This window comes from Alteromonas sp. ABV2_168, assembly GCF_056161165.1.
Genome location: NZ_JBSWYQ010000003.1, coordinates 288,357 through 493,646 on the forward strand (window position 1 = coordinate 288,357; position 205,290 = coordinate 493,646).

184 protein-coding genes, 1 other RNA gene and 1 riboswitch (1 of these 186 cut by a window edge) are annotated in these 205,290 nt (G+C 48.7%); of the genes, 109 read left to right on the forward strand and 76 right to left on the reverse strand.

The window, feature by feature from the left end; genetic code table 11:
• The 9 genes from ACXAH4_RS06810 to ACXAH4_RS06850 all read right to left on the reverse strand — a co-directional run.
• Positions 1–636 carry the 5' portion of a cobalamin-binding protein gene (locus ACXAH4_RS06810; RefSeq protein ID WP_474881243.1) on the reverse strand. Its footprint begins 222 nt before the window's first position, so the window shows 636 of its 858 coding nt (coding positions 1–636); its start codon is at positions 634–636; the stop codon falls past the left edge of the window.
• Positions 636–1,229, reverse strand: coding sequence for a cob(I)yrinic acid a,c-diamide adenosyltransferase (gene cobO, locus ACXAH4_RS06815; protein ID WP_474844983.1), 594 nt, complete (start codon positions 1,227–1,229; stop codon positions 636–638). The genes ACXAH4_RS06810 and cobO overlap by 1 nt, the downstream gene beginning before the upstream one ends.
• A gap of 88 nt (positions 1,230–1,317) precedes the next feature.
• Positions 1,318–2,799: a cobyric acid synthase gene (locus tag ACXAH4_RS06820; protein WP_474881244.1), complete on the reverse strand. Its 1,482-nt coding sequence runs from the start codon at positions 2,797–2,799 to the stop codon at positions 1,318–1,320.
• A complete protein-coding gene (gene cobC, locus ACXAH4_RS06825; RefSeq protein ID WP_474881245.1) occupies positions 2,800–3,426 on the reverse strand; it encodes an alpha-ribazole phosphatase family protein in 627 nt (208 codons plus the stop codon).
• Positions 3,423–3,956: a bifunctional adenosylcobinamide kinase/adenosylcobinamide-phosphate guanylyltransferase gene (gene cobU / locus ACXAH4_RS06830; RefSeq protein ID WP_474881247.1), complete on the reverse strand. Its 534-nt coding sequence runs from the start codon at positions 3,954–3,956 to the stop codon at positions 3,423–3,425. Before cobU ends, cobC begins: the two co-directional genes overlap by 4 nt.
• Positions 3,953–4,750 (reverse strand): adenosylcobinamide-GDP ribazoletransferase, encoded by a 798-nt coding sequence (locus tag ACXAH4_RS06835; protein ID WP_474844975.1) that lies wholly within the window; start codon positions 4,748–4,750, stop codon positions 3,953–3,955. Before ACXAH4_RS06835 ends, cobU begins: the two co-directional genes overlap by 4 nt.
• Positions 4,751–5,824 carry a nicotinate-nucleotide--dimethylbenzimidazole phosphoribosyltransferase gene (cobT, locus tag ACXAH4_RS06840; RefSeq protein WP_474881248.1) on the reverse strand — a complete coding sequence of 358 codons (1,074 nt, stop codon included), beginning with the start codon at positions 5,822–5,824 and terminating at the stop codon, positions 4,751–4,753.
• 16 nt (positions 5,825–5,840) lie between these two features.
• Positions 5,841–6,851 (reverse strand): FecCD family ABC transporter permease, encoded by a 1,011-nt coding sequence (locus ACXAH4_RS06845; protein WP_474881250.1) that lies wholly within the window; start codon positions 6,849–6,851, stop codon positions 5,841–5,843.
• Positions 6,841–7,674 (reverse strand): ABC transporter ATP-binding protein, encoded by an 834-nt coding sequence (locus tag ACXAH4_RS06850; RefSeq protein ID WP_474881252.1) that lies wholly within the window; start codon positions 7,672–7,674, stop codon positions 6,841–6,843. Before ACXAH4_RS06850 ends, ACXAH4_RS06845 begins: the two co-directional genes overlap by 11 nt.
• A 164-nt stretch (positions 7,675–7,838) precedes the next feature.
• Positions 7,839–7,980: riboswitch (cobalamin riboswitch) on the reverse strand.
• Between the two features lie 303 nt (positions 7,981–8,283).
• On the opposite strand from ACXAH4_RS06850, the gene ACXAH4_RS06855 reads away from it, so the two are divergent.
• The gene (locus tag ACXAH4_RS06855) at positions 8,284–9,120 is read left to right on the forward strand and encodes an HDOD domain-containing protein (protein WP_474881254.1); all 837 of its coding nucleotides are present in this window, start codon (positions 8,284–8,286) and stop codon (positions 9,118–9,120) included.
• A gap of 251 nt (positions 9,121–9,371) precedes the next feature.
• Positions 9,372–10,556 (forward strand): benzoate/H(+) symporter BenE family transporter, encoded by a 1,185-nt coding sequence (locus ACXAH4_RS06860; RefSeq protein WP_474881256.1) that lies wholly within the window; start codon positions 9,372–9,374, stop codon positions 10,554–10,556.
• 17 nt (positions 10,557–10,573) lie between these two features.
• Here ACXAH4_RS06860 and rdgC read toward each other — a convergent pair whose 3' ends face one another.
• On the reverse strand, positions 10,574–11,479 hold the full coding sequence (gene rdgC, locus ACXAH4_RS06865; RefSeq protein ID WP_119503293.1) for a recombination-associated protein RdgC: 906 nt from the start codon (positions 11,477–11,479) through the stop codon (positions 10,574–10,576).
• Positions 11,480–11,576: 97 nt separating this feature from the next.
• Positions 11,577–13,307, reverse strand: a complete 1,731-nt coding sequence (locus ACXAH4_RS06870) for a sensor histidine kinase (RefSeq protein ID WP_474881257.1) — start codon at positions 13,305–13,307, stop codon at positions 11,577–11,579.
• A 198-nt stretch (positions 13,308–13,505) separates the two neighbouring features.
• Here ACXAH4_RS06870 and phoB point away from each other — a divergent pair, with 198 nt between their 5' ends.
• From phoB to ACXAH4_RS06925, 11 genes are all read left to right on the forward strand, one after another.
• A complete protein-coding gene (phoB, locus tag ACXAH4_RS06875) occupies positions 13,506–14,195 on the forward strand; it encodes a phosphate regulon transcriptional regulator PhoB (RefSeq protein ID WP_119500123.1) in 690 nt (229 codons plus the stop codon).
• An 83-nt stretch (positions 14,196–14,278) separates the two neighbouring features.
• The gene (gene phoR / locus ACXAH4_RS06880) at positions 14,279–15,577 is read left to right on the forward strand and encodes a phosphate regulon sensor histidine kinase PhoR (RefSeq protein ID WP_474844964.1); all 1,299 of its coding nucleotides are present in this window, start codon (positions 14,279–14,281) and stop codon (positions 15,575–15,577) included.
• Positions 15,574–16,536 carry a PstS family phosphate ABC transporter substrate-binding protein gene (locus tag ACXAH4_RS06885; protein ID WP_474844963.1) on the forward strand — a complete coding sequence of 321 codons (963 nt, stop codon included), beginning with the start codon at positions 15,574–15,576 and terminating at the stop codon, positions 16,534–16,536. The genes phoR and ACXAH4_RS06885 overlap by 4 nt, the downstream gene beginning before the upstream one ends.
• Positions 16,537–16,851: 315 nt before the next feature.
• Entirely contained in the window at positions 16,852–19,611 is a 2,760-nt protein-coding gene (locus ACXAH4_RS06890) for a hypothetical protein (protein ID WP_474881259.1), read from the forward strand.
• Between the two features lie 123 nt (positions 19,612–19,734).
• Positions 19,735–22,386, forward strand: coding sequence for a TonB-dependent receptor domain-containing protein (locus ACXAH4_RS06895; RefSeq protein WP_474881261.1), 2,652 nt, complete (start codon positions 19,735–19,737; stop codon positions 22,384–22,386).
• Positions 22,387–22,559: 173 nt separating this feature from the next.
• Complete coding sequence (locus ACXAH4_RS06900; RefSeq protein WP_119500128.1) at positions 22,560–23,318, forward strand: DUF3450 domain-containing protein; 759 nt, start codon at positions 22,560–22,562, stop codon at positions 23,316–23,318.
• A gap of 12 nt (positions 23,319–23,330) precedes the next feature.
• The gene (locus ACXAH4_RS06905) at positions 23,331–24,695 is read left to right on the forward strand and encodes a MotA/TolQ/ExbB proton channel family protein (RefSeq protein ID WP_474844960.1); all 1,365 of its coding nucleotides are present in this window, start codon (positions 23,331–23,333) and stop codon (positions 24,693–24,695) included.
• A gap of 3 nt (positions 24,696–24,698) precedes the next feature.
• On the forward strand, positions 24,699–25,223 hold the full coding sequence (locus ACXAH4_RS06910; RefSeq protein ID WP_119500130.1) for a MotA/TolQ/ExbB proton channel family protein: 525 nt from the start codon (positions 24,699–24,701) through the stop codon (positions 25,221–25,223).
• A gap of 23 nt (positions 25,224–25,246) precedes the next feature.
• On the forward strand, positions 25,247–25,654 hold the full coding sequence (locus ACXAH4_RS06915) for an ExbD/TolR family protein (RefSeq protein WP_070123859.1): 408 nt from the start codon (positions 25,247–25,249) through the stop codon (positions 25,652–25,654).
• 3 nt (positions 25,655–25,657) lie between these two features.
• Positions 25,658–26,266 (forward strand): energy transducer TonB, encoded by a 609-nt coding sequence (locus tag ACXAH4_RS06920; protein ID WP_474844959.1) that lies wholly within the window; start codon positions 25,658–25,660, stop codon positions 26,264–26,266.
• Positions 26,267–26,271: 5 nt separating this feature from the next.
• The gene (locus tag ACXAH4_RS06925; protein ID WP_474844958.1) at positions 26,272–27,570 is read left to right on the forward strand and encodes a tetratricopeptide repeat protein; all 1,299 of its coding nucleotides are present in this window, start codon (positions 26,272–26,274) and stop codon (positions 27,568–27,570) included.
• A 6-nt stretch (positions 27,571–27,576) separates the two neighbouring features.
• Here the strand turns inward: ACXAH4_RS06925 and ACXAH4_RS06930 are convergent, their stop codons facing one another.
• Positions 27,577–27,717, reverse strand: coding sequence for a hypothetical protein (locus ACXAH4_RS06930; RefSeq protein ID WP_303573722.1), 141 nt, complete (start codon positions 27,715–27,717; stop codon positions 27,577–27,579).
• A gap of 206 nt (positions 27,718–27,923) precedes the next feature.
• Here ACXAH4_RS06930 and ACXAH4_RS06935 point away from each other — a divergent pair, with 206 nt between their 5' ends.
• Both ACXAH4_RS06935 and ACXAH4_RS06940 read left to right on the forward strand, forming a co-directional pair.
• Entirely contained in the window at positions 27,924–28,571 is a 648-nt protein-coding gene (locus ACXAH4_RS06935) for a class I SAM-dependent methyltransferase (RefSeq protein WP_474844957.1), read from the forward strand.
• 95 nt (positions 28,572–28,666) lie between these two features.
• Positions 28,667–29,773, forward strand: coding sequence for an energy transducer TonB (locus ACXAH4_RS06940; protein ID WP_474844956.1), 1,107 nt, complete (start codon positions 28,667–28,669; stop codon positions 29,771–29,773).
• A gap of 16 nt (positions 29,774–29,789) precedes the next feature.
• Here ACXAH4_RS06940 and ACXAH4_RS06945 read toward each other — a convergent pair whose 3' ends face one another.
• The 4 genes from ACXAH4_RS06945 to ACXAH4_RS06960 form a co-directional block, all read right to left on the reverse strand.
• Positions 29,790–30,857, reverse strand: coding sequence for a response regulator (locus ACXAH4_RS06945; RefSeq protein ID WP_474852392.1), 1,068 nt, complete (start codon positions 30,855–30,857; stop codon positions 29,790–29,792).
• A gap of 13 nt (positions 30,858–30,870) precedes the next feature.
• A complete protein-coding gene (locus tag ACXAH4_RS06950; protein ID WP_474844954.1) occupies positions 30,871–34,185 on the reverse strand; it encodes a PAS domain-containing hybrid sensor histidine kinase/response regulator in 3,315 nt (1,104 codons plus the stop codon).
• Complete coding sequence (locus ACXAH4_RS06955; RefSeq protein WP_474844953.1) at positions 34,185–35,327, reverse strand: FIST signal transduction protein; 1,143 nt, start codon at positions 35,325–35,327, stop codon at positions 34,185–34,187. The genes ACXAH4_RS06950 and ACXAH4_RS06955 overlap by 1 nt, the downstream gene beginning before the upstream one ends.
• A gap of 95 nt (positions 35,328–35,422) precedes the next feature.
• Entirely contained in the window at positions 35,423–35,863 is a 441-nt protein-coding gene (locus ACXAH4_RS06960) for a hypothetical protein (RefSeq protein ID WP_474865365.1), read from the reverse strand.
• 94 nt (positions 35,864–35,957) lie between these two features.
• Here ACXAH4_RS06960 and ACXAH4_RS06965 point away from each other — a divergent pair, with 94 nt between their 5' ends.
• The 6 genes from ACXAH4_RS06965 to ACXAH4_RS06990 all read left to right on the forward strand — a co-directional run bounded on the left by ACXAH4_RS06965 (position 35,958) and on the right by ACXAH4_RS06990 (position 43,548).
• Entirely contained in the window at positions 35,958–37,046 is a 1,089-nt protein-coding gene (locus ACXAH4_RS06965) for a PQQ-dependent sugar dehydrogenase (RefSeq protein ID WP_474881262.1), read from the forward strand.
• 188 nt (positions 37,047–37,234) lie between these two features.
• Complete coding sequence (gene acnB, locus ACXAH4_RS06970) at positions 37,235–39,847, forward strand: bifunctional aconitate hydratase 2/2-methylisocitrate dehydratase (RefSeq protein WP_474865370.1); 2,613 nt, start codon at positions 37,235–37,237, stop codon at positions 39,845–39,847.
• 67 nt (positions 39,848–39,914) lie between these two features.
• Positions 39,915–40,364 carry a DUF192 domain-containing protein gene (locus ACXAH4_RS06975; RefSeq protein WP_442858450.1) on the forward strand — a complete coding sequence of 150 codons (450 nt, stop codon included), beginning with the start codon at positions 39,915–39,917 and terminating at the stop codon, positions 40,362–40,364.
• Positions 40,365–40,397: 33 nt separating this feature from the next.
• Complete coding sequence (gene lysC / locus ACXAH4_RS06980; RefSeq protein WP_474881264.1) at positions 40,398–41,747, forward strand: lysine-sensitive aspartokinase 3; 1,350 nt, start codon at positions 40,398–40,400, stop codon at positions 41,745–41,747.
• Between the two features lie 38 nt (positions 41,748–41,785).
• Complete coding sequence (locus ACXAH4_RS06985; protein ID WP_474844949.1) at positions 41,786–42,493, forward strand: helix-turn-helix domain-containing protein; 708 nt, start codon at positions 41,786–41,788, stop codon at positions 42,491–42,493.
• Between the two features lie 110 nt (positions 42,494–42,603).
• Positions 42,604–43,548: a DMT family transporter gene (locus ACXAH4_RS06990; protein WP_474881265.1), complete on the forward strand. Its 945-nt coding sequence runs from the start codon at positions 42,604–42,606 to the stop codon at positions 43,546–43,548.
• Here the strand turns inward: ACXAH4_RS06990 and ACXAH4_RS06995 are convergent.
• The 8 genes from ACXAH4_RS06995 to ACXAH4_RS07030 form a co-directional block, all read right to left on the reverse strand.
• Complete coding sequence (locus ACXAH4_RS06995) at positions 43,502–45,124, reverse strand: sensor domain-containing diguanylate cyclase (RefSeq protein ID WP_474881267.1); 1,623 nt, start codon at positions 45,122–45,124, stop codon at positions 43,502–43,504. The two genes, ACXAH4_RS06990 and ACXAH4_RS06995, sit on opposite strands and share 47 nt — an antisense overlap.
• A gap of 132 nt (positions 45,125–45,256) precedes the next feature.
• On the reverse strand, positions 45,257–47,281 hold the full coding sequence (locus tag ACXAH4_RS07000) for a methyl-accepting chemotaxis protein (protein ID WP_474844946.1): 2,025 nt from the start codon (positions 47,279–47,281) through the stop codon (positions 45,257–45,259).
• A gap of 241 nt (positions 47,282–47,522) precedes the next feature.
• Positions 47,523–48,338 (reverse strand): symmetrical bis(5'-nucleosyl)-tetraphosphatase, encoded by an 816-nt coding sequence (locus tag ACXAH4_RS07005; protein WP_474881269.1) that lies wholly within the window; start codon positions 48,336–48,338, stop codon positions 47,523–47,525.
• A 46-nt stretch (positions 48,339–48,384) separates the two neighbouring features.
• Complete coding sequence (gene apaG / locus ACXAH4_RS07010; protein ID WP_303573707.1) at positions 48,385–48,762, reverse strand: Co2+/Mg2+ efflux protein ApaG; 378 nt, start codon at positions 48,760–48,762, stop codon at positions 48,385–48,387.
• A 1-nt stretch (position 48,763) separates the two neighbouring features.
• Entirely contained in the window at positions 48,764–49,585 is an 822-nt protein-coding gene (rsmA, locus tag ACXAH4_RS07015; protein ID WP_474881270.1) for a 16S rRNA (adenine(1518)-N(6)/adenine(1519)-N(6))-dimethyltransferase RsmA, read from the reverse strand.
• Positions 49,582–50,565, reverse strand: a complete 984-nt coding sequence (pdxA, locus tag ACXAH4_RS07020; protein ID WP_119500149.1) for a 4-hydroxythreonine-4-phosphate dehydrogenase PdxA — start codon at positions 50,563–50,565, stop codon at positions 49,582–49,584. Before pdxA ends, rsmA begins: the two co-directional genes overlap by 4 nt.
• A gap of 14 nt (positions 50,566–50,579) precedes the next feature.
• Complete coding sequence (surA, locus tag ACXAH4_RS07025) at positions 50,580–51,860, reverse strand: peptidylprolyl isomerase SurA (RefSeq protein ID WP_119500150.1); 1,281 nt, start codon at positions 51,858–51,860, stop codon at positions 50,580–50,582.
• A 58-nt stretch (positions 51,861–51,918) separates the two neighbouring features.
• The gene (locus ACXAH4_RS07030) at positions 51,919–54,162 is read right to left on the reverse strand and encodes an LPS-assembly protein LptD (RefSeq protein ID WP_474852402.1); all 2,244 of its coding nucleotides are present in this window, start codon (positions 54,160–54,162) and stop codon (positions 51,919–51,921) included.
• 332 nt (positions 54,163–54,494) lie between these two features.
• Here ACXAH4_RS07030 and djlA point away from each other — a divergent pair, with 332 nt between their 5' ends.
• The 11 genes from djlA to ACXAH4_RS07085 all read left to right on the forward strand — a co-directional run bounded on the left by djlA (position 54,495) and on the right by ACXAH4_RS07085 (position 65,067).
• Positions 54,495–55,340 carry a co-chaperone DjlA gene (gene djlA / locus ACXAH4_RS07035; protein ID WP_474844942.1) on the forward strand — a complete coding sequence of 282 codons (846 nt, stop codon included), beginning with the start codon at positions 54,495–54,497 and terminating at the stop codon, positions 55,338–55,340.
• Positions 55,341–55,346: 6 nt separating this feature from the next.
• The gene (xerD, locus tag ACXAH4_RS07040; protein ID WP_474844941.1) at positions 55,347–56,261 is read left to right on the forward strand and encodes a site-specific tyrosine recombinase XerD; all 915 of its coding nucleotides are present in this window, start codon (positions 55,347–55,349) and stop codon (positions 56,259–56,261) included.
• 146 nt (positions 56,262–56,407) lie between these two features.
• The gene (locus tag ACXAH4_RS07045; protein ID WP_474881271.1) at positions 56,408–57,193 is read left to right on the forward strand and encodes a DsbC family protein; all 786 of its coding nucleotides are present in this window, start codon (positions 56,408–56,410) and stop codon (positions 57,191–57,193) included.
• Position 57,194: 1 nt separating this feature from the next.
• Positions 57,195–58,925 (forward strand): single-stranded-DNA-specific exonuclease RecJ, encoded by a 1,731-nt coding sequence (recJ, locus tag ACXAH4_RS07050; RefSeq protein ID WP_474881273.1) that lies wholly within the window; start codon positions 57,195–57,197, stop codon positions 58,923–58,925.
• Positions 58,918–59,190 carry a hypothetical protein gene (locus ACXAH4_RS07055; protein WP_474844939.1) on the forward strand — a complete coding sequence of 91 codons (273 nt, stop codon included), beginning with the start codon at positions 58,918–58,920 and terminating at the stop codon, positions 59,188–59,190. The genes recJ and ACXAH4_RS07055 overlap by 8 nt, the downstream gene beginning before the upstream one ends.
• A 7-nt stretch (positions 59,191–59,197) precedes the next feature.
• The gene (gene recO, locus ACXAH4_RS07060; RefSeq protein ID WP_474881274.1) at positions 59,198–59,893 is read left to right on the forward strand and encodes a DNA repair protein RecO; all 696 of its coding nucleotides are present in this window, start codon (positions 59,198–59,200) and stop codon (positions 59,891–59,893) included.
• Positions 59,894–59,977: 84 nt separating this feature from the next.
• Entirely contained in the window at positions 59,978–60,721 is a 744-nt protein-coding gene (pdxJ, locus tag ACXAH4_RS07065; RefSeq protein WP_474881276.1) for a pyridoxine 5'-phosphate synthase, read from the forward strand.
• Between the two features lie 2 nt (positions 60,722–60,723).
• Positions 60,724–61,101 carry a holo-ACP synthase gene (gene acpS, locus ACXAH4_RS07070; RefSeq protein WP_474844936.1) on the forward strand — a complete coding sequence of 126 codons (378 nt, stop codon included), beginning with the start codon at positions 60,724–60,726 and terminating at the stop codon, positions 61,099–61,101.
• Positions 61,102–61,103: 2 nt separating this feature from the next.
• Positions 61,104–62,438, forward strand: a complete 1,335-nt coding sequence (gene rlmD, locus ACXAH4_RS07075; RefSeq protein WP_474844935.1) for a 23S rRNA (uracil(1939)-C(5))-methyltransferase RlmD — start codon at positions 61,104–61,106, stop codon at positions 62,436–62,438.
• Between the two features lie 15 nt (positions 62,439–62,453).
• Positions 62,454–64,637 (forward strand): GTP diphosphokinase, encoded by a 2,184-nt coding sequence (gene relA / locus ACXAH4_RS07080; protein WP_474881277.1) that lies wholly within the window; start codon positions 62,454–62,456, stop codon positions 64,635–64,637.
• Positions 64,615–65,067, forward strand: a complete 453-nt coding sequence (locus tag ACXAH4_RS07085) for a MazG nucleotide pyrophosphohydrolase domain-containing protein (protein ID WP_474852415.1) — start codon at positions 64,615–64,617, stop codon at positions 65,065–65,067. The genes relA and ACXAH4_RS07085 overlap by 23 nt, the downstream gene beginning before the upstream one ends.
• Here ACXAH4_RS07085 and ACXAH4_RS07090 read toward each other — a convergent pair.
• Positions 65,030–65,893, reverse strand: coding sequence for a hypothetical protein (locus ACXAH4_RS07090; RefSeq protein ID WP_474852416.1), 864 nt, complete (start codon positions 65,891–65,893; stop codon positions 65,030–65,032). The genes ACXAH4_RS07085 and ACXAH4_RS07090 overlap by 38 nt on opposite strands.
• A 334-nt stretch (positions 65,894–66,227) precedes the next feature.
• On the opposite strand from ACXAH4_RS07090, the gene rplM reads away from it, so the two are divergent.
• Positions 66,228–66,656, forward strand: coding sequence for a 50S ribosomal protein L13 (gene rplM / locus ACXAH4_RS07095; protein ID WP_070123948.1), 429 nt, complete (start codon positions 66,228–66,230; stop codon positions 66,654–66,656).
• Between the two features lie 12 nt (positions 66,657–66,668).
• Positions 66,669–67,061 (forward strand): 30S ribosomal protein S9, encoded by a 393-nt coding sequence (rpsI, locus tag ACXAH4_RS07100; protein WP_119500166.1) that lies wholly within the window; start codon positions 66,669–66,671, stop codon positions 67,059–67,061.
• 130 nt (positions 67,062–67,191) lie between these two features.
• On the opposite strand, the gene ACXAH4_RS07105 is transcribed toward rpsI, so the two are convergent.
• The gene (locus ACXAH4_RS07105) at positions 67,192–68,631 is read right to left on the reverse strand and encodes an amidohydrolase (protein WP_474881279.1); all 1,440 of its coding nucleotides are present in this window, start codon (positions 68,629–68,631) and stop codon (positions 67,192–67,194) included.
• A gap of 491 nt (positions 68,632–69,122) precedes the next feature.
• On the opposite strand from ACXAH4_RS07105, the gene petA reads away from it, so the two are divergent.
• The 8 genes from petA to ACXAH4_RS07145 all read left to right on the forward strand — a co-directional run bounded on the left by petA (position 69,123) and on the right by ACXAH4_RS07145 (position 75,328).
• The gene (petA, locus tag ACXAH4_RS07110; protein ID WP_474881281.1) at positions 69,123–69,752 is read left to right on the forward strand and encodes a ubiquinol-cytochrome c reductase iron-sulfur subunit; all 630 of its coding nucleotides are present in this window, start codon (positions 69,123–69,125) and stop codon (positions 69,750–69,752) included.
• Positions 69,753–69,754: 2 nt separating this feature from the next.
• Positions 69,755–71,020 (forward strand): cytochrome b, encoded by a 1,266-nt coding sequence (locus tag ACXAH4_RS07115; protein ID WP_119500169.1) that lies wholly within the window; start codon positions 69,755–69,757, stop codon positions 71,018–71,020.
• Positions 71,017–71,751 carry a cytochrome c1 gene (locus ACXAH4_RS07120; RefSeq protein WP_349584366.1) on the forward strand — a complete coding sequence of 245 codons (735 nt, stop codon included), beginning with the start codon at positions 71,017–71,019 and terminating at the stop codon, positions 71,749–71,751. Before ACXAH4_RS07115 ends, ACXAH4_RS07120 begins: the two co-directional genes overlap by 4 nt.
• A gap of 113 nt (positions 71,752–71,864) precedes the next feature.
• The gene (sspA, locus tag ACXAH4_RS07125; RefSeq protein WP_119500171.1) at positions 71,865–72,497 is read left to right on the forward strand and encodes a stringent starvation protein SspA; all 633 of its coding nucleotides are present in this window, start codon (positions 71,865–71,867) and stop codon (positions 72,495–72,497) included.
• Entirely contained in the window at positions 72,494–72,952 is a 459-nt protein-coding gene (locus ACXAH4_RS07130) for a ClpXP protease specificity-enhancing factor (RefSeq protein WP_474852421.1), read from the forward strand. The genes sspA and ACXAH4_RS07130 overlap by 4 nt, the downstream gene beginning before the upstream one ends.
• 178 nt (positions 72,953–73,130) lie before the next feature.
• Complete coding sequence (locus ACXAH4_RS07135; protein WP_474845354.1) at positions 73,131–73,805, forward strand: spondin domain-containing protein; 675 nt, start codon at positions 73,131–73,133, stop codon at positions 73,803–73,805.
• Positions 73,806–73,813: 8 nt separating this feature from the next.
• Positions 73,814–74,518 (forward strand): spondin domain-containing protein, encoded by a 705-nt coding sequence (locus tag ACXAH4_RS07140; RefSeq protein ID WP_474844928.1) that lies wholly within the window; start codon positions 73,814–73,816, stop codon positions 74,516–74,518.
• A gap of 63 nt (positions 74,519–74,581) precedes the next feature.
• Positions 74,582–75,328, forward strand: coding sequence for a response regulator transcription factor (locus ACXAH4_RS07145; protein WP_474844927.1), 747 nt, complete (start codon positions 74,582–74,584; stop codon positions 75,326–75,328).
• Between the two features lie 27 nt (positions 75,329–75,355).
• Here the strand turns inward: ACXAH4_RS07145 and mgtE are convergent, their stop codons facing one another.
• Both mgtE and ACXAH4_RS07155 read right to left on the reverse strand, forming a co-directional pair.
• Positions 75,356–76,714: a magnesium transporter gene (gene mgtE, locus ACXAH4_RS07150; protein WP_303573685.1), complete on the reverse strand. Its 1,359-nt coding sequence runs from the start codon at positions 76,712–76,714 to the stop codon at positions 75,356–75,358.
• A 140-nt stretch (positions 76,715–76,854) separates the two neighbouring features.
• A complete protein-coding gene (locus ACXAH4_RS07155; RefSeq protein ID WP_474844926.1) occupies positions 76,855–77,610 on the reverse strand; it encodes a helix-turn-helix domain-containing protein in 756 nt (251 codons plus the stop codon).
• A 113-nt stretch (positions 77,611–77,723) separates the two neighbouring features.
• On the opposite strand from ACXAH4_RS07155, the gene ACXAH4_RS07160 reads away from it, so the two are divergent.
• The 3 genes from ACXAH4_RS07160 to yiaA are packed head-to-tail and all read left to right on the forward strand — an operon-like array spanning position 77,724 to position 79,246.
• The gene (locus ACXAH4_RS07160) at positions 77,724–78,065 is read left to right on the forward strand and encodes a hypothetical protein (protein ID WP_303573682.1); all 342 of its coding nucleotides are present in this window, start codon (positions 77,724–77,726) and stop codon (positions 78,063–78,065) included.
• Positions 78,062–78,835: a DUF2145 domain-containing protein gene (locus ACXAH4_RS07165; protein WP_474844925.1), complete on the forward strand. Its 774-nt coding sequence runs from the start codon at positions 78,062–78,064 to the stop codon at positions 78,833–78,835. The genes ACXAH4_RS07160 and ACXAH4_RS07165 overlap by 4 nt, the downstream gene beginning before the upstream one ends.
• 18 nt (positions 78,836–78,853) lie before the next feature.
• Positions 78,854–79,246 carry an inner membrane protein YiaA gene (yiaA, locus tag ACXAH4_RS07170; RefSeq protein WP_303573680.1) on the forward strand — a complete coding sequence of 131 codons (393 nt, stop codon included), beginning with the start codon at positions 78,854–78,856 and terminating at the stop codon, positions 79,244–79,246.
• 17 nt (positions 79,247–79,263) lie between these two features.
• Here the strand turns inward: yiaA and ACXAH4_RS07175 are convergent, their stop codons facing one another.
• The 12 genes from ACXAH4_RS07175 to ACXAH4_RS07230 form a co-directional block, all read right to left on the reverse strand.
• Positions 79,264–80,007, reverse strand: coding sequence for a substrate-binding periplasmic protein (locus ACXAH4_RS07175; RefSeq protein ID WP_474844924.1), 744 nt, complete (start codon positions 80,005–80,007; stop codon positions 79,264–79,266).
• Between the two features lie 53 nt (positions 80,008–80,060).
• A complete protein-coding gene (locus ACXAH4_RS07180) occupies positions 80,061–80,333 on the reverse strand; it encodes an HPr family phosphocarrier protein (RefSeq protein WP_119500180.1) in 273 nt (90 codons plus the stop codon).
• Positions 80,333–81,178 carry an RNase adapter RapZ gene (rapZ, locus tag ACXAH4_RS07185; protein ID WP_474844923.1) on the reverse strand — a complete coding sequence of 282 codons (846 nt, stop codon included), beginning with the start codon at positions 81,176–81,178 and terminating at the stop codon, positions 80,333–80,335. Before rapZ ends, ACXAH4_RS07180 begins: the two co-directional genes overlap by 1 nt.
• A 46-nt stretch (positions 81,179–81,224) precedes the next feature.
• Complete coding sequence (ptsN, locus tag ACXAH4_RS07190) at positions 81,225–81,668, reverse strand: PTS IIA-like nitrogen regulatory protein PtsN (protein WP_474844922.1); 444 nt, start codon at positions 81,666–81,668, stop codon at positions 81,225–81,227.
• Positions 81,669–81,676: 8 nt separating this feature from the next.
• Positions 81,677–81,964 carry a ribosome hibernation promoting factor gene (gene hpf / locus ACXAH4_RS07195; RefSeq protein WP_119500183.1) on the reverse strand — a complete coding sequence of 96 codons (288 nt, stop codon included), beginning with the start codon at positions 81,962–81,964 and terminating at the stop codon, positions 81,677–81,679.
• Between the two features lie 32 nt (positions 81,965–81,996).
• On the reverse strand, positions 81,997–83,481 hold the full coding sequence (locus ACXAH4_RS07200; RefSeq protein WP_474852425.1) for an RNA polymerase factor sigma-54: 1,485 nt from the start codon (positions 83,479–83,481) through the stop codon (positions 81,997–81,999).
• A 95-nt stretch (positions 83,482–83,576) separates the two neighbouring features.
• The gene (gene lptB, locus ACXAH4_RS07205; protein ID WP_119500185.1) at positions 83,577–84,302 is read right to left on the reverse strand and encodes an LPS export ABC transporter ATP-binding protein; all 726 of its coding nucleotides are present in this window, start codon (positions 84,300–84,302) and stop codon (positions 83,577–83,579) included.
• Positions 84,303–84,307: 5 nt separating this feature from the next.
• Positions 84,308–84,877, reverse strand: a complete 570-nt coding sequence (gene lptA, locus ACXAH4_RS07210; RefSeq protein WP_474844920.1) for a lipopolysaccharide transport periplasmic protein LptA — start codon at positions 84,875–84,877, stop codon at positions 84,308–84,310.
• Positions 84,846–85,409 (reverse strand): LPS export ABC transporter periplasmic protein LptC, encoded by a 564-nt coding sequence (gene lptC / locus ACXAH4_RS07215; protein ID WP_119500187.1) that lies wholly within the window; start codon positions 85,407–85,409, stop codon positions 84,846–84,848. The genes lptA and lptC overlap by 32 nt, the downstream gene beginning before the upstream one ends.
• Positions 85,406–85,960 (reverse strand): 3-deoxy-manno-octulosonate-8-phosphatase KdsC, encoded by a 555-nt coding sequence (gene kdsC, locus ACXAH4_RS07220; RefSeq protein WP_474844919.1) that lies wholly within the window; start codon positions 85,958–85,960, stop codon positions 85,406–85,408. Before kdsC ends, lptC begins: the two co-directional genes overlap by 4 nt.
• Positions 85,960–86,931, reverse strand: a complete 972-nt coding sequence (locus ACXAH4_RS07225) for a KpsF/GutQ family sugar-phosphate isomerase (protein WP_474881283.1) — start codon at positions 86,929–86,931, stop codon at positions 85,960–85,962. Before ACXAH4_RS07225 ends, kdsC begins: the two co-directional genes overlap by 1 nt.
• On the reverse strand, positions 86,932–87,888 hold the full coding sequence (locus tag ACXAH4_RS07230; protein ID WP_474881284.1) for a calcium/sodium antiporter: 957 nt from the start codon (positions 87,886–87,888) through the stop codon (positions 86,932–86,934). It abuts the gene before it with no gap.
• Between the two features lie 510 nt (positions 87,889–88,398).
• Between ACXAH4_RS07230 and ACXAH4_RS07235 the strand changes: the two genes are divergently transcribed.
• From ACXAH4_RS07235 to murA, 7 genes are all read left to right on the forward strand, one after another.
• The gene (locus tag ACXAH4_RS07235; protein WP_474881286.1) at positions 88,399–89,199 is read left to right on the forward strand and encodes an ATP-binding cassette domain-containing protein; all 801 of its coding nucleotides are present in this window, start codon (positions 88,399–88,401) and stop codon (positions 89,197–89,199) included.
• Complete coding sequence (gene mlaE, locus ACXAH4_RS07240; RefSeq protein ID WP_119500193.1) at positions 89,196–89,972, forward strand: lipid asymmetry maintenance ABC transporter permease subunit MlaE; 777 nt, start codon at positions 89,196–89,198, stop codon at positions 89,970–89,972. Before ACXAH4_RS07235 ends, mlaE begins: the two co-directional genes overlap by 4 nt.
• 9 nt (positions 89,973–89,981) lie before the next feature.
• Entirely contained in the window at positions 89,982–90,464 is a 483-nt protein-coding gene (gene mlaD / locus ACXAH4_RS07245) for an outer membrane lipid asymmetry maintenance protein MlaD (protein ID WP_119500194.1), read from the forward strand.
• A gap of 83 nt (positions 90,465–90,547) precedes the next feature.
• Positions 90,548–91,207 carry an MlaC/ttg2D family ABC transporter substrate-binding protein gene (locus ACXAH4_RS07250; protein WP_119503297.1) on the forward strand — a complete coding sequence of 220 codons (660 nt, stop codon included), beginning with the start codon at positions 90,548–90,550 and terminating at the stop codon, positions 91,205–91,207.
• Positions 91,204–91,512: an STAS domain-containing protein gene (locus ACXAH4_RS07255; RefSeq protein ID WP_474844916.1), complete on the forward strand. Its 309-nt coding sequence runs from the start codon at positions 91,204–91,206 to the stop codon at positions 91,510–91,512. The genes ACXAH4_RS07250 and ACXAH4_RS07255 overlap by 4 nt, the downstream gene beginning before the upstream one ends.
• Positions 91,513–91,542: 30 nt before the next feature.
• Positions 91,543–91,800, forward strand: coding sequence for a BolA family protein (locus ACXAH4_RS07260; RefSeq protein ID WP_119500196.1), 258 nt, complete (start codon positions 91,543–91,545; stop codon positions 91,798–91,800).
• A 14-nt stretch (positions 91,801–91,814) separates the two neighbouring features.
• A complete protein-coding gene (murA, locus tag ACXAH4_RS07265; protein WP_474844915.1) occupies positions 91,815–93,077 on the forward strand; it encodes a UDP-N-acetylglucosamine 1-carboxyvinyltransferase in 1,263 nt (420 codons plus the stop codon).
• 43 nt (positions 93,078–93,120) lie between these two features.
• On the opposite strand, the gene ACXAH4_RS07270 is transcribed toward murA, so the two are convergent.
• From ACXAH4_RS07270 to ACXAH4_RS07285, 4 genes are all read right to left on the reverse strand, one after another.
• Positions 93,121–94,350 carry an ATP-binding protein gene (locus ACXAH4_RS07270; RefSeq protein ID WP_474844914.1) on the reverse strand — a complete coding sequence of 410 codons (1,230 nt, stop codon included), beginning with the start codon at positions 94,348–94,350 and terminating at the stop codon, positions 93,121–93,123.
• A 1-nt stretch (position 94,351) separates the two neighbouring features.
• Positions 94,352–95,056, reverse strand: a complete 705-nt coding sequence (locus ACXAH4_RS07275; RefSeq protein ID WP_474844913.1) for a response regulator — start codon at positions 95,054–95,056, stop codon at positions 94,352–94,354.
• Positions 95,056–95,343: a DUF3019 domain-containing protein gene (locus tag ACXAH4_RS07280; RefSeq protein WP_474844912.1), complete on the reverse strand. Its 288-nt coding sequence runs from the start codon at positions 95,341–95,343 to the stop codon at positions 95,056–95,058. The genes ACXAH4_RS07275 and ACXAH4_RS07280 overlap by 1 nt, the downstream gene beginning before the upstream one ends.
• 92 nt (positions 95,344–95,435) lie before the next feature.
• Positions 95,436–96,299 carry a MipA/OmpV family protein gene (locus ACXAH4_RS07285; protein WP_474844911.1) on the reverse strand — a complete coding sequence of 288 codons (864 nt, stop codon included), beginning with the start codon at positions 96,297–96,299 and terminating at the stop codon, positions 95,436–95,438.
• A gap of 530 nt (positions 96,300–96,829) precedes the next feature.
• Here ACXAH4_RS07285 and ACXAH4_RS07290 point away from each other — a divergent pair.
• Positions 96,830–97,054, forward strand: coding sequence for a hypothetical protein (locus ACXAH4_RS07290; RefSeq protein WP_150154233.1), 225 nt, complete (start codon positions 96,830–96,832; stop codon positions 97,052–97,054).
• A 61-nt stretch (positions 97,055–97,115) separates the two neighbouring features.
• Here the strand turns inward: ACXAH4_RS07290 and ACXAH4_RS07295 are convergent, their stop codons facing one another.
• From ACXAH4_RS07295 to ACXAH4_RS07305, 3 genes are all read right to left on the reverse strand, one after another.
• Positions 97,116–98,120, reverse strand: coding sequence for a trypsin-like peptidase domain-containing protein (locus ACXAH4_RS07295; protein WP_303573931.1), 1,005 nt, complete (start codon positions 98,118–98,120; stop codon positions 97,116–97,118).
• Positions 98,121–98,367: 247 nt separating this feature from the next.
• The gene (locus ACXAH4_RS07300) at positions 98,368–99,738 is read right to left on the reverse strand and encodes a DegQ family serine endoprotease (protein WP_474852439.1); all 1,371 of its coding nucleotides are present in this window, start codon (positions 99,736–99,738) and stop codon (positions 98,368–98,370) included.
• 80 nt (positions 99,739–99,818) lie between these two features.
• Complete coding sequence (locus ACXAH4_RS07305; protein ID WP_474881288.1) at positions 99,819–100,259, reverse strand: ZapG family protein; 441 nt, start codon at positions 100,257–100,259, stop codon at positions 99,819–99,821.
• A gap of 396 nt (positions 100,260–100,655) precedes the next feature.
• Between ACXAH4_RS07305 and zapE the strand changes: the two genes are divergently transcribed.
• The 5 genes from zapE to ACXAH4_RS07330 all read left to right on the forward strand — a co-directional run bounded on the left by zapE (position 100,656) and on the right by ACXAH4_RS07330 (position 108,260).
• Positions 100,656–101,753, forward strand: coding sequence for a cell division protein ZapE (zapE, locus tag ACXAH4_RS07310; RefSeq protein ID WP_474844909.1), 1,098 nt, complete (start codon positions 100,656–100,658; stop codon positions 101,751–101,753).
• Between the two features lie 322 nt (positions 101,754–102,075).
• Positions 102,076–102,798, forward strand: coding sequence for a YebC/PmpR family DNA-binding transcriptional regulator (locus ACXAH4_RS07315; RefSeq protein WP_119500204.1), 723 nt, complete (start codon positions 102,076–102,078; stop codon positions 102,796–102,798).
• A 338-nt stretch (positions 102,799–103,136) separates the two neighbouring features.
• Complete coding sequence (locus ACXAH4_RS07320; RefSeq protein WP_474881290.1) at positions 103,137–105,926, forward strand: OmpH family outer membrane protein; 2,790 nt, start codon at positions 103,137–103,139, stop codon at positions 105,924–105,926.
• Positions 105,927–106,061: 135 nt separating this feature from the next.
• An RNA gene (gene rnpB, locus ACXAH4_RS07325) (RNase P RNA component class A) lies at positions 106,062–106,410 on the forward strand.
• Positions 106,411–106,637: 227 nt separating this feature from the next.
• Positions 106,638–108,260: a PKD domain-containing protein gene (locus ACXAH4_RS07330; protein ID WP_474844907.1), complete on the forward strand. Its 1,623-nt coding sequence runs from the start codon at positions 106,638–106,640 to the stop codon at positions 108,258–108,260.
• Between the two features lie 51 nt (positions 108,261–108,311).
• On the opposite strand, the gene ACXAH4_RS07335 is transcribed toward ACXAH4_RS07330, so the two are convergent.
• A complete protein-coding gene (locus tag ACXAH4_RS07335) occupies positions 108,312–108,770 on the reverse strand; it encodes a hypothetical protein (protein WP_474844906.1) in 459 nt (152 codons plus the stop codon).
• 417 nt (positions 108,771–109,187) lie between these two features.
• Between ACXAH4_RS07335 and ACXAH4_RS07340 the strand changes: the two genes are divergently transcribed.
• From ACXAH4_RS07340 to ACXAH4_RS07360, 5 genes are read left to right on the forward strand one after another with little or no spacing between them, the layout of a single operon-like run.
• Positions 109,188–109,940: an RNA polymerase sigma factor gene (locus tag ACXAH4_RS07340; protein ID WP_474844905.1), complete on the forward strand. Its 753-nt coding sequence runs from the start codon at positions 109,188–109,190 to the stop codon at positions 109,938–109,940.
• Positions 109,933–110,544 (forward strand): hypothetical protein, encoded by a 612-nt coding sequence (locus tag ACXAH4_RS07345; RefSeq protein ID WP_474844904.1) that lies wholly within the window; start codon positions 109,933–109,935, stop codon positions 110,542–110,544. Before ACXAH4_RS07340 ends, ACXAH4_RS07345 begins: the two co-directional genes overlap by 8 nt.
• Positions 110,545–110,547: 3 nt before the next feature.
• Complete coding sequence (locus ACXAH4_RS07350) at positions 110,548–112,023, forward strand: peroxidase family protein (protein ID WP_474844903.1); 1,476 nt, start codon at positions 110,548–110,550, stop codon at positions 112,021–112,023.
• Between the two features lie 6 nt (positions 112,024–112,029).
• Positions 112,030–112,497 carry a hypothetical protein gene (locus ACXAH4_RS07355; protein ID WP_474844902.1) on the forward strand — a complete coding sequence of 156 codons (468 nt, stop codon included), beginning with the start codon at positions 112,030–112,032 and terminating at the stop codon, positions 112,495–112,497.
• A 21-nt stretch (positions 112,498–112,518) separates the two neighbouring features.
• Complete coding sequence (locus ACXAH4_RS07360) at positions 112,519–115,455, forward strand: CHAT domain-containing protein (RefSeq protein WP_474881291.1); 2,937 nt, start codon at positions 112,519–112,521, stop codon at positions 115,453–115,455.
• Here ACXAH4_RS07360 and ACXAH4_RS07365 read toward each other — a convergent pair.
• Entirely contained in the window at positions 115,452–116,807 is a 1,356-nt protein-coding gene (locus ACXAH4_RS07365) for an O-antigen ligase family protein (RefSeq protein WP_474844900.1), read from the reverse strand. The genes ACXAH4_RS07360 and ACXAH4_RS07365 overlap by 4 nt on opposite strands.
• A complete protein-coding gene (locus tag ACXAH4_RS07370) occupies positions 116,804–117,574 on the reverse strand; it encodes a hypothetical protein (RefSeq protein WP_474844899.1) in 771 nt (256 codons plus the stop codon). The genes ACXAH4_RS07365 and ACXAH4_RS07370 overlap by 4 nt, the downstream gene beginning before the upstream one ends.
• A gap of 760 nt (positions 117,575–118,334) precedes the next feature.
• Between ACXAH4_RS07370 and ACXAH4_RS07375 the strand changes: the two genes are divergently transcribed.
• From ACXAH4_RS07375 to ACXAH4_RS07390, 4 genes are read left to right on the forward strand one after another with little or no spacing between them, the layout of a single operon-like run.
• The gene (locus tag ACXAH4_RS07375; protein WP_303573652.1) at positions 118,335–119,732 is read left to right on the forward strand and encodes an undecaprenyl-phosphate glucose phosphotransferase; all 1,398 of its coding nucleotides are present in this window, start codon (positions 118,335–118,337) and stop codon (positions 119,730–119,732) included.
• Between the two features lie 45 nt (positions 119,733–119,777).
• Positions 119,778–121,451, forward strand: a complete 1,674-nt coding sequence (locus tag ACXAH4_RS07380) for an ABC transporter ATP-binding protein (protein WP_474881293.1) — start codon at positions 119,778–119,780, stop codon at positions 121,449–121,451.
• A 1-nt stretch (position 121,452) separates the two neighbouring features.
• Positions 121,453–121,716, forward strand: coding sequence for a PqqD family protein (locus ACXAH4_RS07385; RefSeq protein WP_303573650.1), 264 nt, complete (start codon positions 121,453–121,455; stop codon positions 121,714–121,716).
• Between the two features lie 2 nt (positions 121,717–121,718).
• Positions 121,719–122,168 (forward strand): lasso peptide biosynthesis B2 protein, encoded by a 450-nt coding sequence (locus tag ACXAH4_RS07390; RefSeq protein WP_474844897.1) that lies wholly within the window; start codon positions 121,719–121,721, stop codon positions 122,166–122,168.
• Here ACXAH4_RS07390 and ACXAH4_RS07395 read toward each other — a convergent pair.
• Positions 122,165–123,853, reverse strand: coding sequence for an asparagine synthase-related protein (locus tag ACXAH4_RS07395; protein ID WP_474844896.1), 1,689 nt, complete (start codon positions 123,851–123,853; stop codon positions 122,165–122,167). The two genes, ACXAH4_RS07390 and ACXAH4_RS07395, sit on opposite strands and share 4 nt — an antisense overlap.
• Positions 123,854–124,229: 376 nt before the next feature.
• Between ACXAH4_RS07395 and ACXAH4_RS07400 the strand changes: the two genes are divergently transcribed.
• Together ACXAH4_RS07400 and ACXAH4_RS07405 are read left to right on the forward strand one after the other, a co-directional pair.
• A complete protein-coding gene (locus ACXAH4_RS07400; RefSeq protein WP_119500219.1) occupies positions 124,230–124,877 on the forward strand; it encodes a PEP-CTERM sorting domain-containing protein in 648 nt (215 codons plus the stop codon).
• A gap of 11 nt (positions 124,878–124,888) precedes the next feature.
• Complete coding sequence (locus tag ACXAH4_RS07405; protein WP_119500220.1) at positions 124,889–125,044, forward strand: lasso RiPP family leader peptide-containing protein; 156 nt, start codon at positions 124,889–124,891, stop codon at positions 125,042–125,044.
• Positions 125,045–125,136: 92 nt separating this feature from the next.
• Here the strand turns inward: ACXAH4_RS07405 and ACXAH4_RS07410 are convergent, their stop codons facing one another.
• Complete coding sequence (locus tag ACXAH4_RS07410; protein ID WP_474881295.1) at positions 125,137–126,102, reverse strand: hypothetical protein; 966 nt, start codon at positions 126,100–126,102, stop codon at positions 125,137–125,139.
• A gap of 265 nt (positions 126,103–126,367) precedes the next feature.
• Between ACXAH4_RS07410 and ACXAH4_RS07415 the strand changes: the two genes are divergently transcribed.
• Positions 126,368–128,728, forward strand: a complete 2,361-nt coding sequence (locus ACXAH4_RS07415; protein ID WP_474852460.1) for a TonB-dependent receptor domain-containing protein — start codon at positions 126,368–126,370, stop codon at positions 128,726–128,728.
• A gap of 104 nt (positions 128,729–128,832) precedes the next feature.
• Here the strand turns inward: ACXAH4_RS07415 and ACXAH4_RS07420 are convergent, their stop codons facing one another.
• Both ACXAH4_RS07420 and ACXAH4_RS07425 read right to left on the reverse strand, forming a co-directional pair.
• Positions 128,833–131,682, reverse strand: coding sequence for an ATP-binding protein (locus ACXAH4_RS07420; RefSeq protein ID WP_474844893.1), 2,850 nt, complete (start codon positions 131,680–131,682; stop codon positions 128,833–128,835).
• Positions 131,679–132,857 (reverse strand): ABC transporter substrate-binding protein, encoded by a 1,179-nt coding sequence (locus ACXAH4_RS07425; RefSeq protein ID WP_474844892.1) that lies wholly within the window; start codon positions 132,855–132,857, stop codon positions 131,679–131,681. Before ACXAH4_RS07425 ends, ACXAH4_RS07420 begins: the two co-directional genes overlap by 4 nt.
• A 176-nt stretch (positions 132,858–133,033) precedes the next feature.
• Here ACXAH4_RS07425 and ACXAH4_RS07430 point away from each other — a divergent pair, with 176 nt between their 5' ends.
• Both ACXAH4_RS07430 and ACXAH4_RS07435 read left to right on the forward strand, forming a co-directional pair.
• Entirely contained in the window at positions 133,034–133,549 is a 516-nt protein-coding gene (locus tag ACXAH4_RS07430) for a hypothetical protein (RefSeq protein WP_474844891.1), read from the forward strand.
• Between the two features lie 18 nt (positions 133,550–133,567).
• Positions 133,568–134,257, forward strand: coding sequence for an aspartate/glutamate racemase family protein (locus tag ACXAH4_RS07435; protein WP_474844890.1), 690 nt, complete (start codon positions 133,568–133,570; stop codon positions 134,255–134,257).
• A 24-nt stretch (positions 134,258–134,281) separates the two neighbouring features.
• On the opposite strand, the gene ACXAH4_RS07440 is transcribed toward ACXAH4_RS07435, so the two are convergent.
• A complete protein-coding gene (locus ACXAH4_RS07440) occupies positions 134,282–134,779 on the reverse strand; it encodes a hypothetical protein (RefSeq protein ID WP_474844889.1) in 498 nt (165 codons plus the stop codon).
• A 193-nt stretch (positions 134,780–134,972) separates the two neighbouring features.
• Positions 134,973–136,118, reverse strand: coding sequence for a methionine adenosyltransferase (gene metK, locus ACXAH4_RS07445; protein ID WP_119500228.1), 1,146 nt, complete (start codon positions 136,116–136,118; stop codon positions 134,973–134,975).
• A gap of 464 nt (positions 136,119–136,582) precedes the next feature.
• Here metK and tkt point away from each other — a divergent pair, with 464 nt between their 5' ends.
• The 5 genes from tkt to ACXAH4_RS07470 all read left to right on the forward strand — a co-directional run bounded on the left by tkt (position 136,583) and on the right by ACXAH4_RS07470 (position 143,267).
• Complete coding sequence (gene tkt / locus ACXAH4_RS07450) at positions 136,583–138,574, forward strand: transketolase (RefSeq protein WP_474881296.1); 1,992 nt, start codon at positions 136,583–136,585, stop codon at positions 138,572–138,574.
• A gap of 24 nt (positions 138,575–138,598) precedes the next feature.
• Positions 138,599–139,612: an erythrose-4-phosphate dehydrogenase gene (gene epd, locus ACXAH4_RS07455; RefSeq protein ID WP_474881298.1), complete on the forward strand. Its 1,014-nt coding sequence runs from the start codon at positions 138,599–138,601 to the stop codon at positions 139,610–139,612.
• A gap of 31 nt (positions 139,613–139,643) precedes the next feature.
• Positions 139,644–140,819 (forward strand): phosphoglycerate kinase, encoded by a 1,176-nt coding sequence (locus tag ACXAH4_RS07460; RefSeq protein ID WP_474881300.1) that lies wholly within the window; start codon positions 139,644–139,646, stop codon positions 140,817–140,819.
• 124 nt (positions 140,820–140,943) lie between these two features.
• Positions 140,944–141,843, forward strand: coding sequence for a fructose bisphosphate aldolase (locus tag ACXAH4_RS07465; protein WP_474881302.1), 900 nt, complete (start codon positions 140,944–140,946; stop codon positions 141,841–141,843).
• Positions 141,844–142,106: 263 nt separating this feature from the next.
• Positions 142,107–143,267, forward strand: coding sequence for a GGDEF domain-containing protein (locus tag ACXAH4_RS07470; RefSeq protein WP_474881303.1), 1,161 nt, complete (start codon positions 142,107–142,109; stop codon positions 143,265–143,267).
• Between the two features lie 28 nt (positions 143,268–143,295).
• On the opposite strand, the gene ppx is transcribed toward ACXAH4_RS07470, so the two are convergent.
• From ppx to ACXAH4_RS07485, 3 genes are all read right to left on the reverse strand, one after another.
• Positions 143,296–144,831: an exopolyphosphatase gene (gene ppx, locus ACXAH4_RS07475; protein WP_474881305.1), complete on the reverse strand. Its 1,536-nt coding sequence runs from the start codon at positions 144,829–144,831 to the stop codon at positions 143,296–143,298.
• A gap of 6 nt (positions 144,832–144,837) precedes the next feature.
• Positions 144,838–146,907 (reverse strand): polyphosphate kinase 1, encoded by a 2,070-nt coding sequence (ppk1, locus tag ACXAH4_RS07480; protein ID WP_474844883.1) that lies wholly within the window; start codon positions 146,905–146,907, stop codon positions 144,838–144,840.
• Between the two features lie 105 nt (positions 146,908–147,012).
• Positions 147,013–147,519, reverse strand: a complete 507-nt coding sequence (locus ACXAH4_RS07485; RefSeq protein WP_119500236.1) for a glycine cleavage system transcriptional repressor — start codon at positions 147,517–147,519, stop codon at positions 147,013–147,015.
• A gap of 170 nt (positions 147,520–147,689) precedes the next feature.
• Here ACXAH4_RS07485 and ACXAH4_RS07490 point away from each other — a divergent pair, with 170 nt between their 5' ends.
• The 5 genes from ACXAH4_RS07490 to ACXAH4_RS07510 all read left to right on the forward strand — a co-directional run bounded on the left by ACXAH4_RS07490 (position 147,690) and on the right by ACXAH4_RS07510 (position 154,524).
• Positions 147,690–149,864 carry an ABC transporter permease subunit gene (locus ACXAH4_RS07490; protein ID WP_474844882.1) on the forward strand — a complete coding sequence of 725 codons (2,175 nt, stop codon included), beginning with the start codon at positions 147,690–147,692 and terminating at the stop codon, positions 149,862–149,864.
• Positions 149,857–151,431 (forward strand): phosphate ABC transporter permease PstA, encoded by a 1,575-nt coding sequence (gene pstA, locus ACXAH4_RS07495; protein WP_474881306.1) that lies wholly within the window; start codon positions 149,857–149,859, stop codon positions 151,429–151,431. Before ACXAH4_RS07490 ends, pstA begins: the two co-directional genes overlap by 8 nt.
• A 2-nt stretch (positions 151,432–151,433) precedes the next feature.
• Entirely contained in the window at positions 151,434–152,240 is an 807-nt protein-coding gene (gene pstB / locus ACXAH4_RS07500) for a phosphate ABC transporter ATP-binding protein PstB (protein ID WP_119500238.1), read from the forward strand.
• A 12-nt stretch (positions 152,241–152,252) separates the two neighbouring features.
• Positions 152,253–152,972, forward strand: a complete 720-nt coding sequence (phoU, locus tag ACXAH4_RS07505) for a phosphate signaling complex protein PhoU (protein ID WP_119500239.1) — start codon at positions 152,253–152,255, stop codon at positions 152,970–152,972.
• Positions 152,973–153,252: 280 nt separating this feature from the next.
• Entirely contained in the window at positions 153,253–154,524 is a 1,272-nt protein-coding gene (locus ACXAH4_RS07510) for an inorganic phosphate transporter (RefSeq protein WP_474865530.1), read from the forward strand.
• Between the two features lie 124 nt (positions 154,525–154,648).
• On the opposite strand, the gene ACXAH4_RS07515 is transcribed toward ACXAH4_RS07510, so the two are convergent.
• Positions 154,649–155,629 (reverse strand): universal stress protein, encoded by a 981-nt coding sequence (locus ACXAH4_RS07515; RefSeq protein WP_474881308.1) that lies wholly within the window; start codon positions 155,627–155,629, stop codon positions 154,649–154,651.
• A 267-nt stretch (positions 155,630–155,896) separates the two neighbouring features.
• Between ACXAH4_RS07515 and ACXAH4_RS07520 the strand changes: the two genes are divergently transcribed.
• From ACXAH4_RS07520 to ACXAH4_RS07535, 4 genes are all read left to right on the forward strand, one after another.
• Positions 155,897–156,805, forward strand: a complete 909-nt coding sequence (locus ACXAH4_RS07520; protein ID WP_119500242.1) for a hydrogen peroxide-inducible genes activator — start codon at positions 155,897–155,899, stop codon at positions 156,803–156,805.
• 234 nt (positions 156,806–157,039) lie between these two features.
• Positions 157,040–157,588, forward strand: coding sequence for an RNA polymerase sigma factor (locus ACXAH4_RS07525; protein ID WP_119500243.1), 549 nt, complete (start codon positions 157,040–157,042; stop codon positions 157,586–157,588).
• On the forward strand, positions 157,575–158,240 hold the full coding sequence (locus ACXAH4_RS07530; RefSeq protein ID WP_474881310.1) for a hypothetical protein: 666 nt from the start codon (positions 157,575–157,577) through the stop codon (positions 158,238–158,240). Before ACXAH4_RS07525 ends, ACXAH4_RS07530 begins: the two co-directional genes overlap by 14 nt.
• Before the next feature lie 15 nt (positions 158,241–158,255).
• A complete protein-coding gene (locus tag ACXAH4_RS07535; protein ID WP_474881312.1) occupies positions 158,256–159,203 on the forward strand; it encodes a hypothetical protein in 948 nt (315 codons plus the stop codon).
• Positions 159,204–159,358: 155 nt separating this feature from the next.
• On the opposite strand, the gene ACXAH4_RS07540 is transcribed toward ACXAH4_RS07535, so the two are convergent.
• On the reverse strand, positions 159,359–160,765 hold the full coding sequence (locus ACXAH4_RS07540) for an undecaprenyl-phosphate glucose phosphotransferase (RefSeq protein ID WP_474845352.1): 1,407 nt from the start codon (positions 160,763–160,765) through the stop codon (positions 159,359–159,361).
• Positions 160,766–161,092: 327 nt separating this feature from the next.
• Here ACXAH4_RS07540 and ACXAH4_RS07545 point away from each other — a divergent pair, with 327 nt between their 5' ends.
• The 4 genes from ACXAH4_RS07545 to ACXAH4_RS07560 all read left to right on the forward strand — a co-directional run bounded on the left by ACXAH4_RS07545 (position 161,093) and on the right by ACXAH4_RS07560 (position 165,869).
• Positions 161,093–162,295, forward strand: coding sequence for an outer membrane beta-barrel protein (locus ACXAH4_RS07545; protein WP_474881314.1), 1,203 nt, complete (start codon positions 161,093–161,095; stop codon positions 162,293–162,295).
• Positions 162,295–162,843, forward strand: a complete 549-nt coding sequence (locus tag ACXAH4_RS07550) for a polysaccharide biosynthesis/export family protein (protein ID WP_474852488.1) — start codon at positions 162,295–162,297, stop codon at positions 162,841–162,843. Before ACXAH4_RS07545 ends, ACXAH4_RS07550 begins: the two co-directional genes overlap by 1 nt.
• A gap of 61 nt (positions 162,844–162,904) precedes the next feature.
• Positions 162,905–165,121 (forward strand): GumC family protein, encoded by a 2,217-nt coding sequence (locus ACXAH4_RS07555; RefSeq protein WP_474852490.1) that lies wholly within the window; start codon positions 162,905–162,907, stop codon positions 165,119–165,121.
• Between the two features lie 19 nt (positions 165,122–165,140).
• Positions 165,141–165,869: a tyrosine-protein phosphatase gene (locus ACXAH4_RS07560; protein WP_474852492.1), complete on the forward strand. Its 729-nt coding sequence runs from the start codon at positions 165,141–165,143 to the stop codon at positions 165,867–165,869.
• A gap of 56 nt (positions 165,870–165,925) precedes the next feature.
• Here the strand turns inward: ACXAH4_RS07560 and ACXAH4_RS07565 are convergent, their stop codons facing one another.
• Positions 165,926–166,339: a 3-phosphoshikimate 1-carboxyvinyltransferase gene (locus tag ACXAH4_RS07565; RefSeq protein ID WP_303573620.1), complete on the reverse strand. Its 414-nt coding sequence runs from the start codon at positions 166,337–166,339 to the stop codon at positions 165,926–165,928.
• 453 nt (positions 166,340–166,792) lie between these two features.
• Between ACXAH4_RS07565 and ACXAH4_RS07570 the strand changes: the two genes are divergently transcribed.
• The 4 genes from ACXAH4_RS07570 to ACXAH4_RS07585 are packed head-to-tail and all read left to right on the forward strand — an operon-like array spanning position 166,793 to position 171,420.
• Positions 166,793–167,962: a glycosyltransferase gene (locus ACXAH4_RS07570; RefSeq protein WP_474881315.1), complete on the forward strand. Its 1,170-nt coding sequence runs from the start codon at positions 166,793–166,795 to the stop codon at positions 167,960–167,962.
• The gene (locus tag ACXAH4_RS07575; protein ID WP_474881317.1) at positions 167,946–169,265 is read left to right on the forward strand and encodes an O-antigen ligase family protein; all 1,320 of its coding nucleotides are present in this window, start codon (positions 167,946–167,948) and stop codon (positions 169,263–169,265) included. The genes ACXAH4_RS07570 and ACXAH4_RS07575 overlap by 17 nt, the downstream gene beginning before the upstream one ends.
• 38 nt (positions 169,266–169,303) lie before the next feature.
• Positions 169,304–170,431 carry a glycosyltransferase family 4 protein gene (locus ACXAH4_RS07580; protein WP_474881319.1) on the forward strand — a complete coding sequence of 376 codons (1,128 nt, stop codon included), beginning with the start codon at positions 169,304–169,306 and terminating at the stop codon, positions 170,429–170,431.
• Positions 170,431–171,420, forward strand: a complete 990-nt coding sequence (locus ACXAH4_RS07585; RefSeq protein ID WP_474881321.1) for a glycosyltransferase family protein — start codon at positions 170,431–170,433, stop codon at positions 171,418–171,420. The genes ACXAH4_RS07580 and ACXAH4_RS07585 overlap by 1 nt, the downstream gene beginning before the upstream one ends.
• A 67-nt stretch (positions 171,421–171,487) precedes the next feature.
• Here the strand turns inward: ACXAH4_RS07585 and ACXAH4_RS07590 are convergent, their stop codons facing one another.
• Positions 171,488–172,297, reverse strand: a complete 810-nt coding sequence (locus ACXAH4_RS07590) for a sulfotransferase family 2 domain-containing protein (protein WP_119500255.1) — start codon at positions 172,295–172,297, stop codon at positions 171,488–171,490.
• Positions 172,298–172,374: 77 nt separating this feature from the next.
• Between ACXAH4_RS07590 and ACXAH4_RS07595 the strand changes: the two genes are divergently transcribed.
• From ACXAH4_RS07595 to ACXAH4_RS07605, 3 genes are all read left to right on the forward strand, one after another.
• Positions 172,375–173,235 carry a glycosyltransferase family 2 protein gene (locus ACXAH4_RS07595; RefSeq protein WP_474865573.1) on the forward strand — a complete coding sequence of 287 codons (861 nt, stop codon included), beginning with the start codon at positions 172,375–172,377 and terminating at the stop codon, positions 173,233–173,235.
• Positions 173,236–173,266: 31 nt separating this feature from the next.
• The gene (locus tag ACXAH4_RS07600; RefSeq protein ID WP_474881322.1) at positions 173,267–174,058 is read left to right on the forward strand and encodes a Stf0 family sulfotransferase; all 792 of its coding nucleotides are present in this window, start codon (positions 173,267–173,269) and stop codon (positions 174,056–174,058) included.
• Between the two features lie 71 nt (positions 174,059–174,129).
• The gene (locus tag ACXAH4_RS07605; RefSeq protein ID WP_349584529.1) at positions 174,130–174,936 is read left to right on the forward strand and encodes a polysaccharide pyruvyl transferase family protein; all 807 of its coding nucleotides are present in this window, start codon (positions 174,130–174,132) and stop codon (positions 174,934–174,936) included.
• Positions 174,937–174,965: 29 nt separating this feature from the next.
• Here the strand turns inward: ACXAH4_RS07605 and ACXAH4_RS07610 are convergent, their stop codons facing one another.
• Positions 174,966–176,249 carry a PAS domain-containing sensor histidine kinase gene (locus tag ACXAH4_RS07610; RefSeq protein WP_474852499.1) on the reverse strand — a complete coding sequence of 428 codons (1,284 nt, stop codon included), beginning with the start codon at positions 176,247–176,249 and terminating at the stop codon, positions 174,966–174,968.
• A 166-nt stretch (positions 176,250–176,415) separates the two neighbouring features.
• Between ACXAH4_RS07610 and ACXAH4_RS07615 the strand changes: the two genes are divergently transcribed.
• The gene (locus ACXAH4_RS07615; RefSeq protein WP_474844862.1) at positions 176,416–177,255 is read left to right on the forward strand and encodes a class II glutamine amidotransferase; all 840 of its coding nucleotides are present in this window, start codon (positions 176,416–176,418) and stop codon (positions 177,253–177,255) included.
• A gap of 46 nt (positions 177,256–177,301) precedes the next feature.
• Here ACXAH4_RS07615 and ACXAH4_RS07620 read toward each other — a convergent pair whose 3' ends face one another.
• From ACXAH4_RS07620 to ACXAH4_RS07645, 6 genes are all read right to left on the reverse strand, one after another.
• Positions 177,302–178,753, reverse strand: a complete 1,452-nt coding sequence (locus ACXAH4_RS07620) for an oligosaccharide flippase family protein (protein WP_474881324.1) — start codon at positions 178,751–178,753, stop codon at positions 177,302–177,304.
• Positions 178,754–178,799: 46 nt separating this feature from the next.
• Positions 178,800–180,890 carry a right-handed parallel beta-helix repeat-containing protein gene (locus tag ACXAH4_RS07625; RefSeq protein ID WP_474881326.1) on the reverse strand — a complete coding sequence of 697 codons (2,091 nt, stop codon included), beginning with the start codon at positions 180,888–180,890 and terminating at the stop codon, positions 178,800–178,802.
• A 208-nt stretch (positions 180,891–181,098) separates the two neighbouring features.
• A complete protein-coding gene (locus tag ACXAH4_RS07630) occupies positions 181,099–181,584 on the reverse strand; it encodes a protein-tyrosine phosphatase family protein (protein WP_474881327.1) in 486 nt (161 codons plus the stop codon).
• Positions 181,585–181,594: 10 nt separating this feature from the next.
• On the reverse strand, positions 181,595–182,245 hold the full coding sequence (gene trhA / locus ACXAH4_RS07635; protein ID WP_474844858.1) for a PAQR family membrane homeostasis protein TrhA: 651 nt from the start codon (positions 182,243–182,245) through the stop codon (positions 181,595–181,597).
• A gap of 400 nt (positions 182,246–182,645) precedes the next feature.
• On the reverse strand, positions 182,646–183,404 hold the full coding sequence (locus tag ACXAH4_RS07640) for an NYN domain-containing protein (RefSeq protein WP_474881329.1): 759 nt from the start codon (positions 183,402–183,404) through the stop codon (positions 182,646–182,648).
• Positions 183,401–184,183 carry a restriction endonuclease gene (locus ACXAH4_RS07645; protein ID WP_474881330.1) on the reverse strand — a complete coding sequence of 261 codons (783 nt, stop codon included), beginning with the start codon at positions 184,181–184,183 and terminating at the stop codon, positions 183,401–183,403. Before ACXAH4_RS07645 ends, ACXAH4_RS07640 begins: the two co-directional genes overlap by 4 nt.
• 158 nt (positions 184,184–184,341) lie before the next feature.
• Here ACXAH4_RS07645 and ACXAH4_RS07650 point away from each other — a divergent pair, with 158 nt between their 5' ends.
• Both ACXAH4_RS07650 and ACXAH4_RS07655 read left to right on the forward strand, forming a co-directional pair.
• Positions 184,342–185,214, forward strand: coding sequence for a WYL domain-containing transcriptional regulator (locus tag ACXAH4_RS07650; protein ID WP_474881332.1), 873 nt, complete (start codon positions 184,342–184,344; stop codon positions 185,212–185,214).
• Position 185,215: 1 nt separating this feature from the next.
• Positions 185,216–185,506 (forward strand): hypothetical protein, encoded by a 291-nt coding sequence (locus ACXAH4_RS07655; protein WP_474881334.1) that lies wholly within the window; start codon positions 185,216–185,218, stop codon positions 185,504–185,506.
• On the opposite strand, the gene ACXAH4_RS07660 is transcribed toward ACXAH4_RS07655, so the two are convergent.
• Both ACXAH4_RS07660 and ACXAH4_RS07665 read right to left on the reverse strand, forming a co-directional pair.
• Complete coding sequence (locus tag ACXAH4_RS07660; RefSeq protein WP_474881335.1) at positions 185,485–186,807, reverse strand: sensor histidine kinase; 1,323 nt, start codon at positions 186,805–186,807, stop codon at positions 185,485–185,487. The genes ACXAH4_RS07655 and ACXAH4_RS07660 overlap by 22 nt on opposite strands.
• 38 nt (positions 186,808–186,845) lie before the next feature.
• Positions 186,846–187,538: a response regulator gene (locus ACXAH4_RS07665; RefSeq protein WP_474881337.1), complete on the reverse strand. Its 693-nt coding sequence runs from the start codon at positions 187,536–187,538 to the stop codon at positions 186,846–186,848.
• Between the two features lie 239 nt (positions 187,539–187,777).
• On the opposite strand from ACXAH4_RS07665, the gene ACXAH4_RS07670 reads away from it, so the two are divergent.
• From ACXAH4_RS07670 to ACXAH4_RS07690, 5 genes are all read left to right on the forward strand, one after another.
• On the forward strand, positions 187,778–187,987 hold the full coding sequence (locus tag ACXAH4_RS07670) for a hypothetical protein (protein WP_474881339.1): 210 nt from the start codon (positions 187,778–187,780) through the stop codon (positions 187,985–187,987).
• The gene (locus ACXAH4_RS07675; RefSeq protein ID WP_474881340.1) at positions 187,987–189,618 is read left to right on the forward strand and encodes a PepSY-associated TM helix domain-containing protein; all 1,632 of its coding nucleotides are present in this window, start codon (positions 187,987–187,989) and stop codon (positions 189,616–189,618) included. The genes ACXAH4_RS07670 and ACXAH4_RS07675 overlap by 1 nt, the downstream gene beginning before the upstream one ends.
• A complete protein-coding gene (locus ACXAH4_RS07680; protein WP_474881341.1) occupies positions 189,615–189,944 on the forward strand; it encodes a DUF3325 domain-containing protein in 330 nt (109 codons plus the stop codon). The genes ACXAH4_RS07675 and ACXAH4_RS07680 overlap by 4 nt, the downstream gene beginning before the upstream one ends.
• A gap of 17 nt (positions 189,945–189,961) precedes the next feature.
• Complete coding sequence (locus tag ACXAH4_RS07685; protein WP_474881343.1) at positions 189,962–190,654, forward strand: DUF4198 domain-containing protein; 693 nt, start codon at positions 189,962–189,964, stop codon at positions 190,652–190,654.
• 233 nt (positions 190,655–190,887) lie between these two features.
• The gene (locus ACXAH4_RS07690; RefSeq protein ID WP_474881345.1) at positions 190,888–192,864 is read left to right on the forward strand and encodes a TonB-dependent receptor domain-containing protein; all 1,977 of its coding nucleotides are present in this window, start codon (positions 190,888–190,890) and stop codon (positions 192,862–192,864) included.
• Between the two features lie 252 nt (positions 192,865–193,116).
• On the opposite strand, the gene ACXAH4_RS07695 is transcribed toward ACXAH4_RS07690, so the two are convergent.
• From ACXAH4_RS07695 to ACXAH4_RS07705, 3 genes are all read right to left on the reverse strand, one after another.
• Positions 193,117–194,163 (reverse strand): IS5 family transposase, encoded by a 1,047-nt coding sequence (locus ACXAH4_RS07695; protein ID WP_474881347.1) that lies wholly within the window; start codon positions 194,161–194,163, stop codon positions 193,117–193,119.
• 181 nt (positions 194,164–194,344) lie between these two features.
• Entirely contained in the window at positions 194,345–194,947 is a 603-nt protein-coding gene (locus ACXAH4_RS07700) for a YigZ family protein (protein ID WP_474881349.1), read from the reverse strand.
• A 1-nt stretch (position 194,948) separates the two neighbouring features.
• Positions 194,949–196,163 (reverse strand): M24 family metallopeptidase, encoded by a 1,215-nt coding sequence (locus tag ACXAH4_RS07705; RefSeq protein WP_474881351.1) that lies wholly within the window; start codon positions 196,161–196,163, stop codon positions 194,949–194,951.
• Between the two features lie 244 nt (positions 196,164–196,407).
• Here ACXAH4_RS07705 and ACXAH4_RS07710 point away from each other — a divergent pair, with 244 nt between their 5' ends.
• The 4 genes from ACXAH4_RS07710 (at position 196,408) to ACXAH4_RS07725 (ending at position 203,883) form a co-directional block, all read left to right on the forward strand.
• Complete coding sequence (locus tag ACXAH4_RS07710; protein ID WP_474881353.1) at positions 196,408–198,186, forward strand: DUF885 domain-containing protein; 1,779 nt, start codon at positions 196,408–196,410, stop codon at positions 198,184–198,186.
• A gap of 154 nt (positions 198,187–198,340) precedes the next feature.
• Positions 198,341–200,332, forward strand: a complete 1,992-nt coding sequence (locus tag ACXAH4_RS07715; protein WP_474881355.1) for a sensor domain-containing protein — start codon at positions 198,341–198,343, stop codon at positions 200,330–200,332.
• A gap of 27 nt (positions 200,333–200,359) precedes the next feature.
• Positions 200,360–202,873 carry a chemotaxis protein CheB gene (locus ACXAH4_RS07720; protein ID WP_474881356.1) on the forward strand — a complete coding sequence of 838 codons (2,514 nt, stop codon included), beginning with the start codon at positions 200,360–200,362 and terminating at the stop codon, positions 202,871–202,873.
• Positions 202,874–202,875: 2 nt separating this feature from the next.
• Complete coding sequence (locus ACXAH4_RS07725) at positions 202,876–203,883, forward strand: PAS domain-containing protein (RefSeq protein WP_474881358.1); 1,008 nt, start codon at positions 202,876–202,878, stop codon at positions 203,881–203,883.
• A gap of 47 nt (positions 203,884–203,930) precedes the next feature.
• Here ACXAH4_RS07725 and ACXAH4_RS07730 read toward each other — a convergent pair.
• Positions 203,931–205,290, reverse strand: a 1,360-nt coding sequence (locus ACXAH4_RS07730; protein WP_474881360.1) for an Ig-like domain-containing protein, incomplete at its 5' end; no start/stop codon positions are given.

Below are 205,290 nucleotides of genomic sequence, written 5' to 3' on the forward strand. Positions count from 1 at the left end.
TGACAACACCTGCTCGAGGCTGACCTGAGGATAATCGTCATCGATACTGGCAAAGATATTGTCTCCGCCACATACCGCGATTTGTTGCTGCAACCAGGCTTCGCCGGCTACTGTGCGAAGGGGCCGGGCCCACAGTTCATAAAATACGCTCACCGGCGCGGCAGATTTATACGTGTTTTTTAACTTCTCAAGACGCATAAGATAGTCATCTGCAATGCGGTTGGCGGTGGAGTCCCGGCCTGTGATTTGCCCTAACAAGCGGATCTCTTCTGCCACGTCTTCCAGTTTGCCCGGTTGGGTGTACACCACATTAATGTTGTATTTCTCCAGCCGCAGTAAATCTTCAGCGGGGTTACCGGTTCGCCAGGCAACCACAACATCCGGTCGTAACTGGAGAATTTTTTCAATCTGTAAGCGGGCGTAGTTGCCAATTCTCGGAATGGATGAGGCAGCCTGCGGGTAATCGGAATGGTCGGTGGTGGCAATGATTTGATCGCCGGCACCGATTTCATACATTGACTCAACCAGATGCGGCGCCAGGACGATTAACCTGAGTTGTTGTTTCTGTATATCGTCAGCACGGACGGCGACAGACAGAAATAAACAGAGAAAAGGCAGCAGAAAGCGCAATCTCATCACCAGTCGATTCCTTTTTGCGCTTTAATGCCGGCGTCGAAGGCATGTTTGCGGGATTGCACTTCACTGACGGTATCTGCGATATCGATAACTGCGCGGTGGCAGGCACGTCCGGTCACGACCACGCTCTGGTTCACAGGGCGGTTTTGCAGGGTCTCAATAACGTCATCGAGGTCAAGATACTTGTAGGTCAGCATGTAAGTGATTTCATCCAGCAGGACCACATCAATGGACGGATCGTTGAGCCAGATCTTCGCCTGCTCCCAGGCTTTGGTGGCGGCTTTAATATCAGTGTCTTTGTCCTGAGTTTCCCAGGTGAAGCCGGTTCCCATCACGTGGAAGGGTACACCAACCTGTTGCAGCAAATCCCGTTCGCCGCAAGGCCAGGTGCCTTTGACAAACTGTACCACGGCGGCTTTCAGACCGTGACCTGCTGCCCGCGCGACAGTGCCGAAACCTGACGTTGACTTGCCCTTACCGTTTCCGGTGATCACAATCAATATGCCCCGTTCTTCCGTGGCCTGTGCAATGCGCTCGTCTACTTTCTCTTTTTGCGCCTGCATGCGCTTTTTATGTTTATCCTGTTCACTCATGTTTTGTACCTTTTACGTTTTCAGGGCTGTGCCTGTCACTGATGTTCTGACCGCAACGCACTATACGTGGTTACCGGCTGACAATGGATTACGTTAAATTCAGGATCGCGTTAAGTTTCGTCCAGTCCAGATACTCCTCACACATGCTGGCAAGACGTGAGATTTCCCGTTCCTGTTGAACCTCGTAAGACTCGGCTAAATCTGTTTTTAGTCCTGCCCAGTCAATAATGTGCTGCAACGCTTCCGGCGAATCAAAAATGCCGTGTAAGTAAGTACCTGCTACCTGATTATCGTTACTGATACAGCCGTCTGGTCTGCCATTTTTTAGTATGGAAAAGGGCTGCTGTCCCGGCACTACCGTGCTTCTTCCTGCATGAATTTGATAGCCGCTGACAGGAATACAGTCTGCCTGATCTAAACAAAGTTGACCCTCATCACGGGTCAGTTGCTTTTCTTTTTCGAGACGGGTAGAGACGGGCAGATATCCCAGTCCCAGGCTGCTGCCGGCTTCATCTTCAATACCGTCCGGATCGTGAATGTCTGTACCCAGCATTTGATAGCCGCCGCAAATTCCCAGTACTTTTCCTCCGTAGCGCAAATGCCGGTTAATATCATTGTGCCAGCCGCACTGGTGCAACAGTGCCAGATCGCCGCGAACATTTTTGCTGCCCGGTAAAATGATGAGATCAGCGGGAGGTAAGGGACTGTGCTGCGGCACAAACTGCAGATTGATTTGCGGATGGGTGCGCAACATATCGAAATCTGTGTGGTTGCTGATGCGGCTGAAAACCGGCACAACCACGTTCAGAATCGCCTGTTCAGGGTTTGTATACTGAGAGGCCTGAATCGCATCTTCAGCGGCCAGTTGCAGGTTGTGCAGGTAAGGCAGTACTCCTAAAACCGGTTTGCCGGTCTCCTTCTCAAGCCATGCCAGCCCGGATTCCAGCAGACTGATATCGCCGCGGAATTTGTTGATCACCAAGCCGCATATTCTTTCACGCTCACTGTCAGAGAGCAGGGCAAGAGTGCCCACCAGTTGGGCAAACACACCACCCCGGTCAATATCGGCAACCAGAATAACCGGACAATCTGCAGCTTCGGCAAAGCCCATATTCGCAATGTCACGGTCGCGCAGGTTAATCTCTGCCGGACTGCCTGCACCTTCAACAATTACCCGTTTATACTTAGCGGTAAGTCTGCGGTGCGATGCCATGACAGCTTCCATGGCGATGGTTTTGTACTGGTGATAGGGCGCAGCCTGCATGTTGCCAATGGCCTTACCATGCACAATTACCTGTGCGCCTGTGTCGGAAGATGGCTTCAGCAGAATCGGGTTCATATCAGTGTGCGGTGCAATGCCCGCTGCCTGTGCCTGCACTGCCTGCGCACGGCCAATTTCACCACCTTCTGCTGTTACCGCACTGTTTAAGGCCATGTTTTGCGGCTTGAAAGGGGCTACGGTGTATTGTCTGTTCTTCAGACACCGGCACAGGGCGGCAACCAGCATACTTTTTCCGGCATCGGAAGACGTGCCCTGAACCATTAACGTGGTATGACTTTTATATCCCATTTATCTGTCTGCTCCGTTTACAGCCGGTGGCGGTACGCCAATAAACTGAATGGCTGGAAGGGCATCAGCATAATCGCCAATGGTTATCCGGGTCAGACTACCGTAGCCGATAGTCAGGTGTTGATACACGCTGGCCTGTTGCCAGTCGATATTCAGTAACCGGGCGATGATCTGGCGAATCACACCGCCATGGGTGACAACCAGACAATGTTGCCCTTTTACATCATGCAGCAGGGTATGCCAGGCATCCATCACACGCTGATGGAATTCAGCAAGGGGTTCTCCTCCCGGCAGCGGACAGGAAACCGGTTGTTGCCAGAATGCTTCCATTGCCGGCCACTTATCACCTGCGTCATCAAAAGGCAGGCCGTCCACCTCACCAAACCGGCATTCTGCGATACCGGACATCAAAGACAGCGGGGCGGCAAGGGCTTCACTTAATGCCACAGCACCTTTGCGGCAGCGCTGCAAAGGAGAGGAAATGAGCCGGTCTGCGCTACAGACGTGGGGCAATTGAGACATCATCTGCTGTAAACCGTTGTCACTGAGAGGCACATCGGTTTCGCCGTAAAGTGCCGGTTTTCCTGCTACTTCACCGTGTCTGAGTAAATCGATGGTGGTCGTCACAATCCGCCACCATTTTTCAGTGACAGGGGCAGGCCGGCAGCCACAAAGGTCACGTTGTCAGCCGCTGCAGCCACCGCCTGATTCAGCCAGCCGGCGAGATCCACAAACCGGCGGCTGACAGCATCCGCGGGAATAACTCCAAGACCCACTTCATTTGCCACCACTAAAGTGGTGCCGGTACGGGTACTGAGTACATCTGTAAGTGCGCCAAACAGTGCCGTAAAATCCTGATCCGGATAATGATACAACTGGTTATTGAGCCACAGTGTCAGGCAGTCGGTAAGCACGATATCATCTGCAGGCAGTGCGGCCAGCGCCTCAGCCAGCAACAGCGGCGCTTCAACAGTTTGCCAGTGTGACGGACGGTCCTGGCGGTGGCGCGCAATACGTAACTGCATTTCCTCATCAAGGGGCGTCGCTGTGGCGATATAGTGAACGTGTTGCACACTCTGTGCAGCGGCTTGTTCTGTAAGAGTCTGTGCGTAGCGGGATTTGCCTGAACGGGCTCCGCCGGTAATAAAATGGATCACAGGTTACCTCCGGCTACGGCTGCGAAGAACAGATAAATCAGCAACTCCTGGCATTGTTGCGCTGCGCCGAGGGTATCACCGGTAAACCCCTGAATGTGTTTCTGCATACGATTTTTCAGCACGCTGCGCATCAACAGGCAGGCTGCAAGCAACAGCAGACTGTGTGCTAACGGAATAAACAGCAACATCAGACCGCCGGTAATAAACAGAAATGCCATTGAAGCTGTATTGTAAGGCACTGCAAACGGCATGCTCTTACTGGCTTTACCGCTGAGATCGCCGGTGGCATAGGGAAGATGCTGCACATGGCTTAGCGCGAATGCGCGGGAAAGCGGACAGGCGGTCAGTAATGCCGGGAGCAGCGCATCCTGTGCAGCCAGTACCGACAGCAGTAACCATTTGCCCACCAGTGCGCCGGTGAGTGCGCAAACACCGTAGGTACCCAGCAGGCTGTCTTTCATGATTGTCAGTTTGTGTGCTCTGTCCCGGCCGCCGCCGAATGCATCGGCCGTATCGGCAAGACCATCCTCATGGAAGGCGCCGGTGAGCATAAGGCTGAGTGCAATCATCAGAAAAACACTGATTTCAGGGGCGAAGACTAACGACAGCACACTGTAAAAAGCATAGAGAATAAGGGCGACTAGCCAGCCGGTAAGCGCAAAGTATTTACCGGCATCGTGCATGGCTTCGTCGCTGTAGGCTACATATTTGCCTACAGGGATACGGGTGAAAAAACTTAACGCCAGCAGAAAACTGGCAGTATGCCGGTTAAACCCGGAAATACGATGACTCATTTACAGCACCACTTTCGCACTTTCAAAAGAGGCCATGTCGTTATAGAAGGACGCAGCAGCTTTTAACAGTGGTAACGACAACGCCGCGCCGGTACCTTCACCCAGCCTCAGGCCTAAATCCAGCAAGGGCGTGGCATTCAGTTGCTCCAGCACAAACTTGTGCCCCCGTTCCGCTGAGCAGTGACAAAACACCATATAATCCCGCACTTCGGGGGCAATTTTTGTCGCCAGCAGCGCCGCAGCAGAGACAATAAATCCGTCGACCAGAATGAGCTTGCCCGCCTGTGCGGTTGCCAGCATTGCGCCTGCTATCTGCCCGATTTCAAAGCCGCCGGTGTGAACCAGCGCCTGTTCAGGACTGACGGGTAAATTCCCGCAGGCAGCTTCAGTTCTGGCTATTGCCTGTTTCAGTAAGTTTTGTTTCACCGTTAACTGAGAGTCGTTAATGCCGGTGCCTTTGCCGGTTAAATTTTTAACCGGTTCGCCGGTGAGCGCACTAACCAGAGCGGCTGCTACACTGGTGTTGCCAATGCCCATTTCGCCAAAGCCCACCACATTGCAGCCTTTACCGGTAATGCATTTAGCCACGTCAGCACCATGCAGGATGGCCAGTTCGGCCTCCATGTCAGACATGGCCGGTTGACGGGAGATGTCATGACTACCGGAAGCAACCCGTTTAACGATGTAATCTTCATGGGATACCGGCAGTGCTTTAATCATCCCGCAATCGATGACTTTCAGAGCCAGCCCGTTGGTGGCACAAAAAGCATTGATGGCTGCGCCGCCATTGAGGAAATTCAGCACCATCTGCTGAGTCACAGTCTGCGGGGCAATACTGATATTATGGGCAGCAATACCGTGGTCGGCAGCGAACACCAGCATGGCCGGTTGAGTAATGTAGACAGGTTGAATCGTTCCCTGCCATTGCATCAGCGCCAGTTGCAACGCCAGTGACTCAAGTTGGCCCAGTGCTCCCGGCGGCTTAGTTTTGCCATCTATATGCCCGCGGATCAATGGCTCCGGTTCGCGGTTTAATGGCGGGACTGACCAGAATGTACTTTCAAATATCGACATAAATTATGACTTGTCCTCAGGTCTGACGCTGTCGCATGACCAGCAGAAAGAAAACACTGCCGATGGCCGACGTGATAATACCGATGGGTATTTCCCTTCCGGTAAAGGCTGTGCGGGCGAATACATCTACCCACACCATGAAAAATCCGCCGAGCAGCGCGCAACCAATGAACAGGGTGCGGCTGGTGACGCCCAGCCAGTGCCTGACAATATGCGGGATCATCAGCCCCACAAAACCAATGCCACCGCAGTAGGAAACAATGGCAGCTGTCAGAGCGGCGCACAGCAGTAAACATAAAACGCGCATCCTGGTGACGTTCACGCCCAGTGTGCGGGCGCTTTCATCGCCCAGCAACAAAGCATCAATTTGCGGTCCGTACAGGTACAACACGCCGGTACTTGCTGCCACAATCAACAGCATGGCCCAGGCATACCAGCCTTCCACCCGCGCCAGCGAACCCATGAGCCAGAACACCACCTGGTTGGCAGCGAAAGGGTCACCGACAAACAGTAAAAACTGGCTGAGTGCACTGAGCATGAAAGACACGGCAACACCTGCCAGTAACATGTGTTCTATGCGTCTGCCGAAAGTAGTGTGTGACAGCACCTGCACCAGCAGCACAGCCAATACCGCTCCGGCTAATGCAGATGCGGGCAGGGCGATGCTGTACATTTGTGCCGGAAAACCGGCTCCGCTGCCGGCAGGGCTGTTAAACAGCAGGGCGGCAACGGCTGCACCGAGTCCTGCGCCTGCAACAACACCGAAAAGATAAGGATCGGCCAGGCCATTCCGGGTGACATTCTGCAGTGTTGCGCCGGCTACAGACAAACCTGCACCAACAAGAAAGCCGGTGAGTACGCGGGGAGCACGAATTTCCATAAAAATCGCCTGATCAACCGGATCGGCACATTGTGCGAATACGCACTGAAAAATCGTATCTGCGGATAATGATGCTGCACCAAAAAACAGTGACAGAACAGGGGCTGAAAGTGCCAGTAATACCAGCAGGATCCATTTAAACTTCATGGGATTGTCCTGAATGCTGTTGCCATTGATGCTCAGTATTTTGTGGCATGAACTCTACGCGGGCAGAGCCGGGTGAATGGCCTCTATGGACGGTACAGGGGATCCTGAACGTGTCACTCAGCCGTTCTGCTTCCAGGACCTGTTCCGGTGTGCCGGTGGCAATGGCTTTACCGTTGTTGAGCAAAACAACGTGATCGCAGTAGGCGGCAGCCAGATTTAAATCATGCAAACTGACAATTACGGTTTTCCCGTGTTGCTGACAAAGACTGTGCAGCAAATGCAGAACCTGGTGCTGGTAATACACGTCAAGGTGATTAACCGGTTCATCCAGCACTAATAGTGATGCGCCCTGTACCAGAGCTCTGGCGATAAGACATCGTTGTTGTTCACCCCCGGATAACTCACTGAAAAACTGGTCCCGTTTGTCGCTCAGGCCTACATCGTTCAGCGCGCAGTCCACCACCTGCATGTCGGCTTTGGTGTAACGTGATAGCAGGTTTTTATGAGGCAGAAGACCCATGGTCACCACCTGGCGGCTGGTCAGGGCAAATACAGTATCGTTTACCTGATTGACCACGGCGATTTGTCTGGCCAGTGCCTGAGGAGAAAGGGTATTAAGGTGCTGGCCCTGCCATATAACCTTGCCTTCACTTTGCCGCTGGCCGGTGAGGATTTTCAGTAAACTGGTTTTGCCCGCCCCGTTGGGGCCCAGAACACCATGAAACTGACCGCCGCAAAAGGAAAGAGTCGTATCATCAAGAATGACTTTGTCACCGGCTTGTAACCGGATGGCTTCAGTTTGTAAAGCCGTGGTTGTGGTCATGGTGTTCTGCCGCGTCAATCCGGGCGCAGGAGAAAACACCGGTCAGAACCGGTACAGGCAAGGTCTCCTGCCAGAAGATGTGGCAGGGACAGTGTCACTGTCTTCGTGTTTTCCCGCACGAGTTAAGTATTTAAATGGTTATATTTGCACCATGATGTCTGTCAAAAGGCGCAAGGCCGGAGTTTGGTATCTGACTTTGCTGACAGGCAGCATTACAGTTGCGGGTACAGTTCCGGATTTTCACCGGATTCCCAATCAGGCTGCTCATTATCTGATGAGTACAGCACCTCCGGAACGTGTGCCGGAGTCTAGCAAGTTTTCTGCTGGCTGACGAGTTCGCTGATACATATATCAACGATTTACCTGGCCGTTGATGCCACAATACTTTAGGTGAGAAAACGTATGACAGAAGAAACGCCTGTATATGACCTGTTTCAATAAAATCGCATTTGTAGGATGCAGATTACTTATTCTGCTGATATATTTTCATTAACACGCTTTAATGATGGCCTGGTCGTTCCACTGCGAAGGATTGCCGGATTTCCACATACCTCTCGGCTACTCTATGCTTTCAGGCGGGTGGCTTACAGACAATAAAAAGGTAGGTATATGTCAACACAAAACGCGCTTCTCACGATTCTTGTTGAAAAGATTAATAACGATACACTGGTACTGCCCACTTTACCGGCCATTGCGCTGAAAGTCCGTAAGGCAGCAGATGATCCTAACGTGAATCTGAATGCCATGGGAGACGTTATCGGCAAAGATCCTTCTTTAAGTATGCGGATGATTAAGATAGCTAACAGTGCATACCTGGGTCGTACAGTTAAAGTCACATCCATCGGTCAGGCAGTAACCCGTATCGGCCTGCGCCAGATTAAAAATATTTCCACTGCGCTGGCAATGGAACAGTTGTTCGTGTCTAAGAATGATGTCGTTGCCAAACACCTGAAAAAAGAATGGGCTTCAACGGTTAATGTAGTGGCCTATTCTATGGCTACGCTGCAGCTTTACATCAACCGCACGAAGAACCGTGAGCTGAGCCTGGACACCATGACCCTCGCTGCACTGGTTCACAACATTGGCGTACTGCCTATTCTCACAGAAGCTGAACGCCACGAAGAGGTGTTTGCGAACCCGACCTTCCTGAATGTTGCTATTGATAAGTTGTCCGGCCGGATTGGCGGCAGCATTATGCGAGCCTGGGATTTCAGTGATGATTTCACCGTGGTAGCCGAGCAATGGCGGGATCTGTCAGTCATACCGGAGAAGCTGTCTTATCTGGATTTTGTCCGTGTCGGTGCAGCGCTGGCGGGTAAAATGGAAGGTCAGAAAGATGCCGTTCTGAATCTGGCAATTCAGCGTGGCGTAATTGAAGACATTAAAGAACTGACCACTGACGAATATAAAGAAATGTGTGTTAACGCCAAGCAAGTCTTCGTCTGAGCTTAACCGCAATACCCGACCGGCAGCGCTGTTGCCGGTCTGAATCTTCCGCTCATCTCTGACAACATCCACGTCCATTCTCACTTTTTCTGTTCATAATCCTGTTCATTCGCTTACGGGTATTCCTTTTATCCCGGACGGAGACGTTTTCGGGTGAACGATGAATTCGTTTGTTCGCTATAGCGCACGGTGGTAAACTTTGTTTCCTTTATTGTGCGTTATAGCGCACATTTAAATTGACGGAGAATATCGTGTCCACATCATCACTTCCCGGGCTGAGCCATATAACTGCCGGACTCACCGCTGTTATTGTGGGGTACAGTAGTGCAGTGGTGTTGGTAATAAAGGCTGCTCAGGCTTCCGGAGCAGATGCGGGCATGATTGTCAGTTGGTTGCTGATGCTCGGGTTGGGTATGGGCATCACCTGTATCGGCTTTTCCTGGTTTTATAAGGTGCCGGTGGTTACGGCATGGTCCACGCCGGGCGCTGCTTTTCTCATTGGTGCTGCAGGCGGATTTTCGCTGGCAGAAGTCATCGGGGCTTTTGTCATCGCGGCATTGCTGGCACTTATCGCCGCCCGGAGCCGCTTTATTACCAAGCAAATTGAGCGCATCCCGTCTGCGGTGTCTTCGGCCATGCTGGCGGGCATTCTACTGCCGGTATGTCTGGGCATATTTTCTGACGCGCCGGAGCATCCGCTTCTGGTGGTTATATTTATCAGTGTGTATTTGCTGGGTACGGTGTGGTTTCCCCGCTATAGCATGCTGATATTGCTCGCCGTGGCACTGGTTGCTGGTATGTGGGTGGCCGGTGAGCCTGCAATGGCGTTTGAGTGGGCCTGGCCGGTGCCTGTATGGGTAGCCCCGGAATTTACCCTTTCAGCGACAGTGAGTCTGGCTGTTCCGTTATTTCTCATCACGCTGCTATCGCAGAATTTACCCGGCATTGCTATTTTAAAAAGTTATGACTACCACCCGGATGTGAGACAGGTTCTGTCAGGGGTGTATGTGGTCAATCTCATCACTGCACCTTTCGGGGGTTTTGCACTGAATCTGGCAGCCATTACTGCGGCGATTTGTATGGGGGAGAACGCGGGAACAGACCGGCAGCAACGTTATAAGGCCGGAATCATGGCCGGTGCAGGTTATATACTCTTTGGTGTACTGGCTTCGCTGGTGGTGTATTTGTTCAGCCAGATGCCGCTGGTGGTTGTACATCTGCTTGCCGGACTGGCTTTATTCAGCACATTACAGGCATCATTGATCAAGGCGCTTGAGGATCAGGCTCATCGTAAAGCGGCTTTGTTGACTTTTCTTTGCTGTGCATCCGGCATCACTGTGGCTCAGCTTGGGGCACCGGTATGGGGATTACTGGCTGGTTTATGCGTGCTGGGGCTGGATAAACTGCAGGCCCGCATTAAATCAAAGCGGGCCTGAGCTGGGTAAGCTTAACGTTATTCGTCGTTGAGCTTCAACGTGGTGCGCATGAAATCGAGGAACTGACACAGTTCGGCTGACATCAGTGCAAACTCTGCATCCATACGGGCTTCAACCTGATCTTTAGGAATATCTTCAGATTCTTCTTTTAAACGGTCAGTAAATTTCACCCGTTTAAATGAACCGTCTTCCGCAATGGTCGCTGTGAGTACTTCCTGCCAGGCGAAGCCGACTTTCTGAACCAGCTTGCCGTTGTCCAGGTGCATAGTGATTTCTTCGCTGTCCAGAGGCTGGTTTTTACAACGGATCACACTTTCCAGATCGTCGGTCGACTTCAGCTCTGCTTCTTCAAGCAGTTCAATACCTTCCGGTGCGCCATCTGTCAGCCAGTGGGTCAGCTCTGATTGCAGGCTGCGGCGGGCCAGTGGTACGACAGGCAGTGACGAAATAGCTTTACGGACCAGAGCCAGCCAGGCTTCTGCTTTACCGTCTGCAGACGCGTCTATTACGACCATTTTTTCAGGAATAGAAATGAAGCCGTGGGTGTACGTGTTACGCACGAATGCCTGAGGCAGCAGTTGGAAAATGATTTCCTGCTTCAGATCCTGCTGTTGTTTTTTGCCCACCGGTGAACCGGTTTCCGCTTCGATGTGTGCGACCTTGTCAGCCAGTTCAGCATTGACCACTGAAGAGGGCAGAATTTTTTCCTGTTTTTTTACCGTGATCCAGTAGCGTTCCTGCACTTTGTGGAACATCACGCCTTCTTTTCCGGCCTGAGAGAAAGGCGAAGCAAAGCCCATAGTGGCGGTGTCTTGTTTACCACAGGGACGGAAAGCGTTATCCATCAGCATACGGCTGAGATCATCATCGTCCAGAGAAAGTGGTTGAGTAAGCTGATAGGCTTTGAGGTTTTTGAACCACATAGAAATACGTCCTGATCCAGATTGTTTTTATTAAGGGCGGCAAGCGTACCAATGCCAGCGTTTTGCTGCAACGCCGGGCTGTGGTTTTTAGTAAAGATCAGGCGTGTTTATCAGGGAAGCGGATAACGTAGCGGAGGCCTTTTTCCGGTTCGCTGAAGGCTTCAATTGAACCGTCCAGCGTCTGGGTAACCAGGTTAAACACAATATGCGTGCCCAGGCCACTGCCACCCTGGTTTCGCCGGGTTGTGTAGAAGGCGTCAAATAAATGAGATAAAGCCTCTTTACTCATTCCTTTACCATCATCCTGATATTCCATCACGATATGACCGCCTTCACGGGACACGACCAGCGAGATGTGTCCTTCTTGTATGTGTTCAAAGCCGTGCATCAAAGAGTTTATCATCATATTGGTGACAATCTGGGCAATGACGCCGGGCGCGCAGAGTATCTCAAGATCAGCGGGACACTGAATATTGACCTGATGTCTGGTATTCTTAAAAGTGGGCTTCAGCGACTGTAAAATTTCATGCAGGTAGCTGTTAAGATTAAAAAGACGCTCTGCTTCGCTGGTCTGATCTACCGCGACCTGTTTAAAACTGGCAATCAGATCAGATGCCCGGTTCAGGTTGCTCAGTAACAGAGTGGAGGCCTGTTCGGCTTCGTCTATGAAAGCATTCATGGACTTGTTCGATAACGTTTTGTCATCGAAGGCGGCCCGTAACGATATCAGGCGTTCATTCAGGTAACTGGCAGCGGTAACACTCACGCCGATGGGAGTATTAACGTCATGGGCGATACCGGCCACCAGACCGCCCAATGATGCCATGCGCTCAGATTCCACCAGCTGATCTTTGATCAGGTTGAGCATTTCCATATTTCTTGCCAGTTCAGTATTCCGCTTCCGCAATTCATCTTCAATGTACTGACGGTTTTCGTTTTCCTGACGCAGTTCCCGCTGATTAGCGATGAGCTCATCTTTTTGTTGTTCAAGATCAAGCATAATTTGTGATAAGGATGCGGTTTTCTTGGCAACTTCCTGCTCAAGGATGAGGTTCTGATCATCCAGTTTTTTATTCGCCTGGCGCAGAGCTTCCCGGGTACCTTTCAGCTTTTCCTGGGAGTCGACGAAGTCGTCGATAACCTGATTAAAAGACTGTTGCAGCATGCGTAATTCGTTGTCTTCACCGTCTGTCACCTGAATTTTAGAATCTTCCGGATGTTCAGGATCGAAAGTCGTCATTTGCCCGGTCAGTTCTGCCAGCGGCTCAGACAGCATATGTTTAAAGGCCGTCATGAACAGAAAAATCAGAAAAGCGGTTTTTACAATGGCATTACCGATAAGAAAGAAAATACCGACTTCGATGCGGCTTAAAATGATGTCGAAACTGGAATAGAGGGTTACATCACCGACGAAAGACTCCCGTCCGGAAAACTCAAAAATGAGCGGGAAGCTGTAACTGAAAATACCGCCGGGGTGGTCCTGCATAATACCTGTTTGCACAGGGTTGCCGTTGCTCGGGATGGTTTGACCTTCATCGGCCACCAGATCGCCGTTTTCATCCCGTACCTGTACGCCTTCAATGGTAGGGAGTTTAGTCAGGCCTTCTGCAATGATGCGGGCCTGAACCTTGTTCAGTTCCCAGTTGGCCCGTGTCAGGCTTTCTGCAAAGGTATTTTTGAGGGTACGGAGTTCACTTTCGATGTGATTTTTTGTACTCAGGTACTCAGTGAAAATTTGTCCCACTGTAACGATAAGTGTCAGGATGAAATACACCGACAGTACCCGCGTGAGCAGCTTGCGCGACAATCCTGTCTTAACTGTGGCCATCCAACCGTAACCTCACCGTGAAATCCTGATTCCTGCTACACAGAATAGGCGTAAAAGATTGAATTAACAAGCGAGATGATATTCGACAAAAGCATAAAAAACCGTAATCTCCTTGACACATAAATGTAATCGTTTTAATAAAACTGTCACAGACCACCTTAATAATAGCGGCGTTTTGTTATGAGCAGGAAAATATCAATGTCCCGTACTGTCTTGATAGTGGAAGACGAAGCGCCAATTCGCGAAATGCTGAAATTCGTTCTTGAGCAATCAGGTTTTGATACCGTTGAGGCTGAAGATTTTGATGTGGCACAACAGAAAATCTGTGAACCATATCCGGATTTGATATTGCTTGACTGGATGTTACCGGGAGGTTCCGGTGTCCAGCTGGCTAAAGGATTGAAGCAACATGAGTTTACCCGTGATATTCCCGTTATTATGTTAACGGCACGGGGTGAAGAAGAAGATAAAATCCGCGGGTTAGATGCCGGTGCCGATGATTACGTCACCAAGCCATTCTCTCCCAAGGAACTAATCGCCCGTATCAAAGCTGTAATGCGACGTGTGACACCGACGTCCAGTGAAGAGCCTATTGAGTTTAATGGTCTGAAACTGGAGCCGATTTCTCACCGTGTTATGGCGAATCATGATCCGTTGGATATGGGGCCTACAGAGTTTAAGTTACTCCACTTTTTCATGACTCACCCGGAGCGGGTGTACAGTCGTGAACTGTTGCTGGATAACGTGTGGGGCACGAACGTTTACGTTGAAGACCGTACCGTTGATGTGCACATCCGTCGTTTACGGAAAGCTATTTCTAAGCACGGACATGACGCGATGATTCAGACAGTGCGTGGTGCAGGTTACCGGTTCTCTACCAAATTGTAATCTGACGGCGCACCGGCATACGTTGCGTGCGCCGCCCGACATTGTCACAATAGCCTTCACATTAAAATAAGGCCTTCAATTACATGTACTATCCTTTTTCCTGGCTGAGAAGCGCAATTCGCCTGCTGGCCTATTTGCTTGTCTTCGCGCTGGTGGGGTTGTACCTGGATGACATGTTATTCGCCATTACGCTGGGTGCGCTGGGGCTGCTGATAATCAACTACTGGCAGCTTTTTAAGCTCAACCGCTGGTTATGGCATAGCCGGAAAATGTCTCCGCCCACGGTCAGCGGGGTGTGGGAGCATATCTACGAAGGTATATATTATCTCCAGCGGCGCAACCGCAATAAAAGGAAAGAACTCGGTGAGCTGGTAAAGCGTTTCCGTGAAGGGTCGGAAGCCTTACCTGATGCCGCAGTGGTGGTGGATTCCAAGGCCTGTATTATCTGGTGCAACCGGCTGGCAAGACTGGAAATGGGGCTTAAATGGCCCGGCGACGCCGGCGCACGTATTGATAACCTTATCCGCCATCCTGAATTTATAGAATATTTTCATGCCGGCGATTTCAGCCATCCTATCGAAGTACCCGCACCGGCAAACCCCAGTAAAACATTCGAATACCGGATCATGCCCTATGGGGAAGAGCACCTGTTGCTGATTGCCCGTGACGTGACCCGTGTTAGCCAGTTAGAAGAAATGCGTAAGGATTTCGTGGCAAACGTTTCACACGAATTACGCACGCCGCTCACCGTGATCTCCGGTTATCTGGAATTGTTACCGGATAATGAAGACAATCCCATGGTGACCAAAGCGCTCAAAGAAATGAACGCCCAGACTTACAGAATGCAAAACCTGATTGAGGATCTGCTGGTATTGTCACGCATTGAAGCCAGTTCGGAGCGTATCTACGAAAATAAAGTCAATATGCCTTCCATGTTCCGGCAACTGGAAAAAGAAGCGCAGACACTCAATGCGGAAAAAGGTCATACCATACGCTTCCATATCGACCCTGAACTTTGGGTTTTCGGGGTGGAAACAGAACTTCGCAGTGCCTGTTCTAATCTGGTGTTTAACGCTGTGCATTACACGCCGGCCGGGGGCGAAATTGATGTTTACTGGAAACGGGATGATCACGGCGCTTTATTTGCGGTGGTGGATAACGGTGACGGTATTGAGCAGAATCACCTTGCGCGGCTGACTGAGCGTTTTTATCGTGTGGATAAGGCGCGTTCCAGAAAAACAGGTGGTTCCGGTCTGGGCTTATCTATTGTGAAACACGTGCTCAGCCATCATAATTCGCAGCTGGATATCACCAGTACAGTAGGCGAGGGCAGTCAGTTTTCTTTCCTGCTGGACGAAGAGTTAATTACGGAGAAGTCATGAGCCGGTTTACGGCCTTAGTTCTGTTCCTTTGCTGTTCTGTTATCTTCCGGGCCCATGCAGCTGAGCCTGTGCCGGAATATACCCGCAGTCCGGGCGTGGCAGGGAAAATTACCTCTGTAGGGTCTGATACGCTGGCCAACCTGATGACCCTGTGGTCGCAGGAGTTCATGGAAATGTATCCGCAGGTGAAGTTTCAGATCCAGGCTTCCGGTTCTTCTACTGCGCCGCCGGCGCTGACAGAGGGCACGGCGACGATTGGCCCCATGAGCCGTGAAATGAAACCTTCGGAAATCCGCGATTTTGTCCGTGAGCATGGTTATCCGCCTACGGTGCTGAAGGTGGCCATGGATGCCATTGCCATTTTCGTCGAGCGTCGTAACCCGGTCGGGGGCCTGACACTGGAACAGGTTGACGCTATCTTTTCTGCTACCCGTTATTGCGGCGCCGGTTCACCGGTGACAGACTGGTCAGAACTTACCGGGAATTCAGCAACCAGTCCTTCACCCATTCGCCTGTTCGGGCGAAATTCAGTTTCCGGTACTTACGGCTTGTTTAAACTCATGGCGTTATGTGACGGAGATTTCAGGACGACAGTGAATGAACAGCCCGGTTCTGCTTCCGTGGTACTGTCGGTTGCAACCAGTCAGCATGGAATGGGGTACGCGGCCTACGGTTACAAAACCGCCGGCGTAAAGGCGCTCTCAATTGGTGAAAGCGTGGATTCACTGGTGCCGCTGACTACAGAGACTGTTCGTAATGAAACCTATCCTTATGCCCGCTTTCTCTACCTGGTGGTGAATAAAGCACCGGGAAAACCTCTGCCCACACTGGAGCGTGAGTTTCTGAAGTATGTACTGTCAAAACAAGGGCAGGTGCAGGTTCAGCGTGACGGCTATTTTCCTGTCAGGGAAGATGTATTGCTTCGCCAGCGCCGTCTTCTGGACAACGTTCAGCGTTAAAAACGCCGTGATGGCTGTCATTTTTCCTTCATACTTTCGTTTAATTGTTACCGGCAAATTCGCCGGACTGCCGCTTTTTTAACGTTAAACCACAAATCCAGCCTTTATTTTCCCGTGTGACGGGAAATAATAAATTAAGCAAAATCATATACTAAGATTTTTAACCATCCTACAGGTCTGATTTAGATACTAAAAGTTCACTTTTCACTGTGAAAGTTTTGTGACAACGCAGAAGTGTAACAAATGTGTCATTTAGCTTAGGTAAAGTGCCTGCGTTTTCTAAATCCATAATTATATTTGCACTTGGAGAGATGAATGGAACTTAAGCACTTATTTCAGGCTTCAGCAATCGCAGCAGCGCTTGTTTTAGCCGGCTGTGGTGGTGACATCAATATCAGCGAAGGCGACATCGATAACAGCGTTACAAATAACAACGGAAGTAGTAGCGATTCTGGCTCAGGTGATTCTGGCGATACTGATACAGCACCCGGCGAAGTGAGCTCAGGTCTGAGCACTCAAGTTTCAAATGCATTTGGCAGCGACGTAACTGTTCGCGTACTGTCTGGTCGTTTAACTGCTGATGATGCTGACGACAGCGGTAACATTACTCTGACTAACGACACCGTATGGGCGTTAGACGGCGCAGTTTTCTTCGGTAGCGATAACGCAGACAGCGTAAACCTGGTTATCGAGCCGGGCACAACTATATTCGGCCGCAGCGGTAACGATTACATGGTTATCAGCCGTGGTTCTACTATTGAAGCAAACGGTACTGCAGCAGCACCGGTAATCCTTACCTCAATTGAAGACGTAGTTGGCGGTGACGCTCAGCCTGGTCAGTGGGGTGGTCTGGTAATGCTGGGTAATGCGTCATCTAACCAGTGTCCTGATACAGGTGACTGTTCTCTGCAAATCGAAGGTGCTGAAGAAGGCGCGGTATTCGGTGGAACAGACGATACAGAAAGCTCTGGTTCAATCAGCTACATGGTTATCAAGTACTCTGGTTTCGAAATTGCACCCGACAACGAGCTGCAAGGTCTGACTATGGGCGGTGTGGGTTCAGGTACTTCTATCGACCACATCCAGGTACACGCATCTTCAGATGACGGTATCGAATTCTTCGGCGGTAGCCCGCAACTGAAATATGTTCTGGTTACAGGCGCGCAAGATGATTCATTAGACTGGGATAACGGCTTCACCGGTAAAATCCAGTACGCATTCCTTGAACATGCTACTGATGATTCTGACGCAAACCGTGGTATCGAAGCGGATAACGACGGTTCAGATCCGGCAAACGAGCCACAGTCTAACCCAATGATTTCTAACCTGACTATCATCGGTAACAACTTCGACGGTGACGACGATTCTGAAGGCGTTTACCTTCGTGAAGGTACCGGCGCTCAGATCTACAACATGGTTGTAACGGGCCCTGCTGGTATGGGCGAGTGTTTCGAAGTTGAAAACGTGACTGAATCTCAGGCTAACCTGGCTGACGGCACTATCACGATTCAAAACTCTGTTATGGCTTGTCGTAACGGCGAAAACTTCAAGAACGATGACGGTGCAGTTGACCTGGAAGACTGGTTCCTGAACACCATGACAGGTAACTCTGTTTCTGAAGCGATTGCCCTGAATGCAGACGGTTCTCCTACATCAGGCAGCCCGCTGTTAGGTGCAGGTGCTGATGCATCTCAGGTTGACGGTTTCTTCGATGCGACTGATTACATCGGTGCGTTAGACGGAACAACTGACTGGCGTGAAGGCTGGGCATTTGGTTACGGCGGCGGTGAAGTGACCGGCGTAGTAGAAACTGTAGAAGGTTGTCCTTCCGGTACGTCTGAAATCACTTCTGTTGATGGTACAACCACAACATGTGAACTGTCTGGCCGCATTACTTCTGACCTGACACTGACTGAAGGCAACATGTATGCTCTGTCTGGTGCAGTATTCATCGGTAATGACAATGCTGACAGCGCGACGCTGACTATCGAAGACGGTGTAACGCTGTACGGTGCAAGCGGTAACGATTACCTGGTAATCAGCCGTGGCTCTAAAATTGATGCACAGGGTACTGCTGCAAACCCAATCACTTTCACTTCACAAGCTGATGTGGCGTCTGACGCCGGTGAGCCTGGTCAGTGGGGTGGTCTGGTAATGCTGGGTAACGCCCCATCTAACCAGTGTCCTGCTGAAGGTGCCTGCTCTCTGCAAATCGAAGGTGCAGAAGAAGGTGCGGTATTCGGTGGTTCAGACACTGCTGATAACTCAGGTACTATCCGCTACGTGCGTATCATGTACTCTGGTTTCGAAATCGCACCGGACAACGAGCTGCAAGGTCTGACTATGGGCGGTGTGGGTTCAGGTACTGATATCAGCTACATTCAAATCCACAAATCATCTGACGACGGTGTTGAGTTCTTCGGCGGTAACGTTGATATGAAGTACGTAGTACTGACTGACAACCAGGACGACAGCATTGACTGGGATAACGGCTTCCAGGGTCGCATGCAGTATGTATTAGTTCGCCAGGCGACTGACAACTCTGATGCAAACCGTGGTATCGAAGCTGACAACGACGGTTCAGACCCGGCTAATGAGCCTCAGTCTAACCCGACTCTGTCTAACGTCACCATTATCGGTAACGAGTTTGACGGTGATGACGATTCAGAAGGTGTTTACTTACGTGAAGGTACAGGCGCTCAGCTGTCTAACTTCATCGTAACAGGCCCTGCAGGCATGGGTGAGTGTTTCGAAATCGAAAACGTTAACGAATCACAAGCTAACCTGTCTGACGGTACAACAACCTTCACTAACTCTGTAATCGCTTGTGAAAACGACGAGAACTTCAAGTTTGATGACGGTGCAGTTGACCTGGAAAACTGGTTCCTGAACACCATGACCGGCAACGCAGTTGTTGCTACTCAGGCTGAAGTAGTTAACGGTATCTACAGCATCACTGATGCAGTAACGCCTAAAGACTGGACTGGCGACACGTTCTTCGACAATGCTGACTTCGTAGGTGCAGTATCTGAAGACAACGACTGGACAGCTGGCTGGACTGTTGGTCTGGAGTAATCACTCCTAATCCCACCATCAGAGCAGGCACGTTGCGGTAAAAGTAACGTGCTTGCTTTTTAAGTATTAAAAGCATCGATTTTTATCGTTGTATTGTAAGAACGCTTTTCCACGAGGTTTACAATGAAAAAGCCTGCAATCAGGTTTCCTGTCAAACCACTGAGTCTGGCTGTACTGGCAACATTATCTGCCAGCATCGCGCCCGCAGTAGCTCAGGAAACAGATGACGAAGAAGTCATTGAAGAAGTGGTTGCCACCGGCACCCGCTTAAAAGGTACGGCGACTGCCGTTATGGAAGAACGTAAGAACCAGGCGTTTGTTGCGGATATCATGGGTGCTGAGCAAATCTCTCGTACCGGTGACTCTGATGCGGCATCAGCATTGCGTCGTGTAACAGGTTTGACCCTGGTTGACGGTAAGTTCATCTACGTTCGTGGTCTGGGTGAGCGTTATTCATCTACCCAGTTAAATGGCCTGGCGGTACCCAGCCCGGATCCTACCCGTAACGTAATGCCTCTCGATTTATTCCCGTCTTCTATTATCGAGAGCTTATCGGTCCAGAAAGCGTATTCGCCTTCTATGCCGGCTTCGTTTGGTGGTGGTAACGTAGATATCCGGTTGCGTACCATTCCTTCCGATTTTGTGATGAGTGTGCAGGGCCAGTTAGGTTATAACTCCGATAACTTTGACGATGCCTACATGTACAATGGCGGCAGCGATGACTGGATGGGTAAAGATGACGGCACCCGCGCCATGCCTGCTGAAATTGCAGCCCAGTATGCCAGCAAAGACTTTCTGGATGATTTAAGCCAGGAAGAATCTGTCGCGCTGTTCAAGCAATTAAACCGTGACTACGACCCTGTACTGGAAAGTGTTGACCCTGATATGAAAGGCAACTTCTCCATCGGTAACAGTTTCGATTATAACGACGACTGGCGTTTCGGTTTCCTTGTTGCTACCGGTTATGACCGTTCTACCAATGTGAGTGAAGAATACATTGGTGAGCAGCCACTGCGTAACGGCGATGAAATCCGTATGGTCCGCTACTACGACGAAGTGAACACCACAGAGAAATCTGTGAAGTGGTCTTCACTGTTTAACGTCGGTATCGACTATAACCGCCAGCACCGCGTGGATTACAGTGTCATTGTACTGAGCGATACCCGTGACCAGATCCGTGATATGATTGGTAACACGGCGAACATCACCTTGTCTGATAACCAGCGTGTTCGCAAATACGAAGTGCAGTACGAAGAGCGTAAACTGTTTACTAATCAGATTCGTGGTACCCATACGTTCCCTGAACTGGGTTTCTTAGGGTTTGACTGGAAATACTCATTAGGCCGTTCACTGCGTGACGCGCCGGGTAATATGGAAGCCCGCTTCCTGCTGGAAGATGAAAACCTGGATGGTATTTACGATCGTGAAACCGAAAGCAGCGTGAGTAACTCTACCGTTGCCGGACGTTATTCATTCCAGGGTCTCCATGACCGCGTAGAAAACTATGCCTACAACTTCAACTATCCGCTGATGGTAGATAAGTGGGAGATGGAATTTAAAGCGGGTGGAAATTTCCTGACCAAAACCCGTACTGCAGAAAACCGCCGTCTTGATGTGAGCACCCGTGCTTTCTCTGATACCTCATTGCTTACCGGCTATGAGTTTGACGAAGTGCTTGACGATGAAGCGCTGGACAATGCCAGCTACACCACACAGAACCTGCTGCGTGACACCACCGTTGCCGGTGATGACTATGCCGCCGGTCAGAAAGTGGATTCGTACTACTTCGAAGCGGATCTGTTCTGGAACAACCTGTGGCGTTTCAGTGGTGGTGTGCGTTACGAAGACTTCCGTCAGGCTGTTGTACCTTTTGACCCCCGTACAAACCAGTTTGACTTAACTGACGATGCGGACCGTTCACAACTGGCGTTTGCTGAAGCAGATTTCTATCCGTCTCTGGCAGTGACTTACTTCCTTGAGCAGGATATGCAGTTGCGTTTCAGCTACGGTAAAACGGTAGTACGTCCTGACTTGCGTGAAGTATCTTCAGCCACCTACATTGACCCGCTGACTGAAAACCCTGTGGGTGGTACGCCGGGTCTGGAAACCACGTCCATCGATAACTTTGATGTTCGTTGGGAATGGTACCGTGAGGCCGGTAATAACCTGTCTGTAGGTCTTTTCTACAAAGACATGGATACACCTATTGAATCTGTTCAGTCACCTGCACAGGACGGTCCGCCGCTCATCCGTATCGCTAATGCCGAAACCGGTAAGATGTACGGTGTGGAAGTGGAGTTCCTGCAAGGGCTAGAGGTGTTCGGTGACGGCGTATGGGACAACCTGTTCCTGTCCGGTAACCTGACGTTAAGTGACTCTGAGATCGAGCTTGATCCGGCAGCCATTGAACAGCAAACCGGTGTGTCTACATCCATTACCAACACAACGCGTGCAATGACAGGTCACTCTAAGTGGGTAGTCAATACACAGTTAGGTTATGACTCAGATAACGGTGAGCACTCTGCATCTTTAGTCTATAACGTGTTTGGTCCGCGTATTCTTATTCCCGGCATCGACGGGTTCGATGACAGTTTCGAGCAGCCTTTCCACTCTCTGGATGTGGTGTACAAGTGGTACCCTGATTTTAATACCACTGTCACATTGAAAGTGCAGAATATGCTTGATCAGGAAAAGAAAATTGAGTTTGAGGACACACTCCTAAGGTCCGAAACCGTAGGAACGTCTTTCAGTCTGGCTTATCGCTACGACTTCTAAAATCAACTCAAAAAGAGCCGCATCAGCGGCTCTTTTTTCGTCACCTCCCGTCGGATTATGACAGAGGAAATATGACAGTCATGTAATAAAACTGTCATAGAAAGTTCCTATCCTACGCGCAGAAATTTACGCTCGGTTAAATCCGATTCCTTTTAACAGTAAGGTTTGAATGTATGAAGCTTTTCAACTCGTTGCTGCTGGCGAGCGCCCTGACGGCCACTACCGCCATGGCACAAGACGATAGCGTCTTGAAACCCGTTGTCGATGAGGCTGCAAAAATCAATGAAAGTGCAGCTAAATCACAAGACAAAATCAACAATATCGCTGACCAAATCGATAATAAACTTCAAACGTTCAAAACGTTGAATAAAGAAATCGAAGGGCTGGAAGTTTACAACAACCAGCTGCGCAAACAGATTGCCAACCAGGAACAGGAAATGGCTGATCTGAACGCATCAATCGACGAAGTTTCGGTTATCGAGCGTCAAATTACGCCGTTAATGATTCGCATGATTGACGGTCTTGAGCAATTCGTTGCCCTGGACGTTCCTTTCCTGGAAGAAGAGCGTGCCAAGCGTATCGCTGACTTAAAAGACATGATGGACCGTGCCGATGTGTCTGCCTCTGAGAAATTCCGTCGTGTAATGGAAGCCTATCAGGTTGAGATGGATTACGGCCGCACCATGGAAGCTTACACCGGTATCCATGAAATTGACGGTACAGAGCGTGACGTTGAGTTTTTACGTCTTGGCCGTACTGCACTGATTTACCAAACCCGTGACGCTGGTAAGCAAGGTGTCTGGAATAAACAAACACGTCAGTGGGAAGAACTGGACAGCAGCTACCGTACACAGATCACTAAAGGTCTGCGCATGGCGAAGAAACAGCTTGCACCAGACTTGTTAATGCTGCCTGTTGCAATCACGGACTAAGAGGTATTGACCATGTTAAAGCAGATTAAATTTTTAGCAGCTGGTCTTGCCGCTGCAACATTAAGCTTCGGTGCACTGGCGGAAAACGACCGCGCACTGGACCTTGATGCCCTGTTGAAGCAATTGGAAGAAGGCCAGTTCGCTCAATCACAACAGAATAAGCAACGTGAACAGGAATTCACTCAACAGCGTGCTCAGCAGGACCAGATCCTGGCTGATACCCGCAAGAAGCGTGATCAGGCGCTGGCGAATTCAGAAAGTCTGGAAACTCAGTTTGAAGAAAACGAATTTAAACTGGCCGACCTGAATGCCGCTCTGGATACCCGTTTAGGTTCATTGAAAGAGCTGTTCGGTGTACTGCAGCAGGTTGCCGGTGATACCAAGAGCAAATTCCAGAACTCTGTTGTTTCTGCTCAAATCCCCGGCCGCGCTGAGTTTCTTGACAACATGGCACAGTCAATGGGTAAGAGCTCAAAGTTAGCTTCTATCGAGGAAATTGAGCGCGTATGGTTTGAAATGCAGCGTGAAATGACTGAGTCAGGCAAAGTGACTAAGTTCGACACGTCTGTTGTTGAAGCCGGCGGCGAGAAAGTTAACAAAGAAATCGTACGTGTTGGCCCGTTTGCACTGGTTGCTGATGGTAAATACCTCGACTTCAACGGCATCACCGGCACTGTAGCTGAACTGGTTCGCCAGCCGGCTGACCGTTACGGCGATTCTGCACAGGCGCTGCAAAACTCAAACGGCGAACTGGTTGAGTTTGGTATTGACCCTACAGGTGGTTCTATCCTGGGTCTGCTGGTTCAGGCTCCTGATCTGAAAGAGCGTGTAGAGCAGGGCGGTGAAGTGGGTTATATCATCCTTATCGTAGGTGCTATTGGTCTGCTTCTGGCGATTGAGCGTCTTATCAGCCTGACGCTGATTAACGCGAAAGTACAAAAGCAACTTAAGCGTAAAGAAATCAAAACTGACAACCCGCTGGGCCGTGTACTGAAAGTTCGTGAAGATCACCCTAATGCGGATGTTGAAGCGCTGGAACTGCACTTAACAGAAGCGATTTTAGGTGAAGTACCAAAACTGGGTCGTAACCTGACCATTATCAAGATCATCTCAGTGGTTGCGCCTCTGATGGGTCTGTTAGGTACAGTAACCGGTATGATTAACACCTTCCAGGCAATTACACTGTTTGGTACCGGTGACCCGAAACTGATGGCAGGTGGTATTTCTACCGCACTGGTAACTACAGTACTGGGTCTGGTTGTAGCAATTCCTATGACATTGTTATACGCCATGCTGAATACCCGTAGTAAGAATATCGTGTACGTGCTGCAAGAGCAGGCGTCTGGTGTTATCGCAGAGCGCGCTGAGCGGGGCTAAGCCATGATCGCATTTCTCGAAGCCATTCGTGATTTTACAGAGACAGGGGGCCAGGTTCTCCTGGTCATCGGTCTGCTGATTTTCATCATGTGGTTACTTATTCTCGAGCGTGCGATGTACCTGCTGATTTGGCACAAGAACTTTAAGAAACAGGCCGTAGCTGAATGGAAAGCCCGCAGCGATCGTTCCTCCTGGTTTGCTGAGCAAGTACGCCAGAAAACGATTTCTGCACTGACCATTCGTTTACGGGGCAGTATTCCGATTATTCAGGCGCTGGTGGCATTGTGTCCGCTGTTGGGCCTGATGGGTACGGTTACCGGAATGATTGAAGTTTTTGATGTAATGGCCATCTCCGGCTCGGGTAACGCCCGCTCTATGGCATCTGGTGTATCTAAAGCCACTATCCCGACAATGGCGGGTATGGTTGGCGCGTTGTCAGGCGTATTCGCCTCGACCTGGCTGAACCGTATGGTGAAGACCGAACGCACACACTTAGAAGACGCCTTGATTATTGATCGCAAAGGCTAAGCCTTTCTGTCAGGAACCTTATTATGAAGCAGCATTTTCAAAATCTGATTGACGAAGAAGAAGCCACAATTGATATGACGCCCATGCTGGACGTTGTTTTCATCATGCTTATCTTCTTCATTGTAACGGCGTCTTTCGTGAAAGAAGCCGGTATCGATGTAAACCGTCCTGAAGCGGCCACCGCAGTAAAACAGGATCGCGCTAACATTCTTATCGCGATTTCTGATACCGGTGAAATCTGGATCAACAAGCGTCGTGTTGACGTACGTGCGGTACAGGCCAACATCGAGCGTCTGCATGCTGAGAACCCGCAGGGTACTGTGGTGATTCAGGCAGATCAGAAGGCCACCACCGATACGCTGATCAAAGTTATGGATGCCTCCCGTGCGGCGGGTGTTTACGAAGTTTCAATCGCAGCACAAGAGCCTTAAGCCATGCCACGATTTATCATCGCATTTGTCATTTCGCTGGCGATTACGCTTGGCCTGTTCTTCTTGATGCAATCACTCATCAAGATGGGCGGCAGTGCGTTAACAGAGCCACCAAAAGGCAGTGTGCTTGACTTTGTGCGGGTGAAGAAAGAGGAAACGGTTGAACAAAAAGACCGTAAGCCCCGGAAGCCACCACCGCCAAAAGAGCCACCGCCGCAAATGAGTTCACCGCAAATGGATTCGCCTTCGCCTGACGCCAATGGCACGTCTATGGACTTCGGCGGTGATGTTGGCGCTGACGTAGCCCTGGACGGCGGCTTAGCACTTGAATCCGGAGACGGTGAGTATCTGCCTATCGTTAAGGTTGCGCCGGTCTATCCCCGTCGTGCATTGCAGCGTGGTATCGAGGGTTTCGTTATTGTGGAGTTTACGGTAACTAAGCAAGGCACAGTGCGCGATCCGATAGTGGTAGAAGCGAACCCTTCGGGCATATTTGAGCAGGCTGCGATGGATGCCGCCATGAAGTTTAAATATAAGCCCCGTGTTGTTAACGGTGAAGCGACTGAAGTGTCCGGCGTGCAGAACCGAATCACCTTCCAGATTGACGGGTAAGTACTATGAAGAATCATTTATCCAAACGTTTGGTTTGCGCTTTTTCACTGGCCTTAAACCTGGCTGTTGTACCCGCCGTTGTTATCAGCGCGCAGGCACAGGAAGTGAAAGCCAGTGAAAAGAAAACCCGCAAAGTACCGACTTTGCGTGGCAAAGTTTACGAACAGTTAGCCCGCGCTCAGGCGGCCGGCGATGAAGGAAATATTCCTGAAGCCATTGCCATCCTGGACGAGGTGAAAGACAAAGACAGTTCGATGAACAGCTACGAAAAAGCCATGATGTATAACTTCTACGGCTTCATCTATTACAACGATGAGCAGTACGATAAAGCATTAGACAGCTTTGCGCAGGTGGTGGAGCAGCAGCCGATCCCTGAAAAGTTTGAGATGACGACCTTGTTCAGTCTTGCTCAGTTAAACCTGATGCAGGGTAACTACGACAAGAGTATTGCCTATCTTGAGCGCTGGGAAGCATTGAACGACGGTGTCGTTCCGCCTAAGAATCTGATTTTAAAAGCTCAGGCTTATTATCAGAATAAGGAATACGCTAAAGCCGAACCGTTCATCACTAAAGCGATTGCCGATCATGAAGCTGAAGGCATGCTCCCTGATGAGAACTGGCTGATTCTGCAGCGGGCCATTTACTATGAACTTAAGCAACCTGAAAAGGTGAAGAATGTTCTGGTTAAACTGGTGAAGTTGTTTGACGAGCCCAAGTACTGGATCCAGCTTGCCGGCATGTACGGTGAACTGGGTGAAGAACGCAAGCAACTGGCAATCATGGAATCAGCTTATCAGCAAGGTTACGTGGAATCGTCTGCCGACATCTTCAACCTGGCACAGCTTTATTACTATCACAAAGTCCCCTATAAAGGTGCTTTGCTGATGGAACAGGCGATGAAAGACGGTACGCTGGAAAAGAACCTGCGTAACTTACGTTTCCTTGGCCAGAGCTGGACCCTTGCCAAAGAGCAGGATAAAGCCATTCCGGTGATGCAGTCTGCCGCTGAATTGTCAGAAGACGGTGAACTGGATGCCCAGCTCGCACAGGTATTGCTGAATGCTGAGCGCTGGGATGATGCCATTACCGCTGCTGACCATGCTATTGAAAAAGGTCAGTTACGGAATCCGGGTATTGTGTATCTGATTAAAGGCATGGCGCTGTACAACAATAAGCAGTACGCCAAAGCACTGGATCAGCTTGCTGAAGCTGAAAAGCATCAGAAGAGCAAAGCAATGGCACAGCAGTGGAAGCGCTTTGTACAGTCTGAAAAGACTCAACAGGAAGCGATGGCTGAAATTTGATAAGTGTTAAATGCTAAGCCCTTTGCCTGCCTGATGGGCACAAAGAGGCCGGTTTTCCTGGTAAAAAAGGGATAACCGGCCTTTTTTATGTTTGTAAGATGTCATTTTACTTTCATTTACATAGCGCATGTCAGCGACTATGCTCATGGCTCGTGATTCCGGCTGTCCGGCATAGTATTTACTCTGCGTATTGCGGATTCATTCCTATGTATATGTTTGGTATACGTAGTTTTTTCTCCACCTGATGTATAGTTTTGTAAAGCGTGGATAGTAGCCCGTGTTCGTTAGCAGGGCTGTCTGTCGTCATGATAGCTGAATATGAACGGCAGTTTTTTGAAAGAGGGCATTTTGTCATGTCAGATGAAAGTATCATTAATGAAAACAGTTATAACCTGACGCCGATGCTTTATGACGTCCGTGGTTTTTTTATTCTGACCCTGGCGTACCGCAATACCTTATCTTCTCAGGTCCGTTTTTTTGCCGAGAACCTTAAAGGCAAACATCTTGAATGTGCTATCGGTACCGGTACATTCACCCAAATTTGCATGAAACATGCGCGAAAAAAACAGAAAGAACAGCCATTTTCACTGGTAGGTGTAGATTATTCCAAAGCCCTGATGGGGGGCGCGAGGAAGAAGCTGAAAGGGGCTGAGCTGGCCATCGAAGATCTGAGAAATATGAGCTTCGAGGACGAAACGTTCGATACTGCGAACCTGCCAAATGGTTATCACACCATTGGCGGGATTGAAAAGGCCATGCATGAAATTGTCAGAGTGCTGAAAAAAGGCGGTACCCTCTACATGAACGTGCTGCTGTACCCCGGTGAAGGGTTTATGAATAAAATCAGTACGAAGGTGAACGATTACGGACAATCTATCGGTATCCTTAACCGTCCTTACACACGGGAAGAAGTGCTGGCCAGTTTACCTGAATTCGGACTGCGTCTTGACAGTGAGCACATCAGCCAGAATTGTATTTTCCTTAAAACCACAAAAATCTGATATTCCCTTCCAACAAACCCGGCCAGCAAGCCGGGTTTGCTTTTACTGCATCATTTCACTACAGTGAAAACTCACTAATGAACAAGGATGCTGTCATGAGTGGTCTTAAACGACTCGCACAAATCACACTTTTCTCTTCTTTGCTTTCAATGTCTGCTGCGGCTGATGAATTCAGTGAGGTCTACCGTGCGTTTAAGGAGGCGGTGGAAAAAGATGACATCGTACTGAGTACGGCGCTGGCGAAACAAGCCTGGCAACTGGGTCAGCAAAAATACGGTGCTGACAGCGAAAATGCGGTGAAGCTCAGGCATTCGTACGCCAATATGCTCGCACAGCAGGATTATGTGGATGAGGCTGTCAGCCAGTTCAAAGCTGTACTGGAGCAATATGATTCGCTGTATGACGAAAATTCCCCTGCGTTACTGAATATGCACATCGATATCCTCAGTGCAGTAAATAAGCTTAAGGGCATGGATAAAGCTAAGGTCAGCTTTTCACAACGGTTGAGTCGTTACATCATTCTCAACATGGACGACATCCAGTTTGAAGATGACGCTCAGAAGGTTACGACGCATTACCTTGCTGCCACAGTAGTTATCAATTCAATCTTAGGAGTGACCAACAACGCAATATTGCGTTTCTATAAAGACAACCTGAGTATCGTCGATGGCTTTTGGGGGGATAAAGATTTACGGACCCTGGAATCCCGCTTATTACTGGCACTGGTCTACGAACGCTTTAATCATTCTTCTAAGGCCATCGGGAACTATGAAGTCGTTGCTGATACCTTCGACAGTAATCTTGATTTCTCCCATCCGTATGCACTGAATGCCCATGCGAAACTGGTCGGGTTGTATGAGAAGAAAGGAGAGTCAGATAAGGCTACAGAGCACTGCCGGGCGATTGGAAAAATGAAGCCGTGGTCTGATGATCAGGAGCCCGAACCGCTTTATCGTGTAAACCCGGATTATCCGGTGTCTTATGCAAGGCGGGGCAAAGACGGCAGTGCAGTCCTGTCATTTACTATCGATGATGAAGGTTTTGTCCGTGATATTGAATTGATAGAAACTGACGGTGGCAGCATGTTTGGTACCGCAGCCATAAAGGCGCTGGAACACTGGCGTTATGCTCCCAGATTTGTCGGTGGTAATGCGGTTGCAACGAAATCGCGCATGGTCAGAATGGATTTTAAACTGGGCTGAGTAGGATTCGGCGGGGTTATTTCTCTTCCACAAATCCGGCGTAAAAGACTGATTCTTCATTCTCAGAAGAGGCATTATCCGCTTTTTCTTTAATGCTGATAATGTCATCTTTTATGGTCAGGAATTTCTCTGCCAGTGCCGGATCAAAATGATAACCTGCGTTATCGCGGATGTAGTCAAAAGCGTCGCTGATGCTCCATGCTTTTTTGTATGGTCTTATCATGGTCAGCGCGTCGAACACATCAGCGATAGCAACGATACGGCCTGACTCGGGTATATCCGTCCCTTTTAGTTCATTCGGGTAGCCAGAGCCATCCCAGCGCTCATGATGACTCACCGCCACTTCAGCAGCCAGTTTGAACAACGGTGAATGGCTGTTAGATAAGATATCGTGACCGATTTGAGCATGGGTCCGCATGATCACCATTTCTTCGTCTGTCAGCCTCCTGGGCGCTTTCAGAATGCTGTCGGGAATGCCTATTTTTCCCGTGTCATGCATAGGAGCTGCATGTTCCAGCAATCTGGCTGCTTCCACAGACCATCCCGCGGCAGTGGCCAGCCTTCTCGCATAAGCCGCCATCCGCCAGATATGCAGTCCCGTGTCGGTATCGTTATAGTGACCCGCTGCAGCAAGCATACTGATAGCACTCAACTGACTTACCTGAAGTTCTTTTGTCCGTTCCTCCACTTCCTGGCGGGTGACCCGTTGCTGATGGGCGAGTGAAATATGGGTCTTTACCCGGGCCAGCACAATGGCGGGTACAATAGGCTTGGCAATATAGTCCACTGCACCGGCGGCGAATCCGCGCTCTTCATCTTCACCTTGCCCGAGCGCCGTGACAAAAATCACCGGGATGGAGGCCGTGGCCGGATCCGCTTTCAATCTCCGGCACACTTCCAGACCATCCAGATGGGGCATCATGACATCAAGCAAAATAAGATCGGGCGGGGCTTTACTGACAATTTTCAGTGCAATTTCCCCCGACGGTGCCACCTTTACCTGATATTGATGGAGCAGTATATCTTTGAGAATATCAATGTTTGCCGGTTCGTCATCAACGATTAAAACACTAAACGCTTTCACATTACGCCCACAATTATTGCCCGTTTACTAATGGCTGCAAGAGCACAGCCGCAGCTTCAAAATCGTATTGAGATACTTTCTGTATTGCCTGTTGCAGCACCCAGCGATGGGGAGACTGCTGATGTTCACTATAGAGTTGTTGCAGGTTGTCCGATGCTTTTGCATCGTAGTCTTCCAGTAAGTTTAGTATAAATTGAACTTGTGACGTGAAATCCTGTTCATTTTCTTGTTTTTCCTCAACATTGCTCAGTGCGTCCAGACTGGCGACGACTTTCTTCAGCGTCATATCCAGCTCTCCGGCAAGTTTGGGAATGGCGGCCTGAACCAGTTCAGCGGGAGTATCCTGCTGCAGCAATGCGCCGAGCATTTTCTTCAGTGGCTTCGCGCCAATCGTTGAGGCATCTTTTCTGATCCCTGCAAGAATTTCCACCGGCACTGATGACTGTTGCTGCAAACCTTCAACAAGGAAGTCAAAGGGGGTATTTCCGCTGACACTGTATTTCCGGTAAAAACTCTGAAGCAGTGACGCATAGGGATCTTTTATGCCGTCGAAGTCATCGCCGGCGTGTTCTGCTTCGCCGGTATAAATCATGTAGTTATCGAGAGTACGGAGCAGATCATCATTACTTACCGGCTTGGTGAGCAAGGCACACATTCCGGAATCACTGATTAAATCTTCAATGGCAGAGGCATCTTCTGTGGAAGTACAGATAATCGGGGTGGTCAGGCTGTTACCAAATACAAGACTTTCAGCCACTTCCCAGCCGGGAATGTCGGGTAATTTATTGTTCAGAATAATGGCGTCAAAGGTCAGTTGTTTACACAAGGTGATACAGTCTGCACCGGAAGAGACACTGGTGGCTTTAATACCGGCAGAATTAAGTTGTTGGGACATAACGGTCTGACTGATGTCGTCGCTGTCAGCTATCAGTACGTGTTTGCCGCTTAGCCTGCGCTCAACCAGGCCAATGTCGTCCAGTGAAGTGAAACCTGTTTGAGTGTCCTTAAGCATTGCTCCCTGATTGAGGAAGTCGTGCATAGAACGCTGGGTAAACGGAAGTTGCATCACGGCGGCATCAGACAATCCGTGACTCACCAGAAGATGACGCATCTCCTCCTGATTGCCCGGGGTGAGGATGCGCAGGTGAGAATAATCCAGTTGTTTCGAGCGGAATGCCTCAGCAAGTTGTTTCATCCGCTCTTCCGTAATTTTATCTGCAACCACCAGCAGGTGGGTGGTTTGTTCCGGCAGAGATTCAGCACGGTGAGTTGTGCAGTGTTCATGAGGAACCATCAGCGTCGATAACGTTTTTTCCACCAGTCCCACTACCGGTAAAAGGGCATCGTTCAGACAGCAGAGTGTAAGAAACTGATGTGCACCTAAAGGCGGCATTGTATTGCTGGTTCCGGCCAGAGGTAACAACAGTTCAATATTGAACTTACTACCTTCACCGGGTGCGCTTTCAACCGAAATGGTGCCGTTCATCTGTTCGACCAGGTGGCGCGTAATACTCATGCCCAGACCGGTGCCGCCGTATTGTCTGGATATAGACGCGTCGGCCTGAGTAAAGGGGTCAAACAGCTTTTGTTGATGGGCATCACTGAGACCTATACCGGTATCTGTAACGCTTAATTTAACCGATACCTGTTGTCCCTGACGGGGTTGTAATTCAACCGACACAATAATTTGACCCTGCCGGGTGAATTTGACGGCATTACTGACCAGGTTATTAAAAATCTGCATCAGGCGGTTTTCATCGCCCAGCAGGGGCAGACTCATATCGCCGCCCATATCAAAAAGCAGTAATAACCCTTTGCTGACAGCTCTGTCCTGAAACAAATTCGACACTTTCTCCAGTAAATCATCGAAGATGAATGGCTGAATATCTAAATCCAGCTTACCCGCTTCAATTTTTGAATAGTCCAGAATGTCGTTAATGATGCCCAGCAGAGTGTTGGCACTGTTGGTGGCCTTTTGCAGATAATCTTTCTGTTGAGTACTAAGAGACGAGTTCAGCACCAGATGAGTAAGGCCCAGTACGGCATTAAGCGGCGTACGGATTTCGTGACTCATGTTTGCGAGAAATTCACTTTTCGCGTTATTTGCCCGCTCAGCCTGAGAGAAGGCGTCCCGCATGGCTTGCTCAATATTCTTACGTTCGCTGATATTCCTGAACACACCGACGTGTCCCCGTATGTTACCCCTGTCATCCTCCAGTGGCACGGCAGTGATAGATACCGGAAACATAAGCCCGTTCTTATGGGTGAAATAAGTTTCTTCAGAGAAATAGATTTCACCTTTCTTAATGGTTTGAATAAGAGGGCTTTGCTGTACCGGAATGAACTTTTTATCCGGTGACTGGAACTGCACGGTGTCGTGGAAACGTCTGTTTTTCAGTCCATCCATAGTCCAGCCGAGCAGACGACTGGCCTCCGGATTAAGAAATTCAATAGTACCGCTGCGGTCAACTGCGAAAATGCCCTCACCGATAGAGTCGGTAATACTCTGATAAAAACGCTGACTGTCGGATATACGTTCCTCCAGCAGTTTCTGATGGGTAATGTCTGTCATGATGGCGACGTACCGCTCCGCTTGCCCGGTATTGCCTTCGATTGGCACAATGGTGGAGGACACCCAGAATGTCTCGCCGTTTTTTCTCAGATTGTGCACTTCGCCGTGCCACACCTCGCCAGCCCGCACCGCGCGCCAGATTGGTGTATAGAAACTTTCATCGTGATAACCGCTGCGGATAATTTCGAGGCTTTTGCCGTTAAGCTCCTTCTCCTCATAGCCTGAAATCTCACAGAACTTACTGTTGGCGAAGAGGATTTGCTTTTCATTATCCACCACCACAATAATCGCATGCTGGTCGATGGCACGGCGCTGAACTTCTACTTCATGCAGTGCTTCATTACGTTCTCTGGCGAGGTCAGCCATCAGCTCTGCCAGTCCGTTCAGTGAGTCTGTATCTTCTGATAATTCCGGCTTGGACAGGCCTTTCAGCAAGTCATTTGCCGCTATTTTCAGTTCCCGTACCGCCTGCTTTTGCTTAACCGCATCACGGCGGGCCAGCTCCAGTGATTCAGTGAGTTCCTGAGAGCTTAAGCGGATACTGCGGTCGCGGATTTCCATGTCTCTTTCATGGGATTTGTAACTGCTGTCGACCCTGTCGACGAAAGGCATCAGACCTTGTAATAACGTCTGAACTGCCGGTGGCAGTGAATCGTCAAGGGCATGCTCCAGCAGCGTATCAAGCCATTGTTCAGCCTCTTCAATGGTCTGAAAGCCCATGGTTTTCTTGATTTGTCTGAACAGCAGCCTGTGCATCAGTCCGTCGTTCCGAAAAGCGTGACAATCATTGTCTGGTTATGCAATTTGCAGGGGCCCGGGGCCGTGAGGGGGCCAAACTCGCCGTTTGAATAGAATCCGCAAACCGGCAGGTCCTGCCCGAGCGCACTGGTGATGGCCTCTACTTCTTCTTCCACCTGATCACCCATGACAATTTTGCGGGCAAGACAACTGACTACCAGCGCAAAAGCCGGCTTAAACTGATTTTCAACACTGAGACTGAAGGACTGCGCTGCATCTTCCACACCGCTTATCAAATCATTTGTGGAAGCATGCATGAGTCTGAGATAGGCACCCTGTTCAATCTTTCCTCCCAAAATCAGGCTGCCGTCTGATTCGTCGACATCATAGAGAGCGCGGAGCAATCCGGAAGGCTCGTCGTAGCTGTCCATCATCTCCAGGGGGAAAAGCAGCCCTGATACGGGCAGGCGACTGGCTGAACGGCCCAGGTATTTTTTGTAAATATCCAGAGCCGGTGTGCCGTCCAGTTCATACAAAATGTTATTTTCACTGCGGGTAACCTGACGGATCGGACCGAAAGACTGCCACCCTCCGATAACGGCCTGGCTGACGGCAAGATTGTCTCCGTAGAGCCCGGCTGCAACCACATCATGATCACTGATCCCTTGCGGAGAGAGTGTAAAGGTCTGCACATAACTGGCGTTGTCACCGGCCATGCCGCCACTTATCAGCAAATCTGTCCCGAGCACATGGTGTAAGCCGTCGAACATTTCACCGGGTACGAAGTCGATTCCGCGGGTAAAAATAATAACGGCTTTTAGGTCGTCGCCACGAAGCGATTCGCCAAGGGCTTTACCGCAGTTAAAATAATCTTCTTCATGCACCTGACTGACGGCAATGCGGGCAAATCCTTTACCCTTAAGATCGATGCGGGTGAAAACTGCGCTCTGTTCGCGCACATCGCCGGCGGTAATTTCTCCGCTGGTACCACAACCTGCCACCGGTATGCCCGAGGCGATGATGTCAGTGAGCAAAGATGATGAGGAGAAAAATGCAGGGCTTGCGAATACCAGCAGTAAATCGCAGGGCGCTTTAATTGCCTGCAAAATAGCATCATCTTCCGTTTGGGTACTGCGAATAATATGTTGGGTAACTTCCATTCCGCAACATCCGTGGCTAACATAAAAAATATAAGATAAATCTAGCGCGACCTTACAGGTAACGCCATAAATTTACTGAAATTTAATGCGCAGGATCAACCGGGACGGGATATTCGCAGGAAGACAAGTCCGCCAAGACAACCCGCCAGACATTGTAAAGCCAGGCCGGCAGCAGAACGGGCGCCGGCGATAAGTGTGACATGCATTACCGGATACATGGCCATCAACAGCACCAGCATCGCCACGCCACCGGCCAGCGGCAGCAGCCACCTCCGACGGGTGAAGTTTCCTGTCAGCCAGCCGCACAGGGAGAAAGCGATAAACAGGGCGGCGGCCGTGGCAGAACCATACACAGGTAACAGACCAAAGATATCTTCGAATGTTGTTTGTAACCAGAGCGGGAGAGGAATGACTACGTCTAACCGGAGCAACTCAAGCAGTACCATTTGCGTATGGAAAACGCTTGCCAGGCAGTAACAAAGCAGCCAGGCGGGGAAAAAAGCCAGTGAAAACGATTTTGCAGTTGCTAACGGCATGTTGTTCAGACGATTTTTCGATGTATAGTGCGAAACTGATTTACCGCATCTTTTCACGCCATGCTACAGATCACAAGAGGAACGATACAATTCCATGTTTAAAAACACGCTCGTTGCTATCACTCTGACCATCTTTGCTTTGCCCGCATTTTCTGAAGACATTCGTTATCAGGCAAAGCGTATTGCACCATGGACATTACACTATCCCAAAGCGCTGGAATCTTTGCCTGATGGCCGGTTACTGGTCACTGAGCGTGAAGGCAATGTGGTGATCCTCGGGGGAGAATCCCGGCTGGTCAGGGTACCGCTGGCATTGCCCGACCTGTACGTAGCCGGGCAGGGGGGGCTGCTGGATATTGCGCTGGCGCAGGACTTCGACTTGTCCGGACGTATCATGCTGACATTTTCTCAGGGAACGGAAACGGCGAATCATCTGGCAGTGGCCACAGCAACGCTTCAGAACGATACCATTACCGGTATCAACGTCGTGTTTACAGTATCACCGGATAAAGACACGCCGGTTCATTATGGTGGCCGTCTGGTAGTGCTGAATGACGGCACCTGGCTGGTGTCATCCGGTGACGGTTTTGATTACCGTGAGCATGCACAGCGGACTGACAGTCAACTGGGGAAAATTCTGCGAATCCGCGAGGATGGCGCTGCACCGCTTGATAATCCTTTTTATGACACTGCGCCCTATATTTATTCCACGGGCCACCGCAATCCTCAGGGACTGGCTATCGATGAAGAAGCCGCAGTCATCTATGAACACGAACATGGTCCCGACGGGGGCGATGAGATAAACATACTCCGCCCGGGACTCAATTATGGCTGGCCGGTAGCGACATCAGGCAGAGACTATTCCGGTGCCCGTATTTCACCATTTACAGAATATGCCGGCATGGAGTCTCCGCTGGTTGACTGGACTCCTTCTGTTGCGCCGTCTGCCATGGTTTTTTATAACAGTGATCTGTTTCCGGGTTTGAAAGGCCAGTTGCTGGTGACTACGCTGAAAGACCAGTCCGTCATCGCTGTGGATATGTCAACCACGCCTCCCCGCAAAACAAAATTGTTTGCTACTATTAATCAGCGTTTGCGGGACATTGAAATTGATCGTAAAGGCGCAATCTATGTACTAACCGATGGTGAAAACGCCACCGTTTTGCAAATTGCACCCCTCTGAATCTAATAATCATTATTTTTGTAGCTCCATATGTTTATAAGTTTTGTGAATGGTGGTAACAGGCGTAACAAGGGTGCAGTCCGGTGTTATTTTATACTGTGCGCCGATATAATTCCGGCGTCGATAACGTGTAGTCAGGCTCAGGACCGTTGAATCCTTCCAGCCTGAGTAACAAGGAGGAAGCAATCGTGTTAAGTGAATATCGTAAACATGTTGAAGAACGTGCTGCTCAGGGCATCCCCCCTAAACCCCTGAATCCGGAGCAGGTTGCCGGTCTGGTCGACTTACTGAAAAATCCGCCTGCTGGTGAAGAAGAGACGTTATTAGAACTCATTTCTGAGCGTGTTCCTCCGGGCGTTGACGAAGCGGCTTACGTTAAGGCCGGTTTTCTGAGTGCCATTGCGAAAGGCGAAGACAGCTGTCCCCTTATTGATAAAGAAAAAGCGGTTGAACTGCTGGGTAACATGCACGGCGGTTATAACATCGCTACACTGGTAGAGCTGCTTGATGATAAAGAACTGGCTCCGCTGGCGGCGAAAGAACTTAAACATACCTTGCTGATGTTTGATGCTTTCCATGATGTGGATGAAAAGCGTAAAGCGGGCAATGAATATGCTGCTGATGTGATGACATCATGGGCAGAAGGCGAGTGGTTTACTGGCCGTAAACAAATGGAGGACAAGATCACTTACTCTGTCTTCAAAGTTACCGGCGAAACCAATACTGACGACCTTTCTCCGGCCCCGGATGCATGGTCACGCCCTGATATCCCTTTGCATGCCCTTGCGGCTTATAAAATGACCCGTGACGGTCTTGAACCGGAAGAGCACGGCGTGAAAGGCCCGATGAAGCAAATCGAAGAGGTAAAAGCCAAAGGTTATCCGGTCGCTTTCGTCGGTGACGTTGTGGGTACCGGCTCCTCACGTAAGTCAGCCACCAACTCTGTTTTGTGGTTCTTCGGTGAAGATCTGCCGGGTGTGCCTAACAAGCGCGGTGGTGGTGTCTGTATCGGTTCTAAAGTAGCACCAATCTTCTTCAATACCATGGAAGATGCCGGCGCACTGGTATTCGAAGCCGATGTAGAAAAAATGAATATGGGTGATGTTATCGACATCTATCCCTTCGAAGGCAAAATCACTAATCACGAAACCGGCGAAGTGCTGGCAGAGTACAGCTACAAATCTAAGGTAATTCTGGATGAGGTACGTGCCGGTGGCCGTATTAACCTCATCATCGGTCGCGGTTTGACTGAGCGTGCCCGCGAAGCGCTGGGTATGGGGCCTTCTGATCTGTTCCGTAAGCCGGAGCAACCAGCAGACACAGGTAAAGGCTTCTCCCTTGCACAGAAAATGGTTGGCAAAGCTTGTGGCGTGGAAGGTATCCGTCCGGGTACTTACTGCGAACCCAAAATGACCACTGTGGGTTCTCAGGATACTACAGGCCCGATGACCCGTGACGAACTGAAAGACCTGGCCTGTCTTGGCTTCACGGCGGACCTGACCATGCAGTCTTTCTGTCACACCGCGGCTTATCCTAAGCCGGTAGACATCGAAACTCAGCACACCCTGCCTGACTTTATCATGAATCGCGGTGGTGTCTCCCTGCGTCCCGGTGACGGTATCATTCATAGCTGGCTGAACCGTATGCTTCTGCCTGACACTGTCGGTACCGGCGGCGACTCGCACACCCGTTTTCCTCTGGGAATTTCCTTCCCTGCGGGTTCCGGTCTGGTTGCTTTTGCTGCGGCTACCGGTGTGATGCCGCTGGATATGCCTGAGTCAATCCTGGTTCGTTTCAAAGGCGAGCGTCAGCCTGGTATCACTCTGCGCGACCTGGTACACGCGATTCCTCTTTACGGTATCAAGCAGGGCCTGCTGACGGTAGAGAAGAAAGGTAAGATTAACGCATTCTCCGGCCGCATCCTTGAGATTGAAGGTCTGGAAGACTTAACGGTAGAACAGGCCTTTGAACTGTCTGATGCCTCTGCAGAACGTTCTGCTGCCGGTTGTACTATCAACCTGTCTGAAGAGTCTATCGCTGAGTACCTGAAGTCTAACATCACCATGCTGCGCTGGATGATCAACGAAGGTTATGGCGATCCCCGTACGCTTGAGCGTCGTGCGCAGAAGATGGAAGAGTGGCTGGCGTCACCTTCTCTGATGCGTGCTGACGCAGATGCTGAATACGCAGAAGTGATTGAAATCGACCTGTCAGAAATCAAAGAGCCCATCGTGTGCTGCCCGAACGACCCTGACGATGCGAAAACACTGTCTGAGGTTGCCGGCGACAAGGTGGACGAAGTATTCATCGGATCCTGTATGACCAACATCGGACACTTCCGTGCCGCTGGTAAACTGCTGGAGCAGTACAACAAAACCATTCCAACCCGCCTGTGGATTTCTCCGCCCACTAAGATGGATAAAGCCCAGTTGATGGAGGAAGGTTATTACAACATTTACGGCCGCGTGGGTGTTCGTACCGAAATGCCCGGCTGTTCACTGTGTATGGGTAACCAGGCGCGTGTTGATGCCGGTGCCACGGTACTGTCTACATCGACCCGTAACTTCCCTAACCGTCTTGGTGATGGCGCCAACGTATACCTGACTTCTGCTGAACTGGCAGCTGTCGGCGCGATTGTCGGCCGGATCCCCACGGCGGCAGAGTACATGGAATATGCCGGTAAAATCGACTCCATGGCAGCCGATGTATACCGCTATCTGAACTTCGATAAGATGGAAAGCTTTAAGAAAGCAGAAGAGGATGCAAAGGCTAAGATCATTCCGACATTGAATGTTGCCTGACTTGAGTTATAAACTATCGGGCCGGGTACCTCAGGGACCCGGCTTTTTTTGTCTTTGCAAGGAAGAAATAATGAAATCATTCATGGTGCTGAGAAATTGCCTGCTTATCTTGTGTGTTGCCCTTGCTGCATGTCAGAGTGCTGCGCAGGAGCCGGTTGAATTTGACACTGCCGCCATTGAAGTGGCAGGTAAGTCGCTGCCGGTGGAGTTTGCAAACACACCAGAGCAACGGGCACGTGGCCTCATGTATCGCCAGTCTTTATGCGAAGATTGTGGCATGCTGTTCAGGTTTGTGCCGGTGAGGCAAGCCAGTATGTGGATGAAAAATACATTTGTACCGCTGGATGTGGCATTTATCGACGGGAATGGCGTGATTACAGATATAAAACCGCTGATGCCGCATGACTTAACGTCTGTGGGAGCATCGAAAGCGGTGATGTACGCGCTGGAAATGAATCAAGGGTGGTTTGCGGCAAATAATGTTCGTGTCGGCGACCACATTAGTATCAAAATTTAACACATCAACGTGTTGGGAAAACCGGAGAATACCGTGACGAATCCTCTTAATATCGCCAAATTTGGTGGTACGAGTGTTGCTACTTATCAGGCTATGCAAAACTGCGCCAGAATCGTGGCTGGCAATGAAGCGACACGCATTGTTGTCGTCAGTGCTCAGGCAGGCGTAACAAATCACCTTGTCAGCATTGCGCACACAGCGCTGACCAGCGAGCAAATCAAGGACACCTGCCAGGCTATCATCGACATCGAAATGGCTGTGCTGGCACAAATTAAAAACAAAGATTCGGTCAGTGACAAACTGGAAGACTTGTTTGAAGAACTTCGCGGTCTGGCGAATCATGAAGAAATTTTGCACCGCGACGATTTAAAAGATCAGCTGCTCTCTATGGGCGAACGTATGTCGTCGTTGTTGTTCAGTGCGGTTCTGGCAGAACAGTCGGCGACTACTCTGAACTTTGATGTGCGTAAAGTACTGCGTACTGACAGTGAATTCGGGGAAGCGGTTCCGCAACTGGAAGACATTGAGCAGTTAGCTGAACAACTGCTGCGCCCGGAAATTAAGGACGCAATCGTAGTGACTCAGGGATTTGTCGGTGCCAACGAAGAAGGCAAAACAACCACATTGGGTCGCGGAGGCTCAGATTTCACGGCTGCCTTACTGGCTGAAGCACTGAAAGCTGATACCTGCGAAATCTGGACCGATGTAACGGGGGTTTACACCACGGATCCCCGTATTGTTTCTGCAGCCTATCCGTTACCTGAACTGAGCTTTGAAGAAGCGGCAGAGATGGCCACATTCGGTGCCAAAGTTCTTCACCCGGCCACTATGGAACCGGCGCTGCGTAAAGATATCAAAGTGTTCGTGGGTTCCAGTAAAGAGCCTGAAAAAGGCGGCACATGGATCATGCGCGACTGCGAAGTTGAGCCTCCGTACCGTGCGATCACCCGCCGTAAAGAGCAGGTGATGGTAACGGTTAAAACGCCGAAGATGATGTATGCTCAGGGCTTCCTGCAACAGGTTTTTGCTATTATTGCCAAGCATAAACTCAGTGTAGACCTGGTAACGACTTCAGAAATTTCTGTGTCATTCACGCTGGATAACCCGGCTAACTCTGTAGCATCCCGTTTGAATAAAGAGACCATTGCAGAGCTGGAAACGATTTGTGATGTCACCGTTGAGAAAGGTTTCGATCTGGTTACTGTGGTCGGCAATCACATGCAAACAGCGAAAGGTGTATCCAGCCGTATTTTCGCGGCTGTACATGATTACAATTTGCGGATGATTTGCTTCGGCGCAAACCCCCACAATTTGTCGTTCCTGGTGAACGAAGAGAACAGCACTGACATCGTGCAGAAACTGCATAAAGAGTTGTTTGAATAATAAGAGGAGGGCAGTCATCAGACTGCCCTTTTTAATGCATGCCTGATTCCCTTTCAATCCGTTCTTACAGCAAGCAAACAACGGGTCACAGTCACGACTTTCATCAGCTCGTGCTGCCCCTCAGTGGTGTTATCAATATTGCCGCAGGGGATATAAAGGGGAAGGTCGCGCCCGGTGAATGTGTAGTAATCCGGCGTAACACCCTGCACATATTTACTGCCGAAGAACAGGCCCGTTTTGTTGTGGCAGACTTGTGTCAGTTACCTGATAACCTCTCAGACGCAGTAGCCAGTGTTTTTGCTGTCAGTAAGCCCATGACATCCCTTTTATCTTTTATCGCAACTCAGCTTGAACGCAGGGTCAGCTGCGAGGTGGAAACACTGATGCTGCAAACTTTTCTGGCAGTGCTTGCAGAACAGGAGCTGGGTGTTGCACTAGACCCGCGGATCAGGAATGTGGTGGAGTTTATTGAAATCCGGCTCAGTGAGTCTCTCACCATTGAGGAATTGGCTTCTGTGGCGTGCATGAGCGCGACCCAGTTCAAAAAGATTTTCAGGGCACAAACGGGGAAAACGCCGGCACGGTATATCACGGCATTAAGAATGGAGAAGGCGAGAGCACTGCTTATTCATACCGATATGCCGGTACAGCGGGTGGCTGAAGAAGCCGGTTATCAGGACCTTTCTGCCTTCAGCCGTCGTTTCTCTGCCTATTTCGGACTTCCCCCGTCTAAAATGCTGCAATAATAAATGCCTTTAATTGCGTCTTTGCAACACCATGAAGCGTCCTTTCAGCAAAGTGCTCTTCAATTCGCCTGTTTATACTGTCTTTAAATTCATCACTCATTAAATTTTTCATGTCTGAACAGCAACACCTCTTCCGCTGCGTGCTGGCTATAATCATCGCCAGTTTTTTATGGGGAACCACAGGGACCGCCGCCAGCTTTGCGCCGGATGTCAGCCCCCTCGCCATTGGCGCTGTGGCAACGGGTGGTGGCGGTTTTCTGATGCTGTTGAAATCCTCCGGTCCGCTGCTCAGGCAACGGGGTTTATTGTTTTCTCAGTTTAAATACGTTTTCTGGGGAGGCCTTAGCGTGGCCGTCTATCCACTGGCCTTTTACTCTTCAATGCGTCTGGCCGGCGTCGCCATCGGTACAGTCATATCCATTGCCAGTGCTCCGTGCTTCGCAGTCTTAATGGAGCGGTTTATTAACGGCAGGCCTGTAACGGCAAAATGGATGCTGAGTTTTTTGCTCGGGTTTGCCGGGATCTTGTGCCTGGTCATGGCTAAGCCACACGCTGAAACTGCTGTAGCCGGTGATCAACGGGAATGGGGAATTCTGCTCGGATTGTTGGCAGGCTTAACCTATGCCGCCTACTCATGGACGGGTAAAAGTATGATAGTCAACGGCGTGCGTTCAGATGTTGCCATGGCAGTTCAATTTGGTGTTGCTTCCTGTCTTCTGCTGCCCTCATTGTTCTTTACCGGAGATAATCTGCTTGCTTCTTCCGGTAATATTACGGTTGCCCTGTATATGGCTTTTATCCCTATGTTTGGCGGCTATCTGTTGTTCGGATACGGATTACAAAAAACAGATGCAAGTATTGCCACGCTGATCACGCTGCTTGAGCCGGTGGTCGCCACATTATTGGCTGTGTGGATGTTGTCTGAACGGTTTTCACTGACCGGATGGGTGGGCATTGGACTTATTGCGGGTTGTATTTCTGTGCAGATGATAAAGGGCGGACGGAAAGCTAAGCGCCGCCGGCACGCAGAGGTGCTTCAGTCTGATCCTCAGTAATAAAGCAGTCCCGTCCCGATGACTTCGCTCTGTACAGGGCGTCGTCTGCTTTCTTAAGCAACTTTTCCGGTAGCAGGGGTTCCCCCTCTGTTTGCCAGGCAATACCGGCAGGCATAGTGATTATGTGCTTACTGTCATCTCTGCTTTCATGGGGAATATTTCCCAGTCTGATCTCGTGCAGTAAGGTTTCTGCAACCTTGACAGCTCCCTGCGCAGAGGTTTGCTGAAGCACGATAAGAAATTCTTCTCCGCCGTAACGGACAACGATATCTGTGCCGGTGCGTGTATTTTTACGTAGTAACGCGGCAACCTGTTTTAATACTTTGTCACCGCCTGCGTGGCCATAGTGGTCGTTATAACGCTTGAAATAATCTACATCGGCCAGGATAACGGCAATATTACCGCCTCCTGCTCTGACCGGCAGAGGGAGGTTTCTGAAATAACAGTCCAGGTGCCTCCGGTTCGCAAGCCCTGTCAGGGGATCGGTATTGCTGATCTTTTCCAGTTGTTTGTTATGCTGAAGAACTTCGTTGCGCTGATGATTTATCAGGGCGAACATCTCATTGAGTTTACGACCCAGCCGGAAAGCTTCATTACGGCCTCTGTATGGCGTCTGACGGGAAAAGTCCCTGCTACGCATAGCGAAGCTCACGTTATCGTGAATACTGGCTATCGGCGCGATAAGTTGCCGGTTTACCCATAAATAGAACACTGCAATCACAGTCAGCGTGATCACAATGCCTGCAATGAGGCTGGCATCAAACAATGAATCATCATATTGCCTTGGTCTGGGTTGGATAGACAGAGCAAAAAGCGGAGTGTTCTGCAGACTATTGATGACCAGATACAGTCTGCCTTTAAATGGCTGTGCATGCACCGGGCTGCCGGACGCAACGTTGAGTGAAAACGCTTCAGGGTTATCAGGCAAAGTTTTTTGCGAATGAAAGATAATGTCACCTGCCATACCCGGCGTAAGTGAATCGACAAACTGTTGATCGATAAAGCGCCACAGCACCAGTGTACCGGCTGGTTCGCCATTTTCATCAGAAGGTAACACGGGATGAAAAATTGCAACCGCAGGATTCCCGGCAATGCGGGTGAAAAGAGTGTGGGCAGATGGCTGTGCCGTTGCTTCATTACCAGCTCTGTTCAGATTCAATTTTGTAGAAGATGACAGGTTCTCCGGCACTAGTTCTGTGCCGTCGTCACGATAACTTCTGCCACTGATTAATTCACCGCTACTGTCATAAAGATACCAGCCATTGATATGAATACGCCGGTAGGATTCGGGGATAAGATAATTTTCTTCAAACCAGTCACTGTCTCTGTTCATGGCGGCGTTATACATTGCATCCCATACGGCACTGTCGTAGACCAGTTTGTGCAGGGACTCCAGTTCCTGCCGAACCTGAGAGGCAACCCTTTCAAGGTCCTGACGATCCCCCTCCTGCGCCATCGTTTCAAAGACTGGCAGGATGTAGTAATAGCGGATCAACGCTTGAGCAGTGAGAATAGTCAGGCACGCCAGAAGGATGCCCAGCATAAGCTGGGTGCGCAGCGTGTTGAATTTAATCATTCGTCGGGGCAGCATTGGTCGTTTTGCATATTTACAGTATAAACGCTGTCAGCAGCTTTGCCTGAAAGGCAGGCTGAAAATAAAAAAGGCGCGTCCTTGCGGACGCGCCTTTGCATTGAAAAATGTGAAAAATTACACTTTAAACTGTCGGATAGATTGCTGCAGTTCTTCAGCCAGACGGGCCACCTCTGAGCTGGACTCAGACGTTTGCTGTGCACCGATAGTGGTTTCTTCAGCAATGCCGACGATGGTTTCCAGTTTTTCACTGATTTCCTGGGAAACTGTGTTCTGTTCGCGGGCTGACTGCTCAATTTGCGTACTGACATCATAAGCCTTGCGAACCGCATCTGAAATCACGTCCAGCGCTTTCGTTGCATTATCTGTTTGTTCAACACACACAGCCGTCTGCTCTTTACCCTGATTCATGACTGACACGGCTTTTTCTGCTCCGGCCTGCAGCATTTCGATCATAGAATTAATTTCCTGCGTCGATTGCTGCGTGCGTGAAGCAAGGGTACGCACCTCGTCAGCAACAACCGCGAAGCCACGACCTTGCTCACCGGCACGGGCAGCCTCAATAGCTGCGTTCAGAGCAAGCAGGTTGGTCTGATCAGCAACACCACGGATAACATCCAGAATGCCACCGATGCTTGCACTGTCCTGATGCAGTTTATTGATAACTTCAGCGGCCTGCTGAACGTCCTGGGCAAGTACTTCAATAGTGCGTTTGTTTTCCAGTGAAATAGTACGCACTTTTTCGGCTTCGCTGTCCGCGTGACGGATTTCGTTCAGCGTGTCTTCCGCACTCTGACTGACCAGTTGAGAAGTGCTGTGCATCTCTGTCGTTGCTGTTGCCACCTGGGCGATTTGCGACTTCTGGTTCTGAATAGAATGTGTCGTTTGCGTTGTTACCGTTGATGTTTGCTCGGAAGCTGCAGCCAACTGCTCTGCACGGGTATTGATACCGGTGATTAATGACTTCAGATTGGCAATCAGCTTGTTACAATTCTTCGCTAACTGACCAAATTCGTCCTCAGCAGTGTCATCCAGACGGCGGGTTAAATCACCGGAAGATGCTACGGTCAGCAGTTCGTTCACGCGGTTTAACGGACGGGTAATGGCAATCACGGTCCAGTATCCGATAACAATGGCTGCTGCAAGCGATGCAAGAGCGACAATGATAACGATGGTATTACCTGAGGTAACTTTCGAAGATACCTGCTCATCTATATCATCTGCTTTCTTGTTTGCCTGCTTAAGTAAGGCTTCCAGAGCAGCAATACCTTCCTGACCATTTTTGTCAGAACGGGCCAGTGCCTGTTCGGCGGCATTGCGGAATTCCAGACGCGCTTTTTGTAACTGCAGCACACCGTCTGAGCCTGTGATGGCATCAATGGCGTCGTCCACCAGGCCTGAGATTTCATCCAGCGTACCTGAGGTGTCACTGCCGGCTGCCGTCGCCTGCATATTGTTCATGAGTTCGCGGACTTTACCCACGGTGAGTTCTACTTCATTGCCTAACACCTGTGCCCGCACCAGCGTCTGGGTTTTGGCATATTCGTTAGCAACGGTAATAAGACCAAGCAGAGTGCTCTCCAGCTCACCACCGATATCTGAAGCCTGCTGAAGGGCGCGGTTTGCAGCGACTGCGTCAGACTCAGAGAAATCCAGCAGGTAGGTAGAGGCGTCGTCGGCATTATCTTCAACATCGCCAACCTTGTCGAAAATAGCATTACGCATTTCCATAGACTCACGGTGATTGCTGTACATGGCTTCGACGTTAGTCACGTATTCATTATAAGATTCACGGACACCGGTAAGACTGCTCTGCATGGCACTGTCATCAGACAATACGGAATTCAGCGCTTTCAATTCAGCATCAAAGTCGGCTTTGCTGTCGGTAAACCGTGCATATTTGTTTTCCAGACCGGTGACCTGCTCTTCGATATAAGCTTCGAAGGTGACCCGGCTCATATTCAGAAAACTCGCTTTTAATGAGTTGCTGCTTGAAAGGGTAGGTACCGCGACCCGGTTAACCTCATCAACCGCTGATCCCACAGAGTTGAGGTTAATGAGTGACGACACACTGATAATAATTAACAACAGACTTATAGTAATAAATCCGCCGATAATACGCATTGCTACCGTGATTTTCATCCGAACTCCTGAAACACAGTTTTATTTATTGTTGTGGTCTATCAGTTGTGTTCTTTATGACTGATATTAAGGACGTGACATGACCTGCCATCTTTTAGTTACTCTCCGCAAGTTTTTATCGACAAAATATTCCTATACTTTAGTCGGAATTGTTGCGGTTTAAAGTGATTGTAAACAGATTTTGCACGTAAGAGCCATAACTATCGTATAAACCAACGTATCTTGCCAGTTTCTGAGGTATTCAGGCTGATACACTAACCAGTTCATTAGTTTCCAGTCGCAGCGCTGTCAGGGTATTGCCCCATACGTAGCCGGTATCAAGCCCGGTGATTTGTTTTGAACCGGTTTCTCCCTCTAGTGCCGCCCAGTGTCCGAAAATGATGCGTTGTTCAGCGCTTAATGCAGGGTTGGGGATAGAAAACCAGGGTGTGAGGTTGGCCGGAGCGTCATCCGGGTGATGCTTACAGGCAAAATCGAGATATTTCTGATCCTGTATAAAACGCATGCGGGTACAGGCGTTGATAATAAAACGCTGCCTCTGTACACCTTTCAGTGTGTCTTTCCATTCGAAAGGACCATTGCCATACATATTTTCCAGCAACGTTTTCCAGCCGCTTCCTTTGAGAACCGTACTGATTTCATCACTGTAAGCGAGTAATTGGGCGGGAGACCAGCCGGGATAAAGCCCGGCGTGAACCATCGTGGTGTTTTCGCTGATAGCCAGGGCCAGCGGGAACTGACGAAACCAGTCAACATAGTCGCCCAGTTTTTTGCTATTTAACAGCGGGTCAATGCGATCGCTTTTTTTGGCCTTTTTAATGCCCTGAGATACGGCCAGGAAGTGCAGGTCGTGATTACCCAGCACCGTACGAAAGCGGTCGCCGAGATCCATCAGGTATTTTACCGTGGCATGGGAGTCTTCTCCCCGCGCGAGCACATCACCCACCGCAAGAAGTGTATCTCTTTGCTCATCAAAACCGGCTTTTTCTAAAAGGGCCATCAGGCCACCGAAGCAGCCCTGAATATCCCCGATAACGAGAGTTTGTGATTCACTCATGGCAGCATCCTGTCTTATTGATTACGGGCATGTGCCGGTATATCAGCTAGTTGAGCGCGTTCGGCACACTTAAGCTGAATATATGAATGGGCACACGAAAACGCTGACCGTTTTCATCTTCCATTTCGTAATGGCCCTGCATACTGCCCACCGGTGTATCCAGTAATGCGCCACTGGTATACTGATATTCACTTGCAGGGTCGATATGGGGCTTTTTGCCTACAACTCCTTCACCCTGAACTTCAGTATTCTTACCGTTACCGTCGGTGATAAGCCAGTAGCGGTTCAGCAACTGAACGCGGGCATCACTGTGGTTACGGATAGTAATGTGGTAAGCAAAGGCGTATTTGTCAGGCCCGCTGGCCGGGTGATCCGGCAGGTGCCGTGTAGAAACGGAGACGATAATGCCTGGCGATGCCTGCATATCAGCATTCCCCGTCCCGTTTTGCTACCAGGTTGGCGACGGCAGCAAAATCTGTCAGTGATAAGGTTTCAGCCCTGGCTGCCGGTGACAGTCCCAGCGCTACTAATTCTTCTTCGCTCACCCAGTCGCCCAGACTGTTACGGATAGTCTTCCTGCGTTGATTAAACGCTGCAGAACAGACTTTTTCCAGTAACGTGACTGATGTTACTTCTACAGGAGGCTGGCTGTGGGGGATCAACCGTACCACCGCAGAGTCTACCTTCGGGGGCGGCTTGAACGCACCGGGAGGTACATGCAGAACCGGTACTACTGCGCAGTAGTATTGTGCCATAACCGACAGGCGGCCATAGCTCTTAGACCCCGGGCCGGCGGCAAGGCGGTTAACCACTTCCTTTTGCAACATAAAGTGCATGTCCTGCACTTTTCCGGCAAAGCTGAACAGGTGGAACATCAGCGGCGTGGAAATGTTGTAAGGCAGGTTACCGAATACTCTGAGTTTGCCTTTCGGGTCGGGCATGTCGGGCAGTAACGTGGAGAAATCGAGTTTCAGCGCGTCTTTTTCTACGATCGTCAGTTTACTGCCATGAAAAGGATGATGACGCAGCCGTTCGGCAAGGTCCCGGTCCAGTTCAACGACGGTAAGCTTTGAAACTTCTTCACAAACCGGATCGGTCAGTGCACCCAGACCCGGTCCGATTTCAACCAGATTCTCGCCATCAACAGGGTTAATGGCGCTGACAATATTGCCAATGACATAATCGTCATGCAGGAAATTCTGGCCAAACCGCTTTCGGGCGGTATGGCCTAAATGTGTTTTGCTCATTGTTGTTTGTTCGCTAACTCAATAGCTTTTTGCATAGCTTTTCTGAAGCTGCCTGCATCTGCTTCACCGGTGCCGGCTAAGTCACAGGCAGTGCCGTGGTCTACCGACGTCCGGATGAAGGGCAGGCCCAGCGTAATATTGACCGATGCACCAAATCCTTTGTATTTAAGCACCGGTAAACCTTGATCGTGATACATTGCTAGTACGACATCAGCATTGTCCAGATATTTAGGTTGGAAAATCGTATCGGCAGGTAACGGACCGGTAAGATCAAGACCTTCTTCCCGCAGTTCATCAAGGGCAGGGATGATGGTGATTAACTCTTCAGTACCCAGATGCCCACCTTCGCCAGCATGAGGATTCAGGCCGCAAACGTAAATTCGTGGCTTCTGAATGCCGAATTTAAGTTTCAAATCCGTGTTGATGATATGAATCACTTTATTCAGGCGATCTTTGGTGATGGCTTTGGATACATACTCCAGAGGAATATGGGTGGTGGCGAGCGCTACATTAAGGCCGTCAGTAGACAACAACATCACCACATCCATCGTATTCGACTGATGAGCGAAGTATTCTGTGTGACCACTGAAGGAAACACCGGCTTTGTTGATGATACTTTTGTTTACCGGTCCGGTAACCACCGCATCAAAGCCTTCTTCCATATTCGCCTGACAGGCCTGCCGCAGGGTTTCAACTACGTAATGACCGTTGTCGCTGTTCAGCTCACCGGGAATAACAGCTGTCGCTGTATCAATTTGTTGTAAATACAGTGTGCCCGCCGGCTGGATGGCATTGTTGCCGGCATCATACGGTTGCAGTTGAAGGGGCAGCCCGAGCAGTTGTGCACGGGCTTTAAGCATGTCGCCATCACAGAACACTACCAGCTGGGCATCCCACTGCTCCTGTGCCAGAGCAATGATGAGGTCAGGACCGATACCTGCGGGTTCGCCGGGAGTGACTGCTATTCTGATTGGCTTCATTTAACTAACCTGTTTTATTCCAGTACTTCAATGTAAGCAGCATCACGCATTTCACGCAACCAGGCTTCTGACTCTTCTTTAAATTTACGGTTGTACAGCAACTGAGAAGCTTTATCTTCTTTGCGTTTTTCTGTTGCATCGTCAAAGCGGCGGTCTAGTAGCTGCATTAAGTGCCAGCCAAACTGCGAGCGTACAGGCTGGCTGTATTCTCCGGGCTCAAGGCCTGCCAGCGCTTCACGGAATGCCGGTACATAGATGCTTGGATCTGACCAGCCTAATTCGCCGCCTTTCAAAGCAGAACCCGGGTCTTCAGAGTATTCTTTTGCCAGCTCACCGAAGTCGGCTTCACCGTCGATAACTTGCTGACGGAATTTCACCAGCATCTCACGGGCTTTTTCATCGCTTAAAATGATAGACGGTTTTATCAGAATGTGACGGGCATTCACTTCTTCAATGGTCACTTTTTCAATACCGCGGGTATCGATGACTTTCAGAATATGGAAACCTGCACCACTGCGGATAGGGCCAACCAGTGCTCCTTTCTCTTTACCCTGAACCGCTTCGGCAAACAGGGTCGGCATGGAGTTAATGTTCAGCCAGCCCATATCACCACCTTCCAGAGCGTTAGAGCCTGAAGATGAAGTAATAGCTATTTTGGCGAAGTCTGCGCCACCTTCGAGGATTTCGATAACTTTGTCTGCACGGTCGCGGGCGCTGGCAACGTCTTCGTCAGTGGGGCTGGAAGGCAGGCCAATCAGAATGTGGCCAAGGTTATATTCAGCCTGCTCGGCACCCTGCTGGTCCATTAATTTCACCAGACCACTGATTTCCTGAGGTGTGATGTATACCCGGCGGCGAACGTTAGCACGGGTCACTTCGCCTACGATAAGCTCTTCACGCACATCTTCACGGTAATCGTCGTAAGCAATGCCCTGCTGACGAAGTTCGTTGCGTAAATCTTCTACCGATGCGCCCTGTTGCTGGGCGATATTGGCGATGGTTTGCTCCAGTTGGGGATCACTGACCTGTACACCCATCCGTTCAGCCATTTGCATTTGCAGACTTTTGGTGATCAGGCGTTCAATTGCCTGAGTACGTAAAACACGGTCTGAAGGTAAAGCTTGTCCCTGTGCTTCTGCGTTACGCTTAACATCTGCAATCAGGTCTTCTATTTCACTTTCCAGAATAACGCCCTGGTCAACGATAACCGCTACGCGGTCAAGTGAAACAGGTTGCGCCATGCTCATAAATGAAAACAGGGCACTGATACAGATAGCGCGGATAATGAACTTCATAATCACTCTTTTTATCGGTTTATGCTTTGCTGCCGGCTGCGTTTAACAGCCGGGCGCATTAATTTAAACTATATGGCTGCCGGTAGCCAAATAATCCGTTCGACAACATATTATTGCCGGTGCTTCCTGAACCCATTCCTTTGAAAATGAATTGCATGGAAATACCGGAATCGAATTCATCGACAGATTGCGCACCGTCGGCGGCATAACGGTTACTTAACTGACGCTGGGCAACAATCTGAATGGCCCAGCAACAGGATTCATACTGCACGCCGAAGTAGTTTTCTACACTCCGGTTCAGGTCTAAATCACGGTATGTCCGGCCGACAAGTTGCCAGCGGTCGGATAAAGGCCAGGCGGCAGACAGTCCTACTTGGTCAATGGTTTCGCCGGAGAGTTCCCTCACATAGCGGTGCGTCAGCTGAATCAGCTTACTGCTGCTTTCCCTGTATTCAAACGTGGTGCTTGCGCGCTCTACTTTATCGGTTTCTGTGGCGATTTGAAAATCAGTATGGAAGAACCATTCATCATTTACCCGCCAGTCCAGCTCTGCGGCCAGTGCTGAACGGTCACCTTCTTTTGTCGCGGCAATGACTTTGTTTTCATCGAGGTAGAATATCTGACCCACACTGAGTACGAATTGTTCCCGGTTAGTCTTATCCAGCAGGCGGCTGGTTAACGCCACGGTAACCTGATTATTGTCGCTGATACGGTCAAGACCGGTAAATTCCTGACCACGGAAAAGACCTTCAACGTCAGTCAGCCACAGGGTGGTGTCGTAGAATCCGATCCCCTTCTGATCTTCGTAACTGGTATACAGATACTGGATCCGCGGCTCAAGGGTCATCGACATGTCTTTACTGAACCAGCTTTCGTCATTCTCGAAATACAATGCGCCGTAAAGTTTTCCCTGTCCCAGCGTCCGGTTCACTTTCTCTTCCAGTCCGGTTCCTTCGATATTTTTCTGGCGATAATATGTATTCAGCATGCTGGCTTCTGCGGAAAATTCTCCCCACTGTCGCTGAAAAGGTATCGCCAGTGTGGGCGCAGCGTGGAATCGCATCGCCGTCGGCGCATCCGGTGAGGTATTGTCAAACCAGGCAAGCTCTGAATCCAGGCGGAACTCAAGATAACGGGCCAGCGGATGAACATAATTCAATTTGGCTTCAGGCAGTGCACGGTAGGTGTCTGTGTAATCACCAATAATTTCGAAGTCTCTCACGTTCACCGAGAAAAGCACTTCATCAGAGCTGTAACTGACAGAGCCTGTCCGGAATAGGTGAGTATCAGCCCGGTTATAAAAATCACTGCCTAAATCAACAATGTAGTTGTCGTCGCTCAGTCCGTTAACATTCACTGAGGCGGTCCAGTTATCTGCGAAGTTCCCTTCATGGAATACGCGGTAGAAATAGCGGTCCGGATTCTCTGCCATGTCATTGTCCTGTGGCAGATATTCCATATTCAGCTGGCTGTAACTGGCTGCTGACATATGACGGAATTCCGTTTTCAGCTGCACGCCACGGGCACTCATAACCCTGGGGGACAGCGTCATGTCATAGTTGGGTGCCATATTCCAGTAGAAGGGCTGTTCGTAATCAACGCCGGTATTACTGGAGTTAGACACCTTAGGAAACAGAAAGCCGGTCTGACGCTGATTTGTGATCGGGAAGGCAAAATAAGGCAGATAAAATACCGGCACATTGCCCAGATAAAAGCGGGTGTGCTTGGCTTCACCCCAGGCTTTGCCCCGGCGGATACTGATTTCAGACGCGCGGATCAGCCACTCTTCTTCGCCTTCAGGACAGGTTGTGAAACTCACATCACGCAGAACAAGGCCATCCTGAGTATTTAACGCAATGGTACTGGCATCGCCGTGGCCGTTTGAACCGTTAAGATGATAAACCGTGTTTGACATAGTCAGGCTTTCATCTTTGGAATCAACATCCACGCTGTCAGATGCCACATGCAACTGCTTATCTGCGTATTCAACATCGCCCTTGGCATACAATTGCTGGCCGTTGTTATTGATCTGCGCCTGATCGGCACGGATAGTGGCAGAGTCTGAAGTAATATCGACGTTGCCGGAAAACAGAGCAACTTCCCGTTCAATGATTTCAGCACGGTTAGCCTCAACTTTCACTTCACCGGCCTGCATCAGCTTTTTACTGGAAAAACTGACCGGTGGCACAGGGCAAAACCCGGGCGAATCGTCATTTTTTTCGGCCGGAGACCGTGATTCTTGCGCCAGCGCGGCGGTGCTGCTCAGTGCGACAAGCAGAAAGGAGGCACAGGTTTTTTTCATGCGTCTGTGGGAGGCCTGTTTCGTGATCACAATGATATGTGACGGTGTCCTGAATCGTGGGTTCACTAATGCTTTCGCCAGCGAACCATAAAGTAAGCAATTCTAAGCACTTCTGGTGTCTGAGCCAACCGTCAAAGCTAAAAAATTGAAAAGTTTTACAGTGTTTTTGTCAATTCAGTGTTTTTTGACTTTGATCTTTACGGTTTGACGCCATATCTCATCGTTAATGTCATAAATTCCGTTTACTGTGCCGTCAGGGCAGAGTATCAAGTCAGGCAGCATTGCTATACAGTATTCATCAGCTGCTTTACGTCAATCAGGAGAAAGGTTGTATGTCTTTTTGGGGGAAAATCCTCGGCTTTGTATTTGGTTTTATGTTCCTGAAAATACCGGGAGCGATTCTGGGTCTAATCGTGGGGCACTTCTTCGATAAGGCTTACAGTCAGGATTTTAATCAGCTGGGCGGATTTGGCCGTTTCTTTACTGACCAGTCCGGAATGAAGCAGCAGGCAGTGTTTTTCCATGCGCTCTTTTCTTCACTGGGCCACCTGGCTAAATCCGATGGTCAGGTTACCGAGCGGGAGATAAAAATTGCTACAGTACTGATGGATGATATGCAGCTGACCGGCGATGCCCGCCGTGAAGCCCAGCAGGCATTCCGTGAAGGTAAATCATCCGCTTTTCCGCTGGCAGATACACTTAAAGGCCTGGTTGAGTCCTGCCATGGCCGCCGGGACATACTGCAAATGTTCCTGGAAATCCTGATTCAGGCCGCGTTTGCTGACGGCACGCTGTCCACACCAGAATACAAAGTGCTGGAAAAAGTCGCCATGGTGCTGAATTTCAAGCGAAAAGATCTGGATTTTCTGATTTCTGCTTATGAAGCGGAAATTCGATTCCGTCAGCGCGGCGGGCAGGGTGGTCAGCACGGTCATCAGCAACGGGCGCAGTCATATTCTGATACCCAGTCTCTGGACGATGCTTACAGTATTCTCGGTGTAACCGCGTCGGATGATGAGAAAACCATAAAACGTGCTTATCGCAAGCGCATGTCTGAGCATCATCCGGACAAACTGGTATCAAAAGGCTTACCGCAACAGGCGCTGGATATTGCCAAAGCCAAAGCGCAGGATATTCAGGCTGCCTATGAACTTATCAAAGAAAAGCGCGGGTTCTGATCCGGCATGGCAAAAGAGGTACTGAGCGACAAAAACCGGGCGTTAATTGACGAGTTCACCGATATGCTCTGGTTAGAGAAAGGGTTGAGTGAACATACCCAGCAGAGCTACCGCACTGACTTATCAAAACTGGCTCTGTTCTGTCAGGCGAAGGAAAAGATAGACGATATCAGCCTGCTGTACACTGAATCAGTGCAGGCCTGGTTACAGTACCGTCATGAGGCCGGCCTGTCTGCCCGCAGTACCCAGCGGGCCATGTCTGCCATGCGGGCGTTCTATATTTACCTTATCGGAAAGCAGGTACGTACCGATAACCCGGTGACTCAGCTGGCTAATCCGAAGTTGCCGAAAAAATTGCCTTCGTCATTAAGTGAAGCTCAGGTGGATGATTTGCTCAATGCGCCAAACCCCGAAGATCCGGTAGAGTGCCGTGACAAATGTATGCTGGAAGTGCTTTATGCCACAGGGTTGCGGGTCAGTGAACTCATTGGCTTACGGCTGGATCAGGTGAGTATTCAGCAAGGTGTTGTCAGGGTGACCGGTAAAGGCAATAAAGACCGTCTTGTGCCGCTGGGAGAGGACGCTGTCGACTGGATTGAAACCTACTGTAAAACTGCCAGACCTGAACTGATAAAACACCAGACAGATGTACTTTTTCTCAGCCTGCGGGGCGTGCAGATGACCAGGCAGACGTTCTGGCACCGCATCAAGCACTACGCCTCTGTTGCCGGTATCACACAACATTTATCGCCGCACACGTTGCGCCACGCATTTGCTACACATCTGTTAAACCACGGGGCTGATCTGCGGGTAGTGCAAATGTTACTTGGTCACAGTGATCTTTCTACCACACAAATTTACACCCATGTTGCCACCGAGCGGCTGCAAAACCTCATTCATACCCATCACCCGAGGGGATGAAGGTATTCTCATACGCTTTCTGCGGTGAAAGAATGATCACGGACTTTCAGATAACTTTTGCCGGGGTGAGATTGTGATAGTATTGCATAAGAATCTGTTTACGTATTGATACATGCGGGCGGCTGGCCTGCGTTCCGGGAGTTTTTGTGAAGAATATTCGTTATGCCGTGATGGTCGCGTTAGGTATTGTGCTTTCAACAGGGTGCTCGGCAGAATCTGATGCATCATCTGAATCCACCGGAAAGGCGCCAAGTCAGCCTGCGGCGACTGTAAACAGCAGTGCAGAGCAGGCGGTCAACGATAAAGTAAAAAGCATTGTGGGTGTTGAACCTGAAGCTATTGCTAATTCTCCTGTCGATGGTTTGCTGGAAGTGACTGCGGCGAATCAGGTGTTTTACGTAACTGAAAACGCAGATTATATGATGTTCGGTCACATGTACGATGTGAACGCGGGTATGAAAGATCTTACCGAAGTGGCGCTGGGTCAGGTTCGTCTTGATGCCATTGCACCGTTCGCTGATCAGGGCATCGAATTTAAAGCTGAAAACGAAAAACACGTAATGACAGTGTTTACAGACTACACCTGCGGCTATTGCAAGAAGTTACATCGTGAAGTAGACGAGTTAAATGAGGCCGGTATCACTGTACGTTATCTTGCCTGGCCCCGTGCCGGACTGGGTACAGAGAACTATGAAAACATGGTTTCTATCTGGTGTGCAAAGAATCCGCAGGAAGCGTTAACCCGCGCGAAATCAATCGCTAACCCGACCTTTGCAAAAGAAGATTGCGATAACACTGTCGCCGAACAATTTGTTGCCGGCCGTAAACTGGGGATCCGTGGTACGCCTGCCATCATTTTTGATAACGGAACCATGTTGCCGGGTTATAAGCCTGCAGACGTCCTGATCCAAGAAATCGCACAAACTGAATAATATGTCGTTACCCATTGTGAGACGGGAGCTTTGCTCTGACTTCCGTTTGAGCACACAACTGCACCCTGTACTTGACAGGGTGTACCGCGGCCGCGCTATCCGGAATATTGACGAGCTGGATAACGCTGTAAAACAACTCTCCCATTACAACCTGCTTAAAGGCATCGACGCTGCGTCGGCTTGCCTGGTTGACGCTATCAAAATGCAAAAGCGGGTCACCATTATCGGTGACTTCGATGCCGACGGTGCAACTTCCACCGCTGTTTGTGTACTGGCGCTGCGCCAGTTAGGCTTGCAGCAGGTGAACTATCTTGTGCCTAACCGGTTTGATTTCGGCTACGGCCTCAGTGAGCAGATTGTTGATGTCGCGTATGAGCAGGGTACCGATATCTTACTTACCGTTGATAATGGTATTGCCTGCCTTGCCGGTGTGAAGAGGGCGAAAGCGCTGGGGCTCACCGTTATCGTGACGGACCACCATTTGCCGGGAAACACGCTGCCTGATGCCGATGCGATTGTGAATCCCAACCAGCCGGGCTGTGAATTTCCGTCAAAGAATCTGGCCGGCGTTGGTGTAGCCTTTTATCTGATGCTGTCTTTACGGGCAGCGTTACAGCAACAAGGCTGGTTTGAAGGCAAACAGCCGCCTAACCTGGCGACGCTTCTGGATATCGTTGCAGTAGGCACCGTTGCCGATGTTGTTGCGCTGGATAAGAACAACCGTGTTCTGGTGTATCAGGGCCTGCAACGCATTCGCAGTGGACATTGCCGGCCGGGCATTCAGGCTCTGTTCGAAATTGCTAACCGCAATAAGCCGCTGGCTTACCTCACCAGTACCGATCTGGGATTTGTTATCGGGCCCAGGCTGAACGCAGCCGGACGGCTGGACGATATGGCGCTGGGAATAGAGTGTTTACTTTGCGATGATCCGTTGCAGGCACGCCATATGGCAGCCGAGCTTGACCGTCTGAATTTACAACGGCGGGCCATAGAAACCGAAATGAAAGAAGAGGCAGAAGCGGCACTGGCTTCTGTTTCTGTGGGCGAGGACCTGCCTCCTGCACTGGTGATGTACCAGCCCCATTTCCATCAGGGCGTCATTGGCATTGTGGCCGGACGCTTAAAAGAAAAGCATCACCGGCCGGTTATTGTCTTTGCCAACCAGGACGACAACACCATTAAAGGCTCTGCGCGCTCCATTCCCGGTTTGCATATCCGTGATATTCTCGATGAAGTGAATACCGGCTGGCCGGGTGTGATCGACAAGTTTGGCGGCCATGCTATGGCGGCGGGTTTAAGCCTGGCAACAGATGCGCTGGGTCAGTTTGAAAAGGCGTTTCATCATGTCACCCTGCGTCATCTGGCGAATATTGATTGCGAAAGAAAAATACTGTCTGATGGTGAGCTGGCTGCTGACGAAATAGATTTAAGTCTGGCTCATGCCTTGCGTCAGGCCGGCCCGTTCGGTCAGGGCTTTGATGCCCCTAAGTTTGACGGTGTGCTGGATATTGTTGATCAACGCATGGTAGGCGAAAACAAAAATCACCTTAAGCTGGTATTCCGTAAGGCAAACGGCGAAGAAGTAGACGGCATTGCATTTGGTGTAGACACCACAGTATGGCCAAATGCCGGTATCCTGCGCGCACAGGTGGTGTATCAGCTCGATATTAACACCTTCCGGGGACGGGAGTCCGTTCAACTGCTTATTGAAGAGATCGTGCCCGGTGAATGACGGTAAAGCACTCACAGAGAAGCATCAGGCGCTGACCCATAGTGAAAACTGCAAAGTCGTGTCTCACGTTCAGCGTGAAGAAGGCGAGTGGGTGCGTCATACGTTGATGCTCGAAGGTGTGGACGTGCCCTTCATTTTCCGGCGTAAACAACAGTATCAGTCACTCAAAGGGGCCAGGGTCAACCTGACCTATTATCGTCAGCAGGAGGAAGTGGCGGGTATCCCTTTTGAAACAATGAAAGTGGTCCGGATCAAGCGGAGTTAACCCCCAGATGAGTCAGCCAGACTGGTCAGATGCTTATGTGCTCCACCGCCGTCCGTACCGGGAAACGTCTTATATTGTTGATTTCTTTTCCTTGCAAACCGGTAAGGTCAGCGCGGTAGCGAAAGGCGTGAGAAGCAGCAAGAATGAGCGCAAAAGCCTGTTGCAACCCTTCCGTAAAGTGCGCATCCAGCTCAGCGGAAAAACCGATCTTAAAAACCTCAGACAAATTGAAAGTGGCGGGCCGGTGCCCATGCTGGCAGGGAACGATTTGTTTTGTGCCATGTATTTAAATGAAATACTTAACCGTGTCATGCCGGCGGGCCTCGCCAGTGATACAGTGTATGCCCAATATGAGCACGCCCTGAATTCCCTTATCGTTCAACCTGATATTGAAAAAACATTACGTGAGTTTGAGTTTTCTCTGTTAGAAGAAATGGGTATGCTCGCGGACTGGTTTACTGACGGGCTGAGCGGTGAAGCCATTGAGCCTGATGGCTGGTATCTGTATTCACCGGAACAGGGGTTTGTGGCCTGTCATCAGCCCGGGCATAAACACCGGTTGCCGGGAACGACGCTTATCGAATTAGGAAACGGTGAATGGACCGCGCTGTCGCGACGGGCTGCGAAATTAATCAACCGCCAGGCACTGCATCAATTGCTGGGCGGTAAACCGTTAAAAAGCAGAGAATTATTTCGCGCTTAGGCGGTGGCTGACGCCTATTTTCCTGAGTCAGCGGGGAACTTCTTTGCTACAATCTTCACACTTTATTGCCAGGGTTATCTATCCATGAACGACATCTTACTGGGCGTTAACATTGACCATATTGCCACGCTGCGAAACGCACGGGGTACGAATTATCCCGATCCTGTACATGCCGCTGACGTGGCCGAGCGGGCAGGCGCCGATGGGATCACTGTGCATTTACGGGAAGATCGCCGTCATATTAAAGATCGTGACGTGGATTTACTGGCACAAACGATCAACACCCGTCTGAATCTGGAAATGGCAGTGACAGACGAAATGCTGCAGATAGCGTTGAAAACACAGCCTGCTTTTTGCTGTCTGGTGCCGGAAAAGCGTGAAGAGCTGACCACAGAAGGTGGTCTGGATGTCGCCGGTAATTTTGATGCAGTGAAAAACGCTTGTACCGTGCTGGGTGAAGCGGGTATTCAGGTTTCCCTGTTTATTGATGCAGACGAGAAGCAAATTGATGCGGCCATTGAATGTGGTGCGCCTTATATCGAAATTCACACCGGTCAGTATGCTGAAGCAAAAAATGAGCGTGAACAGGAAGTGGAACTGGCACGGCTTAAAAAAGGTATTCACTATGCCGCTAAAAAAGGCCTGAAAGTTAACGCCGGTCACGGCCTGCACTACCATAACGTGAAGCCTGTCGCCGCCATTCCTGAAATCATTGAGCTGAATATCGGTCACGCCATTATTGCCCGTGCGGCGTTTGATGGTCTGGCAAAAGCCGTCGCTGATATGCGTGCGCTGATGCAGGAAACCCGTGCAGGAAAAGCAGGCTGAGCATGGCCATTGTGGGAATGGGCACGGACATTGTCGAAATTGCCCGTATAGAAGACGCTCTGTCCCGTTCAGCGCGGATAGCCAGCCGTGTACTTACTGAGCAGGAAATGGTTATCTTCGGAGCGAGCCCTGAACCGGCAAGATATCTGGCTAAGCGGTTCGCGGTGAAAGAGGCAGCGGTCAAAGCATTGGGCACGGGGATTGGCCGGGGGATCAGCTGGCATCATATCTGTGTGAGTAACAATGAGTCCGGCGCCCCTTTTCTGACCTTTAGTGATGAATTTGCAAAACGCTGTAAAGAAAAGGGCGTTGTTCGCAGTCATGTCTCCATTTCTGATGAGCAGCATTACGCTACTGCTACTGTTATTTTAGAATCATAATTATGGTCAGTTTCTATAAGCCGGCAAAGTCGTCGAAAAAAACACAAACCGGTAAAACAGTCACCGTTCAACGTTGGGACATGACTGGACAAGGTGTGTGTAACGACAGCAAACCAGTACTGTTTGTAGATGGTGCGCTGCCCGGCGAAAAAGTTGATGTGCTGGTTACACAACAACAAAAGCGCTTCGCAAGAGCGTCGGTAAAAAAAATCCTCACGTCCAGTCCTCATCGGGTAACACCCTTTTGCGACCTCGCTGATCGATGTGGCGGTTGCCAGTTGCAACATGCAGATGCCGGTGCGGCACTCACATATCGTCAGGAAGCGCTGGATAGCTGGTGGAAATTACAGTTTGGGTTAGATCACATTCCCTGGACCGCAGCGGTTACCGGAGAACGTCGAGGTTATCGCCGGAAGGCCCGGCTCGCCACAGACGCACGAAATGACAAACAGTTTAAGTTAGGTTACCGGGAAGAGCAGGGTAAGCAGGTGGTGGATGTTGACCTGTGCCCTGTACTGCAACCCGGATTATCTGCGCTGATCGCGCCTTTAAAAGCACTTCTGTCGGGTCACTCTGCCCGTAAACATGTGGGCCATGTCACCTTACTTGCCGGCGATAATGTGAATGCTGTTTCTGTGCGGCTGACTAAACCCATGTCCCCGGCATTCGGCGATGCACTGATAGCATTTGCTGTTGAGCATAAAGTAAACATGACCGTGGAAGGACAGGAAGGCACGCTTACATTGCATAAAGAAGCGGAGCTGTATTGCACCACAGAACCCGGATTGAGTTTGTCTCCGGCGGCAGATGATTTTGTTCAGGTAAACGGGCCGGTTAACGCTATGATGGTGGCACAGGCCATGGAGTGGTTGAATCCGCAGCCCGGTGAAAAAATTGCCGACTGGTTCAGCGGGCTGGGTAACTTTTCCCTGTCGCTGGCAAAACGGGGAGCACAGGTGCAGGCCGTTGAGGGCGTGGCTGAAATGGTGCAGCGGGCTAAAGAAAATGCGTCAAAACAGGGCGTAGACAATGTGAACTGGTTACATCTGGATTTGTCTGATGAACAGGTGGTAGCTCAGGCTCTGAGCGGCGGTGTTGATAAACTGTTGCTGGATCCCTCGCGGGAAGGCGCGTATGCCGTATGTGAAATCCTGACACGACAACGGGTAAAATCAATTTTGTATGTTTCTTGCAATCCGGGTACTCTGACAAGAGATGCGCAGTGCCTTCTGGCGTCCGGGTATGCAATCGAGCGCGTGGGGCTCATTGAAATGTTTCCCCATACCCGACATCTGGAAGTCATGATGTTATTAACGGACCACAAGAACAAAGCATAAGCGAGTTGATGTTTTATGGTATCAACACGAAAAGTACATGAGCCTGACAGACCCTCATTTGAAGCCTGGTTAAATAGTCTGTCGTTAAGTGATACTACAAAAGAAAAATTAAAAGCAGTGTCCCATATGCCTGACCGTCTGCTGGTCGGGCAGGAAATGGTGGAAATTCTGCATCAGCTGAACATGGATGATGCCACGCTGCAGGCGGCACTGGTGTACCCGTATTGTGAAAAGCATAATCTCACCGATACTGACGTGCTGGCGGAATTTGGTGAAGAGATCAGCGATCTGATCAATGGTGTCCGCCGCATGGACGCTATCAAAACTCTGCACAGCCGCCGCCGGAACGAATCTTCCCTGTCTGTTCCTGACGAACAACATATCGACAGCATCCGCCGGATGTTACTTGCTATGGTGGAAGATGTCCGCGCCGTGGTAATTAAGATGGCTGAACGGATTTGTGCACTGCAACAGGTTAAAAAAGCCGACGAAGAGACCCGGGTGCTGGTTGCCAGAGAGTGTGCGACGATTTATGCGCCGCTGGCAAACCGTCTGGGTATCGGTCAGTTAAAGTGGGAGCTGGAAGACCTGGCTTTCCGCTACCTGCATCCGAAAACTTATAAAGATATTGCTCAACAGCTCGATGGTAAGCGCAAGGAGCGGGCAACCTACATTCAGAATGTCGTGTTTGACTTACAGGCACTGGTGGATAACGAGTACATCAAAGCGGAAGTCTACGGCCGCCCTAAGCATATCTACAGCATCTGGAAAAAGATGCAGAAAAAGCACCTTACTTTTGAGCAGCTTTTTGATATTCGTGCGGTACGCATCATTGCTGAACGGTTGCAGGATTGTTATGCCGCATTGGGTACCGTTCACGCAAACTATAAACATATTCCCAAAGAGTTTGACGACTATATCGCCACACCAAAACCGAATGGATACCAGTCTATCCATACGGTCATTGTGGGGCCGGAAGGCAAGCCCGTTGAAATTCAAATCCGTACTCAGCAAATGCATCAGGATGCAGAACTGGGTGTGGCAGCCCACTGGAAATATAAAGAAGGGTCTACCGGAAAGGCATCCGGTTACGATGAACGCATTAACTGGCTGCGCCGCATTCTTGCCTGGCAGGAAGAAGTGGCGGAGAGCGGCGACCTGGTCGAAGAATTACGTAGTCAGGTATTCGATGACCGTGTGTATGTGTTTACCCCTAAAGGGGATGTTGTCGACCTGCCACAGGGCGCAACGCCGCTGGATTTTGCCTATTACATTCACAGTAACGTCGGTCACCGGTGTATCGGCGCTAAAGTAAACGGGCGTATTGTGCCATTTACCTACCAGTTGCAAAGCGGAGACCAGGTAGAAATTCATACCGGTAAAGAGCTCAACCCGAGCCGTGACTGGATGCATCCCGGGCTTGGCTATGTGCACTCATCCAGAGCCAGAGCGACTATTCACTCGTTCTTTAAAAAGCAGGATAAAGAGAAAAACCTGCTGGCCGGAAAGGAAATGCTGGAACGGGAATTATCCCGTGCCCACTTGCCGGTGAAAGTACCTGCCGAAGCGTGTGAGAAGTACAATCTCCAGCACGTGGACGATCTCTACGCCGCCATCGGTGTGGGTGATATCCGTGTGATGACGGTGGTGAATCATATTCAGCACCTGCTGGAGCCGGAGCCGGCAGAAGAGCCGGAAATCAGTCCGAAGGTGAAAACCCGCAAGAATGCCGGCTCTAAAGGCAAGCAGGATACAGTTGTCATTGAAGGGGTTGGTCACCTGATGAGTCAGCTGGCGAACTGCTGTAAGCCTGTACCCGGTGAATCCATTATGGGTTATATCACGCAGGGGCGGGGTGTCAGTGTGCACAAAGAAAACTGCGATCAGTTGCAGCATTTGTTAGAACAGCATCCTGAAAGACAAATTGAAGTCAGCTGGTCGACACAGTTAAATGTGGGTTTTGAAACCGGTATCGACATTTTCTGTTCAGACCGGACTGGTCTGCTCAGAGATATCACTACTGTACTGGCAAACGAGAGTGTGGCGCTGCTTGGCGTTAACAGTCTGAGTGATAAAACCCGCCAGACGGCGATGATTTCTATTTCGGTAGAAGTGCCGGACCGTCAGGTTTTATCAAAAGTGATGACCCGGCTGTTGCAGTTAAAAGGTGTGGTTGATGTCAAACGTAAAACCGGTTAACGGTAATGCTGAGGCGTTCTTCAAAGCCACCGATCCCACATTGCCTGCGCTCAAATATGCGCAGGCCTTGCAGCAGCGCTGTCGGGACGTGGGCTTTGACTGGCATGAAACACAGCCGGTGCTGGATAAAATAAAAGAAGAAGTCGATGAAGTTCAGCAGGAACTGGATGCAAGCCCAGTGGACAAAGGCCGGCTTCAGGAAGAAATTGGCGATGCTTTGTTCGCCATCGTCAATTTAGCCCGCCATATGGATATTGATGCCGATCAGGCGCTGCGTGAAGCCAGTGAAAAATTCCGCTACAGGTTCGAACACGTGGTTGCGCTGGCCAATGAAGAAGGCCGGGCACTAGCCGGTTACGACTTGCCGTCTTTAGAATCCTTCTGGGTAAAAGCTAAAGCGGCTGAGGTTGCAAAGCAGAAATCTCGTTAAGTAACGCGTAAGGTGCTTCTATCCAGTCGGGGTTTTCAAAAGAGTATGACAACACATTTGATTCCAGCAGATGCACAACCCGCTTCCCCTTTTTTACCATGTCCCATGCTTTGCGGTGCTCAGGGTAGCGGTTAAATATTTTCGCCAGTTCTCCGGATTTCAACAGCCTTGTCAGTCCGTCCTGCAATCTTTGTTGTAATTCGGGCGCATGGGGGGCGACAAAAAAATATTCGTAGCTGGGGTAAATGATCAGATGATTCTGCTCGATAGTCAGCTTATCGCTGTTGTGATAGGACAAATCTCTGTATACCTCCACCACATTACGGGGAAAATAATCGATGATCCCTTCTTCGAGACTGCGGTACATGGTGGTGTACCAGTCACTCCAACTGATACTGGCAACTGTAAAATCGTGATACTGCAAAATTTTGGTGTCCGGCCAGTCACTCCCCTGAACCGATGTCATCAACTTAATACCATCAAGGGTCTGTCCCGGGCCAAAGGCATTTTGCTTATTTTTATTGATTACGAAAATACGGTGACCGCCTAACCCTTGCAGTAAAGGGAACCTTACCGGCAGTAGTTGTTGTTCAAGTTCATCAGTGGTCACACTCCACATGATGTCGCTTTCACCCCGAAGCAGCGTGAGAATTTGTCGCCCCTGCGGCATGGGGAAAGGATGTCTCTCAAGGGTCACAGCACCGTAGTCTTTTTCAGTGACGCGCAGTGCCGCGCGCAGCACATCTATATGGTACACGCCGTAGGTCGGGCCGGCGAAGGATTGAGTAAAGGTATAAGTTTGAGACAACGCGGGAGCGCTGCACATGAAAGAGCACAGTAGAGTAATGCACAGAAGCAGCCTCTGGCAGATATATCGTATTTTTATAAGCAAAGTTTGTTGTCTGCCGGATGTGTGCGTAAACACTATTTAATCTAGCTTAATAATTGAGCAATGCCAATTTTTTATTTAATTGTCAGAAATTTCCCGTCAGGGGTTCGCTTTTTATTCAAATCCTGTATAATTCGCGCCCTGCCCAGTTACACCCACCTTTGGGAAGGTGGAAGAATCAATGGGCTCGAAGGGGTCCGGTCATTGATTTTAATTAGATTTCCGGCTGTTCCGGTAATCTGTAACGAAGAATTTTTCGGGTGATTTTGAAATGAAAACTTTTGTTGCTAAACCAGAAACGGTACAACGTGACTGGTACGTGGTAGATGCCACTGACAAAACTTTAGGTCGTCTTGCGACTGAAATTGCACGCCGTCTGCGTGGTAAGCATAAAGCTGAGTACACTCCTCACGTTGATACTGGCGATTACATCGTTGTTATCAATGCAGAGAAAGTGACTGTAACCGGTAATAAAGCGAAGGGCAAAATGTACTACGCGCACACTGGTTACCCTGGTGGTCTGAAAGAGACAAACTTTGAAAAGCTGATCGCTCACAAGCCAGAAATGGTTATTGAGAAAGCAGTTAAAGGAATGTTACCAAAAGGCCCTCTGGGTCGTGAAATGTTCCGTAAAATGAAAGTTTACGCTGGTGCAGAACACAAGCACGCAGCTCAGCAACCACAAGTTTTGGACATCTAAGGAGCATTTGACATGGCAGATACTCAATACTACGGCACAGGCCGCCGCAAAAGTTCTACTGCTCGTGTGTTCCTGCGTCCGGGTACAGGCAGCATCGTAGTTAACCAACGCGCGCTGGATACGTACTTTGGTCGTGAGACTGAGTGCATGGTTGTTCGTCAGCCTCTTGAGCTGGTAGAAATGACTGAGAAGTTTGACGTTTACGTTACTGTAAAAGGTGGCGGTTCAAACGGTCAGGCTGGTGCAATTCGTCACGGTTTGACTCGTGCTCTGATGGAGTATGATGAAGCGTTACGTCCTGCACTGCGCAAAGCTGGCTTTGTTACTCGTGACGCTCGTCGCGTTGAACGTAAGAAAGTTGGTCTGCACAAAGCACGTAAGAAGCCACAGTTCTCCAAGCGTTAATTCGCTTACTACTGTTATCAAAAACCCGGTCATCGACCGGGTTTTTTTATGCCTGTATTTTATTTACTGATAAGTTTGTCCGGTGTTTCTGCTGCACGCTGAAACACCGGAAATACTCTGATTGGTCGCGTTAATCGCGGTAATTCAGCGCTGGCTTTCGATCACCCAGCAGAGCTTCATATTCCACGTCTGATGCACGACGGTCGAATTCTGCTTTTGCTTCTTCAATGACCGCAGGTTGTTCGAATAATTTTATCGCAGTGAGAGCCAGTGTGCTGGCCGCAAGCGTCATACCTTTCTTACCGATGGACATGCCTCCGGCAGCAACCGCCTGCCAGCTGTGGGGTGGTGTACCCGGAACCCAGGTTGCTGCACGCAATCCGGCTGTAGGTACCTGCCAGCTTACATCACCCACATCTGTTGATGCAGACCAGACTGGGATATCCTCTGAAAACTCAGCAACCTCACTTTGCTGGCCTTTCGCTTTCATGGCCGGTTTACCCAGTGACGGACGAATTTTATCAGCGAAGTTTTCTTCTTCAGCGCTGTAACTGATCCCGCCGAATGCGTGCATGCTGTTATCCATCTGGCGGGCCAGCGTCAGATTAGGCAGAATGTTCCATGTGCCGCCAACGACTTCCTCTTCCATTTCTGTTTCCGTTCCCAGTGCTGCGGCTTCTGCTATTTTTTCCAGACGTTTCCATAAAGACAGCACCACTTCAGGTTCAGGGGAGCGCACATAGTAATAGACTTCAGCAAAATCGGGCACGATGTTCGGAGCGGCACCACCATTTGTGATCACGTAGTGGATGCGGGTGCGGTCAGGTACATGTTCACGCATCATGTTCACCATCATATTCATTGCTTCTACTGCATCCAGCGCGGAGCGACCCCGTTCCGGCGCAGCCGCAGCGTGAGCCGCAATACCACGGAAGCGGAACTTTGCACTCTTGTTGGCAAGAGTGGAAGAAGCTTCGGCAGAGTTTCCGTCTCCCGGATGCCAGTGAAGTGCCACATCTACATCATCAAACAAACCTTCACGTGCCATATACACCTTTCCGGAACCACCTTCTTCCGCAGGCGTACCATACACGCGGATTTGGCCAGCGCTACCGGTGGCTTCCAGCCAGTCCTTTACAACCAGCGCAGCTCCCACCGAACCACCGGCAAACAGGTGGTGGCCGCAGGCATGACCGTTGTGCATGCCGCTTTGTGGTTTTTTCTCAGGAATCGCCTGTTGAGACAGTCCGGGCAGAGCATCCATTTCTGCCAGCATGCCGATGACCGGACCATCGCGACCCCAGGTGGCTACGAAAGCGGTAGGCATACCAGCCACACCGGCTTCAACGTTAAAGCCGTGCTCACGGAGGACAGTCTGCATTAAAGCTGAGCTTTGTGTTTCTTTATAGCCAACTTCGGCCCAGTTCCACAACGAGTCTGAAATGTTCTCCATTTGAGATTGATGATCAGCAATGGCGTTTTTAACAAACGTTGTGTCATCTTGCGCAGCAAAAGTGAAGTATGTGCAAAAGGGCAGGGTAACCCAGAGAATTTTACTGAGTGTTCTCATGATATTAGTGACGCTCCTTGCTTTAATTAACCGGTTAATTGTGCATTTCGGGGCTAAGGTTTAATTATTATTAAATTCCCGCCGGAAAAACGGTTTTCCGGAACTGATAGACTATACTGAAGTCCGGCTGAAGATTTGACTCCTGTTCCGGCTTATTATTGAAATTGAACGGCAATCCGTTCGGGTTTCATCATTGTGTGACAATCACCATACATCATGTCACTACAATGATAATAACAGGACAGGAATCATTAAATTTTTAAAAGGTCTTTGATTAAGCGCAGGTTATCGTTTTTTAATCGTTGATAAAACCTTGTAACAATAAGGGCTTTTCACTTATCATCTTTGGTCGAAATAATTATAAAGCATCGTGACGCTCACAGCAGACGGGTGCTGACAGTGCAAATCAAGACAGGCCGACTGATACCGGTACGTAACTTTAATGTTAAAAAGTTGCTCCGGTATCAAAATCCAAATCTGGAGAATTGTGGATGAGTAACGTATCAGTAGATGCAAAAGACTCTGCACTCAACGGAAGCCAACCGGACAACACCCGCCGCCGTTTTTTAACGGTAGCAACTTCGGTGGTTGGTGCTGTTGGTGTTGCAGGTGCAGCGGTACCTTTTGTTACTTCCTGGAACCCGAGTGCGAAAGCCAAAGCCGCCGGCGCTGATGTTGAAGTGGACATCAGTGCGATTGAGCCGGGACAGTTAATTCGTGTTATGTGGCGAAGCAAACCGGTCTGGATTGTACGCCGTACCCCGGAAGTGCTGGAAGAACTGGCCACTCATGAAGAAAGTCTCCGCGACCCTGAGTCTGAAACAGAGCAGCAACCTGCATTTGCCAAAAATCGTTATCGTTCTCTGAAAGAGGAATACCTCATTCTGGTAGGTATCTGTACTCACCTTGGCTGCTCTCCGCAATACCTGAAAGATGGGGCTTTCGAAGAAGCCGTAGAGGGTGTACCCAGCGGATTTTTCTGTCCTTGTCACGGTTCCAAATTTGATATGGCCGGTCGTGTATTTCAGGGCGTACCTGCACCACTTAACCTGGTGGTTCCGCCTTATCAGTATGTTAACGACACCACCGTTATCATCGGTTCAGAAGCGGAGGCAGTTTAATTATGAATGCTTTTTTAAACTGGATTGAAGAACGTATCCCGATGATGCGTGTGGCGAATATGCACGCCATTCAATATCCCGCCCCCCGTAATATGAACTTCTGGTACGTGTTTGGTTTTCTGGCCACCATCGTGCTGGTCAACCAAATCGTAACCGGTATCTGGTTAACCATGAACTTTAACCCGACGGCGGAAGGGGCTTTCTTCTCCGTTGAGTACATCATGCGTGAAGTCGATTTCGGCTGGATCATCCGCTACATGCACAGTACCGGCGCGTCTGCGTTCTTTATTGTGGTGTATATGCACATGTTCCGCGGCATGATTTACGGCTCCTATCAGAAACCCCGGGAGTTGCTGTGGGTTTTCGGTATGTTTATCTACCTCGCGTTAATGGCTGAAGCCTTTATGGGCTACGTACTTCCCTGGGGACAAATGTCATACTGGGGAGCACAGGTTATCGTGTCTCTGTTCGGTGCGATTCCGGTGATTGGTCCTGACCTGGTCATCTGGATTCAGGGCGATTATGTTATTTCCGGTGCTACGCTGAACCGCTTCTTTGCCCTGCACGTTATCGCCCTGCCACTGGTTATCGTCATTCTTGTGTTCCTGCATATCATTGCATTGCACGAAGTGGGCTCTAATAACCCTGACGGCGTGGCCATCAAACACAAGAAGGGTTCTCTGCCTGAAAGTGAAAAGACGAAATACGAAATCCACGAGTACTACACCAGTAAATACGACATCGCTGATGATGTGGTGCCCTTCTTCCCGCACATCGTGCTTAAGGATTTAGTGGCGTTCAGTATCTTCCTTTTCGTATTCTGTTACATCATGTTCTTTGCGCCGGAAATGGGGGGCAAGTTCCTTGAACATCCAAACTTTGAAATTGCTAACCCGCTGAAGACGCCGGAGCATATTTTCCCTGTGTGGTACTTCACGCCTTTCTACGCCATCCTCAAAGCGGTACCGGATAAGCTGTTTGGTGTTATTGCTATGTTTGGTGCCATCGCGGCCCTGTTCGCACTGCCGTGGCTTGACCGTGGACGGGTGAAGTCATGGCGTTACCGCTGTGGCCTGCACAAAGTCAACTTGCTGCTTTTCGCTGCGGTATTCGTATTCCTGGGTTACCTGGGCGGTACACCACAGGAAAACTGGAAAATCATTGCTTCTCAGGTGGCTACCGTGTTGTATTTTGGTTTCTTCGTGGCACTGTTCTTATACAGCAAAAATGAAACAACGAAGCCTGTACCAGCGAGGATCCCGAAATGAGAAAACTAATGTTGTTACTGGCATTCCTCGTACCGGGTATGGCGATGGCTGCCAGCGGAAATGTCCATCTGGACAAAGCGCCAGTTGATTTAACCGATAAAGCGTCGTTACAGCGCGGTGCCAAAATCTTTATGAATTACTGCCTGGGTTGCCACTCTATGCAATACCAGCGCTATCAGCGTACCTTCACCGATTTAGGTATTCCTGATGAGATTGGTCAGGAAAACCTGCAATTTACCGGTGAGAAGGTGACGGATTACATCACCCGCTCAATGCCTGAAGAAGCTGCAGCTACCTGGTTTGGTGCGGCGCCGCCTGACCTGACGCTGGTGAACCGCGTGAGAGGCTCCGACTGGATTTATACTTACCTGCGCAGCTTTTATGTTGATGAAAGCCGTCCGTTTGGTGTGAACAATGTGGTATTCAAAGATGTAGGTATGCCACATGTCCTTCAGCCGCTTCAGGGCACACCCCGTTTAACCCATGAAGAAACCATGGTAGACGGTGAAATGAAAGAGCAGTTTGTGGGTATTAAAACCGATGGTGACGGTGCGCTGAGCACGGAAGAGTATGACCAGGCGATTGCTGACCTGGTTAACTTCCTGGCATACAGTGGCGAACCGTTCCGCCTGCAATCCGAAGCTATCGGAAAGTGGGTACTGGTGTTCATTATTGTGCTGTTCATCTTCGTTTTCTTACTGAAGAAAGAATACTGGAAGGAAGTGCACTAATTTCTGTTAATTTGTGTATAATACGCAAGGGGGCATTCCGCCCCCTTTTTTTAGCATTTGTTTCTGGTCGCTATACGGCCGGGCAAGGTAACACTCTCGACGGAGGAAAATGAATGGCCGTAGCCGCGAATAAGCGTTCAATCATGACGTTGTTCTCAGATACTATTGACATATATAGTCACCAGGTTCGTATTGTTTTGGCGGAAAAAGGTGTGGGTGTTGAAATTAGCTACACTGATCCAACTAACCTGCCTGAGGATCTGATTGATCTGAACCCCTACGGTACTGTGCCAACCCTCGTTGACAGAGAGTTAGTGTTATATAAATCCCATATCATCATGGAATACTTAGATGAGCGCTTCCCTCATCCTCCATTGATGCCGGTATACCCCGTTTCCCGTGGTCAGAGCCGCCTGATGATGCACCGCATCGAACAGGACTGGTATTCTCTGGCTGCACGTATTTTCCGTAATGAAGGTGATGTAGAAGCTGCCCGTAACGAATTACGTGAAGCGTTACTTTCATTAGGTCCTATTTTTGCTGAAATGCCATTCTTCATGAGCGAAGAATTCAGCCTGGTTGATTGCTACCTGGCACCGCTGCTGTGGCGTTTACCTGCGTTGGGGATCACTCTGACCGGTAATGGCAGTAAAGAAGTGAATGCATACATGAACCGCATTTTCTCCCGCAGTTCTTTCAAAGCTTCTCTGACTGATCAGGAACGCGAAATTCATAATCCGTTATGAGTAAAATGACATCCAATCAGCCGTATTTGCTGCGTGCATTTTACGAATGGATTGTAGACAACCAGTTAACGCCCTACATTGTGGTAGATGCCACGGTGGAGCGTGTTGATGTTCCGCAGGAATTCATTAAAGACGGCCAGATCGTGCTTAATGTTTCTCCCTCTGCGTGCGTTAACTTCTCGCTGGATCTGGACGCTATTTCGTTTCAGGCTCGTTTTGGTGGGCAACCCCGCCAGATCTATATGCCTTGTCATGCTGTATTGGCAATCTATGCCCGTGAGAATGGCGCAGGAACTGTTTTTGCTGTTGAAGATGAAATGCAGGCGCCTGAACAGTTGAGCGATGACGATACTGACACGCTGAACGGACCGTCTTCCGACGTTACCGATGGCGATTCTGAGAACGCGCCGGTGCCGCCGAAGAAAGGCAAACCTACGCTGAAAATCATTAAATAAAAAAATCCGGCCTGCGCGCCGGATTTTTTAATTCTTTTTAATACTGTTTCTTAAAAGTGCTGCTGTTGTGATCTGGCCGTGAGCAAACCGGGAGGATCCTGCGCCAGGATAAATGCTCCATACAACAACAGAGAGCTTTATCATGGCAAACAGAACCCTTCGCTACACAACCCTCTGCATGGCCACCCTGCCGGCATTTACTTTAAGCGCCGCTGAAGTAGAAATATCATTGGAAAACCTCACCCGGGGTATCGCATTCACACCTTTATTCATAGCAGCACACAGTAGCGACACCCATCTGTTCGTGACCGGTGAAACAGCAAGCACAGAATTGCAGGCTATGGCGGAAGGCGGTGATATCTCAGGGCTGGAAACAATGGCTGCCGGAGCATCTGCTGATATGGTCAGTAATCCCGCTGGCGGATTACTTATGCCGGCAATGACCACATCTGCCATGCTGACCACCACTGACGGCAATACCCAACTGAGTCTGGTAGCCATGTTGTTGCCCACCAATGATGGCTTTGTCGGTTTAGACAGCTGGACCATACCGGAAACTCCCGGCACCTACATGATTTACTTAAATGCCTATGATGCCGGTACCGAGGCCAATGATGAAGTTCGCGGGAGCGGCGTACCCGGTGAAGCAGGTATGCCGGTTCCTCCTCCTCTGGAAGCGTTAGTCGGTACGGACGGCACCGGGGTGAATGCCACTATCACCAATGCGACCGTTCATATCCATCCCGGCAATCTGGGAGACGATATGCTCAGCGGTGGTATGAGTGATGTTCAAAACACGGTACAGCGCTGGCTCAATCCCGTAGCCAGAGTGGTTGTTACGGTAAGTGAATAGGAGTGGATATGATGAATCAACGGATAATTCGCCTCAGCGCACTGACCGTCGCTTTATTCACCCTGGCGGCGTGTTCAGATGACGATGATGAAACCATCGTTGAACCCCCGGCACCTGAAATGCGGACTTATGAAATAACCGTAACCAATCTGACAGCTGCACAACCATTCTCGCCGGTCGCGGTGATTGCCAGTGACTCTGTGACTCTGTGGCAAACCGGCAGCGCTGCATCGGACGGGCTAGCCATGCTTGCTGAAGGAGGAGACAGCAGTGCACTGACAGCACAGGACGAGACGCTGGTTGCAGAAGCCGGTACTGAGCCATTGATGCCCGGAAGCAGCGAAACCTTTATGCTTACCATGGAAGCCAGTGATTCTGCTTTGTTGAGTGTGGTCACTATGCTGGTAAATACCAATGACGGATTCACAGGAATAACCGGGTTGGATTTATCTGCGCTGGTGACAAATGACACGCTTACCATGTTTCCCCATGTCTACGATGCGGGTACAGAAGAAAATACGGAGTCGGCGGGCACTATACCTGGTCCGGCAGATGGCGGGGAAGGTGTCAGCGACGGCAGAGAGGCCCTTGATGCTGTCACATTTCATGGCGGCGTTGTCAGTGCAGAGGGTGGACTGACAGACTCTGTTCTCGGTTCAGAACACCGTTTTGACAATCCGGTGATGAAATTAATTATCACCCGGATGGAATAAAATACAGGCACCTCCGGTCTGTTTCTATGCGAGTCATTGCATATGAAAACAGCCGGAGGGAAGATGATTTTGTTAACTCAGCATGATCAGGCTCAGTCACAGCGGATCCGCAAGTGTCTGGAGGCACTGGGACACCAGTGTGTGACAACGCTTAGCGACCCCTGTGAGGCAATCGCGGCAAATCAGTTTAGTCTGGTGGTTCTGGATATTGTATTGCCCGGCCGCTGCGGACTGGACGTCTGCCGTCAAATACGCCGGCAATACCCTCTGCTGCCTGTCATTATTGTTACCGCATCTCAAAGTGAAACTGACCATATCCTCGCGCTGGAACTCGGCGCCGACGATGTGGTGATGTTGTCGTGCCACGACAGGGTTTTACAGGCAAGAGTGAAAGTGCAGCTTCGCCGCTATCGTCCTGGACATGAGGAAACTACGCCGGGTTGCCATCTTTTGCAGTCTGGCAGGTTATCTCTGGACATCAGATCCCATCAGGCAAGGATCGGCGAAAGTACTCTGCCGCTTACCGCTACGGAATTTATGTTGCTTACGCATTTTGTCCGTCATCCCAATCAGGTATTCAGCCGTAATCAGCTACTGGAAACAGTGTGGGGTCATCAGCTCGACTGCTACGAACATACCGTGGTGTCACACATTAACCGGCTCCGAAGTAAGCTGGCTGCAGATAAGAGCGTGGCTGCTATGCTGGAAACCGTCAGGGGAGTGGGATACCGCTTTACGCCCCGGCCGCCGGTAAGTAGTCGCCGGCTGCATCATGTGCCGGCTGACAGATATCCGGCAGCCACATTTTAAGACGTGGCTGCCGGGGCGTGAATATGCTCAGGTTAAAAGCAGTGACGCAGTTCCCAGGAAGGCAAAGATACCCACTACATCGGTAATGGTTGTCAGAATAACGCTGCCGGCCAGGGCAGGGTCGATTTTCAGACGTTTCATGATCATGGGTAAGGTTGCACCGGATAGCGCAGCGGCAATCATATTGACGAGCATGGCGAAGGCGATAACGAGGCCAAGCATAAGATCCTGCTTCCACAGACCTATTACAGAAGCAATAAGTACTGCCCACATCACGCCGTTTAACAGGCCGATTGCCAGCTCTTTATTAACCAGCCACTTTGCGTTGCTGCCATTGACATGGCCCAGTGCCATACCACGGATAACCAGAGTGAGTGTCTGATTACCGGCTACACCACCCATGCTGGGAACGATGGTATTCAGGATAGCAAGCACGGCCATCTGGCTCAGTGTTGCTTCAAATAAGTCGCTGACCGCTGCGGCAAGGAGGGCGGTGACCAGATTCACAGCCAGCCATACGGAGCGGCGCTGGGTAGATTGTAACACCGGCGCGAAAGTATCTTCTTCATCATCCAGACCGGCCATACTCATCATCGAGTGCTCCGCATCCTCGCGGATAATGTCGACCACGTCATCAATGGTAATACGACCGGCAAGGCGGTTTTTTTCGTCCACAACAGGGGCTGACAACCAGTTGTAACGTTCAAACAGACTGGCAACCTCACCATCAGGCATATTAACAGGGATCGCTTCGGGATCATCATCCATCACCTCTGACACTTTATCGTCGGGATCCGCAGTCAGCAGGCGTGCTACCGGCACAATGCCAACCAGATTATCCGTGCGGTTGACCACGTAAAATGTATCCGTGTTTTCCGGTAGATCCCCTTTCAGTCTGAGATAGCGCAATACCACATCAACAGTTACGTCAGGACGCAACGTAATGGTGTCGGTGTTCATGATAAAACCGGCGGTTTCTTCACCGTAAGACAGTGCCTGTTCTGCCCGGTGTCTGTCCTGAGTATCCATGGACTGCAGAATGTCCTGCAATACTTCATCCGGCAGACTGCTTAAAGTTTCCGCCAGGTCATCGGTGTCCATTTCTTCAAGGGCATCAACAACCTTTTCGGGTACCATCTTGCTGATAATACCGTTACGTACATCTTCTGACAGTTCTTCTAAGATATCGCCGTGAAAATCGCCGTCTATGAGGTCCCAAAGTTCATCACGGGTTCGGGTCGGGCTGGACTCAAGAATCAGGGCAACATCGCTGGGTGGCAGCTCATGCAGCATTTTGCGCACAGAAACAAAACGGCCGTCATTTAACGCCGCATTAAGAGCCCATAGCTGGCTTTGTGCTGATTTGCTTTCGAGTGCTTCTGCCACGGAAATCCTTTGAGAAACAAACAGGGAGGTAAATAAAGAATACCTTACCCTCCGGAAACTGTCATCGGGAAAGCGGCGTATATCTGCCTGCGAATCGCCACAAACCGTCCGTTTGCGCAAATTGTGAGCATCGGGTCGATTTATTGCTGCTGCGCTTCGCTTTGCTCTCTGCGCATCTTTTCAAACAGGGAGGGTTCCCAGGGACGCATCGCCAGCAACATACCAATATGCGTTCGTTCTGAAACCGGTAAAGATGAGTCAGCATCGTTTAATTCTGCCGCTTCCGTTGACAGTTGCTTCAGGCGCTTTTCAATGATCCGGATGGATTCCTCTGAATAGCGGCCACGGATGTATAACCTGAACAGCCAGGGTTCACCCCGCTTCGGCGCCATGAACTTCACCATAACTTCCTGTTCCATAAACTGTGCTAACGGTCCTCCCGGGATCCAGCGGAAATTCTGGCCAATTCGCAGACGGTAGCGGTTGCCGGGTAAAAGTTCTATCAGCCTGAGTTTATCGAGCTTTGCCAGCAGCCTGACACCTTCCAAAGGGTCTATCGCATAATGCCCGGTGATATCGTCAAACTGCCATCCGTCCCTTACCAGCACGGCCATAAGCAAAAGCTTCGGGTTAGCCAGTAACTCTTTTTCCTGTTCTTCAGTTAACTGGGACAGGGCGGGCTGTTCCCGTTCGCTGAGTTGGAACAGTTCACTGAGGGTCAGGTCCATCACATCGCAAATTTGTGCCAGTCTCTCCAGAGTAAAGGCTTCCTGTGCAAAACATCTTTTAATGCTTGCCTCACTCAGGTCAAGGCGCTCCGCCAGAGATTTATAAGTAAAACCCCGCTGCTTCAAACAGCGCTTCAGGGTACCGATGAGTTGCTTAATCTGCTGCATAGTATTAATAAGTGATACTTTTGGTGTTGAAATAGTCTACATCAATTATTTGAGTTTATTAATGTTCTTCTCCGGACTACTGTGAATACACAGTCACTACTGAGGAACTGGAAATGAAACATGGATTGATATCAGGTTTAGCAATACTGACACTGAGTTGCGGCGTAATGGCCGACGATTCAATACAACACAGCGGTCAGGCAAGTAAACACAGTGTGCTTGCAGCAACGGAAAGTGTGCAAACAACAGCATCAGTGGCCAGCGCGGTATCGGTTGCACCGGTCGTGTTAAGTGTGGGAGTGGCAGTGATTGCGGCAGATTCAGCGCACTCCGTTCACCATAGCATTGAGAAAAGCAATAAACCTTTACCGGTGACAAAACGGGTGATTACTGCAGACCCGGCACCTAATGTGGTGATAAACCAGACTATCGTGACACAGGGGAAAGCTCAATGAGGTCCGCGATAGCAATGCTTGCATGTCTGGCGTTGCCTGTATTTGCCGGCAGTCAGGAAGAAGCACCCCGCCGGTATGCGCCGGAGGCGATTATAAAGTTTGCAAAGCAAACTGAGCATTACCTGGCTGAGCAGGGAGCCTATGCGGCCATTATTGCGCGGGTTGGACGGGCACCTGAAGACTTGCCTGAAGGTATTTCATTTACCCATACGGCAATTGCACTGTATTCCGATATTACGCTGGATGACGGCACGGTAGAGCAGGGGTATGCAATACACAATTTATATCAGCTGGCAGATAAGCCGGGTACAAGCGTACTGAAAACGGATTATCCGGTGGATTTCTTTTGGGGAGCAACGGAGTTAAAAACCGGCATAATTATTCCCGATTGGGAAGTGCAGCAGAAAATCGTTGCCTTGTATGCGCAGGACAAAGCGAAATTGCTGCACGAACCGGCCTATTCCGTTATTGCGAGTCCGTTTACGGAAGGAAAGCAAAATTGCACTGAGTACACCCTTGATGTGCTGAATGCTGCTATTTACGACACCACTGACAGTCATCGCCTTAAAAACAATACGCAGGCATGGTTTAAAGCACAGCCGGTGAAGGTTAACAAAATGAAGTTGCGGCTAGGCAGTTGGGTGAGCAGCGGCGTGTCGTTAAGCGACCATCCGGGCGCGATACAAACCGCTACGTTCACCACTATTGCTAATTATCTGGAAAACAATCAACTGGTGGCACATCAAACCGTGCTGTATGCCAGTCACTGATACAAAACGGAGATCATCATGAACGCAAATAAACCTACGAAAGCCTTTTTTATTGCTTCTGTTATTGCACTGCTGACAGGATTTGCCGCTTACATAACCGGACTCCTGAATGCCGATATGCCACTCAATGAAAAAGGCTACTACTTTGCTGTATTTCTGTTTGGACTGTTTGCTGCTGTGTCTGTTCAAAAAACAGTGCGGGACAAAATGGAAGGCATACAGACAACGAAAATATATCTGATGTTGTGCTGGTTTGGCCTTGGTGCTGCTATTGCACTGTTAGTGATTGGTCTGGTAAACGCCAACCTGTTGCTGAGTGAAAAAGGATTCTATGGAATGGCATTCGTCCTGAGTTTGTTTGCCGCGATAACGGTGCAAAAAAATGTCAGGGATAATACGGCAGCAGAATAAGGTGTGAGGTTGAAGGCTCAGCTCGCAGGATCCGGGTCTTTAACATAGCCAGACAGGACGTGATTGAATTTATCGATGAAGCCCGGGTCCACAGATTGTTTACTGAACATGAAGTGGACGTCCTGCACGTTCACGGGATTATCACTGATTTCCAGTTCGAGATGCAGCAGTTCAGCATTAAAGCTAATCACTCTGATATCGTCCAGCACCAAATCGACACGGCCTCTGTTCAGAAACTGTAACCGCCGGTTAATGGAATCCAGATGAATAAGCTGCGCGCTGTACTGCTCAGTGACTGTTTCATTAAACCAGTCGCCATACCATCCGCCGGTATTTAACGCCAGGGTTTTGCCTTCCCTTAGTAAGGTTTCAAGAGATTTGCCGGCATATTCGTCATGATGGGAAGGATGAAAGGCAAAGCTGATGGTTTCTTTGCGGTAAGGAACAGAAAAATAGTTTTTCAGTGCTCTCGCCGGTGTGAAAGCTGCACCTGTAACTACATCAATTTGCCCCAGTTCTATTTGCTGAGTGACCCGTCTTTCAGGCAGGATCTGGCTTTCCAGTGCATAATCCAGCTTGCCTAAAACCGACTTCAACAATTGGTAGTCTTCACCGGCCGGCTCATTATTGTCTGTTATGTACAGATAAGGAGGCCAGGCCGTACCACCGGTTATCAGACTTTTTCTGTGCTCAGCACACCATACTGAGCTTTGAGAAGCCATCACTGTCAAAAAGATGATTAAACTGATGAAACGTTTCAACGGGATTGCCTTTAAGCCTTCGCCGGCACTGCACACTCAGTGGTGTGCCGGCGCTATTCATCTTCGTTAAATCTGCCTGCAATTAATGCCTCGACGGCATCCATTGCAGCTTCAGCATCCGGACCTTCAGAGATCACAGTAACCTGTTCCCCCTGATGACTTTCCATCATCATCAGTCCCAGCACACTATTGGCATTAGCCTGCTTATCGCCTTTTTGTAAAATAACTTCGGCATCAAACTGATTCGCCAGTTGCACCAACTGCGTTGCAGCTCTGGCATGCAGGCCCAGTTTATTAACAATAGTCAGAGATTTCTCTATGCGCATTATTTACTTTGCTCCCTGTGGCGGATCTGGACATCAGGATGAGATTCCCGGAAGTTTTTCGCCAGTGATTCCGCTACATAAACTGAACGGTGCTGTCCGCCTGTACATCCGATAGCGACTGTCACATAACTGCGGTTGTTCCGTTCAAGGTGTGGCAACCAGGTCGTGATGAGGTTCTGAATCTGCCAGATAAATTTGGTCACTATAGGCTGGGAACTGAGGAAAACCTGAACCGGTGTATCCAGGCCTGTCAGGTGTTTTAAATCCGGCTCCCAGTGAGGGTTTGGCAGAAAACGGGCGTCAAACACATAGTCTGCATCTTTGGGAATACCGTGTTTAAAGCCGAATGATTCAAATACCAGAACAAGTCGTGAGCTTTTCTTACCGAGGATACGCTCGCGGATTAATTCTGCCAGCTGGTGGATGCTCAGAGAGTCGGTATCAATATTCAAATCCGCTCTTTCCGCTACAGGCGCCAGCAGTTCACGTTCTGTCTGGATGGCATCTGACAATGACTTATTCAGTTTGGCCAGCGGATGTAACCGCCGGGTTTCGCTGAACCGGCGCACCAGCATATCGTCACTTGCGTCAATATATACGATGGTGACAGTCCATGACTCCGGCAGGTAGTCGAGAATTTCAACCAGCTCAGAAGGCTCTTTAGGCAAGTTTCTGACATCAATACTCACAGCTACCTGCTCGTATTCATCGGCGACAGTGTGTGTCAGGGCTGGTAACAGATTAACCGGAATATTATCGACGCAGTAGTACCCCAGATCCTCAAGGGCACGAAGTGCTACTGATTTTCCTGAACCGGAACGTCCGCTGATGATGATTAACTTCACGCCGTTTCTCCTGAAGTCACGTGTTGTCGGTGCGTATTACACTAAGTTACTGTAATGCGCGAATAATATCATCACTTGTCTGAGCTTTGCGGATAGTTTTTATGGTTTCTTTATCGCTGAGTTTTCCGGCAACCATGGCCAGAGTTTGTAAATGTCCTTCGGTTTGTTCCTGAGGGACAAGCAGAGTAAAGAAAATATCCACAGGTTTGTTGTCGATAGCATCAAAATCGATGGCGGGTGTGCTGGTAACTACGATGGCGATGACATTTTCCAGTCCGGCCAGGCGACCGTGGGGGAGGGCAATGCCGTTACCTATACCTGTGCTGCCCATTCGCTCACGGGCCAGCAGGCTACTTAACACGGTGGCTTCATCAACATCGGGGTTATTTTTAGCTGCAATCCCGCTGATGATTTCGAGAATGCGTTTTTTGCTATTGCACTGGACCGCACACTCGGTGCGGTCCAGGCTGACTATGGCTTGTATATCCATGAATTCAATTAGTGCTTTTTAAGCTTTTCCTTGTGTTTCAGGACCTGCCTGTCGAGCTTATCGACCATGCTGTCAATGGCAGCATACATGTCCTGATTTTCGGAAGAGGCGAAGACTTCCGCGCCGCTAAGATGAACCGTTGCTTCTGCTTTTTGGCTAAGCTTTTCAACATTTAAAATAACGTGCACATTTGATATGTGGTCAAAATGACGTTCCAGTTTGCTGAACTTAGTATCGACATAATTACGCAAAGAATCAGTGATCTCAATGTGATGACCAGAAAGGTTGATTTGCATATTTCGTCTTCCTTATTTTGAGCAGCCTTAAGTTAGATAAGGCTTTTGCGTTGGTTAGACGGCGGGATCGACAAGGATTCCCGGTACTTTGCTATTGTTCGCCGGGCAACCATAATGCCTTGATCGGCCAACAACGAAGCAATCTTGCTGTCACTCAGTGGCTTGCTTGGCTTTTCAGCGGCAACCAGCTTTTTAATCAGGGCGCGAATCGCTGTAGATGAACACTCACCACCTGATTCAGTGGCAACGTGGCTGGAGAAGAAATACTTCAACTCGAAAATACCACGGGGCGTGTGCATGTACTTCTGCGTTGTTACCCTGGAAATAGTAGATTCGTGCATATCTACCATTTCTGCGACATCATTCAGCACCATTGGTTTCATCATTTCAGGGCCATGCTCAAAAAAGCCCATCTGTTGCTGAACAATACAATTTGCTACTTTCAGCAGCGTATCGTTCCGGCTCTCAAGGCTCTTAATAAACCATTTTGCTTCCTGCATGTGAGAGCGGATAAATTGTGAATCACTGCTGTTTCTTGCTTTACGGCTCATTGCAGCATACTGCTGATTAACACTGAGCTTAGGCAGGCTGTCGGGGTTTAATTCTACAACCCAACGGCCATTTTTCTTCGCAACCGATACATCCGGAATGACATATTCGGGTTCTTTCGTAATTAATGCACTGCCCGGACGGGGATTAAGCGTTTGCAGCAAACGCATCGCTTCCCGTAACTGATCTTCTTTCAGGCGGGTTTTACGCATTAACGTACGGTAATCTTTACTGCCTAACAGATCGGAATGCTCTCTGAGCAGTAGTTTGGCTTCTTCCAGCCACGGTGTTTCCGGTGCAAATTGCGCCAGCTGAACTAACAAGCACTCCTGCGGTGTGCGGGAGCCGGAACCGAGAGGATCAAATAGCTGAATACGTTTAAGTACGCACTCAACCTCATCTTCTTCTACGGGCTCTTCCATATCTTCACTGTTTACGCTTTGCAGAATGTCGTCAACGGTAACCGTTAGATAGCCGGACTCATCAATGGAATCGATGATCGCCAGCGCGATGGCGCGGTCTGTGTCAGAAAAAGGTGTCAGACGCATTTGCCACAGCAGATGGTCCTGAATATTTTCGGTGGTTTCACCCTGAAAGATTTGTTCATCATCACCCCCGGAAGGGCCGGGCGCGGGGGCAGAAGACGCAGAAATGTACTCATCCCAGGTACTGTCGATGGGCAGCTCATCCGGTAAATCATTCTTTTCCAGTGCTTCACCGGTATCCATGCTGTCAGAAGATGAGGCTGTTGCAGACTCTTGCATGCTGTCATCATTGTCGATGTTATTTTTCTCAATTACATCGTTGTCGGAGCTGTCGTCGACTTCCAGCAAAGGATTAGAATCGAGAGCTTCCTGAATTTCTTGTTGTAAGTCCAGCGTAGACAACTGCAATAGCTTGATCGCCTGCTGAAGCTGAGGCGTCATTGTTAGTTGTTGGCTAAATTTTAACTGTAAAGATGGTTTCATCTACGTCTTATATAAACTCTAAAAAGGACATCCGGTTGTAGCGGTGTGAGTGCCGGTGGCGAAATCTCCGCTAAATGCTCATCCCGATATCTTAACTATAGCCTGAATTGCTCACCAAGGTATACATCACGAACTTTTTGATTACTTAATACCTGTTCTGCGGTGCCCTGAGCAATCAGTTCTCCATGACTGACGATATAGGCCTCTTCACACACATCAAGGGTTTCCCTGACATTGTGGTCGGTGATGAGGATACCGATACCTCTGTCCCGTAAGTGCTGAATGATCTTCTTTATATCATTAACCGAAATCGGGTCAACTCCGGCGAAGGGTTCATCGAGCAAAATAAATTGCGGATTGGCTGCCAGTGCGCGGGCAATTTCAACCCGGCGGCGTTCGCCACCCGACAAACTCATACCTGTACTATTACGTATATGATTAATATTAAATTCATCAAGTAGTGCATCCGCTTCCTGTTCACGTTGATGACTTTTTAAGTCTTTACGCGTCTGTAATATCGCCATGATGTTTTCATGTACGGTCAGCTTGCGGAAAATGGATGCCTCCTGGGGTAAATAGCCAATTCCCCGGCGGGCACGTTCGTGCATTGGCTGGTGCGTCAGCTCCTGCTCATCAATGAGGATTTTGCCTTTGTCCAGCGGCACAAGACCGACAATCATGTAAAACGTTGTGGTTTTACCTGCACCGTTAGGACCCAGCAGACCTACTATCTGTCCGGTAGAAACCGATAAACTAACGTCACGGACGACCTGGCGTGATTTATACGACTTTGCCAGGTGAGTCGCACTCAGGGTTGCCATGTAACTCAGTTACCCTCGTTTTCGTTGCTGTCTGAAGTCTTGTTCTCTTCCTTCAGCTCTTTAACTGTGTCAGGACGGAAAACCGTGGTTACCCGGCCGTTGCTGTTACTTTCACCGCCGGTTGCCAGAAGTTGCTCTTTTGACATGTCATAGGTGATGCTATCTCCCTGGACCATGCTGGTATCTTGCTGGATTTTCGCATCACCTTGCAAGGAAATAAGTTGTTTGGCTACTTCGTAGCGAATTTCATTTGCGCTGGCTTTTACTTTTGCGCCGTCATCCAGCGTTTGAGAATAAGTGGCTGGTTTTCCGCGGGCAATAAAAACCTCTTTCCCTTCGCCTTCACTGGCGATGGCTTCAACTTCATCTGCGGCAATGATGAGTGAACCCTGGGTAATCTTCACATCGTCTTTAAAAACCGATTTCTTCTTTTTACCGTCAATAAACTGTGACTTAGCATCCACGGTAATAGGCTTTTCAAAATCACCGGAGCCGGCCATTGCCTCACCGGCAGCAGCAAGCAGCGCTATTGCTGCGAAAAGGCTAACTGCCCGGGGAATAAATTGTCTGCACATGATCAATTAACTCATATTGTTGGGTACGCAGGTTTGCATTGAAACCGTTACTTTTAATGATGGTCTGTACACCGCGTATATCTACCGGCTGGTCTGAAGTCATGGTTTTGTCATCCAGATTCACCTTAATAAAATTGGTTGTGATGGTCTGGATAAACTCTTCAGGGTTCAGGCTTTTTATCAGCACATTGTCTTCCAGCTGGATCAGGTCATCGTTGTAGAGTGTGCCTTCATCAGCGGTGACTTGCCATGGGGCCTCGTCATCATTCACATAGACAGTGTATTTGGGTTGGTCGAATAACACAAAGCCTAGTTGGTCGTAATGCTCCATAGAGGCGGCAAAGACTTCGTGGTTGAGTTTGCCTTCTTCGTTATACAGCGTAGTTGTCAAATTCTTTGCTTTATAGGCAGGGCGTAAGGCGTCTGCACCGGCTTTTTTCGCCGGAGCCTGCTCTTCTGCCATCCAGACCGGAAGGTACATCAGCAGCGCCATAACAAACAGCGCAGAAATACTGATCCCTAAACGGTTCATACGCTGGCCCCGTGTATGGTGTCCAGCGTGCCGAGCGCCTGTAAAATCACATCACAGACTTCCCGTACTGCGCCGAATCCACCATTTTTTGTGGTGATCCAGTTCGCTTCGCGGGTGACGGCCGGATGGGCATCTTTCACCGCAATTTTTGTTTCGGCAAACCGGTACATGCCAAGATCCGGCATATCATCACCGATGGCTGCGACCTCTGATGGCGCCAGATTCAACTTTTCGCACAACTGAGCCATAGCCGTGGCTTTATCTTCCTGACCCTGAATAATGTGCTTCACATTCAGGGCGGTCATGCGATTCTTTACAATGGCCGAGTCGCGGCCGGTAATGACAGCAACGTCCACACCACTGTTTATTAATGCCTTAACGCCATAGCCATCGCGGGTGTGAAAGGCTTTTAACTCTTCACCATTGTTGCCAAGATAAATTCTGCCGTCAGAAAATACGCCGTCGATATCACAAACGAGCAGTTTCAGCCCTTTGAGTTTTTCAAACCGCTCTTCACTGATCACACCGTAAAAAGTGACTTCATGTCCCATCAGAGAACTCCTGCTTTAAGCAACATATGCATGTTGAATGCGCCCACGGGGTGATCATTTTCATCCACCACCATCAGCGCACTGATCTTGTGTTTTTCCATTAAATTTAACGCTTCCACTGCCAGTGTACCGGAGCGGGTAGTTTTCCCGCCGCGGGTCATAACATTGGCTACCGGAGTGGTATGAATGTCGGTTCTGGCGTCCAGAATTCGTCTCAGATCGCCGTCGGTAAAAATACCGCCGAGTTTGCCGCTGTCATCTGTAATACCTGTCATTCCCAGACCTTTAGAAGATATTTCCAGCAGAGCCTGTGAAATGGTCGCGGCAGACGATACAAGAGGAAGAGCGTCGCCGGTCAGCATGATATCGCCCACTTTGAGTAACAGTTTCCGGCCCAGACTGCCGCCCGGGTGAGAGAGGGCGAAATCATCTGACGTAAATCCTTTAGCATCCAGCAGTGCAATGGCCAGCGCGTCACCCATTACCAGCGTTGCCGTAGTACTTGAGGTCGGTGCAAGCCCCAGCGAACAGGCTTCTTTTTCCACACTGATGTTGAGTACCACATCGGCATGCTGGCCGAGGGTGCTTGATTCGCTGTTCGTCATCGCGATGACAGGCACAGACAGCCGCTTGACCACGGGAAGCAGGTTCACCAGTTCGCCGGTTTCTCCGGAATTTGAAATGGCCAGCAATATGTCTGTCTGGCTAAGCATGCCGAGATCGCCATGATTGGCTTCGCCCGGGTGCATGAAAAAAGCCGGTGTGCCTGTACTGGCAAGTGTCGCAGCAATTTTACGCCCGATGTGGCCGGATTTCCCCATGCCGCATACGACTACTTTGCCTTTGCATTCAGACAACAAGGTGCAGGCTTGCTCAAATTTATTGTCCAGCCGGGATGCCAGCGCACTTACAGCGCTGGTTTCAATTTCTATGACCCGTCTGGCTGACGCGATATACGGTGAATTACTCATTTAACCAAATAACCAGAATTGATACGCCACAAAGCATAGTACAAAGATGCCACCTTCCAGGCGGCCTAACTGGCGCTTGCCGATAAAATTAAAGCTCAGGAAAAATAATAACACTGTGAGACCAAACATCACCCACATGTCTCTGTTATACACATTCTCATCCAGTAGCCCGGGAGCAATGAGTCCCGGCATACCCAATACCGCCAGCAGATTAAAGATATTCGAACCGATAACATTTCCCAGTGCCAGGTCGCTTTCACCTTTCAGTACACCGGCCACACTGGCGGCCAGCTCCGGTAAGCTGGTGCCCAGCGCTATGATTGTCAGGCCGATCATCAGGTCGGACACACCGAAAAAATGGGCGATATCTACTGCCGCATTCACCATAAAATGGGCGCTGAGTGGCAGTAACACAATACCCACGCCAACCCACAACACTGCAGAACCGGTATTTACACCGTCAGGGATTTCTCCGTCGGTTTCTTTCACCAGCGGATCTTCCTTATCTACCTGTAACGATATCCAGGCCATACCTGCGAGTACAAATACAAACAGGCCGAGGAGAATCATGCCTTCCAGATGAGCCAGTTTGCCGTTATTAAGAAAGAACATGGCAAGCACGGTTACACCAAGCAGAACCGGGAATTCACGTTTTAATGTAGAGGAAGAGACGACGAGCGGTTTTACCAGGGCCGTGATACCCAGCACGAGGGCAACATTAGTAATATTTGAGCCCAGCGCATTACCTACCGCTGTGTTCATATTGCCATTTGAGGAGGCGATAGCCGATACAACAATTTCCGGTGCTGATGACCCCATAGCGACAATGGTTAAACCAATCATCATGGGGGAGATTCCGATATTTTTCGCCAGTGCGGAAGCGCCATAAACGAAGCGGTCGGCACTCCAGCTAAGTACAGCAAGACCCAGCAGGAAAATACAGATAGAAAGTATCACAAGTTACCATTCGTCCTTTGTTTTTTCGGATTGTCGCAAAAAGTACAGCATTTGCATACGGTTTAGATAGAATACCTGCTAATACGGTTGCAACTGGTTATAAGTGCAACAGTTGCTGTTGCTTTTCCGCTATCTGCAAGCATATTTCTGCTCTGTATCAACAACATCAATGTGATAAATCATCCGGATTGTCAAAAACTGTCAGCATGATGACAAAAGTGTAATCGCGCTGTGACGGGTTTTTTTACGTACAAAAGAGAGTGGTCAGTCTTGAGGCTGGCTCTGATGGCATGATTCTCGCTGGCTAACTTGCCGGAACCGGAGAAATTTGTGCAGACAGTGGCAATAAAAGCAAGCGTAAAGTTTTCGAAAAATGCGAACACACCTTGTAACTTTTTCGTTTTGGCGGCTGTCCTCAAATGAAGATACAATGGTGTATGTAAAATCGGGTAGTAGCATTTTCTGCTACTGCCGGCAAAGAACATAAAGGGAAGGCGCGTCTTCAAGAATATGGGAAATTTAGTGGAAATAGACAACATGACATTCCGGCGCGGATCCCGCGTTATCTATGACGGAGTGTCGATTGTTGTTCCCAAAGGCAAGATTACAGCGGTAATGGGCCCGAGCGGAATCGGCAAAACAACGTTGCTGAAATTGATTGGCGGGCAGCTCCCGCCGGATGAAGGCGATATCCGCTTCGATGGCGACAGTATTGTTTCTATGAGTCGCAGCGAGTTATACAAAACCCGTCGTCGCATGAGCATGTTGTTTCAGAGCGGAGCGCTTTTTACTGACATGACGGTACGCGACAACGTAGCGTTTCCGCTCAGAGAACATACAAAACTCAGCGATGATATTATCAACACCATTGTCGCACTTAAGCTACAGGCTGTAGGGTTACGTGGTGCGGCAGATATGATGCCCAGTGAACTGTCCGGTGGTATGGCCAGACGTGCTGCATTGGCCCGTTCTATTTCTCTGGATCCGGATCTCATCATGTATGACGAGCCGTTCGCTGGCCAGGACCCCATCTCCATGGGGGTGCTGGTGAAATTGATTCGTGAACTGAATGATGCCCTTGATGTCACCAGTATCGTAGTGACACACGATGTCACGGAAGTGCTTACCATTGCTGATTACATATACATCCTGGCGGATAAGCGCATTATCGGTCAGGGCACTGCCGAAGAAATTCAAAACAGCGATTCTGCGCTGGTTCAGCAGTTTCTGAATGGTGAAGCCGATGGACCGGTGCCATTTCACTATCCGGCGAAAGACTTATCCGACAGTTTGTTCGGGGGTAAGTCATGAAGTTTCTTCAACAAACCGGCGCTGCAACCATTGCCAAAGTCGCTGCAATTGGCCGTGCAGGCATCATGCTTTCCGGTGCCTTATTTGCAGCTCCCAAAGTTAAGAATATCTCACTGACCATTCGTCAGCTTTATGTTGTAGGTGTGCAATCACTGCTGATTATTCTGGTATCAGGCCTGTTCATTGGCATGGTAATGGCTTTGCAGGGCTATACCATTCTGGTGGGCTATGGAGCTGAAGGCAGCCTGGGGCCCATGGTCGCACTGTCATTGTTACGGGAACTGGGACCGGTGGTCACCGCATTACTATTTGCCGGTCGTGCAGGTTCTGCATTAACCGCCGAAATCGGGTTAATGAAAGCCACAGAGCAATTATCCAGTCTGGAAATGATGGCGGTGGATCCTCTTCGCAGAGTGGTTGCTCCCCGTTTCTGGGCCGGCATGATCGCTATGCCGTCACTGGCAATGATATTCAGTGCGGTTGGTATCCTGGGTGGTCACCTGGTTGGTGTCGACTGGCTGGGTGTTGATGGCGGTAGTTACTGGTCGTTGATGCAATCAACGGTTGAATGGCAAAAAGATGTGGTCAACGGCGTCATAAAAAGCCTCGTGTTTGCCCTGGTTGTGACCTGGATTGCCATATTTAAAGGATATGATTCGGTTCCGACCTCAGAAGGCATCAGTAAAGCCACGACGGAAACCGTTGTTTTTTCATCATTAGCTGTATTGGGGTTGGACTTCGTACTCACTGCCCTGATGTTCGGAATTGAGTAGAGGATAGAAATGAATAAGTACAAAACGGAAGTGATGGTTGGTGTATTTGTGGTGCTGACTATTGCAGCCACCTTATTGCTGGCTTTGAAAGTGGCAAACCAGACCATGACCAACGCAGGCGACACGTATAACCTCTACGCCAAATTCGACAACATTGGCGGCCTGAAAGTGCGCTCTGCGGTAAAAGTGGGCGGTGTGACAATTGGTCGTGTAACAGATATTCATCTGGATAAAGAAGACTACACGCCGGTTGTGACGCTGAGCATTTCTACCAGTTACGAAGGATTTCCTGATACCAGTTCGGTATCCATACTGACATCCGGCCTGCTGGGTGAGCAATACGTCGGATTTCAGCCCGGTTTTTCCTTCGACGGGGTTGAAGAGCTGAAAGACGGTGACTATTTACAAGACACCAAGTCTGCGCTGGTGCTTGAGGATCTGATTGGTCAGTTCCTGTTCAACCGCGGCGGCAGCAGCGACAGTAACGAATAATTGAAACAAATTCCGTGATGCGGGGGTCTGATTCCTTAAGGCTACCGCACCACAACAAGGACACAATTTTAGGAGATTAAGTGTTGAAAAAGCTTTTATTGATTGCCGGCTTACTGGTTGCAAGTGTAACTGGCGGGGTGCAGGCCCAGGAAGTTAACGAACAAAACCCGTACGCACTGGTTAAAGAAGCCGGTCAGAAAACCTTTGATCGCATCAAAGCCAGTCAGGCGCAGATCGAGAAAGATCCTGAAGAACTGCGCACCATCATGAAAGAAGAGCTGTTGCCTCATATCGATTATCAGTTCGCGGCTTTTAAAGTGCTGGGTAAATACTTCAAGTCAGTACCCAAAGATAAATTATCAGAATACGTTCAGGTATTCAGACAGTACCTTATCACGACTTATGCGGTAGCAATGGGTTACTACGATAATCAGAAAGTGACTTTCGAGCCTGAAGGAGACTTTTCAGATAAGAAGTCTGTGACTGTACGTGCTGTCGTTCAGGATCCCGGTCGCCCGGACATTAAAGTGGCATTCCAGGTTCGTAAGGACAGCCGGACTAATGAATGGAAAGCCTATGACATGGTCGCTGAAGGCATCAGCCTGCTGGACAGCAAGCGCAGTGAATTCGAACCTATTCTGCGTCAGGAAGGCATTGATGCCGTGCTGAAATTAATGCGCGAGAAAATTGAACAGCCTGTGGGCGAGCAAGTTAAGCAGGCACAAGATAAGGATGCTGCGTGAGTCTTTTTCAGCTAGGTGAAAATGGTATTGTGCATATTCACGGTCACCTCGACCGTGATACACTCGCTAAAAATTGGTGGGACATGTTAAGTTCCACCGAAAAATCCGCTCTGGCAAAGCAGGGGCGCTGCATACTCGATTTAGGGGATGTAGAGCGAATCGACAGTGCCGGTCTCGCCTGGTTGATCAACGCTGTGCGTGACGGCAAAGGCAATCACGTAGATGTATTACTGGCACAGGTGCCGGAGAAACTACTGAAACTGGCTAAAATCAGCGACGTCGACACCCTGTTGCCCGTAGAATAATACGTTTCCAAATCTAAGAGTTAGCAGACCATGGAATTATCTGATATCGAAACTTTGCTGAAAGACAAGCTGGGTTTAACTGAAGTACACGTTAAAGGCGAAGGTTCACATTTCACAATTATTGCTGTCAGTGACAGCTTCAATGAAATGAGCCGCGTGCAGCGCCAGCAGGCTGTTTACGGTCCGCTGCAGGACAAAATTGCTGATGGCTCAATGCATGCCATTTCTATTAAAACCTTCTCTGAAGCAGACTGGCAGCGTGAGCGTCAGTTCCACGTACCTCAATAACGGTAAATACATCTGTGGATAAACTCGTAATAAAAAAGAGCCCGCCACTGAATGGCGAAGTACGTATCAGTGGTGCTAAAAACGCTGCGCTGCCGTTATTATTTACCCCGCTTCTTACCTCTGACACGTGTCGTTTTACTAACGTACCTGCACTCAGAGATATCAATACCACCACGGCTTTACTGAAAGAACTGGGTGCAGAAGTCTCCCGGCCGGCAACGAATGAAGTCGTTATCTCATCTGCATCACTGAACAGTGTGACTGCATCGTATGACCTGGTAAAGACCATGCGTGCGTCCATTCTGGTTTTGGGGCCTTTACTTGCGAAGCAGGGAAAAGCGAATGTTTCCTTACCCGGAGGCTGTGCTATCGGCGCACGTCCGGTGAATTTGCATTTGTCTGGCCTGGAGCTGATGGGGGCAAAAATTGAAGTCGACGAAGGTTATATTCGCGCTGAAGTAGACGGCCGCCTGAAAGGGGCGCGAATCTTCATGGATATGGTCAGTGTTGGTGCCACGGAAAACCTGATGATGGCAGCAGCGCTGGCAGACGGTATCACCGAGCTGGAAAATGCTGCACGTGAACCGGAAATTGTCGACCTTGCTAACTGTCTGAACCAGATGGGGGCAAAAGTTAAAGGTGCAGGTACCGATCATATCACCATAGAAGGCGTGGAACGATTAAACGGTTGTGATTACCGTGTATTGCCGGACCGTATTGAAACCGGAACGTTCCTTGTCGCTGCTGCGGTATCAGGTGGCAAAGTTAAATGCCTGGATGCTGCACCGGACACGCTGGAAGCCGTACTTAATAAGTTACGACAGGCTGGTGCCGTCATCACCACAGGTGATGACTGGATTGAACTGGATATGCAGGGCAGAAAGCCTAAAGCGGTGCAGGTGAAAACCGCCCCTCATCCGGCTTTCCCGACAGACATGCAAGCGCAGTTTGTCACGCTGAACTGCGTGGCAGAAGGTTCCGGTGTGATTACTGAAACTATCTTCGAGAACCGTTTCATGCATGTGCCCGAGTTACAACGTATGGGCGCTGAAATCGCGCTTGAAGGTAACAGTGCGCTGACGAAAGGGGCATCGCGACTTAAAGGTGCGCCGGTGATGGCCACAGATTTACGGGCATCAGCAAGTCTGGTTATTGCAGGTTTGATTGCTGACGGTGAAACCCACGTGAGCCGTATTTACCACCTTGATCGTGGCTACGAAGGCATTGAAGAAAAGCTCAGTGGTTTAGGGGCTAACATTACCCGCGAAAAAGAATAACCTGACAAGGGCATCGTTACAGTTTGCCTGTTTACGATTGCCCTTACCGGAACTTCGGAAAACGTAATAAAAAGTCAGCGCCACCAAGCTGACTTTTTTGTACCTCACATTCCCCGTCATGCCACAGCATAATGCGCCTGACGATGGCCAGACCCAAACCGGCACCGCCACGCTCACGGCTTCTTGCTGTATCAGGACGGTAGAATGGGACAAAAATTTTCTCTTTGTTTTCTTCGCTTACCCCGGGTCCGTCATCTTCCACATGCAAAACAATATGGGCCCGGTTGTCGCTCACCCGGAGCCGCACTTCCGTTCGGGCGTAGCGGATGGCATTTAGCAGCAGATTTTCAATAGCTCTGCCAATGTAATAATCGTCTCCCAGAACCACTAAACCGTCATTGTCCGCAGTAACTGAAACTGAGATGGCGGTATTTCCGGCAGTCCGTTCTGCTAAATTTTCCGCCATCGCCCTTAACGGGATCTGGCTGACATTCAGTTCAGGCTGACGTCCGTCGTGACGCAAATAGTCCAGCATTTCCTGTACCATACGCTCAAGTTCATTCACGTCTTCCCGCATCGCCTTCCATCCTTCTTCATCAGCGGGACGTTCTGTTGCCAGCGCAAATTTAAGCCGGGCCAGCGGGGTACGCAGTTCGTGCGCGACTGCACCGGTCATTTCTTTATGCCGGTTAAATAATTCGGTTACCTGTGCACTGAGCTGATTTAACGCTTTAGCGATAGGCGCAACCACCGAGCGTTTAGGCAGCCATATTTTCCCGAAAGACCCATCGGCGTTCACATTGCTCAGGCCGCGGGTAATGGTGGTGAGATCCCGCCAGAGTGGCCAGAGCCAGAGCGCAATCAATGCCCCGAGCAGAACGTAGAAAACCGTTGAATACCACAGGGCGCGTGAAAGAGAGCCGGTAACCGGCAGGGTCAGTTCATACAACGTGGTGTCGTCTGCGCGGGCGTATAACTGTATTGAGTCCTGATAGAACAGAGGAACGACTTCGCCGTTTGCCAGCGCCTGTTCCGATGCCGGACTGAAAGCCAGTGAAGCGGCAGGGATCACTCTGGGTTCCAGTTTTGCGCCGGCAAGCCAGGCGGCTCTTTCCTCCGGTTTCCTGGCAACAGTTTCAAGTGCTCTGACAATATCCGTTGCCTCGTCACTCAGGCCTTCGTCTGATGTAAAAAATAACGGCTCCAGCGCGGCACTTAACCCCGCCAGAGCAAGCGCGATAAAAAGATAAAGGCTCAGGAAAAGGCGGGTCACTTTAATCCCACGCGTCTGCAACGAAGAAGAAGCCTTTACCCCAAATCGTTTTTATACGGTAAGGGTTGCTGGGATTATCGTGAAGCTTTTTCCTGAGTCTCGACACCCGAACGTCAGCGGAACGGTCAAGGCCATCATATTCTCTGCCGATGATCTCTTCGTAAATGGTGTTCCGGTCCACTACTTCAGAGGGGTGACTGGCGAGCAGCCATAACATATCGAATTCGTGACTGGTCAGGGTGATTTCTTCACCGTGTAATAATACCTGTCTGGCCGCTTTATCGACGGTAAGGTTTCCATAAGTCAAAACCGGTTCACGTCCCGCTTCATTGAGCCGTCCGGCAGATTTGATACGACGCAGGAGTGCATGAACACGTGCCAGCAGAACTCTGGGTTCTATGGGCTTGGTGACATAATCATCTGCGCCGATTTCCAGTCCCAGCACCTGGTCGAAATCATCATCCCGGGCGGTCATAAACAGTAGCGGGCCTTCATAATGACGTCTCAGATGCTTGCAGAGTGTAAAGCCATCATCACCCGGTAACATCACATCCAAAATGACCAGTGACGGCTTCTGCAGCTTTACTGTTGAGATAAGCTGACTACCGTCAGCCATTGCAGTGACTTCAAAATGATGCTGCTGAAGAAAATCTTTGACCAGCGTGCGTAAACGGGCGTCATCTTCCACCAGGACAATATGTGACATCAGAACAGACTCCATGGATCACGAACCCGTTTTCGCTTTTCTTTTTGTTTCCATTTCACCAGCAATTTTTGGGAATAGATAACATCGCCACGGGTATTTTTTATAAAAATCCAGCTGTCCTGCATTAGCCGGACAGTCTGAGGCGGCAGGATCCCTGTACCGCAGAAAAGCTGTTTCTCATCTGCATAAACACAAAATTCATTGTCAACCGCATGTTGTGGTACATGAATAGTGATGCGCATTTCACAGGGCTCTGTTTGTTGTTCTCCAACACATATCTGGGGCATGATCTCCCAGCTTTCTCCCCGTGCCGTGTTGCAGAGCAGAAAAGTAAATACGAGTATTATTGTTATGATCTTCCCTGACACACCCGGCTCCGCTAAAACTGGTATGTCAGGCCGGTGAAGACCGTGAGAATATCATGACCGGTCAACAACGGGCTTTCCGTCACCGCGTCGGGAAGATACTGATAACGGGTAAAGGCCAGTAAGCCCCAATGTTTGTTAAATTGCCTGGTTACCGCTACATTGACACCCGGCCTGAATCCGCTGCCGGCACTGTACCAGAGCCGCTTATCTGGAGTGTCCTTTCCATCAATACCATAGTAATAGTCGTTAAATGTCCTGTTGTTCCATACCAGTTGCGGACTGACACTGAACAGCCATTTCTGCCAGCGGTGACTGAAACGCCAGGCAATACGGGCCTTTACACCCTGATGGATCCCTGCGATGTCTTTCTCTACTGAAAATTGCCACTCGTTGGTTGGTGAGCTGCCGGCGTGGAACCGTACTCCTGCATGTCCGCCATTTCGGCGATCTGCGATACTGTCTACGTTGATCTCTGTATTGGCTTCGGCGGCCGGAGTGACAGCCAGCTGCTCACGGGAAAACAGCTCTGCCGGGGTGGCATCGAAACCTTCATAGGAAAAGAAAGGGCGGGCTTCACGATCGATAACCAGATAGGCATCAACAGACAAACCCGGCTGGTTACTTTGCCATTGATAACCGAGTTCAAAATTATCAAAATAAAAGGACTCAGCGTACCAGGCTATATCGCCAATCAGAATCAGTGACTGTGTATTGCCGCCTCTCAACGGATTAGTCCGGCCGCCTGCACCAACGGCCGCGGCTACCCGCCACTGACCTGTATCAATGCATTCACCTTTACTGTTGCATCCACTCGCCGCGAGGGCAGGGCCAGTGAAAAGGGTGCAAATGAGAATGAACAAACGAATTTTCAACAAACAAAACTCTTCAGGTGACGTACCGGTAATCTGATGCAGCCAACAGATTAGCCTGCCGGCGGATTGCAAGAAAGGGGCAGTTACAATTTAAAACAAATCTGTACGCTTTGGATCTGACGAAGTGTGTCAAGGCAGGTATGCTGGCTGCACATCTTCTTAAACTGAATTAACAAGTGGTTTACATCGTCAGTAAACGTTACGGGATAGTTCGGGAAAATCACTGAAAAGAATATTAAATAATACTGAATTGCTTTTGCTGGCTGTCAATTTTTTGCAATCTGTGGTACATATACTTTTGTCTGAGTTGACAGTTATCTTTTTAATCTGTCTACCGGTCGAAAAAGACAAAAAAATAACAAGTCCATAGGCATTTCTGGTTTGTATTAAGAGGTAACTGATTACCCGGTTAAGCATTTCAGAGATAGACCTGACGAATCCATCTCAATTTGTTTGTATAGACACAATACAAGTATGTGGTTCAGGGAAGTGTCAAAATTAATGGATAAGATTGAATTTATTGGGGTTCGCGCGTGAGTAATGTAATTTCAGTCCGGCAACAGTTCCGGCGGGTACTGAGTACTGATCCAAAGGATGCTATACCAGCAGTGTTGTTCAGCCTGATGGTGGCCACTATCGTATTTATCGGTGAGCCGCCTTATGCACTGGCTAAAGAGCCTGATTTAGAGAAAACAGCACAGACAGAGAGGCATTGTCCTGACAATCTTCCCTGCCAGACAATGAAAAACCGGAGTTAAAGCTCCGGTTTTTTGTTTCAGACGAACGTCTCCGGCAACAACCGGAAAGCATCAGGCGGTCTTATGATGCCGGTTGCCCCAGCTCTGCCACCGTTGCTGAAATCATCATATTCTCCCCGCCACGGCTGACGTTCAGCTCGAGTGTCGTACCGGGGTCTGTTTCGGCAATCATATCCAGTGTTTTCGATGCACTTTCCAACTGTATGCCGTCAATGGCCAGAATCACATCTCCGGCCCGTAAACCTGCCTGATCAGCAGGGCTACCGTTGGCCACTGCCGTGACTTCAATACCGGGCGTTCCACGATATTCGCTTCCAAGGAAGCCCAGTTGTCCGCGGATCACCTTGCCATTCTGGATGATGTCATCCATTACCCGTCGCGCCAGTTCATAAGGGACAGCAAAGTTAATACCGTCCACGTTACGCACGCCGTTACGGGAATCCCTGACCTGGAAGTTGGCATTGGTGATGCCTACCAGAGTACCGTTGCTGTCGACCAGTGCGCCGCCGGAGTTACCCTGATTCAGTACCGCATCTGTCTGAATAAAATCAACGTAGTTAGACAGTCCGTTGCGTCCGGCGCGGCTGACAATACCATGAGTAATCGTTTGACCGAGATCGAAAGGGTTGCCGATGGCCATGACCATGTCACCAACGTGCAAATCAGGCTCGTCCATCTGAGGAATAACATGCAGGCTGTCCGCATTCACTTTAAGCACGGCAAGGTCAGTAAGCTGATCAGTACCGACAATCTGTGCTTCCAGAACCCGGCCGTCCTGCACAGCAACAAAAATGCTGTCGGCGTTTTCGACTACGTGGTTACAGGTTAACAGGTAACCATTTTCTGTCATGATGACGCCGGACCCCAAACTGGCCCGTTCACGTGCACGGTTACGGAAAATACCGGTGTCGTTTTCAATACTGACACTGTAGATGTTTACAACCGCAGGCGCGGACCGGCTTAATGCAGTGTAGTGAGATTGCCTTGCCGGACGGGTAGTGTTGCCGGAGAAAAAGTTGTCACCAAAGCCTGTACCGCTTCTTAAATCCGGCATGAAGACCAGCATAAGTGCTGCTACTACAAGGCCCAGTACGATAGATTTGACGATAAATAAAAAGAATTGCTTGCCTGCCACGCCTGACTCATTCCATTTTGCCTCTTAACATTATGAACTATGAACGAGGCGGGGTTCATTAATGTTAAGGATATCACCTAAATGATTGAATACCAATCAGGTCATCGGTTTAGCAAAAACAAAACGGGCCGGCAGTATTTGCTGCCGGCCCGCTGTATCTTCACTGCATTTTAATTGCTTAGCGAATGACCAGATAAATGGTGGCTGTGCCCCGTCTGACATTCAGTGCAATGACATTTTCACCGGAATCATCCAGTTTCTCACGGAACTCCGCGACAGTGGTCACTCGTTGGCGGTTAACACCAATGATCACGTCTTCAGGCTGAAGGCCGATACGTGCTGCAGGCGTGTTGCGCTCGATTTCAGACACTTTCACACCATCGTTGCCGGCTTCGTCTTTTCCGTTCACCAGTGTTGCACCTTCCAGCGCAGGGTGAATGGTTGCGGCAGTCACTTTGCTGTCTGCAGCGTCGTCGAGCACCACGTTCACGGTTTTTTCTTCGCCGTCACGAATAATCGTCAGCTCAACCTCAGCGCCGGCACCCATACTGGCAATTTTGGCAGCCATTTCGCGGAAACTGTGAAGACCACGACCATTCACTTCAGTGATAATATCACCGGCTTTCAGGCCGCCTTTTTCAGCCGCAGACTCCGGCGTTACTTCACGTACAAAAGCTCCGCGGTTAGCACTTACGCCCATTGCTTTTGCCAGTCCGGCATCCACATCATTGCCGGTAATTCCCAGCAGTCCGCGACGCACTTCACCAAATTCAGCAATCTGATCCACGAGGTTTTTCATCATATTGCTTGGAATAGCAAATCCGATACCTACGTTGCCACCGTTGGGCCCGAAAATGGCCGTGTTGATACCTACCAGCTCACCACGCAGGTTTACCAGGGCACCACCGGAATTACCACGGTTGATGGCTGCATCGGTCTGAATGTAGTCTTCATAACCGCCAATGTTCAGGCCGGAGCGGCCCATGGCTGAAATGATACCGGAAGTAACGGTTTGTGACAGACCGAACGGATTACCGATAGCTACTACGTAGTCGCCAACACGCATTTCATCTGAGTCGGACAGGGGTAATGCCGTGAGTTTTTCCGCTTCAATTTTCAAAAGTGCGATATCACTTTGTTCATCAGCACCCAGCTTTTTGGCTTTAAATTCGCGGCCGTCACTCAGTTTTACGGTAATCTCGTCGGCGTTTTCAACGACATGGTTATTCGTTACTACGTAGCCTTTTTCCGAATCGATAATGACGCCGGAACCTAGCCCTTTAAATGGTCTTTCCTGAACCTGCTCCTGCGGGCCGCCAAAGAAGTAGCGGAACATTTCCGGTACCTGCCGCGTGGCAGTTTGCGTACCTTCAACGGAAATGCTCACCACAGCCGGCATGGCTTCTTCAAGCATGGGTGCCAGTGAAGGCACTTCCTGTTTTTTATCATCGCCGAAGAAAGGTAACGCAGCGCCTGCCGTGGCAGACATACCCAAAGTACTGGCGACAACACTGGAGACAACCAACATCTGGCGTAGAGATTTCTTCATATTCGCTTACACTCCTCATGTTTCATGCGATATGGTTACTATCACTGACAGACTCAGGTAAGTGAGAAAAAGTTCCTGAATCAGTCCTTTTCTGCGGTAGAACGACCGGCGTTGCCGACAAACAAACCGGAACTTGCGTTAGCAAAGTCTTTAGGCTGAGTGTCAGAAACCGGTGCAGGTTTGGACTTTTCTCTCCCCTGCATATTGTTACGTAAATAGGTAGTAGCCTGCTCACCATAGAAAGGTACGCCGGGCGCATCACCGTCTTCGGCCTGAGTAAGCAAGGTTTCATAATCAGCAACCTGTTGCTTCAATGCCTGGCATTGCTTTTCAATTGACTCAACCGCCTGACGGGTCTGGTGAATGTGATGTGTCGCTTGCTGTGACATCAGTTCCTTAATGTTTTGCTCTGCCTGTTTTGCCGAACCGGAAGCGCCGTCACGGGTATACATATAGCGGGCAACAAAGAAGCCGATAATCAGGCCCGCAATCAGCAGGGCAACAGGAATTAAAACGTCCATTCATTTCTCCAAAAATCTCTGTGTTCATAACTATTTGAGTTAAGCACAGTAAAACAATCACTCATGCCGACTATAGCAAGTAATGAGCGTGAATGCGCATTGCGAATTGTTGCAAAATGCGGATATGGCGATAAAGTTTGATTTCGTCGTTTTTTTCGACGATTCAAAGCAAATCATTGCCTGTAAACCTTATCTGCAGCCCGGCATTGCGTTATGATAGTGGCTTATTCAGGTTTATACGGTATTTGGTTTTACTTCGACCAATACCACCCCGCATAACACACAGCGCTGCGATTCTACCTGTATTTATCCGGAATTTAAGATCAGATTTTGTTTTTTCAAGGAGGTCGGTGCAGCGGACCTTCTGCCTACCTTCTATCGGGAGTAGTTTCGGCGATGACGCCATGGGAAAAATATCAGCAAGATTTGCAGTTGCCCACGTTTAAACATGATCCTGCGCAGGAAAATGCAGTCAGAGCGCTTCAGCGGTTATACGATGATCTCATCAAAGCGCCGTCATCTTCCGGATTCGGTGCAAGTATCAAAAAACTGTTCGGCAAGCAGCCAGTATCAAAGCCGGTAACCGGTATTTATTTTTACGGCGGTGTAGGCCGGGGCAAAACGTATCTGGTCGATACCTTTTTTGAATGTTTGCCTTTCAGTAAAAAATCACGGGTGCATTTCCACCGTTTTATGCACCGCGTTCATGACGAGCTGAAAACTCTGCCTAATGAACCGGATCCGCTGAAAATTGTGGCTGACAGGCTTGCCAGTGAAGCCCGTGTGATCTGTTTCGATGAATTCTTTGTGTCCGACATCACCGATGCCATGATCCTTGGCACACTGATGCAGGAGTTGTTTTCCCGTGGAATAACCCTGGTAGCGACATCGAATATTGTGCCTGATGAACTGTATAAGAACGGCTTACAGCGGGCCCGCTTCTTACCGGCTATTGATCTCATTAATAAACACACTGAAGTCATTAATGTGGACAGTGGTATTGATTACCGGCTTCGTACTCTGGAGCAGGCAGAAATTTTTCATTCACCGCTGGATGCCGATGGCGATAGGCACCTGCATGAGTATTTTGAGCAACTGGCGCCGGAAAATTACCAGACCGGCGAGATGATAGAGGTGAACAACCGTAAAATCCCTACCCGCCGCAGTGCTGAAGGGGTATTGTCTATCGAGTTTTCTGCACTTTGTGAAGGGCCGCGCAGCCAGAGCGACTACATTGAACTGAGCCGCTGTTATCATTCGGTACTGGTTGCCAACGTGAAGCAAATGGGAGCAAACAACGATGACACCGCCCGCCGTTTCATTGCGATGGTGGATGAATTCTACGAACGTCACGTTAAACTTATAATGACCGCCGAAGTGGGACTGGAGCAGCTTTACACTGACGGCCGGCTGAATTTTGAGTTCCGCCGTTGCCTGAGCCGCCTGAAAGAAATGCAATCCAGAGAATATCTGGCCAGGGAACATTTGCCCTGAGTTGGCGGGGCGAACACTTTTTTAGCCGGGACACTTATTGCAAATGAAACACGGCGTGAACCCATCCCTGGGGCCTCGGCTGCCGCATCCATGCGGCAGACGGTTTCATTTGCAATAAGTTTACCCGTCAGCAGCGTTCGCAGTAGGGTGACCAAAGCGACCCGGCGAAAAAGCGCTCGCTCCCGCCAGCCCCCGGCGCCCGGAAGTCACGCAAAACTGTTAACTCAGCGGCAAAGCCGGTAAACTGCACGACAATTTTTTAAACTGTGCCTGAATTTTTTCACGGGCATTGTCAGATAAAAGTACGATACAGAGACCTAAGATGGGCAGAGCATTTGAAGTAAGAAAGAACGCCATGGCCAAAACGGCTGGCGCAAAAACCAAAGTTTATTCTAAATACGGTAAAGAAATTTACGTGTGCGCGAAGAACGGTGGTCCTGACCCGGATACCAATCTGTCGCTTAAGCGTCTGATGGAAAAAGCGAAAAAAGATCAGGTGCCGAGCCACGTTATCGAAAAAGCCATTGATAAAGCTGTAGGTGGTGCCGGTGAAGATTTCGTACCTGCACGTTACGAAGGCTTCGGTCCGGGTAACTGCATGGTGATTGTTGACTGTCTGACTGACAACAATAACCGTACCATTACCGATGTGCGTAATTGCTTCACTAAAACCAATGCCAAAATCGGTGGTCCCGGTGCAGTAGCTCACATGTTCGACCATCAGGCGATTTTCCAGTTTGCCGGTGATGATGAAGATGCTGTGCTGGAAGTATTAATGGAAGCCGATGTAGACGTGACTGAAGTGGAATGTGAAGACGGTAAAATTACTGTTTATGCACCCCATACAGAATTCTACAGTGTGAAAACTGCATTGACTGAAGCGTACCCTGATATCACATTAGATGCTGAAGAAATCAGTTTTATTCCGCAGACTGAAGTAGAGATCAGTGAAGAAGATATGCCCATGTTTGAGAAATTCATGGATATGCTGAACGATTGCGATGACGTGCAGGACGTTTATCACAACGCCATCACGCCAAACTAAGTTGTAAAGAAAATAAGCTATTCTAGATTAAGGAAGCCCACGTCAGTGGGCTTCCTCATTTATAAATCGACGGATTCGGTTTCAGCTTTTATTTAATAGTCAGACATGACTATGTTGCATCAGGCTGATCTGGATTCGGAAGCACCAACAACCAGCTAATCTCCCCTGAACCCGTCTAATTCACTAAATCCGTCTGGAAAACTACAAAAAAATATCAGTAGCATGAGATAGCAACTCCTCTTCGTATGAGTTTCAACCTTTGATTAAAAATTTTCTTTTGGAGACAGTTAAGGCTAGTCTGTTATTTGCACAAAATTGCTTACTGAGCTCAGGAATTAGTGCTTGTAAGTACGCTCGGCCATAAATTAAAGGGATTTAAATTGAACAGATATTTAATTGTGTCAGTCTTTTTAGCAGGTGTATTTTTTTGTCAATTAAGCTTTGGAAAAACATCCTTACCTGAGCTGCCCAAAGACTGGATAGGACTGGCTGTTGAACAAGGCAATATAAAACGAATAACCCTGCATTTAGATGAGAACATTGCGTCCACACAACCAGTTCCTAAGGTGTCAACCGCGCCGGAACGCAGGAGTGGGAGGACGGGAGCTCAACACGAGGCAATGCAATTGGGTAAAGGCGCCCCCTTAAGTGGCAAGGTAGTATTCGATGTCGCAAAAGTTGATGACCTGAATACAATACCTGCGCCCGCTACTTACCCGCTTACCGGTGAGCTTATTTCTGAGCTAAACCTTCTCAAAATACAGTATCAGCCTTATAGGCAACCAGCCGTAATGCTTTTTGGTGCAATTAGCAAAACTAAAGATGAGATTTATCTGTTTTTTGGCGGCCCGCAAAGTAACCAAAAAGCACCGGTTTTGCTGGTGGCTGGTAAAACACTTCCCGAATACATGCAGAGAGCTTTGCATATGGGGGCAGATGTAGATGAAATCAGACAACGAGGTATTGAGGCAAAAGCAAAAACAGATCTGATTAACCAGCAGGTTGAGTTACTCAGAATTCAGGGACAACAAGCCAGAGCCGACGGCAATACAGCATTAGTTGCTGAGCTGCGCCAAAAAGTTAATGACTTGTTTAGCGAGAGCGCAAAAATTAATGCTGAGCAGAACCGTTTGCGGCAAAAGGCTATGGCTGCAAAGCAAAAAGCCCAACGCGAAAAACAACAGCAAAAACAAGCCCGCCTGGTTCAAATCAAAAAGGAAATGGAAAAAGTACAAACAGAATTAGCGCTACAGCAATCAGGGGGAAACAAGGACGCTGTAGATTCGCTAACCCACCAAATGCTTTTGCTTCGATCCCGTCTACAGCATGTTTCCAGTGGCCGGCATCCAGATTTGCAACAAAAAGCTGGTTCAGGCTGTATGCCTTCTCTTACCGCGTGGTTAGACGAGCTTAATAAAAATCCCGGAGCGCCGGCGCAAAGCGTCCAGATTATTCAACTGATTAATTTGTTCAGGCCTTCGGTCTTTAATAGTTACTTTGAGCAAAACCTGTTAGATATGGATGATGAATTGCGTGAAGGGTATGTCTACGAATTAGGGCGTGTTTGTTCGCAGCAGAATAACTTACCGGTAAGAAGATCGCACATTAACGTCTTATCGGGCGGCTTTGGCGAGATACCGCGGGTTTTGCATTACATGAGTGCCGCCATTGGTGGCATGGCGCTTGATGGTGCAGCCGCGTGGCAGGCTTACACTATGGATGAGTTGGCCAAAACGAATGAGTCTGAGGCATTGAGCGAATTTGAAGTGCAGTCTGTTTATGTTCGCAATGCATTGTGGCCTGAAGAAAAAACTCCGGCTGAAACGAGGTTGGTTGAACAAAGGAAAAAGACACAGAGTGAATCTAAAATAGTAACGCCTGAAGAAAAAATACAGGCCGAAACAAAGCGGGTCGAGCACAAAGAAAAGCCGCAGAGAGAAGACGTATACGCTGAAATTAATGCGCGCATTCAACACGCTCAAAATGGAGAGTTGAAAGCACTGATGAGCGCCGTAGAACCGCGGACATTGGCCAGTTGGAATGATCTGAATATAAGAGCCCGGGACGAGGTCAGAGGGTATATTAACAGTGAGCTTCCCGCTTTATTAACTAATTATTTTTCGATACATACTTTGCCTGCGGATTCGGACTATACAACGCCGGAAGAAGCACTTCTTGCCTCCGGAAAGTGGTTTGAGCAACATAAAGATTTGTATGTCGGATTCAGAAATCAGCCCGTAGTGAGCAACACTTTCGCCAGGCTATTTAAAGCGCGTGAGCCCTTTCTTAAACAAGCCAGCCAGAAAGTTATCGATGAAATCAATAAAATTACCAGTATTGATGAACTAAACCAATTTACTACAGACCTGTTTATACGGCCAGATAAGCAGCACTCCTCTACCTGGCAAGTGATTAACGATGCTAAACAGCGCCGCCTTGCAGAACTTGAAGTTATTGCGTATCGGGTAAGGGTAGGAAATGGTCCGTTTAGCGCCGGTGATGATGGCGCCGTTTACATTAACGCGCTGTACCGGAACGACATGCGAATTATTGCAGAGGAAGACAAAAATTTTGAAAAAGCAATGCTCGAATTGACTGAGCTTACGCTTAATTCGGGCATAGTGGAATTCGCGTCTCTATTCGCTGGCCGGCATAGTGAGCCAGAAAACATGAAGCAAGAGATGCGAGACAGCTTGAAGGGTATTAGCATGAGTACAGCAATGACAGGTTTTTTCATTGTTTCATATGAGCACCTGGCAGCCAAATGCTTAGGCCCCGATCCTATCGACTTTACGCGTACCGAAGTATGGGATGATATAAGTCGAACGATTATGGGGGAAGAGGTATATCGCAATACATATAGTAAAACGTATCACTATACAATTGCCAGACGCCATGCCGACATATTCACCCAGTTGGGTAAAGGGACCAGCGCCGGGCACATTGAGACGATGGCAGGCATATATGGCGCTTTAGGAATCATTTCTAAAGATGCACAAGAGTCTTTATTTTCAATGAGTGATAACTTGCGGGGGGTCGCAACGTTTATGCAGCGATATGCCTGCGACAGTGAGGAAATGAAAACATTGGAGAGTGCGTTAACTGGTATTACCCGTTCGCATTTATAAAGTACTAAGCAAATCTGCGGGTCGACTATTTTCTGATGTTAGATGTTAATTAACCGGACCAGTATTATCGTATCGAAATTCCCAACCAGTTTTTTATTGTCGCTTACGCTTAAAAACTTCTGTAGAATGCGCGCCGGAGCTGGCCTGGCAATCGCTGCTCTCGCAAGAGAGGGGAGGAAAGTCCGGGCTCCACAGGGCAGGGTGCCAGATAACGTCTGGGCGGCGTGAGCCGACGACAAGTGCAGCAGAGAGTAAACCGCCTAAGCGCGCAAGCGCCGGTAAGGGTGAAAGGGTGCGGTAAGAGCGCACCGCGCCACTGGTAACAGTGTGTGGCATGGTAAACTCCACCCGGAGCAAGACCAAATAGGCCTTCTATACGTGCGGCCCGCACGGAAGGCGGGTAGGTTGCTTGAGCCTGTGAGTAATTACAGGCCTAGAGGAATGATTGTCCACGACAGAACCCGGCTTACGGCCAGCTCCCACTTCTTAAAACGCCAAAAAAATCTTTTAGATCCTATCTCGTTGAATTGGCTGGTTTTCGGTCAATATCTCATAATAAAGTATAAGTTAAGATAATATTTAGCTGTAGAGAACTAATACAAATCGCGCTTTAATACGTAGGCAAAGGGACAAATTAAATTGCAGGACAGAATAGCCAGAGGTTATCTGAAGCAAATTACTACAATAAGTATTTACCCATAAGGAGATCTCATGGGACAGGCAAAGTTAAGCATTCTCGCTACCGCAGTTGTGTTGGGATTAACAGGTTGTGGTGGTTCAAGTTCAAGTGTTGATGATTCCCGCGAACCGACAAACACCGCGCCGGTTGCCGAAGCCGGCAGTGCGCAGGACGTGGCGACAGGCACTGAAGTTTCTCTGTCAGGCGCAGGCAGCTCTGATGCCGATGGTGATTCTTTAACATACACGTGGGCATTTACATCTGTGCCTTCAGGCAGTGATGCAACCCTCTCCGGCGCGTCCGCTGTTTCAGCTGCGTTCACACCGGATGTAGACGGTGAGTACATCGTCTCTCTGGTGGTTAACGACGGCACAGTAAACAGTGCTTCCGACACTGTCGTGGTAACTGCCACCGCTGCGAATACCGCGCCGGTTGCTGATGCCGGTGCCGATCAAAACGTTCCTACTTCTTCAGTTGTTACTTTAAATGGAGGAGACAGTACAGATGCAGATGGCGACAGTCTGACTTTCAGCTGGTCGTTTTCTTCCCAACCTGCCGGCAGCAGTGCACAGTTAAGTAATGCAGCATCTGCATCACCTACCTTTACTCCGGATGTTGACGGTGAATATACCATTGCTCTGACAGTCAATGACGGCACTACAGACAGTGAAAGTGATGACGTTGTTGTAACAGCCAGTACCGAAAATTCTGCGCCTGTAGCAGAAGCCGGTGCTACTCAGAACGTTACACTGGCAACTTTGGTGACATTAGACGGTTCCGGCAGTAGTGATGCTGATGGTGATACACTGACTTATTCCTGGACCATTGCTTCAGCACCTGAAGCTAACACTGCAGTACTTGGCGGAGCAACGACTGCTGCCCCGACCTTTACGCCGGATGCAGAAGGTGAATATGTTGTTTCACTCATTGTAAATGACGGCACGGTTGATAGTGCTGAAGACAGTGTGACAATTAATGTGGCGAGTGGTAACTCGGCACCTGTAGCGAATGCGGGAGAAGATCAGAATGTTGCAACGGGCGATACTGTTCAATTGGACGGTGCTGCAAGTACTGACTCGGATAATGATGCATTAACTTACGCATGGAGTTTTGTTTCAAAACCCACAGACAGTACAGCGACACTGAATGACGATACTGCTGCAGATCCTACATTCACTACAGATTTGGCGGGTAGCTATGTATTGTCGCTTGTGGTTAACGATGGCACGGTCAGCAGTGCTGCAGACAACGTGCAAATTGAAGCCGTTGATCCACGGGTGAGATTATTCCGCAAGAGCGGTTCGTCGGATACATATAATGAGTTCAGCGTAAGCTCTCAGTTTGCCGGTAACTTCTCCCGTGAAGTCTCTGATCCGCCTCCTGAGTCTGTTACTCTGGTTACCCTGAAGTTGCTTGCCGAAGGTGGCGATTTCACCGTAACAAATGTGTCAGCCTCAGATTCACGAAACGTAGTTGTCCCATTCTTTAGTGGTATCGAAAATGGTACGGTACTGACTAAGGGCACCGAAGTGATTGTGACTCTGGACTCTCCGCCTACAGGTGGTCAGGCAACCTCATTGACCTACACATTTGAGATTGAAGAAACAGGCGAAACATTCCTGGCGGTATACCAGTTCAGTACCACTACACCATAATGTGATACTCACTGAAAAACTAACAGAAATGCGCTCTTATGAGCGCATTTTTTATTGGAAGCGTTTGTGATGAATCGTGTTGTCGTTTGCGCTGTTGAGCATGAAATCAGGTACTGAACGATAGCCGGGTGAACTGTTTGCACCGTTGTTTTGTTGTGCACTGTGCCAGCTGAATTGGAATAATGTCATCTTTCCATCCTGACCGGATGCGATAATAACCGGCGTTTTCTTTGTCAGTGCGCCGCAACTTTCTGTAATTAAATCCTGAACCTTTTCCTCAATAACGGCTTGTAACGAGGTATTAAGGAAGACGGCATTACATACATTAACTTGTGCGGTTAATGAAAGTGCACTGGTGGCACTGAGAGGCATAACACGGCTGGTCAGTCGCAAAGGGTCATTGTCTTCAGTGGCTCTCAGTTCATTTATCCAGTCTATATTCACCGGGAGCCAGTGGATGTCGTGCTGAGGCGGGTTTAACTGCCGGCAGGTTTGTTTGACTGTGCTCATAAGATTGCCTGCAAACGCCCTGTGATGCTCACCGAAACCGTGAATAACAACAGCTATAACGTGGTTTGACATCTTGTCCTCTCTGACATTCTTATTTATTTAAAGTGTTTATGCAGATACCAGTGAGCCATTCAGGCGGTTTCTCCCACACTTTTTAAGAATAAATCTCATTAATTTTCAAATAATCAATGGTGATTTAAATTTGTGCTTTCTCTGCAGGTGTTGTGTTTCAATGGCTTAGCTGACACAAGATAGCCATATTGTGCTTTTTTTCTTATATATAGAGTGCTGTAAATAAGCCTTTCAGAAGCGGTCGCGATCTTCGATAGGCATTGATTTAACTGGCGTTAGCCGATATGGTTGGAAGCACAAAAGCAATAAAGCACTCAAAAATTTTTACCCGGATTAGGAACACCCGTGACGCACCCCGCCGCACTTATTGAACGCATCGTTCAGGGTGATAAAAATGCAGAAAGGCAGCTCGTAGAAAATTACTATCAGGGGCTGCTTTTTATTTTATACCGACAAACCGATTCATTATCGCTGGCTGAAGATCTCACTCAGGATACATTCGTCGTTGTTCTCAGAAAATTGCGGGACGGTGATCTCCGCAATCCGGATGCGCTGTCTTCTTTTATTCGCCAGACAGGCATTAATACGCTGATAGCCTACCGGCGTTTGCAAACCCGCAGACAAACTGATGTTTCCGATCTTACCGATACGTTTGCTGCGCAAAACCCGACTTTGCTGCACCAGCTGCATGAGCGTGATGCGTCAAATCTGGTTCTCCGGGTGTTAAATCAACTGGGTACAGAAAGAGACCGGGAAATTCTCAGTCGTTTTTATCTGCATGATGAGGACAAAAGCACGATTTGCGACAGCCTGGATTTGACGCCGGCTCACTTTGACCGTGTATTATTTCGTGCAAGACAGCGTCTCAGACAACTTATCGAAGGTGATGATGAAGCGGCTTCCAATGTCAGGCAGATTATCGATGGTGTCATCGTGCTGATGCTGCTAGCGCCGGCAGGCGGGCAGAATGCTTTTTCTCCGCAATTTATATCTTTTACGGAAGAGGTGAGAGTTTCCGTCTCTCACAAGCACTTTAATGAACAGAATGGCCGGATACCACAATCAGGCCAAAAAACTGACCAGGCCTTTTATGTCTGAAAAATATAATGATGAATTCACCCGGCGTTATCTTGCTAAGCAGCTGACTCCGGATGAAGAAATTGCCTTTGAAGTTGCTATGCTCGATTCACATGAGCTGACGGAACAAGTGATACTTAGCCAGTCACTAAGTCAGGCTGTACCTGATGTGGCCGTATTACCTCAGAAAGTCAGAAAGACTGCCTCGTTGCCTGCATGGGGAGCTTTTGCTCTCGCCGCCGGAATCTCAGCCTGGATTTGGCTACCGGCAGCTCTGGTAACATCCGAACCGGAAGTTAGTCCGGCAATTGTTTATCTTGAAGATTTTCGTAGTCACGTGACTCAACCTGTGACTTTACACTTCAATGACGGTGAGCAATTTAAAGTCATTGTCAGTGATGCCCCGCCAGATTTTAGCGGCTCTGTTTACGCTCTTCTTACCAGTGCAAAGGGAGAGGAAATTGAGTCGCGGCTATTGAAGCCGAATGACAATAATGAAATCACGATGGTTATCCGTGCCGGAGATATCGATAACGGAAATTATCAGCTGATTCTGTCCCGTCATGGCGGCAATAATGATAATACTGAGATCAACCGGTTCTCCCTGGAAGTAAAAAAGGACTAAAAAATGGGTGGTGAAGATAGGGATTATCTTTTCGGAAAAACACGGATGCCGCTGCCTGATAAAGAGGAAATTGCAGAGATGGTGGCTGCAATTATTCCCTGGTCCGATCCGATTTCCGAAACGCCTGAGGCTCCTTACACCTCTGCTGGCATGCAAGCGTTATTGACACCGGTCAGTGAAAACCCTGTTCACCCTCCGGAGCCGGCAGGAAGCGAAAAAGTTGTCAAAATTCCTCTGAATCCCGGCAAGTTACCGGCAGGATTTACGTATTGGGGGCAGTGGATAGCCCACGACATTATCTCACCCACCCATCCGGCACAGAATCACTATTCATCAAGGCAGGTTTCTCCGGCTTTGAATATGGACAGCCTCTACGGTGAATCAGGGGGCTTACCTCCGCACTGGCTTACCGATGAACAGGGCTTTTTCAGATTGCCTGATAATGACTGGGATTGTCTGCGTGATAATTGCAATACGCCCCTGCTGTTTGAACCCCGTAATAACGACAATGCGATAATTCTTCAATTTCACAGTCAGTGGCAGCGCATTCACAACCGTATACTGGGAAGCTTATGTCAATCGCCGGAGCAAGACTTGCCCCATCTCTGCGAGGACGTGTCATGGTTTCGTAAAGCGCAACAAATTACTGTCGCTTTGTTTCACCATCTGGTTATTCATGAATGGTTACCTGCTATTCTGGACCGGCAGGTTTATGACTATTACTTTTCTGAACAGCCGCCCGCTGTCACCATACTCGGGAGCGACGAATACATTTCAAGAGTGCCCTATGAATTCAGTCACGCAGCGTTTCGTTTTGGGCACAGTATGGTGCGCGAAACCTATAAACTTCGTGGAAATGACAGTTTCACATTGCATGCACTGCTGACTCATCAGGCTGAAAGAGGAAAGGCCATTCCGCCCATTGACTGGTCATTGTTTTTCGGCGAGTTTGCTCAGGAAGTTCAGCCTATCAACTTAATTGTAGTGTCCGGCATGGGTGGGATACCGGTTTCCCGTAATATCGCAGAGCGTAATATTGCCGCTGGCATGAAAGCAGAATTAATGACTGTTCAGGAGTGTAAACAGTATCTTGAGGGAGAATACCCTGAACTGTTTAAGGGCTGCGGATTGACTATGGACGACAGCGAGTCACTGCTGACAGAGTTGAAGATGGATCCGATGAACCAGGCATCACTGTTTTATACCCTTCACAGGGAAAACCGCCTTCCGCTTTGGCCATTTTTGCTGGCCGAATCTTCCGCTCAGGAAGATAATCCTGGCCACAGAATGGGGAAACTGGGCAGCGTAATCATCGCTGATGTATTACTGCATGCTATCAATGCCGCGAAAAAACAGTTATTCCCGCTAAAAGAAACACAACAAGAACTCGCCATTTGTCTGGATCACTTCAGCAAGCAGTGTGGCGTAGAAAACGCAGCATCTCTTACTATGTCTGCAATTTTATATAAAAAGGAGTAAACCACCGTGGAGTCTTTGAAAGACGGATACTGGCAAACCAGTAAAGCCGGCGTCAACTATGTTAATCACCGCACAATTGTCCCTTCTTTAAGTAGTTATCACCCTGAAGGGCTGGGACAAAACTATCCGGTAAAGTTCATCTTTGATGAGAAAAAAGGCACTTACCAGGTGGTTCTTGGCGGGTTATGGAATGGTACCGCGCAAGCTATTATGAAACTCAGCGAATTTAAGGTTATTGATAAATCGGGTATTTTTATTTCTAACACTATTCCTTTAGATACAGCGCAAGGCACTGATGTGGCAGGTTTTAAATCGGTACGGGTATCTATTGTTGCCTATGAATATGAGCATGAAGAAAAAACGGTACGGGAGTACACGTCAACACTCGCCTGGTTGAGAGATGGCCCGGCGGTCAATGACGGTGATCCGTCAGAGCTCATTCTGACAAGCTATCGCTGGAAACACGACGACTAAAAAAACGGCAGGAACTGACGAATGCGTTTTTCTACAAGGAATTCATTTATTGCAGGTATGCTCCGCAGAGCAGGCTTTGCAGCGCCGGTCTTCTTTGTATTTGCGACGTCAGTTTTTGCTTCCTCTTCAGCTCCGCACACGTTGTGTGGGGAACCTGCCGGATGGGCTGCGCTTAATCAGGTTTATGAGCAGGATGGTGTTTTATTTCAATGTACCGGCCCTTCCGCGTCAGCGTTAAACGTCAATGACGTTCAGCAGGCCTCTTTATTAGCTTTAGTGGCAAAGTTTGATACCGTGTATGTTCAGCACGGCTTGTCACTGCCTGATGATTTTGCGGATCAGATTGGAGCGCTGTCTGTCAGTAGCAAAGACCCTTACTATCATGAGTGGTTGATAAGAAATCTGCTGATAAAACTGGAAAATATGGCCTACAGGGAAGCAGCTTCGCTTGCGGCGGAAGCTATTTCAAGGGATGTTTTCGCCGGGTCTGCTTATGAAAACACAATCAGGCTGATATACCTTCAAAGCACCTTTTCTATAGACCAGTACGATAAAGTTGCACAGGTTTGTACTTCCCCGGAGCTGCTGGGCAGCGCAAAAAACAATCAGCAGGAAGCCGCATTCTACGGTTTTTGTGGTTTTCATGATGTACTTTCTGAGGACTCGTCAGTCAGAGAGTCCGGATACGCACAGTTGCAACTTGGTAGCGCGAGGATAATGGCCGGTACCGATCCCCATCTTTGTGCACAAATAAATAATGGTCTGGCGAGTTATTTTCAGTCGGTAGCAGATTTACCCCGCACTGAACAGTTTCTGGAAGAGGGTATTGCCTGTTTACCTGCTCCGGAAAATTTACAACAGCAGGAGATGCTGGACGATCTCACCAACAATCTGGCCTGGGTATACCGGCATCAGGGGAAGCTGCCTGAGTACCTTGCCACACTCAGAGAGTCGGTTTACCGCCATACTTATAATCTGGCACCGGAAAAGCTTATCGTCAGCTATGCTAATCTGGGGCGGGCTTATATGCTGGTGGGAGATATTGAAAAATCTGAACGATATTATCAGCAGGTATTGCAGGTAAGTAATGCAGAAAACTTCACTACCGATTTCGTAGATACACTAATCTCTCTTGCCGGCATCGCGATTTCGAAAAATGATCTTGCATCCGCTCAAAGCTGGCTGGACGAACTGGCTCCTCTGCAGCGCACCAGACTTCAGGAATCACGATACGAGGTTTTATTTGCAAGAATAAGAGCACGACTGTCGCCTGCAGAGTTTGACGAAGACGCCTGTGTAAGAGCATTAGGACATCTCACCGGCCAGTATTCTGTGACTCAACGTTCACAGCTGATGAGTGACTGGCTGGAGGTGCTGTTACTGGTTAAGCGTTACGGGATGGCTAAAACACTGATAGAAGACATCAGTCAGCACCGCCGGATGACACTATCAGTGAGCCTGGCGCTTGCGAATGCCAGAATGACTCTGTTAAAGGCCGGTGGTGGCGAACATCTTCCTGAAATCGCCGGCATTTTTTACGATGCATTCGCCAGTATTACGGATGCTTCAACAAAATTCAGCAGTAATGAAACCGGGATGAGCTGGTTAAGTCAGTCCCGCAGACTGATCAACAATTACCTATCGGCCATTCTGCCTTCAGACGATGAGCGCATTATAGAGGAAGCTTTGTTTATCTCTGAAAGGTTCTCCGCGATCGTTTTCAACCGTCACAGAATGGCTCTGGCCAGCCAGAGTTATGAAAAAGTGGATGAGACATTGCAAAGCGAGTGGATGTTGGCAAACGCCGCTATGCCTGACCCTCAATCTTCAGCAGAGAATGATGATAAGCAATTTCTCAAAGATAAACTCTGGGAGCGTGTTCAACTGGCCGGCCAGCAACGGGAGCTTAGTGATAGTGAGCCTGTGCAGACATTCTCGTTAGATAAAATCCGTCAGAGCCTCGGAAATAAGCGGGCTATCCTGAAAATTTTTGCACTGGAGAATAAGAGTTGCGCCTATCTTATTTCAGGCCCTTACATAGAACAACAATGCGCATTCAGCCCGGATGCGCTGACTACGTGGATAAGCGGCAGGCTGACGGAGTATCATGGCTTTAAAACCCTGTATTTACTGCCTGAAGGGCCGTGGAGAAATAGTTCTTTTGCCGCTTTGAATGATAAAACCGGAACCCGCTATCTGGGGTTTGAAATGGGGATCGTCAGGATCCTGTCTCTGATGGACTATCAGAGCGCCGGAGATGTAAACAGCGCCGCCGGTAATATTGTTGCTTTTACCAATCCCTCTAATCCGTCACCTGAATATATGTCTGACAGTGAGGCAATGCAGTGGCGCGCAGGGTTTCCTCCGTTACCATGGACAGCGAGAGCTGCGGATGTACTGGCAACTTCCTTTCCTTCAGCCCCCTTACAAGTGTTTACCGGTGATGATGCAACAAACGAAAGCATCACTTCTGCGGCTGCAAGAGATGCTTCCTTATTGCATGTAGGCAGTCATGCCTGGTATTCGCCGGAGTCGCCGGAAACCGTGGGGCTGGTTACTGCAACAGGCGATGAAAATGAACATCAGGGCTATATCTCCTATGAAAATCTGTTCTCTCATGTTTTTCACAACCGTTTAGTCGTTATCAGCGCCTGTGAAACGGAAATGGGCAAATCCTATCAGGGGATCGGGATGAGAAGTTTAAGCCACGGATTTCTCTATCAGGGGGCCGGAGCAACCATTTCAACGCTCTGGAAAGTGCCGGACCGGGCAACAGCTGAATTTATGCAACATTTCTATGTTTCTTTGGCCGGTAACGGAGGCGACATCGCAGATGCCATGCGAAATGCCAGGGGGCTGCTGGCGTCAAAGCGTCGATTCCGCGATCCGAGATATTGGGGGGCCTTCGTGTTTACTGTCACCGGTCCTGACTACGAATTCCTGTCATTAGAGCATTAATCTGCTTTTATTCCGGAGTCCGGTACTGCAAACTTTTCGCACAATACGAATGCTGCTGTCAGTACCGTTATAAACAGCAAAGGCAGGAAGTATATTCCTGCATTAGTATCATAAGCGGCCTGAAATAAATAAGTCGCTATCGCTGCCCTGCAACCTGTCAGCAGGCCATTGAAGGCACAATCTACAGGCCTGAAAATCCGCCAGAGCATATACCCCAAAGGTAATGCCAGTATCAGGAAACCCACAATACCTGTTGTCGCCATGGTTTCGAGGTAGTCATTGTGAGCCCGCTTAGACATTTTAGAAATGCCCAGTGCCATCGGTTTGTAGACATGCTGAATATAAGGGTAAGTACCGGGACCTGTGCCTGTCACCGGATGATCACTGATAACACTGATAGCAGTATTTCTGAGGTGCATTCTGCCATTGTCGGCCATTTTCTGGTGAGCAAAACGGTCATACACAGATGACTGCATAAAAAGAACGGCAGCTGCCAGTAACATTACCACACCGGCGGCAATGCGCTTTACAGACAACCATTGTTTGACGAGTGATTTATGACGCAGCAGGAACAATGCGCCGGCGACTCCTGACCCGCCGGCTAAGGCGACAATAACGCCACGACTGCTGGTATTAATAAGGGTAAGAGTAAGCACTATCAGAGTCAGAATCAGCGTTACAGTAACCATTCGATTGCGGCGGCTTCTGATATTATCGGCCAGCATACCTGCAGAAAGTGCAATACCCAAAGCAATGTAAAGTGCATATTGGTTTTTATAGCTGAAGGTCCCTCTTATGCCGTCTTGCCACTTCAAATCCCATGGCGGAATGTTACCCACCAGTTCAAATTGACCTCCACTGAAGAAATTGAGCAAAGAATACAGTGCTGTGATGGTGCATCCGGTCACCAGAATAATAATTAGTTTGTGCAATCTCTCTTCAGAATGGCAAAGAAGCCATACCGAAAGCAAAAGTAGTGCTATTCCGAGAAATTTTATCCATTCAATCAGACTGGCCTGATAGTAAACCGTCATCCGTACTTCACTTTCCGGGCCATTTAACATGTACCAATGGCTCATGTGCGGGGACAAAAAGTCAGTGACGGTAGCGGGAAGCGGGATCAGATACAAGGCTGCGTATAACAGCCATGCTGCGAACATTATTAAAACGTAGCGGATGCTGCCTCTGAAATGGAAAGAGGATGAGAGAACGGAAAGTGCAAAAAAAACACTGATGCAAGCCGCAGCAAGGATCTGTTCCCATTTTAAATCAAGTCCGTGAAACCAGGGGAAAACTACAAACAGACTACCCAGCATTACAAAAGCAGCGCGATTTACAAACCTGTTTATCATTGATTTGCATCCGGATTGCCGGTAATCGCTTTTAATTTCGCCGTTGTTGCTCTGTCAGGTGAAATTTTTAAAAAAGGGCGTATCAAATTATGGGTTTTCATGGCCTGAACCAGAATACGTTTCACCGGCTGTTGTCTTAATCCGCTTTGAATAACAGGAAGGGCGAGCTCCTTAATATCTGCAGGTAATTCCTCCCAGTGCGCAATCAGATAGCGACCCGCATTAATTTGCACTTCTTCTTCATTTGGCGCCAGCGGTAGCCATGTTCTGAGTAAATTATGGTATGCGGTGACAGGTTGATCGTTTAAAGATGCATTCGCCATGGTAAGGGCAAATGCCTGATAATGTGCCGGCTGTAGTGCGTGAATTCTGGTGATAAACGCATTAAAAAACTCCGGCACGTTGTTTTCACCGCCAACCCGTGCAATCTGCAATTTGTGCAGGGCAAGTGAAGCCTGCAGATACGGGATCTCTGCTTCTCCCGGTTGCCGCATTGATAACCCGGTTAATGCTTCGCTGTAATTTTCAAACGGAATGAGTGAATCTCCGGGACCCGGGAGCGCTGACCGGGACAACGCTTTTTCACCGGAAATCGTTTCAGTCAGCCGGTGCAGTTCAACGTAATCTGACGCTAAAAACAAACACCAGCCGGCAAAAAGTAATGAGCCCGATGCCACAACTAGCCTTGTAAGCGATAGGGTAAGCGGCTCGAGTCCTTGATTTTCTTTGTTATCCAGAGTGACCTGATTCAAAATAGGGTACGCCATAAAGTAAGACTGGTGTGGCATCCGGCGGGACAGCGACCGGTTTACCTCGTATATCTACATTCTCGCAACTCGTATTCCGTTGCAACGAGTATTCCAGCTTTAGTAGTTCGGGAAAAGATTTAAAAAGTTGCGCTTTAGATGAAAGGTATAGGTAAAAAGCAAATGTAATTAAATTACACACTTTAAGTCTTTACGTAGGATCTGTATCCTCAAAGTGTCGTAAAAATTTACACTGAAAACATTAAAGCCCTTAGGAAAATTGTTTTTAGAAAAATTGAATATTCGCATTAATAGCCTTTAAACACCCAACATTTGTTTTGTGCCAGCTACTTAACTGCAAGTATTTAATTTGAGACTATCTGTTTTATGTTTATAAATGTTTCACAAGACAACATGAAATGTTCTTATTTTGTTAATTTTTGGTGAGTCTTTCACCTTGTTGTCAGCATTCTTTACAAAGCGAATTAAAGATACAAAATTTGGGCAGTAAAACACGCCGAAAATGGTCAGTTTCTGATGCATACATCAATATGTAACAATATGCTGTCAGGTTCACCTTATTATAAATAAAATAATTCACGCAGTTACTTCAAGGTTTTTTCACGGAAGAGATACATAGCCTTTAATTGAAAAAGTTGGTATTTGTTTTGCTTTGCTTAGACTAATGGAGCAGGCGCATTCACGAGACTTCAAACAAATACCGTGAGTAACCGAATTATAGTTACCCAAAATTTAACGTTACACGCAAGGATGGTTCATCATGGGAAACGGCTTCGTTAGAAACAACATAAATCAATTTGCCGTAGTATACCGCTTTGTTGATTTTCTGATCATCCAGCTCACTTTGCTGGCTGCATGTAATTTATATGGTGTGCCCATCGACGTGCACTATCATTTGCTTGGCCTGATTGGAAGTACTACCTACCTGCTGTCTGCTGAACTATTCTGGCTGTATCGTTCCTGGCGTTCAGGTACCTCTAAAGAACTGATTTTTTATACCGTTGTAAGCTGGTTTGTCAGTACTGTTGTGGTGCTTTCCTATCTCTTCCTGTCTAAAACGTCTGACGACTATTCCCGCGTTGCGTTGTCATCATGGGTTATCGTTGCCCCTGTTTTCCTGTGCTCCTGGCGTATGTTTATGCGGGCCTTCTTGTATCATGTGCGCAAGAAGGGCTTTAACAGCCGTTCCGTTGGTATTATAGGGATGAACGAGAATGCTGTTGCGCTGGCCAATGAGCTGAAACGTAACCCTCATACAGGTTTCAGAATCGACGGTATCTTCGATGATCGTGATACAGACCGTCTGGCGATTCCTGATGGTATGAAAGTAGAGGGCTCAATTAACGACGCCATTGCAGCAGTCAGAAATGGTGAGTTTGATCAAATATTCATAACATTGCCGATGACAGCCAACAAACGCATTGAACAAATTCTGCATCAGTTGGGTGATACAAACGCTGAAGTTCACTTCGTTCCGAATTTCTTCATGTACAACATGGTTCATTCCCGTCTTTGTAATATTGGTAATTTACAAACAATCAGTGTGTTCGATACGCCCATGCGCGGAGCGACAACTGCGATTAAACGTGCTGAAGATATTTTCCTCGCAACGTGCATTCTGGCTGTTATTGCAGTCCCTATGTTATTTATCGCAGCGGCTGTGAAGCTGACATCTAAAGGTCCGGTCATTTTCAAACAGAACCGGTACGGGGTAGACGGGAAGAAAATTAAAGTATGGAAATTCCGTTCTATGACCGTTACTGAAGATGGTGATAAAGTTACTCAGGCAACCAAAGGCGACGCCCGGATTACCAAAGTCGGTGCATTTTTACGCCGCACATCGTTGGATGAATTACCCCAGTTTATTAACGTTTTGCAGGGCTCAATGTCTGTTGTCGGTCCCCGTCCTCATGCTGTCGCGCACAATGAGATGTACCGCAAAACTGTTAAATATTACATGCTGCGTCACAGAATCAAGCCGGGTATCACGGGGTGGGCGCAGGTAAATGGCTGGCGTGGTGAAACAGACACCGTTGAAAAAATGCAAATGCGTGTGCAGTACGATCTGGAATATATTCGAAACTGGTCTTTGTGGCTCGACTTTAAAATTGTTATCTTTACTTTCTTTAAAGGCTTCGTGGGCAAAAACGTTTATTAACGGGTCTTCTCCCGAAGTCAGTTGCAGTAACAGTATCGGATAAACATGTGGACTAAAAGCCTGTACTTTGGCAGGAACATATTTCGGCACTACAGGCTTAGTTTTCTGTTTATCTTCGCCATCCTGATGGCAGAAACTGCTCTTAATCTTACTATTCCTTATGTTGTTGGTAAGCAATCAGCCGCCGCAGTAGACAGCAATTTCACTTCTTTAAACGAACTCACACTTTACCTTGCAGCATGGTGTGTGCTTTTCGCTGTTCAGTCACTCCTGAAATTCTTTTCTACTTACCAGTTGAATGTATTGGGGGCCAGGTTAATGGCCAACCTTAGCTGCAGGTTATATGACCACGTGCAAATCATGCCGATGAAGTATTTTCAGAATACGAATAAGGGCGATGTGTTATCGCTGCTTACCTACGATTTAGGAACAGTGAGTTATTTCGTTACCAGTGTTCTGACAACCTTACTTCCCAATGTACTGGTGCTGGTGGGGAGTGTGGTCATGATGTATCTGATTGAACCACTGGTCGCCGTGCTTATCATCACCCTTGTGCCTCTGGTTTATGTCGTGACCAAACTGGTTGGCAGGCAGATTCATCCTCTGTCTAAACAAATTGTCCAGAAGCAGGCCGATACACTGGCTATTGCCAGTGAGAATATCAGCACAATTTCCCTGATAAAGTCGTTTAACCGCGAAGAGGCAGAGTCCAGCAGGTATAAATCTCATACAGGTGAAGTGCTGTCATTAAGAACCAGACAATTTCGTTATCAGGCCATGCTGCCGCCGCTGATTCAGTTTCTCGCCTCAGTGTGTATTATCACAATTATCGGGGTATGTTTGTTGCAGTTTAAAGCGGGCAAAATTGATGTATCAGACATTGTCAGTTTGCTTCTTTACGGCATGATTTTTACACGGCCCGTAAGTGCGCTCGCCGGGTTATACGGGCAGACGATGCAGATGAGTGGTGCTTTATCACGTTTACTCGCAATGCACGCTCAGGAAAGGGAGCCTACAGAAACAGGGCTTGCTGAACTGGCTGCAGAAAGAGGCGAGGTGCGTTTCGACAATGTCTGTTTTTCCTATCAGGACAATGCAGATATATTGTCAGATATTTCTTTTACATTAAAGGCCGGTGAAACGGCGTTGATAACGGGTGAGAACGGGGCAGGTAAATCTACCTTGTTGCACTTACTCATGCGCTTCTTTGAGCCGTCCAGGGGACATATCAGCATTGACGGTCAGGATATTTTTAAAGTCACCACCACGTCAGTGCGGGCTTGTATAGGTCATGTCTCTCAGGATGTCGTATTATGCAATGGCAGTATTCTTGATAACATTACTTACGGTGTTGAGAAACCAGAACCGGATGATATCGATAAAGTATGCAAATTGTCCGGACTTACTCATATTGTGGCGAAGATGCCGGCAGGAATGAGCACTTTAGTCGGCGAAGGCGGTATCAGGCTATCTGGCGGGCAAAGGCAACGTATCGCTCTGGCCAGAGCATTACTGAAACGGCCAAAAATCTTATTGTTCGACGAACCTACATCGATGCTGGATGAGGGAGGAAGACACCGTTTTAAAGACGAATTTGAACATCTCTTTAAGCACTATACGGTATTGATGATTTCCCATGACCCTACAATTGCCGATGTGGCAGACCGGTTGTTTGAATTGCAAAACCGGACATTAACTGAATTGGTAGTAAAGGAATAACATGACAGCTTATAAATTGAAAGAAGACGTCCTCGCTCAAAAAGTCGTCGATGAAATGGTGATCCTTGAGCCGGAGAACGGTGAGTATTTTACAGTTAACGGTGTCGGCACCGAGATGATTTCATTACTTGAAGAGGGCAAAGATGAGGATGATGTGGTATCAGCAATGGTATCCCGTTTTGATGTATCTGAAGATGAAGTCAGGAAGGACTACGCTGAGCTTGTGACTTCGCTCCTTGAACAGGGTCTCATTGAGAAAGTGTAAGCATGATGGCAGGTGCTTTCTTTCGATTACCGTTGAGCCATAAAAAGCTTTTCATTAAGGCATGGCTGATGTTTCTGATATGGGACTGGCGTATTTCAAAACAGCCGTATCAAAAATGGAAAGGACATATTTTTACCCCGGATCAATTTCAAAGTACGAAAACGCCGCTTCCTGAATCGTTTATCTCTGTCATTGAGAAGGCGGGCAGGCATCATATCCGGAAAATGAATTGCCTGAGAAGGTGTCTGGTGACCATGTCATTACTCAATGACCTTCAAATTTATCCCGGGTTACATTTCGGGGTGCGGGTAACGGCGGGGAAAACGGAGGCCCACTGCTGGCTGACACATGACGGCATAATCATTAATGATAGTCATGATGTTGTCAGCACTTATACAGAATTGAGAACGAAAAAAGGAAGTGAGCAGGCTTTTCTCAGCGCTTTGACTTAAACATGAAATGCCTGAATCCAGCGCTGGGTCAGGATGACAAACAACAGGTCCACATGTACACCGCCATGCCGGTTATATACCGCATCATCAAAAGCTTTAAGCACTTTCTTATTATCAATCAGTCCACGATCGCTCAGATACGGGTGTGACAAACATGCCCGGAGCTCACCAGCATTTTCTCTGACAAGATTGCCGAAATGATGATCAAAGGTGGTTTTCGTTTGACGCCAACATACTGAATCCGGCAAATGGCGGCTCATCGCATTACGTAAGACGAATTTTGGATAAGGCCCGCGTATCAGTTGTGAGGGTGGCACTGCGAAAGAAAACTCAGCAAGCCGGTAATCGAAGAAAGGATGCTTCACCTCTATATCAAATTCGGCAGCAATGGCATCGTAAGATCTGACAGAATTGAACGTGGTAGTCGTTTTGAGCGCAAAGTATCTGGCATGGCTGGCTGGTTCTTTGACAGGATCAAAAGGATTATGGAACCCGAAAGCTTCGTTGGCCAGCAGGCGAGATTTATCTGTTAACCAGGCTGGTAGTGGCAGCACACCGGGTGTTTTTCCTTTCAGACGTTTGGCCATATTCAACAAGGCAGTGGGTACGAAAGGTTTAATGAAGAGTTCACGGGCAACAGATTTAAAAGACATGCCAGTTTCTACGCAGGCTTTGTACACTTCAGTTAGAACACCCCATTCCCCTTCACGCAAACGCTGGGTGTATGCACTGGCATGCCCCCAGCAAATTTCGTCGCCCCCGTTTCCGGTAAACAGTTTACTGATACCCATTTGCTTTAAATCTGAGAGTTCATCCCGGTAACGGGGAGACAGAACAATACCCGGATGATCAAAATGTGGCGGGTAAAGACTCAGAAAATTACGATATCGTGATTTGTCCACATCCTGAAAATGAAACTCTTCTAACTGAAGATATTCGCGCATGTCACGGATTAATTCTGTCTCATCTGATTTAGGATCGTGCTTATAGTAATGCGAAACCGCAATACAGCGGCGTTTATGCTGCTTCTGATACTGGTGTACAAGAGAGGTAACCGAGGTAGAGTCCATCCCGCCGCTCATCTGGCAACCCGCTACTTCTGTTGTTCCAGTGTATTCTTCCACCACAGAAATAAAGAGCTCGCGAAATGCAGTCGCATACTCATCATCACTGGTGAGTCTGATCCGGTTTTCCGGTTCAATATCCCAATATTGATGACTTGTTACCTTATCCTTACTGCATCGCAGGTAGTGGCCTGCCGGCAATATCTGCAGCCCTGAATAAATACTTAGCTGAGGGACTGGCTGACCGGCAAGCCATCCGGCTATCGCAGTGTCTGAAAGTACCGGCTTTAGTCCGGATACATTCAGCGCATGAGCAGCACTGTTACTGATGACGGTGAAATCAGGTGTAGACACGAAGTACAGAGTAGTCAGAGAAAGCGCGTCCGTACCGATGATAACAGCATCATTTTCGAGTTGTATAAAAAATGGACAGTTTATAGATGCTAACTTTTCTGCAGTCCGCTCGTCTGCCTGAACGGGTAATTTAGTGTCACCACTGTTTGAAAAACCACTAAGTCTGCCGTTGCGAACAAAGCAATGGGTAAAAAGCTGGCTTTCAAGCCCGCCGGACTGAAGCGGACCCGGGGACTTATGGCTGTATATGAAGAGAAATGGTTTCACAAAGTTCCGTCTTGTTGCGTAAATGCACCATTACTGAGCGATCAGACAAAGTAACAGGTTCTGCTGAGTATGCCTGAATGCTAACATTAATAAAATCTGGAGAAAAATTAACATTGCCAATTTAACTTCATAATTTATAATCTGTTTTCTGCGTCAGTTCGGGAGAAAAATCGGTGCAGCAGATATGATCTGAAAGGATCTGTCTGAATTTTTTACAGATCTGTTTGTAAATATCATCCATTAACATCAAATTCACATTACTATTTTTTAAATAATTGAAAATATTAATATTTTTAAATGTGGCGTGATGCTTGCTTTTCTATTGTGTACAACAATAATTTATACCACGTAGTTTTATACTTACAAGGAATATGGAATGAAAAAGTCGGCTTTACTTGGGGCAGCAGCAGCCCTGCTTTTAAGCGGTCAAGCTTCAGCTAGCTACATCAGCACTGTCACCGGCGCTGACATGGCAGGCATGGAAGTGACTGTTACTTACTCTGACCTGAGCACTGAGACGTTAACTTGGGGTGTAACCTCAAGCGACGCGACTGTACCTTATATGGAAGGTTACAGCGGCGGCGTTACCGGTACTTCGTGGTCTTTAACACAAACTGGCGATACTATCGCTGATCAGCCTCCTGGTGCCGCATATGTTTACGGTGCATGGACTTTCACCTATGACGGTACTGGCCTGAGCATTGCATCTGTTTATGTTGATGCATATGCTGCTGATGTTGTTTTTGATACTGTTTCAGGCGATGCGAGTGCTAATGGATCTCTTGCTGGTCGTGAACTGGTTACAGACGGTTATGTGTTAGATGCTTCATATTCAATGAATATTGAAGACGAGCTTTTTGGTGGTTTAACACTGAGTGGCGTTAGCGGTAACCTGATGGACGCTGCAGGCAGCTTCCAGTTTGTTGTTGATACAGACAAAGTAGCTGTACCAGCACCTGCAACTCTGGGTATCTTTGCCGCTGCTCTAGGATTTATGGGCTTCAACCGCCGTAAAAAGGCATAAGGATAGAAAACATGAAAACTTTTGAAAATGCTTCCGAAAGCAAACAAGAGTATGTAAAGCCGGAACTGCAAAAAGTAGGTACCCTGGCTGAACTGACTGAAGGTTTCGCAGGTAGCATTCCTGACGAACAAGGCGGTCAGACTAAGCGTAACCCATTCCAGGGTTAAGTTGATCGAATAAAAAAAGGCCAGTCATACGACTGGCCTTTTTGTTTTGCTCTGCAGCATGTATCCGTACCCATCATTCAAGCGCTGCGTCTCTACCCGTTCTTCGCTGAAATCCATTCATTAATTTGCCTGCAAACTTCAGTCAGTCGTTCAAGTCCATCAGGATATTTTATTTCATAAACCGGAAGCGTATTTATCAACGTAGCAAGTGAGCCAACCCGTTGTTTGTCGATTCCCAGCGCTTTATAAGCGTCACCCAGCATGCTGTTTTGCATGAGTAATATGAGCGCTTTACTATTGGCTATGCGTGTTATTTCAACAGGTCCGGTATAATTCTCAGCTCTGTTTAGAAAATACAATGCACTTATTTGAGCGGGTTTATCTTCTGACATCTGCCCGGCGAAAGTGATTTCATTTTTTGCGAAGCGATCGTGTACTTTCTTAACCGTTGTTTTATCTAATGAGTCACTGTCTGCAAAATACTCTGTGCTATCTGGCCACAGACGAACTTTAGGCCAGCTGGGATATACTGAAAAAGCATTGCCGTCAGAAAACAGGGCTGCCATGTCATCAGTCGTGAGAGTAAATCCTTCGTGAGTTAATGCTGTGGTTAATGTCGACTTCCCGGTCCTGCTGGGAGCAAGAAACAGATGCGCCCGTCCTTCTTTTACCAGCGTATTAGCATGCAGGCAAAGGTGACCTTTTTGTTCAAGAAAAACAGATAAACCGATAGTTTGCAGGTAGTGAGCAGGTCCTGTGCCATTGGCATGCCAGTCCACTTTTATGCCTTCTTCAGTGAATTCGAATGCACCTTTGCCTTCGCAATCAATCATCAGCACCTGCCGGTCATTTTCCCGGTGGAGCTTGATTGTTGATGTATACCTTTCACCTTTGTCGGTCAGTTTCCATACCGCACTTTCTTGTGATGGTGATTCGACTTTGCCACTACTGAGCCGCAGTGCGTATTTGTTCTTTATTGCCGGCATTGAATCCGTAAATAAACTCACCCCGTGCAAGGGCACACTGCAAAGTGAATAAAGCGCCGTATTGTTATCCATTCCATTTCTACTTCAGATATTGAATTGCCGCAACACACTTAGCAGTGCTACTCCGTAAAGCGCGCATCAATGTGCTTTTGATTGATTGTACAGTAATTAAATCAGGAATGATCCGCTGAAGCCACAGGAAGGAAGCTTTCTTGCAGATCCGGAGGTCAAGTTTTCGTAATCAAACAGTCAACGAATCAAAACAACCTTGTCATATTCCCTGCGTACGCTCTTCGCGATTCACTTTTAATCAGAAGAATAAGCGCAAGGAAAACACATGAAACACACTCTCACTTGTAAGAAGCATATACTGGCGATGTCTGTACTGTCAGCAATCGCAGCAAGCACCTCAAATGCGTTTGCCGAAGAGATGGCTGCAGAGTCACGTGATGGCGAAGTTATTGAAGAAATTCAGGTTATCGGCCGCAGCGTGTCTTATGCCAACAACGCCACCGACGAAAACATGAAACAGCAGCAAACGGCGATGACCAGCGTGCTGGCGACAATTGATAACCTGCCGGGTGTCCTGATTAACGAAGGCGATACATTCGGTGCCGATGACTGGTCTACCAGTATTTCCATTCGTGGTTTTCAGGTGGATCTGGATCAGCAACAAATCGGTATGACGGTAGACGGTATCGCTAACGGTAATTCAAACTACGGTGGCGGCTCGAAGGCCAACCGTTATATGGATACAGAAAACCTGCGGGCGGTAGAGGTGTCTCAGGGAACGGCTGATATCGCTTCCCGTTCGAACGAAGCACTGGGTGGTACGCTTAACTTCACAACCATTAACCCCGGTACAGAAGAAGGTCTTATCCTGAGTGGTACGCTGGCTGAATATGAAGGTCAGAAAATCTATGCCCGTTATGAAACCGGAGAGCTGGTAAAAGACACCTACGCATGGGTGAGTGTATCGTCACAGGACAGTTCAGACTGGATGGATCAGGCGGCCGAAAATACCCGTGACCACTTTGCTGCCAAAGTTATCAGCTATGTGAGTGGTATCGATTTTACCGGCTATGTCTCTTACGACGATACTCACGAAGACAACTATCAGCGCATTTATGGCAACGAACAATTTGCCCAGAACCCGGAATGGGACCAGCTTACCAGTGACTGGTCGGGTGTGCCTTATCAGGATCAGGCATATCGCCGCGGATGGTCAACATTGCGTGAGAACTTTTTCACCTATCTGAAAGCTGATATGTCGGTAGGCGCAGTGGATTTCAGTGCCAACGTTTATTACCACAATCAGGAAGGGCGGGGCGACTGGTTGCCTCCTTACGTGGTTGATGTAACTGACGACGGGCTGAATCAGCCTAATTCTGAACTGGTTTCGGGTAACACGGTATACGGCGGTTCTCAGTTAGGTCAGCTTTTCTATGTGTCTCCTGAAGGCGCGGCGTTATCGCCTGCAACAGGCTGTGTCAGCTCGCTTAAATTCCCTTACGGCGGCAGTTCTGCCGAATACGATCCTGCCTGTTACGACAGCAGCGCAGTGCCAGTGGGCTCTTATCGTCATACGCATTACAAAAAGGAACGCACCGGCTTCAACGCTGACATGATCTGGAATACACAGATTGGCGATATGGACAACGTGTTACGTGCAGGCTTGTGGTATGAAGATTACAACCGCGAAGAATCACGTGACTGGCACAAGATCATCGATTCGAAAACCAGTTTCTATTATGACCACATTCCTTACTGGGTGCAGTACAGCCGTGAATTCCCGGTTGAAACCATCATGTATTACCTTGAAGACGAGCTGGACCTGGGCGTGGCAAAAGTACGCCTTGGTGCTAAGCAATTCAATGTAGACGTAAAGAAAAACGATTTGTTTGATGCCAATAACAACCTGGCTGTATCGTCTGATTCTGATGTGCTGTTCTCTGCCGGTTTTGTTGCCCCTCTGGCTGACAACCTGGAATTCTTCGGTGGCTTCGCGCAAAACTACGCAGCAATCAAAGATGCAGTGCTTGAGCGTGATGACGCTGACTTGTCAGTGATTGAGCCTGAAACTGCAGACAATATAGACCTGGGTGTGCGCTACTCAACCCCGGGCCTTAACGCCAGCCTGACGTACTACACAATCAAATTTGATAACCGCATTCGTTTTGTCAGTGCCGAGCAGTCTGAAGGGATCGATTTCCTTGAAGAAGGTGCCGGTGGTTATGTTAATGACGGTGGTGTTGAGTCAGACGGTATTGAAGCATCCGTACAATGGCAGGCGACGGAATACCTGAGCGTGTACGCATCGTATACCTACAACAATTCTGAATATGCAGAATCCCGTTACGAAGATATTGAAGGCAATACTGTTCTTGGCACCGCAAAAGACATGGCTGTTCTTAGCCTGGACTATGCGAAAAGCAATTACATTGCCGGTCTGAGCACAAAGTATGTGGGCCCCCGGTTTATGGACCAGGCGAATCTGACAGAAGTTGAGGAGTATGTGGTCAGCGACTTCTACGCAGGTGTCGTGCTGGACAATGTGGCAAGTGGCATTAAATCACTGGATGTACGCTTAACGGTTAATAACCTGTTTGACGAGAGCTATCTGGGCACAGTAGTCGCCGGTGCAGGCTGGATTGGTGCACCGAGAACAGCCGCGATAAACGTGAAAGCGGCATTTTAAAACGCTTTGAAAGTGTAGCAAAGGCCGGAAATTCCGGCCTTGTTTGTCTCTGAGAAAGTGTTCAGCAGTTTTCATGACCTGAACGTGGATAAAACAGCTAACCTTCAGCACATCCGTGCAACAGCACTCAGTAAGTCTTCTGCGGAAAAAGGTTTGCTTATGTAATCGTCCATCCCGGCTGCTTCACAGCGTTCTTTGTCACCCTTCATGGCATTAGCGGTAAGGGCAATGACCGGTACATTCAGGTATTTCTCGCCGGCGTCTCCGGCGCGAATACGCCGGGTTGTTTCAAATCCGTCCATTTCCGGCATGTGACAATCCATCAGGATCACATCAAAAGTCAGCTTCATTCTGTTCAACGCTTCCAGCGCTTCTTTACCGTTGCGGGCTGTCATGGTTTTATGCTGGCTCAGGTGTTCTCTGGCAATAAGCTGGTTTATTTCATTGTCTTCGACGATGAGAATTTTGGCGCAGAAGTCTTTAGCCGGAAGCAGAGGGGCAGGGGCCTTAGAGTCGTTGTGGCTTTGTGCCGGTTGTGTATCTTCAGCATTACCCTGAAGCATCACAAAGCTGAAACAGCTGCCACGGCCCTTCTCGCTGGTGACGGTTAAATCTCCGCCCATCAACTGACATAACTGCCTGCTGATGGATAACCCAAGCCCGGTACCACCAAATTTACGGGTTGTGGACACGTCTTCCTGGCTGAATACTTCAAAGATGCTGTCCAGATTCTCAGGTGCAATACCTATGCCGGTATCTTCGACATCTCCCCGTAACGCCCATTTCTGTTTGTCACCAACAGTCAGAGCAATGCGCAGAGTAATGGTACCTTCTGATGTAAATTTCACTGCATTGCTTAGCAGGTTACCCAGTACCTGTCGTAATCTTACCGGATCGCCGGTGACCATAGTCTGACCATTCAGATCGCTTTCCAGTTTCAGTGTCAGTCCTTTCTCACCACAACTGATACAGAACTGGTCGTAAATGGTTTTTATCAGCAGTTCCAGATTAAACGGAATGGCTTCAAGATTGAGCTGACCCGCCTCGATTTTCGAGAAATCGAGTATGTCGTCCACAATGTGCTGCAAGTTCTTAAGACTGTCCTTTGCCAAATCGACATAGCGTCTCTGTGTACTGTCCAGCGGTGTTTTATTCACCAGTTGCAGTGCACCTGATACACCATGCAGCGGGGTGCGGACTTCATGACTCATGCTGGCAAGGAAGCCGGATTTCAAACGGGCAGATTCTTCTGCCTTTAAGCGGGCGTCTTCAAGATACTGCCTTGTTCGCTCACGGTCTGTAACATCCTGAAAGAAAGCCACGAAATGCGTTAGCTTATCCTCAGTGTAGACGGGTGTCAGGATCAACTGGTTGTAGAAAACAGAACCGTCTTTCTTATGACAAATCAGCATTTCGTCAAAGGCATGACCATGTCGGAGGGCATATTTAATTTTATGCAGCTGACTTGTTTCAGCTTTCATCTGATTTAACATCAGGAACGTCTGGCCCATGACCTCATCTTCATCAAAGCCGGTGATCAGACTAAAATGAGGATTAACGTAGATGGCAGGGAAGCCCGCTTCCTGAGCATCGACAATGAGTATCGACACTGTGGCAGATTTCATGGCATGACTGATTACATTTATCTGATTTTCCAGCACCCGCCGCTGAGTCAGGTCATTGCCCACCAGAATACTGCCAACCTGCTTACGCTCATCGTCTATCAGAGGAAGCACCCGCCAGCTTAAAGTGACCGGCTTCTTGTCATTTAAAGAGGCATAATGGCCGGTAAGAGACTGTTTATCACCGGATAAGTCGCCTTTTATATCTCTGAGGGTGTTGTCTGACAAATCATAATAAAGGGCGTATCGCTTATAAGCACGGTTCGCCAGAATGTTGTCACCGGTTTCGTCCTGCACAACCAGGATCTCTTCCAGTGAATCCAGCACATTCGAAAATTGTTTGTTGGACAGGGAGATAGTAGATAAATTGATGATTAATTGATTGAACGCTGTCCGGATCTCGTTAAGTTCTGCAGGTTCATTTTCACTGCCGGTGCTGGTTCCTCCTTTCTTCCTGCTGGTACTGCGCTGAATATCATCGTGAAGCTGGCGCAGGGTCACTGCGCTCAGTTTTGCAGCATGACTGGATGCGTAAACACTCACGATCACTGCAAAGGCCAGGGTGATCAAAATTGCCGGAATTAACCAGAGTACATTAGAGTAAGCTTCCAGTGCCGGCGCCTGACTGATAAGAGTCAGTCCACGCCATTGCTCTGATTCAGACTCCCAACCGGAATAGGCTGCATGGTCAAATAGACTGCCTGGTCTGAACATCGCCGGTTTATTTGAATAAAGGATCTTCCCTTCATTGTCGAGAATTAACTGGCTTGCATCACTGTCCCGTTGATAAATTAATGCTTGCAGAGCCGGAATATGGAGTACCAGTGCACCTTCTGCTGAATCCGCAAGTAATACTGGTACCGCGATAATTGCGCCGTCACCGGAAATATTATTGTAAGGTTTCGATTCGTTCAGTACCGTTTCCTGCCACGCGCTGGCCATCGATGCCGGCACCTGACCTTCCCAGTTGTTTGTGATGAGCGGTTCACCATTAAACTGAAACAATCCGAGACTGAAAGATCGGGCACGGGTAAAGCGCAAAGACTCAAAAAAGATGGGCAGATAATTCTGCCGCTGCTGAATATCAATAAAACTGTTTATCAGCAGGTCGTTAGCCGCGATACCCTCCATTAGCTGTTGCGTGCTGTCGAGGGTGAATGTGAGATCTGCCTTAAGGTGTGAGATATAGGTTTGCTGTTCATTCGCCACCTGCTTCTGTACCACATAAAAAATACACAGGCACAAGATTATGCTGACAGCAATCAGTGCGACTAATAGCCGTGGGAGTATGGTTTGCTGCAGCTGGGTATACAGCGAGGGGCGGGTACTCACCGGATATCTGAAACCGGGATAAGGTGTCCGTCTTCGTTAAACATCGCCATAAAATAATCCTCCGCCATTAATGCATCATGCATATTTTCCGTAAACGCCGGCGCATATTGTTTCACTGCGCCTTGCAACACCGGCAAGTTCTCAAGGGCCTGACGAACAGCATCAGCTTCAACAGAGCCGGCTTTTTTCACTGCAGCAATCAAAATATGGACCAGATCATAGCTATGAGCAAGGCCCACAACAGCCGGAATTGCCTGTGGAGCAATATCGTCATAACGTTCGCGGTACGCTTTCAGTAAATAAGCAGAGCGGCTATTGTTCTGATATAAAAAGCTGAAAGTTTGAATGACAGACAAATCGAGTTTAGATAGATCTGTCAGGCCTATTTCCGCGACAAAATCCCCACCTGCCAGACCCCAGTGAGCAATTATCGGCATTTCTGCTGCTTCCAGTTTGAGCAGAGTTTTGCTGACAACAGCAGCTTCAGGCGCATTAGATACAAGAATAATAGCCCGTGCACCAGACTGGATAATCGCCGACATCTCATTAGTAAAATCTGTCTGCCGCCAGTTTATCCATTGTGTGCTCACGATTTTCAGGCCCTGTTGTTCAGCCGCTTTGGATAATGATGTTAAATTTGAACGACCCCAGCCTGTACGCTCAAGTACCAGGGCAATTTCTTTAACTCCCCGTTCTCTGGCTGTCTTTATCAGAACTTCCCCTGCCTGCTCATCACGGATGGAGACACGAAAAACGTTGTTTGGCGTGTAATGATTATCGACCAGTGATGTACCAGCGGCCCAGGGGCTCAGGAACAGCATATTGTTCTTATGCACAGCATCCAGCTCGGCCAGGGCTACCGGTGTGTGTACGCCACCAAAGATAGCCAGTAAATTCTGCCGCTTTGCCAGTTGTTCAACGTTATATACGCCGCGGGCCGGGTTACCACGGTGATCCGTTGTGACCAGTGAGAGCTGGTGACCAAGAACGCCGCCATTGTCGTTGACTTCTGAGATGGCAATTTCCATTCCCCGGCGTATCGCGGTTCCGCCTTCCACGGCAACAGCACTGAGATCGGCATCGAGTGCCAGTACCAGCTGCGCTTTTTCCTGTGCCACGGCCTCGCTGCCGGCACCTGTCAGAGTAAGCAGAAAGATTAATAGAAATCTGGTCATATTCAGTCACGGAAACGTAAAGGAAAACGGTTGTTTAAAAAGGGTTCGGGATTATATTAGTATTTGCATGTGATTCTGCAATTAGACAAAGGATGGTGGAATTTATCAGAATAAAAACTTGCACCTTTCAGGATAGAGACTTAGTTTTAACGTATAACAAATAAATCAAAATTAGCGTGCAAAATCATTATCCTCCTACCATTTTGGATGTCGAAGCCAGCGGATTCGGCAGCGGCAGTTTTCCCATCGAAATCGGTGTGAAGCGTTCTGATGGTGCGCGTTTTTGCCGTTTGATAAAACCCTATAAGAGATGGACGCACTGGAACAGCGAGGCCGAATCTTTACACGGCATAACCCGTGATGTGCTTTCCCAATACGGTATTGACGGCAGGGAAGTGTGCATTCAGCTCAATGCCTTCATGCAAAACAGTACCGCTTATTCGGACGGCTGGGTAGTGGATTATCCCTGGCTGATAAAACTCTATGCAGAAGCTGGTATAGAGATGAACTTTAAGCTGACAGCGCTGGAATACCTGTTATCTGAAAACCAGATGCAACACTGGCATGAAGTGAAACAGTCTCTGGTCAATCAGCAGTGTGTTAAACGCCATCGTGCCAGTGTAGATGCGGAGCTCATCCAGCAAACCTTCATGACTACAGCATCCATGCCGATGCCGGTACTGGCAAGATAATACGGACAAGGAACTTCAATGAAGCAGATTGGTATTATCGGTGGCATGAGCTGGGAATCATCGGCAACGTATTACCGCCTGATCAACAGCTATGTGAAGCAACGTCTGGGTGGGCTGCACAGCGCACGCATATTAATGAACAGCGTGGATTTCGCAGAGATTAGCCAGTGGCAGCATGAAAATAACTGGGATGCACTTACCCGGGCGATGGTTCAGGCAGCAAAACAACTGGAAGCCGGCGGCGCAGACGGCGTTGCTATTGCGACTAATACGATGCACAAAGTCGCTCCTGAAGTAGAAAAGGCGCTGAACATACCCTTACTCCATATTGCTGATGCGACAGCCAGTGTGTGCAGGCGCGGGGGTATAAATAAAGCAGCTCTGACAGGCACCCGGTTTACCATGGAACAGCCTTTTTACACTGAGCGCCTTCAAGACTTCGGGATCAATGTGCTGACGCCGGACATGGCCGGCCGGCAGGTCATTCATGACATCATTTATAATGAACTGTGCAAAGGCGAAACACGGGCATCCTCAAAAGAGATTTATCAGCAAATTATTGAGCAAATGGCAGCAGACGGTGCGCAGGCTGTCATTCTCGGCTGCACGGAAATTGGTATGTTGATAAAGGCCGGAGATGTCAGTATTCCGGTACTGGATACCACTGAAATTCATTGCGAAAGCATTGTGGATTTTATGCTGGGTTAACGCAGCCCGTTGTCTTAGTAAGGGTCAGAAATAGTACTGAACACCGAGCAACAATGAATTGATGTCTTTATCACTTACTTCCCTGTACTGGTACTCCACTGCCATTTTCACCGAATTTAATTCTCCGATTTGCCAGCCAACGCTGGCGGCGGTGCCTGCGTTGTAAGGCAGATAAAGCCAGTCAGAATAGGCGGCCTGTTGATCGTTACTGGTTTGCAGCGCTGCGAATATGCGTTGACTGGAGTCTTTTAACAAAGAGCGGCTGGCCGAGACCCTCACGGAGTCTACTGAGTGATATGTACTGATCTTGTCAACCCACTGGTCGTGATAAGGCAGCTCGCGGTTGTAGCGCACCCCAAATCGCCAGGCCGGCAGGCGCTGACTGCGAAATGAAATTTCAGACTGATAGGGGGAGGCAACGTATACTGGCTGACTTCTTTTCGTATCAGAAAGCACACTGCCGCCTGCATGACACAGCGTACTTAATAAAGTCAGACAACTCACTAGCCAGAAGTATTTCATGGCATGGTTCCTATGTGTGTGCCTGAGTCTGCAGCTCAGTTAGGGATTGATTATCGGGCAGGCAATGCGATTTATACTTAAGTGTAGTTGGTTTGGATGATTATCCCAGTGAGAAAATGTAATTATTTTTAAAATAATTTAAATTAAAAAAAGCGGCATGTGGGAACATGCCGCCTACCTTTTATTTTTGTCTTTATACAGAGGCTTTAAGCGCTTCTGCTTTGTCTGTGGCTTCCCATGGGAATTCATCACGGCCGAAGTGGCCGTATGCAGCCGTTGGACGGTAAATCGGACGTTCCAGATCAAGCATCTTGATCAGGCCGTAAGGACGTAAGTCAAAGTGTTCACGTACCAGTGCCACCAGTGTTTTCTCATCAACCACACCTGTACCAAACGTTTCGATACTGATAGATGTTGGCTCTGCTACCCCGATAGCGTAAGACACCTGAATTTCGCAACGCTTCGCCAGACCGGCTGCAACGATATTCTTCGCCACATAACGACCTGCGTATGCCGCCGAGCGGTCTACTTTTGATGGATCTTTACCGGAGAATGCACCTCCACCGTGACGGGCCATACCGCCGTAGGTATCTACAATAATTTTACGGCCAGTCAAACCACAGTCACCCATTGGTCCGCCGATAACAAAACGACCAGTCGGGTTAATGTGGAATTGAGTGTTTTTGGTCAGCCATTCCGAAGGCAGTACAGGCTTAATCACTTCTTCCATAACGGCTTCGCGAAGTTGCTCTGTGGTGACCTTTTCATTGTGCTGAGTAGACAGAACAACGGCATCAATACCCACCGGTTTGTCGTTCTCATAAATAAAAGTCACCTGACTTTTTGCATCAGGGCGCAGGAAATCAAGCTGACCGGACTTTCTCACTTCGGCCTGCTTTTGCACCAGGCGGTGTGCATAGGTGATCGGTGCCGGCATTAATACGTCAGTTTCGTCACTGGCATAGCCGAACATCAGACCCTGGTCACCGGCACCCTGTTCTTCAGGGCGGGCACGGTCAACACCCTGATTAATGTCAGGAGATTGCTTACCAATCGCATTCAGCACAGCACAGGAGTCAGCATCAAAGCCTACATCTGAGTGGTTGTAACCAATTTCTTTTACCGTCTGACGGGTCAATTCTTCAATATCGACCCAGGCGGATGTGGTGATCTCACCACCTACCAGTACCATACCGGTTTTTACATACGTTTCGCAGGCAACCCGTGCTTTGGGATCCTGTTCTAATATGGCGTCAAGCACAGCATCTGAAATCTGGTCGGCAATTTTATCCGGATGTCCTTCTGAGACTGATTCCGATGTGAATAAATGTGCGGCCATAAATCCTCCGTTATTTCTGGGTTAACCAATACATCACTATCATAAGCTTAAGTGACTGGCTGGTTGGGTATATTCGTTCGCCCCCGGGTATATTCTGTCGTCCCGGACGATGAACAGCATTGTACCGGGTTCGTATGAAAATACCATCTTTACTTCTGGACGTCTAAAAGTCTATTTGTTACGTTTCGTTGACAGTCCGGTTCGTTATTACGTGAGTAAGACGAAAAACGATTTCTGTCAGCAGAGAACCTGTTTTGCGCAACGACTATCCGAATAATTGTTATAAGTTAACTAAATTCGATAAGTGCACCCGGTATAAAACACATTGAACTGGTTATGCGCTTAGGTAAGAATAGTCGCCAGTTTGAAAATTCATAGTCGGCAGCAGGAATTCCTATCCGTTTCCGGATTAATCTCCGGGTTGTCAGTGTCAAAGTTTTAAGCAAATTATTAAAGGAGTTAGCATGCCAACTCGTCGTGAACTTGCCAACGCTATCCGCGCACTTAGCATGGATGCAGTTCAGCAAGCCAAATCAGGCCACCCGGGCGCCCCTATGGGTATGGCGGATATCGCACAGGTTTTGTGGTGCGATTATCTTTCTCATAACCCGTCTAATCCCAACTGGGCGAACCGCGACCGTTTTGTGCTTTCAAACGGTCACGGCTCTATGCTGCTTTATTCATTGCTGCATCTCACGGGTTATGATCTGCCGTTAGAAGAGCTGAAAAATTTCCGTCAGTTACATTCTAAAACCCCGGGTCACCCTGAATATGGCTATGCGCCGGGTGTTGAAACCACCACCGGTCCGCTGGGACAAGGGATCAGCAACGCCGTAGGTATGGCGCTGGCAGAGAAAGTGCTGGCTGCACAGTTTAATCAGGACGGCCACGATATCGTCGACCATTATACCTACACGTTCCTGGGTGACGGCTGCCTGATGGAAGGTATTTCTCATGAAGTATGCTCGTTAGCCGGCACATTAGGTCTTGGCAAGCTGGTAGCGTTCTACGATGACAACGGCATCTCTATCGACGGTGAAGTTGAGGGATGGTTCACCGACGATACCGTGAAGCGTTTCGAATCATACGGCTGGCATGTCATTGCCGGTGTTGATGGTCACAACCCTGATCAAATCCGTAAAGCGGTTGATGAAGCCCGCGCGAATACCACACAGCCTACACTAATCTGCTGCAAAACCATTATCGGTTTTGGTTCCCCTAACAAGCAAGGTAAAGAAGATTGTCACGGCGCTCCGCTGGGTGATGACGAAATTGCATTAACCCGCAAAGAACTTGGCTGGACCCACGGTGCCTTCGAAGTACCACAGGATATTTACGCTGAGTGGGATGGCAAAGAGAAGGGCAGTGCAGCAGAAGCGAACTGGAACGAAGCGTTTGCAGCCTATGAAAAAGCGTTCCCTGAACTGGCAGCAGAATTCAGCCGCCGTGTAAATGGTGATGTACCGGCTAACTTCGTTGAAAAAGCGGATGCTTACATTGCGAAACTGCAGGCTAATCCTGATGCTCCGGCAACCCGTAAAGCATCGCAGAATGCACTGAATGCATTTGGTCCGTTACTGCCTGAATTGCTGGGCGGTTCTGCTGACCTTGCCGGTTCTAACCTGACAATCTGGTCAGGCTCAAAAGGCGTTGATGCGAAAGACGCGTCCGGTAACTACATCTACTACGGTGTGCGTGAGTTCGGTATGTCGGCAATGATGAACGGCATTACCCTGCATGGCGGTTTTAAAGCGTACGGCGCTACCTTCCTGATGTTTATGGAATATGCACGCAACGCAGTGCGTATGGCCGCGCTGATGAAAGCGCCGTCTATCTTTGTTTATACCCACGATTCTATTGGTCTGGGTGAAGATGGTCCTACGCACCAGCCGGTTGAGCAACTGGTGGCATTACGCTCTACGCCTAACCTTGACAACTGGCGGCCTTGTGACCAGGTTGAGTCTGCGGTTGCCTGGAAAGAAGCAATTTTACGTACCGAAGGTCCTACCACCTTAATTTTTACCCGTCAGGGGTTACCGCAGCAAGCGCGCTCTGCTGAGCAGGTTGCTGACATCGCTAAAGGTGGTTATATCCTGAAAGATACTGACGGTACACCAGATGTACTGCTAATCGGCACAGGCTCTGAAGTGCAACTGGCTGTCGCTGCCAGCGAGCAACTGGCTGAGAAGGGCGTTAAAGCCCGTGTGGTTTCTATGCCTTGTACTGATGCGTTTGACCGTCAGGATGCTGAATATCGTGAAGCAGTTCTGCCTTCAAGTGTTACTAAGCGAGTTGCAGTTGAAGCATTAGCGAAAGATTCCTGGTATAAATACACAGGTTTCGGCGGCGCAATTGTGGGCATGGACACCTTTGGTGAATCCGGTCCGGCAGGAGAACTGTTCAAACACTTCGGCATTACAACAGATGCCGTTGTTGAGGCAGCGTTGTCTTTATAATAGTTCGACAACAGGCGGTTTTTTATGGTCCGTGTAGCCATAAATGGGTTTGGCCGCATTGGTCGTAACGTACTGCGCGCCCTGTATGAAACAGGGCGCAATCAATTGATTAAAGTAGTTGCGATTAACGACCTGGCAGAACCTCAAGGCATAGCCCATCTGCTCAAATACGACACCACGCATGGTCGGTTCGGGTTTGATGTGGCGCTACAAGACGAACAGTTAATGGTGGCGGGTGACAGTATCCGCCTGTTGGCTGAACCAGATATTCACAACCTCCCCTGGGACTCTCTGGGGGTGGATATTGTGCTCGAATGTACCGGTGTATTTTCTGACCGGCAGGCCGGTCAGGCCCACCTTGATGCCGGTGCCGGCAAAGTGCTCTTTTCACAGCCCGGCAGCACCGATTTAGACAACACCATCATTTTTGGCACCAACGAAGAGTCGTTGTTACCTGAACACAAACTGGTATCTAACGGCTCGTGCACCACGAACTGTATTGTTCCTGTCATCCAGGCGCTGGATAATGCTTTCGGCGTATTAAGCGGCACTATCACTACCATACATGCGTCAATGCATGATCAGCAGGTGATTGATGCCTATAACAAAGATCTCCGTCGTGCCAGAGCTGCCAGTCAGTCTATCATTCCTGTCGACACCCGGTTGGCCGCCGGCATCGAACGTATTCTGCCAAAGTTTGCAGGTAAGTTTGAAGCCATTGCGGTGCGGGTACCCACAGTCAATGTGACGGCCATGGATTTAAGTGTCACGCTGGACACCGAAGTGAACATCACTGATGTGAACAGTGCACTGAAAAAAGCGCGTGAAGGGCGACTTTCCGGTATATTGGGTTATTCGGAAGCGCCGTTAGTCTCAGTAGATTTTAATCACGATCCTCATTCATGCATTGTTGATGGTACGCAAACCCGGGTAAGTCACCGTCAACTGGTGAAAACGCTGGTGTGGTGTGACAATGAATGGGGTTTTGCAAATCGAATGATTGATACCACGCTGGCTATGTACCAGTCGGGGTGTTGAGGAAATTAACTTCAGTTTTTAAGGGAAAACTATGGCAATTCCAAGCATGCAGGATTTAGCGCTGAACGGTCAGCGCGTGTTGATCCGTCAGGATCTCAACGTACCGGTAAAAGACGGTAAAGTTACGTCAGATGCGCGTATCAAAGCATCTATCCCTACAATCAAAGCTGCTCTGGAAGCCGGCGCAGCGGTAATGGTGATGTCTCACCTGGGTCGTCCTGAAGAAGGTAAATACGAAGAAGAATATTCACTGCAACCAGTCGTGGATTACTTAAATGGTGCACTGGACGTGTCAGTGTCGTTGGTTAAAGACTATCTGAACGGTGTTGATGTGAAGCCGGGCGAACTGGTTATTCTGGAAAACGTTCGTTTTAATAAAGGCGAAAAGAAAGACGACGAAACCCTGTCAAAACAATACGCTGCGTTGTGCGACATCTTTGTCATGGATGCATTCGGTACAGCTCACCGTGCCCAGGCGTCGACACATGGTGTCGCAAAATTTGCTCCGAAAGCGTGTGCTGGCCCGCTGCTTGCAGCTGAACTCGATGCATTGGGTAAAGCACTGGATAACCCTAAGCGTCCGATGGTTGCTATTGTGGGCGGTTCAAAGGTATCAACTAAGCTCACTGTGCTGAAAACGCTGGCAGAGAAAGTGGACCAGCTTATTGTTGGTGGTGGTATCGCCAATACGTTCATTGCTGCTCAGGGCCACAATGTGGGTAAATCACTGGTTGAAATGGATCTTGTAGATGAAGCGAAAGAGCTCATTGCACAGGCGCAGGCAAATGGCGGTGATATTCCGGTACCTACCGACGTAGTCACCGGTACTGAGTTCTCTGAGACCACGCCGGCCACATTAAAGGCAGTGGATCAAATCGGCAATGACGATATGGTGTTTGATATCGGTCCTGATTCGTCGGCGGCATTAGAAACAATTTTGAAAAATGCGGGCACAATTGTCTGGAACGGTCCTGTAGGTGTTTTTGAATTTGATCAATTCGCCGCAGGCACAAAAGCGTTAGCGCATGCTATTGCAGACAGTGACGCATTCTCTATTGCAGGTGGCGGTGACACGTTAGCTGCAGTAGATAAGTATGATATCGCAGATAAGATATCTTACATCTCTACCGGCGGTGGTGCTTTCCTTGAGTTCCTGGAAGGCAAAACCCTGCCAGCGGTCGCTGTTTTAGAAGAAAAAAACCAATAATAAAAACAGCGCTCGTGTAACGAAATTCGTTACTCAACTTGTCCGGCGAACAGTGACGTTTGCCGGCATTATTATAAACCCTACAGCCGTTTTTACACGCGGCACATAAAAAGGAGTGTTGCTCATGGCATCACAAGCGCAGCAGGCTATGCTGGATAAAATTAAAGTCCAAAAAGGTTTCATTGCAGCCCTCGATCAAAGCGGAGGCAGTACACCTAAAGCTCTGAAACTTTATGGGATCGATCCGTCTGCTTACAGCACAGACGAAGAAATGTTCGACATGGTACATGCCATGCGAACCCGCATTATTACCAGCGATGTGTTCAGTGGTGAACGCGTTCTGGGTGCCATTCTGTTTGAAAACACCCTCGACAGGGATATCGAAGGCATGCCTTCGGCAAAATTCCTGTGGGAGAAAAAGCGTGTGGTTCCTTTCCTCAAGGTAGACAAGGGACTTGAGGATGAGGCAAACGGTGTTCAACTGATGAAGCCTATTCCTACCCTGGATACCCTGCTTGCTAAAGCCGTGGCGCAGGACGTATTCGGTACCAAGATGCGTTCAGTGGTCAAGCTGGCTAATCATGAAGGTATCAAAGCCATCGTTGAGCAACAGTTTGAAGTGGGTAAGCAGATTCTGGCTGCAGGTCTTGTGCCTATCATCGAACCGGAAGTCGATATCAACAGCCCTGAGAAGGCGGAAGCAGAAGCATTGCTTAAACTGGAAATCATGACGCAGCTGAACCTGTTGAATGAAGGCCAGGAAGTGATGCTGAAACTTACCTTGCCAACTCAGGATAACTTCTACAAGGAACTGGTTGATCATCCTAAAGTGATTAAAGTGGTGGCATTGTCAGGGGGTTATACCCGTGATGAAGCGAATGCAAAACTGGCAGAAAACCCGGGTATCATCGCCTCGTTCTCCCGTGCATTAACCGAGGGTGTAAGCGCTCAGCAGTCGCAGGAAGAGTTCGACAGTACGTTGGATGCTGCCATTGAGTCTATCTATCAGGCGTCAAAATCTTAATTCATATCAACAAACCGGTAAGATCATGCTTACCGGTTTGCTTTCTTTTTCCTCACACACTTTGCTGTCTTTAAGTTCTGCTTTATACTTTATTAGTAGATTCTAATTTATATTCTGTCCGGGTGCAGTTTATTAAGCATTTCATGCTACGAAATTGACAGATTGAAGCCGGCTGGACTATGGTTTCACATTGGCTAAAGCTCCAACAAAGCGGCGCGAAGGCATGCGCCGGAATACTTCGCCAATAAAAGGGATCCGTTGTAGTGAGCAATACAGAACACATCTATTTTTTAATTGGCATTCTCGGTTTGCTGGTAACGGTAGGTGTTGTGTTTACTTTCGCCCTGCCTGTGCCTAATCACCGTTATAAAGCGCAATCGCCGGTTTTCGGACGGCTGTTCCTCATTTCAGTCTGGTTTGCATTTCTGGCTATTTGTCTGGAACCGCTGGGCTATCCTCTTGCCAGCGCGGCTACCCTGAATCTTTGTATTTTACTGGCGATGTATATGTTGCTGATGGTGGTAATGCGGCGCTACGGATTACCTCTCAGGCCACTGGAAGCCGCCGGCATAGTGTGTCACCTGGTCTTGTGTGAAGCCGCGTCTTTGTATTTCTATCTGGTCAATGACCAGGTGCTTATCAGAGAACTCATTGTCTCCGCATGTGTGCTGGTGCCGCTGGGAATGGCGCTGAAGCTCATTTACCGGTATATTCCGAAAAATAAAGGCGGCGATGAAATGATTTTCGTCGTAGTCGCTATCACTACAGTGGGCGTTGTTTTCGGCGTACCGGTATATCTCTCCATGCTGGAAGAAGGTGAGTCGGTCAGTACCAATGTGGCGTTTGTCGCTATCTTTTTTCTGACTATTCTGTTCATGCTGGGCTTTCCCACCAGTCTGATGCAATCTTTATTTCAGCGGCTCAGCACCCAGGTGTATATTGATGCTTTGACAGGCACGAAAAACCGCCATTTTCTCTACAAAGAAGCACCGAAAATGCTGTCTCATACACGCCGGCATAACCAGCCCCTGTCCCTTGTGGCCTGCGACATTGATTATTTCAAAGCTGTGAATGACAAGTTCGGTCATCCCATGGGAGATATTGCCCTGAGGCGATTTACTGAAATTGTGGAAACATCTCTGCGGGATGGCGATACCATGATTCGTATGGGGGGCGAAGAGTTTTTGATCCTGCTTCCGAACAGCAAGCTGATGGAGGCCAGTACGCTGGCTGAACGGCTATGTGAGCAGGTCCGCAGCAGCGAAATACAACTGGAAAAAGCATCCATTAATCTTACAGCATCATTCGGTGTGGCCGAAATTGGTAAAGATGAAACTATATTTGAAGGCATCCGACACGCTGATGAAGCCCTGTACAGAGCCAAGGCATCAGGCCGCGATCAGGTAAAACGGGCACAGAGCTGAATCTGGCTTATAAACAGCTCTGCATTACTCAGTTTTCCTGAATCACTAACTCCAGTTCCAGTGTTTTCCAGTAAAGAATTTCTTGCTGAAGATCCGCAGACATGATGGGTTTGCTTTCCAGCCATCCGGTAGGAAACGTGAGCGTCAGGGCATGTTTGGATGCATTCACTTTCATTTCCGGCAGAAACGCTTCCTGACGTTTGATGTTCAGTAATGCGCCCAGACGAATAATACAAATGGCCCGTTTCACTGCACTGCTGTCAAACAGTTGAAACTCAGGGATCTCAGCCACTTTAATTTTCTTACGGTGAAAACGAACCAGCGTGGCCAGTAAATCCTGTTGCTCCTGGGTAAAGCCGGGCATATCCACATTCGCTAAAATGTAAGCCGAGTGCCGCTGAACGCCACGGGAGTTTATTTGTAAACCAACTTCGTGTAACAGGGCTGCCCATCCCAGCATGGCGCGGAAATCTTTGTTTTTGAATTTCCAGTCACCGGACGCCTGGTCGAAAAGACTCAGAGTAGTGGTAAGCACCATGTTTGCCTGATCGGTGTCCACATCGTACCGCGTGGCCAGGCTCTTTGCTGTCCGTTCCCGGATATCGGTGTGTTTAAGTTCATCTTCCATCTGATACAACACACCTTCCCGCAGAGCGGCCGGGGAATATTGCAAAGTGTCGATGCCGAGGGATTCAAAAATGCCGATAAGAATGGCCAGGCCGCCGGCGATCACCCCACGCCGGTCATCACTGATTTCCGGCATAGTGAGTTTATCGGTGTGTCCTGCCTCGATGAAAGACTTCATCAGATTGCGCAAACTCTTCAGTGTTACCGGCTCATCGTGACCGTTTGATTTGTCGCGCTGGGCAAGGCTGAACAGGGTTTTAATTGTGCCGGACGTACCGATACACTGAGACCAGCCTAGCTGCTTGTAGCGGTTCTCAATCATTTCAAGTTCTTGCTTCGCCGCAGTAATGGCACGGTTGAAGTTTTTGGCTTTTAATTCACCGTCAGTAAAGAAGCGGTTGGTATAGCTGACGCAGCCCATTTGTAACGAGCGGCAAATCAGCGGATCAAAACCTTCGCCAATAACGAATTCTGTGGAGCCGCCGCCAATGTCAGCCACTAAACGACGGCCGTCGCTGTGGTTGGTATGGGCTACGCCCTGATAAATTAAGCGGGCTTCTTCCACACCGGAGATAATTTCGATGGGGTAGGGCAATACTTCACGGGCTGCATTGATAAATGCACGGGCATTGACTGCACGGCGAAGGGTATGCGTGGCAACAATGCGTACCGAATCCGGTTCGAAGCCCCGCAGGCTGTCTGCCACCAGTTGCAGCATTTTAAGGCCACGTTCAATCGCTTCATCAGACAATACGTTGTCTTCGCTTAAACCTGCCGCCAGACGGACTTTTTCTTTCAGGCGGTGAAGGATCTGAACGGAGCCCGCATTAATACGGGCAACCACCAGGTGGAAGCTGTTGGAGCCAATATCAAGCGCCGCAACCTTAGTGGTGTCACGGCTTTCAACAGCTTCAAATACGGATTCGGATGGACTCAAATGGCGTTACTCATCTTCGAGACGCTTAAGATAGTCATAGATTTCTATCTGTGAGCGTAGTTTTTTACGGTTACCCCTACGAACGTACTTATTCGTCTGTTCCTTGTCAATCACCCGCGCTTTCAACGTGTCTTTAAATTGTAGCTCCAGGACATCGACAATTTGCTGTTGCAGACCTTTATCGTATACCGGACAACCTACTTCAATCCGGTTGTCCATGTTACGGGTCATCCAGTCCGCCGATGAGATAAATACTTTTCTGTCACCGCCACCCTCAAATACCATCACCCTGGGGTGTTCCAGGAAACGGTCAACGATGCTGGTAATAGTGATGTTTTCGCTGATGCCCGGAAGACCCGGGACCAGTGAACACATGCCCCGCACAATACCACGAATCTTCATGCCGGCCTGACTGGCGCGGTACAGGTCGTCAATCAGCTCCTTGTCGACCAGGTTGTTTATTTTGAAGGTGATCTGGGCTTTGTGGCCTTCCTTCAAATACTGAATTTCCTGGCGGATTAGCGACTGAATTTTATTACGGCTGTTCAGCGGCGAAATTTGCAGATGCTGGAACTTATAGCGGCGGTACGGGTACTGAATGAGATCGAATACACTGGCGGCTTCTTCTGCCAGTTCCTGATTACGGGTAAATAAACTGAAGTCGGTATAAATCTTCGCGGTTTTCTCGTTAAAGTTACCGGTACCGAAGTGCGCGTAATTGACCAGCGATCCCCGTTCTTCACGGGTTACCAGACACAGCTTACTGTGAATTTTTAACGTAGGAACGCCTAACACAACGCGGATACCCGCATTTGTCATCCGGCGGGACCATTCAATGTTGGCTTCTTCATCGAAACGGGCACGAAGCTCTACGACAACGGTTACTTTCTTGCCGTTGTCTACCGCATCAATGAGCGAGTTAATGATCCGCGAATTGCTTGCTACCCGGTAAATGTTAATACGAATAGACTTTACGCTCGGGTCGAACGCTGCCTGACGTAAAAACTCGGTGAAATGCAGGAAGCGGTGATACGGATAGTACAGCAGAATATCGTGAGCGGTAATGGCATCGAAGACGGTGTTGTGCGTGGAAAACATCTTCGTGTCGATGGCCGGCAGCTTTGGATTTTCCAGGTACTCGCGGCCTACATTCGGAAAGCCGATGAAGTCTTTGAAGTTCCGGTAATGACCTGCAGCATGCATGGTGTCCAGCTTAGTGACTTTCAGGCGTTTACGTAAATCCACTACCATGTCTTCCGGCATGGAGTAGTCGTAGATAACACGTACAGGTTCGGCGATCAGGCGTTGCTTCATACTCTCGGACATCTTGTCCATATAGCTCTCATCAATTTCGTCATTGATGGAGTATTCAGAGTCGCGGGTCATTTTAAAGGAATAAGCTTCAAGAGAATCGTATTTCACGAAGCCGCGGAATATTTCTTCAAGACAAAGCTGAATGACGTCATCCAGCAAAATAATGTGCTTTTTCTTACGGCTTTTTTCCGGCGGGATCAGGATGAAACGTGAGGTTTCTGACGTGGGCACCTGAACAACGGCGTATCGGGTATTTTTGCCTGTGCGACGTAATGCCACATACAAGTAAACGGATGTGCCGTTAAGGCGGCTCAGCAGATCGGTTTTCTTATCAATCAGGATAGGCGCAATGTGGCGCAGAATTTTATTGACGAAGAGGTTGCGCAACCACACCCGCTGGTAATCGTTCAGTTCATCTTTTCGCAGAATGAAAATGTTGTAACGGGCCAGAGCCTTCAGCACATCTTTGTGAATTTCATCGAACTTGTTGGAAAGGTGTACCACTTTCTTCTGAATTTCCGCCATTAAAGCCATCAGTTTGTTGGCTTCATCATCACTGCCATTGTCTTCTGCAATCGTGATTTGACGTTTTACGTCGGCGGCGCGGACACGGTAGAATTCGTCCAGGTTGTTCGAATAAATGCCCAAAAAGCGAATGCGCTCTACTGCCGGATTATTTTTATCGGCAGCCTCCTGCAGCACCCTTTCATTAAAGGCCAGCCAGCTAAGTTCTTTGGGGTAATACAGTTCGTTGTGTTCCATACTTACGGTTTTACAATTCAAAAGTTGCAAAGCCTGCCACTTATCCGTGACAACCGTGTGACAGGCGGGGTTTCCGGCACGGAACCGGAGGTGATTTTCGCAGCGTTATACGCTGGTGTTGATGTCGACAACCAGGTCGTTCGCGATACCTTCCAGCGCTGTCTGCAGTGCACTGTCGTCAAATGACTCCGGCACTGCGATAACCGCTTTAGCTTTAAACATCAGGCTTCCCCAGTTGGGGGCGCTCTCGCAACGGGAATCAAAAGAGACAATATTCAGGTTGAACTGGTTTAGAATATTTGTCAGTTCCTGTACGATGCCGGGCTTATCGTTACCCATGATTTCTACTTTAAGGGTGTCGCTGAAGGTCTGAGAATTCTCAGCAACAGTGACAGACTGCACAGTTAAATCGGGCAGGCTGTCTAAGGCCGATACCAAATCATCGTGTTTTTCTTTGGGAACATGTACCTCAACGAAACCGGTAAACAGGCCAGCCATATGAGCAAAGCTGCTGCCCAACCAGTTGGCATCGTGACGATAAACACACTTGGCAAGGGCATCAACCAGACCGGGTTTGTCCTTGCCCATGATAGTAATGATCAGAGGTTGCATTGGCACTCCTGTTATTTTGAATGACGGCACCCGGCAACGGTGCTGACGAGTGGGTTGGCGCAGAGAGACTGCGTAACTTTCACTTGATTAGAAGTATTAAAATAACACATCATTGGCAATCAACCCTATCTGATCTTCTGAAAAATCAGGCAAAAGTTGCTTTTACAATAATGAAGTCACCTGCGGACAAACAAATTAAGAAAAGGCAGCGTAAAGACAAGCGCCTGACATTCATCGTGACACTGTTTGGTGGCATGGTGCTGTTCACGTTGGTATTGCTCATTACTCACCTTATTTCACAGGCAATGCCACTGGCTATGCGCCCTGATATGGTTAATGTGACCAGTGCGTCACTCAGCCCGGAACAGATACAGCAGGGACAGGCGGTTCTGGCCAGTGGCGATCTGATGGAAGGTCAGCCATTGATGACGCGGTCAGATGAATGCCGGGTGAAAATGCTGGCGCTGAACGGCAAAAAAACAGGCTTTGAGCCTTTTCATGACTATATTCGTCCCTGCGATCATGAAACCCGCATGGTAAGTGAAACCGGACAGTATTTCATTGCAGATGTCTCCTCTTCCGGTCAGGTAAGGATTGTTGAAGTACAGTCGCTGGCTCTGAGTACCGCTGAACCACAATTTATTGCCGGCGAGCCGCGAACAATCGGCGCCGGATTAATCAGCTTTGCATTACCGCAGGATATCTGGAATGGGCGCATCCGCTGGCAAATTGAATTAGGGGAGCAGTGGATTGTCGCCGTTGTTCACACGCCGTCTCAAATTTTCGTCCGCTGGGTAAACCGCAGAAACCCGGTGAAAATAACGGATCATCATTATTCCTCTGATGCCAGTGTACTGCCTTTGCCCGGCAGTGGTATCACGCTGGTTTATGAGAATGGCGTGCTCGGACAATATCCCCTGAAAGGCGCTCCTGAAGAAAAGCTCACCAGAGAGCCGGTTTCCTGGTGGCACAGCCTGCCAAAAGATCGCACCGTACTGATGGCGTCGCCGGAAGGGAAATTAACACGCTGGGTGCTGCAGAATACTGACGGTAAGATGCGTTACTACCCTACCTGGACCATCACACTGCCAGAAAAGCAGCTCCCCGCGGATGTGACTGCCCATGCAACCACTAACGGTCTGGCGCTGCTCACAAAGCAACAACAGGTGTTGCTGATGAACAGAGTCACCGGAGAAGTGGTAAGCCATTTCAGGAATGCAACGCCACAAAATCATATCAGCTGGTACGGACAGCGGCTTTATCTGTGGTCAGACACCGGTGTATCCGTGGAAAAAATTAACTGGCTCACCGGTATCACCACCTGGTCCTCGTTATTCAGTCCTCAGCAATATGAAGGATACCAGGAAGACGGAACCATCTGGCAAACCACCAGTGGCTCAGATTATCAGGAAACAAAATATAGCCTGGTGCCACTATTAATCGGCAGTCTGAAAGCTTCAGTGCTGGCTCTTATCATTGCGATACCTGTAGCCGTGGGGGCTGCGGTGTATTCTGCATATTTCTCCAGAGCAGCACTCAGGCACTGGCTGAAGCCGGCTCTGGAATTGCTGGAAGCAGTGCCCTCTGTGCTTATCGGTTTTGTGGCCGCTATCTGGCTGGCTCCTATGGCTGAGCGGGTGCTTTTTTCCTTTGCGTTTTTCCTTGTGGTTGTGCCGCTGATTTTATTTGCAGCGGCTTTTGTACAAAACCGCCTGGCGCGAAAATTACCCCATGTATTGCGTCAGGGGACAGAACTGGTTGTTTTGCCCTTGATGGTATTTTGTCTGGGGTATGTCAGCATGCAATGGGCGCCTGAATGGATATTCAGTCTGGCGGGCGTAGACGGTTTTGAAGCCATGTCGGCATCGTCTGAAACACCGGTTGGAAAAACCACAATTGTGGTTGCGCTGGCCCTCGGCGTGGCTATTTCCCCGACAATTTATTCGCTGGCTGAAGATGCAATCAGCGGGGTACCGGATTATCTCAAGCACGCGTCTTTTGCCCTCGGGGCAACACGGTTACAGACATTGCAATACGTGGTGTTGCAAATGGCCATGCCCGGTATTCTGGCAGCGATTATGCTCGGTTTTGGCCGCGCCTTTGGTGAAACCATGATCGTACTGATGGTCACAGGGAATACGCCGGTATCTGACTGGAGCCTGCTGGAGGGACTGCGGGCACTTACCGCGAACCTGGCTATCGAACTGCCGGAAACCGACGTGCAGGGCGCGCACTATCAGATCTTATTTTTAACTGCCTGTATCCTGTTCGGCTTCACTTTCATTGTGAATACGTTGGCTGAACTGTTGCGGCAAAAACTCCGGGTCAATGCCCGTCATGATTAAAACCAAAATTGAAGCCATAATGACGCCGGCACAGCGTCAGTCGTTTGTTATCAGCTTCACCGCATTTTTAACCACGCTGTTATTGCTGGCGCTTGTCAGTATTCTCGCCCTGATCATTTACCGGGGTGTCGCTTATTTCTGGCCTGCACCGGTATATTCACTCACGTTTATCGATGAGCAGACGAAAGAGGCCAGGTCTGTTTACGCCCAGGTCTTCAGTGAGTATAAGGAAAACAATAACACCGTGCGCTGGGTGGTGTATTCGTCGGAGCAAAATCCCCACGGTACACAGGCGCTTGTAGACGAAGATCGCACGCTTACGCTGGTGGAATCGGTAAACAGTGCTGACATCACCCTCAATGACGGGCTGTCCGTACTGGGTGTGCCGGTACAGATCACTGCCGGCGGGCAGCATGTTTTCGATGAGTCAGCCTACGGCACGGTCACTGAAAAAGTCAGCCGTCTGGAAGACAGTATTGATGATTTACGTACCCGCTGGTTGTCAGGGATCCACCAGAAACTGGCTGAACTGGATACGCGGGGAGTGGCTGCAGATGCGCCGGCGCGGGAAAAGCTGAATGATGCCTTCCGGCAGTGGCAAAGCAAAATTATTGCACTGGAAACCGAGCGGGACAGTTACATACTGCACATTGCCATGGCTGACGGTTCAGTCATCGCGATTCCGGTAGCGAGCATACAGGAAATGATTTTTCCGGGTCAGCTTGGCATTGCCGGTAAAATCGGGGTTACGCTGAGTCATATTGGACAGTTCCTGATCCAGGCACCTAAGCAGGCCAATACCGCCGGTGGCGTGTTCCCTGCGCTGTTCGGCACAGTGTTGATGGTATTTATCATGACCATCATTGTAACGCCGTTTGGTGTACTGGCCGCGGTGTACCTCAATGAATATGCGCCGGATAATATCCTCACAGCAACCATCCGCATCAGTGTGTCGAACATGGCGGGTGTGCCTTCCATTGTTTATGGCGTATTCGGCCTGGGCTTCTTTGTTTATATTGTGGGCGGTAACATCGATTCGTTGTTCTTTTCAGACACATTACCCTCGCCAACTATGGGTACGCCCGGACTGTTCTGGGCGGCGCTGACCATGGCTATTCTTACTCTCCCTGTGGTGATTGTTGCTACCGAAGAGGGGTTGCGCAGGGTGCCGCGGGGATTGCGGGCGGGAAGCTACGCCCTGGGAGCGACGAAGGCGGAAACCATTATGCATACTGTATTGCCCATGGCTTCGCCCGGCATCATGACCGGTGTCATCCTCGCGATTGCGCGGGCAGCCGGCGAAGTTGCACCATTGATGCTGGTGGGGGCTGTGAAGTTTGCGCCGAACTTACCTTTTGACGGCGAGTTTCCCTATCTCCATCTGGAACGGCAATTTATGCATCTGGGTGTACTGATATACGACGGTGCTTTCCACAGCCAGACAGACGCAGAAGGGGCTTCCATGATGTTCGCCACCTGTTTGCTGTTATTGCTGGTGGTGCTCATTCTTAATATTCTGGCGGTGTTACTCAGAGCACGGTTAAGAAAACGGTACTTAGCGAGCTGATTATGCTGAAGTTATTTGAACATGAAACGCTGGATGTCCATCATCTGAATGATGACGATACGGCCATTAAGGTGGAGCATCTTAATCTGCGCTTTGGTCAGAAGCATGTGCTGCAGGACATCAGCATGAGTATTCCGAAGAACCGTATAACGGCATTTATCGGACAAAGCGGTTGCGGTAAATCTACCCTTATCAGCGCTTTCAACCGGATGAATGACCTGGTTGCTGATTGTCGTTATGACGGCAGCATTTACATCGGCGGCCGGGATATTAATGGCCGCAAGGAAAACGTGTCTCAGCTGCGCACCAAAGTCGGCATGGTGTTTCAGCGACCCAATCCGTTCCCTATGAGCATTTATGACAATGTCTGCTATGGTTTGCGTTTGCAGGGAATACGGGTAAGACGTTTTCTTGATGATGCCGTTGAACAGTCGCTTAAGGAGGCTGCGCTGTGGGAAGAAGTTAAAGACCGGCTGTTTGAATCAGCACATATTTTGTCCGGTGGTCAGCAGCAGCGGCTTGTCATTGCAAGGGCGCTGGCGTTGAAGCCGGAGATCCTGTTGCTGGATGAGCCTACATCGGCACTGGATCCGCTGACCACACTGTTTATCGAAGAGCTGATGGCCGGCCTGAAGAAACGATGCACTATAGTTATCGTTACCCATAATATGCAACAGGCTGCGCGGGTGTCTGATTACACGGCATTCCTCCATCAGGGGAAGCTTATTGAATATGCTGACAGCGATTCACTCTTTACCATGCCCGAACATAAACAGACAGAAGATTACATTACAGGCCGTTATGGTTAACGGGAGATATTCATGCCACGTCAGATTGCGTTAAATACCCATATCTCCGGCAAGTTTAATACTGAGCTGGAGAACCTCAGAAATTCCGTGCTTACCATGGGAGGGGAAGTCGAGCTGCAACTGGTGGATACCCTGCGGGCGATTAAGCAGAATAATGCCGGTCTGGCTGAAAAAGTCATATTAAATGATCTTAAAATCAATGCCATGGAAATGCAGATTGATGAAGAGTGCTTACGCATCATAGCCAGAAGACATCCTACCGCTTCCGATTTACGGCTGGTGATGATGGTGTCGAAAGCCATTACCGATATTGAGCGCATGGGTGATGAGATAGAACGGATAGCCCGTCTGGTAACGAAAAATAAGCTGCCGGCTTCAGAAACGATTAAAAGCAGCATGATTTTGATTGGTGACCGTGTAGTGCAAATGATGCGGGGTACCTTCGATGCTCTGGCGCGGCAAAATGAAAATTCTGCGCTGGAAGTGTATGAGCAGGATAACCGCATTGATGCGGAATATAAGAAGTTGCTGAAATACACCACCGGAGAAATGCAGAAAAGTACTGACGATATGCAGGACTGGCTGGAAGTACTGTGGGCATTACGTTCTCTGGAACGAATTGGTGACCGGTGTAAGAATATTTGCGAGTATGTTGTTTACTTATCGCGGGGAACCGATGTGCGGCATTCGCCATTAGAGAACATGCAACAGAAATTAAAGCACCTGAGTTAGTGGCGATCTGTCACAAAATTGAAATATTTGGTGTATAAATAAGCGGACGCGCGTAGTTTTATTGCGATTTAACTTATTCCGCAAATTTACACTATTGCATTGGGTTGAATTTCGTTATCATGCGCCGCAGCCGAATTGGAAACGTTTAAAAAATAATCTATGCCAGATATCACACCGTTAGCGCCGGTTGTCATTTTCGACTGCGAAGATAAAACCTCCTTTACTTTGCGCCAAATGGCGTTTTCTAGCTTAGTCAGCGAATAATCCAGGAGCGAGACCTGTGGAACTTCTGCAAAGTTATGGCATGACGCTTATTATCCTGGCCGCGGTAGTCGGCTTTATAATGGCGTGGGGTATCGGTGCCAATGATGTAGCCAATGCAATGGGTACATCGGTAGGATCTAAAGCCTTAACCATCAAGCAAGCAATTTTCATTGCGATGATTTTCGAATTTGCCGGAGCGTATCTGGCGGGTGGGGAAGTCACCAGCACTATTCGTAAAGGGATCATCGATCCCATGTTCTTCACCGACAGGCCGGATTATCTGGTTCTGGGGATGATTGCCTCGTTATTTGCCGCAGGTATCTGGCTGGGACTGGCGTCCTGGTTAGGCTGGCCTGTATCAACTACGCACTCTATCATTGGTGCCATCATCGGATTCACTGCCACCGGCGTAAGTATGGATGCCGTCGAATGGGGCGAAGTGGGCGGCATTGTTGGTAGCTGGGTGGTGACACCTGCTATTTCCGGCATCATTGCTTATCTTATTTTTATCAGTGCGCATAAGCTTATTTTTGATACGGCCACGCCGTTTAAAAACGCCAAACGCTTTGTACCGTTTTACATGGGGCTGGCAGGCTTCGTCATGTCGCTGGTTACCATCAAGAAAGGCCTCAAACATGTTGGTCTGACACTGTCTCCGGAAATGGGATATGTGCTGGCCGTTGTTATTGCCATTATGCTGGCAGGCCTGGGCCGGTATGCGATTTCCCGCATGACATTTTCTGAAAATCAGAGTGCTGATATTCAAAGCGCCAATATCGAAAAGATATTCGCAATGCTGATGGTAGTAACGGCCTGCTGTATGGCTTTCGCTCACGGCTCAAATGACGTAGCAAACGCCATTGGTCCGCTGGCGGCAGTCGTCAGTGTGGTTACCTCTGGCGGTGAAATTAACGCAAACTCGGAACTGGCGCCATGGATCCTGCCTCTGGGCGGTTTGGGTATCGTTGCTGGTCTGGCGTTATTCGGTCATCGTGTTATTAAAACGATCGGTCAGGGGATCACCCATCTGACACCGAGCCGTGGCTTTGCTGCAGAGCTTGCTGCTGCCTGTACGGTTGTTATTGCTTCGGGCACAGGTTTGCCTATCTCCACTACACAAACCCTGGTGGGCGCGGTGTTAGGTGTGGGTATGGCACGGGGTGTTTCAGCGCTTAATCTGGGTATCGTACGCAATATCGTCGTCTCCTGGGTTATTACGCTTCCTGCAGGTGCCATTCTGGCGATTATCTGCTTCTTTGGTCTTAAGGCCTGGTTTGGCGTTGAGTAAGCAGTAAAGCTGGCTGCCAGACAATTGAAACCGGACTAACAAAAAAGCGAAACAGTCACTGTTTCGCTTTTTTCGTTACAGGCCGGCGCTCAAATCCGGCCAAAAATCTTCCGCTCGTTGTGGTTTAGCCGTCAACATCCACCGGTGTTACAAAGCCGTCAGGCTTTAAGCCCACCACCGCGCAATCAATCTGCTCAATGGTTTCTTCTGCGGTACCGCCCATGATATAGCCGGGCACGCCAAGACGGGACAATGTTCCCATTACAATAAGGTCGGCGTTACATGCATTTGCTGTAGCGGCAATGTCACGGCGGGGATAGCCCCGCACAAGGTGAACGGCAGGTTCCGCTATGGTTGGTGCTTTGTCGTTGTGATCCAGAGCAATCAGTCCCAGCAACCGTTTGACCTCTTCTTCACGCTCCAGTTTGATTTTGCTTAAATCGTGCTGCACCGCGTCTTCATCTACGCTGATAAAGCCTTGCCGCAGGATATTTTCAGGCACCGCGTCATACACATGCACAACATGCAGTGAGGCATTTTCCGCTTCAGCCACACGCCAGGCCGTATTGAGGATATCCAGAGCCAGTTGTTTACGGATAGCCACTTCGTGTTGAGGGTAGTGATAATTCACATCGACGGCTGCCACTACGTTTTGCAGCGATGTGGTGCGTACTTTGTGCATGATCCAGACCGGGCAGGGACACTTGCGCAGCAGGTGCCTGTCGTCACTGCCGGTAATTTTACTGACAACGTCGTTTTCATTCAGCTTAATAACCAGATCATGACCCGCCGACACTACCTGCCGGATAATATTGATAAACCGGTGGCCGGTGCTGACAATCCCTTTGGCCGGGTATTGTTTACTCCACACCGCAATCTGCTCATCCAGCCAGCTTTGTGCAGACTGAGTCAGCGATGAATCTGACTCCAGGTATTCAAAGGACTGCATGATCATACGGGCATTAGGGGGAAGTGCCTCAAGTGCCAGCATGATTGTCAGTGACGCGTTATGCTTACTTGCAATTTGCATCGCCCGTTCTACCAGCACATCCTGGCCGTGTGTGTCGTGCAACACGCACAGTATACTAGTAAATTGCCCTTTCATTTCTTTCCCTCCTTTTCCGGCAAAAAATGTCGCGTGTTACCGGAAGCACAAAACTGCTGTGATCACATTTATACATTATCTTTTTAATTATAGTTTTTAAATAACCCCGCATCAGTCCCTGTTGATGAATATTTGGTGACGGATTTTATACATTTCACCAATCTGCACACTTGATGCTTCAAACCAGAGGAAAACAAGGATAATTGTTGTAGTGCTTTTAATCTTTATGTTAGATTAAATTATCGTTTTCTAATCTGATTTATGACTATGAAATGGCCTAACCTGAAACATCTGCATTATCTGGTAACCTTGCATCAGGAACAGCATTTCCACCGTGCTGCCCAGCGATGTAATGTCAGCCAGTCGACGTTGAGTACAGCGATCCAGAATCTGGAAGAGCACTTTGGTAGTCAGTTACTGGAGCGGGAGCACAAGACGTTTGTCTTTACTTCGCTGGGACTGGAGATTGTTGAGCGCAGTAAAGTGTTGCTGCAGGAAGCCGGTGAACTGGTGGAATTTGCGCAGAATGCCGGTAACTGGGAAAAAGGTAAGCTGAAGCTGGGCGTGATCCCCACTATAGCACCGTTCATGTTTGAAGGCATGATTGGCGCATTCAAAACATTTCTGCCGGACATCAGTCTGGAGCTTCAGGAAGACACAACCCACAACTTGCTTCAGCAACTCACTGATGGCCAGTTGGATTTGCTTATCCTTGCTTTGCCGATGGAGACTCCGGGATGCAAGCAGATGGTACTGGGTCATGATCCGTTTCACCTCGTGGCTCACGAAAGTCTTGCCAGCACATTGCCGGAACCCTTTGATATCACGACTCTGCCTAACAACAGTATTTTCCTGTTACAACAGGAGCACTGTATGACCGGTCATGCCGTAAGTGCCTGTAATTTGCAGCATCGAGAGCAGGTAAGCAGTCTGGCCGCCAGCAGTTTATACACACTGGTGCAGCTGGCTAACAGTAAACTGGGCTATACCTTTATGCCCGAACTGGCACTGAATCAGAACATCATTAAAAATACCGAACTGAAAGCACTACCCGCGGAAGACAATGCATACCGGGAAATTGGCCTGGTATGGCGTTCCGGTACCACACGGATGCGTTTGTTCAGAAGAATTGGTGAAGTACTGTCACCTTTATTACCGGTTCCGGTACTAAAATAGTTCTACTTTATGGACGGCCCGCAATCCGCATGATTGCTGGCCGTCAGCTCCTTTAGTAATCCCACTCCCGGATAAGTCAAAAATCGTCTCCACTCCCTTTTTCGAAAAAATTCAAAAACACTTCAAACTATTTCCTGTGTCACTCCGACTTTACTTGTAAGCTTCAGAGAAAAAGCGGCATGGCAGGCATACCCGCCTGCCGGAAAACCAATTAAACAGTAATAAGGAATGCACGTGTTTGAAAAACACGACGACCAGCTTGTGGCCAGCGCGCTGAAAGGGCAGAAGCGGGCGTGGATAACACTGATCAAACGCTATGAAAAAGCAGTGTTCAGTTACGGGGTTCGTATGACAGGCAGCAGAGATGACGCTGCTGACCTGATGCAGGATATTTTTGTGTCCGTATTTAAAAGCCTGGGAAACTACCGCGGGGAGGGCAGTTTCAAAGGCTGGTTATTCAAGGTAGCGCATTACCGGTGTATCGAATTCTATCGCAAAAGAAAGCCTGAGCAGGGGCTGGAGGATATACCGGAACCAGACAGTGGCCAGCCTTGCCCTGAAACCGTCATGCTGGAAACCCTGTCGGGTCAGGCACTGCTAAAAGCAATGCAAACCCTGCCGCTGGCTCAGAAGGCAGTGGTCGAGCTTAAATTTTTCGGGCAATTCACATTTGATGAGATTGCTCAGCAAACAGGTTTATCACCAAATACAGTGAAGTCGCGCTTATACAGTGCGCTGACCAGACTGAAAGTGTTGATGGAGGATGAGCATGCAAAAGCATGAACAGGAAAAACTGCTGGCAGGGTGGCTGGAAGGTACGCTCACTAACACTGAGCAGGAACAGTTTGAGGCACTATGCGCGGAAAATATTGATTTTGCAGAACGGGTTGCCGCTGCACGGCATTTAACTGAGCTGGCAACGCTCACCGGCGAAAATATGAATGTACCGGAGTGGAATCGTGACAGTACTTTTACCGCTCCTGAAAAACAGAGGTGGTGGCAATGGCAGGGCTTGCCGGCCATGTCAGTGGCGATGTCATTGGTTGCCCTGGTGATGGTTGTCAGTGGCTTTCAGCTACAGATCACTGAAGGCGGTGTGACCATAGGGTTCAGTCAGCCGGCTCACAAAGAAAACGAAGTCGCTGCCATCGTCGATGAGAAATTACAAAAATATCAGCAGCTCAATGAGTTGATGTTCAGCAAGTATGCCGATGCTATGGCTACCCAGCAAAGAGAGAATTCAGCGCAACTGACTCAATATTTACTGGCATCCGGCAGACAGGAGCGCCGTGAAGATTTTGCTGAATTCGTAAAGTTTATTAATCAACAGCGGGACGACGACCAACGCTTTATGGCCCGCCAGTTAAATCATCTTAAACAGGAAATCAACGCGATGGAAAATGGCTACAGCGCGGATTTACCGGTAACCGAATAATACGAGGACTTGGGTATGCTTAATCTGAACAAAACGAAACTGGCTAAAATCATTAACCGTACAACACTGGCCGTAATGACAGTGGCGGTATGTCATACGGGAGTTGCTGTCGCTGAGAACTATTCCGGGCTGGCTAAGGAAATTGAAATTGTGAAAGGAATTGTCGATACCTCACTGAAGCAGCAACAGCGTTCAGAGGGAATACGTTACCGTTCACTGGATGCTATGTATCTGGCAGGTCAAGGCGTTGTATTTACGGTATCCTCAACGGGGAGTGGTAGCTGGGTGTCACGTATTACAGATATTGTTGATCGTATTCCTCCCATCCCCCCGGTTCCTGATGTACCGGCGATTGTCAGTAACGGTGAAATTGATATTGAATTAAGCCGTGAATGGGAAGCCTTTGCTGACGAGACTGCCTCCCGGTTTGGTGATGCCTTCGCTGAATCCACAGAACAGATGTATGACTTACGGAGTGAAGAAAGGGAAATCGCCTGGGAACGCAGAGATATTGAGCGCCGTAAAAGAGATCTTGAATTTGAAGCCGGACAGGCTGACAAAGCGCGCGCAAAAGCTATCAAAGATGAAGTGAAGACCCTTGAAAAAGAACTGGCGGCACTGAGTAGCAAAGAAGGATCTTTGCGTGCCCGCAGAGAAAGTATCGAGCAGCAAAGACAGGAAAGTGCAGACGCCCGAAAGCAGGCACAGTTGAAAGCAGCAAAAGCCTTTTTAAGTAATTTTGAAGCAGGGATAGGGGAAGCGCTTTGTCGCTTTGGCGGCGGAATGCGGGCGTTACCCGATGATGAGTATGTGACTTTTGTGCTGAAAGATTTTGTTCAGGACGGTCAGTCAGGACAAAATGATAAAGTGTATGTGTTTAAGAAATCAAAAATTGAAGATTGCGTAAAAGAAAAATTGAATACTGAAGGGCTGCTAAACAGTGCCAATGTTTACAATTTTTAACTGCAAGACAGTTCTGGCATGAAATAGTTGTTAAAAAAGTGTGTTGAGCACTCGTACAACTGGCAACGCAAAGATTACACACGCCTCAAAAAAAACGCCGCAACTTTCAAGCTGCGGCGTTTTTATTTAGTCAGTCTGTTGCTTACTTACGGGCGTTAATAAGCATTTTTGTCACTAAAGCCCCCGGTGACTGTTTGCAGAATGATTTTCAAGTCAAACGGGATAGACCAGCGGTGCATATAATCCAGATCGTATTCCACACGCTTCGCCATTTTATCCAGTGTATCCGTTTCGCCGCGCAGACCATTGACCTGAGCCCAGCCGGTAATTCCCGGACGCACTTTGTGTCGCAACATATAACCCGTGATCAGTTTACGGTATTCTTCGTTGTGCGCGACCGCATGAGGACGTGGTCCAACGATTGACATCCGTCCTTGCAACACATTGATAAACTGAGGTAATTCATCCAGTGAAGTACGGCGTAAGAAGGCTCCTAATTTAGTAACCCGAGGGTCATTTTTAGTCGCTTGTTTTACCACAGAACCATTATCCTGTGTCGACATGGAGCGGAACTTATACACGGTAATTTCTTTGCCATCGAGGCCGTAACGCTTCTGACGGAATATTGCAGGACCCGGTGAAGACAGCTTCACAGCGGCAGCGATGCACAACATGGGAATTGCCAGTACAGTTAGAATGCCCGTACTCACGACCACATCTTCAATACGTTTAAGAATGTTGTTAGCACCCTGGAAAGGCGTGTCATAAATACTCAGAGCCTGAACATTTCCTACACTCTGCCAGCGAGAATTAAGCAGTGTGTACATAAAGAAGTTGGGGATCAGATACACGTTAGCGGTGGTATCACTGCATTTTTCCAGAATCGCTTTAATGCGGTCTTCCGCAGCCGTAGGCAGAGCAATATAGATATAATCTACCTTGTGGGTCTTCGCCAGCTCAATGGCTTCATCAATGCTGCCTTTGATCTGGTTACGAAATTCACCGGTAACACGGTCCTGAGGACGGTCATCATAAACCCCTTCGAAACGAATACCCAGTTGATCGTTTTCCATCATCTGTACAGCCATATTGTAGCCGGCTTCGGTGGCGCCAATGATGATGGCTGAGCGGCTGTTAAGCCCGCTGCGGCGTACCTTAAACAGGAACTGACGCATCACAAAACGCCAACTTGTCAGAGTGATAAGAGAACCACCAAACCACATTCCGGTTACCGCAACAGTGGTGGACAACGTGTGAGCAAATGCAAACGCGAAAACCAGTGTTGCAACAAAGCTGATAATACCGGCAACGGCTGCCATTTTCATCATTGCGCTGGTATTGCTGGAACGCCATGAGCGGTACAAATCCAGCGCTTCAGCGGATACCTGAAAAGCCACAACATTTATGAATAAAAGGATCAAAGCACCAGTGGACACCGGCACGGCGTAGTAGAACATCGCGACATAGAAACACAATGTGATAGCGGTCAGGTCGACTAACCGGTAAATAGTAGAAAAGCTACTTTGATAAGAGCCTGAAAGACCACTGCGTTCATCGCTCATTCTTGTAACGTTGCTATTCAGCGTCTGGCTCTGCAGCAAATTGAATTTCATTTTTAGTCTCTCCGAGTCGTGACGTTCTTTGATAATCAATGGGTTACAGGATAACTACCGGTATCTCATATCATTTATGTCACAGATAAAACCGTTTCCTGTATGAGTTAATGCAGATCCCGTTCCACTTTTTGGGAAAATGATAGTAAATAATGTAAAAGTACTAATAGACTGATAGCAATGGCACAGTAATCGCATAGTCCTATCCGGACGAACGGGCTCGCCTCCTTGCAAAAGGAAAAAGTAGCTATTCAATTTCAAACTCCGGGAGAAACTATGATTAAACGGACTTCAGGCGCAATTCTTGTCACCTTATTTGCCGGCAATGTTGCCCATGCGCAGGATGAAGGCGCTATTCAGGTGGGGAAGTTTGATATAAAACCCGGCCTGACCACCGATGTTCTTCATATCGATAACGTGACGTACGCCAGTGAAGAAGCTGATGAAATAGACAGCTGGGTATCAGTCGTTTCACCAAAAATTGATGCTTACACTGAGTTTAACGGACATATCATTGAAATGGGCTACCGCCTTGAGCGCGGGGACTACTATTCTACTGACGCCGACGATTACACCGACCATTTCGCTCACCTTAAGGGCGACTTTGAAATTAATGACAGAAACAGATTCAAGGGCGTTGCAACCTACGAGGCCGGACACGATGAGCGTGGCCGCAGATATTCGAACGGTTTTGGTAACGAGCTGACCAGTGTGGATACCTACAAAAATTCTGAAGTCGGAGCCATCTATTCCTACGGTGCATTGTCTGCTTTTGGCCGTATTGATCTGTCAGTAGGCTACGAAGACATGGATTATGACGGCGACACAGAACTGTATCTTATTCGCGACAGAAGCACGACAAAATACGGTGCCGAATTTGTTTATCGCATTGTCGACGGCACGAATTTGTTACTGGATGCTGACCGCAACGAAATACGTTATGACTATGATGCAAACCCGGCCAATCCACTGGATAGTATTGAGAATCGTCTGCTGGCAGGCTTCAGCTGGGATGTTAACGTGGTAACGCAAAGCTATGCCAAGGTTGGCTATAAAGAGAAATCCTTTGAGGCCGCAAGCCGTGATGACTTCTCTGGTCTGGCATGGGAAGTTGGAATGAGCTGGCTGCCATACTCCTATTCAGAATTTACCGTCAGTACAAAACAGGACACCCGCGAAACAAACACCACCGGTGCGGACTACATTCGTGGCACAGACTATGCTATCAGCTGGGAACATAGTTGGGTTCAACGCTTTTCGACTACCGCCACCATGGCATTAATGAACGATGATTACGTTGGCGACGTAGAAGACTTACGTGAAGACGATACAAAGAAACTGACATTAGCGGCTGATTACGAGTTTCGTCGCTGGTTGACGTTCGGTCTTTACTACTCAATGAACGATCGTGAAAGTAACCGCAGCGATATTGAGTTCGACAGAAACGTTTACGGTTTAACAGCAAAGGTAACCTTGTAATGATGACAAATGCGAAAAGGATATTTGCCACTTTAATTCTGCTGACCATGGCATGTGTTGCCGGCGCGCAGGAAGGAAATGCAAGTATGAGTTCCTATCGCCTGGGTGTTGGTGACAAAGTGCTGATCAATGTGTTTGGTCAAAGTGATTTGTCGATGGAAACCCGTCTGCCTGACGTAGGTAAGATTAACTATCCGTTTCTGGGTGAGTTAAAGCTTGTCGGGCTGACACTTTCTGAAGTAGAAAAACTGATTTATACCGGTCTGGAGGGGGATTATCTTGTTAATCCTTCCGTGGCCGTGTCTATTGTTGAGTACCGCCCGTTTTTCATTGATGGTGAAGTCAAACATCCCGGCGGTTATCCTTATCAGCCGGGTTTAACTGTGAACAAAGCCGCAGCATTAGCTGGCGGGTATACGGAACGGGCGTCCCGTTCAGACATTCAGATTGTCCGTGAACAGGAAAGTGGTCAGGACACCCTTGAGGTAAACGTAAGTCACATGATTCAACCGGGTGACATCATCACCATTCCGCAACGTTTTTTCTGAGCGTAGTGTATTTTGCAGCCCCGCTGACAACGGGAAGATTAATGGAATTTAAGGATATAGTATGTCGTTGAAAATGAAGGACTCGCTGCAAGCGAACATCCTGGATGATGAAACCATCGACTTTGCGCACTACTGGCAGGTATTTAAACGTTATTTTGGTCGCATCATTACGCTGGCGATTGTCTTTACTGCACTGGTGGCAATAGTGGTGATGAAAATGACCCCTATTTACTCCGCCACAGCCAGTTTGCTGATTGAATCGCAACCGGCCAACGTGATGTCTATTGAGGAAGTGTATAAGTCTGACACGACCCGCAAAGACTACATGCGCACCCAGTATCAAATTATCCAGTCCCGGCAGGTTGCAGCCCGCGCTGTGGATGAGCTGGATCTCGCGAACGATCCCGTATTTATGCCGCCTTCCGATGGGGAAATCTCAATTATTAAAGAAGCAAAAGCCTGGCTTTTCGCTAATTTACCTTTCATTGAAAAAGCGCCAAAAACTGAGTTAACCGAAAGCGAACGGGAAGAAAAGCGTCGCCAGGCAGCAATCAATAAATTGATGAAGTCTATTAATGTGTCACTGGTAGAAAACACACAGGTCATCAATATTACTGCGACCAGTGATTCTCCGCGTCTGGCTGCCGCCATTGCCACAACGATGGGCGATGTGTATGTAGAGAACTATCTGCAGGCCAAGGTGGAAATGACCACCAAAGCAACCTCTTTTCTGACTGAAAGTATGGAAGGCCTGCGGGATAAGCTTACTTCTGCTGAGAAAGACTTATCTGACTTCTATGAGAAAAATCAGCTGGTAAATCTTACCAATGGTGTTGTCGGACTGGCAGCGGAAGAACTTGAACAACTCAGTAATCAATTGCTGAAAGCTGAAACTACGTTAAAGCAGAACAGAACGATTTACGAACAAACTCAACGTAACGGTGCTGACTACAGTGCACTGGCCCGCTTGCCGGAAGTACTGAATCATCCGAATATTCAAAGCGTACGTCGTCAGGAGGCGGAAGCCATGAGCCGTGTATCAGAGCTCAGCAAAGTATTCGGTCCTAAACACCCGCAAATGGTAGCCGCCAATGCGGAACTGGATTCCGTCCGCGACACACTGCAAACCCAGATCCGCGATCTTATTTCCAGTATTACTACACAATACCGTGCTTCACAGGACCGGGTTGTGACTTTGCAGGAAGAAGTTGCAGAGGCTAAATCTGAATATCGTCAGTTGTCTAACCTGGAAAATACACGGCGTGCATTACAGCGGGAAGTGGATATCAACCAGCAGTTGTACAATTCCATGTTTACCCGCCTGAAAGAAACCAGTGAGATGGGCGGCTTCGAGTCAGCAAATGCCCGTGTGCTGGATCCTGCTCCGGTACCGAATAATCCCACTGCACCGAACAAAACGCTGTTAATCGTGGCGGCATTCATTGCCAGCTTTGGTTTTGGCGTGCTGCTGGCCTTTGTACTGGAAGCTATGAACAGCGGTGTGCGCTCTGTGGATGATGTTGAGAAGAAATTGGGTCAGCGCATGTTGGGACTTATCCCTGTTATTTCGGTAAAACGCCGTAAAGACATGGACCTGCGCGCCTTCTTTGACAGTAAATATCATCAGTTCAGTGAAGCGGTAAGAACCCTGCGTACCAGTTTATCTCTGATAAATCTTGAGAAGCAGAATCAGGCGATACTGGTAACGTCATCAGTGCCGAAAGAAGGTAAAACAACGGTTTCTATCAACCTGTCCTTCGCTCTGGGTCAACTGGATAAAACCATTCTTATCGACGCCGACTTACGTCGTCCGGCCGTTGGCAAGCGGTTCGATGTACCTAATTACCAGCCCGGACTGTCTAACCTGATCATGAAAACCCACTCTCTGGAAGAATGTCTGGTTCATGACGAGCAATCGGGTATTGATATTATTTGTGCCGGCAGTATTCCTTCAAATCCTCAGGAGTTGCTGGCGGGTAACGGCTTCAAAGCACTGATCAATTATCTTAAGAAAACCTACAAATACGTGGTTGTCGATACCGCGCCTACACAGGCGGTTTCTGATGCCATGGTCGTATCAAAAAGCTGTGACTCGGTTATTTATGTTGTGCGTGCTGACAGCACAAGTGAAAAAATGATCAAAAACGGACTGGGCCGGTTCCTGCAAGTGGGGCACCGTGTTGACGGCGTGGTATTGAACCAGGTAGATCTTAAAAAATCAGATGTGTCTGAGCGCTATGGTGGTTTCTATGACCAGTATGGTTACAATGCTAACTGAGTTAGTGTGAGGACAAATTGTGATTGATTTACACAGTCATATAATACCGGGCATCGATGATGGTGCGCGAGACATGGACATGGCTCTGGATATGGCGCGGCAGACTGTTGCGGCCGGAGTCACTCACCTGGTGTGCACACCGCATGTTCACTGGGGCACTTTTGACAATACCCCCGAAATTATTGCCGCAGGATTCAGTGCCCTGAAAGACGCTGTCGATAAAGCAGGGATCCCCTTGTCTTTATCCCGTGCAGGGGAAGTGAGGATAAACGAAATGGTGCCGGTGTGGTTCAGGGAGGATAAATTACCTTATCTGGGTGAATTCCGTGGTAAAAAAGTACTGCTGCTGGAAATGCCCCACAGCAATATGCCGGCAGGACTCGATCAACTATTTCGCTGGTTACTGAATGCAGGCGTGCAGCCTTTAATCCCTCATCCTGAGCGGAATCGTGACGTTTGGAAGCGTCCGGAGAAGATCCAGTGGCTGCGCAATCAGGGTTGTCTGTTACAGGTGACTGCAGGGGCTTTCACCGGGCGCTTCGGTGAGCATGTAGAAAAGATTGCTAAAGACATGTTGCGGGATAATCAGATTGACCTCGTAGCATCGGATACCCATGATACCAAACGACGTCCTAATGATATGGGTGAGGCTTTTGCGGTGGTCAGTGAGCTGGCATCTGAAGAGGTGGCGAATACTCTGTTCAAAACCACGCCCGGCAACATCATAGCGGCTGGTGCAACCGCCTGACGTATACAATGTTAATAACAAACCCGCCATCCGGCGGGTTTTGTATTGTTAAGCCTCTAATTAAGAATGTTAGCTTTAAACCAGCTCCATATCCCCAGCGAGAAGTTTTCAAACAAGTTGATTCCCAGTGCTGACTTGATCAAATAAAGGATAAGCAGCCCGCTCAGAACACTGAATGTAATGAACAGAGCAAACATCAGAGCCATTGTCGCCCGTCCAACCTGTTGCTCCAGCCGGGACAGTTCGCGGCGGTTCTTGCCCGCCAGCACCACAAAGTAGAAACTCGTCCGCCATATATTGATTGTGCCGCGGACATCCAGTTTATGTCTGGCCCAGCTGCGCCCGCCAATCGCTTTGTTCATGGCTATCAGCTGTTCTTCTGAAAAAGATGCGGCAATATCCGGTGGCATTTTACTGAGTAGTTTTTGGATCAGTTGTGACTCATGGACAGGATGAGGTGTGTTATCCACGGCGAATAATCTTCCGGTGATGTGACTTTCCGTCATCTTAACTCAAAAAGAAAGCCGGTATAAATGTGCTTTGCTTCAGGAAATACTGAGACACGGGCAGAGAAAATTCATGTGACAGGGAATAAATTGCCATCAACAGCGTAAATGTTGCTTCACAGCAACAGTCATTCAGATCTGAAATGCCATTTCTTATACTTAAGTTGTAATTTGGGGTTTGGTGCATGGATTTTCAATCCGCCTGCAAGCATAAAATAAATTTACGCCAAACTTTAAAACTGATTTAAAATCAGTTGGTTAATCTTTTCTGGTTTAGTGGTAGAGAACATCGGATTTAGATATTTTTTCAGCCAGACATAAAGCCCGTGCATTATTTTACGATCTGGCATAAAAGCTGAATAGACCCTGTATATCGCATTTAAATATGTGTCGGAAGTGACCAGCAGGGAAAAGCACATGCAACAGGCAAAACACAACATCGCGTTTATTATCAACTCCCTCGAAGGCGGTGGAGCTGAGCGGGTGATGTGTAAGTTGTTGACTATCATGGAAGCGGATTTTCAGAGTGCTGGCTATAACGTGCATTTGATACTGCTTGATGATTTGCCGCAGGAACAGCAGTGTCCTGAGTATGTGAATCAGGTCGTACTCGATACGAAAGGTAGTTTGCACAGCGGTTACAGCGCATTGAAAAAAGCGCTGGAAAAAATAGCGCCGCACACCTGCGTAAGTTTTTTAACCCGCGCCAATATGCTTAATGTCTCTCTGGCTAAACGCCTCGGGTATCGCGCTGTGATCAGCGAACGGGTAAATACATCCAGTCACCTGTCCGGTGGCATCAAAGATTTTATCTCCCGCTGCCTGGTGAAAGCGACATATCCTTCTGCAGATTGCATAATTGCTGTGAGCGAAGGCGTAAAAGCAGACCTTATCGAAAACTTTTCGGTAAAACGGGAACGGATTAAAACTATCTACAACCCGTACAACATGGCCAACATCAGCGCCATGGCACAACAACCGGTGGACGATTTACCGTCAAAGCCCTACATCATCGGCACTGGCAGACTGGTTCGCAATAAGAATTTTGATTTATTGCTGCAAGCCGTAGCGGCATCTTCTGTCGGGCACGACATCGTTATTCTCGGGCAGGGAGAGGAAAAGCAGGCCTTATTGCAACGGGCTGAGTCTTTAGGGTTAAGCGGGCGTCTGCATTTGTTGGGCTTTAAGTCCAATCCGTATCCTTATATCAAAGGCGCAGATTTTTTTGTGTCGACGTCAAACGCTGAAGGTTTCCCCAACGCCATTGCTGAAGCTATGTGCCTGGGCAAGGCCGTGGTGGCGACAAACTGTGAGTCAGGTCCTGCTGAAATTCTTACCGGTGAGTATCCGTACAACGTATCAGGATTTGAAGCTCAGTCATACGGTTGTATCTGTGAAGTGAACAGTGTATCAGGCGTCGCCGGTGCTCTGGATTATATTTCACAGGATGAGAACAAACGGCGTTACGAACAGCGAAGTGCTGAACGTGCCGCTACATTCAGTAATGCCGTGTTCCGCGAAAAACTGCTTAAAGCCCTTAAATTAGAACAATCACAGCCGGAGACTGAACATGTTTCTGGCCGTTAAATTACTGTTCAGCCTTATCAGCGCCTGGCTGGTCTGGCAGACAATTCGTCAGCACTGTAATAAGTATCTTGCCTTTGTTGTTGTCGCAATTTGGTTACGCTTTTTCCTTTCTGCGTTCCATCAAATCACTTATGACCCGCTTATTGCCGGATTTTCAATTAATGCCCTCGCTTCAATCGGCATTGCTGCAACCGGTTTACTGATGCTGCCGCCAAAAGTGTACCAGTTGCGGGTTTTACTGCCCCTTTACGCTTTCTTCGCTGCTGTGGTAGCCAGCGGAGTAATTAACGGCGGAGTAAGCGGCCTGATCAACGTAATGGTTAAGTGGATGTTTTTCTTATCAATAGCGTGTGCAATGTTCATGGCGATAAGAAAAACTGACAAAGATTTTGTATTAAAGAAACTGCTGGTGAGCTTCTTTTTACCTGTTTCTCTCGCTGTGATGTCAGTGCTGCTGGGGGAGGTGAAAGCCACTGAAGCCGATGGTTCAGCCAGCTATATCGGGGGTTATAACCACGAAGCGGCGTTTTCGATGATCATCGCCAGCTTCATTTTAGTGGTGGGTTTGTTGTCTCCGGGTGCGATACGATTTCGTGGCGCGCTGTTTGCATTAGGTTGTGTAGTACTGGTGTTGGTGAACTACCGCACCTCGGTTCTGGCGATATTACCGCTGGCTGCCATTTTTGCTTACACCGCAATGTCATCAAAAATCGCACCGCGTTACCAGACTGTGTTTTTCCTTGCCGCGTTCTTCGGCATGGGCATGTTGTTCCTCATGGCCTCGTACACCATGCAGGACCGTTTTGCTGATGTATTTGTATTCCTGACCAGTATCGACGATCTGATCAAGGCACCGTTCTACTACTCCGAGGCTGAAAAAGACATTTTCTCTGCCCGGGTGTACCTCTGGAGTTTGTATATCTATGAGTATGTGAACGGTTCATTTGTTCATCAGCTGGTGGGGTGGGGCCCTGAATCATGGTCCGGCGTATTCCCGAAATACGCACACAACACCTACGTATCGTATTTGTATGAGTATGGCCTGATTGGTCTGCTTACATTCCTCTTCGCTGCTGCCAGCTTTGTAGTGCAGGCGATGAGGATTAAGAACAAGCAGTTTGCCTGGATGCTTTGTTCATCAATGGTGGGATTTTTGATTATGAACTTCGCCACCATGCCTCTTTGGAATATCGAGGGGTTGATTTTATTTGCCATCTTAATTGGCAACGCCATCGGACCGGTGAAATTACCTCGCAATGCATGGTTTGACTCACCTGCCTTTGCGTCTCGTTTGGCGAATTGATTTTAACTCAGGTTTGTCCTGAGATATTGGAGAAAGTTATGAAACTATGTGCCGTAGGACTAAGAGGAATTCCCGACGTAATGGGCGGAATCGAATCTCATTGCCAGCAACTGTATCCGCGGCTGGTCAAATCGGGCATGGATGTCACTGTGATTTGCCGCTCACCGTATGTGGATCAGTCTGTTGAAGAATACAAAGGCGTAAAACTGCGTTCTGTGTGGACTTTGAAGCATAAGTTCATCGAGACATTTTTACACACCTTCCTGGCTATTTTTTACGCCCGCTTCGTGGTAAAGCCGGATGTATTGCATATTCACGGTATCGGGCCGGCTCTGTTTACACCACTGGCAAAGCTGCTGGGTATGCAGGTTATGGTAACTCACCATGGCGCTGACTATGACAGACAGAAATGGAATCAGTTTGCTAAAAATATTTTGAAGTTTGGTGAAACCATGGCAGTGAAATTCTCAGACCGCGCCATTGTGGTTGGCCGTTCTCTCACCGGCGTGCTGAAGAACCGTTTCTCCGGTAAATCGAACCGTATCCTGTTCGTACCCAACGGTGCTAAAACCGATATGGATACTCAGATGGGTGCAGAAGCATTGCCAAAGGATTTAGGTGTTGAGCCGGGTAAGTATGTACTTACTGTTGGTCGCCTCGTTCCTGAGAAAGGCTTTCACGATTTAGTCGAAGCATACAAAAAGTCTGATACAGATTTGAAACTGGTCATTGTAGGTGGTGCAGACCACGAAGATGAATACTCTATGAAACTGAAAAAGCAGGCCAGCGATAAAATTATTTTTGCCGGCCGCCGTCAGGGGGATGAGCTGAACGCTCTGTACAAGTTCGCCCGGGTATTTGTATTACCATCTTACCACGAAGGCTTGCCTATCGTCGCACTGGAAGCCATCAGCGCCGGTACAGAAGTGATAATCAGTGATATTACACCGAACACCGATATCGGTTTGCCGGAAGATGCTTACTTCAAGGTTGGCGATACTGACGCGCTGGCCTACAAAATCACCCACGTGGATGATATGAAGCTGGCTATTAATAAAGAAGCGTTCCTGAACACCTTCAACTGGGATGCTATCTCTGATGATACTTACGTGATTGCGAATAACCTTGCTATGGGCATTCCTGTTCAACCACGTACGGCGGCCTGATGACTGAAAGACGTAAGCTGTTTCTGTATCCTTTTGTACATAGCAACGGGTTTGTCGACAGGATAAAAGGGGCGTTCAGCGAGCTGGGATATGATATCCGCCCGTTCAAACACCTCTTCCGTCCGGCAAACCTGTTCAGCAGAAAGGAAAACTGGCTGGTATTAAACTGGTATGAAGATCAGCCCTTTCGCAAGGGCATGAGCGGGCCCAAACGCTGGGCCTTCCTCCTCGCGTTCTTTCTTACTGTCTGTTCCATTCCCTTCTTCAGTAGCAAAGTAATTTGGGTACGTCACAACTACAAGCCTCATAATGTAAGTACTCACTCTACCCTATACACATTCATATTGAGGCTCTTGACGCTTATTGCGGACCGTGTTGTCACTCTTGAAATGACCGACAGAATAGAATCAAGCGTGGTGAAGCACCCGCTTTATTTCAACGACAGGGATTTATTTCAATTCTTTGAGGCCATCGGAGATACCCAAAAAGGTATCGACTTTCTGTACTTTGGATCAATTAAGCCCTACAAGCGCCTCGATAAACTGTTAGAGGTATGGCCGCTGAATCAGAAATTGCAGGTGATGGGCTTTTGTTCCGACAAGGAATATGCAGCCAGGTTGTACAGTATTATTGACCGGAGAGGTTTGCAGGTGGACTGGAATAATGAATTTGTAAAAGAAGAAACGCTGGAAGACGCGGTGTCTGACACGCGCTTTGTTATCATGGCCCACGATGATAACGCGATGATATCCTCCGGCACCTTTTACATGGCTATGAGTTTAGGTGCCAACGTGCTGTGTTTCGATTCCGCCTTCGCGCGAATGAAGGCCAGAGAGTTTCCTTTCGTTAAAATTATTGAACCGGATAATCTGGAAACCCAACTGGCCAATCTGGAGTACGTTGATTCCAGTGTGGTAGTGAATCAAGCTGTAGACCGCTACGGTGAGGAAGCTATCAGAGAATCCTGGCGGGTAGTACTGACTACCTGATTATCTCTTTCAGTTTCATAACAAAAAGCCCTGCGTCGTAGCAGGGCTTTTTCGTTGCAGCCAAATATCAGCTTGCTCTGGCCTGCAAGGTTTGTTTGTCATTCACCATTGCATACACAGCATCATAAATGGCCTGGTCAACGCGGTTCAGCTCTGTAATAACGCCCATTAATTTCGGGTTACTGGTAATGGCTGATGAGGCACCACGATTCGGGCTGGTATTTTTGCTGGCAATATTGATACGGGTACTGAAGCGCTGATTAAAATCTTCCTGCCATTTATCCATTTGCTCCAGCGTGCCGTACACCGAGAAATGACGCAAATTTGCAACAGCTTTAGCAATCACATCATCTGCATTCGCCATAATGTCAGCGGCATTGCGGTATCCGGAAAAATAGCGGGCATAGGTGACCGCCGAGTTAAGCGCCTTTTCTGACTGCAGATATTCTTCGATGTCAGTTTCGTTTTTCTGCCATTCCGATTCTTTAAAGCGGTTGTATACGTATTCAGAAATAAAGCGGTCTGCAGGCTTTCTGAGTATCGTCAAAAAGTGCCAGTCTTTGTAAAAGTTACTGACTACCTCAGGGCGCGCCACACAATGGCCGGTAGTAAATACCTGGTGTTTGCTGCTGAGTTGGAAGGTTAACTGGGTTTCCCTTGCGGTCATCATGTCCACTCCCAGTAACTTCTCGCACTCCCTGCTGGCTCTGAGATCAATATGGCCGGTGAAGCGGGTTGCTTTCAGCAGTGATGGATAGACAGACTGATAGATGGCATTAGACAGAGAGACGCCGGCACACTTGGGAACGTGGCAGAAAAAGATTTTCGGATATCGGGCGAGATACTTCTCTGATTGCTGCTTTAAGATTTCTTGCATGATTCTTGCTCCATCATATTCATGTTCGGGAAATCTACGCAGACTTCCTATTCGGATTGCAACTCACAGGGATACCAATGAGCGACAAATTCAGCGTTGTTATTACAACATTCAATCGACCTGCAGAACTCAAAGAAGCGCTGGACGGTGTATATGCACAAGTTGAGCAGCCGCTTGAGGTGATTGTAGTGAATGATGCATCTTCCTTGCCATATGATGACATTCTCACTGAATTTTCAGAAAAGCCGAATTTTCACTATCACTTTTTGAAAGAATCATCGGGTGCGAACAAGGCTCGTAACATTGGGGTGGACAGCGCAAAAGGTGATTACATTGCCTTTCTCGATGACGACGACATATGGCTGCCGGAATATTTGTGGGAACACAAGAAAGCTTACGACAACGGCGCGGACGCTGTGGTCAGCGGTTATCAGGTTTTAGGTGGTGAGCAACTGTTCGTGCAGCCTTCAAGACGGGTAGAGCGCGAAGTACTCCGCACCGGTAATCAATATTGCGGTATGAGCGGTTTCAGTGTGAAACGTGATATCGCTCTAAAGGAACGTTTCGATGAAACCCTGCCCAACGGGCAGGACTGGGATATGTACGTGAGGCTTTCAGAGCAGGGCTATTCATTATGGAATATTCCCAAGCCCATCTTTTTGTACCGCTTCATGAATATGGACGGCATCGGCGCCAAAGTAGCGAAAATGACGCCGGACGAAGCGGTGGTGCGCCTGCGCTCAGCAGACAAACACCGCCAGTTTCTCGGAGACGGGAATTACCGTAAACGGGTGGCTGCTCAATTACTGGTGTATTTGCCACTAAAAAAAGACAAGCTTAAATGGGTGATGAAGTCTGTTCACATTGCCGGTTTGTCTGTGACATTGAACCACCTGGCTGCGGTAACGGTAAAAAAAGTGCGACAGCGGGTCAGTTAGGGTTACGGGCCCTCATTACAGGAGAAGAATCATGGAACTCTATCAGGATCAGTTTTCTTCAGAACACGACTTCCCTCATCAGACGGAAACCCAAAAAACACTGGTGATTGCATCAACCGTGCGCTCAGGCAGTCATATGCTTGGTCATTTGCTTCACGAAACCGGCGCTTTTGGCTTTCCCCTTGAATACGTGAACAGAAAAAACCTCGACGAATGGAAACTGCGTCTTAACCGCAGGACTTTGCCGGAAGTGCTTGATGAACTCAGGGCGCGGCGGACATCCCCGAATGGTGTGTTCGGTATCAAAGTGCACTATTCCCATATCGAAGAGTTCGGCGGGTTCAAAGCGATGTGCAAAATGCTGCCGAATCCGCATTTTGTGTTGCTTACCCGTGAAGATGTGATGGCTCAGGCTGTATCGCTGGCAGTAGCCAGACAAACCGGGGCATGGATATCACAGCAGGGCAAGCCGGCGGCAGATCCGGAATACAACTTTGAAGATATTGAAGCAGGCCTGCGCCGCGTCAGCCTGGAAAATGCGTCCTGGCGATACACCCTGGCGGCAACCGGCAGCAAATATATGGAATTGAATTTTGCAGATGTCAAAGCCAACACCGCTAATTCTGTACTCCGAATTGCTGACTTTATGGATTTGGCGGTGGAAAGTCACCGTATTCCGCCAACGCCGGTGACCAAAAAGCAAAGTAACATTTTAAACAAACAATGGCAGGTACGGTTTCAGCAGGAGTTTGACGGCGACGATGAACTGTTACGTTTTAACCGTGAAAGTTTCTGGCACAAGTTGTCGAAAAAATTATCCTGATTCAGACAGGTTCTGAGCCAGATAAAGAGTGGAACGACGGCGTAATCCGCCGTGAGTATTAAAGGAAAACTATGTTAAATCAATGGGCAGAAAAACAGGCGCTGGCAGAAGAGAAAAAGCGGGTGTACTGGTGGCAGTCGAAGAAAGACGACCGGCCAAATATCGGCGATTATGTGGCTTACGATCTGGTGAAGCGCGTACTCGCTATGAAAGGAAAGCTCATCAAAGACAAACTGGATCCCTCAACCAAGCTGGTCAGTGTGGGTTCTGTTCTGCATTTTGCGCGGGACGGAGATACATTGTGGGGCACTGGTTATAACAAAAAAATGGGCGATAAGGTCATTCAGTTTGATAACCTCGACGTCCGTGCCGTACGCGGCCCTCTTACCCGTGAATACCTTATGAACCGTGGCATCAGTGTACCGGAAGTTTACGGTGACCCGGCGTTACTGCTTCCTCATTTTTATTCAAAGCACCTGATGGAAAAGGCGCACAAAAAAGACTACATCATTATCAACCATATGAACGATGATATGGCGCAGTATGAAGGCTATGAAAAGGATCTGGTTACACCCATGCAGTATCCCGGCTCGTTCATTGAAGCTATCGTGAACAGCAAACGGGTTATTTCCAGTTCATTACATGGTGTCATCATTGCCGAAGCATACGGCGTGCCTGCCATTTTTTACGATTCCGGCAGCGGCGAGTCGATGTTTAAATATGAAGATTACTATCAGGGCACAGGTCGTACTGAAATTCCCAAGGTGACCAGCCTGGCGGAAGGCATCTCTATGAATTTACCTGCGCCACCGGATTTCACCGCAATCACAGATAAGCTTTATCAGGCTTTCCCCTTCGATCTCTGGGGTGCAGAGTGACGGTAAACACCAATAGCAAAGTCAGTGTGTCACACTGACTTTGCATCTGCCAATGCACCGGTACTTGTTGAAGCCTGTGCCTCCTTCAACCTTACTTTAATAAGAAATTGCGCGCCGCATCCTTCGTTGTCAATGTATTCAATCGTTCCTCCCAGTCCCTGAGTGACGATGGTGTACACAATACTCAGGCCCAGACCGATGTGCCCGTCTTTCCTTCTGGTGGTGTAGAACGGAGAGAAAATATTATGAATATGTTCCGCATCGATACCACACCCGTCGTCTTTATAGAGCAAGGTAAACTGATTGGCAGATTCACGTTTCACAGAAATATAGATATGGCCGTGCTTGTCCGGCCCGTAGCCATGTTGAATAGAGTTTATCACCAGATTGCTGATGATTTGTGATAACAATTCAGGCTTAATTATGACGTTAATATCTTCTGCACATTCAATCTGATTTTCAATCATTGATGCGCTCAGTGAACTCTCGAGGCAGTATAAAGTATCTCCGATATGTGTCCTTACATTTACCGGTTGCTCCTCATCGGCGCTCTGTGTAATGTCAATTTTCTTAAAGCTTGAGATGAGATGGGAGACTTTATCAATTGAGCCTTTCACCATTTCTGAGAGTTCAGTGACGCTGCTGATGAAATCTTCAAATTCATCCTGAGTCAGGCTGCCATCTTCATATTGACGCTGGACAATTTTACTTTCCTCCAGCAGTTGAGTGATACCGGTCAGGCTTATGCCAGCAGGCGTGTTGATTTCGTGGGCGATACCGGCAACAAGACGGGCGATATTGGCCATTTTTTCTGATTGGATAAGCTGTCCCTGCGTTTCAGCCAGATTCTCTATTACAAAGTTCAAACCGACATTTGAAGCTTCAAGAGCCTGATTTCTTTTATATATCTCCTGTTCCAGTTCCATTTGCAGAGATATGTCCCGAATCATCAACAACAATACGCTGGCATCGCCGGAATCTAATCTGGTTATGGTTGTTTCTGTCCAGAGCAACGTTTGATCAGATTTTTGAAATAACCAATCAAATTTGAAGCTCGAGTTTTTTGCATTTTCTTTTTGAATACTGTGGAACATCGATTCAGACGATACGTTTGCAGTCTGGTATTCTGCAGAAATGTGTAGTAAATCGCGTCCGGTAAGAGAGTCCCTGCTTTCGTAACGCAGAAGCCGGAGAAAGCTGTCGTTACAACTTTTTATACGACCATTTTCGATAATAAGTGCGCCATCGATGGTGTTGGTCAGAAAAGTGGTAAATAGTGAATCGTCGGTGGTTGAAACTGAATCTTCTGACATTTTTACCTCACTACAAAATTAATCATAAAATGTCACTTCAACAGAGCTTATTTTTAATGACGTTCGTCTCTCACACTACGTTAACATTTGCCGGAAGTCAAAGCATTGCCACCGACAAATTTTTTGGCTACGCTACCAGCCTTTGCCTCTAAGAAAGGAATGCACAGTGTGCGAACTCCTTGGCATGAGTGCCAATACGCCAACCGATTTATGTTTCAGTTTTACCGGCCTGACCCGCAGGGGAGGGGAAACCGGTCCTCACAAAGATGGCTGGGGTGTCGCTTTTTATGAAGGAAAGGGCGTCCGGCTTTTTCACGATCCCGAACCCTGCGCGACTTCTCAAATCGCTGAATTTGTTTCAAAGTTACCGATAAAGAGCAAAACGGCAATCTGCCATATTCGCCAGGCGAATGTGGGTAACATTAACCTTTCTAATACGCATCCGTTTACCCGTGAATTGTGGGGGCGTTGCTGGGTGTTTGCCCATAATGGCCAGATCCCCGGTTTTACCCGCAGAGCCGGTATGTACGAAGCTATCGGTGACACAGACAGTGAAGAGCTGTTCTGCGATTTAATGAATCAAATCCGTCAGACTTTGCCCCGCGATGCTATGCCTGAGCAACTGGCTGCTTCGCTGGTGGCCCTGTCAAAAGAATATGCTGAGCAGGGTGTGTTTAACTGCTTGCTGAGTAACGGTGACTGGCTGTTCACTTTTTGCAGTACCAAGCTGGCCAGCATTACCCGCCGGGCACCATTCGGACCGGCCTGTCTGAAAGATGTGGAGGTGGAAGTGGATTTTGCCTCTGAAACCACGCCGGCAGACGTGGTGAGTGTTATCGCAACAGAACCGCTGACTCACGATGAAACCTGGGATATTTATGAACGGGGAGAATGGCGGTTATGGCAACTGGGTGAAGTGATTGCCAGTGGTAAAGTCGATGTGCCGGTACACAAGTCTGAAGCCGCCATGATCAGTCCCTCAAACATGCCGAGAGATTGCGCTTAGCAAATCTCTCAGCATGGCTGTCGGTCAGTCCGGCAGGATAGGACAGCTACACCTTCTTCTTTTTCTTTCCTGATTTAAATTCTTTCGCAATGGCCAGGGTTTTCTTGCGGAAAAACAGTAGCAGGCTGCCGCAGTAAATCAATGCGCCAAGGCCAACCAGAGCGGGTAGCTCAAGAAATACGTTATCCAGTCCCAGTAAGTGATTGCGCTCGACATATAACACCACACAGAACATTACTGTACCGGTAAGGGTGAACATCCAGGTTTCTCTGAATGCGTCTGTAAGGCTAATGTTCAGAGATTTTTTCACCAGCACAAATTTCAGCACCAGGGTGATAAAGTTAGCAACAACCAGCGCAGAGATCACTGCATACAGGCCCCAGGGAACAGCAGCTAACGGAAACAGGAAGTTAAAGGTCAGGTTTATCAGGTTAAGTTTAAATGCCTGAGCCGGTAAGCCTCTTGCAATCAGCAAGTTAGGCAGATAGTACGCCATCACGTTACAGGGCGTTTGCAGCGCCAGAATAGACAATAAGTATGCGCTGTCAGTCCATTTATCACCGAACACCACATCAATAAACGGATGAGCGATAGCACCGACACCGAAGTACACCGGTGTAACGAAGATGGCGGTCATGCTGACCACACGGGCGAAGGTTGCCGGTAGTTTGTGGTCCTCAACCCTTGCCAGACCGGCCAGAGCAATTCTGTTCAGTGGCTGGAAAGTGAGGTTGTTCAATACTGAAAACCCTTGTCTTGCCACTGAGGTGTAGGCAAAGGTGGCGGCCCCGAGAAAGGCCGCAATAACGATGTTTGATGTACGCTGGGAGAAGAAATTCATGAAAGACATGGCGATCAGCGGTTTCGCAAAGCGGATGATTTCAGGTAGGTGGGACTTATCCTCTACCTTACCGGGACGGAAATCCGAGCCGTGCCAGGTCAGGGCTGTAGAAACAAAAGCCTGAACAACTTTTCCGAGAATAATCGCCCATGCGCCGAAGCCGGTTAATGCCGTGGCGACAGACACTACGCCTCCAACCAGCACGCCGGCTGTGTCGTAGGCCGCCAGCCGTTTATTGGCAAAATCCCGTTCCATTTTTGCTTTATGGACCAGGCGCAAACCGTTAGCCAGCGGAATAATTGCCAGCGCCGCAATAAGTTGAGCGGCGAGTTCGGAATAGGTGTACCAGGCAACGGGCACTGCCACAGCGAACATCAAAATTGCGATGACCAGTGACACACCCATCAAAAACCAGAAGGATAAACTGGCGAAGTTATTGTCCCATTCTTTGCGCTGAATGAGATTTTGCGATACGCCCACGGTGACGAACAGGTTACAGAAATCGGTGACCATCAGACAAATAGCCACCAGACCGAACTCTTCAACGCCCAGAATACGCGCCATGATGGCGTAGACGACAAAATTTACCAGCTGGCCTGCGCCATTCGCGGATAAATTAAAAAACGCGCCCTTAAGGGACTTGGCTTTCAACGACATAGAGACTGACGTCCTTGTTACTGCACTTGATGTTGCTTATTTATTGTTACTCAATAATTCCGTAGATTGCTTGTGTGCCGTCTTCATTGAGTCTGGTGAAGTTGTTTATACGGTATTTGTCAGAATTTGGGAGCAATACGGTTTTGCCTTTTATAAATAAAGCTTCTGCGATTTGCTGATTCAGTTTAGCCTCATCAAATTCATAGGGCACGGTAATATTCGCCTGAATTTTCGGCTTGCCCGCAGAAAGGTTATAGAAGTAATTGTTGATATATTCTGATTCAGGGTAGCCCTGCGGATCGAAAACGGCAAAGCCGGAACGGTTCGCGTCTTTCTGGTTAATGACCACATTATTCTGTACCTGCGTCCAGAATGTATTGTCGTCTTTAAACCGCGAAGCGGTTAATCCGTTACGTTTTGTGGTGATCAGGTTATGCAGAATAATGCTTTGTCCCAGCGGACTGGTGAGCAGGCCACCCATCTTGATTGACGCCCACTGTTTACCCCGTAAGTCGCCCAAATCATGGATATAGTTATTAAACACAAAGCCCGGGCCAACGCGAACCGGCGTAATACTTATTCCCGAGTAAGTGTGTGAAATGTCGTTGTTGTAAACCAGTACATTCTGCTGGCCGCCGTCCACTTCAATGGCATCATCGTTGGAATATGCCAGTACATTGTTATAAATCGCCGAGTCACGGACAAAACCGCCAAGAGGCTCTGCATTCTTGCGCCCTTCAATGATATCATTTAAACGGTGGTCTGCTGTACCGGTGAAGTGATTGTTACGAACAATCACCTGACCTTTAAATTGCGGGTCAGGATGGTTTGCGTGTGCAAGAAACGCGTTGGGTCCTTTCGGGTGACCATGAGACCAGTCATTGGCAATGGCGCGGGGATCGTGCACGTGACAGTTTTCCACCGTGATCACGCCGGACTGACGAAAGTAAATGGCTGAGTCATAGTTAATCGGGCCGGCATCTTCCATTTCATAGGCAATGCCTTTTTTCATGACGTTCGGCGCCCGGCCCCAGCCGGAAATATCACATTGGTTTATCCAGATATCATGGCCTTTTTCACCATAAATAGCATGCACTCTCGCGCCTTCTATGGTGATGTTTTCAAAGTAGATATAGCTGTTGTCGCCGGTAAAGATAGCGTATTTATCTGAATCGTCAGGGGTAATGACTGTGCCGGCGTCCCCCACAATTTTGGCGTACCCGTCTTTGCTGCCTTCAATGCCCAGCGCTTCAAGATCCAGCATGCCGCCTTTATAAATGTCGGAGAGTTTATATACCTTATCCGGGTCAATCACAGGTTTATCCGCGCGGGTGGTAAACTGGCTTTCAATTTTCCTCACAGGCTGCTGAGGCGCATGCAGAACTACCTTCACATCGTACGCTGTGCCGGCTTCAAGATATACAACCGGCCCTGTCAGGATACCGTTGACCGGTTCGAAACTTAAATCCCTGCCTTTCTGCCATTGTTCAGTACCTGAGCGGCGATAAAGTAATTCTGCGCGGGTGTCAGCAGTGACATCAAATACCGATATACTGGCAGACTCAATGAGTGGCTGAATAAACAGACCCTTATCATCGGGAGCCGGCATAGTTGGTTCAGTAAGGACCCCTGCATTTTCTGCCCACTTGTTCAGCAGTGTATCCCGTATCCCCAGGTGTTGTTGCAAATAATGGTATAAGTCAGCCTGATTAAGAGGAAACAGAATAAATGCCGATTTAACCACATGGCCCATCGCGGTTTCAGATCCAGCTCTTTTGGCTAACTTCAGTGTCGTGTTTTCCAGTGACTCGCCGCGACTCATCATCATTAAAATCTCACCGGACTCGTCGTTGTAGTCCTGCTTAAGCAGATTCAGCATCCGTCCGTAGCGCTTCGAAGCCGCTAAATCTTCCACTAATGCCTCTGCACTTTGTAAATCTGACACGCCTTGCGCAGCGATTTTCTCCAGCGCCATGCTGCCCGGTTGAGCCGGTGCTACGCTCGCGGCTTGTGCGAAGTGTACAGTCAGGCAGGACAACCCTAACGCAAGTACTTTAACGAAGTGTGAAGGGCGTGACGTGCGAAGATTTCGTGGAAGTGACAGTGAGGCATAGACTGATTGCGGCGATAGTCGCATTAAGATACTCCGTGACGGGAAAATGAGAAGAAACTAATTACTCATTACTGTCAGAAGCAAAACAAAGGCCACAATGGGGATTTAACGGTGAAGCCTTGCGGCTCTGCGGTTTTAACCGGTTCAGGACTGGTCAGAACTGCAGAGTGGTAAGCGGAAACCTGCGGAGTGTCTTGTTTTGAATACACTTCGCAGGCAACCGGGTGTCTTATTAATGCACGGATAACCCGAGGCTGGCTGCCCACTGTAATTCTGCACGGCTTAAGCGGTTTGCTGAGCCTGATGATAAGTCGTGCAACATAGGGTAAGCACTGGATGATGGTATCCTGCGATGGTGGAGCAAGGCAAAAATTAACAACATACAACGGTTTCTGGCATCGTTGCAGTGAAAATAAAGCTGTTTACCTTCAGTGGTAAGCTTACCCAGTTCCTGGATATACTGCCTCAGTAATTCAAGTCCGGTCTCTGTGCTGTCGAGGGTTTCGGTGAACGGAAACCAGCGCCAGTGCATACCCGCATCTTTAACCAGCCGTTCCACCTGTTCAGCATGCTCTGATGAGGTCTGCAATGTGATAACGTGGGTGATACCCAGTTGTTTAAGTGTTTGAATGCTTTGCGCATCCGGCACCGCTCCCAGTGTTATGGAGGCCGTTCCGGTGATCAGACGGTGAGAAGCCGGTTTGTCGGTTGTGTTCATGCTTGAGCGTTTACACCACAAAATAATAAATTGAAAAGAAATGGCAACTACAGCCACCCAGCACAAACAGATGCCAGATAGCGTGAGTGTAACGCTTTGACTTGGCAACGTAAAATAACACACCGATACTGAAGCATAGTCCCCCGGCAACTATCAGCCACAGTCCGGCTCCCGGCAGCGCCATATAAAGCGGATAAATAAGGCCAAGGGCTATCCAGCCCATCAGCAGGTAAGTTGCCACAGATACCTTCGGGAAACGGTGCCGGGCAATGAGTTTAAAGGCAACACCGCCTGTAGCCAGGATCCACACAATTGCGGTCATCGTAATTCCCAGCCATCCGCCGATACCGACCAGAAGGAGGGGAGTGTAAGTCCCGGCAATGAGCAAATAAATTGCGCTGTGATCAAACAGCTTCAGGATCCCCTTTACTTTGGTGTGGGAAATACTGTGATAGAGGGTAGAACTGAGAAACATCAGGATCAGCGTGGTACCGTAAACGGCGGCTGCGGCGATGGCTACCGGTTGCTCAGCACGAAGCAGTAAAAACACCAGCCCCACAACGGCCGCAACAAACCCCGCACCATGGCTGATACTATTTAACCATTCTTCCAGCACAGAGTAGGCTTTTGCCGCAGCAGGCCGCTTTTCTGATTGTGTCATGTGATGCTCCCACAGATCTTACCAGTCGATAAAAACCAGTGTATAGTTTCAGCGTACACTTGTACACTCAAAGTGCTGCAGAAGTATGACACTGTCCGGGGATTACGTGTGTGAGTTTTAGGGCCATTGAACTTATGTTCAAAGTTATGAACCTGCATAAAATCATATGCTTGCATGATTTTTAAGATTTGGAGTTATTGGCTTGTTTTGAATTCGGCACTTTTTAGGCACACAAACTGATGGAAAGGAGTAGATGAACTTCCGATTTTAATCTAAAGATTTTCACCTAGAGTCCAAGCTACAACCTAGACTATGAAGTATCGCCGACTATTTATAACAGTGGCGCTTTATGAAGGTCTGTGTAAAGCAGCTAACTAATGTTAAGTCTGCTTAACATGACCTATTTTATAGCAATCACTCTGGGACGATAACGCACAATGCTTGTCGTCCCTTTTCCCCGCTGTCGGGACATTTCAAATACACCGGACAAACTGGCTACGACGTCCGTAACTTTCTTGCCACCGTAAGTACGAGGATCGAAGTCTGGCTTTGCCCGTTTCAGGAAACTACCAGCAGGACCAGCGTTAACCCAGCCGTCTTCATTTTGATAGAGTTCCCATGCTTTAAGAAATGCCGGAATAAGCTCTTCAGCACCGTTAGAAGAACTGACAGGCGAGGGGCCTGCTACTACTTTTTCTGGTTTAGCATCCTGAGCCGTATCCAGATTCTCAGTGAAAACGAAGTCATCACAGGCATTTCTAAAGGATACTGGCGTTTTCTTCTCTCCCACACCAAATACGAATTTCTCTGATTCCCTTAGCCTGGAAGCCAGTTTAGTAAAGTCACTATCACTACTGACCAGAGCAAAAGCGTCTATCCGGTCAGAATAGAGTAAATCCATGGCATCAATAATCATTGATGCGTCGGTAGCATTCTTCCCAGTGGTATAAGCAAACTGTTGAATAGGCTGTATTGCAAGCTCGTTAAGCGGCTTCTTCCAGTTTTTAAGCGTTTCAGCTGACCAGTCACCATACGCGCGTTTTATAAGTACGTGACCATGAGCAGAAATCTCATCCAGAATAGCTGAGAGCCTCGCTATCTGCGCATTATCAGCATCGATAAGTACAGCTATTTTCTTGTGTCCATCAAGATCTTTCATCTTATATCCTTATTGGTAGTTTCCGTATATCTACAGCTTGGAAACGATGAGCAGCCAAGAAACTGCTCTCCTGCATACTTACCACGTTTAGCGGTTCTAATAACCAGATCTGAACCACACTTAGGACAAAGCTTAGCAGATGGCTCAGTAACAAATTGGCTGGGTGACTGTACATCTTCAATTAGCGTACACAGTTGTTTACCATCGATGAGTGATATGGGCTTCCCGCTAGCGAACGCTTTTGCGTCTTCGGTGAAATGAGCGGTACAAATAATAATGACTTCGTCTGCGTTGCTATCAGCCAGAACACCAAACATCTCACGAATAACACTTACACCGACTTTCTGACTTTTCCATTGTTTACACTGAACAAGTATATATTTGCCTTCCCGGCGCAGTTCCAGATCGATACCGCCATCAGCACCATAGGTGCTTTCGGTAACCTGATACCCCTTGCGCCGATAGGCTTCAGCGACCATTTCTTCAAAATCTCGCCAGTGAAGACTTCTTACTGATTCAATATTCTTTTGAGTGTCTAACAATGCAGACTTACGTCTGGCATTCAAAAATGCAAAAAACGAAATGATTAGCAGGCCAATAGCAAAGAAAGGCGCTGGCACCGCCAAAGCTCTGACAAACATCTCAATCAGATGATTTTCTAAAGAGATATTGGGAAGTACATATTCTGACGCGGCAAATACGAGAGCGGCTATACAAGCCGAAATCCACCATGGGGAGTTGAGTAGCGTATTAACAAATGCCTGATTTTTCCTTGGCATCAACAAGTCCATCCTGTAACAGATATCATCACATTCTAGTCATTATCTTAGTGGGGTTGCGATACACAGCTCTTTTAAAAGGTTGTTTAGATTAGTTAAAGTTTACATCCGTATCAAAATGAACCACACTGTCCAAAAGACTAGAACTCACAATAATAATGCTCGACGATATTAGCTATTCACAAAGGCAGAGACTTGCCTATATCGACTTCTGTTTACTCTTCAAAGGCGCGATTTGTCGGCAAGACTTGATAAACCGCTTTGAAGTAGGCTTATCAGCCGGGTCGAGGGATTTTAGTCTGTATAAGGAAATAGCGCCGGACAATCTGAACTACGATTCGAGAGAAAAGCGTTACTTTCAGACTGAAAGCTTTAAGCCAATATTTGAGCATGACGCGAAGCGTACACTAACGAAACTGGCTAACAATATTTCTGATGGTTTCGATGCAATAGGGGATATGCATTTCCCAGTAGAATCACAGTCTACACTGAACGTACCTGATATATTTATCGTCGCGAGACTCGTGCAAGCCATTCTTAATAATAAAGCTGTCAGCATTATCTACACCTCTCTTTCCAGTGGTTCAGGTGCGAGAGAACTGGTTCCTCACTCTATTGTTGATAATGGACTTCGCTGGCACATACGAGCTTATGATCGCAAAAGCCAAAGCTTTCGAGACTTTGTATTAACGCGAGTCAGCAAAGTCACAATTAAAGACACACCAATAGCAGAAGAAAACGCAGAATCTGATGCGGAATGGCAACGCCTTATCCCACTACAACTCGTGCCGCACCCAAAGAATGTTGAGCATCCTACCGCGATAGAAATGGATTACAGCATGGACAATCAACAGCTACTAATTGAGGTGAGAGCAGCAATGGCTGGCTATCTGTTAAGACGATGGAACGTGGATTGTACTGAACGTGGAACGTTAAAAGGTGCGGAATATCAGTTGTGGTTACAGAATCGGTTTACGCTGAATAATGTGCAGAACTTAGCAATTGCCCCGGGATTCGAAGGAAGTTTATGACATGGATAAAAAAGCACTTTCAGAAAGAGATATTTGTACCAAGTACATAACGCCTGCAATTGAAAAAGCGGATTGGAAACAAAATCAATTTCGAGAAGAAGTAAAACTTACCGATGGTCGCGTGAAGGTCACAGGAAGACTAGCATCTCGTATTAAAAACCCTGACCAAAAAGGTGGTCCAAAGAGTTCCTCTTATACAAAACTGGGCAAATCAGTATGCAACACAGTGCAGTCGCGAATTCAACTCCGAAGTGCATCTCCCAGTGTGAGTCAAAAGATAATTTTTTGCTGAAAAGGAATATTCGATAGCAAAAACGAGAGGGTAAAACGGGTTTGGGGAGAACTGTGCAGTGTCAATGTGCCGTGAATATGAGGAAGAATGGCGTTGACGATGGCTAGCCCCAGACCGCTGCCACTGCTGTCGATTTGCCTTTTGTAAAAGCGCGCGCAAAGTGTGTCTAAAGAGTCATCGGTTAATTGCGTACCTTGATCAGTGATACTGATGGCCATCGTGTCAGTTGTTACTGATACCTCTACATTCACGTCTCCTTCACCGTGCATAAGCGCATTTTCAAGCAAATTCGTCAGCACTTCGTGAAAGAGGTAGGAGGAGCCGAGACAGACCTGATATTCCGCTTCGGCAGGAATATGCAGGTTCAGCGTACGTTGTTGTTTGTCAAAACGAGGCAACAACAGGTTTATTACTTGTCGTATGCAGCGCGACATCTGGGTTTGCTGAATACCTGCACTCCCATCGCCATTGTGTTCCAGCCTTGCCAGTTGGAGAAGTTGGGAAACCAGTTGTTGTAGACGTGCCAGTTCTGTGTGAATTAGCGAAAGATCCTGACTTTTTCCATGCGCGACATTCTCAAACTGCAGTGCAAGTACCGTTAATGGGGTGCGTAAGCTATGCGCTGCGTCAGCCACAAACTGTCGCTCTGCCTGATACGCATTATCGAGTTTTTCCAGCGCAGTATTCGCCGCTACTGCTAAAGGTTGGATTTCAGAGGGTAATGCCTCAGTGGGAATGTGTTTAATGTCTCCGTGGGGGTGAATGTTTCCGGCGACGGCAGAAGCATGATTTACCGAACGTAACGTCCAGCGCACCAGCAACGGCACCAGAATAATACTAAGTAGAAGACTCAGCGGCAGCATTAGCCACAGTGTACGGGAAATCCGTTGGTTAATTAAGGGCTCAAGAATGGCGCGAAAATGAGAGTCATTCAACGACACCATCATAATATTGCCGTCATTGAGCCCGACAGGCACGTTGAGAACGTGGCCGATACGATTAAATAATAATGAATACCAGCTTGTCGATAGCACGGATGGCTTGAAACGCCGCGGGCGTTCCAGGTTTTGTGAATACCACAGCAACTCACCGTCGGGTGAATACAGCGTGTATTGCACGTCGCCAGTGGTTTGTTGCCATAAAGGAAGCGTCGATAACCCTTTATCCGCGGTGACGCCATCTACCAGGCGATGGGCTTCCACATGCACAAGTGAACGACGCAAGTCGCCGATAGTCTGGTTGAGGTACATGGTGGAAATCATAAGCCCTGCTATCAGCATCAGCAGAAGCGCCAGAGTCATTCTGCCAGAGAGACTGGCCGTTATTATCTTCAACCACTTTAGCAGCATGCGGGGTTATCACGTATCGCAATTTTATAGCCCAGGCCCCGCACCGTTTCGATCTGGCAGTTAGCGCCTTCTTTGGCCAGCTTGCGCCTCACCCTTGATACCAAAGCCTCTACCGCATTGGGAGAAGAGTTTTCATTGAAGCCGTAAAGGCGATCTTCAAGCTGATTTTTGATAACCACCCAGCCCACGTGGTTGACTAACTCGCTTAATAACAAATATTCCCGGCGGGCAAGTTGAATAGGGGAGCCATCAACAAAGGCCAGTTTTTTCACTTTGCATAAACACAGATTCGCCACTTCGACGACACTCCCGCTTAATTCTTTTGGTCGTCGCAACAGGGCACGCAGGCGGGCATGCAGCTCGGCAAACTCGAAAGGCTTAATCAGATAATCATCTGCCCCGGCGTCCAATCCTGCGATTTTACTCTGCAGGGCGTCTCTGGCAGAAATAATTAAACACGGATTTTTAAAGCCGAGTGTGTTACGTAACTGCTTTAAAACGCTCATGCCGTCGCCGTCAGGCAATCCTAAATCAAGGATCACCAAGTCGTATTCTACCAACTGCAGCAACGCCAATGCTTCTTTTGTCGTGGCAGCTACATCAATTGAAAAGCCATGCTCAGTCAGATTGTCACTCAGTAAGGCACGCAGGGCGCTGTGATCTTCAACAACTAATAATTTCATGCTTGAACGTTCTTAATGGGTAATCTTGTCAGGGTGTCGTCAGGTTCAACGATTACACTTGCCTACTAATAGTAATCATAATCATAATCATTATCCCTTAGTAAAGTGAAGCGTTTTATTTTATGTTGCTCTCCAGTTTATACCACTTGTTCTTGTTGCCGCGAAAACCTTTGTTGAAACGGTCTGTCGTTGATGTTGTGTGGCGCGTTTTGCTTGCTACGGCAGGAAATTATGCGGTGGTGGCATTATGGACCGCGGCGTTTGCCGTAAGCTTACCTTTGCCCAGGCCGGATGCACTGTTATTGGCAACCATGCTGGCGTTTGTTCTGTTCACTGTTTTAGTCATAGTGACGTTTAGAGTCCAGCGCCTTTGGCATATTACCGGACTAATGATGGTATTAGGGCTGGGCGCGATAACAATACTTGCTTTGATGGGAGCGTTGGGGTAATGGGTGCAATACCAGCAGCGTCCAAACTGAACTGGCGCCAGAGCAGCAGTTGGGTGCATACCTGGTTAGGGCTGTTGTTCGGCTGGGTTCTTTTTATGGTGTTTGTTACCGGCACCATCAGCGTGTTTCGCGACGAACTCAGCGTGTGGATACAGCCTGAACTGTTGCAGGTAACTGATACCGAGAACGTGGCAGGCGTGCAAAACGCCATAGAATTTTTAGAGCAACAAGGGCCAGCTGCTCAGTGGATCATCACGTTGCCGCACCGCTCTGCCACCGTATCAGTGCGATGGCTGGCGCCGGGTGAGCCTCGTTCAAAACGCGCGGGTAAGCGCGCAGAGTTGGAGCCTGCCACCGGGCAGCAAGTTACGCCCCAGCCAACCCGGTTTATCGATTTTCTGTATCGCATGCACTTTGAGCTGTATAACTTACCTCGAAGTGGCGCGCGCTGGTTTATTGGTATCGCTACGGCAGCCATGTTTATTGCCCTTATCACTGGCGTAATTATTCACCGGCGTATCTTTGCCGACTTCTTCACCTTTCGCCCTCGCAAGGGCCAGCGTTCCTGCCTGGACTTGCATAATGCCGTGTCTGTATTGGCGCTACCGTTTCACCTGATGATCACCTTCAGCGGCCTGCTGTTGCTGATGTATCTACTGATCCCCTGGGGAATTGACGCAGCTTATGAGGGCGATTTTCAGCAATTTCGTCAGGAGAGCGGCGGCAAAGGCGGGGTAAGCATGCAAGAACAATCCCTACCGGTAGCGCCGCTACTGACTCAAAACGCAACAGACCCGCGCTACATCGTGCCCGCTTTGCTTAAAGGTGCGCGGCAACGATGGCCAGCGGGGGTGAGCAGTATACAGATTATGGATCCGCTGGGTACGCCTTCCTATATTTTTAGCCAACAAGGGGCAAATAGCATTGTGACGCGGGCAAGAAGTGAAGCGTTACGGTTTGATGGCAGCGACGGCACCCTTGTAATCAGTTCGCCTGACACCCAGAGCATCAGTGCGACACAGGGGGTTTACAACGTTTTGACCGCCTGGCACCTCATGCGCTTTGCCCAACCTGTGCAGCGTTGGTTATATTTTGTCGGTGGTGTTGCCGGTTCGTTAATGGTGGCATCTGGGTTGGTGCTGTGGAGTAAACGGCGCGAAGAAAAGTATAAAGGGGCATTGCTTCCGGCCAATTTGCGCTGGGTTTCTGTTTTAAACCTCACCGCCATTATTGGATTATTTCTCAGTATTATCGCCGGGATCTGGGCAAATCGAGTGCTTGGCGGTAGCGACCAAAGAATGGTGAGTAACGACATTATCGTTTTCTTTTCCACGTGGTCGGTGTTCTTTGCATACGCCTGGTTGCGACATTGGGTATGGCCTAACCCCTCGCGCTGCTGGCAGGAAAGTCTGTGGGCCTGTGTTATTACCTTCGCCGCGCTGGTGCTCTTTGATGTTGGTGTCATCCTGCCGCTCGCCATGGAATCTTCTGTCGGCCTAGCAATTTTGCTCAGTGCGGATGGGGTTGTTCTTCTTCTGGCGGTGGGGGCGTGGCTCACATTACGCTGGCTGAAGCGATACCCGGCTAGAAAACCCGCTTCGCGGCCAGCAAAGGCGGTAGCGCAATCATGATATCGGCCCTTCTTCTATCGTTGTCAGGCTGGATGTTGCTGCTGATGGGGATGCCTCAGCATCAGCGGGACATATTCAAACGAATCTTACCTACCTTGCAGCGTAGTGCGCTTCGAATTATTGCTACCGTACTGTTGATACTTGCAGCGCTACCGTTTGTAACGCCTCACGGGCTGTCAATTGGCATCATTATGTGGTTGATGATGCTGACGCCGACAGCGCTGGCCACCATGATGCTATTTTCCTTTACAGCCAATAACACCTTTTTTATTGCGGCCATTGTCATCGCTGGGCTTGGCGTGTCGGCCACATTCTTACAACTTTGATTAAGAAAAATAGAAAAATGCTTTTAAAGTCACTTTGCCTATTAACCTTATCGACATTCTCACTTACTTGCGCCGCTCATACGTTGCTCATCAAAGCCGAAACAACGTCCAAAACGGTGGAAATCATGATGACGGAAAAGTTTTTTGAAGGCGATAGAACATTAACACCCAGTCGCCTTGCTACCCGTATGGTCACTGCCAAGGGCGTACAATGGCTGGTCGCAGAATCTGATGAGGATGCGAAAGTGCTTCGCTACCGTCTGCCTGACGAACAATCACAAGGAGTGATTTTTACCACGGCGGCGCCCCGCTATCGGGGAATGACAAAAGGTGAGCCTGCTACTTCGCCTAAAAACACACTGCGTATTGATGACTTTGCCAAAGCCGTTGTGGGTAGTGGGAGCACGGAAAGCCTGGTATCTGGGCAACTGCTGGAAATCGTACCGTTACAGCATCCTTCCACACTAAATGCAGGTGATGAAATGCAGGTTCAGGTATTACACAAAGGCAAGCCGCTGCAAACGAGTGTCAAAGCGATTCCCCCAAGCGGCGACACCCAGCGTTTGAAAACCGATGATTCTGGAATAGCGATGATCAACGTTAGCGCTGCCGGCATCTGGGTGATAAAAGCCGGTATCAAATCCCGTTCTGCCGAGGACAATATGAGCGGGGCCTACGAAGCTGGCGCCAGTCTTTTATTCACCCTTTAAGGGTCATCACTTCCTTGTAAAAAGAGGATGGCTTTGGGCTAGTTACTTATTAATTTGTAAATAATAATTATTATCCTTAGCGTTTTAGTTAAAATTTAAATTGCACAGAAAAGTAAAGAGGACTTATGAGATTAACCACACTCGCTTGCGCGGTAAAAACACAACTGCCTGGGTTTTCTGCCTGCCGGCAGTTTGCGCTAGCTTCATGCATTTCATTGGGCGGCATTTCCACCTTGGCATCAGCACAGGAAAATGACGACATTGAATATCTGGATACTACAGTAGTCAGTGCCAGTGGTTTTGAACAAGTGGTGTCAGAGGCACCCGCCAGTATCAGCGTGGTTACCCCGGAAGAATTGGAATTACGGCCTATCACCGATTTTACTGACGTTATTCGAGAAATTCCCGGCGCGGCGTTAACTAATGGTGAAGGGAGGAACGTAGACATCAGCTTGCGCGGTATGCCAGCGGGCTACACCTTGATTCTTATTGATGGTAAACGCCAAAACCTCAATGGCATTGCCCGTCGCGGGAACAACAATGTAAAGCAAAGCTTTCTTCCCCCTGCGTCGGCAATTGAGCGAATTGAGGTGATTCGCGGCCCCATGTCCACTCTTTATGGGTCTGATGCTATGGGTGGGGTAATTAACGTTATTACTAAAAAAGGGTCTCCTGAATGGATGGGTGAAATCAGTGCAGACTACACCCTGCAAGAAGAAGCCAATTTTGGCAATGGCCGTGGGCTGAGCTTTTATCTGAATGGGCCTGTGTATAGTGATAAGGTTGGGGTGCAAATCAGTGGTCGTGAACAGCACCGTGATGAAGACAACGTTCCTCGCGGTGAACCCCAACGAACCAACCGCAACCTTACTGGAAAAATCTGGTACAAGCCGTATGAGGATCAGGAGTTTATTTTTGAAAAAAGCCATGAATACTTCAATATGTATGCGTGGGTAGCCGGGCGTTCACCCGGTAACCTGTGGGAGCAGACCACCCGGCGCGATGCATGGTCGCTCTCTTACTTCGGCAAATGGGACATTGGTAATACCCAAGTACTGTTTCAAAAAGAAGATGCAGAAAAAGGCGATAACGAGGCGGATAATTGGACACTTGATGCCAAGATTGTCACGCCCTGGAAATTGTCCGGTGATCACATCACGACATTGGGTACACAGTTAACCAGTAACGAGGTGAACAACTGGAATATCGAAAGTGTGCAGGGGGATGTGATTGATGTTATTACGCAAAAAAATCAGGCGGTATTCATCGAAGATGAGTGGGGTTTCATTGATGGCTGGACGCTGACTTTGGGCCTGCGCTACGACGATCCGGAAGATTTTGACAGCCATCTCAGCCCACGGGCATATCTGGTGTGGCAGGCCTCAACGGAGCTCACCATTAAAGGGGGCGTCGCCACCGGCTTCAAGGCGCCGCGTGCCGATTACGTTGCCCCAGGTCTGGTAACCAGCAGTGAAGACAGTACGACCGGTGCGTTATCCTATACCTACGCCAACTCTGACATGCAGCCCGAAACCAGTGTTAACTATGAGATTGCCGCTATTTGGGAAGGGTTTGATCGTACCAACATCGCAGTCACCCTGTTTAGAACCGAATATAATGACAAACTGGATAGCTTAAGTTATCAAACAGTTTATTCAGATGAGCAGGGTAATCTGATTATTGGTGATATTGTCGACCCGCAAGGCTATTGTGCCGATGCCCTTGCCACTGTTGACTACGAGTGCAGCTGGTCACGGCGCGTTAACATTGATTCGGCGTGGTCACACGGGGTTGAGCTAACGTTAGATACATCATTAACCGAGACAATTTCATGGAAAGCGGCATATACCTGGCTGGATTCTGAAGAAGAAACCGGTGAAAACGCAGGGCAGCCCCTCAGCGGCTCCCCTCACCACAACCTGGTTACGACATTACGGTGGGATGCCACTGACAAAGTTCAGGCCTGGGCAAGCTATCGCTTCCGCTCTCGACTGCGCGCCAGCAACCGCCCTTCTCCGGGCTGTTTTGGCGATGACTCATGCCCGTCGCTGGGCTTACTTGATGTCGGTGCAACGATCAATCACAGTGAAACTTTGCGCTTTAATGTAGGCGTACACAACATCACTAACCGAGACTGGTCCGATTATGACACCAAAGGAAGCGTAGAAGATGGGCGGCGCTTGTTTGTGCGGGCCACCTATAACTTCTAATGATGAGAAAATGCAGCGCTAGTGCCTGATATCATTGCTAAACAAGCCGGTAAGGTGAACAGTAAATCGCTATCGCCTTCCGGCTTTTGTTTATGAAAGGCGCTAAACACGCCAACATTACTCGTTAATGCCCTCGCAGTTGCTTTATCCGAACCGTACACTTTTTTACTAAGGAAACAGCGAATAAGCCCTGCAATTTAGGTCTGGATCGAGACTTTGTACTGCCAGCTTAACTTTTGAACGCCAAATTTCCTATTTCGGCCAATATACTGCCGTTTTAGGCCGGATTTCGCCCCTAATCCGGGCTATTCCCGGATTTAAGAAAGAGTTAGGCTTACGTCGCAACATCTGGTCTACTTTAAACAGGTTTGCCAAGGTGAATAGCATGGCTAACTGTGAATCATTTTTCATCAGCCCTTTATAACGTGCTTTGATAAAGCCGAACTGACATTTGATGATCCGGAACGGGTGTTCTACTTTCGCCCGAATGCTGGCTTTTAAATATTCGATGTTGATGGCGGTTTTATTCTTGCGGGGATGCTTCTTCAGCGCCCGAACTTTTCCGGGACGCTCAGCAATCAGCCATTCAACATCCGTGTCTTTAAGTTCTTCCCGCTTTTCTGCGCCTTGATAACCAGCATCGCCAGAGATGAATTCCTCATCGCCATGCAACAGGTTCTTCATCTGATTCAGGTCATGCTCATTGGCGGCGGTGGTTACCAGCGTATGGGTCAGGCCACTCTTGGCATCCACACCAATATGGGCTTTCATCCCGAAGTGCCATTCATTGCCTTTTTTAGTCTGATGCATGTCCGGGTCACGTTCATTCTTTTTATTTTTAGTGGAGCTGGGTGCTTCAATAATCGTGGCATCTACCAATGTTCCTTGCGTCATCATCACACCGCAATCCGACAGCCATTGATTGACCGTTTTGAATAATTGGCGAGTCAGCTTGTGTTTTTCCAGCAAGTGCCGGAAGTTCATAATAGTGGTGCGGTCAGGAATGGCTTTATCCAGTGACAGTTGTGAAAACTGACGCATCGAAGCAATTTCATATAACGCATCTTCCATCGCTTCATCACCGAGGCTATACCATTGCTGCATACAGTGAATGCGAAACATGGTCTCAAGCGCATACGGACGTCTGCCATTGCCTGCTTTAGGATAAAAGGGTTCAATCACTTCCAGCAATTGAGACCACGGCAGCAGGTTATCCATCCGGGATAAGAAAATCTCTTTTCTCGTCTGGCAGCGTTTGCTTGAAAACTCGCTATCTGCAAAGGTGAACTGATGGCTCATAGACGTTAATGGCTGTGATTTACTATGCAGCTATGATCTCACATCGGGGACTTATTCGCATCTTCCTTAGCAGAATGCTTATTTGAACGTCCCCGTCAAACCCGCATGAATAGTGGAGCTGAGAACTGCATTAAGTTCATTTCCACCAAATATCACATACGCTTTTGTAGTTAACGGACCGTCACCCTTTAACGGCTTTTACTGTCAAACCGAGACTTCCTTCATATTGACGTAAAGCCTCAACGGCGCTGTCGGGTATGGCAATACTAAGGTTTACAGCCTGCGAGTAAGTGCAATCTGTGACTTTACCTTTTACCGATTCAGTCCAGTGGCGGACAAATTGTTCCTGAGCAAAATCAGAGGTCACGGTAAAGGCATTCAGTTTTACCTGAGTAATAACCGGCAGGGTTTCCATGGTCTGTTGTGCTGCGCCAGAATAGGCGCGGACAAGTCCGCCGGCTCCCAGTTTTATACCGCCAAAATAGCGGGTAACGATCATCATGATGTTACCCACCGGTTTATGCTGCAATACATTGAGTATAGGCTTTCCGGCTGTGCCGGAGGGTTCCCCGTCATCAGACATCGCCACGCTGAGTGGCTGGTCGGGATGGCCTAAAAGATACGCCCAGCAATGATGTCTGGCATCCGGATAGCGGGCTTTCACTTCATCAAGCATCAGCATGGCGTCTTCGCGGGTCTGGGCGAAGCCGGCACAGGCATAAAATTTACTCTTCTTAATTTCCAGCAGGGTTTCGTAACGCTGCGCAGGAATGGAATAACTCATCTTAGTTAAAAGGTTTCTCAATACTGTTAGCGGGCTCAGTAAACCATGCTGGGCCTTCATCTGTCATGTAGAAATGGTCTTCAAGGCGGATCCCGAAATCCCCGGGGACCACAATCATCGGCTCGTTACTGAAACACATTCCGGTAGCCAACGGCTGCGGATTATCTTTCACCAGATAGGGCCATTCGTGTATGTCCATGCCGATACCGTGACCGGTGCGGTGGGGCAGGCCGGGCAACTGATAATCGGGGCCCAGCCCGTAGCCCGCCAGACAGTCTCTGGCTGCGGCATCAACCCGTCCGCAAGGCGTACCGGGTTGTGCTGCGTTAAACGCGGCAATCTGCGCTTCTTTTTCTGCTTGCCACAAGCGGGCCTGTTTTTCTGTAGGCTCTCCAAAGCAGTAAGTACGGGTTATGTCAGACAGATAACCTTTTAATTTACAGCCCGTGTCGATGAGCACCAGATCGCCGGGTTTCAATACCTGTGGATCTTTCACGCCATGAGGAAAAGAGGTGGCTTTACCGAACAGTACGATACAGAAACACGAACCTGCCGGCGCGCCGGTTTTCTTGTGCGCTTGATTAATGAACTGTTCCACTTCGGTGGTGGTGATCCCTTCGTAAAGAATACTGGCGGCGGCTTTATGCACCTCCAGCGTCATATCCATGGCCCGCTGGATAAGGGCCAGTTCCGGTGCCGTTTTATGCATGCGGCATCCTGCAGTCACCGGACTGGCGTTAACCAGTTGGAGCTCCGGCATGGCTTTTTGAAAACCGTCGGTAATAAAAAAGGCCGTTGATTCATCAATACCCACTTTATCACCTGGCTTTACACCGGTCTGTTTTAACAAGCGGGCGAACAGGACATATGGGCTTTCATGTTCCTGCCAGCCGGCAATGTCACCGGCGATGATCTGACGTTCAGACAGGGAAGCTATTTCGAAAAACGGTGCGATAAAAGTGACCGGACCTTCTGCTGGCAGTAATGCGCCCACCAGTCTTTCACTGGCGTACAATTCAAGGCCGGTGAAATAGGTCATATTGGTGCCGGCATTAAGGTAAAGCGCCGCAATACCCTGCGCTTTCATTAATGCCTGCGCTTTTCGGATCCTGGCTTCAAACTCTTCTTTGCCAATCGCCACAGTATCTTTTGTCATATCCTGAAGCGTGGACAAAGCTTCTTCTTTTGTTTTTCCGCCTATGCCGTTTCCTGTCATGTTACCTCCGGTAAATTCGCTTATTTTGCCGGTTATCTGTCCGGCTTCTTGTGGTTGCTATCATACGGATATATAAGCAAAGGATCTCCTCGTCCGGCGGTAAATTCAGTCCGCCTGCCGATTTGCTGTTTATCCGCTCAATTTGCACAACCGGCGGCTAAATCTGGTAATCCGTTGTCCCGCCGTGTTAAAACTCAATACAACCCATTTCAGGTACATAACAATAAAAACAGGGAGAATATTTGTGACCACTTTTACACGCTCTGTACGCATCCTCAGTTTATCCGTCTTTCTGGCCTTTCAGGGAAGTGCTGCGGTGTATGCGGCTTCTGAACCCCTTGCAACAGATACCGCCGACGGCCAGTTTGAAACCTTATACTCGCAGGAATGGCAGTGGCGTAAGAATTACTACAGTGTGGATGAAAACAGCGATACACACGCAGCGCCATCTGCTTTGCCGGATGTGAGTCAGGCCACGCAGGAAAAGCGCCTGAGCCGCTGGCAGTCTGTGCTGAGAGAGCTGAATACTATTGATACCGCCACATTGTCGGAAGAGAATCAGACCAACTATGCGGTATACCGTAATCAGATTGAAAACCTCATTATGGATCAGGAATACCGTAGCTGGGAAAAGCCTTTGCTGGGTGATACCGCATTCTGGAGCGACCTGACATACCTGGCGCGGGAGACATTTCACAGCGAACAGGATTATGTGAATTACATCGCCTGGCTTAACGATATGCCACGGTATTTTGATCAACAGATTGCCAACATGAAAATGGGTCTTGCGCGGAAGTTTACCTTACCGGCGATTTCTCTGGCTGGCCGTGAACGCTCTGTGGAGTCGGTAGTTGACGCTGCTGGTGAAGATAACGTGTATTTTCAGCCGTTTATTAAGTTCCCTGCCAAAATCTCTGCACAGCGACAACAGGCTTTGCGTGCACAGGCACAAAAAGCGATCAGCGAAGCGGTGATCCCTGCGCATAAAAAGCTGCTGTCCTTTTTAGTTGAAGAGTACATCCCCGGGGCACAGCCTTCCATTGCCGCTTACGATTTACCTGATGGCAAAGCTTATTACCGTGCTCAGGCAAAAAAGTACACCACACTGGATCTAACGCCGGAAGAAATTCATCAGATTGGTCTGGATGAAGTGGCGAAAATCCGTGACCGCATGCACGATGTCATGGCTGAAGTGAATTTTGATGGCGATTTAGCCGCATTCCTTCATTTCCTGCGCACCGATCCGCAGTTCTATGTCGATACGCCTCAGGCGCTGCTCGACAGAGCGGCCTGGACAGCCAAAGAGTTTGATGCCGTGGCCTCTGACTTTTTCGGTCATCTGCCCCGTGCCCGTTTTGCTATTATTCCTGTGCCTGATGATATTGCACCGTTTTATACTGCCGGCCGCGGTGGTCCGGGCGTTTATCTGGTAAACACCTACGATTTACCTTCACGCCCGCTTTATTCGCTGCCTGCCCTGACCCTGCATGAGTCAGCGCCGGGACACGCCTTCCAGATGCCGTTGTCACTGGAAAATGACGGGATCCCGGACTTCCGGCGGGAAAGCTACATTTCTGCTTACGGAGAAGGATGGGCTCTGTATACCGAGAAGCTGGGCGAAGAGATGGGAATTTACCACACCCCCTATGAAATCTTTGGCATGCTGAGCTATCAGATGTGGCGTGCAGCACGGCTGGTGGTAGATACCGGTATCCATGCAAAAGGCTGGAGCCGTGAACAGGCGCAGCAGTTCATGAAAGACAACACGGCGCTGTCGGTCCATGAAATTACCACCGAAGTTGATCGTTATATTGCATGGCCGGGTCAGGCGTTGTCTTATTACCTGGGACAAATGGCAATGGAATCAAACCGTGCCCGCGCTGAATCTGCATTAGGTGAAAAATTCGATATCCGCCATTTCCACGATGCGGTTTTGCAACTGGGCTCAGTACCTTTGTCTGTGCTTGAACAACGCATCGACCGGTTTATTGAAGAAGGCGGTGTGTCTCCTTATCAAAAATAGCGAAAAATCTCCTCCTGCGCGGTTGTTCAGACCGCGCAATACTGAACTTTTTACCCTGATATCCCGTTATTTGATATAGCGTCTATGCTATATAACGGATGTGTATGAAAGTGGTTGCACATGAGTGGATGTCACTTTTACAGGGTTTTCAACGGTGAGTCATACAGTAACGAAAGAACCAGTGTTTCACCCATCAGGAAATGTCAGTGAGCTGTTAGTCGAACTCAATGACGGGTTCACCGCATATTACGATCAGGATAAGAAGTTGTGCCGGGCAACACCGAATGTTTCCCGGTTCGCCTACACCTCTTTACTGCCTTCCGCACTTCATCAACTGGATACCGATAAAGCAAGTCAGACTCCCCAACTGGTAGAAGTTGAAAAGCTTATCGGGTATCACTGTGTACTTTCATCCACCGGTGATCCGGCTTGTCCGTGGGCGCTTTCAGTATTCTCTGACAGTAAAAGCATCACTAAGATTGCACACGATTTACCCGTGGGAGTAATCAATGTAGATCGCCACTGGAACGCTGTCTTTGTGAATGCACGTTGCGCAGACATGATGAAAACCTCCATGGATGAGCTTTACGGCAGGGGCTGGACTGATTATATGCCGCCGAAAGTGACCCGTGAGTTCCAGGCGCATATTATGGATAAGGAACTGAAACGTAGTCTTTATAAAACCCGTATGGAGTTTGTCAGTCCTCTTGGCAGTATTTTCGTTTTTTCAGTTCAACTGGCCGCCTATTTTAACCACCGTGATAATTTTATCAGTGCCACTATTACAGTGAACGATATTACTAAAGAGTTTCGCGCCGAAACCAAACTCCAGTATATGGCAGATCACGATCCATTGACTGAACTGTTAAATCGCAGCGCGTTTATCCGTAAAGTGGAAGAACTCGAGGAAGCTAAATTCAGCCGCTCTCTGTTTGTATTTGTTGACCTGGACAAGTTTAAAGACATTAACGATACCCTGGGCCACAAATTCGGCGACAGAGTGCTTGAAGTTGTCGCGAGACGAATACAGGCTGTAGTGCGTGAGCAGGACTTATCCGCCCGTTTTGGTGGCGACGAGTTCGTGATTTGCATGCCAGGCGTCACGACAGAGAAAGTAGTGGGTAACATTGCGAAAAAGATTTCCAACGCGCTCAACAGGGTAACGACAATAGAAGGGAAAGATTTGTCCATTCAGTGCAGTATCGGGATTGCCTGGACGCCTACTATACAGTTTGAAGAATTCACTTCCCGCACAGATAAAGTTCAGGCGGTTGTCGATGCTGCTGATCAGGGCATGTACGAAGTAAAGAAAGGGGCTTTTGTCACTGAACATTTCAAAATTTACGATGTGAATTTAAGGGAGCAGCGTAAATGGGTAAAAAATCAGAAGAACGAACTGCAACAGGTGTTGGATAAGGGCGAGTTAGTTAGTCATTTTCAGCCAATTTACAATCTCAGCGGTGAAATTGTTTCCGTGGAGTCACTGGCCCGTTTCACTAAGCCGTTTGAATTTTTTAAAGGCATTGAAGAAGTTATCACCTTTGCCAAGCGAAATAATATGGATGAGGCATTGTTCAACCAGGCGCTAACAAGGGCACTGGATGGGTTTGCCAGACTTCGTGCACAACATAGCAGTTTGTACCTGAATCTTAATGTGGATATATCTCAACTGGAAGAAGAAAACTTTTCTAAAACCATCACAAATTTGTGTTTGCAAAGACATATCCCGTTTACCGCTGTCTGCGTTGAAGTTACCGAAAATATGCTGGAGCGGAACAGCGCCAGAGTAGAACAGCAAATTGAGCAACTGGTCCGGCGTGGTTTTCTCATTTCCATGGATGATTTTGGCACTGGCTACAGTTCATTCAAGCGCCTGATGAATTACAATTTTAATGAACTGAAAATCGACCGGTACTTCATCGAAAATATGCTTGATACCGAGAAGTTCAGGAAAACGCTGAAAGCAATGATTGGTATGGGGAACAGCCTGGGCTTACAAATTCTGGCTGAGGGTATAGAAACGGATGAGCAGTATCAGATGTGCCGAAAAATGGGCGTCCATCTTTTTCAGGGATTTCATTTCTCTCGCCCTGTAGATTCGGATACACTGGAGAAAATGCTGCTAAAACAGCGACTCGCATCATAAAAACACATTGGGAATTGGAACGGGAACATGGAAAACTCGGAAAACCAGAAGGCATCACACTATATTGTGGGAATTGGCGCTTCTGCCGGTGGTCTGGAAGCATTGCAGGAGTTGTTCAGTCTGCTGCCAACTGATTTAGGTGCCTCATATGTAATCGTTCAGCATCTGTCACCAGATTTTAAATCCATGATGGATGAATTGCTGAGTAAGAATACATCAATGGCAGTCCATCAGGCAGTTGAAGGAGAAGAGTTACTGGCCAATACTGTTTACCTTATCCCGGCCGGCAAATTGATGCGCATTGCAGAAGGAAAAATATACCTTTCTGATTTACCTCCGGATAATCGCATTAACCTGCCAATTAATGAGTTATTCCGCACTCTTGCGGAAGATGCGCAGAATCATGCAATCGGAGTTATTCTCTCCGGTACTGGTTCTGATGGCAGCAGGGGAGTGCTGTCTCTGAAAGAGATGGGCGCCATGGTGATTGCCCAGGACCCTGAAGAAGCCAAATTTGACGGTATGCCATTAAATGCCATTAACACCGGCTCAGTAGACTTCGTATTACCTATCCGTGACATTCCTGACCAGATTAAGCGTTTTATCCAGCATCCTCTGGCCCGTGAAACACGGAGTAAATTCCGTGAGCACCTATCAAAAAATTCAAAAATTCTCGATGATATTCTGGCTCTGATAAATGATCGTACCGAGCTTGATTTCCGTGCTTACAAAGAGTCTACAGTATCGCGCCGCATCGAACACCGGATGAGTATAAACAGCAAGCACACCTTGCATGAGTATTGGGAATACCTGAACTCAACGCCCGGCGAGGTGGAGCTGGTTAAGCAGGACTTATTAATCGGCGTCACGCAATTTTTCCGTGATGGCGAGGTGTGGGAAAAGCTGTTTGAAGATGTAGTGAAACCACTGGTGCTGGAAACACCTAAAGACGAAACTATTCGCATCTGGTGCCCGGGCTGCTCAACCGGCGAAGAGGCATATTCGTATGCTATTTTGTTTGCTGAAGCGATGGATGAATTGCAGGTTGAGCGTCATGTAACGGTATTTGCCAGCGACATTGATCAGTCTGCTATAGCTTTTGCGGCTAACGGTACTTACCCCAGCAGTATTTCTTCAGAAGTGCCGGCAGAATATTTGACGAAACACTTCACTCACCTTAACGACAGCAATTATCAGATTAGCAAGCGTATCCGTAATATGGTGGTATTTGCGACTCATAACCTGATTCAGGATCCGCCGTTCTCTAATATGAATCTGGTAAGTTGCCGGAATACTCTTATCTATCTGCAAAATGCGGCCCAGCAGAAAGTAATGGCGTTCTTCCATTTTGCATTAAAAGTCAGAGGATATCTGGTTTTGGGTACGGCTGAATCGCCGGGGAGTTTCAGTATCTACTTTGATTTTACGGATCAGCGTAACCGTATCTATCAGAAAACTAAAGACATCAAGGTGCCATCCTCTCAAATCAGCAGTACCTCATCTTTCCAGAACCGTCACTATCGTCCCAAATCGGTGACCAACTATTTGAGTATGCCGAACAAGCGTATTGATAAGGAAAGGAAAGCCGCGACCATTGGCCGTCAGGCGGTGATGGATGAGTATATTCCGCCTACATTGATCACCGACAGTAAATTGCGGGTGGTGTACAGCTATGGCGATACTTCACTGTTTACTGCCAAATTACGACCGGGCCTGGTGACCTATGATTTGTCAGATATTTTGATTGATGAACTGTCCGGGCAAGCGATTTCGGCTGCCCATCAGGTGTTAAGAGAAAACTCCTCGGTGCTGATGCAGGATATTAAAGTGGATGCAGAGGAAAGCTGGTCCCTGCGGTGTTTTGCTTTTCACGAAAACGGGCCTGACAATTCCTATCTCGCTCTCAGTTTCTTCAAGGGCGGTATCAAGCCTGCGCCGGTGTCTGATGTTACCTATGAGCGGGGTGAGCAAACTGAAAAACGTATAGAAGAGCTGGATAACGCGCTGATTGATTGCCAGAAGCTTTACCGCGAAGCACTGGAAGATCTGGATTCAACCAGTGAAGAATTGCAGTCGAGTAACGAAGAGTTGATGGCTGCTAACGAAGAACTTCAGTCTACCAATGAAGAACTTCAGTCGGTGAACGAAGAGCTTTATACCGTAAACAGCGAGTATCAACAGAAAATTGCAGAGCTCACTGACATCAATAATGATTTAGAAAATTTGATGATTGCAACGCATCTGGCGGTACTGTTTTTGAACAGCGATTTGAAAATCCGCCGGTTTACGCAGGCTATGAAGCAGTATGTCAATATCATCGATTTTGACATCAACCGGGATTTCAGAGATTTATCATTCAAAAAGCCCCTGACAGAACTGGATGAGCTGGTGTCTCAGGTAAATCGTGGTCAAAAATCGTCAGTAACTAAAATCTTCTCTGAGGAAGACAGCACCCGGGAACTGGAAGTGACGGTCAGCCAGTACAAAATTGGTAGTACCGCGAAAGGCGTTATCATTTCTATTATTGAGTGCCGTCGTTAAAAATGCGTGACGATGCTAAAGAGCCGGCTTCTTTTTCACCGGGGCAACACTACCTGGAAACTGAGCTCTACGATTTGCTTCAGAATGACAAACTCATGTTCGAGTTTTTTCAGGAAGAAGTTGTCGACGGTCTCTGGTACTGGGATTTAACATCGCCGGACAATGAATGGATGAGTCCAAAATTCTGGCGTCTGTTTGGTTATGATCCTGAATTCAAAGAACACAAAGTGCATGAATGGCAGGACATAATCTTTGAGGAAGATCTGGCTGTGGCCCAGCGCAATTTAGCGCTTCACCTGAAGAATCCGGATATCCCCTATGATCAGATGGTGCGCTATCGCCATAAAAATGGTTCAGTCATTTGGGTAAGGTGCAGAGGAATTGCAATTTATTCAAGCGAAGGAGAACCGGTAAGACTGCTGGGATGTCACCTGGATATGACCCGGGTTATGGAAAAGCAGCAGGAATTGCTGGGCCTGCAAATCAAGTATGATCATATGGTCAGGCGATTGGATGAACTGCACGTTGAGTTAAATCAGAACAAAGCGTTGAATGATTCTCTGCAACGTATGGTCGCCAATGATCAGTTATCCGATGAGTTCGGATTCGCGGGTAAACAGTTTTTTATAGAGCAGACGCGGCTATTGGCACAGAATGCTGCACGTTTGAATCTGAGTATCGCCACTATTCGCGTTGCGCCGAAGAATCTTCATGGTGACATTACTCAGATAACGGAATTTAAAACCTTTCTGAAAAAGTTTTTACTACCGGAAATTGCTGGTGGCGTACTGTATCCTTTTTCTGATGAACTGTACGGTTCGATAATGATGGGCGTGGAAACTGATACGCTGATTCAGATGGAATCAGCTCTTCAGGAGCGGGCTAAAGCTTTCGAGTGGTTATCCGGAGAGCAGAGTCTGGAAATGTCATTCCGGACAATGCCGGTGACAGATGAACTCAAAGATAAGTTTCTTGATTTATCGTGTTTGCTCGAACTTTTCTATAAATAAAAAGGGTGTGCAGAGAAGCACACCCTTTGTTTTCTTTCTGAATTTCCTTAGATATCGATACTTAACGGGCCAAGGTTCAGAGAGAGCAGTGAACCCGAATCACCCGAATCGCCGGAGTCAGAGCTTGGACCACTCAGGAAGCCTTCGAGTAGTGACAGACTTCCTCCTTCATTCACAGTGGTTACGTTTCCGGCAGCATCGGTAATAGATGCCGATAACGATAACGGGCCTACACCCAAATCGAGGAACGGTCCGTATGTCCAGGTACCATCTTCAGCAACGGTCGCGGTTACTGACACAGTTTGCTCAATTCCCAGAATGTTGGCAGTCAAATCTACATTGACGGCCAGACCTTCCAGTTCCGGATCGGCAGTTCCAGAGATAAACGGTTCAGTAATTGTAGGTACGTGAGTCACATTCAGTGACGGCGGGGTCACATCGACTTCGCCACTCAGAGCTACCTGACTGAGGTTTCCGGCCACGTCCAGCACTGACACATTTACATTCAGAATACCTTCCGCTACATCGGTAGGGATATCCAGCGTATAAGTGCCGTCGCCGGCTACCGTCGTTGTCAGCGACTGGGTTGCGCCCAGCGCGTCTTCTGTTTCAATGGTTACAGTCGCACCAATTTCATCAGATGTACCTGAGATGGTCGGTGTTAAATCGTTAGTGAAACCAATTGCATCAACAGTCAGGATGGGCAGTGTCAGGTCGATTAATCCTGACGTGCTGACCGTTGCCAGATTGCCGGCATCATCAAGCACCGATACATTCACATCCAGCAAGCCCTCAGAAATGGCGGTTGGCACAGTCGCCGACCAGGTCCCATCACCGAGAACTGTGGCGTTGAAGCTTTGCGTATCACCGTTACCATCCGTCACAGCAATACTGATAAGAGCGCCGATTTCATCAGAGGTACCGGAAATCAACGGTGTACTGCTGGTCAGGTCCGCAATCGGGTTAATGTTCAGGATTGGCAACGTCAGGTCAATCAGGCCGGAGGTATTCACCGTGGCCACATTGCCCGCGGCATCCAGCACCGACACATTCACATCCAGTAAGCCTTCTGAAATTGCCATGGGCACGTTGGCAGACCAGGTGCCGTCGCCGAGAACTGTCGCGTTGAAGCTCTGGGTATCGCCGTTACCGTCAGTAATATCGATGGTTACCAGTGCGCCGATTTCGTCAGACGTACCGCTGATGAGCGGCGTGTCGCTGGCCAGATCGGTGATCGGGTTGATGTTCAGGATTGGCAGCGTCAGGTCAATCAGGCCGGAGGTATTCACCGTGGCCACATTGCCCGCTGCATCCATTACCGACACGTTCACATCCAGCAAGCCTTCTGAAATCGCCATGGGCACGTTGGCGGACCAGGTACCGTCGCCGAGAACTGTCGCGTTGAAG

Coding starts and splice junctions, on each gene's coding strand:
- cobO (WP_474844983.1), bottom strand. CDS start 1,229: ATGAGTGAACAGGATAAACATAAAAAGCGCATGCAGGCGCAAAAAGAG.
- ACXAH4_RS06820 (WP_474881244.1), bottom strand. CDS start 2,799: ATGGGATATAAAAGTCATACCACGTTAATGGTTCAGGGCACGTCTTCC.
- ACXAH4_RS06835 (WP_474844975.1), bottom strand. CDS start 4,750: ATGAGTCATCGTATTTCCGGGTTTAACCGGCATACTGCCAGTTTTCTG.
- cobT (WP_474881248.1), bottom strand. CDS start 5,824: ATGTCGATATTTGAAAGTACATTCTGGTCAGTCCCGCCATTAAACCGC.
- ACXAH4_RS06845 (WP_474881250.1), bottom strand. CDS start 6,851: ATGAAGTTTAAATGGATCCTGCTGGTATTACTGGCACTTTCAGCCCCT.
- ACXAH4_RS06850 (WP_474881252.1), bottom strand. CDS start 7,674: ATGACCACAACCACGGCTTTACAAACTGAAGCCATCCGGTTACAAGCC.
- ACXAH4_RS06855 (WP_474881254.1), top strand. CDS start 8,284: ATGTCAACACAAAACGCGCTTCTCACGATTCTTGTTGAAAAGATTAAT.
- rdgC (WP_119503293.1), bottom strand. CDS start 11,479: ATGTGGTTCAAAAACCTCAAAGCCTATCAGCTTACTCAACCACTTTCT.
- ACXAH4_RS06870 (WP_474881257.1), bottom strand. CDS start 13,307: ATGGCCACAGTTAAGACAGGATTGTCGCGCAAGCTGCTCACGCGGGTA.
- phoB (WP_119500123.1), top strand. CDS start 13,506: ATGTCCCGTACTGTCTTGATAGTGGAAGACGAAGCGCCAATTCGCGAA.
- phoR (WP_474844964.1), top strand. CDS start 14,279: ATGTACTATCCTTTTTCCTGGCTGAGAAGCGCAATTCGCCTGCTGGCC.
- ACXAH4_RS06885 (WP_474844963.1), top strand. CDS start 15,574: ATGAGCCGGTTTACGGCCTTAGTTCTGTTCCTTTGCTGTTCTGTTATC.
- ACXAH4_RS06890 (WP_474881259.1), top strand. CDS start 16,852: ATGGAACTTAAGCACTTATTTCAGGCTTCAGCAATCGCAGCAGCGCTT.
- ACXAH4_RS06895 (WP_474881261.1), top strand. CDS start 19,735: ATGAAAAAGCCTGCAATCAGGTTTCCTGTCAAACCACTGAGTCTGGCT.
- ACXAH4_RS06900 (WP_119500128.1), top strand. CDS start 22,560: ATGAAGCTTTTCAACTCGTTGCTGCTGGCGAGCGCCCTGACGGCCACT.
- ACXAH4_RS06905 (WP_474844960.1), top strand. CDS start 23,331: ATGTTAAAGCAGATTAAATTTTTAGCAGCTGGTCTTGCCGCTGCAACA.
- ACXAH4_RS06910 (WP_119500130.1), top strand. CDS start 24,699: ATGATCGCATTTCTCGAAGCCATTCGTGATTTTACAGAGACAGGGGGC.
- ACXAH4_RS06915 (WP_070123859.1), top strand. CDS start 25,247: ATGAAGCAGCATTTTCAAAATCTGATTGACGAAGAAGAAGCCACAATT.
- ACXAH4_RS06920 (WP_474844959.1), top strand. CDS start 25,658: ATGCCACGATTTATCATCGCATTTGTCATTTCGCTGGCGATTACGCTT.
- ACXAH4_RS06925 (WP_474844958.1), top strand. CDS start 26,272: ATGAAGAATCATTTATCCAAACGTTTGGTTTGCGCTTTTTCACTGGCC.
- ACXAH4_RS06930 (WP_303573722.1), bottom strand. CDS start 27,717: ATGAGCATAGTCGCTGACATGCGCTATGTAAATGAAAGTAAAATGACA.
- ACXAH4_RS06935 (WP_474844957.1), top strand. CDS start 27,924: ATGTCAGATGAAAGTATCATTAATGAAAACAGTTATAACCTGACGCCG.
- ACXAH4_RS06940 (WP_474844956.1), top strand. CDS start 28,667: ATGAGTGGTCTTAAACGACTCGCACAAATCACACTTTTCTCTTCTTTG.
- ACXAH4_RS06950 (WP_474844954.1), bottom strand. CDS start 34,185: ATGCACAGGCTGCTGTTCAGACAAATCAAGAAAACCATGGGCTTTCAG.
- ACXAH4_RS06955 (WP_474844953.1), bottom strand. CDS start 35,327: ATGGAAGTTACCCAACATATTATTCGCAGTACCCAAACGGAAGATGAT.
- ACXAH4_RS06960 (WP_474865365.1), bottom strand. CDS start 35,863: ATGCCGTTAGCAACTGCAAAATCGTTTTCACTGGCTTTTTTCCCCGCC.
- ACXAH4_RS06965 (WP_474881262.1), top strand. CDS start 35,958: ATGTTTAAAAACACGCTCGTTGCTATCACTCTGACCATCTTTGCTTTG.
- ACXAH4_RS06985 (WP_474844949.1), top strand. CDS start 41,786: ATGCCTGATTCCCTTTCAATCCGTTCTTACAGCAAGCAAACAACGGGT.
- ACXAH4_RS06990 (WP_474881265.1), top strand. CDS start 42,604: ATGTCTGAACAGCAACACCTCTTCCGCTGCGTGCTGGCTATAATCATC.
- ACXAH4_RS06995 (WP_474881267.1), bottom strand. CDS start 45,124: ATGATTAAATTCAACACGCTGCGCACCCAGCTTATGCTGGGCATCCTT.
- ACXAH4_RS07000 (WP_474844946.1), bottom strand. CDS start 47,281: ATGAAAATCACGGTAGCAATGCGTATTATCGGCGGATTTATTACTATA.
- ACXAH4_RS07005 (WP_474881269.1), bottom strand. CDS start 48,338: ATGAGTGAATCACAAACTCTCGTTATCGGGGATATTCAGGGCTGCTTC.
- apaG (WP_303573707.1), bottom strand. CDS start 48,762: ATGCAGGCATCGCCAGGCATTATCGTCTCCGTTTCTACACGGCACCTG.
- rsmA (WP_474881270.1), bottom strand. CDS start 49,585: ATGAGCAAAACACATTTAGGCCATACCGCCCGAAAGCGGTTTGGCCAG.
- pdxA (WP_119500149.1), bottom strand. CDS start 50,565: ATGAAGCCAATCAGAATAGCAGTCACTCCCGGCGAACCCGCAGGTATC.
- surA (WP_119500150.1), bottom strand. CDS start 51,860: ATGAAGTTCATTATCCGCGCTATCTGTATCAGTGCCCTGTTTTCATTT.
- ACXAH4_RS07030 (WP_474852402.1), bottom strand. CDS start 54,162: ATGAAAAAAACCTGTGCCTCCTTTCTGCTTGTCGCACTGAGCAGCACC.
- djlA (WP_474844942.1), top strand. CDS start 54,495: ATGTCTTTTTGGGGGAAAATCCTCGGCTTTGTATTTGGTTTTATGTTC.
- xerD (WP_474844941.1), top strand. CDS start 55,347: ATGGCAAAAGAGGTACTGAGCGACAAAAACCGGGCGTTAATTGACGAG.
- recJ (WP_474881273.1), top strand. CDS start 57,195: ATGTCGTTACCCATTGTGAGACGGGAGCTTTGCTCTGACTTCCGTTTG.
- recO (WP_474881274.1), top strand. CDS start 59,198: ATGAGTCAGCCAGACTGGTCAGATGCTTATGTGCTCCACCGCCGTCCG.
- pdxJ (WP_474881276.1), top strand. CDS start 59,978: ATGAACGACATCTTACTGGGCGTTAACATTGACCATATTGCCACGCTG.
- acpS (WP_474844936.1), top strand. CDS start 60,724: ATGGCCATTGTGGGAATGGGCACGGACATTGTCGAAATTGCCCGTATA.
- rlmD (WP_474844935.1), top strand. CDS start 61,104: ATGGTCAGTTTCTATAAGCCGGCAAAGTCGTCGAAAAAAACACAAACC.
- relA (WP_474881277.1), top strand. CDS start 62,454: ATGGTATCAACACGAAAAGTACATGAGCCTGACAGACCCTCATTTGAA.
- ACXAH4_RS07085 (WP_474852415.1), top strand. CDS start 64,615: ATGTCAAACGTAAAACCGGTTAACGGTAATGCTGAGGCGTTCTTCAAA.
- ACXAH4_RS07090 (WP_474852416.1), bottom strand. CDS start 65,893: ATGTGCAGCGCTCCCGCGTTGTCTCAAACTTATACCTTTACTCAATCC.
- rplM (WP_070123948.1), top strand. CDS start 66,228: ATGAAAACTTTTGTTGCTAAACCAGAAACGGTACAACGTGACTGGTAC.
- rpsI (WP_119500166.1), top strand. CDS start 66,669: ATGGCAGATACTCAATACTACGGCACAGGCCGCCGCAAAAGTTCTACT.
- ACXAH4_RS07105 (WP_474881279.1), bottom strand. CDS start 68,631: ATGAGAACACTCAGTAAAATTCTCTGGGTTACCCTGCCCTTTTGCACA.
- petA (WP_474881281.1), top strand. CDS start 69,123: ATGAGTAACGTATCAGTAGATGCAAAAGACTCTGCACTCAACGGAAGC.
- ACXAH4_RS07115 (WP_119500169.1), top strand. CDS start 69,755: ATGAATGCTTTTTTAAACTGGATTGAAGAACGTATCCCGATGATGCGT.
- ACXAH4_RS07120 (WP_349584366.1), top strand. CDS start 71,017: ATGAGAAAACTAATGTTGTTACTGGCATTCCTCGTACCGGGTATGGCG.
- sspA (WP_119500171.1), top strand. CDS start 71,865: ATGGCCGTAGCCGCGAATAAGCGTTCAATCATGACGTTGTTCTCAGAT.
- ACXAH4_RS07130 (WP_474852421.1), top strand. CDS start 72,494: ATGAGTAAAATGACATCCAATCAGCCGTATTTGCTGCGTGCATTTTAC.
- ACXAH4_RS07135 (WP_474845354.1), top strand. CDS start 73,131: ATGGCCACCCTGCCGGCATTTACTTTAAGCGCCGCTGAAGTAGAAATA.
- ACXAH4_RS07140 (WP_474844928.1), top strand. CDS start 73,814: ATGATGAATCAACGGATAATTCGCCTCAGCGCACTGACCGTCGCTTTA.
- ACXAH4_RS07145 (WP_474844927.1), top strand. CDS start 74,582: ATGATTTTGTTAACTCAGCATGATCAGGCTCAGTCACAGCGGATCCGC.
- ACXAH4_RS07155 (WP_474844926.1), bottom strand. CDS start 77,610: ATGCAGCAGATTAAGCAACTCATCGGTACCCTGAAGCGCTGTTTGAAG.
- ACXAH4_RS07160 (WP_303573682.1), top strand. CDS start 77,724: ATGAAACATGGATTGATATCAGGTTTAGCAATACTGACACTGAGTTGC.
- ACXAH4_RS07165 (WP_474844925.1), top strand. CDS start 78,062: ATGAGGTCCGCGATAGCAATGCTTGCATGTCTGGCGTTGCCTGTATTT.
- yiaA (WP_303573680.1), top strand. CDS start 78,854: ATGAACGCAAATAAACCTACGAAAGCCTTTTTTATTGCTTCTGTTATT.
- ACXAH4_RS07180 (WP_119500180.1), bottom strand. CDS start 80,333: ATGCGCATAGAGAAATCTCTGACTATTGTTAATAAACTGGGCCTGCAT.
- ptsN (WP_474844922.1), bottom strand. CDS start 81,668: ATGGATATACAAGCCATAGTCAGCCTGGACCGCACCGAGTGTGCGGTC.
- hpf (WP_119500183.1), bottom strand. CDS start 81,964: ATGCAAATCAACCTTTCTGGTCATCACATTGAGATCACTGATTCTTTG.
- ACXAH4_RS07200 (WP_474852425.1), bottom strand. CDS start 83,481: ATGAAACCATCTTTACAGTTAAAATTTAGCCAACAACTAACAATGACG.
- lptB (WP_119500185.1), bottom strand. CDS start 84,302: ATGGCAACCCTGAGTGCGACTCACCTGGCAAAGTCGTATAAATCACGC.
- lptA (WP_474844920.1), bottom strand. CDS start 84,877: ATGTGCAGACAATTTATTCCCCGGGCAGTTAGCCTTTTCGCAGCAATA.
- lptC (WP_119500187.1), bottom strand. CDS start 85,409: ATGAACCGTTTAGGGATCAGTATTTCTGCGCTGTTTGTTATGGCGCTG.
- kdsC (WP_474844919.1), bottom strand. CDS start 85,960: ATGGGACATGAAGTCACTTTTTACGGTGTGATCAGTGAAGAGCGGTTT.
- ACXAH4_RS07225 (WP_474881283.1), bottom strand. CDS start 86,931: ATGAGTAATTCACCGTATATCGCGTCAGCCAGACGGGTCATAGAAATT.
- ACXAH4_RS07235 (WP_474881286.1), top strand. CDS start 88,399: ATGGGAAATTTAGTGGAAATAGACAACATGACATTCCGGCGCGGATCC.
- mlaE (WP_119500193.1), top strand. CDS start 89,196: ATGAAGTTTCTTCAACAAACCGGCGCTGCAACCATTGCCAAAGTCGCT.
- mlaD (WP_119500194.1), top strand. CDS start 89,982: ATGAATAAGTACAAAACGGAAGTGATGGTTGGTGTATTTGTGGTGCTG.
- ACXAH4_RS07260 (WP_119500196.1), top strand. CDS start 91,543: ATGGAATTATCTGATATCGAAACTTTGCTGAAAGACAAGCTGGGTTTA.
- ACXAH4_RS07275 (WP_474844913.1), bottom strand. CDS start 95,056: ATGTCACATATTGTCCTGGTGGAAGATGACGCCCGTTTACGCACGCTG.
- ACXAH4_RS07280 (WP_474844912.1), bottom strand. CDS start 95,343: ATGCCCCAGATATGTGTTGGAGAACAACAAACAGAGCCCTGTGAAATG.
- ACXAH4_RS07295 (WP_303573931.1), bottom strand. CDS start 98,120: ATGCTGGTCTTCATGCCGGATTTAAGAAGCGGTACAGGCTTTGGTGAC.
- ACXAH4_RS07300 (WP_474852439.1), bottom strand. CDS start 99,738: ATGAAGAAATCTCTACGCCAGATGTTGGTTGTCTCCAGTGTTGTCGCC.
- ACXAH4_RS07305 (WP_474881288.1), bottom strand. CDS start 100,259: ATGGACGTTTTAATTCCTGTTGCCCTGCTGATTGCGGGCCTGATTATC.
- zapE (WP_474844909.1), top strand. CDS start 100,656: ATGACGCCATGGGAAAAATATCAGCAAGATTTGCAGTTGCCCACGTTT.
- ACXAH4_RS07315 (WP_119500204.1), top strand. CDS start 102,076: ATGGGCAGAGCATTTGAAGTAAGAAAGAACGCCATGGCCAAAACGGCT.
- ACXAH4_RS07330 (WP_474844907.1), top strand. CDS start 106,638: ATGGGACAGGCAAAGTTAAGCATTCTCGCTACCGCAGTTGTGTTGGGA.
- ACXAH4_RS07335 (WP_474844906.1), bottom strand. CDS start 108,770: ATGAGCACAGTCAAACAAACCTGCCGGCAGTTAAACCCGCCTCAGCAC.
- ACXAH4_RS07345 (WP_474844904.1), top strand. CDS start 109,933: ATGTCTGAAAAATATAATGATGAATTCACCCGGCGTTATCTTGCTAAG.
- ACXAH4_RS07350 (WP_474844903.1), top strand. CDS start 110,548: ATGGGTGGTGAAGATAGGGATTATCTTTTCGGAAAAACACGGATGCCG.
- ACXAH4_RS07360 (WP_474881291.1), top strand. CDS start 112,519: ATGCGTTTTTCTACAAGGAATTCATTTATTGCAGGTATGCTCCGCAGA.
- ACXAH4_RS07365 (WP_474844900.1), bottom strand. CDS start 116,807: ATGATAAACAGGTTTGTAAATCGCGCTGCTTTTGTAATGCTGGGTAGT.
- ACXAH4_RS07370 (WP_474844899.1), bottom strand. CDS start 117,574: ATGGCGTACCCTATTTTGAATCAGGTCACTCTGGATAACAAAGAAAAT.
- ACXAH4_RS07375 (WP_303573652.1), top strand. CDS start 118,335: ATGGGAAACGGCTTCGTTAGAAACAACATAAATCAATTTGCCGTAGTA.
- ACXAH4_RS07380 (WP_474881293.1), top strand. CDS start 119,778: ATGTGGACTAAAAGCCTGTACTTTGGCAGGAACATATTTCGGCACTAC.
- ACXAH4_RS07385 (WP_303573650.1), top strand. CDS start 121,453: ATGACAGCTTATAAATTGAAAGAAGACGTCCTCGCTCAAAAAGTCGTC.
- ACXAH4_RS07390 (WP_474844897.1), top strand. CDS start 121,719: ATGATGGCAGGTGCTTTCTTTCGATTACCGTTGAGCCATAAAAAGCTT.
- ACXAH4_RS07400 (WP_119500219.1), top strand. CDS start 124,230: ATGAAAAAGTCGGCTTTACTTGGGGCAGCAGCAGCCCTGCTTTTAAGC.
- ACXAH4_RS07405 (WP_119500220.1), top strand. CDS start 124,889: ATGAAAACTTTTGAAAATGCTTCCGAAAGCAAACAAGAGTATGTAAAG.
- ACXAH4_RS07410 (WP_474881295.1), bottom strand. CDS start 126,102: ATGGATAACAATACGGCGCTTTATTCACTTTGCAGTGTGCCCTTGCAC.
- ACXAH4_RS07415 (WP_474852460.1), top strand. CDS start 126,368: ATGAAACACACTCTCACTTGTAAGAAGCATATACTGGCGATGTCTGTA.
- ACXAH4_RS07425 (WP_474844892.1), bottom strand. CDS start 132,857: ATGACCAGATTTCTATTAATCTTTCTGCTTACTCTGACAGGTGCCGGC.
- ACXAH4_RS07435 (WP_474844890.1), top strand. CDS start 133,568: ATGAAGCAGATTGGTATTATCGGTGGCATGAGCTGGGAATCATCGGCA.
- ACXAH4_RS07440 (WP_474844889.1), bottom strand. CDS start 134,779: ATGAAATACTTCTGGCTAGTGAGTTGTCTGACTTTATTAAGTACGCTG.
- metK (WP_119500228.1), bottom strand. CDS start 136,118: ATGGCCGCACATTTATTCACATCGGAATCAGTCTCAGAAGGACATCCG.
- tkt (WP_474881296.1), top strand. CDS start 136,583: ATGCCAACTCGTCGTGAACTTGCCAACGCTATCCGCGCACTTAGCATG.
- epd (WP_474881298.1), top strand. CDS start 138,599: ATGGTCCGTGTAGCCATAAATGGGTTTGGCCGCATTGGTCGTAACGTA.
- ACXAH4_RS07460 (WP_474881300.1), top strand. CDS start 139,644: ATGGCAATTCCAAGCATGCAGGATTTAGCGCTGAACGGTCAGCGCGTG.
- ACXAH4_RS07465 (WP_474881302.1), top strand. CDS start 140,944: ATGGCATCACAAGCGCAGCAGGCTATGCTGGATAAAATTAAAGTCCAA.
- ppk1 (WP_474844883.1), bottom strand. CDS start 146,907: ATGGAACACAACGAACTGTATTACCCCAAAGAACTTAGCTGGCTGGCC.
- ACXAH4_RS07485 (WP_119500236.1), bottom strand. CDS start 147,519: ATGCAACCTCTGATCATTACTATCATGGGCAAGGACAAACCCGGTCTG.
- ACXAH4_RS07490 (WP_474844882.1), top strand. CDS start 147,690: ATGAAGTCACCTGCGGACAAACAAATTAAGAAAAGGCAGCGTAAAGAC.
- pstA (WP_474881306.1), top strand. CDS start 149,857: ATGATTAAAACCAAAATTGAAGCCATAATGACGCCGGCACAGCGTCAG.
- pstB (WP_119500238.1), top strand. CDS start 151,434: ATGCTGAAGTTATTTGAACATGAAACGCTGGATGTCCATCATCTGAAT.
- phoU (WP_119500239.1), top strand. CDS start 152,253: ATGCCACGTCAGATTGCGTTAAATACCCATATCTCCGGCAAGTTTAAT.
- ACXAH4_RS07515 (WP_474881308.1), bottom strand. CDS start 155,629: ATGAAAGGGCAATTTACTAGTATACTGTGCGTGTTGCACGACACACAC.
- ACXAH4_RS07520 (WP_119500242.1), top strand. CDS start 155,897: ATGAAATGGCCTAACCTGAAACATCTGCATTATCTGGTAACCTTGCAT.
- ACXAH4_RS07530 (WP_474881310.1), top strand. CDS start 157,575: ATGCAAAAGCATGAACAGGAAAAACTGCTGGCAGGGTGGCTGGAAGGT.
- ACXAH4_RS07535 (WP_474881312.1), top strand. CDS start 158,256: ATGCTTAATCTGAACAAAACGAAACTGGCTAAAATCATTAACCGTACA.
- ACXAH4_RS07540 (WP_474845352.1), bottom strand. CDS start 160,765: ATGAGCGATGAACGCAGTGGTCTTTCAGGCTCTTATCAAAGTAGCTTT.
- ACXAH4_RS07545 (WP_474881314.1), top strand. CDS start 161,093: ATGATTAAACGGACTTCAGGCGCAATTCTTGTCACCTTATTTGCCGGC.
- ACXAH4_RS07550 (WP_474852488.1), top strand. CDS start 162,295: ATGATGACAAATGCGAAAAGGATATTTGCCACTTTAATTCTGCTGACC.
- ACXAH4_RS07555 (WP_474852490.1), top strand. CDS start 162,905: ATGTCGTTGAAAATGAAGGACTCGCTGCAAGCGAACATCCTGGATGAT.
- ACXAH4_RS07570 (WP_474881315.1), top strand. CDS start 166,793: ATGCAACAGGCAAAACACAACATCGCGTTTATTATCAACTCCCTCGAA.
- ACXAH4_RS07575 (WP_474881317.1), top strand. CDS start 167,946: ATGTTTCTGGCCGTTAAATTACTGTTCAGCCTTATCAGCGCCTGGCTG.
- ACXAH4_RS07580 (WP_474881319.1), top strand. CDS start 169,304: ATGAAACTATGTGCCGTAGGACTAAGAGGAATTCCCGACGTAATGGGC.
- ACXAH4_RS07585 (WP_474881321.1), top strand. CDS start 170,431: ATGACTGAAAGACGTAAGCTGTTTCTGTATCCTTTTGTACATAGCAAC.
- ACXAH4_RS07590 (WP_119500255.1), bottom strand. CDS start 172,297: ATGCAAGAAATCTTAAAGCAGCAATCAGAGAAGTATCTCGCCCGATAT.
- ACXAH4_RS07595 (WP_474865573.1), top strand. CDS start 172,375: ATGAGCGACAAATTCAGCGTTGTTATTACAACATTCAATCGACCTGCA.
- ACXAH4_RS07600 (WP_474881322.1), top strand. CDS start 173,267: ATGGAACTCTATCAGGATCAGTTTTCTTCAGAACACGACTTCCCTCAT.
- ACXAH4_RS07605 (WP_349584529.1), top strand. CDS start 174,130: ATGTTAAATCAATGGGCAGAAAAACAGGCGCTGGCAGAAGAGAAAAAG.
- ACXAH4_RS07610 (WP_474852499.1), bottom strand. CDS start 176,249: ATGTCAGAAGATTCAGTTTCAACCACCGACGATTCACTATTTACCACT.
- ACXAH4_RS07620 (WP_474881324.1), bottom strand. CDS start 178,753: ATGTCGTTGAAAGCCAAGTCCCTTAAGGGCGCGTTTTTTAATTTATCC.
- ACXAH4_RS07625 (WP_474881326.1), bottom strand. CDS start 180,890: ATGCGACTATCGCCGCAATCAGTCTATGCCTCACTGTCACTTCCACGA.
- ACXAH4_RS07630 (WP_474881327.1), bottom strand. CDS start 181,584: ATGAACACAACCGACAAACCGGCTTCTCACCGTCTGATCACCGGAACG.
- trhA (WP_474844858.1), bottom strand. CDS start 182,245: ATGACACAATCAGAAAAGCGGCCTGCTGCGGCAAAAGCCTACTCTGTG.
- ACXAH4_RS07640 (WP_474881329.1), bottom strand. CDS start 183,404: ATGAAAGATCTTGATGGACACAAGAAAATAGCTGTACTTATCGATGCT.
- ACXAH4_RS07645 (WP_474881330.1), bottom strand. CDS start 184,183: ATGCCAAGGAAAAATCAGGCATTTGTTAATACGCTACTCAACTCCCCA.
- ACXAH4_RS07650 (WP_474881332.1), top strand. CDS start 184,342: ATGCTCGACGATATTAGCTATTCACAAAGGCAGAGACTTGCCTATATC.
- ACXAH4_RS07655 (WP_474881334.1), top strand. CDS start 185,216: ATGGATAAAAAAGCACTTTCAGAAAGAGATATTTGTACCAAGTACATA.
- ACXAH4_RS07660 (WP_474881335.1), bottom strand. CDS start 186,807: ATGACTCTGGCGCTTCTGCTGATGCTGATAGCAGGGCTTATGATTTCC.
- ACXAH4_RS07665 (WP_474881337.1), bottom strand. CDS start 187,538: ATGAAATTATTAGTTGTTGAAGATCACAGCGCCCTGCGTGCCTTACTG.
- ACXAH4_RS07675 (WP_474881340.1), top strand. CDS start 187,987: ATGGGTGCAATACCAGCAGCGTCCAAACTGAACTGGCGCCAGAGCAGC.
- ACXAH4_RS07680 (WP_474881341.1), top strand. CDS start 189,615: ATGATATCGGCCCTTCTTCTATCGTTGTCAGGCTGGATGTTGCTGCTG.
- ACXAH4_RS07685 (WP_474881343.1), top strand. CDS start 189,962: ATGCTTTTAAAGTCACTTTGCCTATTAACCTTATCGACATTCTCACTT.
- ACXAH4_RS07695 (WP_474881347.1), bottom strand. CDS start 194,163: ATGAGCCATCAGTTCACCTTTGCAGATAGCGAGTTTTCAAGCAAACGC.
- ACXAH4_RS07700 (WP_474881349.1), bottom strand. CDS start 194,947: ATGAGTTATTCCATTCCTGCGCAGCGTTACGAAACCCTGCTGGAAATT.
- ACXAH4_RS07705 (WP_474881351.1), bottom strand. CDS start 196,163: ATGACAGGAAACGGCATAGGCGGAAAAACAAAAGAAGAAGCTTTGTCC.
- ACXAH4_RS07720 (WP_474881356.1), top strand. CDS start 200,360: ATGGAAAACTCGGAAAACCAGAAGGCATCACACTATATTGTGGGAATT.
- ACXAH4_RS07725 (WP_474881358.1), top strand. CDS start 202,876: ATGCGTGACGATGCTAAAGAGCCGGCTTCTTTTTCACCGGGGCAACAC.